The sequence below is a fragment of the Lysinibacillus sp. OL1 genome, assembly GCF_004332175.1.
Taxonomy (GTDB): Bacteria; Bacillota; Bacilli; order Bacillales_A; family Planococcaceae; genus Lysinibacillus; species Lysinibacillus capsici.
This window is the reverse complement of sequence record NZ_SJDS01000009.1, coordinates 1-210,960: the sequence shown is the minus strand read 5'-3', so window position 1 is coordinate 210,960 and position 210,960 is coordinate 1. Positions and strand designations below refer to the sequence as shown.

General features: G+C 37.5%; 199 protein-coding genes, 2 pseudogenes, 1 riboswitch and 1 other annotated feature. Of the genes and pseudogenes, 151 read left to right on the top strand and 50 right to left on the bottom strand.

The window, feature by feature from the left end:
- The first annotated feature begins 48 nt into the window (after positions 1-48).
- From EW028_RS16960 to EW028_RS16950, 3 genes are read left to right on the top strand one after another with little or no spacing between them, the layout of a single operon-like run.
- On the top strand, positions 49-468 hold the full coding sequence (locus EW028_RS16960) for a YolD-like family protein (RefSeq protein WP_227744972.1): 420 nt from the start codon (positions 49-51) through the stop codon (positions 466-468).
- Complete coding sequence (locus tag EW028_RS16955) at positions 392-760, top strand: YhjD family protein (RefSeq protein WP_131521706.1); 369 nt, start codon at positions 392-394, stop codon at positions 758-760. The genes EW028_RS16960 and EW028_RS16955 overlap by 77 nt, the downstream gene beginning before the upstream one ends.
- On the top strand, positions 741-1,037 hold the full coding sequence (locus EW028_RS16950) for a hypothetical protein (protein ID WP_036074830.1): 297 nt from the start codon (positions 741-743) through the stop codon (positions 1,035-1,037). Before EW028_RS16955 ends, EW028_RS16950 begins: the two co-directional genes overlap by 20 nt.
- A gap of 54 nt (positions 1,038-1,091) precedes the next feature.
- On the opposite strand, the gene EW028_RS16945 is transcribed toward EW028_RS16950, so the two are convergent.
- Complete coding sequence (locus EW028_RS16945) at positions 1,092-1,727, bottom strand: hypothetical protein (protein ID WP_131521705.1); 636 nt, start codon at positions 1,725-1,727, stop codon at positions 1,092-1,094.
- A gap of 648 nt (positions 1,728-2,375) precedes the next feature.
- Positions 2,376-4,115 (bottom strand): B12-binding domain-containing radical SAM protein, encoded by a 1,740-nt coding sequence (locus tag EW028_RS16940; RefSeq protein ID WP_048391998.1) that lies wholly within the window; start codon positions 4,113-4,115, stop codon positions 2,376-2,378.
- Between the two features lie 260 nt (positions 4,116-4,375).
- On the opposite strand from EW028_RS16940, the gene EW028_RS16935 reads away from it, so the two are divergent.
- Entirely contained in the window at positions 4,376-5,794 is a 1,419-nt protein-coding gene (locus tag EW028_RS16935) for a PAS domain-containing sensor histidine kinase (protein WP_227744970.1), read from the top strand.
- A gap of 122 nt (positions 5,795-5,916) precedes the next feature.
- The gene (locus EW028_RS16930; RefSeq protein ID WP_004224579.1) at positions 5,917-6,363 is read left to right on the top strand and encodes a MarR family winged helix-turn-helix transcriptional regulator; all 447 of its coding nucleotides are present in this window, start codon (positions 5,917-5,919) and stop codon (positions 6,361-6,363) included.
- Between the two features lie 84 nt (positions 6,364-6,447).
- Here the strand turns inward: EW028_RS16930 and EW028_RS16925 are convergent, their stop codons facing one another.
- The 3 genes from EW028_RS16925 to EW028_RS16915 form a co-directional block, all read right to left on the bottom strand.
- Positions 6,448-7,140, bottom strand: a complete 693-nt coding sequence (locus tag EW028_RS16925; protein ID WP_131521703.1) for a hypothetical protein — start codon at positions 7,138-7,140, stop codon at positions 6,448-6,450.
- Positions 7,141-7,201: 61 nt separating this feature from the next.
- Positions 7,202-7,819, bottom strand: coding sequence for a CPBP family intramembrane glutamic endopeptidase (locus EW028_RS16920; RefSeq protein WP_131521702.1), 618 nt, complete (start codon positions 7,817-7,819; stop codon positions 7,202-7,204).
- Positions 7,820-7,898: 79 nt separating this feature from the next.
- Entirely contained in the window at positions 7,899-8,087 is a 189-nt protein-coding gene (locus EW028_RS16915; protein ID WP_004224583.1) for a YkvS family protein, read from the bottom strand.
- A 123-nt stretch (positions 8,088-8,210) separates the two neighbouring features.
- On the opposite strand from EW028_RS16915, the gene EW028_RS16910 reads away from it, so the two are divergent.
- The 3 genes from EW028_RS16910 to EW028_RS16900 all read left to right on the top strand — a co-directional run bounded on the left by EW028_RS16910 (position 8,211) and on the right by EW028_RS16900 (position 9,834).
- A complete protein-coding gene (locus EW028_RS16910; RefSeq protein ID WP_016992451.1) occupies positions 8,211-8,399 on the top strand; it encodes a hypothetical protein in 189 nt (62 codons plus the stop codon).
- A gap of 92 nt (positions 8,400-8,491) precedes the next feature.
- On the top strand, positions 8,492-8,668 hold the full coding sequence (locus tag EW028_RS16905) for an aspartyl-phosphate phosphatase Spo0E family protein (RefSeq protein WP_080717115.1): 177 nt from the start codon (positions 8,492-8,494) through the stop codon (positions 8,666-8,668).
- 299 nt (positions 8,669-8,967) lie between these two features.
- Positions 8,968-9,834 carry an NAD(P)-dependent oxidoreductase gene (locus tag EW028_RS16900; protein ID WP_131521701.1) on the top strand — a complete coding sequence of 289 codons (867 nt, stop codon included), beginning with the start codon at positions 8,968-8,970 and terminating at the stop codon, positions 9,832-9,834.
- 68 nt (positions 9,835-9,902) lie between these two features.
- On the opposite strand, the gene EW028_RS16895 is transcribed toward EW028_RS16900, so the two are convergent.
- Entirely contained in the window at positions 9,903-10,295 is a 393-nt protein-coding gene (locus EW028_RS16895) for a DoxX family protein (RefSeq protein WP_131521700.1), read from the bottom strand.
- A gap of 158 nt (positions 10,296-10,453) precedes the next feature.
- Here EW028_RS16895 and EW028_RS16890 point away from each other — a divergent pair, with 158 nt between their 5' ends.
- The 6 genes from EW028_RS16890 to EW028_RS16865 all read left to right on the top strand — a co-directional run bounded on the left by EW028_RS16890 (position 10,454) and on the right by EW028_RS16865 (position 19,165).
- Positions 10,454-10,774 (top strand): winged helix-turn-helix transcriptional regulator, encoded by a 321-nt coding sequence (locus EW028_RS16890; RefSeq protein ID WP_016992449.1) that lies wholly within the window; start codon positions 10,454-10,456, stop codon positions 10,772-10,774.
- 203 nt (positions 10,775-10,977) lie between these two features.
- Positions 10,978-12,300, top strand: a complete 1,323-nt coding sequence (locus EW028_RS16885; RefSeq protein WP_131521699.1) for an MFS transporter — start codon at positions 10,978-10,980, stop codon at positions 12,298-12,300.
- Between the two features lie 65 nt (positions 12,301-12,365).
- A complete protein-coding gene (locus tag EW028_RS16880) occupies positions 12,366-13,268 on the top strand; it encodes a chemotaxis protein (RefSeq protein WP_048391990.1) in 903 nt (300 codons plus the stop codon).
- A gap of 160 nt (positions 13,269-13,428) precedes the next feature.
- A complete protein-coding gene (locus EW028_RS16875; protein ID WP_131521698.1) occupies positions 13,429-14,976 on the top strand; it encodes a Ppx/GppA family phosphatase in 1,548 nt (515 codons plus the stop codon).
- Positions 14,973-17,129, top strand: coding sequence for an RNA degradosome polyphosphate kinase (locus EW028_RS16870; RefSeq protein WP_131521697.1), 2,157 nt, complete (start codon positions 14,973-14,975; stop codon positions 17,127-17,129). The genes EW028_RS16875 and EW028_RS16870 overlap by 4 nt, the downstream gene beginning before the upstream one ends.
- Before the next feature lie 29 nt (positions 17,130-17,158).
- Positions 17,159-19,165 carry a GGDEF and EAL domain-containing protein gene (locus EW028_RS16865; protein ID WP_131521696.1) on the top strand — a complete coding sequence of 669 codons (2,007 nt, stop codon included), beginning with the start codon at positions 17,159-17,161 and terminating at the stop codon, positions 19,163-19,165.
- A gap of 45 nt (positions 19,166-19,210) precedes the next feature.
- Here EW028_RS16865 and EW028_RS16860 read toward each other — a convergent pair whose 3' ends face one another.
- Positions 19,211-19,822 carry a TetR/AcrR family transcriptional regulator gene (locus EW028_RS16860; protein WP_131521695.1) on the bottom strand — a complete coding sequence of 204 codons (612 nt, stop codon included), beginning with the start codon at positions 19,820-19,822 and terminating at the stop codon, positions 19,211-19,213.
- Positions 19,823-20,058: 236 nt separating this feature from the next.
- On the opposite strand from EW028_RS16860, the gene EW028_RS16855 reads away from it, so the two are divergent.
- The 17 genes from EW028_RS16855 to EW028_RS16775 all read left to right on the top strand — a co-directional run bounded on the left by EW028_RS16855 (position 20,059) and on the right by EW028_RS16775 (position 40,652).
- Positions 20,059-20,952: an NAD(P)-dependent oxidoreductase gene (locus EW028_RS16855; protein WP_131521694.1), complete on the top strand. Its 894-nt coding sequence runs from the start codon at positions 20,059-20,061 to the stop codon at positions 20,950-20,952.
- Positions 20,953-20,967: 15 nt separating this feature from the next.
- Entirely contained in the window at positions 20,968-22,488 is a 1,521-nt protein-coding gene (locus EW028_RS16850; protein ID WP_131521693.1) for a CoA-acylating methylmalonate-semialdehyde dehydrogenase, read from the top strand.
- Between the two features lie 63 nt (positions 22,489-22,551).
- Entirely contained in the window at positions 22,552-23,868 is a 1,317-nt protein-coding gene (locus EW028_RS16845; RefSeq protein WP_131521692.1) for a GntP family permease, read from the top strand.
- Positions 23,869-23,880: 12 nt separating this feature from the next.
- On the top strand, positions 23,881-24,642 hold the full coding sequence (locus EW028_RS16840) for a 3-hydroxybutyrate dehydrogenase (RefSeq protein WP_131521691.1): 762 nt from the start codon (positions 23,881-23,883) through the stop codon (positions 24,640-24,642).
- A 15-nt stretch (positions 24,643-24,657) separates the two neighbouring features.
- Positions 24,658-25,842, top strand: coding sequence for an iron-containing alcohol dehydrogenase (locus tag EW028_RS16835; protein ID WP_131521690.1), 1,185 nt, complete (start codon positions 24,658-24,660; stop codon positions 25,840-25,842).
- Positions 25,843-25,994: 152 nt separating this feature from the next.
- Positions 25,995-26,762 (top strand): 2,4-dienoyl-CoA reductase, encoded by a 768-nt coding sequence (gene fadH, locus EW028_RS16830; protein WP_036075751.1) that lies wholly within the window; start codon positions 25,995-25,997, stop codon positions 26,760-26,762.
- Positions 26,763-26,825: 63 nt separating this feature from the next.
- Complete coding sequence (locus EW028_RS16825) at positions 26,826-27,065, top strand: hypothetical protein (RefSeq protein WP_048391979.1); 240 nt, start codon at positions 26,826-26,828, stop codon at positions 27,063-27,065.
- 196 nt (positions 27,066-27,261) lie between these two features.
- Positions 27,262-27,702, top strand: coding sequence for a cyclic-di-AMP-binding protein CbpB (gene cbpB / locus EW028_RS16820; RefSeq protein WP_004224640.1), 441 nt, complete (start codon positions 27,262-27,264; stop codon positions 27,700-27,702).
- 68 nt (positions 27,703-27,770) lie between these two features.
- Positions 27,771-28,658 (top strand): transcriptional regulator CcpC, encoded by an 888-nt coding sequence (locus EW028_RS16815; RefSeq protein ID WP_112117431.1) that lies wholly within the window; start codon positions 27,771-27,773, stop codon positions 28,656-28,658.
- Positions 28,659-28,818: 160 nt separating this feature from the next.
- Entirely contained in the window at positions 28,819-31,212 is a 2,394-nt protein-coding gene (locus tag EW028_RS16810; protein ID WP_131521689.1) for a DUF7408 domain-containing protein, read from the top strand.
- Positions 31,212-32,147 carry an ABC transporter ATP-binding protein gene (locus EW028_RS16805; protein WP_131521688.1) on the top strand — a complete coding sequence of 312 codons (936 nt, stop codon included), beginning with the start codon at positions 31,212-31,214 and terminating at the stop codon, positions 32,145-32,147. Before EW028_RS16810 ends, EW028_RS16805 begins: the two co-directional genes overlap by 1 nt.
- Entirely contained in the window at positions 32,144-32,989 is an 846-nt protein-coding gene (locus EW028_RS16800) for an ABC transporter permease (protein WP_103117519.1), read from the top strand. Before EW028_RS16805 ends, EW028_RS16800 begins: the two co-directional genes overlap by 4 nt.
- A gap of 12 nt (positions 32,990-33,001) precedes the next feature.
- Positions 33,002-34,435 (top strand): hypothetical protein, encoded by a 1,434-nt coding sequence (locus EW028_RS16795; protein ID WP_131521687.1) that lies wholly within the window; start codon positions 33,002-33,004, stop codon positions 34,433-34,435.
- An 11-nt stretch (positions 34,436-34,446) separates the two neighbouring features.
- Positions 34,447-35,442 (top strand): AAA family ATPase, encoded by a 996-nt coding sequence (locus EW028_RS16790; RefSeq protein WP_048391973.1) that lies wholly within the window; start codon positions 34,447-34,449, stop codon positions 35,440-35,442.
- Positions 35,439-36,314 (top strand): DUF58 domain-containing protein, encoded by an 876-nt coding sequence (locus tag EW028_RS16785; RefSeq protein WP_066037221.1) that lies wholly within the window; start codon positions 35,439-35,441, stop codon positions 36,312-36,314. The genes EW028_RS16790 and EW028_RS16785 overlap by 4 nt, the downstream gene beginning before the upstream one ends.
- A gap of 11 nt (positions 36,315-36,325) precedes the next feature.
- Positions 36,326-38,071: a vWA domain-containing protein gene (locus EW028_RS16780; RefSeq protein ID WP_131521686.1), complete on the top strand. Its 1,746-nt coding sequence runs from the start codon at positions 36,326-36,328 to the stop codon at positions 38,069-38,071.
- Positions 38,055-40,652: a VWA domain-containing protein gene (locus EW028_RS16775; protein WP_131521685.1), complete on the top strand. Its 2,598-nt coding sequence runs from the start codon at positions 38,055-38,057 to the stop codon at positions 40,650-40,652. Before EW028_RS16780 ends, EW028_RS16775 begins: the two co-directional genes overlap by 17 nt.
- Positions 40,653-40,839: 187 nt before the next feature.
- Here the strand turns inward: EW028_RS16775 and thiW are convergent, their stop codons facing one another.
- The 7 genes from thiW to EW028_RS16740 all read right to left on the bottom strand — a co-directional run bounded on the left by thiW (position 40,840) and on the right by EW028_RS16740 (position 47,623).
- Positions 40,840-41,340, bottom strand: coding sequence for an energy coupling factor transporter S component ThiW (thiW, locus tag EW028_RS16770; protein ID WP_131521684.1), 501 nt, complete (start codon positions 41,338-41,340; stop codon positions 40,840-40,842).
- Positions 41,341-41,434: 94 nt separating this feature from the next.
- A riboswitch (TPP riboswitch) is annotated at positions 41,435-41,542 on the bottom strand.
- Between the two features lie 66 nt (positions 41,543-41,608).
- Positions 41,609-42,805: an MFS transporter gene (locus tag EW028_RS16765; RefSeq protein ID WP_048391968.1), complete on the bottom strand. Its 1,197-nt coding sequence runs from the start codon at positions 42,803-42,805 to the stop codon at positions 41,609-41,611.
- Positions 42,806-43,293: 488 nt separating this feature from the next.
- On the bottom strand, positions 43,294-44,367 hold the full coding sequence (locus tag EW028_RS16760) for an ABC transporter substrate-binding protein (RefSeq protein WP_131521683.1): 1,074 nt from the start codon (positions 44,365-44,367) through the stop codon (positions 43,294-43,296).
- On the bottom strand, positions 44,364-45,161 hold the full coding sequence (locus tag EW028_RS16755) for an ABC transporter permease (RefSeq protein ID WP_131521682.1): 798 nt from the start codon (positions 45,159-45,161) through the stop codon (positions 44,364-44,366). The genes EW028_RS16760 and EW028_RS16755 overlap by 4 nt, the downstream gene beginning before the upstream one ends.
- Positions 45,158-45,967, bottom strand: a complete 810-nt coding sequence (locus EW028_RS16750; RefSeq protein WP_048391965.1) for an ABC transporter permease — start codon at positions 45,965-45,967, stop codon at positions 45,158-45,160. The genes EW028_RS16755 and EW028_RS16750 overlap by 4 nt, the downstream gene beginning before the upstream one ends.
- Complete coding sequence (locus tag EW028_RS16745; RefSeq protein ID WP_131521681.1) at positions 45,957-47,063, bottom strand: ABC transporter ATP-binding protein; 1,107 nt, start codon at positions 47,061-47,063, stop codon at positions 45,957-45,959. The genes EW028_RS16750 and EW028_RS16745 overlap by 11 nt, the downstream gene beginning before the upstream one ends.
- Positions 47,064-47,080: 17 nt before the next feature.
- On the bottom strand, positions 47,081-47,623 hold the full coding sequence (locus tag EW028_RS16740; protein ID WP_131521680.1) for a helix-turn-helix domain-containing protein: 543 nt from the start codon (positions 47,621-47,623) through the stop codon (positions 47,081-47,083).
- A gap of 406 nt (positions 47,624-48,029) precedes the next feature.
- On the opposite strand from EW028_RS16740, the gene EW028_RS16735 reads away from it, so the two are divergent.
- The 7 genes from EW028_RS16735 (at position 48,030) to EW028_RS16700 (ending at position 53,359) form a co-directional block, all read left to right on the top strand.
- Complete coding sequence (locus tag EW028_RS16735) at positions 48,030-48,572, top strand: peroxiredoxin (RefSeq protein WP_004224676.1); 543 nt, start codon at positions 48,030-48,032, stop codon at positions 48,570-48,572.
- A gap of 143 nt (positions 48,573-48,715) precedes the next feature.
- The gene (locus EW028_RS16730; RefSeq protein WP_004224678.1) at positions 48,716-49,171 is read left to right on the top strand and encodes a TlpA family protein disulfide reductase; all 456 of its coding nucleotides are present in this window, start codon (positions 48,716-48,718) and stop codon (positions 49,169-49,171) included.
- A gap of 138 nt (positions 49,172-49,309) precedes the next feature.
- A complete protein-coding gene (locus tag EW028_RS16725) occupies positions 49,310-49,972 on the top strand; it encodes a potassium channel family protein (protein ID WP_004224679.1) in 663 nt (220 codons plus the stop codon).
- Between the two features lie 6 nt (positions 49,973-49,978).
- Positions 49,979-50,458: a hypothetical protein gene (locus tag EW028_RS16720; RefSeq protein ID WP_131521679.1), complete on the top strand. Its 480-nt coding sequence runs from the start codon at positions 49,979-49,981 to the stop codon at positions 50,456-50,458.
- Positions 50,459-50,590: 132 nt separating this feature from the next.
- On the top strand, positions 50,591-51,694 hold the full coding sequence (locus tag EW028_RS16715) for a GNAT family N-acetyltransferase (protein WP_131521678.1): 1,104 nt from the start codon (positions 50,591-50,593) through the stop codon (positions 51,692-51,694).
- A gap of 172 nt (positions 51,695-51,866) precedes the next feature.
- Positions 51,867-52,382 (top strand): GNAT family N-acetyltransferase, encoded by a 516-nt coding sequence (locus tag EW028_RS16705; protein WP_131521677.1) that lies wholly within the window; start codon positions 51,867-51,869, stop codon positions 52,380-52,382.
- Positions 52,379-53,359 carry a S66 family peptidase gene (locus EW028_RS16700; RefSeq protein ID WP_131521676.1) on the top strand — a complete coding sequence of 327 codons (981 nt, stop codon included), beginning with the start codon at positions 52,379-52,381 and terminating at the stop codon, positions 53,357-53,359. The genes EW028_RS16705 and EW028_RS16700 overlap by 4 nt, the downstream gene beginning before the upstream one ends.
- Before the next feature lie 37 nt (positions 53,360-53,396).
- On the opposite strand, the gene EW028_RS16695 is transcribed toward EW028_RS16700, so the two are convergent.
- From EW028_RS16695 to EW028_RS16685, 3 genes are all read right to left on the bottom strand, one after another.
- Positions 53,397-53,939, bottom strand: a complete 543-nt coding sequence (locus EW028_RS16695) for a GNAT family N-acetyltransferase (RefSeq protein ID WP_131521675.1) — start codon at positions 53,937-53,939, stop codon at positions 53,397-53,399.
- A gap of 96 nt (positions 53,940-54,035) precedes the next feature.
- The gene (locus tag EW028_RS16690) at positions 54,036-54,239 is read right to left on the bottom strand and encodes a hypothetical protein (protein ID WP_131521674.1); all 204 of its coding nucleotides are present in this window, start codon (positions 54,237-54,239) and stop codon (positions 54,036-54,038) included.
- Positions 54,240-54,415: 176 nt separating this feature from the next.
- Positions 54,416-55,678, bottom strand: a complete 1,263-nt coding sequence (locus EW028_RS16685; RefSeq protein ID WP_048391960.1) for a dicarboxylate/amino acid:cation symporter — start codon at positions 55,676-55,678, stop codon at positions 54,416-54,418.
- Positions 55,679-56,073: 395 nt separating this feature from the next.
- On the opposite strand from EW028_RS16685, the gene EW028_RS16680 reads away from it, so the two are divergent.
- Complete coding sequence (locus EW028_RS16680; protein ID WP_131521673.1) at positions 56,074-57,675, top strand: ATP-binding protein; 1,602 nt, start codon at positions 56,074-56,076, stop codon at positions 57,673-57,675.
- Positions 57,676-58,383, top strand: a complete 708-nt coding sequence (locus EW028_RS16675) for a response regulator (protein WP_131521672.1) — start codon at positions 57,676-57,678, stop codon at positions 58,381-58,383.
- Between the two features lie 385 nt (positions 58,384-58,768).
- Here the strand turns inward: EW028_RS16675 and EW028_RS16670 are convergent, their stop codons facing one another.
- Positions 58,769-60,016, bottom strand: coding sequence for an MFS transporter (locus EW028_RS16670; RefSeq protein WP_048391958.1), 1,248 nt, complete (start codon positions 60,014-60,016; stop codon positions 58,769-58,771).
- A 533-nt stretch (positions 60,017-60,549) separates the two neighbouring features.
- Here EW028_RS16670 and EW028_RS16665 point away from each other — a divergent pair.
- Positions 60,550-62,118: a glycoside hydrolase family 10-like protein gene (locus EW028_RS16665; protein WP_131521671.1), complete on the top strand. Its 1,569-nt coding sequence runs from the start codon at positions 60,550-60,552 to the stop codon at positions 62,116-62,118.
- Positions 62,119-62,177: 59 nt separating this feature from the next.
- Here EW028_RS16665 and EW028_RS16660 read toward each other — a convergent pair whose 3' ends face one another.
- Complete coding sequence (locus EW028_RS16660) at positions 62,178-65,267, bottom strand: efflux RND transporter permease subunit (RefSeq protein WP_131521670.1); 3,090 nt, start codon at positions 65,265-65,267, stop codon at positions 62,178-62,180.
- 99 nt (positions 65,268-65,366) lie between these two features.
- On the opposite strand from EW028_RS16660, the gene EW028_RS16655 reads away from it, so the two are divergent.
- Complete coding sequence (locus EW028_RS16655; RefSeq protein WP_131521669.1) at positions 65,367-66,200, top strand: TetR/AcrR family transcriptional regulator; 834 nt, start codon at positions 65,367-65,369, stop codon at positions 66,198-66,200.
- Between the two features lie 46 nt (positions 66,201-66,246).
- Here EW028_RS16655 and EW028_RS16650 read toward each other — a convergent pair whose 3' ends face one another.
- The 3 genes from EW028_RS16650 to EW028_RS16635 all read right to left on the bottom strand — a co-directional run bounded on the left by EW028_RS16650 (position 66,247) and on the right by EW028_RS16635 (position 69,206).
- Positions 66,247-66,993, bottom strand: coding sequence for a protein kinase domain-containing protein (locus tag EW028_RS16650; RefSeq protein WP_227744969.1), 747 nt, complete (start codon positions 66,991-66,993; stop codon positions 66,247-66,249).
- Positions 66,994-67,323: 330 nt separating this feature from the next.
- Positions 67,324-68,991 carry a ribonuclease J1 gene (gene rnjA / locus EW028_RS16640; RefSeq protein WP_004224711.1) on the bottom strand — a complete coding sequence of 556 codons (1,668 nt, stop codon included), beginning with the start codon at positions 68,989-68,991 and terminating at the stop codon, positions 67,324-67,326.
- 5 nt (positions 68,992-68,996) lie between these two features.
- Positions 68,997-69,206 carry a DNA-dependent RNA polymerase subunit epsilon gene (locus tag EW028_RS16635; RefSeq protein WP_004224712.1) on the bottom strand — a complete coding sequence of 70 codons (210 nt, stop codon included), beginning with the start codon at positions 69,204-69,206 and terminating at the stop codon, positions 68,997-68,999.
- A 436-nt stretch (positions 69,207-69,642) separates the two neighbouring features.
- On the opposite strand from EW028_RS16635, the gene EW028_RS16630 reads away from it, so the two are divergent.
- Positions 69,643-70,413 (top strand): Cof-type HAD-IIB family hydrolase, encoded by a 771-nt coding sequence (locus tag EW028_RS16630; RefSeq protein WP_054549831.1) that lies wholly within the window; start codon positions 69,643-69,645, stop codon positions 70,411-70,413.
- Positions 70,414-70,471: 58 nt separating this feature from the next.
- Here the strand turns inward: EW028_RS16630 and EW028_RS16625 are convergent, their stop codons facing one another.
- Entirely contained in the window at positions 70,472-71,227 is a 756-nt protein-coding gene (locus EW028_RS16625) for a DeoR/GlpR family DNA-binding transcription regulator (RefSeq protein ID WP_131521666.1), read from the bottom strand.
- 152 nt (positions 71,228-71,379) lie between these two features.
- Here EW028_RS16625 and EW028_RS16620 point away from each other — a divergent pair, with 152 nt between their 5' ends.
- The 5 genes from EW028_RS16620 to phnX are packed head-to-tail and all read left to right on the top strand — an operon-like array spanning position 71,380 to position 76,655.
- Complete coding sequence (locus EW028_RS16620) at positions 71,380-72,132, top strand: ABC transporter ATP-binding protein (protein ID WP_131521665.1); 753 nt, start codon at positions 71,380-71,382, stop codon at positions 72,130-72,132.
- Positions 72,125-73,756 carry an ABC transporter permease subunit gene (locus tag EW028_RS16615; RefSeq protein WP_131521664.1) on the top strand — a complete coding sequence of 544 codons (1,632 nt, stop codon included), beginning with the start codon at positions 72,125-72,127 and terminating at the stop codon, positions 73,754-73,756. Before EW028_RS16620 ends, EW028_RS16615 begins: the two co-directional genes overlap by 8 nt.
- A complete protein-coding gene (locus EW028_RS16610; RefSeq protein WP_131521663.1) occupies positions 73,753-74,739 on the top strand; it encodes an extracellular solute-binding protein in 987 nt (328 codons plus the stop codon). The genes EW028_RS16615 and EW028_RS16610 overlap by 4 nt, the downstream gene beginning before the upstream one ends.
- A 13-nt stretch (positions 74,740-74,752) precedes the next feature.
- Complete coding sequence (phnW, locus tag EW028_RS16605) at positions 74,753-75,853, top strand: 2-aminoethylphosphonate--pyruvate transaminase (protein ID WP_131521662.1); 1,101 nt, start codon at positions 74,753-74,755, stop codon at positions 75,851-75,853.
- Complete coding sequence (phnX, locus tag EW028_RS16600) at positions 75,843-76,655, top strand: phosphonoacetaldehyde hydrolase (protein WP_131521661.1); 813 nt, start codon at positions 75,843-75,845, stop codon at positions 76,653-76,655. The genes phnW and phnX overlap by 11 nt, the downstream gene beginning before the upstream one ends.
- A gap of 41 nt (positions 76,656-76,696) precedes the next feature.
- Here the strand turns inward: phnX and def (EW028_RS16595) are convergent, their stop codons facing one another.
- Positions 76,697-77,254, bottom strand: coding sequence for a peptide deformylase (def, locus tag EW028_RS16595; protein ID WP_131521660.1), 558 nt, complete (start codon positions 77,252-77,254; stop codon positions 76,697-76,699).
- Positions 77,255-77,648: 394 nt separating this feature from the next.
- On the opposite strand from def (EW028_RS16595), the gene pdhA reads away from it, so the two are divergent.
- The 5 genes from pdhA to EW028_RS16570 all read left to right on the top strand — a co-directional run bounded on the left by pdhA (position 77,649) and on the right by EW028_RS16570 (position 83,734).
- Positions 77,649-78,764 (top strand): pyruvate dehydrogenase (acetyl-transferring) E1 component subunit alpha, encoded by a 1,116-nt coding sequence (gene pdhA, locus EW028_RS16590; RefSeq protein ID WP_004224731.1) that lies wholly within the window; start codon positions 77,649-77,651, stop codon positions 78,762-78,764.
- A gap of 3 nt (positions 78,765-78,767) precedes the next feature.
- Positions 78,768-79,745, top strand: a complete 978-nt coding sequence (locus EW028_RS16585) for an alpha-ketoacid dehydrogenase subunit beta (protein WP_004224734.1) — start codon at positions 78,768-78,770, stop codon at positions 79,743-79,745.
- Between the two features lie 47 nt (positions 79,746-79,792).
- A complete protein-coding gene (locus tag EW028_RS16580) occupies positions 79,793-81,142 on the top strand; it encodes a dihydrolipoamide acetyltransferase family protein (RefSeq protein WP_131521659.1) in 1,350 nt (449 codons plus the stop codon).
- A 5-nt stretch (positions 81,143-81,147) separates the two neighbouring features.
- Positions 81,148-82,563 (top strand): dihydrolipoyl dehydrogenase, encoded by a 1,416-nt coding sequence (lpdA, locus tag EW028_RS16575; protein WP_131521658.1) that lies wholly within the window; start codon positions 81,148-81,150, stop codon positions 82,561-82,563.
- A 388-nt stretch (positions 82,564-82,951) separates the two neighbouring features.
- Positions 82,952-83,734, top strand: coding sequence for an SDR family NAD(P)-dependent oxidoreductase (locus tag EW028_RS16570; RefSeq protein ID WP_131521657.1), 783 nt, complete (start codon positions 82,952-82,954; stop codon positions 83,732-83,734).
- Between the two features lie 52 nt (positions 83,735-83,786).
- Here EW028_RS16570 and EW028_RS16565 read toward each other — a convergent pair.
- The 3 genes and pseudogenes from EW028_RS16565 to EW028_RS25910 all read right to left on the bottom strand — a co-directional run bounded on the left by EW028_RS16565 (position 83,787) and on the right by EW028_RS25910 (position 86,059).
- Positions 83,787-85,311 (bottom strand): annotated as a pseudogene (locus EW028_RS16565) (tripartite tricarboxylate transporter permease).
- 15 nt (positions 85,312-85,326) lie between these two features.
- Positions 85,327-85,802 (bottom strand): annotated as a pseudogene (locus tag EW028_RS16560) (tripartite tricarboxylate transporter TctB family protein).
- Between the two features lie 131 nt (positions 85,803-85,933).
- Positions 85,934-86,059: a hypothetical protein gene (locus EW028_RS25910; protein WP_255501675.1), complete on the bottom strand. Its 126-nt coding sequence runs from the start codon at positions 86,057-86,059 to the stop codon at positions 85,934-85,936.
- A gap of 162 nt (positions 86,060-86,221) precedes the next feature.
- On the opposite strand from EW028_RS25910, the gene EW028_RS16550 reads away from it, so the two are divergent.
- Together EW028_RS16550 and EW028_RS16545 are read left to right on the top strand one after the other, a co-directional pair.
- Positions 86,222-86,668, top strand: a complete 447-nt coding sequence (locus EW028_RS16550) for a CidA/LrgA family protein (protein ID WP_227744968.1) — start codon at positions 86,222-86,224, stop codon at positions 86,666-86,668.
- Positions 86,661-87,338 (top strand): LrgB family protein, encoded by a 678-nt coding sequence (locus EW028_RS16545; RefSeq protein WP_131521655.1) that lies wholly within the window; start codon positions 86,661-86,663, stop codon positions 87,336-87,338. Before EW028_RS16550 ends, EW028_RS16545 begins: the two co-directional genes overlap by 8 nt.
- Positions 87,339-87,568: 230 nt before the next feature.
- Here the strand turns inward: EW028_RS16545 and EW028_RS16540 are convergent, their stop codons facing one another.
- Positions 87,569-89,038 (bottom strand): aminotransferase class I/II-fold pyridoxal phosphate-dependent enzyme, encoded by a 1,470-nt coding sequence (locus tag EW028_RS16540; protein WP_004224764.1) that lies wholly within the window; start codon positions 89,036-89,038, stop codon positions 87,569-87,571.
- 146 nt (positions 89,039-89,184) lie between these two features.
- On the opposite strand from EW028_RS16540, the gene EW028_RS16535 reads away from it, so the two are divergent.
- Positions 89,185-90,144 carry an NAD(P)H-dependent flavin oxidoreductase gene (locus tag EW028_RS16535; protein ID WP_131521654.1) on the top strand — a complete coding sequence of 320 codons (960 nt, stop codon included), beginning with the start codon at positions 89,185-89,187 and terminating at the stop codon, positions 90,142-90,144.
- Between the two features lie 20 nt (positions 90,145-90,164).
- Positions 90,165-90,452, top strand: coding sequence for a UPF0223 family protein (locus EW028_RS16530; RefSeq protein ID WP_048394723.1), 288 nt, complete (start codon positions 90,165-90,167; stop codon positions 90,450-90,452).
- Between the two features lie 103 nt (positions 90,453-90,555).
- On the opposite strand, the gene EW028_RS16525 is transcribed toward EW028_RS16530, so the two are convergent.
- A complete protein-coding gene (locus tag EW028_RS16525; protein ID WP_131521653.1) occupies positions 90,556-91,182 on the bottom strand; it encodes a YktB family protein in 627 nt (208 codons plus the stop codon).
- Between the two features lie 126 nt (positions 91,183-91,308).
- Between EW028_RS16525 and EW028_RS16520 the strand changes: the two genes are divergently transcribed.
- Positions 91,309-91,506 (top strand): hypothetical protein, encoded by a 198-nt coding sequence (locus EW028_RS16520; protein WP_004224768.1) that lies wholly within the window; start codon positions 91,309-91,311, stop codon positions 91,504-91,506.
- 212 nt (positions 91,507-91,718) lie between these two features.
- A complete protein-coding gene (locus EW028_RS16515; protein WP_004224769.1) occupies positions 91,719-92,513 on the top strand; it encodes an inositol monophosphatase family protein in 795 nt (264 codons plus the stop codon).
- Positions 92,514-92,555: 42 nt separating this feature from the next.
- Here EW028_RS16515 and EW028_RS16510 read toward each other — a convergent pair whose 3' ends face one another.
- The gene (locus EW028_RS16510) at positions 92,556-92,741 is read right to left on the bottom strand and encodes a DUF5325 family protein (protein ID WP_004224770.1); all 186 of its coding nucleotides are present in this window, start codon (positions 92,739-92,741) and stop codon (positions 92,556-92,558) included.
- Positions 92,742-92,879: 138 nt separating this feature from the next.
- Between EW028_RS16510 and typA the strand changes: the two genes are divergently transcribed.
- From typA to EW028_RS16485, 5 genes are all read left to right on the top strand, one after another.
- Positions 92,880-94,724 (top strand): translational GTPase TypA, encoded by a 1,845-nt coding sequence (typA, locus tag EW028_RS16505; RefSeq protein ID WP_054549845.1) that lies wholly within the window; start codon positions 92,880-92,882, stop codon positions 94,722-94,724.
- A 30-nt stretch (positions 94,725-94,754) separates the two neighbouring features.
- Entirely contained in the window at positions 94,755-95,153 is a 399-nt protein-coding gene (locus EW028_RS16500; protein ID WP_131521652.1) for a YlaH-like family protein, read from the top strand.
- A 215-nt stretch (positions 95,154-95,368) separates the two neighbouring features.
- Positions 95,369-96,361, top strand: coding sequence for an ABC transporter substrate-binding protein (locus EW028_RS16495; protein ID WP_131521651.1), 993 nt, complete (start codon positions 95,369-95,371; stop codon positions 96,359-96,361).
- A 1-nt stretch (position 96,362) separates the two neighbouring features.
- Positions 96,363-97,130: an ABC transporter ATP-binding protein gene (locus EW028_RS16490; RefSeq protein ID WP_004224774.1), complete on the top strand. Its 768-nt coding sequence runs from the start codon at positions 96,363-96,365 to the stop codon at positions 97,128-97,130.
- Positions 97,123-97,917 (top strand): ABC transporter permease, encoded by a 795-nt coding sequence (locus tag EW028_RS16485; RefSeq protein WP_004224775.1) that lies wholly within the window; start codon positions 97,123-97,125, stop codon positions 97,915-97,917. The genes EW028_RS16490 and EW028_RS16485 overlap by 8 nt, the downstream gene beginning before the upstream one ends.
- Before the next feature lie 54 nt (positions 97,918-97,971).
- On the opposite strand, the gene EW028_RS16480 is transcribed toward EW028_RS16485, so the two are convergent.
- Together EW028_RS16480 and EW028_RS16475 are read right to left on the bottom strand one after the other, a co-directional pair.
- Positions 97,972-98,175, bottom strand: coding sequence for a YlaI family protein (locus tag EW028_RS16480; protein WP_004224776.1), 204 nt, complete (start codon positions 98,173-98,175; stop codon positions 97,972-97,974).
- An 11-nt stretch (positions 98,176-98,186) separates the two neighbouring features.
- On the bottom strand, positions 98,187-98,687 hold the full coding sequence (locus EW028_RS16475; protein WP_131521650.1) for a molybdopterin-binding protein: 501 nt from the start codon (positions 98,685-98,687) through the stop codon (positions 98,187-98,189).
- A 182-nt stretch (positions 98,688-98,869) separates the two neighbouring features.
- Here EW028_RS16475 and EW028_RS16470 point away from each other — a divergent pair, with 182 nt between their 5' ends.
- The 3 genes from EW028_RS16470 to pyc are packed head-to-tail and all read left to right on the top strand — an operon-like array spanning position 98,870 to position 103,840.
- Positions 98,870-99,151: an Fpa/YlaN family protein gene (locus EW028_RS16470; protein WP_004224778.1), complete on the top strand. Its 282-nt coding sequence runs from the start codon at positions 98,870-98,872 to the stop codon at positions 99,149-99,151.
- A 60-nt stretch (positions 99,152-99,211) separates the two neighbouring features.
- Positions 99,212-100,393: an FtsW/RodA/SpoVE family cell cycle protein gene (locus tag EW028_RS16465; protein ID WP_131521649.1), complete on the top strand. Its 1,182-nt coding sequence runs from the start codon at positions 99,212-99,214 to the stop codon at positions 100,391-100,393.
- Between the two features lie 12 nt (positions 100,394-100,405).
- Positions 100,406-103,840 carry a pyruvate carboxylase gene (pyc, locus tag EW028_RS16460; protein WP_131521648.1) on the top strand — a complete coding sequence of 1,145 codons (3,435 nt, stop codon included), beginning with the start codon at positions 100,406-100,408 and terminating at the stop codon, positions 103,838-103,840.
- Positions 103,841-104,105: 265 nt separating this feature from the next.
- On the opposite strand, the gene EW028_RS16455 is transcribed toward pyc, so the two are convergent.
- Positions 104,106-105,029, bottom strand: a complete 924-nt coding sequence (locus tag EW028_RS16455; RefSeq protein WP_048394700.1) for a COX15/CtaA family protein — start codon at positions 105,027-105,029, stop codon at positions 104,106-104,108.
- A 336-nt stretch (positions 105,030-105,365) separates the two neighbouring features.
- On the opposite strand from EW028_RS16455, the gene cyoE reads away from it, so the two are divergent.
- The 7 genes from cyoE (at position 105,366) to EW028_RS16420 (ending at position 111,972) form a co-directional block, all read left to right on the top strand.
- Positions 105,366-106,283 carry a heme o synthase gene (cyoE, locus tag EW028_RS16450; protein WP_131521647.1) on the top strand — a complete coding sequence of 306 codons (918 nt, stop codon included), beginning with the start codon at positions 105,366-105,368 and terminating at the stop codon, positions 106,281-106,283.
- A gap of 99 nt (positions 106,284-106,382) precedes the next feature.
- A complete protein-coding gene (gene coxB, locus EW028_RS16445; protein ID WP_131521646.1) occupies positions 106,383-107,471 on the top strand; it encodes a cytochrome c oxidase subunit II in 1,089 nt (362 codons plus the stop codon).
- 40 nt (positions 107,472-107,511) lie between these two features.
- On the top strand, positions 107,512-109,395 hold the full coding sequence (gene ctaD, locus EW028_RS16440) for a cytochrome c oxidase subunit I (RefSeq protein ID WP_131521645.1): 1,884 nt from the start codon (positions 107,512-107,514) through the stop codon (positions 109,393-109,395).
- Positions 109,395-110,021, top strand: coding sequence for a cytochrome c oxidase subunit 3 (locus EW028_RS16435; protein ID WP_004224788.1), 627 nt, complete (start codon positions 109,395-109,397; stop codon positions 110,019-110,021). Before ctaD ends, EW028_RS16435 begins: the two co-directional genes overlap by 1 nt.
- Complete coding sequence (locus EW028_RS16430) at positions 110,021-110,365, top strand: cytochrome C oxidase subunit IV family protein (protein WP_004224789.1); 345 nt, start codon at positions 110,021-110,023, stop codon at positions 110,363-110,365. Before EW028_RS16435 ends, EW028_RS16430 begins: the two co-directional genes overlap by 1 nt.
- Positions 110,366-110,546: 181 nt before the next feature.
- The gene (gene ctaG, locus EW028_RS16425; protein WP_131521644.1) at positions 110,547-111,470 is read left to right on the top strand and encodes a cytochrome c oxidase assembly factor CtaG; all 924 of its coding nucleotides are present in this window, start codon (positions 110,547-110,549) and stop codon (positions 111,468-111,470) included.
- 40 nt (positions 111,471-111,510) lie between these two features.
- Complete coding sequence (locus tag EW028_RS16420) at positions 111,511-111,972, top strand: DUF420 domain-containing protein (RefSeq protein ID WP_016992774.1); 462 nt, start codon at positions 111,511-111,513, stop codon at positions 111,970-111,972.
- Positions 111,973-111,986: 14 nt separating this feature from the next.
- Here the strand turns inward: EW028_RS16420 and ytvI are convergent, their stop codons facing one another.
- Positions 111,987-113,048 carry a sporulation integral membrane protein YtvI gene (ytvI, locus tag EW028_RS16415; RefSeq protein WP_131521643.1) on the bottom strand — a complete coding sequence of 354 codons (1,062 nt, stop codon included), beginning with the start codon at positions 113,046-113,048 and terminating at the stop codon, positions 111,987-111,989.
- A gap of 145 nt (positions 113,049-113,193) precedes the next feature.
- Positions 113,194-113,595, bottom strand: a complete 402-nt coding sequence (locus tag EW028_RS16410; RefSeq protein ID WP_004224795.1) for a YugN family protein — start codon at positions 113,593-113,595, stop codon at positions 113,194-113,196.
- 147 nt (positions 113,596-113,742) lie between these two features.
- Here EW028_RS16410 and EW028_RS16405 point away from each other — a divergent pair, with 147 nt between their 5' ends.
- Together EW028_RS16405 and EW028_RS16400 are read left to right on the top strand one after the other, a co-directional pair.
- Positions 113,743-114,897 (top strand): CAP domain-containing protein, encoded by a 1,155-nt coding sequence (locus EW028_RS16405; protein WP_131521642.1) that lies wholly within the window; start codon positions 113,743-113,745, stop codon positions 114,895-114,897.
- Between the two features lie 151 nt (positions 114,898-115,048).
- A complete protein-coding gene (locus tag EW028_RS16400) occupies positions 115,049-116,521 on the top strand; it encodes a UDP-N-acetylmuramoyl-L-alanyl-D-glutamate--2,6-diaminopimelate ligase (RefSeq protein WP_131521641.1) in 1,473 nt (490 codons plus the stop codon).
- Here the strand turns inward: EW028_RS16400 and EW028_RS16395 are convergent.
- On the bottom strand, positions 116,502-117,002 hold the full coding sequence (locus tag EW028_RS16395) for a PaaI family thioesterase (protein WP_131521640.1): 501 nt from the start codon (positions 117,000-117,002) through the stop codon (positions 116,502-116,504). The two genes, EW028_RS16400 and EW028_RS16395, sit on opposite strands and share 20 nt — an antisense overlap.
- Before the next feature lie 87 nt (positions 117,003-117,089).
- On the opposite strand from EW028_RS16395, the gene EW028_RS16390 reads away from it, so the two are divergent.
- Both EW028_RS16390 and EW028_RS16385 read left to right on the top strand, forming a co-directional pair.
- The gene (locus tag EW028_RS16390; RefSeq protein ID WP_004224800.1) at positions 117,090-117,536 is read left to right on the top strand and encodes a YlbF/YmcA family competence regulator; all 447 of its coding nucleotides are present in this window, start codon (positions 117,090-117,092) and stop codon (positions 117,534-117,536) included.
- 108 nt (positions 117,537-117,644) lie between these two features.
- Complete coding sequence (locus EW028_RS16385) at positions 117,645-118,697, top strand: tartrate dehydrogenase (protein ID WP_131521639.1); 1,053 nt, start codon at positions 117,645-117,647, stop codon at positions 118,695-118,697.
- A gap of 90 nt (positions 118,698-118,787) precedes the next feature.
- On the opposite strand, the gene EW028_RS16380 is transcribed toward EW028_RS16385, so the two are convergent.
- Positions 118,788-119,699 carry a glycerophosphodiester phosphodiesterase family protein gene (locus EW028_RS16380; protein ID WP_131521638.1) on the bottom strand — a complete coding sequence of 304 codons (912 nt, stop codon included), beginning with the start codon at positions 119,697-119,699 and terminating at the stop codon, positions 118,788-118,790.
- Between the two features lie 403 nt (positions 119,700-120,102).
- On the opposite strand from EW028_RS16380, the gene EW028_RS16375 reads away from it, so the two are divergent.
- Positions 120,103-120,375, top strand: a complete 273-nt coding sequence (locus tag EW028_RS16375) for a YlbG family protein (RefSeq protein WP_004224806.1) — start codon at positions 120,103-120,105, stop codon at positions 120,373-120,375.
- 2 nt (positions 120,376-120,377) lie between these two features.
- Here EW028_RS16375 and EW028_RS16370 read toward each other — a convergent pair whose 3' ends face one another.
- Entirely contained in the window at positions 120,378-120,767 is a 390-nt protein-coding gene (locus EW028_RS16370) for a DUF7147 family protein (RefSeq protein ID WP_036077099.1), read from the bottom strand.
- A gap of 56 nt (positions 120,768-120,823) precedes the next feature.
- Here EW028_RS16370 and EW028_RS16365 point away from each other — a divergent pair, with 56 nt between their 5' ends.
- From EW028_RS16365 to coaD, 3 genes are all read left to right on the top strand, one after another.
- Positions 120,824-122,245 (top strand): RNA polymerase II, encoded by a 1,422-nt coding sequence (locus EW028_RS16365; protein ID WP_131521637.1) that lies wholly within the window; start codon positions 120,824-120,826, stop codon positions 122,243-122,245.
- 71 nt (positions 122,246-122,316) lie between these two features.
- Positions 122,317-122,883, top strand: a complete 567-nt coding sequence (gene rsmD, locus EW028_RS16360; protein WP_048394681.1) for a 16S rRNA (guanine(966)-N(2))-methyltransferase RsmD — start codon at positions 122,317-122,319, stop codon at positions 122,881-122,883.
- Between the two features lies 1 nt (position 122,884).
- Complete coding sequence (gene coaD, locus EW028_RS16355) at positions 122,885-123,376, top strand: pantetheine-phosphate adenylyltransferase (RefSeq protein ID WP_131521636.1); 492 nt, start codon at positions 122,885-122,887, stop codon at positions 123,374-123,376.
- A 58-nt stretch (positions 123,377-123,434) separates the two neighbouring features.
- Here the strand turns inward: coaD and EW028_RS16350 are convergent, their stop codons facing one another.
- Positions 123,435-124,334: a hypothetical protein gene (locus tag EW028_RS16350; protein ID WP_227744967.1), complete on the bottom strand. Its 900-nt coding sequence runs from the start codon at positions 124,332-124,334 to the stop codon at positions 123,435-123,437.
- Between the two features lie 118 nt (positions 124,335-124,452).
- Here EW028_RS16350 and EW028_RS16345 point away from each other — a divergent pair, with 118 nt between their 5' ends.
- Complete coding sequence (locus tag EW028_RS16345) at positions 124,453-125,499, top strand: SepM family pheromone-processing serine protease (RefSeq protein WP_131521635.1); 1,047 nt, start codon at positions 124,453-124,455, stop codon at positions 125,497-125,499.
- A gap of 44 nt (positions 125,500-125,543) precedes the next feature.
- Here EW028_RS16345 and EW028_RS16340 read toward each other — a convergent pair whose 3' ends face one another.
- Complete coding sequence (locus tag EW028_RS16340; protein WP_131521634.1) at positions 125,544-126,755, bottom strand: nucleotidyltransferase; 1,212 nt, start codon at positions 126,753-126,755, stop codon at positions 125,544-125,546.
- Between the two features lie 167 nt (positions 126,756-126,922).
- Here EW028_RS16340 and EW028_RS16335 point away from each other — a divergent pair, with 167 nt between their 5' ends.
- From EW028_RS16335 to ileS, 31 genes are all read left to right on the top strand, one after another.
- A complete protein-coding gene (locus EW028_RS16335) occupies positions 126,923-127,456 on the top strand; it encodes a YceD family protein (RefSeq protein ID WP_004224818.1) in 534 nt (177 codons plus the stop codon).
- 24 nt (positions 127,457-127,480) lie between these two features.
- Entirely contained in the window at positions 127,481-127,654 is a 174-nt protein-coding gene (gene rpmF, locus EW028_RS16330; RefSeq protein WP_004224819.1) for a 50S ribosomal protein L32, read from the top strand.
- 163 nt (positions 127,655-127,817) lie between these two features.
- The gene (locus EW028_RS16325) at positions 127,818-128,585 is read left to right on the top strand and encodes an enoyl-CoA hydratase/isomerase family protein (protein WP_016992547.1); all 768 of its coding nucleotides are present in this window, start codon (positions 127,818-127,820) and stop codon (positions 128,583-128,585) included.
- Positions 128,586-128,695: 110 nt separating this feature from the next.
- On the top strand, positions 128,696-129,073 hold the full coding sequence (locus tag EW028_RS16320; protein ID WP_004224822.1) for a transcriptional regulator: 378 nt from the start codon (positions 128,696-128,698) through the stop codon (positions 129,071-129,073).
- A gap of 375 nt (positions 129,074-129,448) precedes the next feature.
- Entirely contained in the window at positions 129,449-130,351 is a 903-nt protein-coding gene (locus EW028_RS16315; protein ID WP_131521633.1) for a ketopantoate reductase family protein, read from the top strand.
- Positions 130,348-130,743 (top strand): DUF3397 domain-containing protein, encoded by a 396-nt coding sequence (locus EW028_RS16310; RefSeq protein ID WP_131521632.1) that lies wholly within the window; start codon positions 130,348-130,350, stop codon positions 130,741-130,743. The genes EW028_RS16315 and EW028_RS16310 overlap by 4 nt, the downstream gene beginning before the upstream one ends.
- A gap of 395 nt (positions 130,744-131,138) precedes the next feature.
- Positions 131,139-132,755, top strand: coding sequence for a bacillithiol biosynthesis cysteine-adding enzyme BshC (gene bshC, locus EW028_RS16305; protein WP_131521631.1), 1,617 nt, complete (start codon positions 131,139-131,141; stop codon positions 132,753-132,755).
- 253 nt (positions 132,756-133,008) lie between these two features.
- Positions 133,009-133,440 (top strand): division/cell wall cluster transcriptional repressor MraZ, encoded by a 432-nt coding sequence (gene mraZ, locus EW028_RS16300; RefSeq protein ID WP_048394670.1) that lies wholly within the window; start codon positions 133,009-133,011, stop codon positions 133,438-133,440.
- 62 nt (positions 133,441-133,502) lie between these two features.
- Positions 133,503-134,453 (top strand): 16S rRNA (cytosine(1402)-N(4))-methyltransferase RsmH, encoded by a 951-nt coding sequence (gene rsmH, locus EW028_RS16295; protein WP_048394669.1) that lies wholly within the window; start codon positions 133,503-133,505, stop codon positions 134,451-134,453.
- Positions 134,454-134,825, top strand: coding sequence for a cell division protein FtsL (ftsL, locus tag EW028_RS16290; protein ID WP_004224836.1), 372 nt, complete (start codon positions 134,454-134,456; stop codon positions 134,823-134,825). It begins immediately after the preceding gene.
- Positions 134,822-137,044: a penicillin-binding protein gene (locus tag EW028_RS16285; protein WP_131521630.1), complete on the top strand. Its 2,223-nt coding sequence runs from the start codon at positions 134,822-134,824 to the stop codon at positions 137,042-137,044. The genes ftsL and EW028_RS16285 overlap by 4 nt, the downstream gene beginning before the upstream one ends.
- A 57-nt stretch (positions 137,045-137,101) precedes the next feature.
- Complete coding sequence (locus EW028_RS16280; RefSeq protein WP_103117543.1) at positions 137,102-139,018, top strand: stage V sporulation protein D; 1,917 nt, start codon at positions 137,102-137,104, stop codon at positions 139,016-139,018.
- Positions 139,019-139,143: 125 nt separating this feature from the next.
- Entirely contained in the window at positions 139,144-140,115 is a 972-nt protein-coding gene (mraY, locus tag EW028_RS16275; protein ID WP_131521629.1) for a phospho-N-acetylmuramoyl-pentapeptide-transferase, read from the top strand.
- A complete protein-coding gene (gene murD, locus EW028_RS16270; RefSeq protein ID WP_131521628.1) occupies positions 140,115-141,464 on the top strand; it encodes a UDP-N-acetylmuramoyl-L-alanine--D-glutamate ligase in 1,350 nt (449 codons plus the stop codon). The genes mraY and murD overlap by 1 nt, the downstream gene beginning before the upstream one ends.
- Before the next feature lie 40 nt (positions 141,465-141,504).
- Positions 141,505-142,584 (top strand): putative lipid II flippase FtsW, encoded by a 1,080-nt coding sequence (ftsW, locus tag EW028_RS16265; RefSeq protein ID WP_131521627.1) that lies wholly within the window; start codon positions 141,505-141,507, stop codon positions 142,582-142,584.
- Positions 142,585-142,605: 21 nt separating this feature from the next.
- The gene (locus tag EW028_RS16260; protein WP_048394656.1) at positions 142,606-143,439 is read left to right on the top strand and encodes a cell division protein FtsQ/DivIB; all 834 of its coding nucleotides are present in this window, start codon (positions 142,606-142,608) and stop codon (positions 143,437-143,439) included.
- Positions 143,417-144,145, top strand: coding sequence for a DUF881 domain-containing protein (locus tag EW028_RS16255; protein WP_131521626.1), 729 nt, complete (start codon positions 143,417-143,419; stop codon positions 144,143-144,145). Before EW028_RS16260 ends, EW028_RS16255 begins: the two co-directional genes overlap by 23 nt.
- Before the next feature lie 123 nt (positions 144,146-144,268).
- Positions 144,269-144,988: a DUF881 domain-containing protein gene (locus EW028_RS16250; protein WP_131521625.1), complete on the top strand. Its 720-nt coding sequence runs from the start codon at positions 144,269-144,271 to the stop codon at positions 144,986-144,988.
- A gap of 3 nt (positions 144,989-144,991) precedes the next feature.
- On the top strand, positions 144,992-145,363 hold the full coding sequence (locus tag EW028_RS16245; RefSeq protein WP_004224852.1) for a small basic family protein: 372 nt from the start codon (positions 144,992-144,994) through the stop codon (positions 145,361-145,363).
- A gap of 95 nt (positions 145,364-145,458) precedes the next feature.
- Complete coding sequence (ftsA, locus tag EW028_RS16240) at positions 145,459-146,742, top strand: cell division protein FtsA (RefSeq protein WP_004224856.1); 1,284 nt, start codon at positions 145,459-145,461, stop codon at positions 146,740-146,742.
- A gap of 53 nt (positions 146,743-146,795) precedes the next feature.
- On the top strand, positions 146,796-147,953 hold the full coding sequence (gene ftsZ / locus EW028_RS16235) for a cell division protein FtsZ (protein WP_004224858.1): 1,158 nt from the start codon (positions 146,796-146,798) through the stop codon (positions 147,951-147,953).
- Between the two features lie 182 nt (positions 147,954-148,135).
- The gene (locus tag EW028_RS16230; RefSeq protein ID WP_131521624.1) at positions 148,136-148,969 is read left to right on the top strand and encodes a sigma-E processing peptidase SpoIIGA; all 834 of its coding nucleotides are present in this window, start codon (positions 148,136-148,138) and stop codon (positions 148,967-148,969) included.
- A gap of 13 nt (positions 148,970-148,982) precedes the next feature.
- Positions 148,983-149,690, top strand: a complete 708-nt coding sequence (sigE, locus tag EW028_RS16225; protein WP_009373518.1) for an RNA polymerase sporulation sigma factor SigE — start codon at positions 148,983-148,985, stop codon at positions 149,688-149,690.
- 114 nt (positions 149,691-149,804) lie between these two features.
- Positions 149,805-150,578, top strand: coding sequence for an RNA polymerase sporulation sigma factor SigG (gene sigG, locus EW028_RS16220; protein ID WP_004227313.1), 774 nt, complete (start codon positions 149,805-149,807; stop codon positions 150,576-150,578).
- A gap of 131 nt (positions 150,579-150,709) precedes the next feature.
- On the top strand, positions 150,710-150,952 hold the full coding sequence (locus EW028_RS16215) for a PRC-barrel domain-containing protein (protein WP_225340754.1): 243 nt from the start codon (positions 150,710-150,712) through the stop codon (positions 150,950-150,952).
- Positions 150,953-151,071: 119 nt separating this feature from the next.
- The gene (locus EW028_RS16210) at positions 151,072-151,776 is read left to right on the top strand and encodes a YggS family pyridoxal phosphate-dependent enzyme (protein ID WP_054549893.1); all 705 of its coding nucleotides are present in this window, start codon (positions 151,072-151,074) and stop codon (positions 151,774-151,776) included.
- Positions 151,760-152,257 (top strand): cell division protein SepF, encoded by a 498-nt coding sequence (locus EW028_RS16205; protein ID WP_131521623.1) that lies wholly within the window; start codon positions 151,760-151,762, stop codon positions 152,255-152,257. Before EW028_RS16210 ends, EW028_RS16205 begins: the two co-directional genes overlap by 17 nt.
- Positions 152,258-152,277: 20 nt before the next feature.
- Positions 152,278-152,559, top strand: coding sequence for a YggT family protein (locus tag EW028_RS16200; RefSeq protein ID WP_004227322.1), 282 nt, complete (start codon positions 152,278-152,280; stop codon positions 152,557-152,559).
- A 169-nt stretch (positions 152,560-152,728) separates the two neighbouring features.
- On the top strand, positions 152,729-153,517 hold the full coding sequence (locus tag EW028_RS16195) for a YlmH family RNA-binding protein (RefSeq protein WP_131521622.1): 789 nt from the start codon (positions 152,729-152,731) through the stop codon (positions 153,515-153,517).
- Positions 153,518-153,612: 95 nt separating this feature from the next.
- Positions 153,613-154,137 carry a DivIVA domain-containing protein gene (locus EW028_RS16190; protein ID WP_131521621.1) on the top strand — a complete coding sequence of 175 codons (525 nt, stop codon included), beginning with the start codon at positions 153,613-153,615 and terminating at the stop codon, positions 154,135-154,137.
- A gap of 96 nt (positions 154,138-154,233) precedes the next feature.
- Positions 154,234-154,457, top strand: a binding site (T-box leader).
- 112 nt (positions 154,458-154,569) lie between these two features.
- The gene (gene ileS / locus EW028_RS16185; RefSeq protein ID WP_131521620.1) at positions 154,570-157,338 is read left to right on the top strand and encodes an isoleucine--tRNA ligase; all 2,769 of its coding nucleotides are present in this window, start codon (positions 154,570-154,572) and stop codon (positions 157,336-157,338) included.
- 99 nt (positions 157,339-157,437) lie between these two features.
- Here ileS and EW028_RS16180 read toward each other — a convergent pair whose 3' ends face one another.
- Entirely contained in the window at positions 157,438-158,643 is a 1,206-nt protein-coding gene (locus EW028_RS16180; RefSeq protein ID WP_131521619.1) for a helix-turn-helix transcriptional regulator, read from the bottom strand.
- Positions 158,644-158,845: 202 nt separating this feature from the next.
- Here EW028_RS16180 and EW028_RS16175 point away from each other — a divergent pair, with 202 nt between their 5' ends.
- The 19 genes from EW028_RS16175 (at position 158,846) to opp4C (ending at position 180,703) form a co-directional block, all read left to right on the top strand.
- Positions 158,846-159,181 (top strand): DUF485 domain-containing protein, encoded by a 336-nt coding sequence (locus EW028_RS16175; RefSeq protein ID WP_131521618.1) that lies wholly within the window; start codon positions 158,846-158,848, stop codon positions 159,179-159,181.
- 24 nt (positions 159,182-159,205) lie between these two features.
- Entirely contained in the window at positions 159,206-160,774 is a 1,569-nt protein-coding gene (locus EW028_RS16170) for a sodium/solute symporter (RefSeq protein WP_131521617.1), read from the top strand.
- 153 nt (positions 160,775-160,927) lie between these two features.
- Positions 160,928-161,407 (top strand): signal peptidase II, encoded by a 480-nt coding sequence (gene lspA, locus EW028_RS16165; RefSeq protein ID WP_004227346.1) that lies wholly within the window; start codon positions 160,928-160,930, stop codon positions 161,405-161,407.
- Positions 161,404-162,315 (top strand): RluA family pseudouridine synthase, encoded by a 912-nt coding sequence (locus EW028_RS16160; protein ID WP_131521616.1) that lies wholly within the window; start codon positions 161,404-161,406, stop codon positions 162,313-162,315. The genes lspA and EW028_RS16160 overlap by 4 nt, the downstream gene beginning before the upstream one ends.
- 240 nt (positions 162,316-162,555) lie before the next feature.
- A complete protein-coding gene (gene pyrR, locus EW028_RS16155) occupies positions 162,556-163,104 on the top strand; it encodes a bifunctional pyr operon transcriptional regulator/uracil phosphoribosyltransferase PyrR (protein WP_004227349.1) in 549 nt (182 codons plus the stop codon).
- Positions 163,105-163,118: 14 nt separating this feature from the next.
- Positions 163,119-164,429: a uracil-xanthine permease family protein gene (locus EW028_RS16150; RefSeq protein WP_131521615.1), complete on the top strand. Its 1,311-nt coding sequence runs from the start codon at positions 163,119-163,121 to the stop codon at positions 164,427-164,429.
- A 194-nt stretch (positions 164,430-164,623) separates the two neighbouring features.
- Positions 164,624-165,502, top strand: coding sequence for an aspartate carbamoyltransferase catalytic subunit (locus EW028_RS16145; protein ID WP_131521614.1), 879 nt, complete (start codon positions 164,624-164,626; stop codon positions 165,500-165,502).
- 1 nt (position 165,503) lies between these two features.
- Positions 165,504-166,781: a dihydroorotase gene (locus EW028_RS16140; protein WP_131521613.1), complete on the top strand. Its 1,278-nt coding sequence runs from the start codon at positions 165,504-165,506 to the stop codon at positions 166,779-166,781.
- Positions 166,781-167,881, top strand: a complete 1,101-nt coding sequence (carA, locus tag EW028_RS16135; protein WP_016994256.1) for a glutamine-hydrolyzing carbamoyl-phosphate synthase small subunit — start codon at positions 166,781-166,783, stop codon at positions 167,879-167,881. Before EW028_RS16140 ends, carA begins: the two co-directional genes overlap by 1 nt.
- Complete coding sequence (carB, locus tag EW028_RS16130) at positions 167,874-171,071, top strand: carbamoyl-phosphate synthase large subunit (protein WP_131521612.1); 3,198 nt, start codon at positions 167,874-167,876, stop codon at positions 171,069-171,071. Before carA ends, carB begins: the two co-directional genes overlap by 8 nt.
- A 1-nt stretch (position 171,072) precedes the next feature.
- On the top strand, positions 171,073-171,846 hold the full coding sequence (locus EW028_RS16125) for a dihydroorotate dehydrogenase electron transfer subunit (RefSeq protein WP_004227355.1): 774 nt from the start codon (positions 171,073-171,075) through the stop codon (positions 171,844-171,846).
- On the top strand, positions 171,843-172,754 hold the full coding sequence (locus EW028_RS16120) for a dihydroorotate dehydrogenase (protein ID WP_131521611.1): 912 nt from the start codon (positions 171,843-171,845) through the stop codon (positions 172,752-172,754). Before EW028_RS16125 ends, EW028_RS16120 begins: the two co-directional genes overlap by 4 nt.
- Positions 172,754-173,458, top strand: coding sequence for an orotidine-5'-phosphate decarboxylase (pyrF, locus tag EW028_RS16115; RefSeq protein ID WP_131521610.1), 705 nt, complete (start codon positions 172,754-172,756; stop codon positions 173,456-173,458). The genes EW028_RS16120 and pyrF overlap by 1 nt, the downstream gene beginning before the upstream one ends.
- Positions 173,459-173,461: 3 nt before the next feature.
- Complete coding sequence (gene pyrE, locus EW028_RS16110; protein WP_131521609.1) at positions 173,462-174,091, top strand: orotate phosphoribosyltransferase; 630 nt, start codon at positions 173,462-173,464, stop codon at positions 174,089-174,091.
- 865 nt (positions 174,092-174,956) lie between these two features.
- A complete protein-coding gene (locus EW028_RS16105) occupies positions 174,957-175,952 on the top strand; it encodes an ABC transporter ATP-binding protein (protein WP_048395394.1) in 996 nt (331 codons plus the stop codon).
- A 4-nt stretch (positions 175,953-175,956) separates the two neighbouring features.
- Positions 175,957-176,946, top strand: coding sequence for an ABC transporter ATP-binding protein (locus EW028_RS16100; protein ID WP_131521608.1), 990 nt, complete (start codon positions 175,957-175,959; stop codon positions 176,944-176,946).
- A gap of 54 nt (positions 176,947-177,000) precedes the next feature.
- Positions 177,001-178,734, top strand: coding sequence for an oligopeptide ABC transporter substrate-binding protein (opp4A, locus tag EW028_RS16095; RefSeq protein ID WP_131521607.1), 1,734 nt, complete (start codon positions 177,001-177,003; stop codon positions 178,732-178,734).
- A gap of 82 nt (positions 178,735-178,816) precedes the next feature.
- On the top strand, positions 178,817-179,782 hold the full coding sequence (opp4B, locus tag EW028_RS16090) for an oligopeptide ABC transporter permease (protein ID WP_016994271.1): 966 nt from the start codon (positions 178,817-178,819) through the stop codon (positions 179,780-179,782).
- A 12-nt stretch (positions 179,783-179,794) separates the two neighbouring features.
- Positions 179,795-180,703, top strand: a complete 909-nt coding sequence (opp4C, locus tag EW028_RS16085; RefSeq protein ID WP_048395389.1) for an oligopeptide ABC transporter permease — start codon at positions 179,795-179,797, stop codon at positions 180,701-180,703.
- 549 nt (positions 180,704-181,252) lie between these two features.
- Here the strand turns inward: opp4C and EW028_RS16080 are convergent.
- The 7 genes from EW028_RS16080 to EW028_RS16050 all read right to left on the bottom strand — a co-directional run bounded on the left by EW028_RS16080 (position 181,253) and on the right by EW028_RS16050 (position 191,428).
- Positions 181,253-182,179: an ABC transporter ATP-binding protein gene (locus EW028_RS16080; RefSeq protein ID WP_131521606.1), complete on the bottom strand. Its 927-nt coding sequence runs from the start codon at positions 182,177-182,179 to the stop codon at positions 181,253-181,255.
- Positions 182,172-183,227 (bottom strand): ABC transporter ATP-binding protein, encoded by a 1,056-nt coding sequence (locus EW028_RS16075; protein ID WP_131521605.1) that lies wholly within the window; start codon positions 183,225-183,227, stop codon positions 182,172-182,174. Before EW028_RS16075 ends, EW028_RS16080 begins: the two co-directional genes overlap by 8 nt.
- A gap of 13 nt (positions 183,228-183,240) precedes the next feature.
- Positions 183,241-184,161: an ABC transporter permease gene (locus EW028_RS16070; protein WP_131521604.1), complete on the bottom strand. Its 921-nt coding sequence runs from the start codon at positions 184,159-184,161 to the stop codon at positions 183,241-183,243.
- Positions 184,161-185,090, bottom strand: coding sequence for an ABC transporter permease (locus EW028_RS16065; protein ID WP_131521603.1), 930 nt, complete (start codon positions 185,088-185,090; stop codon positions 184,161-184,163). Before EW028_RS16065 ends, EW028_RS16070 begins: the two co-directional genes overlap by 1 nt.
- Before the next feature lie 132 nt (positions 185,091-185,222).
- Positions 185,223-186,881: a peptide ABC transporter substrate-binding protein gene (locus tag EW028_RS16060; RefSeq protein ID WP_131521602.1), complete on the bottom strand. Its 1,659-nt coding sequence runs from the start codon at positions 186,879-186,881 to the stop codon at positions 185,223-185,225.
- Between the two features lie 909 nt (positions 186,882-187,790).
- Positions 187,791-189,476 carry a methyl-accepting chemotaxis protein gene (locus EW028_RS16055; RefSeq protein WP_131521601.1) on the bottom strand — a complete coding sequence of 562 codons (1,686 nt, stop codon included), beginning with the start codon at positions 189,474-189,476 and terminating at the stop codon, positions 187,791-187,793.
- 254 nt (positions 189,477-189,730) lie between these two features.
- Entirely contained in the window at positions 189,731-191,428 is a 1,698-nt protein-coding gene (locus EW028_RS16050; protein ID WP_131521600.1) for an Rqc2 family fibronectin-binding protein, read from the bottom strand.
- A 262-nt stretch (positions 191,429-191,690) separates the two neighbouring features.
- Between EW028_RS16050 and EW028_RS16045 the strand changes: the two genes are divergently transcribed.
- From EW028_RS16045 to spoVM, 15 genes are all read left to right on the top strand, one after another.
- The gene (locus EW028_RS16045) at positions 191,691-192,566 is read left to right on the top strand and encodes a YicC/YloC family endoribonuclease (protein ID WP_131521599.1); all 876 of its coding nucleotides are present in this window, start codon (positions 191,691-191,693) and stop codon (positions 192,564-192,566) included.
- A gap of 43 nt (positions 192,567-192,609) precedes the next feature.
- Positions 192,610-193,227 carry a guanylate kinase gene (gmk, locus tag EW028_RS16040; protein ID WP_004227379.1) on the top strand — a complete coding sequence of 206 codons (618 nt, stop codon included), beginning with the start codon at positions 192,610-192,612 and terminating at the stop codon, positions 193,225-193,227.
- Between the two features lie 4 nt (positions 193,228-193,231).
- Positions 193,232-193,459, top strand: coding sequence for a DNA-directed RNA polymerase subunit omega (gene rpoZ / locus EW028_RS16035; RefSeq protein WP_004227380.1), 228 nt, complete (start codon positions 193,232-193,234; stop codon positions 193,457-193,459).
- A gap of 134 nt (positions 193,460-193,593) precedes the next feature.
- Positions 193,594-194,598, top strand: coding sequence for a bifunctional phosphopantothenoylcysteine decarboxylase/phosphopantothenate--cysteine ligase CoaBC (gene coaBC / locus EW028_RS16030; protein ID WP_131521598.1), 1,005 nt, complete (start codon positions 193,594-193,596; stop codon positions 194,596-194,598).
- Entirely contained in the window at positions 194,595-197,006 is a 2,412-nt protein-coding gene (priA, locus tag EW028_RS16025) for a primosomal protein N' (RefSeq protein ID WP_131521597.1), read from the top strand. The genes coaBC and priA overlap by 4 nt, the downstream gene beginning before the upstream one ends.
- An 84-nt stretch (positions 197,007-197,090) precedes the next feature.
- Positions 197,091-197,585 (top strand): peptide deformylase, encoded by a 495-nt coding sequence (gene def, locus EW028_RS16020; RefSeq protein WP_131521596.1) that lies wholly within the window; start codon positions 197,091-197,093, stop codon positions 197,583-197,585.
- Between the two features lies 1 nt (position 197,586).
- A complete protein-coding gene (gene fmt, locus EW028_RS16015; RefSeq protein WP_131521595.1) occupies positions 197,587-198,528 on the top strand; it encodes a methionyl-tRNA formyltransferase in 942 nt (313 codons plus the stop codon).
- Positions 198,525-199,886 carry a 16S rRNA (cytosine(967)-C(5))-methyltransferase RsmB gene (gene rsmB, locus EW028_RS16010; protein ID WP_131521594.1) on the top strand — a complete coding sequence of 454 codons (1,362 nt, stop codon included), beginning with the start codon at positions 198,525-198,527 and terminating at the stop codon, positions 199,884-199,886. The genes fmt and rsmB overlap by 4 nt, the downstream gene beginning before the upstream one ends.
- The gene (gene rlmN / locus EW028_RS16005; protein ID WP_048395368.1) at positions 199,886-201,028 is read left to right on the top strand and encodes a dual-specificity RNA methyltransferase RlmN; all 1,143 of its coding nucleotides are present in this window, start codon (positions 199,886-199,888) and stop codon (positions 201,026-201,028) included. The genes rsmB and rlmN overlap by 1 nt, the downstream gene beginning before the upstream one ends.
- 6 nt (positions 201,029-201,034) lie before the next feature.
- Positions 201,035-201,784 (top strand): Stp1/IreP family PP2C-type Ser/Thr phosphatase, encoded by a 750-nt coding sequence (locus EW028_RS16000; RefSeq protein ID WP_131521593.1) that lies wholly within the window; start codon positions 201,035-201,037, stop codon positions 201,782-201,784.
- A gap of 2 nt (positions 201,785-201,786) precedes the next feature.
- Entirely contained in the window at positions 201,787-203,775 is a 1,989-nt protein-coding gene (gene pknB, locus EW028_RS15995) for a Stk1 family PASTA domain-containing Ser/Thr kinase (RefSeq protein ID WP_131521592.1), read from the top strand.
- A gap of 11 nt (positions 203,776-203,786) precedes the next feature.
- Positions 203,787-204,671, top strand: a complete 885-nt coding sequence (rsgA, locus tag EW028_RS15990) for a ribosome small subunit-dependent GTPase A (RefSeq protein WP_131521591.1) — start codon at positions 203,787-203,789, stop codon at positions 204,669-204,671.
- A 2-nt stretch (positions 204,672-204,673) separates the two neighbouring features.
- Positions 204,674-205,342, top strand: a complete 669-nt coding sequence (gene rpe / locus EW028_RS15985) for a ribulose-phosphate 3-epimerase (RefSeq protein WP_131521707.1) — start codon at positions 204,674-204,676, stop codon at positions 205,340-205,342.
- Positions 205,339-205,992 (top strand): thiamine diphosphokinase, encoded by a 654-nt coding sequence (locus EW028_RS15980; protein WP_131521590.1) that lies wholly within the window; start codon positions 205,339-205,341, stop codon positions 205,990-205,992. The genes rpe and EW028_RS15980 overlap by 4 nt, the downstream gene beginning before the upstream one ends.
- A gap of 18 nt (positions 205,993-206,010) precedes the next feature.
- Positions 206,011-206,112, top strand: a complete 102-nt coding sequence (gene spoVM / locus EW028_RS26085) for a stage V sporulation protein SpoVM (RefSeq protein WP_099805045.1) — start codon at positions 206,011-206,013, stop codon at positions 206,110-206,112.
- Between the two features lie 92 nt (positions 206,113-206,204).
- Here spoVM and rpmB read toward each other — a convergent pair whose 3' ends face one another.
- Both rpmB and EW028_RS15965 read right to left on the bottom strand, forming a co-directional pair.
- Complete coding sequence (gene rpmB / locus EW028_RS15970; RefSeq protein WP_004227417.1) at positions 206,205-206,393, bottom strand: 50S ribosomal protein L28; 189 nt, start codon at positions 206,391-206,393, stop codon at positions 206,205-206,207.
- Between the two features lie 186 nt (positions 206,394-206,579).
- Entirely contained in the window at positions 206,580-207,323 is a 744-nt protein-coding gene (locus EW028_RS15965; protein WP_131521589.1) for an IclR family transcriptional regulator, read from the bottom strand.
- 309 nt (positions 207,324-207,632) lie between these two features.
- Between EW028_RS15965 and EW028_RS15960 the strand changes: the two genes are divergently transcribed.
- From EW028_RS15960 to EW028_RS15950, 3 genes are all read left to right on the top strand, one after another.
- Complete coding sequence (locus EW028_RS15960; protein ID WP_131521588.1) at positions 207,633-208,505, top strand: dimethylarginine dimethylaminohydrolase family protein; 873 nt, start codon at positions 207,633-207,635, stop codon at positions 208,503-208,505.
- Between the two features lie 14 nt (positions 208,506-208,519).
- Positions 208,520-209,281 carry a dimethylarginine dimethylaminohydrolase family protein gene (locus EW028_RS15955; RefSeq protein ID WP_131521587.1) on the top strand — a complete coding sequence of 254 codons (762 nt, stop codon included), beginning with the start codon at positions 208,520-208,522 and terminating at the stop codon, positions 209,279-209,281.
- 110 nt (positions 209,282-209,391) lie between these two features.
- The gene (locus tag EW028_RS15950; RefSeq protein ID WP_131521586.1) at positions 209,392-210,819 is read left to right on the top strand and encodes an amino acid permease; all 1,428 of its coding nucleotides are present in this window, start codon (positions 209,392-209,394) and stop codon (positions 210,817-210,819) included.
- Positions 210,820-210,960 lie beyond the last annotated feature (141 nt).

Below are 210,960 nucleotides of genomic sequence, written 5' to 3'. Positions count from 1 at the left end.
TACATTATCTCTAACTATATATAAACAAAGAATGAGGTGTACTAAATAGTGGGAAATACAAAAATATGTCTTGATAACAACAAAAAATGGACAGCAATGATGCTTCCAGAGCATCTTGTAGAGATTAAGAAGTGGAAAGAGGAACAATTTTACGATAAAAAGCGAGAATTAACGGAGTGGGAACTTGAAGAAATAGAACAAACCATCCAGCGTGCTTGTAGGATGCAAAAGCTTGTGAGATTGACATTGTGGGACCAAAATAAATTGCATGATGAGGTAGGCACAGTCACTGGTACTGACGTTTATAAAAAAGAGTTGTTGTTAGACACTGATTTTTCAATAAAACGCGTTACATTCGATAACATTCAAAAAGCTTCCATAGTAGACGGCGATGATAAAAAGAGAAGATCGCCAAGTACTTTACGAATTTATAAAACTAGACATGGCGGTCAAATCATTGCAGCGTGATTATGACAGCTTAACAAATCTGAAAATGGGCAAAGTCTACATCAATATTGTAGATTCACTTTTAAAGGATATACGAAACGATTATTACAACAAAAAGCGTTTTTTAGCTAAACAAAAGATTGAGGTAGTAAGATGGGTGAAAATAAGCGAGCATTTTAGCGAGGTAACAATAAAAACAGCTGGAGAAGATGAAGTGCATCAGTATGCCAACCAAGCACTGAAAACTCATACGGAAGAGTTGATATTTACTTACTTAAAGGAGATAAATGATAATGCCAATTCTAAAAACTAGCTCTGTTCAAATTTTATTTGGAAATGGAGATGTAGGTGTTCGTATAGTTGGAAATAAAAAGCTAAAAACAGGGGCCGTTCAATTTACCAGGATTGACCCTGTACCCATTGGCACAGAATTAGAAAAGGGTGAGATGCTAAGTTTAAATGATGCACCTGTTACGCTTGGCTTTAATAAAGTAGAGAGTTTAGATGTAGTAATTAACCAATTAATAAAATTAAGAAACATTATAACTGGTGAAAATGAAGAAGAAAGGTTGACAGTGCAAAAATCATGAAATAAAAGGAAGTTACTCAAAAAAATGAGTGACTTCCTTTTATTTAAAATAACTTTATTTAATCAAACCGAGTTTCTGTTCTAAAGTTGTACGTTCGACTAATGCAGATACAACTTCTTGGTCCGCATAAACTACAGTAGATTGGATTTTCTCCATTTCTGATGGTTTAAACTCACCTTTATCAAACATATCAGCTGCCTCTGAGGCCGCACGACTACGAGTTAAAATAGCGCTTTGTAAATCTGATAAGTAGTTTTTGAGTAATTTTTGATTTTCTTTAGATAATTCTGGCAGTTCAGTATTGCGGATTTTATTACCTAACCCTGTGTAATATTTTTCTAGACTATTTAATGTTTCAAAAGCTTTGTATCTATCAACAGTGCCGTTACTCACGCCTTCAAATGTCGTTACCCAATTGTTAGTCCAATGCTTATCATACTCATCTTGAAAAGCATCTAAATGGCCAACAATTTCATTTTTGTAGATTTCTACATCCTTATTATTTGTTTCTTTTTCTTTTTCATTTGTTTCATTTTTAGTATCTTTTGTAGCATCACTATTGTTTGCAACAGTCTCGACTTTATCATTCTCTTTTTTAGGTTCTTCGCTATCACTAAGAGCACCAATAATAATACCTAGTACAATTAATGCAATAACACTTCCGCATCCGAATTTTAAAAACTTCTTCATTTGTATGGTTGTCTCCTTTGAAATGTGTGTATTTTATACCATTAAATTGTATCAATAATGGAAGGTGTTGTCAGTATAGTAAATGACTTTCTTCTATTATATATAGATAATTAAGAGGGAATCTGTCGAATAATGTCATTACAAGTGTATATACTCTGTACTACGCCCCCTGATTTGCCCCCTATACTAAATTCACATCTGATTATTAAAGAATTAAAGATTAGTAGATAGGTTAATATAGAAAACTCAAATGCAGCTAAAAGCACATACAAATCCCACGCTAATAAACGAGTAATTATTGGTTAAATTTTTAAAGTATGTGAGGCATTAAGTAAGGAATAATTCCATCGTAAACCTCATATAAAAGTAAAAATTAATATCTTGTCATAAAATATTCAAAAAATTTAAACTTTTATTTCCTGATTGGATAGATTGTTTTTTGGGCATTTTTTACAAAGTTTTATCAATCTTTGTTTAAGGAATTTGACCTAGATTTGTAAGAAAGGCTATGAGTACTTAACTAACCAAAAGAATGAAGCGCAGAAGGAATAAATTTAGTAGTAGTTACTGTTACTATGAGGATTTAAGAATCGTTTAAGTAATAAAAAAAGCTAGTCCTGATAGTTATAACAGGACTAGCGTTTCTTATTAGTTTGAGTAGATTGTTGCAAAGTAAGGTGCTTGACCATGTCGGAAATAGGTTAACAGATAGCCATTTTTTTGTACAATTTTGCCATTTGCGAACTCTTGGTAGTCAAGAGCATGAGGGATAATCAAGGTATGCTTAAACAATTCTTTTTCTGTTAACTTAAAGTTAGCAAATTCCTCGCCTGCGATAGCTGGATCTTCTCGTAAAGCGTGATAAAGGGCTTTTTGTTGCTCTTCTGTAGGACGCTCATTCCACCATAGCTTCCGTGGTTGGAACTGCTGAGCCATTAAATAATCAAGTTGCATTAAACTCTGGACAATGTTTAAATTCACATCATCAATCGTTTCTAAAAACATTAATAAACGACGGAATAAATCCTCTAGCTGATGGCCAATACGAGACCAACCTTTTGTTTCCCAATATGTTCCGAAGTTTTGGAAGAAATCAAATGGTGTATCAAAGACCTCTGTAACCAAGTATTCAATCGTATGATCCATACGGTGATCATTCCAATACTTTTCAAGAACATCCTCTGCATGTTTAATGCGAACGATATCATCAAATGTTAGAACATTATTTGAGAAGATTTCGTAAGGAGATAGATCCACATAGGTATAGCCAAACTTTTCGGCTTCTAATCGAAGTCCAGTGCCGCGTAAAAGTTTCAAAAATCCAAGCTGTAATTCCTCTGGCCGCATTGCAAAAACGTCATTAAATGTTTGACGAAAACTAGCGTAATCTTCCTCTGGTAAACCAGCAATTAAATCTAAATGTTGATCTATTTTTCCGCCATCTTTTACCATAGTTACTGTTCGCTTTAGTTTTTCAAAGTTTTGACGGCGTTTTACAAGGGTATTTGTTAAATCGTTCGTAGATTGAACACCTATTTCGAATCGGAACAAACCTTTTGGTGCATTATCATTTAAGAATTGGATGACTTCAGGGCGCATTATATCAGCCGTGATTTCAAACTGGAATACAACACCTGGTTTGTGTTCATCGATTAAAAATTGGAACATTTCCATTGCATAGCTACGACTGATGTTGAAGGTGCGATCCACAAATTTAATTGTACGAGCCCCATTATCCATTAAGAAACGAATATCCTCTTTTATTTTTTCACGGTTAAAGTATCGGACGCCAACTTCAATAGAAGATAAACAGAATTGGCAGCTAAATGGGCAGCCTCGGCTCGTTTCAATATATTGAATTCGCTTTCCTAGATAGGGAAGATCCTCCTCAAAACGAAAAGGACTTGGTAATTCGCGTAAATCAATTTTAGGAGGCATAGCGTGAATCTTAACTTTCTCGTCCTCTAAATAACAAATACCAGGAACATCTTCTAACAATATTTCACCATGGAAGTAGCGCAGTAATTGTTTAAATGAGGTTTCACCTTCACCCATTACAATGAAGTCTACCTCAGGTATTCGACGTAACCAATGGTGGCAATCATAAGATACCTCAGGCCCCCCGAGCAGAATTTTAACATTTGGACAGACAGTTTTTAACATCTTGATAACGTGTATGGTTTCTTCGATGTTCCAGATATAGCAACTAAATCCAACAATATCAGGTTTTTTTTGGAATAAATCTGATACAATATTAAAAGCAGGGTCTTTAATAGTATACTCTGCTATAATTGGATTAAACTCCGGTAAAGCTGCACCTTTTAAATAACGCAATGCTAAATTTGTGTGAATATACTTTGCATTCAAAGTAGTTAAAATAGTATTCATGCGATAATCTTCCTTTCAACATCCTATTGTATCAGTCAAGTATCTGACATACAATATAATTCTTTTTACCTATTTATTTTGTGAACGGTTCGTGAAATAATTTAAAATACTTAAATTTACTAAATTTTGTAATAATAGAATCGTGCTGTCATAAAGTATAGTAAAGGCTCAAAATTCGATTTTAGAGGTTTTTTACTCTTTTGAAAGGTTCGGTGAGAAAGTTGAAGCAAAATGATATTAATCAATGTTTTGGAAATCTTATGAAAAGTACTTCGTCACCAACACTTATACTCAATAAAGCAGGGAAAATTTTGAACGTCAATGAGGCTGCTATCAAACTTTTCAATCTTAATTTAACCTATATTGGCTATTTAGCTATGGACGAGCCATCTAATTTTAAATGGACTAAGTTCGTCAAACAGTTACAGAATGATTTACGTTCAGAGGAAATTTTCAATATTCGCACAGTTGGAAATGAATACGAAATGTTATCTTTCAAATGTTTTTACGATCCCAATACAGAGGAAATTGTTGCGCAAATTTCAACATTAAATGATGATGTTGCCCATAAATTATATGTTAGCCAAGCACATGAAAGAGCGCAATCTTTTAATGCCTACGATTACTTACCTTATGCTGTTATTGTTAGTGACGCTAGCGGTATTATTCTTGGGCTTAATAAATATGCCGAAATGTTTCTGAAAGTTGAAAATTCACAGCTCCTTCATAAAGCACATCAGCATATATTTGATTCATTTACATTAAAAAAAGGGCAAATTACATCCTACCTTTCTAAGTTAATGGGTGAAAAACATGCAAGCATTCATGTAGTCGATGAAACACAAGTGAGCAGAACTTGCTATTATGAAATTTCAAGTATTTTTGACGAATACAATAATATTATTGTCACTGTAATTAATGATGAAACAGAGAAAAAGCAACTTCAGCATAAAGTTGAGCATCAGCAAGCATTAAACGTGGTTGGACAGATGGCTGCGAGCATTGCACATGAAATACGTAACCCATTAACCTCTTTAAAGGGTTTTACTGAATTACTAAAGTTAAATGCTGATGATGAATCACGCATGTATCTCTCTGTTATTGACAGTGAGCTTCAACGGATGGAGCAAATTTTATCCGAATTATTAGTATTATCTAAGCCAACAACGATGAAAGTGGAATTATTAGAACTGGATCATATTGTAAAGCAAGTCATTGAGTTTATGCTACCAGATGCACTCATGAAAAATATTATGATTCAGTATATTTCAACCTCTACTCAAGTCTATATTGGTGGCAACGAGAATCGACTAAAGCAAGTGCTGATGAATTTAATTAAAAATGCAATGGAATCCATGAATAATGGTGGTACGATTACCGTCGAAATGGCAACAAATGACTGTGCGATTGTCGAACTGATGATAAAAGATGAAGGTGTTGGTATGGACAGCACGACACTTCAAAACCTATTCCAGCCTTTTTACACGACAAAATCAACAGGGACAGGACTGGGCCTTGCTTTCGTGAAAAAGGTAATTGAAGAACATGAAGGTGTAATTGGCGTTAGTAGTGAACTACAGAAGGGGACATGCTTCCATCTGCAGTTTCCAATTTACACATTTAATCAGATGGATACAATGGAAGTATCCACAAAGGATTCTGCTTATTTAGTAACATAAAGAAAGTAAAAATGGTTCCATAATGGACAACAAAACCTTCTAAATCATATATTGCTTTTGACAATGCTTTTCTAATGTCGCTATAATGTCATGTATAAAGAGCGAAGTGAGAGGAAAAGAATATGCCGTCAGAAGATCTAAAACAATCTTTAAAATTATATATTGTATTATCACGTGCACTAAAAGCAATTAATGAAACAACACATCAATTATTTCAGGATAATGGTTTAAACCCAACTGAATTTGCTGTTCTAGAACTTCTCTATCATAAAGGAAGACAGCCATTACAGCAAATTGGCAATAAAATTTTGTTAGCCAGTGGGTCTATTACGTATGTCATCGATAAGCTGGAGAAGAGAGGTTACTTATTAAGAGTATCTTGTCCTGCTGATCGTCGTGTTACGTATGCAGAAATCACCCCTGAAGGTGAAGCTTTTATGGGAGAGCTGTTCCCAAAACATGAACAGCATTTGCATGAATTAATGAGTGTACTATCCCCAGAAGAAAAAGAACAAGCGATTACGTTATTGAAGAAAATTGGTCTTTCTATAAAGGACCTATCTTATTAAAAAAGTTGTCTCATTGATTTGAGACAACTTTTTTATGATCAAATAGAAGGACGATAGACTTTGTCTATCGTCCTTAGCATTTTATTATTTTTTAGATATAGTCGCTGCCATATTAAGCATAGCATCTGTTAAATCCTGTTCATCATTATCATGAATAGTTAATTTTGTAATGAGACCATCTTTCTCAAGGACGACTCCAATTACTTTCTCAGTGTCGAAGTCCACAACATAACCCTCGATATTTTGAACATCTTTGAATGCTGCTAATTCCTCAGCAGTTAGAGCTACTGTTTCACCTACTGCGTTCATATAATCTTGCATAGTTGTTTTTACTTCTTCAAAGCTTGATTGTGAAGCTTCAATTGTTTCAATACGCATAAACACTTCGTCATCATCATTGGACACTAACATGTCTTTACCAGGCTCTTCTTGTGTCAGTGTAAATCCAGGAAGCTGTTGTAGTTTATAGCTTTGATCAACACTTGCTGATTCAGTTGCCTTTTCTGTTTTATCTACACCATTTTGGACGTATTTTACATCTTGTTGAGGCTGTTTAGAAGCATCCTCTGTATTTGTTTCATTGGATGCAGGTGTCTCTTCTTCTTCCTCGTTTGATTCACCTGCTGTATCATCTCCAGATGGTTTTTGATCGGCAGCAGTATTTGATGGCTCATTTTGTTGAGCATCTGAATCCCCTGTTTTATCAGATGTATTACAACCTACAACTAATACGGCTGTTAGTAATAATGCAAGAATAGAAATTAATTTTTTTTGCATAAAAAACCCTCCTTTTCTAAATTAAACGTTAGTAAAGATAAAATGTTTCCAAATATTAATGTTATGATGTTAAAGGCAACACTAAAAATAATAATAGTACAAAAACGACATGAGCTACAATAACAAGTGGCATACTTTTACGCCATTCATATAAGAAGCCCCAAACAATGCTTGTTACCAATGCAGCAATGACACCAAGCATAAATCCGCTAAGGGCAATTGATACAGCACATAATACTGCGGTAACTATGACAGCCAGCGGAGGACGCATAAAACGTTTTAACTGTTGTTGGATATAACCACGCCAAAATAATTCTTCACCTATGGCGACGATAAATACGAGTAAAACATAGTGCCAAATATTTTGTGGTCCGTAGCTTGCTAAAAATTTTTGAACGGATTGTACTAAGTTATTATTAATATATGGAGCGAGCCAGTAACCAAAGCGAATAATACCATATGTGATGGTACCGTATCCAATACCGAAGAGTAAAAATTGCCATGTAGGTAATTGATCTTCAATGGAGCCAGCTAAAATGGCAATGGCAATACATACTAGTAAAGTGAATGCATACATGTACCAAAATACAGCTTGGTTAGCAAAGGTAAAAGCAAGCATGCCATAAACGAATAATAAAGAAAGGAGAAATAGTATTGTTTGTTTCGAATTTGTTAGCATATTCGACCTCCATACCTTAATCTTATCAAAAAAATAGTCCCTTATCATCTATTAAGACAAATAGGGACTATTCAGACTATTAAGCTTCATTAGTATATAAAATTTTATATCGTTTATGATTGACGACCGTTTTTTCTTCAATTTCAAGGGAATCAAAATTCTCCATATATGTTAAATTAACGATCACCGAATTTTCATTTACCTTTTCTACAATACCTTGGAGACCATTTTTAAACTCGATAATATTTCCAACTTCAGCTATTTTCACAGACAGTCAGCTCCTTCATCGACTAATAATATACAGTTTGCATGAAAAATTGGTAAACGTAAAGCTTTTTTTAAATAATTCATAATTTATTACACAAATGAGGCAAAGAGAGGAATAAAGTTCATGGAAAAATACGAAAATATGCTTAAACAATTACAAAATGGGGAAAGGGAAAGTATTGAAATTCAAAAGGAAGAATTTTACGAATTTCGTGAAATTCTTGTAAAACACCCATTATTTAAACATTTCAGAGGTGAGGCCAAGCAAAATGGGCGAATTATCTATACTTATACTGAAACACCTAGAAGTTAATTTGTCGAACATTGTCGTAAGTTAATGCTGTAAGAAATGAAATATAAATGTATAATAATGGTATGATTATTTGTGTGTGGAGGGTTGTATGAATGGTCAATCTACTCTTGAAACAAATGGAACAAACTCGTGAGATGATGATTCGCTCAGGTGTAGAAAACGGGTTACAAAATGCAAAAACCATTCAACTGAGTCGCAGATTAGATCAGTTAATGAATACTTATTATAGACAGATGGCATTTGAAGAAGAAAAAGACCAAGAAAACTAAAAAAGATTGTTCCAGTATTCAGAGTAAAAAACATTTTAACATATATGTTTAAAATGCATTTCAATGGGGAATAACTTACTATGAACACAGCAACATTCTCATTTCCCCCTTTAGAGCAGTGATCCCCCAATCACTTGCTCTCTTTTTTTGCTTATTCGGTATATATGCCCTACATATAAATTTTAGTACAAGTTGTGGGAAGAGTTTGAATTATTCCATTCATTCACCTAAACTGAAAAGATAGAGAGTTGGACTCCCACGGAGAGTACACACATTCTAAAACAAAGGAGCATGTACATATGACAAAGAAACGTATTGCATTTATTGGAACTGGAGTAATGGGTGCTAGTATTATTAAGCATTTATTAAAAAATGGTCATGAAGTAACCGTCTATACTCGTACGCAAGAAAAAGCAGAGCCTCTTGTTGCTCTAGGGGCTTCATGGGCAAGCTCACCTGCTGAAGCATTTAAAAATCATGAAATTGCCTTTACAATGGTTGGTTATCCTTCAGATGTAGAGGAAGTATATTTTGGGGGAAATGGCCTCTTCCAAACAGCAGAACAAGGCAACATTGTCATTGATATGACGACTTCAGAGCCATCTTTAGCAAAGAAAATTTATATGCATGCTCAATCCATTGGTGTAGAGGCTTTAGACGCCCCTGTTTCAGGTGGGGATATTGGTGCACAAAATGGCACTTTGTCTATCATGATGGGTGGCGATCAGGACACATACGACAAGGTATTGCCCATTATGAAGCAATTTGGTGAAAATATAATTTATCAGGGTGAAGCAGGAGCTGGGCAGCATGCAAAGATGTGCAATCAAATTGTCATTGCCTCTGGTATGATTGGCGTGTGTGAATCACTAGCTTATGGACTAAAGGCAGGATTAGATTTACCGACCGTATTACAATCGATCTCTTCAGGTGCAGCAGGTTCATGGTCTTTAAGCAATTTAGCCCCACGTATGATAAAAGAAGATTTTGCACCAGGCTTTTATATTAAACATTTTGTAAAGGATATGAAAATAGCTTTAGATGAGTCAAACAAAATGGGCATCACATTACCAGGACTTGCATTAGCCTATGAAATGTATGAGAAATTAATCGCAGCAGGCTATGGTGATAATGGTACACAAGCACTCTTAAAGTATTATAAATAATTCTCGATGCGAATATGAATAGGAAACCTGAAGACTCCTTAAATGGAAGACCTTCAGGTTTTTTTGTTCTACTCTTTCCCGAAAAGTTGAGAATCCAGTGAGAAGTTTGATGCGCCTGCGAGAGCAAAGTAAAGAGCTATTGCACCTAAAGCTAAATCTAATTCATAACCAGCCAATCCATCTGCCCCGATAAAGCCGATGCTAAGTTTTGCTGTAAAGATCGCCACAATCATTGTAATGGTTAATAAAGCACCAAATATTCTTGTTGCTAAACCTAAAATAATTGCAATTCCACCTACTAATTCAATAATTGCCACGATATACGCCATAAATCCTGGTATACCTAGGCTTTCAAAGAAGTCAGCTGTATAGCTAATACCACCTTGAAATTTTTGGAAACCATGCACTGCAAAAATAACGCCTAGAACGATACGTAAAATTGTTGAACCAATATTTTGCATAATAAAGTAACTCCTTTTCTTTTTTTGCTTACAATTCGTAACTTAGTTTATTTTTAAAAACAACTTTTGTCAAGTAACTTAATGTATTTTTAGAACAGGCTTTTTAAAAAAGTGATATACTGTTAAATAGGAACTAATATACAAAGGGGGTAAGTGATTTGGATCAAAAAAATATTTGTCCACGATTTGAAAAAGCACTCATGATATTAAATCATCGTTGGAATACACTACTTATTTATCAGCTACTAGATGGTCCGCAAAGGTATTCGACTATTAAAAATCAGCTGAATATTAGTAGTCGTGTATTAACAGAACGTTTAAAGGAGTTAGAGACTGAGCAAATAGTGCTACGTACAGTAATTCCATCAACACCAGTTGTCATTGAGTATGAACTGACGGAAAAGGGGTATGCTATTGCACCCGTGTTAAAAGCGATTGAGCAATGGTCCTCTGAATGGGTGACAATAGATATAGAATGATAAAAAGGTATTCAAGCGAGGGGCTTGAATACCTTTTTTGATTTTACACAGAAAACAAGTGTTCAATTATCGACCATTTGGCAGTTATTTTTCAGTGAATTTACTGTTATATTGTAAATAATATTAATTTTCTTTAAAAAAAGGTATTTTTTATTTCAGAGAGAAATTAATTGTTTATTATAGAGAATGGAGAGGAGGGTTTTATGAAGAAGAGTACAGCTATAGACGTACAACATCGAAGTCAATTAGCCATTTATTTATCATTACCGATACTTTCATGGGCATTTTATGATTTTGCGAATACAATTTTTTCTTCAAATATAAATACAATATTTTTTCCCTTTTACATGGATGAGGTTTTAGGAACAAATGAAGTCATGCAACAAGTTGCGAGCACCTTTATATCTTATGCAAATGCCATTGCAAGCTTGTTGCTCGTTATCTTTTCACCACTTTTCGGTGTGTGGATTGATAACACAGGTTATAAAAAGAGATTTATTGTATGGTTTGCTTCCATATCTATTGTGTTTACGTTTATGATGGGAATATTTGCGAATGTACAAACCACTGTCAATTACTCTGGTGTGCCTCTTAGTTTATTTTTGGTAGTTGCAAGTTTTGTCATAGCAAAATTTTTCTTTAATTCAAGTTTAGTATTTTATGATTCTATGATGGGCGATCTAGGAACAAAAGAAGAGATGCCACTCATTTCAGGGTATGGTGTTGCAATTGGGTATCTTGGTACACTTTTTGGATTACTTGTTTACTTGTATGTTGGTAACAGCGATTTTCATCGGGCGTTTATTCCAACAGCCATTCTGTATTTACTCTTTTCATTGCCATTATTCTTAATTAATAAAGATACACCGATCCCAAAGTCACAACGGAAGTCCTTAAAGTTTTTAGATGGTTATAAAGAAATCATTCAAACATTTAAAGATATGAAGCAATATAAAGCAATCTTTACCTTTATGATTGCTTATTTCTTTTTAAATGATGCCATTGCTACAACGATTGCTATGATGGCTGTTTATGCGACAACAATTGTTGGCTTTAGTTCTGGCCAATTTATCGTTCTTTATTTGGTCTCTACTGTCTCAACAATCATTGGGTCACTTGCCTTTGGGTATATTACGAAATCAATAGGCGCTAAACGTGCCATTACAATTGTTGCCCTTATTATGATTGTTGCTTTGATATTCGCTGTTTTTGCTTCAGCACAATGGATGTTCTGGCTTGCTGGTAGTCTATTTGGTATATCACTTGGCTCAATGTGGGTGACATCTCGGACCTATATTATTGAATTATCACCGAATGAGAAACGTGGACAATTTTTTGGGTTGTTTGCTTTTTCAGGTAAAGTTTCATCCATTATTGGTCCAGCCATATATGGAACGGTTACATTGTGGATGAAGGATTATGGTACTATTGCTAGTCGTGTAGCATTATCAACGTTGATCGTTATGACTGTCGTTGGTCTATTGGTACATCTAAAAGTTAATGATAAAAATGGAAATAGCAAGTAGGAGAAATGTATTGCCTATGATACAATTGAATTATAAACAGATGTAGAGAAAGGAGCGGGGTTGCATTGGAACATAAAGGAATATTATTAGAAAGTGGCACAAATGAGCTAGAGATTGTTGAATTTGAAGTAGCAAACAATAAATTCGGCATCAATGTTATTAAAGTAAAAGAAATTATTCAACCGATCCCAGTAACGTTTATCCCACACGCGCACCCGCATGTAGAAGGAATCATTCAATTACGAGGTGAGGTATTACCTGTTGTAGATATGCTACGAGTATTAGGGATTCAAGGTGCTGAGCGTAATCCACAACAAAAATATATTGTAGCAGAATTTAATAAACAACGTGTCGTTTTCCATGTAGATAATGTAACACAAATTCATCGTATTTCTTGGAATCAAATTGAAAAGCCTTCAGATATGTATCAGGGAGGTACATCGCAAGTAATCGGAGTGATTAAACAGAATGAGCAAATGATTCTATTACTAGATTTCGAAAGAATTATGGTGGATATCAATCCTGCATCAGGAATTAGTGTGGAATCTGTTAAAAAGCTCGGTAAACGTGAGCGATCTGGAAAGCGAATTTTAATTGCAGAAGATTCACCGTTATTACGTAAATTACTGTTCGATACAATGAGTGAAGCTGGTTATGACAATGTTGAATTCTTTGAAAATGGCCGCGATGCTTATGAATATTTAGAGGGAATTGCAAAGAGTGGTAGTGACATAGCTGAGCATATTCAATTGGTGGTAACGGATATTGAAATGCCACAAATGGATGGCCATCATTTAACACGAAAAATCAAAGAGCATCCCGATCTTCAAAAGCTTCCTGTTATCATTTTTTCAAGTCTAATTACAGATGACCTTCGTCATAAAGGTGATCAAGTAGGGGCTGAGGATCAAATAAGTAAGCCAGAAATTGCAGAGCTCATTTTACGTGTTGACCAACTTATTCTGTAATCACCATGGCTTGATACTTCTCAATTTTAATAATGGGTATCCTGCAAGTATAAATAAATGAAAGTAAAGTCGGATGCCTGAATTAAGAGGGTCCGATTTTTTGTATATGTCCAAATAATATGAACAAAATAAATGGTAGATGCTTGAAGGATGTGATTATTTGAATGAATTAAAAACAGCTATTATTGATATCGGCTCCAATACGATCCGATTAGTATTATATCAATATGCTAATGAAGAGGGACTTCGTGAGCTTGGAAATATTAAAACGGTAGCACGATTGCGTACATATTTACAGCCCTCAGGAGAGATGTCTGATGAAGGTATTCAAGTGTTATCAGAAACTTTATTAACATTTAAAGCCATGCTTGAGGATTTTGAAGTAACAGATGTAAAAGCTGCGGCGACTGCGGCTATTCGACAAGCCACTAATCGAGACAAAATTATAGAGGAAATGAAAGAACGGACTGGTATCCAAATAGAGCTTTTATCAGAAGAGGAAGAAGCCTATTTTGGCTACGTTGCTGTTGCCTACTCCATGGGTACGAAATCGGCCGTAACGATCGATATCGGTGGGGGTAGTACCGAAATTACGCTGTTTGAAAATAAAGAAATTCAGCAATCACATAGTTTTCCTTTTGGGACAGTTTCTTTAAAGCAACGTTTTGTAAAAGGTGACATTATCAATAGTAGTGAGAAAAAAGAGCTTCTTACCTTTGTCAAAGAGCAGTTCCAAACACTCCCTTGGATAAAAAATGTTGCGCTACCTATTATCGCAATTGGTGGTAGTGCGCGGAATATTGCTCAAATACATCAGCAAAAGCATGATTACCCTATTGCCAGCGTTCATGGTTATGAAATGACAAAGGAAAATTTGGATGATTTAAGCTTATTTTTAGGGCAATTAAGCTTTCAGGAATTGAAACAATTGGATGGTCTCTCATCGGACCGTGCAGATATCATTGTTCCCGCATTAGAGGTATTTAGAGTGTTGATGGAGGTAGTTGGTAGTGAGACTTTCCAACTGACAAAGCGAGGTTTACGTGAGGGACTCATTATTGAACGGATTTTGCAAACAGATACGCAGGCATTTGATAAATATAATGTCTTTGAAGGAAATGCTAGAAGCTTAGCACGGCAGTATGGTCGGAGTGAAATGGAAGTAGATTATTTAATGCATTTAGCAGACCAATTGTATCGTGAATGTTGTCATTTAGGCTATTTGCAATATCATCCAGATGATTTGCATTTATTGGCAAAAGCGGCGAAGGTTTTTAATATAGGAGAGTATATCGAATTAAGCTCTTCAAGCCAACATACTTTTTATTTAATTGCGAATCAATCTATTGATGGTTTAAATCATTTAGAACGAGTAAAACTAGCACTTCTTGCCTCTTATAAAAATAAAGATTATTTCGAACGATTTGCTGCTCCATTTGCTACATGGATGAGTCGGGAGGAACTTCGTAAAATAAGAGATTTCGGAGCGCTATTAAAATTTGTCTATGCATTAAATGTTTCAAAACGCAACATAGTACATGCTATTGAAATGCACACCGAAGAAGATCATGTTCAGCTTAATATTTATGTAAAAAAGAATGCCGCGGCTGAAAAGTATCAAGCCAATCGACATAGAAAGCATTTAGAACGTGCATTAAAAATCCCAATGAAGATCAATTTTATTGAAGAAGGGTGGAACAATGGATGACAACTGAAGTAACGAAAAACGAGCTACATGGGGAAGAATTTTCCGAAAACTACAATCTATTGTTAGAGGAAATTGCAAAGCCTCAATATTATAATAATCGTGAATTAAGCTGGCTTGCCTTTAATGAGCGAGTGCTAGAGGAAGCAGAGGATATTAATAATCCTCTGCTCGAGCGTTTAAAATTTTTAGCTATATTTAGTTCCAATCTAGATGAATTTTTTATGGTACGTGTGGCAGGCTTACAGGATCAGGTACGTGCTGGTTTTCATAAGCCTGAAAACAAATCTGGCTTAACGCCGAAGGAACAGTTGGCCAAAATAGCAGAACGCACACAAGCATTAGTGCGACGACAAACTGAGGTATATAGACATTTAATCTATGATTTACTACCTCAACAAAATGTACATATTGCGGATATGAAAGATTTAAATAGCAAGCAAAAATCATTTATCAATGAAATGTTTGCAGAAACTATCTTCCCTGTTTTAACACCTGTTGCAGTGGATGCCTATCGTCCTTTCCCAACTTTACTTGGTAAAACTTTGAATTTACTAGTGCTGTTAGAGCAGGATGAGTCAGATCTTGAAAGTCGTGAAAAAGTGGCGATTGTCCAGGTTCCATCTGTGTTAGATCGCTATATAAAAGTACCGTCCGAAGAAGGAAAGACAGTTGTAGTTTTATTGGAGGATGTGATAGTAGCGCATATTGAAAAGCTGTTTTATGGCTATAGCGTAAAATCAGCACAAGCCTTCCGCTTAACAAGAAATGCAGATTTAACTATCCATGAAGAAGGGGCTCGAGATCTTCTTGTGGAGATCGAAAAAGAGCTGAAAAAGCGAAAATGGGGTCTAGGAAGCCGTTTAGAAGTTCGAGTTGGAGAAATGAACGAGGAAGTGCTGCAATACTTACTAGATGAATTCGAAATAGAAGAATCTGATGTATTCCATATTGATGGTCCTTTGGATTTAACGTTTATGTTCTCTTTTGTGAAAGGTATTTCAGTAGGTCGTGAGCATTTAGAATATGAAAGCTTTATCCCACAGCCACCTTTAGATTTACAGTCTGACGAAAATATTTTTGAAAAAGCACTTCAACAGGATATATTTTTCCATCATCCATATGAATCTTTTGCCCCTATTGTTGATTTTATTTCTGAGGCCGCTGTCAACCCGAATGTGCTGGCTATAAAACAGACATTATATCGAGTAAGTGGGAATTCACCGATTATTCAAGCGTTAAAGCTTGCCGCTGAAAACGGTAAACAAGTAACGGTATTAGTGGAGCTAAAGGCTCGCTTCGATGAAGAAAACAATGTGCACTGGGCAAAACAATTAGAACAAGCAGGTTGTCTTGTGATTTATGGGATGAATAATTTAAAAACACACTCAAAAATCACGCTAGTCGTTAGTCGTCGTAACGGCAAAATTGAACGTTTTGTCCACTTGGGTACAGGAAATTATAATGATGCTACTGCAAAAATCTATACGGATATGGGCATAATAACGACAGATAAAGAGTTTGGCATTGATGCGACAAATTTCTTTAACTACTTAAGTGGCTATACAGAAAAGCCAACCTTTAATCATTTAGTCGTTGCTCCATTTGATATACGAGATGAATTTATTCGTTTAATGGATGAGGAAATTGCCTGTCATAAAAAATATGGAAATGGTTTTATTCGTGCAAAAATGAATTCATTGACAGACAAAGATTTAATGATGAAGCTTTATGAGGCATCAATTGCTGGTGTAAAGGTCGAACTTATTATTCGTGGTATATGCTGTATTAGACCAGGAATCCCAGGTGTTAGTGAAAACATTACCGTAACAAGTATTGTTGGTCGTTTCCTTGAGCACTCTCGTATTTATTGGTTCCATCATAATGGGGAAAATAAAGTATATTTATCCTCTGCGGATATGATGACACGCAATATGATTAAACGTGTAGAAATTTTATTCCCTGTATATGCAAGTGAAGCAAAAACTCGTATTATTGACATAATGAATGCACAATTAATGGATACTGCCAAAGCCCGAATTCAAGACTCTAATGGTAAGTATCATTATAAAGAGTTTGATCGTAGCGAAGATCCATTAAATAGCCAGGAAATTTTCTTGAAGGATGCATTAAAGCCTACGCTAGACGAAGAATAGAGCAAACACGCTACTTAGTGAGGGATAGAATGAAAAAATGTAGAGAAAATGTAGCGCCATTTGCAGAATATCAACAGCTCATGCAACTAAATCCATTTGATGCAATCATTTGTTTGAGACAAGTTGATAAGACAGTGTTTGAGGTCGTTGAATTTAATGAAAAGCTATCGTCAATGATTGAGTTGGAGGATATAACAGCCAAAAACGCTGAGAACTTTTTTACTAAGCAATGCTGGCTGCAATTGTCGGGATTTCTAATTGAAGAAATCAATAAACAGCATACTCTAAAATTAGGTAACGGTCTTCAAGAGAAAACATTTGTGCTTCATGTTCAGCACTTTTCTGAATCAATAGTTGCCATTATTCTTCGAGCGACATCATTTGAAGAAAATCCCTATTTACAGTTCATTGAACAACATATAAGTCCAGTGTTAACGACAGATTTACAAGGTCGAATAATTCATCAAAATATTGCTGCTACTGCTACACTATCGAGAGAGCAGAACAGTCTAATTGGACTAGATATTTTTTCATTACTAGAAAGTAAATATCTCAATGAATTTAAACTATTATTTACCAAAACAATCGAAGGTTCAGCGTTTGGCATGCCTAAATGCTTATTGAAAGGTGATTTACTAAGTAAGGAGCCCTTTTATTTAAGAACGCATCCAACCTATTATAATGGTGAAGTTGTGGGTGTCCACCTATTTGTTAAAGATGCTAATTCATTTATGAATGATCATGAAGCATTCTATTACCTAGCACTAATGGATGAATTAACAGGTATTTGGAATCGAAAAGCTTTTAAGGAGCATTGGCTACAGCATTTAAATGATAAAAAGCAAGAGCATAAGCAAGCAGCAATTATTTTAGTTGACATTGACCGTTTTAAAAAGTTTAATGAATCCCTTGGAGAGAGCAAGGGAGATGATTTGATGCGTATGTTTAGTCATAGGTTACGGGAGCTTTGCTACTCAAAGTGTTCGCTATATCGATATAATAGTGACGAGTTTATTTTTGTGCTAAAAGATGCAACCATCCAAAAAATTGAACGAACTGCAAACTTGATTATGGACGTATTAAAACAGCCATTTATGATAGATGGACAGGAATATTTTATTAGCGTATCGATTGGGATTTCACTTAGCCCAGCAGATGGTAAAGATATCGAGACACTTGTACGGAAAGCAGATAAAGCTTTATTTTCTGTTAAAGAACATGGTCGTTCACATTACCGCTACTACCGTGAAGATATGACGGCCATTTTTCCAAACGAAGCATTGATGGAGGCACATTTACGTCGAGCAATTGAATTTAATGAGCTAAGTCTCCATCTTCAACCGCAAATGGATTTAGCAAATAATAGCATCGATAGCTTTGAAGCATTATTACGATGGAATAACCGTAAATTTGGTTTTGTCTCACCAGCACAATTTATTCCTATTGCGGAAGCCTCAGGATTGATTATTGAAATCGGTGATTGGATTATTGATGAGGTATGCCGTTACCAAAAAGAATGGCAATCGAAGGGATATCGTCCTGTACGGATTGCAGTCAATATATCCCCAAAACAGTTTAGAAAAGAAAATTTTGCCCGAAAAATTAAAACAGCTTTAAAGACATATGGTGTACCACCTGAATTATTAGAAGTAGAAATTACTGAAAGTTCTATGACAAATGTTCATGAAACATTTTCGATTCTTACAGAACTGAAGCAATTAGGTGTTTATGTGTCTGTGGATGATTTTGGGACAGGCTATTCCTCATTAAGTTATCTCAAGCGTTATCCGATTGATATTATTAAAATTGATCAGTCATTTATTGCAGATATAGCAAAGGATGATAAAAATGAAGCCATCATAAAAGCCATCATTTCGATGTCTCATAATTTAGGATTAGAGGTCATTGCTGAGGGAATTGAAGAACCAATACAAGTCGATTTTCTCAAACGCCATCGTTGTCAAAAAGGGCAAGGCTATTTGTATAATAAACCATTACCAGTTGAAACAATTGTACAACAATATTTTGTAAGCTAGAAAACGGTAGCACTTTCATCACAAAATAGATGAAGTGCTACTTTTTTATTTGCCGTTTTTAAGACCGTTTAAGACAATTGCTGTAAATTGCCCCATCTCAGAGGCTAGGTCAAAGTCTTCACTATGTATTAACCAATCATAGACATTGGCACGCATACAGCGCTGAATAAGTGTTTGTATGGTAGTAGCAGAAACATCTTGTCTAAATTCTCCTTGTTGAATACCTTCCTCGATATATGTGTTCATTATCTGAAAAATCTTACGTTGTGGATTGATTAAATAATGATCCTGTTCTACTTGGTTTGTCATAGCAGCCGTATACACTGTACGTAATAAATCCTTTCCCACAATATTTGTTAAATAGTTCATTTGCTCTTGATACACTAATAGTATTTTTTCACTTGCTGGTAATGTGGAATCAATATTTTTTTCAACTGTACGATAAAAATTATCAAGCTCCTTAAATTTTTCTAAAATAACATCATATTTAGATGGAAAATGTGTATAAAATGTCCCCTTTGAAACATTACATGCCTTCGTAATTTGTTCAACAGAAACATGTTCATAACCATGCTTGTTAAATAAAGCTAAAGAAGTTTTCAATAATTTTTCACGTGTTTCTAATGCCTTTTTCTGTCTGCTTGTGAGCGTTTCCATTAGCAGCTAATACCTCCTATATAAAATATTGTAAAATATCTTTTGTAAAAAAATATTCTGAAAATATTAATTTTTTAATTGACGAGATGGATTTCGATTGATTATGATTTAAATGACCGAAGTCAATGACTGCAGTCAATGAGATTATCTCGTTATTAATGTTACTTTAAAAAATGAAAGTTGGCTAGTAGATCATCAAGTTTTCTGTTGTATTTTCAAGGAATGGGGAGGTCACAATGAAGGAAAAATTAGGCTTTATTGGCTTAGGAAATATGGGTTTACCGATGGCTATTAACTTATTAAAAGCAGATTATCAGGTATATGGTTTCGATACGAATACGAAAGCAATGGAACAATTCACAGCTGCAGGTGGTTTCGCCCTTGAGACAGCTCTGGATATCGCGAAGCAATGTGATGTTATTATGACAAGCTTGCCTACCCCTCAGGTTGTAGAATGGGTTTATCAGTCAGAGCAAGGAATTTTACAACATGCAAAGAAAGGGTGCCTACTGATTGATTTTAGTACTGTTAATCCCGAATTGAATGATACGTTACATACAGAAGCTATAGCTTCGGGATTACGTTATTTGGGAGCACCTGTCAGTGGGGGTGTCATAGGGGCTATCAATGCGACATTAACTATTATGGTTGGTGGTGACACAGATGATTATATAAGTGCTAGCGAAATATTCAGAATAGTCGGTAAAAATATTTATCATTTGGGCACATCTTCAAGTATAGGAACGCGAATTAAATTACTCAATAACTTAATGATTGGCTTTTACACAGAGGCAGTCGCTGAAACGATTGTACTTGGCGAAAAAATGGGTATTCAGGCAGACACGCTCTATGAAGTATTAAACAATAGTTATGGGCAAAGCCGTATTTATGAACGTAATTATTTGGAATATATGAAAAATGATAATTATGAGCCAGGCTTTTCGACAAATCTACTATTAAAGGATTTGAAGTTAGCTAAGGAAATGGCGGATGAAGCAGGCGTATCGCTGCGAATCGGCGAAAAGTTAGTGGATCTTTATAGTGAAATTGCTCAGCAGGGCTATGGAGAAAAAGATATGTCTGCAGCTTATTTAAGCTTAAAGGAAACATGTAAACTAGAACAATTTTAAGAGGAGGAAATGGATATGACAACAGCACAAGAGGTTAAAACATTAACACATTTTATTGGTGGCAAATTGGTTGAAGGAAAAAGTGGCCGATTCGGTTCGGTATTTAACCCAACAACAGGTGAAGTCATTGCTAAGGTACCCCTTGCAACAATAGAAGAAACACAAGATGCAATCGAGCAAGCTCAAGCAGCATTTCCAGCTTGGCGTGATACTTCAGTGGCTAAGCGTGCAGAAATTGTACTAAAGTTCCGTAACCTTATCACTGAAAATATGGAGGAACTATTAAAAATCATTTGTACTGAAAGCGGTAAAACGATTGAAGATGCTAAAGGTGAAATTACACGAGGACTTGAATCTGTTGACTTAGCCATTGGTGCACCACACTTAATGAAGGGAGAATACTCTGTAAATGTTGGAGGTCAAATAAATGCTTATTCTGCAAAATATCCATTAGGGGTTGTGGCAGCAATTTCTCCATTTAACTTCCCTATCATGGTGCCTCTAGCACAAACGAGTATGGCCATTGCTGTAGGAAATGCGGTTGTTTTAAAGGCATCAGAGCGTGTGCCAATGACAGCATTGTATGTTAGTGAGCTTTGGAAGAAGGCGGGATTGCCTGATGGTATTTGGACAGTAATCAATGGTGATAAAGATGCGGTCAATGAACTTTTAGAAAACCCAGCTGTGCAAGCGATTTCATTTGTTGGATCAACACCAGTTGCAAAATATATTTATGAAACTGGATCAAAATATGGAAAGCGTGTTACAGCGCTTGGTGGGGGTAAAAATAATATGGTTGTAATGCCTGATGCCGACCTTGAACAGGTAGCCAATGCCTTTATTGGAGCAGCATATGGGGCAGCCTCACAACGTTGTATGGCGATATCTACCATTATGCCTGTAGGAAAGGATACTGCAGATCGTCTCGTGGAGATTCTGAAGGAAAAAATCGCGAATCTGAAGGTTGGCCCTTATACAAATCCTGATTCAGATTTTGGCCCTGTTATTTCTCAACAATCAAAAGAAGCAATTCTTACTGCAATTGATCGAGGGGAAGCCGAAGGAGCTTCAGTAATTTGTGACGGACGAGAACTTGATATTGTCAAAGAGTCTAAAGGGTTTTATGTAGGGCCTACATTATTAGATCATGTAAAACCAGGCATGGAAGTTTACGAGCAAGAAATATTTGGTCCAGCTCGCAATGTTGTTCGTGTAGATTCCTTAGAGGAAGCTATTACACTAATAAATAAGCATGAGCTAGGTAATGGTGTCACAATCTTTACGAATGATGGATTAGCAGCTCGAAAATTTACAACAGAAATTGATGTTGGCATGGTTGGTGTCAATGTACCAATTCCAATTCCTGTTGGCTACCATAACTTTGCAGGCTTTAAAGGCTCTCGCTTTGGTGAGGGGCATATGTTTGGTCCAGACCAAGCACGATTTTTCACAAAAACTAAAACAATTTCAGAGCGTTGGATGGCTGGTAATGCCTCTTCAGCATCCACATTTGCATTCCCAAGCAATAACGACTAATAAAACCTAGAGCTGTAGAGTTATACAGCTCTTTTTCTAAAAAAGGGGATGGGTGGGGTGTAAATGTTAGCGTATATTGGTCTTTTTGGTAGTTTAGCATTATTAGTTTATTTAACAATGAAGGGTGTAAATCTACTTATTTCAGCACCGTTAACTGCGCTGTTAGCAGCCTTAACAAACGGTCTTGCATTTTTTCCTCAAACAGCTGATAAAGATCAGGCAAACTTTCTAACGAGCTATATGGATGGGTTCACCGGATTTGTTGGTTCATGGTATTTAATGTTCATGGCGGGTGCCATTTTCGGTAAAGTCATGGAGGATACAGGCGCTGCAGATAGTGTCTCAAAATGGATTGTAGAAAAAATAGGGGTGAAATATGCCACATATGCTGTAGTTTTAGCTGCAGCAGTACTCACATATGGTGGTGTTTCAGTTTTTATCGTAGCCTTTTCTGTTTATCCAATGGCTATTAGTTTATTTAAACAAGCAAACTTTCCACGACGTTTTATTCCTGCTGCACTGGGCCTAGGTTCTGTCACATTTACGATGACATCAGCAGGCTCACCTGAGATTCAAAATTGGATACCAATTCCATACCTTGGTACAACTCCATATGCAGGTTGGCAAGTTAGTATTGTCGTGGCTATTTTTATGGCCGTTGGTGGCTCGCTTTGGCTGAATTGGATGATTAAACGCGCTGTTAACAAGGGGGAAGTTTTCATTGAGCGCTCTACCGATCCAGTAGCTGATGCAACACGTAAGCTACCGAGTCCCCTTTTGAGTCTTGTACCATTATTAGTTGTTTTAGTCATTTCTTATATTTTCCATGATTCACTTGGAACCTCTGCTTTAATTGTAGCCTTAACTAGTGGCTGTATCGTGGCTTATTTAGTGAGTTACAAATATGCAAAGTCAGTTGGTGCAACATTAGCAGCAGGTGCAATGGGTGCTATTATTGCCATTGCAAATACGGCGGCTGTTGTCGGTTTTGGCGGGGTAGTAAAAGCAACACCATCCTTTGTTGCAACTGTTGATGTAATGACCAATATCCCTGGCAGTCCGCTAATTGGAGGAGCCTTAGCCATTGCGGTTATTGCTGGTTTAACAGGTTCAGCATCAGGGGGACAAACAATTGCAATGCCCTTACTAGCACCGCATTATATCGAGATGGGTGTAGATACAGAAGCGTTGCATCGGACAATCGCTATAGCATCTGGTTCGCTAGATTCATTGCCACACGGAGGATATGTGGTGACAACCATCAATTCAGTATGTAATGAAAAGCATAAGGATGCATATATGCCATTTGGAGCCTTGACGGTTATTATCCCTATTATAGGTACAATACTTGCAATCATATTATTCTCATTAGGGATGTAGGAGGGATGAAGTATGCAAGGAAAAACGGTTTTTATTACAGGGGCAGCTCGTGGTATTGGTCTTGCTATGGCACAAGCATTTGCTGAGCAAGGGGCTAATGTTGTAATAACAGATAAAAATGAACAGCTTCTTGAGGAAGCCGTCGCACAATACCCCTCTTTAACTTCCTATATATGTGATGTGACAGAAGAACAAGCCATAAGAGAAGCCATTGATTTTACGATTCATAAATTCTCAACCTTAGATATTTTAATCAATAATGCAGGATTTCAACATGTGTCGCTTATTGAGGATTTTAAGACAGAAATTTTTGAGTCAATGCAAAAAGTGATGGTCGTTGCTCCCTTTGTGGCGATGAAGTATGCGTTACCACATATGAAGAAGAATCAATTTGGTCGTATTATCAATATGGCCTCCATCAATGGCGTCATTGGGTTTGCTGGGAAGGCAGGATATAATGCAGCAAAGCATGGTGTGATTGGGCTTACTAAGGTAACGGCACTAGAGGTGGCGACAGAGGGAATTACGGTAAATGCTATTTGTCCAGGGTATGTTGACACGGAATTAGTACGTAATCAGTTTATGGATTTAGCACAAACACGGGGAATTCAAGTGGAAGAAGTTCTTGAACAAGTGTTATATCCACTTGTACCGCAAAAACGTTTACTTGATGTCTCAGAAATTACAGGACTTGCATTATATTTAGCAAGTGATGTAGCAAAGGGGTTAACCGGCCAGGCCATTCTATTAGATGGTGGCTATACAGCTCAATAGCTTAGGAGGGAAAATATGATTCAAACAAAAACCATCTTTACTGTTCATTCACCAGGTACGATTGTATATGGTCGAGATTCATTTGAAGAAGTAGGAGAGTATGCGAAAAAACTAGGTTCAAAGGCATTAATCATTAGTGATCCAATTATGGACAGTTTAGGCTTTATCAAGAAATGCCATACACTGTTAAAGACCCAAGGGATAGACGTCGTTTCATATATAGGGGTGACAACTGAGCCAGATGATACGTATGTAGCAGAGGGATTGCAGCTTTTGCAGAAAGAAAACTGTGATGTCATTATTTCTGTTGGTGGTGGTAGCTGTATTGATACGGCGAAGGCGATTGCAGTAGTGGCTACAAATGGCGGCTACATAGGAGATTATATGAAAATGGCAAAGGTTGCAGCTAATGCACCAATTCCACACATTGCGATACCAACAACAGCAGGTACAGGCTCTGAAGCAACAGATGCCACTGTTATTACCAATACAAAAAGTGATGTGAAAATGATGATTAAGCAACCAGCTTTTATGCCCACTATAGCGATTGTTGATCCTATATTAACCATTACTTCACCTCCAGCAATTACCGCAGCAACTGGAATAGATGCATTGAGCCATGCCATTGAGAGCTATTTATCGCGTTTAGCTCACCCTTATTCGAATGTGCTCGCCTTATCTGCTATGGAATTAATTGTGAATAACATCGTAAGGGTTTATGAACATGGAGATGATGTTGATGCTAGGGAAGCGATGTCGTTGGGTTCGATGCAGGCAGGGCTGTCATTTTCAAATGCTTCTGTTGCCCTTGTACATGGAATGTCTCGTCCGATTGGGGCACTTTTCCACGTACCACATGGCATCTCCAATGCGATGCTTTTACCAGCTGTACTAGACTATTCAAAAGACGCTTGTATAGATCGATTGGCAGATTTAGGACAATTTTTTAATAAAACAAAAGAACGTCTATCGCAAGAGGAGCTTGCGCAGCTTGCTATTACGTCCATTAAAGATATGTGTCAGTATATGAAAATTGGCAATTTAAAGCAGTGGGGAATCGAGGAGCATGCTTACTATCAGGCCATTCCTAAAATGGCTGAGGATGCACTTGCAAGTGGAAGCCCTGGTAACAATCCGAAGATACCCACTTTAGAAGAGATAATGGAGCTATATAAAATTGCCTATACGTATGAGTTTTAATGATATTGGAGAGCTATTCAATCGAATGAATGGCTCTTTTATATTTTCTTAGAAAATAAACTCGCATTCTATAGAATTAATATGACATATCCGAGAATATATAGTAAACTTTTAGTGAATCATCATTCATTTTTAACAAAGGGGGAAATGGAATGTTGCAAGGAAAGACGATTATTATTACGGGTGGATCAAGTGGCATGGGGCTGTATATGGCAAAGCAGTTCGTGACTGAGGGAGCTAATGTTGTCATAACAGGTCGTAACGAAGAACGATTAGCAGAGGCAAAGAAATTTATAGCGGAGGCTGGCCCCTCAATTGAGACATTCCAAATGGATGTACGAGTACCTGAGCATGCTGAGGCTATGCTCGCATTTGCTATTGAAAAATTTGGTCAAGTTGATGGGCTTGTGAATAATGCAGCAGGTAACTTTATTGTACGTGCAGAAGATTTATCACCGAACGGCTGGAAGGCTGTCGTAGATATTGTATTAAATGGTACATTTTATTGCTCTTCAGTAGTAGGCAAGTATTGGATTGAACATAAGATCAAAGGGTCTATATTAAATATGGTAGCGACGTATGCTTGGAATGCAGGAGCAGGTGTGATCCATTCTGCTGCAGCAAAAGCAGGGGTACTATCATTGACGAGAACGCTAGCTGTTGAGTGGGGGAAACAGTATGGGATTCGGGTTAATGCTATTGCACCAGGTCCAATCGAGCGTACTGGTGGAGCCGATAAGCTTTGGGAATCAGAAGCAGCGGCAGCTCGTACACTAGATTCTGTTCCACTAGGCCGAATAGGAACACCAGAAGAAATTGCTGATTTAGCTACATTTATGATGTCTAACAAAGCAAGTTATATGAATGGAGAATGTGTAACTTTGGATGGTGGGCAGTGGCTCAATCAATATCCATTCTAAAAATGTTTGCATAACGACTAGTTGGGTTGACGCATACTAAGGGTAAAGAAAGGAGTTTTGCCGATGGGTATGTGGTTAATACCAGCAATTATTGCCATTGTGATCATTTCTGCTATTTCGTTTGTCTATACGTTAAAAATAGCTAAAATGACTTCTGAACGGAAATCTGAAAATGATACCCCTATTTCAGAAACGGTTGAAGAATATGCAACGATGTTGAACCCAATTGTTTGGGTCTATGCAATTTTTTTACTTTTTTTAGGGATCATGATTTTTTACTACTGGAGTAAGGCTGGCTATTAGTTAAGAACCATCTTCATTCGGTCGCGAAAAACTTGACTGGATGAAGATATTCTAAGTTTTTGCTGTAAAGGCTAAAATAATTCATTGTTCATGAAAACTCTTCTCGGCCTGGTCATGGTCATACATAGAAAAGTTGTGATATGATGAAAGGGAAGGACTGTTCTACACAGTGAGGACAGAAAAGGAGAAGAAGTTCATGATTTCAACTAACAGCAAAGACTTATTAGCAATGCCAATTAGTGATTTTATCATTTCCTCTGAAAAAGTTGCGCATGTACAAAGTGGAAATAGTGCGGAACATGCACTCCTTGTACTAACACGTACAGGGTACTCGTCCATACCTGTATTAGATTTGAAATATCGACTTCAAGGTTTACTTAGCATGAAAATGATTACCGAATCGATTCTTGGACTTGAGCATATTGAATATGAAAAGCTACCTGATATTAAGGTTGACTCTATTATGGAAAAAGAGATCGCTGTATTAAAGCTGACGGATACTTTCCAGCGTGCTTTGGATTTAGTTATTAACCACGCCTTTTTATGTGTAGTGGACGAAGATGGTACATTCGCAGGGATATTAACAAGACGTGTTATTTTAAAGCAATTGAAAAAATATATTTATCAAAAAGAGTAGTAGCTTAAGAGGGAACTCAGATGAAAATCATGAGGCCCTCTTTGCTTGTATTGGAGGTTTACAGATTGATGGCAACAGAGGCAGAAATTTTAAAAATCTTAGCTGAAGAACGCAATATGCGGAAAGCAGCAGAACGTCTATTTTTATCCCAACCAGCCCTTTCACAACGATTACAAACGATTGAGAAAGACTGGGGTGCACAATTATTTATTCGCTCACAAAAAGGTTTAACAGCGACACCTGCTGGTGAACAAGTTATTGCTTATGCAAAGGAAATGCTAGCCAAAAAGGAAGAAATTTTTGAAACGATTCAATCCTTAACGACAAAAGTAAACGGGACATTGAAAATTGCTTGCGCATCCATTGTTGGGCAGAACTGGCTACCAAAAATCTTGCAGGATTTTGTGTCCAAATATCCAGAGGCTAAAATATCACTGATGACGGGATGGAGTTCTGAAATTGTGAAAGCTCTTTATGAGGGCGAGGCACATGTAGGTATTGTACGAGGCCAAGTTGACTGGAAAGGAGAAAAGATCCACCTTTTCAGAGATACTCTTTATTTGGTGGACAAAGAGGTTAAAACAATTGAAGATGTGTTAAAGACAGACCGTCCATTTATTCAATATAAGAGTGATTCCAACTATTATCAAGAAATTCAACAATGGTGGCAGCAGCATTTTGCTTCAAATCCAAGAAAACAAATTTTAGTGGATCAAATTGAAATTTGTAAGCAAATGGCTTTAAATGGGATCGGTTATGCGATCTTACCTTCTATTACATTAAATGACCACGATGCCATTCATAAAATTCCTCTATCAAATGATGAAAAAGAGTTTGGTCTTACACGCGATACTTGGCTAATTGGTTATGAATCCTCTTTTGAATTAAGACAAGTAGAGGCATTTGTTGAAGTAGTGCAGGATCATGCACGATGTTTGTTTGATTATACTAAATAGAATATCAGGCAGCTCTAGGTTGTTTTGGAGTTGCCTTTTTCATTGTAGAATTCTTAAGAGTTTATGAATATTAATGAAGATAACATAAGAAATGGAACAAAATGCAATATAAATCGTATAATTATGTAACCATCTATTTACATAAAAAGGGGTTGAGCTTTTGAAAAAGACAAAATGGACGGCACTGACCTTACTAGTCATGCTTGTAATGAGCTTTATCTTGCCTACAACTCAGGCGAGTGCTGCTGCTACACTAGAGGTGAAAGCAACAGCTGGTGTTTCTGGTAAAGCGAAATATCAATCAGTAGTACCACTTCAAGTTACAGTGAAAAATAATGGAGCTGACTTCTCAGGAGATATGGCGATTAATTCATCAAATTCTTATGAGGCAGCTTCAGCCCTTGTCGTTCCAATAGATATAGCAGCAGGAGAGGAAAAGACATTTACTTTCTATCTTGATGGTTTAGCTGACTATAGTTACTCGGACACAGATTTATTTGCCTTTTATGAGGGAAACATTGAAAAAGGAAAAAAGATTGCCTATAAGGGAACTAAACGTCTGCAATCAAATTTTTTAGATCCCTCATCAACATTCATTTATACATTAACAGATAAAAGTGATCGACTTTCAGCACTATTACGTTTATCAACATTTGTAGCTCAAAGTAATGTGGAAGTATTTAATATCAATCAATTAAAAGATTATACACTTCCAGAAGACTCGCAGGGACTTGCGATGGCCAATGTCATTGTTGTAGATGAAGTGGCTATTGCTGATTTAACACCGAAACAACAAGAAGCATTACTAAAATGGGTACAGGATGGTGGTACCTTACTTCTAGGTGCTGCTGACCAAATCAATGCTACAGCAGGGATTTTTAAAGAGTATTTACCTTTGTCATTATCACAAGAAACGACTGCGATTTCTGCAGAAGCTTTATCTAAATTGTCAGGTGGCGGCATTTTTACACAGCCGATTTCAGTTTACGCAGCTACTAGTAGTGAAGGAAGTTTACCTGTACTAACAGAAAATAATGCAGTGTTAGCAGCAAAGAAAAAAGTGGGTAGCGGGGAAGTGATTCAAACAACCTTCTCTTTAGGTGATCAACCACTTGCTTCTATGGACGGCTACGGAGCACTTTTAGCCAAAGTGATGAATATTCAAAGTATTTCACAGCAAGGAATGATGAGACAGGGACAATCTCCTCTCGATCAAATATCTTATGAGCTTCGTAACATTAATGAACTATTTCCATCTTTCGAAGTATCAGTGAGCTATATGCTAATTGTCATTATTCTTTATATTTTAATAATCGGGCCAATCCTTTATTTTATCTTGAAAAAAGCGGACAAGCGTGAGCATGCATGGTGGATAATACCGTCCATCTCTGTTGTTCTTTCCATTGTTCTCTTTATTGTCGGAGCGAAGGATCGTATTGTACAGCCACAAGTTCAACAATCTGCATTCTATAAAGTAAATGAAGACAATAGTGTAAATGGCTATTATGTAGAGTCCATTCTAACGAATCGCAGTGGGGATTTTGTGGTCAATGCTGACCAAAATACAACTGCCGTTGCATTAAGAAATTATAATAACTTCACAGGCACGATGGGGCCATTACATGAATCTTCTTATATAAAAGAAAATGCTAGCGGTTCAACACTAACATTACGTGATTTAAGCTACTGGTCTGTGCAATCCTTTGGTGGAAAAACATCAGCACAAAATATCGGGAAGATGGATATAGATATAACACTGAAAAATGAAAAACTAACAGGAACAGTTAAAAATAATTTCCCGTTTGCATTAAAAGATGTCACATTAATCTCAGGTGTGAAAGAAGTAAAACTAGGTGATATTGAAGCAAACGGAACATTACAGGTAAATAAGGAACTGAAAACAACGGTTCTTCAAAAACCATCTATTTTCAATAATTATAATTATAGTTACCCATCGAAAAAGGATGAGGTAGACCCAATGCGGATTGAACGAATGAAAACTTTAGCATTGCCGCTTGTCGAAAAGGATAACCAACCAATACTTACAGCTTGGACAGATCAAGCGGTGGTAGGAGTTGAATTAGAAACAAGTGCCAATATGTCACCAATTACGATGCTTGTTCAACCATTTAAAGGAAAAGTTGAGCTAACAGGTCCATTTACAATGAAGCGTAATAACTTCTCGTATTCAGTAGAGCCACTATCAGCAAATGGCTATTATGAAAAGATCGAGGAAGAATTGAATAAATGGTACCTATCTGAAGGGTTGTACGAAGTAACGATGACCATGCCAGATCAATTTATGGATGCCGTTGAATCACTTAATGAGCTGACAATTTCTAATAAGGATGTCTCACGTATGCAGCTATCCATTTGGAATAATGAAACGAATATATATGAGCCTTTAGTCGATACAAAGCAAGTGTTTACAGACAAGGTTTCAACATACTTTAATCAAGATGGAGAGCTTCGAATTGAAATCAAATATGGTCCCGATCCATCAGGAGAACAAACGAAATTACCAGACATAGAGCTGAAAGGAGTGGCAAAATAATGATTGAAATTCGTGATTTAACGAAACGATACGGCTCCTTTACAGCATTAGATCATTTAAACTTATCTTTAGAAGAAGGCGTTGTATTTGGATTTGTTGGCGCAAATGGAGCAGGGAAATCAACGACATTCTCTATTTTAGCGACCCTATTGTCACCGACTTCAGGAGATGCTCTGATAAATGGCAAAAGTGTTGTGAAGGAACCTAAAGAAGTTCGAAAGCAAATTGGTTATATGCCCGATTTCTTTGGTGTATATGATCAGTTAAAAGTAGATGAATATTTAGATTTTTATGGAGCGAGCTACGGTATCCAATTAGCAGAGCGTCAAGTGTTAATTCCACAATTATTAGAACTAGTGAATTTATCAAGTAAACGCTATGAATATGTTGATTTATTATCACGTGGTATGAAGCAACGCTTATGTTTAGCTCGTGCACTTATCCATGATCCAAAGGTACTGATTCTAGATGAACCTGCATCAGGACTAGATCCACGTGCTCGTGTGGAAATGCGAGATATTTTACGAAATTTAAAGTCTATGGGAAAAACAATTTTAATTTCGTCGCATATTTTGCCTGAACTTGCTGAGATGTGTGATGAAATCGGTGTTATTGATAATGGTAAATTAATTGCACATGGAAATGTAGCCGCGATTCAGGCTCAGCTACAAGGAGAAAAGCGTATTGTATTAAAAGTGACAGATCAATTGGATGCAGTACGAGCGTTTTTAGAGGAAGATCCGCATATTTCATCAATTGATGTCATTGAAAGTCGTTTAGAAATAGCCTTTAACTATCGAGGAACAGATGCTGAGCAGGTGGCATTGCTAAAAAAAGCTATGCTTACAGATTTACCAATCTATGCATTAAGTGAAGAAGAGAAGGATTTAGAGGATGTCTTTATGGCGATTACGAAGGGAGCGGACAATCAATGATGGAAAGATTTTATAATCCAGTACTTGTTAAAGAATTGAAGTTACGCTTCCGTTCTTTTAAAAGCTTTTCAGGTTTAATGTTTTATTTAGCTGTACTGTGTATTTTCATTGCAGGGTTTTTATTGCTTACAACTGAATTTACTGGCAGAGGCTTCTTTAGACCAGAGACAAGCTTTATGATGTTTGCTGTGCTAACCATCTTGCAAATGGCATTAGTTCTTTTCATTACACCAAGTTTGACTGCAGGTGCTATCAGTAGTGAGCGCGAAAAGCAAACATTAAATATTTTATTAACAACGACACAAAGTTCTACACAAATTGTTATTGGAAAATTACTATCCTCCGTAGCATTTCTAGTATTGATGCTGGTAGCAGGATTACCACTATACAGTCTAGTGTTTCTATTCGGTGGTGTGTCGCCTTCACAGCTTATTTCTATATTTTTATTTTATTTAGTCACTGTAGTAGCAATAGGTAGTATAGGCGTGATGTTTTCTACGATTACTAAGAGGACTATTGTTGCCATGATTGCCACATACGGCTCAATCATTTTCTTAGGAGGTATTACAGCATTCTTCTTCTTTTTAACAATGGCCTTTCATCAAATGGGCAATGCCATTGGAACAGGTGCCTCCTTTATGACCTATTTCTGGGCATCTATTAATCCAGGTGCCTTGATGCTGACACTTATTTCTCCAGAGATGGGGGATGCATTAGCAGAGCTTTCGGGTGTAGAACTACCTGTATGGATTACTTATTTAATTGCTTATGTATTCATCATTGTGCTTTGTTTAACGATTGCGATTAAAAAATTGCGTGCCAACATGAAAAGTAACCGATGAGGAGGAATTGGTATGGAGCGTCGTAAGCAATTACGAAAATATATTCAGCGTGCAAAATCGAGATTAACTCTTGAAAGAAGCATTCCCATTGCACAATACGGTTTGTTTTTGGCATTGCTTTCGAGTGCTTCTCTCGTACTTATTTCCCGACTATTTGTCTGGCCATATTATCGCCAAATAGCATTAGGAGCCTTTATTACCGTTATTATTGCAACCATTGCTTATATTTGGTGGAAACGGGTCAAAGAGAAAGAGGCATTGCATAAACTGGATCATTATTTCTCACATAATGAATTAGTGACAGCTTTATCATTTAAAGATGATCAGGATCCTCTTGTTCAATCATTATTATCGAAAGCTATCCAAAATGCTGAAAAAGCTTTCGCAGACTTTAAGGCTCGAAAGAAAAATTTATTTCGTCCAAAGGCGTTTATCGGATTATTTATTACAACAGTTGTACTAGCCATTCTTTATATGTTCCCAGCAGCTACGCAAATTGAAGCGATAGAGGTTGAAAAGGAGCAAGCAGTTATCGAAGATATGAAGAAGGAAGTTGCTGAATTAGAGAAGAAGGCGGAAACAAAAGAAGTAAAGGAGCAATTGCAAGAACTTCAAAATACTTTAAAAGAGGCTGAAACAGCAGAAGAAGCTTTACGAGAAGTTGTCAAAAAGCAAAAGGAGCTAGCATTAAAGGAGCAGCAATTAAAGGATAAACAAACGGCTAGTCAAGATGGCACAACAGAAGGCCAAGGATTATCGAAGGAAGAGGTTGAGCAGCTAAAAGAGCTTGCCCAAATGCAGCAAGGGCTGACAGAAAATGCAAATGCCACACAAACTGCTATGAGTAAACTTGGTAAACCAGCAAGTAACTCCTTACAAAATGCAATTGCGAGTGCCAATAATGCCAGCAGCCACAATCAAAACAGTCAACAGTCATCTGGTAATTCCCAACCTAGTAATCAACAAAGCCAGTCTAGTCAAAATAATGCTCAAAGTGGTTCTCAACAGCAAAATGGTAGTAGCCAGAGCAATGGTCAAGGGCAGGGCCAAGGTCAAGGACAAGGCCAAGGCCAGGGACAAGGCCAAGGCCAAGGTCAAGGACAAGGCCAAGGACAGGGACAGGGTCAAGGACAGGGCCAAGGCCAAGGTCAGGGACAAGGTGGTCAAGGAGCAGGAAGTGGCCAAGGCGGTCGGAATTTGCTAACGACACCGAATCGAATAGGTGGGGCAAGTGAGACATCAGTAGATGGTGGCGCATTAGGAGATGGTTCCCATGTATCTGAGCAACAAGGAAATGGTCCGATAACAAAAGGTTCTATTCGACCTTATGAAGAAGTAATTGGCTCTTATAAAGACAGCTATTTAGAGAGTTCAGAGCGCTTACAATTACCGAAGGATTTACAAAATGTCGTGCAATCTTATTTCACGTCAATTGAGTCGCAGTAGGAGGAAAAGAAATGGCCTTTACAGAGCAACAGTATGTAGATATGAGTACGAAATTACAGCAAGTTAAAGAAGAAATTCATCGCTTCATTGTTGGACAGGAAGAAGCAATTGATTATACCCTGTATGCAGTATTAGCGGATGGTCATGCATTGTTAGAAGGTTTACCTGGTTTAGGAAAAACGATGTTAATTCGTACCATTTCAGAGGTACTGGATCTGTCGTTTTCACGTATTCAATTTACACCAGATCTTATGCCAGCAGATATAACAGGTACGAGCATGATTGAACGTACACCCGATGGGAAGCAGCAATTTACCTTTCAACCTGGGCCAATCTTTAGTCAAATGGTATTGGCTGATGAGATAAATCGCGCAACACCCAAAACCCAAAGTGCCTTGTTGGAAGCAATGGGAGAAAAAACGGTAACCATATTAGGGGATACAAAAAAAATGGCGAGACCATTTTTCGTGTTGGCAACTCAAAACCCTATTGAAATGGAAGGAACATACCCATTACCAGAAGCACAGATGGACCGTTTCCTTTGTAAAATTCTTGTACCCTATCCAGAAAAAAGCGAACTTATGGAAATTATGAAGCGAACGACAGGTGCCCAGGAAATTGGTTTACAGAAACAGATGGATACAGATGCTCTCATTCAAGCTCAGCAAATGGTAAAGGAAGTGATGGTTGCTGATGAAATGCTAGAGTATGCAACTGATCTAGTAGTGGCTACGCATCCTGAGAGAACAGATGCGCTTGATGAGGTTAAACAATATGCAATGTATGGCAGTGGTCCACGTGGTTTGCAGAGCTTAATCAAATTGGCAAAGGCAAGAGCTTTAATGAATGGTCGTTTTCATGTTTCTGTAGCGGATATTAAATCTGTTGCTAAGCCTGTTTTACGTCATCGCATGCTGTTGAATTATGAAGGGGAGGCTTCAGGAAAAACAGCAGACGATGTGATTGATGTTATTTTAGAAAAAGTTCAGCAAGGTATTAGCAAGTGACAGCAAAATACTTATTGCCCGAAGACTGGTTAGCGAAAATCAGTCGCTTTCAAGTAGCGACGGCCTCCAAACTACGCGGGCAACATAAGGGCTCGCACCGTTCTCAACGCTTCGGGGCATCCCTTGATTTCTCGGATTTTCGAGAATACCATTTAGGAGATGATGTACGCCAAGTGGATTGGAACGTCTTTGCTCGTACAGATAAATACTTTATAAAAAGGTTTTTAGATGAGCAAGAGATGCGTGTACATATTCTACTAGATGCTACCAAATCGATGGGGCAACATGCTAAGTGGTTATTTGCTCGTCAAATTGTGGCCTCCCTCGGTCTAATGGTATTAGGTCGAGATGATCGTCTATCTTTTTCTTTTGTCCAAGATGAAGTGAAGCCACCATTTCGACGGAAGGGTACCATGTATCGCCGAGCTTTTTTACAGCTAGTAACAGATATAGAGGAAGCTAATTACTCTAATCGTTTTGCCAAGGATGCACTTAAAGCTTTACCTAAAGATAGTACCGTATTATTCATTGTTACAGATGGATTAGAGCCAATTGAGGAATGGGAACAGCTATTAAAAAGGCTACCACGCTATGCTGGAGATGTTCGCATTTTGCAAATTGTAACGCAAGAAGAACTGTCACCAAATTATTCGGGTGATGTACGTCTCCTTGATCGTGAAACAGGTAATGATGTGAATGTGACGATGTCCTCTAAAGTATTAGAGTCCTACCATGCAAGACGCATACTACATGAAGAAGAATTTGAAGCCATTTGCCGTCGCTTTGGTGTTCGAAAATTACAATTGAAAGTGGAAGATGGATTGCAACATGCGATTTTCCAGCAATTATTAAAAGCACATTGGATTAGGTGAGGTGAGCCGTATTGGGCTTTAGTCAAATTATATTTAGCTGGACGGCCATCATCCCGGTCATTGTCCTACTTTATTATTTCTTTCGAAAAAAATATACAGATCAAACAGTTTCTTCGACGCTTTTTTGGTCGGAGATTATGCAGGAAACGCGAGTATCGCCTTATTTAAAGCATCTACAAAAAAATGCCCTACTATATTTACAGCTTCTTGCTTTAGTGCTACTTGTTTTGGCATTGATGAATCCTTATATAAAAAAATCAACCATGGTTGGTGCACAAACCATATTTATTGTAGATACTTCAGCCACAATGCTGGCAGGTAAAGAGCAATCAACCTTTGACGCTCATAAACAGGAAATGCTGAACTTGATGAATGAATTGAATGGTCGACCTGTCACATTAATTACAACTGGTGCTGCACCAAAAGCTGTTTTACAGCAAGAAACAAACACGAGTGAAATAAAAAAAGCTATTCAAGATTTACAAATAACCTATGAAACTGCTGAAATGAATAAGGCGCTGGATGTAGCACAGGCATTTGTGGGCGATACACCAACTTCTATCTATGTTTTTACAGATACACTTGATAAAAAGCAATTACCGATGGACAAGGATTCTGTGAAATGGCTAGTAAGAGGTGCTACAAAAGACTTAACAAATATCGCTATCACCCGCTTTGCTGCTACGACAGATGGACAAGCTACGCTGGCACTTGTACAACTCCATAATGATACAAATACCGAGCAAAAGGTAACACTCGCATTGAATAATGCAGAGGGTGAGGAGCTGGTAGCAGAAAGTGTCGTTGTGCCTCCAAATGAAGCCATTACGAAAACATTTAAAGATTTGCCTTTAGCAAAATCCATGACAGCTATTATTGATGCAAATGATGATTATGACATAGACAATCAACAAACAGTTTTACTACAAACGACTACGTCAAAAATTATTGTTGATCAAGGCTTGCATCAACTGATACAGAAAGGTTTTCAAACAGTTAGTAGTGGCGTAAAAATCGTCCCTTCCTTGCAAGTAGCTGACAATCAAGATGCTACCATAATCACAAACCAATCAGCCTTATTGGAAAAGATGGACAATCCCCTCGTATTATTTGGTCGTGATGATGCAGAAAAAGTAGATGCGAATGGGACGGTAAGCACTAGAAGTGATGCATTATTTGCCTTTAGTGAACTAAAGGATGTTTATGTTAGTGCTGTTTATCCTGGCTTTGCGGACTATGAAACGATTGCTTCTGTTGGAGAAGAGCCGTTCATCCAACGCTCCCCAAAAGGAGATATCGTTGTTTTAGCCGATATTGCTGATACAGATTGGCCTTTACATCCATCATTCCCACTATTTCTATGGAGTACAGAGCAGCAGCTAACAGAATCAGTTGGGTCACTTGGGATTTTTTCACCCAATGAACAACGTGCAGTTGCTTTAGCGCAAGGAGACTGGAATGTTTATTCGCAAGAAGACGAGTTTCTTTCGTCTGTTACGAAGGGGATGCTAACTGCGCCCAAACAGCCAGGCATTTATATGGTACGCTCAAATAATGAGGAAAAACAATTGATTGTCCAATTGCAAGCACAAGAACGTGTCATTGAACAAGGAACAAGTTTTACATTAGGTGATATTTCAGACAATGGAAAGGAAGAAGTGTCGATGACCTCTTTCGTGCCTTGGCTAATTGTAATTATTTTACTATTGCTTGTTTCAGAGTGGGAGGTGCAACGACGTCGTGGATTTACGAATTGATATGCCGTTAGTATTGTTGTTACTCCTTCCATTATTCTTGTATTTTGGATGGACATACTTTCATGAGCGACAGCGACTTAAAAGAAGTCATATTGTTGTACTTACTATTCGCATAGTGGCAGCAGGCTGTTTAGTTTTTGCACTCGCAGGTCCATATCTATTATTACCAATCAAAGAAGAACAAATTATTTATTTAGTAGACCGTTCTGCTTCTATGAATGGTACGGAAGATGAGATGGTTCAGTTTATACAGGAGAGCCTCCAATCAAAAAAAGAACCACAGCTTGCGGGCATTTATTCATTTTCCTCTACTTTACAAACAGAGGCCATTTTATCTAAAACATTAAAGGAAGTACCGAAACTAACTGAAATTAAAGCTACCGATCAAACAAATATAGAACAAAGTCTACAGCTTGCTTCAGGGATTATAGATCCTAAAAAAGCAACTCGTCTTGTGCTATTAACAGATGGTAATGAGACAAAGGGCGATGCTTTAGAATTTGCTACGAAGTTGAAAGGCTCTAATATTAGTGTGGATATTAAGCCTTTTAGTCAACCAGTTGTCAATGATGTATCACTAAAAAGCTTTGTATCCCCTCAGGTTGCTTACGTTGGAGAGCAACAACAATTAGTGACAGACATACATGCAACATCAGCAGGCCAAGGCGAGCTATTACTATATGAAAATGATGAGCTTATTCATAAAGAGGCAGTTGAGCTGACTGAAGGCACGAATGTGTTTACCTATAAACATGCAGCAACAGCTGAAGGACTTGTAAAATATGAAGCCGTTGTTCAAGTTGGTCAGGATGCCATTTTTGAAAACAATAAGTTAACTAGTGTCACAATGGTTCAAAGTGAACCACATTTATTAATCGTTAATGGTTATGAAACAGCTTCACCCATCGCAGCAGCACTTGGTAGTCAATCCATTGCCTATGATGTTGTAGCGCCCGACAGTCTACCAAATGAACTGTCCAGCTATTTGCAATATAATGCTATTATTTTCGACAATGTGCCAGGTCATTTAGTGGGTGAAGCAAAAATGAGTGTTATTGAGCAAGCAGTCAAAAACTTTGGGGTTGGTTTTACAATGGTGGGTGGAGAAAATAGTTTTGGTCTAGGCGGCTATTTTAAAACACCGATTGAAACCTTATTGCCAGTGGAAATGGAAATTAAGGGCAAAGAGCAATTACCTTCCTTAGGGTTAGTGATTGTACTTGACCGTTCTGGCAGTATGCAAGGCTCGAAGCTTGAGCTTGCTAAGGAAGCAGCGGCACGTTCTGTTGAGATGTTGCGAGACGAGGATACATTAGGATTCATTGCCTTTGATGATCGTCCTTGGGAGATTATAGAGACAGGGCCTCTTAGCAGTAAAGAAGAGGCTGTGGATACTATTTTATCAGTAACACCTGGTGGGGGAACAGAAATCTATAGTTCATTAGCTAAAGCCTACGAGAACCTTGCTGATTTAAAGCTCCAACGTAAGCATATTATTCTCTTAACAGATGGGCAATCACAGGCAGGGAATTATGAGGATTTAATTACTGAAGGAAAAGAAAATGGTATAACCTTATCGACAGTAGCGATTGGACAAGATGCTGATGCGAACTTATTAGAAGCGCTTAGTGACATGGGTAGTGGACGTTTCTATGATGTCATAGATGAGCAAACCATTCCGTCTATTTTATCTCGTGAAACAGCTATGATTTCCCGCACCTATATTGAGGACAATCCATTCTATCCAGCAATTTATAATGCAGCAGGATGGAACTCGCTGTTTGCAAATGGGGTCCCACAAATGAATGCATATATTGGGACAACGGCAAAACAGGGGGCTACTGTTGTAGCAGAAAGCGAGAAGGAAGATCCTGTGTTAGCGCAGTGGCAATATGGTCTTGGTAAAACATTTGCCTTTACATCTGATTCAACGGGTAAATGGACAGGAGATTGGGCAAGATGGCAGAATTGGGGAGCATTTTGGCAAACACTTATTTCTCAGATGCTACCAAGCTACAATGATGTAGCCTATGATGTAAGATTGGAAGCAGATGGTTCCTTTATGATTACAGACCCTACAAATGAAGCTGCATTTTTAGATATTGTAGCGGTAAATGAGGCAGGGGAGGAGCTAGAAACACAACTTGAAACCATTTCCGCATCCCAAGTTCGAGCTGTAGTACAAGCTGAACCTGGATTAATTTTCTTCCGTGTAGCAGATGAAAAGAAGGCCATTTATCAGGCAGGGCTAAGTGTTCCTTATAGTGCTGAATACGAACTACTCCCTGTAAATAACCAACTGATAGAAGAGTTAACTAAACGAACAGGAGGCACTGTTTTAAAGGAACCACAAGATGTTTTCCGTGACTTTACGACAAAAGGAGCAGATCGGCAAAATATTGCCACATGGCTACTCTTAGCAAGTATGCTTCTTTTCTTTATTGATATTACCATAAGACGCTTTGGTTGGAATTTCCTAACGAATGTGAAGAGAAAAGAGCCGCTGGTTGAGGAAAAAACTATACAAGCAGAAGATACAAATGTAGCACAGTTGTTAAAAGGCATGAAAAAACGATCTTAAATAGAGGAAGCAGTGCAAACTCGAATAGTTTTGCACTGCTTTTTTTATGTTGCTTGAAATAGAGAGTTATCCCCTTTGTAGAGAGGGGAAGATGATCTACAAAGTGGACTCTTTGCTCATAAGGAGGAGAAAGGCGCTCCAAATTGGACTGCCCGCAGCTCAATGAATGCTCATAATCCAATACCTCTTAATAAAGAGAAGAATTAAATCTCTTTACGAGCTCTGTTTTACGCAAGCTACTCGCAACCATTACACCTAAAATAGCACCGATCGTACTTGATGTTAAAAAGGCTGGTAGGAAGAAGAATGCTGCTACAGATGTTCCCATGAATAATTTTGCATAAGGGACGGCAATAAGTGAAGCCAGAATGCCCGTTCCGATAACCTCTCCGATACCAGCTAACCACATTTTATTGCTATATTTATAGGCAAGAGCAGCACAGACCGCACCGATGATACTACCAGGGATAGCTAGTAGAGAGCCTGTTCCAGTAAGGATACGAATGATGGCAGTGACAAAGGCAACTATAACAGTTGGTACAGGCCCAAGTATAATGGCTCCTATCACATTAATCGCATGCTGAACGGGGTAAGCACGTGCGATGCCTGTTGGGATGGATACGAAAGTAGAGCCTGCAACAGCAACGGCTACTAATAAAGCCATGACTGTTAATTTACGAATTGACATAAAGTTCACTCCTTTTGGTAAAGTTCGTGAGGAAAAATAAAAAGGCCACCCCCTTTAAACAATAGGAAGCGGCCTTGCGTGTATATAGTGACAACAGCAAGTAGCGCCACTTCCCTCCGCTAGTGTGAACTAGATCAGGTTCAAAGGGTCCGTATATTATCATATACGTCTCAGCCTTTTAAAGACTCCCCTAGTGGTTAAAATCATTCAATTTTGTGAATCAACAATAATGTACCATACTGCTAAAAATAGTCAATGATTTTTCAGACTATTTTGTATCGGGATGCATTAAATGAGGTGCTTTTTTCACTGTCCAGATGAGCGCAAGGAAGAAACAGGCTAATAATATGATAGAACCGAAAATATATGGGCTATTCATATTCCAGTCAAATAATAAACCTGCCAAAGCGGGTCCAATCATATTTCCGAGGCTCATATAGGCATTATTCAAGCCCGCAGCAAATCCCTGCTCTTTCTCTGCAAGCTTTGAGATGAGTGTATTAACAGCTGGACGAATTAATGTCGTTGCTGTAGAGAAAATTGTTGCTACAACTAAAATAAGGGCAAAGCCAGAAACAAATAATATTAAGAAAATAGCAACGGATGCAATAAATAAATTTACTAGTACTACTTTCATTTCACCATAACGATTGAACAGTGGTGTAATAATAAACATTTGTACTACTACTCCAAAAGCACCACCAACAACTAATATAATCGCTATATCTACAGGTGTGTAATTAAACTTTTCTGTCACAAATAATGACAATGTCGTTTGGAAATTTGCAATTCCAAACGAGAACACCAGCATAATTATGAGCATAACAAAATAAGGCATATGTATGGAACGTGCCATTTGCTTCGCCAGATTGTCTTGCTTTTGTTTCTGTTGCGCAGTGTTTGGTTTGGTAGAAGGTAATAAAAAGTAAGATAAAATAGATGCTACGATGGCTGCAGCTCCAGCTGTGAAAAATGGGAAATGTAAGCTTACCTTTGCTAAAAAGCCACCAATACCAGGTCCAATCATAAAGCCAAGAGACATAGCGGCACCCAACATCCCCATACCTTTCCCACGTTCTTCATAGGTTGTGACGTCAGCGACAAAAGCCATAATAGGAGGTGCAACAAATGCGGAACCTAGACCACCTAAAAATCGTGCTAAAAAGAGCATCCATACATCTGTAGCAAGGCCAAATCCGATTTGTGCAAGACCTGTTACGATAAGACCGAAAATAATTAAATTTTTTCGTCCGTACTGATCTGAAAGATTCCCAGCAATAGGAGAAAATACGAATTGAGCTAAGGCGAACGTTGCGATTAGCATACCTAGAACTTGTCCTGCTGCACCAAATATTTTTAAATACTCTGGCATGACAGGAATAATAATGCCAATACTTCCCATTGCGATAAACATATTAAACATTAAAATATACAAAGCCGCCTTATTGGACTTCTGCTGGGTCATCGAATGAACCCCCTTTTTGTAATCAAATATAGTACAGTCTATCATAAAGAATTATTGCTTGGCTAATAGTTAAGATTATCGTACTGGTTCTATATTTAGAATGGTTTTCCACAAAAGTTTTCATCCGCGCACCTATGCATGAAGAAATAATAGATGTTAGTCATAAAAATTGAGGGGAAAAGAAGCTATGGGGATAAATTAGTAAAGCAACAACAATCTATGGACTTCTCTTATAAAGTGAGAATTAAAAAATGTGAGAGTCTGTCTGTAATGGCATAAAGCATGGCTATAAATTGTAGCGATGTTATAGCGCATCAGAAGGAATATCACAAGAATACTGATGTGAAAATCTATTAAAATTCAGACAAAATATTTTCTAAATATAATAATGCAAATAGTCAATTGAAAATGTTCTTATTTAATAGTCAGTTAAATAAGAAGAGAAAAAAAACTAGCGAATTGATGTAAAAGTCAATTCGCTAGTTGAATTATCGGATACCCATTTTAAATTCTAAAAATAATTCGTTGTATTTCCCTAAATAATCAGGTCCTAAGTTTTTGTAGACCTCTAATGTATCGCGTTGTTCTTCAGAAGGATAGTAGCGTTCGTCAGAAACAACTTCTTCGTCCATTAAGTCCATAGCTGCAAGATTAGGCGTAGAATAGCCTACAAAATCGGCATTTTGAGCACCTGATTCAGCACTTAGCATGAAGTTTATAAAGGCGTGGGCACCATCAATATTCTTCGATGTCTTTGGGATGACCATATTATCAAACCATAAGTTTGAGCCTTCCTCAGGTACAGCAAAGTCTAACTCTTCATTTTCATACATCATGTCAGCTGCTTGGCCAGACCACGTAAGGGCAACGGTTGCTTCATTATTGATCATTAATGGTGTAATTTCATCTCCAATGATTGCTTTTACATTTGGTGCAAGGGTGATTAGTTTGTCAGTAGCTTCACGAAGTTCCTGATCATCTAGTGAATTCAGAGAATAGCCAAGACTGTTTAAGCCCATCCCAATGACTTCGCGCGCACCATCTACTAAAAAGACTTTTCGCTTTAAAGAAGGGTCCCATAAATCATCCCAAGAGGAGAAGTCTAAGTCTCCAACAAGGCTTGGATTGTAGACAATACCTACTGTTCCCCAAAAATAAGGGACAGAATATTTATTGTTAGCATCGAATGGTAAATCTAAAAAGTAAGGATCAATATTTTTAAAATTAGGGATTTTCGTTTTATCTAAAGGAATCAATAATTCTTCTTCCTTCATCTTCTCAATCATATATTCAGAAGGGACAGCAATATCGTAGGCTGTTCCGCCTTGCTGAATCTTTGTCATCATAGCTTCATTGGAATCGAATGTTTCATAGATGACATGAATGCCTGTTTCTTTTTCAAATTCTTTTAACAAATCAGGATCAATATATTCTCCCCAGTTAAAGATGGTTAACGTGTCTTTTCCACTTTTACCGCCACCCGCACTTAAGGCATCAGCCGCATAGAATAAAAGTGCTGAAACGACAAGGATGGCGATGGTAGCTTGAATTAGTGACTTCATCGTTGCCCCTCCATTCTTTTACTCGTACGACTTGTCATGAAATAATAACCAACAACAACTAAAACCGTAACGAAGAATACTAAACCTGAAATTGCATTCACTGTTAGAGAAATTCCTGCGCGGGCCATTGAATAAATTTCTACGGATAGAGTACTAAAGCCATTACCTGTTACAAAGAATGTCACGGCAAAATCATCTAATGAATACGTAAGGGCAAGGAAGAAACCTGCAAAAATCCCTGGCTGAATATAAGGAAGAATGACACGCATCATAACGTCCTTTTTCGTTGCCCCTAAATCTAATGCTGCATCGATTAATGAGTTATTCATTTCTAGTAGCTTTGGTAAAACCATTAATACAACAATCGGTACACTAAATGCAACATGTGCTAATAAAACAGATGCAAAGCCCAGTTTAATACCTACCATTGTAAATAAAATTAAAAAGCTAGCCCCGATAATTACGTCTGGGCTGACGATTAAGACATTGTTTAAGGATAATAAAGTATTACGCATCTTAGAATCCTTAACCGTCACAATTCCAATTGCTCCTAGCGTACCAATAATAGTAGAAATGAGAGCAGAAAGTAATGCCACGATGACCGTATTTATTAATATAACAAGAAGACGCGAATCTTCAAAAACAGCTTGATAATGCTCCAAAGTAAAGGATTCAAAATTATTCATGGAGCCGCCACTATTAAACGAGTAAAAGATTAAATAGAAAATTGGAGCATAGAGAACGATAAAAACAATTGATAAATAGACTTTGGCTGAAGCAGATAGTTTGTTCATCGTACGCGACCTCCTTTATCCTTTTGTCCCGTAATTAGCATGATAATCACCATGAATAAAATTAAGAATACAGCAATAGTAGAACCCATACCCCAGTTTTGTGTCACAAGGAATTGCTGTTCAATCGCTGTGCCTAGAGTAATGACACGGTTCCCTGCAATTAAGCGAGTAATCATGAACAGGGATAAGGCAGGGATAAAGACAACTTGAATACCAGATTTAACGCCATCCATTGTCAATGGTAAAACAACACGACGGAAGGTTGTAAAAGCCGAAGCACCCAAATCCCGTGCTGCATAAATGAGCGTTGGGTTTAAACGATCTAAAGAATTGAAGATCGGTAAAATCATAAATGGAATAAAAATATAGACCGACACAAAGACAAAGCTAATATCAGTAAAGAGCATTTGCTTTGGATCGAAGCCAAATACTTCGATAAATGCATTAATAGGCCCGTATAACCCAAAGATGCCGATAAAGGCATATGTTTTTAACAAAAGATTAATCCATGAAGGAATAATAATAAGTAGAAGCCAAAGTTGTTTATGCTTGGTCTTCGTTAAAAAATAGGCAGTTGGGTATGAAATTAATAGTGTAAAGAATGTAATTAAAAATGCATACCAAAACGAGCTCAAAGTCATCTTTAAGTAAACAGAAGAGAAGAACGCTTTGTAGTTATCGAGCGTAAAGTTGCCATGTAAATCAAGCAGGGAATAATAAACAACGAGTGCAATTGGCGCGATAACGAAAAAGGCAATCCATAACACATATGGAAATAACGCTGATTTCGATGTTTTAGTTTGCATCTTCATCGTCTCCATACGATTCTAATCGTTTATCAAACTCTTCCTCTGTTTCGTTTAAGCGCATTACGTGAATTGCCTCAGGATCAAAGTCTAAGCCAATCTCAGTCCCTACTTCTGCTTTCTTCAATGAATGGACTAGCCACTCATTACCATCTTTATCGTATGTGGATAATTCATAATGTACCCCTCGGAATAATTGTGTATCCACTTTTACCACAAGTTTGCCTTTATCAATTGTTGTCATTTCTAAATCTTCTGGACGAATGACAATATCTATTTTTTCATTTTGCTTCATCCCTTGGTCGACACATTCGAAAACTTTGCCAGCAAATTCAACCTTGAAATCCTCAATCATCACGCCAGGTACAATATTGGATTCACCTATAAAGTCAGCAACGAAGCGGTTAATCGGTTCATCATAAATATCCACGGGTGTACCTGACTGCTGAATTTGGCCTTCACTTAAGACAAAAATTTCATCACTCATAGCAAGTGCTTCTTCTTGATCATGTGTAACAAAAACAAATGTTTTGCCAAGACGTTGCTGTAATTCACGTAGCTCATATTGCATTTCTGTACGTAGCTTTAAGTCTAAAGCTGAAAGTGGCTCATCCAGTAAAATTACTTCAGGGTCATTGACAATGGCACGTGCAATCGCGACACGTTGTCGTTGTCCACCAGACATTTCAGATATTTCGCGGTTACCATAGCCTGCTAAATTGACAAACTTTAAGGCTTCAGCTACACGCTCTTTTATGTCCTTTTCAGGAAGCTTTTTAATACGTAGGCCAAATGCGACATTTTCAAACACATTTAAATGAGGGAACAGCGCATAATCCTGAAAAACAGTATTTACTTGACGTTCATTGGCAGGAACTGCATTAATCTTTTTATCATGGAAAAATACATTTCCTGTTGTAGGTTCTGTAAATCCTGCAATAATTCGTAAAATGGTTGTTTTACCACAACCTGATGGACCAAGGAGTGTATAAAACTTCCCTTTTTCAAGCTCCAAATTGATATTTTTTAAAACGACGGTACCGTCGCTATATGACTTTGAAACATTTTCAAAGCGGATAATTGAATTGGTTGTCATGGATGCGCCTCCTTAAGCTATAAATAAGAATCTGTTGCGACAAGTAAAATTTTTGTTTCATCATCATGTGCATTAAAAATCTGATGATGGTCTGTCGCGTCATAGTAAAGTGCATTGCCTTCACTTGCGATATACTGTTCATTCCCTAATACGAGACGAATACGCCCTTTAACCACATAAATAAATGTTTCAGAGAGCGAAGGCTCAAACTGTTTGAACTCGCCATCTGCAGCAAAGGTTAAGAAAATGGGTTCCATTTCTTTTTCATTCGAAGTAGGAATCAGCCATTGAATTTCATATTTTTTTTCTTCCTCTGTATAGGTAGATTGATCTTCCTCTGTATAAACAACCTTCTGTTCAGGTGATTCATCATCAAAAAAGTCTTTGGGTCTCGACCCTAAAACTTCTAATATTGAAAATAATGTTTCAATTGAAGGTGAGTTTAGATCACGTTCTAATTGGGAAATATAACCTTTACTTAAATCTGTACGTTCTCCAAGTTCCTCTTGGGTAAGACCTTTTTTTAAACGAAGCGCTTTAATTTTTGCTCCTATTTGCATCTTTTCCCTCCTAAGAGAAGTTTAGCAATGATAAACTTTTGAAATATGAAGTTTACTTTAACGAAACTTTTAGTTTACTAAAACCATTACAATTATACATAATAATAAAAAATTTGCAATCGTTTTTCGTGAAAAAAATAGCTATAAAAAGTTGAAAAATGGGGTATAAATGAAAGTGAGAAAAATTTTGAATAGTGTAGAATATTATTGTCAAAAATAGCTTGTAGATAGACAGTAGCAATAATTCCAGTTATGGATTTGACGAATTTTTGTCAATCCATTTCAATCATCCAAACGGGCGGAGTTTACTTGTTTGAAAAACTGCGGTTACTCTGCTATCGTAGAAGACGAGTTCGCTAGTGCGAATGGAATATATAAACTACATATTTATTCGGAGGGATTTATTATGGCAGAACGCATGGTAGGTAAACAAGCACCTGACTTTACAATGGAAGCAGTACTTTCAGACAAATCATTTGGTAAAGTATCACTAGAAGATATTAAAGCACAAGATAAATGGACAGTTCTTTTCTTCTACCCAATGGACTTTACATTTGTATGTCCAACTGAAATCACTGCAATGAGCGATCGTTATGACGAGTTCGAAGACTTAGATGCAGAAGTAATCGGTGTTTCTACTGACACAATCCATACACACTTAGCATGGATTAACACAGACCGTACGCAAAATGGTCTTGGTGAATTAAAATACCCATTAGCAGCTGATACAAACCATCAAGTATCTAAAGAATATGGTGTATTAATTGAAGAAGAAGGTATCGCGTTACGTGGTTTATTCATCATCAACCCAGAAGGCGAATTAAAATACCAAACAGTATTTGATAACAACATCGGCCGTGATGTTGATGAAACACTACGTGTACTTCAAGCACTACAAACTGGTGGTCTTTGCCCAGCTAACTGGCGTCCAGGCCAAGCAACTCTATAATTTAAATAGAGGATTATGCGAAAAATTAAAAGTCCCCACGACAAGTTTGTGGGGACTTTTAACTGAATTTTTGTTTTGGGAAAGAGTTTTTATACCGTTATCTAAATATTTGAAGACAAACGATCTTTTAGAGGAGGATTTTTATGAAACTTCGTGAACAAATGCCTGAATTAGTTGGCGCAACGACTTGGTTAAATGGTGAAGTAACGAAAGCAGAATTAGTAGGCAAAAAACCAACATTAATCCACTTCTGGTCAGTAAGCTGTCATTTATGTAAAGAAGCAATGCCAGATGTGAACAATTTCCGCGATCAATATAAAGATGAATTAAACGTTGTAGCAGTACATATGCCACGTTCTGAGGCAGATACTGATTTAGACACAATTAAAGCAGTAGCAGCAGAGCATGATATTGTGCAACCAATCTTTGTAGATAGTGAAATGAAGCTAACAGATGCTTTTGAAAACCAATATGTTCCAGCATATTTTGTGTTCGATAAAGATGGTCAGCTGCGTCATATGCAAGCTGGTGGTAGTGGTATGAAAATGCTAGAAAAGCGTGTAAACCGTGTGCTAGATGAGATGCGTAACGCAGAATAATAATATGTTGAAGACGGGGATTAAGGTCCTCGTCTTTTTTGTTGTCCACCATTGACGAATTGGCTCTTGTTTTGACAATACATATCGCAGAGAATAGGCTACAATGGTGGTATAGTAGTTTTCGGAGGGATTTTTATGATGAAAAAAGAGTTTGCAGTCATAGGGCTTGGACGTTTTGGAGGCAGTATTGTTCGTGAATTAATGAGTCAGGGCGCACAGGTAATGGCCATTGATCATTCTTCAGAGCGTGTAGATGAGTTTGCTTCCATTGCTACACAAGCTGTTATTGCAGATTCAACCGATGAATCGGTGTTGAATTCATTAGGTATTCGTAATTTTGAGCACGTGATTGTAGCAATTGGGGAAGATATTCAAGCAAGTATATTAACAACAATCATTTTAAAGGAAATTGGTGTTGAGCAAATTACAGTAAAAGCTCAAAACGATTACCATGAAAAGGTTTTACGTAAAATTGGCGCAGATTTTGTCGTCCATCCTGAGCGAGATATGGGTATTCGTATTGCTAATAATATGTTGTCGAATACTGTTCTAGATTATTTAGAGCTATCAGATGAACACTCCATTATGGAATTAAAGGCTAATGATGCGATTGCTGGCTATTCCATTATGGATTTAGATATTCGCGCTAAATATGGCATCAATATTGTAGGAATTAAGCGTGGGGCTGATATTATCGTATCTCCACAGGCGAGTGACAAGATTTTATTAGGAGATATTATGCTTGTTATAGGCGCTGATGTTGATATAAATCGCTTTGTTAAAAAGGCCTTGAATGGGTAAGAGCAAATGACGAAACGCAGATGGAGACTTGTTATATTCGCTGGTATTTTATTAGTCGGTGCTTTTATTATGCAAAACAGAGAAAAAAGTGAAGATGAAGCTATTTCTCTTGTTCTAGATCATGCCACAGAAATTGACGACATTGAATTATTCCAAGGAGATCAATCACTATTTCATGCTACAGGCGATGAAGCACAAGACTTTATTGAGAAATATCCTTTAAGTCATGTAAGGAAGCTTTCCAAAAAGGAAAGAACTATTTTTGAAGAAAAGCCTGTATATCATATCGTTTATAAAATGCAGGATAAGCCTCTTTATGAGGTAGAAATATTAAAAGTGGCTATTAGTTCTGAACTTGATGAAGAGTTACAGCAAATGGTTTTTCGTGTGGATGATGCACAATATTTGGTTTATTGGGCAAAAGAGAAAAAGGTACTCGAACAATCGACCAACACGCAACGATTACTTGAACAATACGGGCAATAATGCAGGTAGTGATACAGCAATTCATGCTGGTCACTACTTTTTTATTCTATTTTTAAGAAAAATTGGAAAAAATATTTGATTTCATCGAGAGAGTTCGATTAAACTTTGACATAAAGAAGGGGGCTAGATGTAATGAAAATCATGTCAACTAATTGTGTAATCGAACAATTACAACCAGAGCATTTTACAGATATACAAAAACTCTACTCTAATAAACAAGTTCGAACTTATCTCGGTGGTGTTCCATCAAACAGCTATATAGAAGCATCTTTTAAAGGCATGCTAGAAGCGCCATTCCCTAATACATATTTATATATTACTTTAAAGGAGACAGGTGAATTTATAGGTCTTGTCTCAATCGATGAATACCATGATAAGGAGTTATATGAGCTTTCCTATCAATTTTTACCTCAGTTTTGGGGGAAGGGGTTAGCTTTTGAAGTGCTCACGCAGGTAATTCAGGATGGTTTGAATTATCTGAATATAGAATCTATTGTGGCAGAAACACAAACAGCGAACAAGGCATCATGTCGCTTGCTCGAAAAATTAGGAATGAAGAATGTACAGATGTTAGAAAGATTTGGGCAGGAACAAGCTGTCTATGAATTAAGTAAAAATAATCAACCGATAAGACAAATCATTGCCCTATCAGGTGGTGGGTTTTCTCAGCAGAACCCTTCATTTATCGATGAGTATATTTTACGACAAACTCAGAAAAATGAACGAGTTAAAATTTGTTTTATTCCCACAGCAAGTAATGATGCACAAGGGTATATCGAGAAGTTTTATACAGCATTCCATCATTGTGATGCAACCCATATCTTGCAAAAAGATATGCATGATAGAAGCATTCGAGAAAAAGTACTAGCGCAGCATATTATCTATGTGGGTGGAGGGAATACAGGTTATCTTCTTGAAAAGTGGCGAGAATATGGTTTTGATAAATTGTTAAAGGAAGCTTATCAAAAAGGGATTATATTAGCTGGCATCAGTGCTGGGGCAATGTGTTGGTTTGAAAAATGCTATAGTGAAAATACATATGATGATTTTGAGGAATGGAATGGCTTAGGACTATTATCAGGTACCTATTGTCCCCATTATAATGATCAAGAGAGAAGGAGGGCATTTGATCGCTGGATAGAAAATCATCCCACATTACAAGAATACACACTCATAGATACTGAGACACTCCATTTTAGGGATGAAAAGCTAGTAGCTAAAATTCAAACCTACTAGAAGGGACGAAGAAAAGTATGAGAATTCCAGCAAAACTAACACTGGGTGATGAGATACGTGTAATTGCTCCAAGTAGTAGTGTACAAGTTTTAAAAGTAGAGTTGGTTGAACAAACAATACAAAAGAATTGAGCATTGAAGTGACTATATTTTAGAAGGAGAGCGTGTTCAACATGATCATACGAGAAACAACCCGACATGACAGTGAACGAATTATAGCTGTTATGGCAAATGCAGAGGCATCAAATTTTATGTTATTTGGACCAGGTGAGCGCAATTTAGCACCTAAGCCATTTGGAGAGTATATAGACAAGTTATATCATAGTCACCACTCAGCTTTGTTCATAGCTGAAATGGATGAGCAGGTTGTGGCGTACTTAATTGTACAAGGCAATGAGCCGTCAAGAATTGCTCACCGTGCTTATCTTGTCATAGGCATACATAGTGACTATAGAGGAAGAAAAATTGGAACAGCTTTATTTCAACACGTAGAAAATTGGGCAATAGTGAATGGTGTACATCGTCTAGAATTAACCGTCATGGAAAATAATGAGGCTGGTGTTGCTTTGTATAAGAAAATGGGCTTTGATATCGAAGGAACGAAGCGGGCTTCGCTGTATGTAGATGGACAATATATTAATGAATACTACATGTCAAAACTATTGATTGGGAAAGGAACTACCGTATGACTTCAAAAATAAACATCGGCATTTATTCCCCGTCCTCCCCAGCAACGGTGACGGCTTTGGAACGATATGAACGTGCTAAAGCATTTCTCGAGAATAAAAATTTTCAAATAGTGACAGGTTCTTTAACTGGTAAAACTGATTATTATCGTTCAGGTTCGCCAAAAGAAAGAGCAGAAGAATTGAATGAGTTATTACGTAATCCAAATGTGGATATGATTATGTCTACGATAGGGGGCACCAATGCTAATAGCATGCTACCTTATATTGATTATGAGGCTTTTCGTCAACATCCCAAAATGGTCGTAGGTTATTCGGATGCAACGGCCGTTCTACTGGCACTTTATGCAAAGACGGGAATCTCAACTTTTTATGGTCCAGCCCTCGTACCTTCCTTTGGTGAGTTTGAACCATTAGTAAATGATACCTTCAAATTTTTTGAGCATTATTTCTTTAAGCCTCAAGCATTACCATACGAAATTCCAATGCCTTCTTATTGGTCGGATGAACCTGTTAATTGGCTAGAGAAGACAGTGGATAAAAAACTCAAGAAGAATGAATGGTTAGCGATTCAGGATGGGGTTGCTGAAGGAAGGTTAATTGGCGGGAATGCCAATGCCATGTATGGATTTATTGGTACGCCGTATTTCCCTAAAATTGTGGAAGGTGATATTTTATTAGTGGAGGACTGCTTAAAAAATGCTGCTGTTGTTGAAAAGAATTTTGCAATGCTAAAATTGCATGGTGTCTTTAACAAAGTTAGTGGGATTATTTTGGGGAAACATGAATGCTACGATGATTTAGGAACGGGTCGACAGCCATATCATATTCTACTTGAACAGTTGGATGGAATAAAGATTCCTATATTAGCAGAGGTGGATATTTGTCATACACATCCTATGCATCCAATTGCGATAGGCAAACGAGTAAGGATAGATGCCACAGCTAAGAAGATATACTGTTTGGAAAGATGGTTGTAATGATAAAGCCTTGCAAATCGTAGCAAGGCTTTATTTTCTAGAGGTTCCTATAATCATCATCAGTGATAGCGTACATTTTTACATGTTGGTATTGTCCCTTAACAAGCATACTTTTCCGTAATAACCCTTCAAACTGCATACCTGACTTCTCCATAACCTTTTGTGAGCCAATGTTTTCTTCAAAGCATCGTGCTTGGATACGTACTAAATCTAATTCATTAAAACCGAAGTCAATGAGTTTTTTTGTTGCTTCTGTTGTGAACCCCTTATTCCAAAAATCCTCAGAAAGCACATAGCCAATTTCCGCGTATCTATGGGTGTCATTAATCGTCACAAAATCAATCGTTCCAATAATTGTGCCTGCATATTCAATACCCCATAACATCAAATTACCTTGCTGATAGCCATTAAAAATTAATGCCATAAAAGCCTTTGTATCCTCTAAGCTCGTGTGTGCTTGCCATGTCACATAACGCGCCACATTTTCACTGGAAGAGTAGTCATACATTGCTTCTAAATCCCCATGTGTAATAGGTCTCAATAGTAACCTTTCCGTTTTCATAATTGGTATTTTACTCATGATTTACCCCCTTTAACAAATAGTATATAAAAAAGTCGACCCATAATTATGAATTAGGTCGACTTTTTATATTTATTCATTTTTGCAGCGATCACATTAAGGATAGCGCTTATCTGTTGCAGAGGAATCCTTCGTTTTGGTTTTATGTTGTTCATCTTTCACTTTTTCATTCAATTCTTCGACAGGTATTGGATCTACTGTTTTCATGTCCTCGTGTTTATCAAAAATGCTTTCTTTATCTGTATCCAATACATCAGGGTTATTCGTATTACGTGTTTTTGCCTGTTTTTTATTATTCATTCACTATCACCTCTTACTATTAACTTTCACTTTTTTACTAGAGTGTAAACATTTTATTTTGGGTGATAGTGTAAGCTAATTGTTTGTTGTCAGCGTCAATCCATAAGGACATAGCTTTTACTCGAATGATAATGAGTATAGTGAAACAGAGATGGCTATCATTTCTACCATTTTTGTTAGGAAGATATAGTGGTCTTTCCCTGAAGTGCACGTTCTTCCATAGCTGTGTCAAACTCTTTTTCAGATTTTGACACGACAACACAAGCTACGCCATTACCAATTAAATTTGTAACAGCTCGAGCCTCAGACATAAAGCGATCTACACCGATTAACAGCGCTATTCCTTCCACTGGTATCATTGGGAAGGCAGCCAAAGTTGCTGCTAATGTAATAAATCCTGAGCCTGTTACACCTGCTGCACCTTTAGAAGTAATCATTAAAATTCCGAGCAGTGTAATGATTTGAATCCAAGTTAGTTCCATTCCATATGCTTGTGCGATAAACAATGCAGCCATGGACAGGTAGATGGAAGTCCCATCTAGATTGAAGGAGTACCCTGTAGGAACGACTAAACCTACAACCTGCTTCGAGCAACCATAGTTCTCAAGCTTTCGCATCATAGATGGCAGAGCTGATTCAGAAGAGGAAGTCCCGATTACTAAGAAAATCTCATCTTTGATATAAGCGATAAATTTAAAGATGTTGAATCCAAAGAACTTTGCAATGGCACCTAAAATAAAGACAACAAATAAAAACATTGTTATATATACGGCAGCCATTAATAAACCTAGATTACCTAAAGATTTTAAACCAAAATTTCCAATTGTATAGGCCATTGCACCAAAAGCTCCGATTGGTGATATTTTCATAACCATACTTACAATCTTGAAGAATATCTCTGCTACTTGCTCAAAGAATGTGATGACTGGTTTTGCGGGTGCACCGATTGAGGCAGCTGCTAAGCCAAATAAAACAGCAGAGAATAGGACTGGTAATAATTGACCAGTTGCCAATGCACCAACTACATTTTCTGGAATAATACTAGAAATGAAGGCACCCAAGCCTTGCTCAGATTCAGCTGCAGCAGTTGTATATTTTGAAATATCAGCATCAGATGCACCTGATGTATCCAAGCCCGTACCAGGACTTACGATTAAAGCAACAGCAATTCCGATTGCTAATGCAATTGTGGAAACTATTTCGAAGTAAAGCAATGCCTTACCTCCGATCTTCCCGACCTTTTTCATATCTCCCATACTGCCGATTCCAATAACAACTGTTAGGAAAATAATAGGAGCAATTAACATTTTAATTAATTTGATGAATAAATCTGCTAAGATTTTCAAGCTGGCACCGAACTCGGGGAAAATGGCTCCGACAATAATCCCAAGTATGATAGCCACTATAACCTGAACAGTCAAATTTTTCAGTAACTTCATTTTTTGCTACCTCTTTTCTAAATTTTCTCTTTGATATCGCTTTCACTAAAAGTATCATAGCGAATATTTCTTTAAAAAAGAGATTTAGAAAATAAGAAACATATCGTTCATTAAGTACATTTACTTACATTTACATATAAATATAGTAATATCAATAACTATCTCTGTTATGGTACGCTATAGTTAATTAATTATTGTTATAATACAAAAACATAGAGTGATAATTAAGTTCTTTTTAAATTATCAGTTTATAATATTGTTCATTAAATTCAATATTTTCTGCTACTTATATCGACTAAATATGTTGTCAAAAGATTTTTTTGCAGATAATCTTAAAACTAAATATGTGTGCCACTGATTATGAGAATGCAAATTTGAAAGGAAGGAATTTTTTAATGATGAAAATGCCTGTGAACGGCAAAATACTGTTAGTGACATTTTTAATCATTGCACTCTCCTTTTTACTAGGTGGTATTTTTTTACTCGGTAACCTATTATCTGAACAGGAAAAAGATTTTGGACAGCGAGCAATGCTTGTGGCAAGAACTGTATCAAATGTACCAGAGCTTAGTGTACATCTGGAAAATGCCAATATAAAAGAATCTGCAAAAAATATTAATAAAATTGTAGATGGCATTAGAGTGATTCATAAGGCCGAGTATATTGTTGTAATGAATATGGAGCGTATTAAACTATCACACCCAGTAAGTAAGGAAATAGGAAAACGCAGTGAGTCGCAGGATTTAAACGCCGCATTTAGTGAACATTATTATGTATCAAAGGCACGTGGAGAATCGGGTGTTATGATACGGGCTTTCGTGCCAATTATTAATGATAAAAGGGAACAAGTGGGCATTGTAGTCGTTGGCTATTCATTACCAGATTTTCTGGAAATGTTACAAAGTTATGAGCGAGAAATTATGATAACTATTGTTATATCACTGATTTTCAGTATTTTCGGTGCCTATACACTAGGACGACATATAAAAAAACAAATGTTTGGGCTTGAACCTCATGAAATTGCAAAAATGTATGTGGAAAGAACAGAAACCTTTAATGCCATGCATGAGGGAATAATAGCGGTAGATAAGGAAATGAATATCACCATTTTTAATGAAAAAGCGGCCGATATTTTAGGTGTTACTAGGAAAATAGAGGACTGTATTGGACAAAAGATTTATGACGTTTTGCCTGATACCCGTCTGCCTGAAATTGTTGAAACAGCAACACCTGTTTATGATCAAGAGCTTTACATTAATCATCATAGTATCTTAAGTAATCGTGTACCTATTATTGTGAATGGAGAGCTAGTTGGTGCAGTTGCTATGTTCAAAGATTTAACAGCTGTGAAAAAGCTTGCGGAGGAAGTAACAGGTGTAAAGGCCTTTGTTCAAGCATTACGTGTACAAACCCATGAGCATAAAAATAAGATTCATACGATTGCGGGACTACTGCAATTGGGACATACAAAGCAAGCACTTGAATATGTTACTGTTACTACTGAAAATGAAGCCTCATTGACGAAGTTTTTAAATGAACGCTTTCATAATGAAAATATTTCAGGTTTGTTATTAAGTAAAGTAAGTTATGGAAAAGAACTGGGTATCGAGGTTGAAATTGATCGGAAAAGTCATTTTAAACGCTTTCCACCTCTATTAGATCATCATGATTTTGTTGTGTTGTTTGGCAATTTAATTGAAAATGCTTTTGAGGCATTAAATGTACTTTCTAAGGAAGATAAATATGTAGCCATCTCTGTAGACGAGCATGATGGCGTCTTAGCGATTGCAGTTACCGATAACGGGATTGGCATGACCAAAGAGGTGCAGGAGCGTATGTTTGAAAATGGATTTTCGTCAAAGGCTAGTGAAAATCGAGGCATTGGCTTGCATTTAGTCTATGAAATTGTAAGAAAAGGCAATGGAGAAATTGAAGTAACAAGTGAATTTATGAAAGGAACAAGTTTCTTAATTTTATTTGAGTTAGGAGAAGTATAGATGGATGTAATAAATGTCTTATTGATTGAAGATGATCCAATGGTACGAGAAGTGAACAGACAATTTATTGAACAAATCAAAGGTTTTTCATTAGTTGGCTATGCTAGCAATGGAATTGAGGGAATTCAAAAAATTAAACAATTAACCCCAGAGCTTGTCTTTATGGACATTTTTATGCCAGAGCAGGATGGCATTATTACGTTAGGGAAAATACGAGAAGAGCATCTTCATGTTGATGTTATTGCTGTAACAGCTGCGAATGATATGCCCACTGTGCAGCGAATATTACACTTAGGTGTCTATGATTATATTATGAAGCCCTTTACGTTTGAGCGGATTGAGCAGACTTTAAAAAATTATCAAAGCTATAGAAGGAAAATAAGCGGCATGCAAGATTTAACTCAGCATGATGTCGATCATTTAATGCAACAACGTCTTCCTGAACAAATTGTAGTAGAAACAACAGGAACGGATGCCATTCTTATAGAAGAACTCCCAAAAGGGTTTAATCGAGCTACCTTAGATAAGGTACTTGCATATATAAAAAAAAGTGGCGAGGCAGTATCAGCGGAGGAGGTATCAGCTTATATAGGTACAGCACGTGTTACAGCTAGACGCTATCTAGACTTTTTAGAAAAGCAGAAACTATTAAAAGTAGATATACAATATGGAAACGTAGGACGTCCTATTCATCGTTATTATATTTAATGATAATAGATTTATTTTAGTTCAATTAGATTAAAGTACGTATTTTAATAAGTTATGGTGAAAAGTGTACAGATAAATTCTAAGCGTCCTATTTCCTAATACATATCTTTAAATTCCTTTAAGGGCAACATCTAAAATTTTTGGATACCGAAGTTGTTGCGTATTGGAAGAGATCTTCATGACCATTTAAATTTTAAATAATTATAATTCAGATATTGTGGGAAGCAAGATGCTAAAGCACAAAAAATTATTCCCAAGACATAAATAAAGATGGAAAAAGCCCTGCATAAAGCAAGGCTTTTTTAACGTCAAGATTCGTTTGAGATTGTGTATAGGCTAAATTTAAATGTTATTTTTTATTAACAATTTTCTTGAAATAAAATCTTCACTTTTTTTCTAGCGAGTCAACATGCTCAGCAGTAGGTTTACCAGCTTTTAATAAGACTTTACTGCCCAGAAGGAAAAATCCTTGGATGAAGAGTAATAATCCTGTACCGATGAGTAGCCACTCAATAGCAATAATATCAGCAATTGGCCCGAAAATTAGCATTCCTAAAGGCATCATAGAGGTAGATATCATACTAAGAATGCCAAATACTCTTCCCATATAGTCACTTTCCACTTTTTCTTGTAATAACACCGTTGCAGGTGTATTAAAGATTGGCATGGCTATGCCAGTAATGGCCATGATTCCGAGGTACAACCAAAAAATAGGAATGACGCCGAGAGCCATTGTACAAAGACCAAATAACAAAGCAGATAATGTCATCGTATGCACTTTATTTTTAAAGCCACCCCATGTTGCGATTGCGATACCACCGATTAACATCCCAATGGCAAAGGCCATTTCGATGGCAGTCAAACGCCATACATCATTGCCAAAAGTTCGTGTAACTTGTAAAGGCGTTAAAAAGGCAGCAGGTGCAGCAAGCAGCATGAAAAAGGCAAAGAACAAGAATAATTGTTTCAAGAAAGCATGCTCTTTAATATAGATGAAGCCTTGTTTCATATCACTAAAATAGCCTGTTGTTTGTGGCTGATTAGCTTTTGCATGTGCAGGGATATGCAGAAATAATAAGAAGATAGCGATGGCAATAGCCGCTGTTGTCACATCAATAAAGAAAATGGATTCAATAGAAGCCATCGTTAATAATGCACCACTTGCCATAGGTGCAAGAATCATGATGAAGGCTTGAATACTACTATTTGCACCATTAACCTTCATTAAATGCTCTTCAGGCACAAATTGTGGCAAAATTGCGCCCACTGCTGGTGTTTGAATACCTGCACCAACTGCGCGTACGGCTGATATTACAAATAGTAGCCAGAGCTCATCATAGCCTATTAAAAATAAAATAGCTAGAATTAGCGTAGATAAGGCAATCATTCCATCTGCTAAAATAATAAGCCATTTACGGTTATAGCGATCTGCCCAGACACCAGCAATAGGTGCTAAGAAGAAGGTTGGTAAAAAGCCACAAATGATCGCGATGGTCATCATGCTGCCTGATTGTGTTGTAAGTGTGATATACCATGTAATGGCATATTGCACAAGAGCAGAGCCAAAAAGTGAAATCGTTTGACTACTTAAAAAAAGTATTGTGTTACGTTTCCAATGTTCCAATTTCGTCATCCCTTTCTAACAGTAGTGCCTGTGTGGAAAGTAAAAGACAACACAAAAAAAGAGGGGAGTAGAAGCCCCCTCTTTTCAAGTATTCCTAAAACAGACTAGACCTAATTCCATTTCCCTTGCACAGCAGGCAAAGCGTACACATATTTAATTAGTAAGATGAAATCGTAGTCTAATTGATGCTGTCATTGGGAATACCCTCCGTTCTATATAAGTTGTGTTGATTGTAGCATAAAGTTCATCTTTGCGTAAAGAAGGAATGAAGCAAAAACTAGGTTGAATTTTAAAAATATGGAAATTGTGAAATTCATCTAATAAAATGACATATTTATCGATTTCTTTAAAGGAAAAGTACGATTCATCGCCTTTTCAGTAGTTTTTAATGGTTAGTATACATATTTTGAATCTATCGGGAACGTTTGTTAGAGTTGAAACTAATTATCTGCTTCATTGATTCCGATAAAGTTGCTTTGGAGACGTGCATATAGCGAGTACTTGTCATATACTAAAATAGAAAAATAGCAAATGGAGGAAATATGAGAAAGAAAAATAGTAAATGGAGAATATTAACTTTAGTCGCGATGATTTTTGTGTTATGTCTATCGACAATCCCTACAAAGACTGCTTTGGCAAGCACGACACAGCCAAAAAGGGAAATGAGGGCTGTCTGGATTTCAACCGTTCTTAATCTTGATATGAAAGCAGGTATGACGAAGGAGCAGTACACGACTTGGACACGCCAAACATTGGATCAACTAAAAGCCAATAAATTCAATACTGTTATTTATCAAGTAAGACCAACAAATGATGCAATGTATGCCTCTGATCTAGCGCCATGGTCATCTTACATAACAGGCAAAAAGCAAGGCACAAATCCAGGCTACGATCCTCTTGCGATCATGATAGAGGAAAGTCATAAACGGGGTATGGAGCTGCATGCTTGGATGAATCCTTATCGTGTAACAATGTCTGGACAAAAACTGACAGACCTTGCTGCTGATAATGTGGCTAGAACACATCCAAACTGGGTTATCAAATATGGTAAGCAATATTATTTAAATCCTGGTTTACCAGAAGTTCAAGACTATTTAGTTGAAGTAGTAAGAGAGCTAGTAGGTAATTATGATATTGACGCAGTGCATATGGATGATTATTTTTATCCATATAAAATTGCTAATGAAGTTTTTCCAGATCAAGCAGCTTTTAAAAACTATGGTGCTTCCTTTAAAAAGGTGGAGGATTGGCGACGAGATAATGTCAACCGTCTTGTAGAAAATCTTTACACGGCCATTAAAGACACAAAACCATATGTTCAATTTGGTATTTCACCATTTGGTGTATGGCGCAATAAATCGCTAGATAAAACAGGAAGCGATACAAGGGCTGGTGTTAATAATTACGATGATTTATATGCAGACGTAAGAACATGGATTCAAAATGGCACAATTGATTACATTACACCACAGATTTATTGGTCAAGAACATTATCTGTTGCGAAATATGGAACGCTGCTAGATTGGTGGAGCCATGAAGTGCAAACCTACGCAACAACACACCCTGTGCATCTATACATTGGGCTTGCTGATTACAAAGTTGGCAATGATAGTGATGCAGCATGGAAAAATAAAATGGAGTTACCAAGTCAAATACTAGCGAATCGTTCGGAAAAGGTAGCTGCTGAGGGGCAAATGCATTTCTCCTTAAGAAGCTTTCAAAACAATAAACTAGGCTATGCAACGATTGTTAGTCAACAATTGTATAATTACACAGCACTGACACCCGAAACAACTTGGGATGATGACACAGTGCCGAACGTACCGACTTTTGTGCAAGTGACGAAGGAAGCGGCAGGTCGCAAGATAGAGATTATAGACGAAAATGAACCACAGCCACGCAAGTATGTCATTTATCGTTTTACAGGAAACAAAGAAGGTTCTTATGATGACCCTCGAAATATCGTGGATGTTGTTTATAATATGGATGGCCTCACTAAATTTGTGGACAAGTCAGCTCTTACTAAACATAGCTATACATACGGCATTAAGGCTGTATCAAATACAGGTGTGGAAAGCAAGGAAGTTTTTGTAGTAATAGAAAATCAATAAAAAGATTAGGATAAAAACAACCACTCACGCAAAGATTGCATGAGTGGTTGTTTTTTTTATTAATTTTCTTCAATATCTTTACGGTTTTTCTTTAACATTTTAGATAGCATTTCATAAACAATTGGTACAACAACAAGTGTTAATAGGGTAGAAGATAATAAACCGCCAATTACAGTAATAGCTAAGTCTTTGGAAATTAATCCACTACCGCCAGTACCAAGTGCCATTGGAATCATAGCACCAATTGTAGCGATGGCTGTCATCAGGATAGGACGTAAACGTGTTGCTCCTGCTTCAAGGATCGCCTCACGCATGGAAAGACCATCATGTTCCATATGAATGATACGGTCAACTAATACGATGGCATTTGTGACGACGATACCAATCAACATCAATAGACCCATCATGACAGATACAGAAATAGTTTGCCCTGTAACGAATAATCCAATGAATGCACCAATTACTGCGAATGGTAGTGAGAAAAGAATAGCGAATGGAGCTAAACCTTCTCCGAATGTTACCACTAGAATGAAGTAAACAATGGCAATGGCTGCTAACATCGCAATACCAAGCTTAGTGAATGTTTCTTGCATATCAGCAGCAACACCAGCAACACCAAGTGTTACACCTTTTTGTAAATCTAATTTATCAATTTTTTTATCAGCAGCAGTAGTGGCTTTTGAAATATCGTCACCGATAATCGTTCCAGATACTGTTGCGAAATATTCACCTTTTGAACGAGATAATGAGTTAAGTGTTGTACCTTCCTCAACATCTATTAGTTCTCCGATAGTCATTGTTGTACCCAATGCTGTTTTAATTTCAGTGGCTAAGACATCATCAAGTGAAGTCGCAGCTGCTTTAGCATCTCGTTGAACGATGACATCGATATCTTTACCATCGTTTTTCACGGTAGTTAATACTTCTTGTGATGTATTTGAATTTAATGCCATCACGATTTGAGCTGTCGTTAGCCCGTATTGAAGGACATTTTTTTGTTCAACTTTTAGCACATGCTCTACATATGGATCTTCATTATCAGATTTAATATCTTCTAAGCCATCCACTTCTTTTAGAGCGCCTTCTACTTGTTTCACAGCATCTCGAAGTTTATCTAAATCATCACTATACAGTGTATAGCTGACTTCGTTTGATGACATCGACATAGAAGAGAAGTTTTGAGACTTCCATTCTCCTGATTGCCCGATGTTAAATACATAGTCTTCAACCTCTTCACGAGCTTTAGGGAAGTCTTCCATATCCGGATCAAAGATAAGGTACATTAAGGCACCGCCAGCACCTCCACCCATCATCATTGCTGATGGATCGACATTGTTCGCATCTGTAATGGAAACTTGTAAAATATCAACATCTTTACGTTTCATTAATTCTTTTTCTACTTTTTCAACATTAGCTGCCGTTTCGTCAGCCAGTTCTCCCGTTGCAGGCGTATACGTTAAGTACATAACTTTTTCTTCTTGTGAGCCCATAAAACTAAAACCAATAAGTGGTGTTAATGCAAGAGAGCCAACAAGTAAAAGAATCGCAAGGACAGATGTAATAATTTTGTGATTTAATACTTTTTCTAAGACACCTTTGTACCAGATAGCAAGTTTACCAACTTCTTTATGTTGGCTTTCAGTCTTCTCACCGTATAACTTTTTACGGAATAAGAAGTGAGATAAAGCAGGTACGATTGTGATCGCAACTAATAATGATGCACCTAATGCAAATGTCATTGTAAGGGCAAATGGCATGAATAATTCGCCTACCATACCACCTACGAAAATAAGAGGAGCGAATACAGCGACCGTTACCAATGTTGAAGAAAGAATTGGTTTGAACATTTCAATTGTTGCTTCACGAATTAGGGCACGACCTGTAAGTTTTTCTTGTTTTAAGTGAATTCGTCGGTAAATATTTTCTACAACTACGATTGAGTCATCGATAACACGACCGATTGCGACGGTAATCGCGCCGAGGGTCATGATGTTTAATGTGATATCCATCCAGTTTAATAGGAGTAATGCCATGAAGATAGAAACTGGGATAGAAATAATTGAAATAATCGTTGATTTGAAATCACGTAAGAATAGTAAAATGATTAATACGGCAATTGCGCCACCAAAGACTGCTTTTTCGATCATTGTAAATACAGAATCTTCTATTGGGGCACCTTGGTCAAGAGAGATCTCTACGTTTAAGCCGTCTAATCGTTTTTCCTCATCCTTCATAAGGTCTTTTACTGCATTAACAACTGTTACGGTATTCGCATCTTGGCCTTTAACGATTTGAATAGCAATGGCATCTTGACCATTTGTACGTGAAACAGATTGCACTTTACCTTCTACTTCAATTTTTGCAATATCACCTAGACGAACGAAAGGTGAAGGATTCGTAGCTGAAGGTGTAACTGGAATTAATAAGTCTTTCAGTTCATCCACTGATTTTACCTTACCGTCTACTGAGACTGCTTGTTCCCCGACAGTAAATTGATATAAACCAAGTGACAGTGACATATCACTTGCTTGAATCATTTGTTTAACAGTATCCTCTGTTAAACCAAGTGCTGCCATTTTTTCTTCATCATATTTAAACGATACTTGTTCAATATGCTGACCTGTGATGGTAGCGGATGCAACACCATCAATCTTTTCGATTTTAGGCAGTAAAACATCTTCAACTGTTGAAGTTAAATCAACAATATCTTCCTTAGAGCTACTTACAGATAAAGCGACTACAGGCATCATGTTCATGCTGATTGCCATAATAGTAGGCTCTTGAGCACCTTCAGGTAGTTTAAGATTATCTAAAGCTGCTTCTAATTGTCGTTTTTTCTCATCCATATCAATTCCATAGTCGTATTCCACTTGAACTTGTGCTACGTTGGAAGAGGAAGTTGAGTAAACAGCCTTCACATCTTCTAAACTTTCTATGGATTTTTCGAACGGAATGGAAAGATCATTCATGACTTGTTCAGGCGTTGCGCCAGGATATACGCCCATGACAATTAAATACGGGATCGAAATATCGGGTATCGATTCCATTTTCATCCGTGTACCCGAATAAATACCAGAGACAGTGATGATAATTGTTAATAACCACACTGCCAATTTGTTCTTTAATACGAAATTAACTAAACCTTTCACCTTCACACCTACCCTTTATTGACTATCTAAATTCAATTATTTATACTAATGACTAATCGGTCATTTGTCAACGAAATGCATTAGGAGAGAGTTAAAAATATGTTAAAAAAGCAATTAATTATGGAGAAAGCGTTAGAACTGTTTTCTGAACAGGGTTTTGAAGCTACGTCAGTACAACAAATTACAGAACGCTGCGGGATTTCTAAAGGTGCATTTTATTTATCCTTCAAAACCAAAGATGAGCTTGTAATATCAATGGTTGATTACTATTTACAGCAGTTTATTACAGATGTTGACCAAGTAGTCAGAGGAACGTATAACAAAGAAACTGTTTTGGTTGAATTTTATAAAAGCATTTTTCAAGCATTCAAAGACCATTCCGCATCCGCACGTGTATTCTTTAATGAAAAGGTCTTTTTAACAAAAAAAGAGCTATTTCATAAAATAACAGCGTATGAAGCAGAAATGTCGAAATCAATTCTCTATATGCTTGAGCAGCTTTATCAGGATCAATTACAAGAAATGAAATATGATGTAATGTACTGCATAAAAGGATTTATGAAGAGCTATGCTGAGCTTTTTATTTTTTCAGATATGCCACTTGATTTAGAGCAATTAGCTAAATCTTTAGCAGAAAAGACAGATATTATTGCCCATCATACAACCATTCCATTTATTACAGCAGATCTTGTGCCGTTTATTGCAAAGCCGTGTGAGCAAGACGTGTCAAAAGATGCTTTACTACAATTATTGGAGCAAAATATAAATCATACTGAGGATTCTATAGAAAAAGAATCCATTGAGTTGTTAAAGCAAGAAATAGAAAATCCTACTTATGGTAAAGCAATCATTAAGGGGCTAATTGAAAATCTACGTGTAGACCCAGCGTATCATTGGATTGCATATGTAACTGCAAAATACTTTAATATTTGAACTCTAGGATAGAATTGTTCACGATTGGCGGTGAACAATTCTATTTTTAATGGTTTTTATCTATGAATGGGGGCATAGATTGCAAGGCCTCTAAAGCACTTGCGAAGGGTTCTTGAATCCATAATAAGCGCTCTAGAAAATCTTGGACTTCGATTGGTAATTTTAATTCCTGCTGCCAAGCTTTCTCTTTTTTCTTGCTTGGCTTGTAGTCTGAGTATAGTAAAAATAATAAAAAATGGCCGACAAAATAAAGATCGCTTATATGATTTTCAGCACGTTTTGGATTTTCAATCGTAGAGATATCGATTTGCTTTTGATAAGTGGTAGCTAGACCAAAGTCAATAATATGCAATTGTTGACCCACTAACAATATATTTGGAATACGTAAATCTCGATGTACAATACCATAATTGTGTAACTGTACAATTTGTTCTAATAGTTGCTTTGTAATAGCAAGGGATTGAGCGATTGTAAATTTGGCACCGTTCTGAAAAATAAGCTGCTCAAAAGTTTGCCCATTAACATAGTCCATGATAAAAAATGGGCTGTCTGAAATTGTTCCTGCTGAATGGATGGTAGGAACATAGGACAATGAAAGTTGCTGGAGTATGTGAATTTCTTGTTGAAATTTATGAATGGTTTTCTGGTGGTGACGATGTTTGGGGCGCAAGCATTTTAAAACAAATAGACTTGCTGATGAGCAATCTTCAATTAAATACGTACGACCATATGAGCCATAGCCAAGAAATTTTTTAAAAGAAAAATCGGGATGCTCTGCTATGTAAAGTTCCACAGCCTGGTCAAAACTTTTTTCGGAAAGTCGTTTCCACCACATTAGCTACTAAAGAAACTCATAGAGCTGAAAAAACTGCGTGAGCTTTTACGAGAGCTACGCTTATAATGCTTGTGACCATAATAATTATGTCGCTTTGAATACCTACTACGGCTACTTGATGAAGAATAATGGCGTTTGGATTTACTATTGAATAAGGAATGAAGAATTTTATCTAGCATAAAAACGCTCCTTTTTGATGTTGTTATTACTATATACGCAAAAATAAAAAGGAGGTTTCAAAAATAAAAAAGAAACTATGTAAATTTTACATAGTTTCTTTTTACGAGGTTAAACCTCCATAATAATCGGTAAGATCATTGGACGACGTTTTGTTTTTTCAAATAGATAAGGTCCCAAAACGTCTGTAATTTCATTCTTCAATTCTGTCCATTGAGGAGTTTTGCTTTGAATTGTTTCATTCAGATGACGGTTTAGCATTTTTTGTGCCTCGTTGATCATCGTACCTGATTCACGCATGTAGACAAATCCACGTGAGATGATGTCAGGGCCAGAAACAATTTTTTGGTTTTCCATATCAACACTTACAACTACAATCACTAGACCTTCTTCAGAAAGAATACGACGATCACGTAACACGATATTACCGATATCGCCAATACCATTGCCATCAATGTAAACATCTCCTGAAGGGATACGGCCAGCTACATGTGCTTCATTGGCACTTAGTGCTAGAACATCACCATTTTCCATAACAAATGTATTGTCTAGTGGAACATCGCAATCTTCAGCTAGATGTGTATGCATTTTTAACATACGGAATTCACCATGGATAGGCATAAAGAACTTAGGCTTCATTAAACGAAGCATCAGTTTTTGTTCTTCTTGAGATCCGTGACCAGATGTATGAATGTTGTTTAATGCACCATGAATGACTTCTGCACCTGCACGGAACAATAAATTAATGATTTTATTAACACTCACGGTATTACCTGGTACTGGTGAAGAAGAAAAGATAACTGTATCGCCAGGCTGTATTTGAATTTGACGATGTGTCCCGTTGGCAATACGTGACAAGGCAGCCATTGGTTCACCTTGAGAGCCTGTACATAAAATCATCACTTCGTTTGCAGGAAGTCGATTGATGCTTTGAGCATCAATAAATGTATCCTTTGGAGCAGTAATGTAACCTAGCTCACGACCAATCGTAATAGCATTGTCCATTGAGCGACCAAAGACAGCAATCTTTCTTCCGTATTTTACGGCTGCGTCTGTGGCTTGCTGTAAACGGTGAATATTTGATGCAAAGGTAGCAAATATAATACGGCTATCCACCTTACGGAAAATCTCATCGATACTTTTTCCAACTGTGCGCTCTGACATTGTGAAATTAGGCTTTTCAGCGTTCGTACTATCAGATAGTAAGCAAAGTACGCCATCACGTCCAATTTCAGCCATCTTTGTTAGGTTGGCTGGTTCACCCACTGGTGTAAAGTCAAATTTAAAGTCACCTGTGTGAACGATATTACCAGGTGGTGTTTTAACAACAATTCCATAAGCATCAGGGATACTATGTGTTGTTCTAAAGAAGCTAACAGATGTTTTTCTGAATTTAATAACATCCTCTTCTTTAATTTCAATGAGTTTTGTTGTACGTAGCAAGCCATGTTCTTCTAATTTATTACGTAATAAGCCAAGTGCAAGCTTACCACCGTAGACAGGAATATTTACTTGACGTAAAAGGTATGGAATACCCCCAATATGATCCTCATGTCCATGGGTAATAAAAAGTCCTTTAATTTTATCGACATTACGTACTAAGTACGTGTAATCAGGAATAACATAGTCAATGCCGAGTAAGTCGTCTTCTGGAAATTTAATACCGGCGTCAATTAAGATAATTTCATCTTGAAATTGAACGCCATAAGTGTTTTTGCCGATTTCGCCCAGTCCGCCGAGCGCGAAAACAGCTGCTTGGTCATTTTTAACAAACTTCATGTTTGTTAAATTTCCTCCAAGACGAAGTTCGGGCTTGCTTGTTCGTACTCTAAGTAGTTACCCTCAAGCAGTTGAATGAACTCGATGTTGTAGTTTCGGTCTTTTAGCTTTTCACGTACTTCACGTTCTGAAGTAGCTTCTAGGTATAGACTTTTAGTATTTTCGCGAACTGGAATCTCATTTGCATTTTCTTGATAATAAACTTTGTAAATCATAGTTTGCTCTCCTTTAATTGCGTACAATTTTCTTGCACCTTTGACTACTACCACACACGTGCTACAAGAAAACAACGAATTTCTTTTATTGAAGAAATGTACGTTTGTAATACTTGTATCTCAATGCTTCAGATGTGCACTATGTTATAAAATTGTATAGGAAGTAGTGAGACAGTGGTTGCGTATAGCCAAATAAATGCATTTCCTTTATATTATCACGCACTTCCTCTAAAATAAAGAAAAGCCCTTCAAATAATGAAGGGCAAATGTTAGGCAATTGATTTTTTTCCGAGTACGCCGCGAAGTTGCTTCAACAATTTCCGTTTGAGTTTCTTCAGCATGGCACATCACTCCTTAGGATCATTATAATTAAAATTATTGTCTATGTAAAGTCATTTAGCTTGAAAGGATAATATTTATGGAAAGGGTTAATAGAATGAACAAAATTTTATTTTTTGATGTCGATGGTACTCTCTATAACAGTGAAAAAAAGTTACCTTCATCTGCAAAAGAGGCACTTTTGACAGCACGACGTAATGGTTATGAATTGGCGATTGCTACTGGTCGAGCACCATTTATGATTGAGTCATTGCTAGAAGAATTAGAGATCGATACGTATGTTACCTTCAATGGCCAATATGTTGTCTATAAAGGTGAGGTTGTCTATACAAATGGGATTGCGAAAGATGAACTAGCTAAAATTATTGCCTTTGGTGAGGCGCGTAACGAACCGGTAGTGTTTTTAGATGATAAACGGATGATTGCCTCAGTTGGCGATCATCGTATGGTAGCTGAAAGCTTAGATACTCTTAAATATCCGTATCCAGAATTAGACTCATCTTATTATATGCAGAACAATGTATATCAAACACTTATTTTTATGGAAGAAAAAGATGAACCTTTATATAATGAAACATTCCCAAATGTTCAATTTGTACGTTGGCATCGTTATTCTTGTGATATTTTGCCAAAGGGAGGTTCGAAGGCTGCTGGTATTGAAAAGGTGCTTGAAAAAATGGGCATCACTTTACAAGATGCCTTTGCTTTTGGCGATGGCATAAATGATATTGAGATGCTACAGGCAGTTGGGACAAGTGTGGCTATGGGAAATGGCCATGAGCGAGTGAAGGCAGTCGCTCATCATATTGCAGACCATGTAGACGAGGATGGTCTCTCTAAAATAATGCGTAAGCTATCCATTATTTAAAAATGAAAAACAACTAGTTGCGAAATTTACAACTAGTTGTTTTTTATTGATTAATGGTCTATGCCATATTGACGGCTTTTATTTGAACACCTTTTTCCGAAAAATGTTGAATCGTCTTTTTGGATAGTGCGTCATCTGTGATAATGACATCTACGTCATCCACTGGACAAACTTGAATCGCTACATCTTTACTAAATTTTGAGGAATCTGTAGCTACGTAGACTTTTTGAGAGATAGAAATAATTTGCTTTCTAGTAATCGCTTCATCCAAGCTAAAATCAGATATGCCTTTTTCAATTGAAACGCCACTAGCGCAAATAAAAGCTTTATTGATATTAAGATGCTCGAAGCGAAATAAAAATTCATTTGATGTCACTGATTTTTCAGAATGGCGTACTTTACCCCCAAGCAGTATAACCTCAATGTTAGAGCCGATTAGATCAAATGCTACAGGTAGTGAATTTGTCACCACTGTTAGTTTTTCCTTGTCCAATAAAAATGGTGTCATTTGATAGGTAGTTGTTCCGCTATCAATGAAAATACATTCCCCATCTTGAACGAGCGAAGCACATGCTTTGGCAATGGCGATTTTCTCTGTTAACTGTTCGTGAAGTCGGTGATCCATTAGTCCTTCTACTGGCTCAATATATTTAACGCCCCCATAAAATTTTTCAATTTTTTTGTCTTGCATCAACTGTTGGACATCACGACGGATCGTTTCCATTGAAACGTTAAACTCTTTTGTAAGTGTTACTAATTTTACTACCTTATGTTGACGTATAAACTGCAAAATTTGGTGTTGCCTTTCTATCATATACATTTCATCACCTCTACTAGATATTTACTCAAAATAATCATAACTTTGTCAACAGTTTGTCAGAATTTACTCAACATTTACACAAATAAGCATTTTCCTTTACAAATAGTCTCTATACTGAAGCTAAGAACTGAGTGAGGTGACCCAAATTGTTAGAGCTAAAAAATATCTCAAAAAGCTATAAAAATAAAAAAGTTTTAGTAGATATCAATGTAACCATCGAATCAGGTGAGATTATTTCATTGCTAGGGCCGAGTGGCTGCGGTAAAACTACTTTGCTTAATATCATTTTAGGACTTGTAGATCCAACTGCTGGTCAGCTTGTCTACAATGGACAAGATATTTCCAAGCAATCAATGCAAGAAAGAGGATTTAATATAGTGTTTCAGGATTTTGCGTTATTTCCTCATTTAAATGCATACGACAATATCATTTATGGATTAAAAAATAAAAACGTGAAAATGTCCAAAGAGGAGATACAAGAATACATTGATTTTTTAGAGCTAGCTCCTCATTTGCATAAGAAGATTCATGAATTGTCTGGTGGGCAAAAACAACGCGTTTCCATTGCAAGAACACTCGTGATGCAACCTAAAATTCTATTATTAGACGAACCACTAAGTGCACTAGATGGCGTTATAAAAGAATCTATAAAGGAGCGTATTAAATCTATCGCCAGTGAATTTAATTTGACGACAATTATCGTGACACATGATCCAGAAGAAGCCCTTACCTTATCAGATAAAGTCATCATTATTAATGAAGGTACAGTTGCTCAATTTGGCACACCTCATGAAATTGTTACAGCGCCCAAAAATCAATTTGTAGAGGATTTTATCTTAAGGCAGCTTCATATTAAGCGCCATAACATCTATCAATTATTTGGAGAAACATATGCTTAAAACGAATAAAATAATGAAATTAATTTTTCTACCGATTCTACTATTTTTTCTATTCTTTTTAATTGTGCCATTGCTTTATATGTTTTGGCAGTCATTCAAAATAGGCAATGTCGTGACCACTCAAAATTATATAGAAGCTTTACGGAATATCGAAATTCGTGAAGCTTTTACGAATAGTTTTAAAGTTTCTTTTGTAGCATCAGTGATTACAACCATTTTAGCCTTTTGGTTGGCCTATGCTGTTCATTTTACTACGATGCATCGCCATACAAAAAAGCTAGTTCAAATTGGAATAACCTTGCCGATGCTACTGCCAACCATCACCTATGGCTTTGTATTGATTTATACATTTGGGAATCAAGGAATTCTAACAAAATTAGTGGGGCAGCCTCTTTTTACAATCTATGGGTATAACGGCTTGGTGATCGGTTACGTCTTATACACATTACCAGTTGCTTTTATATTAATGCAAAACTCCATGCAATATATCGATAAGCGGTTTTTACTTGTTTCAATATTAATGCATGATCAGCCAATGCGTCGTTTTTATCATACCGTATACCGCCCTATGGTTGGGACAATTGGCGGGGCATTTATTTTAACATTTGTTTTAAGCTTTACAGATTTTGGAATCCCTGCATCAGTTGGTGGCAATTACAGGGTAATAGCTACTGAGCTCTACCAAGCCATGTTAGGTTCCATTGTACATTTTGAACGTGGAGCAGTCATTTCAGTGTTAATGCTAGTACCTGCTGTATTAGGTGTTGTCATGCTAACGATTTTAGAGCGCTTCAATTTTCAATATAAACAGGTTGGGCAAAGTGAACTTGTAAAGCATCGTTTACGAGACGCGCTATTTACAATTTATTCAATTCTCAGTGTAACAGCTGTATGTATTATTTTTTCAACCATGTTTATTGTGCCTTTTACCAAAGGCTATCCGTACGATTTCAGCTTTACATTAGAGCACGTTCAAAATGTACTTGCAGAAAAAGATTTAACGAAGGTTTATATCAATTCTCTCATCGTAGCGGTTCTAACAGCCATATTCGGTGTGGGCATAACATTTATGTCGGCGCTTCTTAATACAAGGACACCATTAAAGGGAAGAAAAAGCTTAGATGTAACTTCTATGATGACAAATACAGTTCCAGGTATGGTACTTGGATTATCCTACTTATTTTTCTTTAATGGAAGTTCTTTAAAGGGTACTTTTCTGATCATTATCGCATGTAATATCGTGCATTTTTTTACGACACCTTATTTAATGGCGAAAAATTCATTGCAAAAAATGGATCCTACGTGGGAAGTGACAGCTGAGCTGTTAAAGGATTCGTGGTTAAAAACCGTGATACGAATTATTTTACCGAATATTAGGCCAACGATTTATCAAATGTTTAGCTACTATTTTTTAAATGCGATGGTTACAGTAAGCGGTGTTATTTTTCTTGTCAGCACAAAGACAATGCTTGTATCGACAAGGATAAAAGAGCTACAGCATTTCGCAAAGTACACTGATATTTTTGTTTTATCGATATTCATTTTATGTACAAACCTCATTGTGAAATTAGGTTGTGATTATATAGCAGCACATAAAGAAAAAACGGAGGAGATTACAAAATGAAGAAGTCAACAGGCATGATGTTAGGGACAGTAAGTGCAGCAGCAGTCGTTTTAGCTGCATGTGGAGGGGTAGCAGCAGATTCCAAAGAGCAAGTTATCATTTATTCAAATGCTGATGATGAAGCTATTGAAGTGATGGAAACTACATTGGATGACAAGGGCTATAAAGGTAAGTATTTAATCCAGTCGTTTGGTACTTCTGAGTTAGGTGGAAAAATGATGGCGGAAGGGACAGATATTGAAGCAGATGTTGTAACAATGGCTTCTTATTTTATAGAAAGTGCACAAACCTCAAAATCCATGTTTGTGGATATTTCTTCAGACTTAAAGCCTCTTGATGGGAGTGTTACGTATGCATTACCGATTTTAGGCAATGTAGGCTCTATCTTTATTAATACAGAGGTATTACAACAAAAGGGGCTATCTATTCCGAAATCCATTAAAGATTTGACAGACCCTGCTTATAAGGATTTAGTGTCATTCCCAAACATTATGGACTCCTCAACAGGGTGGCTTCTAGTACAAGCTATTATAAAGGAATATGGTGAAGAGGAAGGGAAAAAAGTTCTAGCAGAGTTAATTAAAAATGCAGGACCACATATTGAAAGTTCAGGCTCTGGCCCTATTAAAAAGGTGAAAACAGGAGAAGTTGCTGCAGGCTTTGGTTTACGTATCCAAGCTATTGATGCCAAAAACGAAGGGTTACCGATTGATTATATTGACCCGACAGAAGGTAATTTCACTTTAACGGAATCTGTCGCTGTTGTAGATAAAGAAGGTGAGGAAGCATTAGCAAAAGAAATTGCAAAGGTAATTGCAACAGAGGCTCGTGATGGTCTTCTAGAGCAATATCCTGTAGCTCTATATGAAGGAGAACAAGTAAAGGACGAGCACGTTCCTACCTATTTGAAAAAATGGGATACAACCTTAACCGTAGATTTATTAGAAAAACACCAAGCCTTCTTTAAAGAAGCGCAGCGATAAGGAGTTATAGCAGATGAGTAACTATAAATTATTGACGCCAGGTCCATTGACAACAACTGAAGCAGTGAAACGAGAAATGTTAAAAGATCGTTGTACATGGGATGATGATTATAAAAATGTGACACAAGTGATTCGTAAGCAACTCTTAAAATTAGCAAAAGTTGATGAAGCTGATTACACTACGGTACTAATGCAAGGAAGTGGAAGCTTTGTAGTAGAGTCTGTACTCACAACAGCAATTGGTGAAAATGATAAGTTGCTGATACTAACAAATGGTGCTTATGGTGAAAGAATTGTTGAAATGGCTAAAGCCTTAAAGTTACAGCATGTTGTTTATAGTGCTCCTTTTGATGAACAGCCCTCCTTGTTAGAAGTTCAATCCTTCCTTGAAAGAGATAGGAGTATTACTCATGTAGCTCTCGTACATTGTGAGACGACTACTGGTATTTTAAATCCTATTAAAGAAATTGGGGAAGTTGTTCATTCGTTCAACAAAACGTTTATTGTAGATGCCATGAGTAGCTTTGGAGGCGTACCAATGGATTTATCAAGCTTGCATATTGATTTTTGTATTAGTAGTGCCAATAAATGTATTCAGGGTGTGCCAGGCTTTGGTTTTGTTATCGCGAATACAAGAGCACTGGAAAAATGTAAGGGACAAGCTCGAAGTGTTGCATTAGATTTGCATAGTCAGTGGGAAGTAATGAAGCAAGATGGGAAATGGCGTTTCACATCGCCTACACATGTAGTGGCAGCTTTTGCTAAGGCGCTTGAAGAGTTGAATGAAGAAGGCGGAATTCATGCCCGCTACAAACGCTATGCGTATAATAATCAACTACTTCGCTCTCGCTTGTCAGTGCTGGGATTTAAAGCGTATATTTCGGAGGAGCTTCAATCACCAATTATCACAACATTTTTATTCCCGTATAAAGAGTTTTCTTTTGAGCATTTTTATCAAGAAATAAAAAATGCAGGTTTCGTTATCTATCCAGGTAAGCTGACGGATGCCGATACATTCCGTATTGGCAATATTGGTGATATTCATGAGGAAGATATTCTTGCATTATGTGAAAGCATTGAAAATTATATGGTGGTGAAAAACAATGAAAATTGAGACGGTTATTTTGGACTGGGCAGGCACAGCAGTTGACTTTGGTTGTTTTGCCCCTGTTAATGTTTTTTTAACAATTTTTGAAGATGCTGGTGTAATAGTTACACTGGAAGAGGCTCGTAAACCAATGGGGATGCTGAAAATTGATCATATCCGCACCATGCTAGAAATGCCAAGAATTAAAGCAGAATGGCATCGTGTACATGGACAATCCTTTACTGAAAAGGATGTACATGTATTGTATAATCATTTTGAAACAAAATTAATGGAGTCTTTGGCGACCTATACAGATCCTATCCAGCACGTGAAAACAACCGTACAGCAATTAAGAGATGCAGGTATTCGAATAGGCTCTACAACTGGCTATACAGATGCAATGATGGAAGTAGTGACAAAGCATGCTACTGACAAGGGCTATCAACCTGATTTTCTTGTAACACCAACACAGGTTGGTGATAAAGGGCGACCATATCCATATATGATTTTTAAAAATATGGAGGCATTAGGTTCGCAAGCGACGAAGCGAGTTGTGAAGGTTGGCGATACAACATCAGATATAAAGGAAGCCTTAAATGCAGGTGTTTGGGCTGTTGGCGTTATTATTGGAAGCTCAGAAATGGGACTATCCGAAGAAGAATTCAATGCCCTATCTTCAGAAGAACAGCGACAAATCATAGAGAAAACAAAATGTGTTTTTGAAGAATCTGGCGCTCATTATACAATTGAAACAATGGCGGAGTTGCCAGCATTAATTGAAACGATCAATGCTCGGTTAAATATGGATAGACAATTAGAATATAAATAATAATTAACCTCGGCAGAAGTAAAAAACTGCCGAGGTTGTTTTTAGTCGCGCTCATATGGGATTGAATCTGGTATTTCTGCAAATGGATTCTTTTCATTAATGCGGTCATAAAACATAACGCCATTTAGATGATCTAATTCATGCTGAAAGGCAATCGCTGGCAAGCCCTTAAGGCGCATTTTTTTCTCTTCACCATCAACTGTTTTAAATTTTACTGTGATACGTGCATGGCGAGGTACATACCCAGGAATATTACGGTCAACAGAAAGACAACCTTCTCCTGATGATAGGTATGTGTTTTCAACAGAATGGCTAACGATCTTTGGATTTATGGCTACAAAGCTTAATTGTTCACCAGCCTCATCTTTTAAATGAAGAGCAAACATACGCTGTAAGCTATTTACCTGATTGGCAGCCAAACCAATGCCACTACGCAAATTATATTTTTCTGCCATTTCAGGATCTTGGCTGTTGATTAAATATTGAAGCATATCCTCAGCAAGCTTTCTTGTTTCTTCAGTTAAAGGGAATTTAACTTCCTCTGCTTTTGTGCGTAAAGTCGGATGACCTTCGCGGATAATATCATCCATTAAAATCATAATAGTAATCTTCCTTTCAACTTTGTAGTGCTTACTAATAAGTATACATCACGTTTTCGTACAATCCCATGAAAAAAGTCCTTATTTGAATATACTCAAAAAATTTTTCTAATGCTATTAGATTTTCGAGAATGGGGTATTCTACTAGGGGAAAACCTGTTGGAAAACGTAAGAGTTGTATGGTGTGAGTAAGGTGTTGTAATACAGAATTTGAATATTAGTAATACAGTATAGGACAGCGGTGTTTGATTGTTATTCTAGAAAAAATCTTTGTATATAGCAGTAATAGATGATTGACCGACAGTATTTTATTCAGTATACTGAGTGTCAAGAATAAGTTGTACTAGTTAAAAAGGTGATTTATTTTAATACAGCTGAAAGGGAGATGTGACAAATGAGCAAGAAAAACAATAATATTTTTGATGCTAAACAAACGCTAACTGAAATCGAAGATAAGTTTGAAATGTTTCAAATTTTGAATGAAGAAGGCGAAATTATAAATAAAGAGGCAGATCCGAAATTATCAGATGAGGAACTAGTTGAGTTAATGACACGTATGGTTTACACACGTATTTTAGATCAACGTTCAATCTCATTAAATCGTCAAGGACGTTTAGGCTTCTATGCACCGACTGCTGGTCAAGAAGCTTCACAACTTGCTTCTCACTTTGCATTAGAACAAGAAGATTGGATTTTACCAGGTTACCGTGATGTACCTCAAATTGTATGGCATGGCTTACCTCTTGAAAAAGCATTTTTATTCTCACGTGGTCACTTCATGGGCAATCAGGTTCCTGAAGGTGTAAACGTTTTAGCTCCACAAATTATTATTGGAGCACAATATATTCAAGCTGCTGGGGTAGCACTTGGTATTAAAAAACGCGGGAAAAAAGCTGTTGCAGTAACTTATACTGGTGACGGTGGTTCTTCTCAGGGAGACTTCTATGAAGGCATTAACTTTGCAGGTGCATTTAAATCTCCAGCAATCTTCATCGTACAAAATAACCAATATGCAATCTCAACACCTCGTGAATTGCAAACAGCTGCTAAAACAATTGCACAAAAAGGTGTAGCAGCAGGCTTACCAAGTATTTTAGTAGATGGAATGGATGCGCTTGCAGTTTATGTAGCAACTCGTGATGCTCGTGAGCGTGCGGTTAATGGTGAAGGCCCAACATTAATTGAAACAATGTGTTACCGTTATGGTCCTCATACAATGGCTGGGGATGACCCAACTCGTTACCGTACTTCTGATACAGATAATGAATGGGCTCAAAAAGATCCTCTCGTTCGCTTCCGTAAATACCTAGAAGCAAAAGGTATATGGGATGAGAAAAAAGAAGAAGCAGTTATTGAGCGAGCAAAAGAAGAAATTAAAGAAGCAATCAAAAAAGCAGATGCTGCTCCAAAACAAAAAGTAACAGAATTAATGGAAAATATGTATAAAGGCGAAATGCCATCTAATCTAAAAGAACAGTATGAAATCTATAAAGAGAAGGAGTCGAAATAACCTATGGCACAAATGACGATGATTCAAGCAATTACAGATGCACTTCGCACAGAATTAAAGAATGATGAAAACGTTCTTGTATTCGGGGAAGATGTAGGTGTCAACGGTGGGGTATTCCGCGCGACAGAAGGCCTACAAAAAGAATTTGGGGTTGACCGCGTATTTGATACACCATTAGCAGAATCAGGTATTGGTGGCTTAGCAGTTGGCCTTTCTCTTCAAGGATTCCGTCCAGTTCCTGAAATTCAATTCTTTGGTTTCGTTTATGAAGTAATGGATTCAATTAGTGGCCAGCTAGCACGTATGAGCTACCGTAGTGGTGGCGTCTACAATGCTCCAGTAACAATCCGTTCACCATTTGGTGGTGGTGTACACACACCTGAAATGCACTCAGATAGCTTAGAAAGCTTAATGACAGCACAACCAGGACTAACAGTTGTTGTTCCATCAACACCATATGATGCAAAAGGTTTACTTATTTCTTCTATTCGTAATGACAACCCAGTTATTTTCTTAGAGCATTTAAAACTATACCGTTCATTCCGTGAAGAAGTGCCTGAGGAAGCATACGAAATTCCACTAGGAAAAGCGGATGTAAAACGTGAAGGTACTGATTTAACAATTGTTGCTTACGGTTTAATGGTTCATGAAAGCTTAAAGGCTGCAGAAGAACTTGAAAAAGAAGGACATTCTGTAGAAGTAATTGACTTACGTACAATTCAACCAATCGATGTGGAAACAATTATCGCATCTGTTGAAAAAACAGGTCGTGCAATCGTTGTCCAAGAAGCTCAAAAACAAGCAGGTATCGCTGCGAACGTAGTAGCAGAAATTACAGAGCGTGCAATTTTAAGCTTAGAGGCTCCTGTTCTTCGTGTGGCTGCACCAGATACTGTGTACCCATTCCCACAAGCTGAAGGTGTTTGGTTACCAAACTACAAAGATGTAATGGAAACAGCGAAAAAAGTTTTAACATTCTAATAAAGCTTCTAAACTTGAACAACAGTAAATAGAAAGGATGGGTACACATGGCATTTGAATTCAGATTACCGGATATTGGCGAGGGTATTCACGAAGGCGAGATTGTGAAATGGTTCGTTAAAGCTGGAGATACAGTAAAAGAAGACGATATTCTTTGTGAAGTACAAAATGATAAAGCAGTAGTAGAAATCCCTTCACCAGTTGAAGGAACAGTAGAGGAAGTTTTAGTAGGAGAAGGAACAGTTGCCGTAGTTGGCGATGTTTTAATCCGATTAGACGCACCTGGCTATGAAGACTTAAAGCTAAAAGGTGACGATCATGCCGAAGCAAAAACAGAGGCACAAGTTCAAGCAACTGCTGAATCTGGTCAAAACGTAGAAAAAGCTCCTGCTAAAGAGGAAAAGGCACCAGAAAAAGCTCCTGAAAATGCTCCAGAAAAAGTGGAGACAGTAGTTGATGAAACAAAACGTGTGATCGCGATGCCTTCTGTACGTAAATTTGCCCGTGATAACGATGTAAATATTCGTGAAGTGAAGGGTACAGGCAAAAATGGTCGAATCCTTAAAGAAGATATTGAAAACTTCTTAAAAGGTGGCGGCACTGTAGAGGCTGAAACTGCAAATATCGAAACATCAGAAGATACAGTTCAACAAGAAACGTCTACACCAGCAGCACCAGTAGTTCTTGAGGGGGATTTCCCAGAGACTCGTGAAAAAATGTCAGGTATTCGAAAAGCGATTGCAAAAGCAATGGTACACTCGAAACAAACGGCTCCTCATGTTACACTAATGGATGAAGTCGATGTAACAGCTCTTGTAGCACATCGTAAAAAATTCAAAGATATCGCTGCCGAAAAAGGTGTTAAATTAACATACTTACCATATGTAGTGAAAGCACTTATTTCAACTTTACGCGAGTTCCCAGAATTTAATCGCTCTTTAGATGATGCAACACAAGAAATTATCCAAAAGCATTACTATAACATTGGTATTGCAGCAGATACTGAAAGAGGCTTACTAGTACCAGTTATTAAGCATGCAGATCGTAAATCTGTATTTGCAGTGTCTAATGAGATTAATGAATTAGCGACAAAAGCCCGTGAAGGTAAGCTAGCACCACATGAAATGAAAGGTGCTTCCATGTCCATTACGAATATTGGCTCTGCAGGAGGACAATGGTTTACACCAGTTATTAACCATCCTGAAGTAGCAATTCTAGGTATTGGTCGAATTTCAGAAAAACCTGTAATAAAAAATGGTGAAATTGTAGCCGCACCTGTGTTAGCATTATCATTGAGCTTTGATCATCGTATGATCGATGGAGCCACTGCGCAAAATGCTTTAAATCATTTAAAGCGTTTGTTAAGTGAGCCAGAATTATTATTAATGGAGGCGTAACAAAAATGGTAGTAGGAGATTTCCCAATCGAAACAGATACTCTTGTCATTGGTTCAGGTCCTGGAGGATATGTAGCAGCAATTCGTGCAGCTCAAACTGGCCAAAAAGTAACAATCGTTGAAAAAAATGTACTTGGTGGAGTGTGCTTAAACGTAGGTTGTATCCCATCAAAAGCATTAATTTCAGTAGGTCACCGTTTTGAGCAAGCTAAACATTCAGATGACATGGGAATCATCGCTTCTGATGTGAAATTAGACTTCTCAAAAGCACAAGCATTTAAAGACAGCGTTGTTAAGAAATTAACTGGCGGTGTTGAAGGCTTACTTAAAGGTAACAAAGTTGAAATTGTACAAGGTGAAGCTTATTTCGTTGACGCTCATTCAGTGCGTATCATCAATGGTGAATCTGCTCAAACTTACACATTTAACAATGTCATTATTGCAACAGGTTCTCGTCCAGTTGAAATTCCAACATTCAAATTCACTGATCGTGTATTAAATTCTACTGGTGCACTTTCTCTACAAGAAGTACCTGGTAAATTAGTTGTTATCGGTGGCGGTTATATTGGTACTGAGCTTGGATCAGCTTATGCGAACCTTGGCTCTCAAGTAACAATTATTGAAGGCGGAAAAGATATTTTAGCTGGCTTCGAAAAACAAATGACGCAAATCGTGAAAAAAGGCCTTAAAAAGAAAGGCGTTGAAGTTGAAGTTAACGCATCTGCAAAAGGCGTAGAAGAAACTGAAAACGGCGTAGTAGTAACTTATGAAGTAGGCGGAGAAGAGAAAAAAGTTGAAGCTGATTACGTATTAGTTACTGTAGGACGTCGTCCAAATACAGATGAAATGGGCCTTGCTGAAATCGGAGTTGAATTCGGTGAACGTGGTCTAATCAATGTTGACAAACAATGTCGTACAAATATTCCAAACATCTATGCAATCGGTGATATCGTAGCAGGTCCTCAGCTTGCACATAAAGCATCTTACGAAGGTAAAGTTGCTGCTGAAGCAATTGCGGGTGAAAAATCAGTTGTTGATTATCTTGCAGTGCCAGCTGTATGTTTCACAGATCCAGAAATGGCGACAGTTGGTTACAATGAAGAACAAGCAAAAGCTGAAGGCATTGAATACACTGCAGCGAAATTCCCATTCGCAGCAAATGGTCGTGCTCTTGCATTAAACCAATCAGAAGGTTTCGTGAAACTTGTTGCTCGTAAAGAGGATGGCTTATTAATTGGTGCTCAAATCGTAGGTGCTGGTGCATCTGATATGATCGCTGAAATGGGCTTAGCGATTGAAGGCGGCATGACTGCTGAGGATATCGCATTAACAATTCACGCTCACCCAACATTAGGTGAAATTACAATGGAAACTGCTGAAGTATTACTTGGCAACCCAATCCACATTGTAGCGAAAAAATAATTTGAATAAAGGAGTGTAGATAAAGCGGGATCATTCGCTTATCTACACTCCTTTTTTGATGCCACTGTATTATTAAGAACAGATGGGTGAGTAAGAAAGGGTAACAACTCGAAAATGTGCTCTCCGATTGAAGTGAAAAACGGAAATTTTTATTATAAAAACCGTCATTAGAAATCTAAATCTTTTTATGAACAATTAATTTTTATATTAGCTTGTTCCCATAACAGGCTTTAATGATAATGAAAAGTAATAAGTAGCTCTTCATGAAAAATTCCGTCATTATAGCTTTCAAATCGAATTTCTATCATTTAGAAGCTCCTTTGATTATTCTGAATAATCGATAAATGCTATAATGATAGCATTGTAGAAAGTAAGGGAGGATTTAATAATGGAGCTTAATTTAACGGGGAAAGTAGCAATTATAACAGGATCGAGTAAAGGAATTGGCTATTATACAGCCATGCAGCTTGTTAAAGAGGGTGCACAGGTTGTACTTTGCGCTCGTGGTGAAAAGCAACTGCAAGTGGCTGCAGGATGTATAAAAAACGAAACAGGCGTAGATGTATTAATTGTTCCAACTGACATTACAAAAGAAAAAGATTGTAAGTATCTCATTGAGCGTACTGTAGAGCATTTTGGACGTGTGGATATTCTTATTAATAATGCTGGTACAGCTTCAGCGAATTCCTTTGAAACGGTGAGTAGTGAGCTGTGGCAGGCAGATTTAGATTTAAAGGTATTTGGTGCTATTCATTGTTCAAAATATGCTGCTCCATATATGCGAAAGGCTGGTGGCGGTGCAATCGTTAATGTGACTGCTGTGATGGCTAAAACTCCACCTGCAAGCTCACTTCCTACTACTGTAAGCCGTGCTGCGGGGCTTGCCTTGACGAAAGCGATGAGCAAGGATTTAGGGAAGGATAATATTCGAGTAAATTCTGTATGTATAGGACTTATTCGTAGTGATCAAATCGAAAAGAAATGGAAAAAGGAAGCACCAAATTTATCGTGGGAAGATTATTCTCGTAAAGTGGGACAAGCAATTCCGCTTGGTCGAGTAGGAGATACACAAGAAGCAGCAAACGTGATCGCTTTCTTAGCATCTGATGCGGCGAGCTATGTTACAGGAACAGCTGTGAATATTGATGGTGGCTCTGGTCACGCATTATAAAATAGTAAAGATCCACTATACAAATAGAAGTATAGTGGATCTTTAAGAAAAATTACCCTTCTTCATTAATAAGAACATTTTTACCACGTATTTTCATAATTAGTGGTATAAGTACCATGAAATGGAAATCACTAAAAATAGTAATGATAAAGGCATTGTTATAAAAGTAGAAAAGTCTCCATACGAAATGGTTAATGCACGGCGCATATTATTTTCAATCATTGGCCCTAGTACCAGTGCAAGGACTAAGGGAGCTACTGGGTAATCATTTTTAGCAAATAGATAACCAAGAACACCACAAGCTACTAATAAAAATACGTCAAATGTGGCGAATTGCACGGCATAAACACCAAAAATTGAAATGGCAATAATTATAGGCAATAGATATTTTTTAGGTGTTTCGATGATTTTGGCAAAAATGCGGACTAAAGGCATATTTAATACTAGTTACATTAAATTTCTAATGAACATACTGGCAATTAATCCCCAAGCAACTTGAGGATGTTCATCAAATAATAATGGACCTGGCTGAATATTATACATAATAAGTGCACCCATTAAAATATCAGTAGTACCTGAGTCGGGAATTCCTAATGTTAGTAATGGGATCATTGCACCGCCTGAGGCAGCATTGTTCGCTGATTCTGGCCCAGCTACACCCGCAATATGACCTTTTCCGAATTGCTCGGGTGTTTTACTAAATTTTTTTCAGTAATATAAGAAATGAATGAGGCAAGTGTTGCACCTGCACCGGGTAATACGCCAATGAAAAAGCCTCATAAGGAGCCGCAAGCAATAGGAACAGCACTATCCTTTAAATCTTCCTTTGTTGGTAATACACAATTAATTTTGGCTAATTGACCATCCTCTTCTTCTTTTTCAAGAATGGTTTTAAATACTTCGCCTAATGCAAATAAACCAACAGCGATAGTTATAAATACAATGCCGGAGAACAACATTGGCTGACCAAATGTAAAACGTTCGATACCTGATACGGCATCAATACCAACTGTCCCGAGCATAAGCCCTAAAACAGTCATAATTAAAGCTTTGGTAATAGAACGTCCTGCTAGGCCACTAACTACTGCAAGTCCTAATAACATCAAAGAAAAATATTCTGCGGGTCCAAATTTAAGTGCTAATTTTGACAATGGATTTGCCAATAATATCAGACCTAGTAGCGCTACAACGCCCGCACAAAATGAGCCAATGGCCGCGATCGAAAGAGCACTTCCTGCACGGCCTTGTTTAGCCATTTGATAGCCATCCAATGTTGTCACAACTGATGACGATTCACCAGGCGTGTTTAATAGAATGGAGGTTGTTGATCCACCATACATGGCCTCGTAGTATACCCCTGCAAGTAAAATAATGGAGCTTGTAGCAGCAGCCTCAGTAGGTAGTCCAGTTGTAATAGTTGCTGTAACAGGTATTAATAATGCAACTCCACTCATTGGACCTATACCTGGAAGTACACCAACTGCTGTACCAATTATGACACCCACAAGAGCGAATAAAAGGTTTTGCCATTGAAGGGCAACTGCAAAATCATCAGCTAAAAATTGCAATGTTGACATATGTTCACTCCTGTACTAAAAAATTGGGAAACTAGGTAATGATCCTCCTAGTAAACTTGTAAATAAATAATAGATGCCGAGTGAAAATCCAGCTGCAATAATAATTGAATAAGTAAGTTTAGTAGTTCCATTGTTTGGAAACTAATACACAAAAATAAAAATGTTGTGATTATATAGCCAATTTTTTCAAGGAAAAATACATACGCAAGAGCGCTACCTAAAATGATTAAGAACTTTTTGAGCTCTGTTGAAGCTATTTTAGAAGAAGTAGTTGATCCTCCTGTGACTAGCTCTCTCACAGCTTTTTTCCATGATTCATAAAATAATTGAAGACTTAATAAACCTAAAATAATACCTAAACCTAATGAAAAAATTTTAGGCCCAACTGTAGACCCATAAGCACTATCAGAAATCTGAGTTGCTTGAAAAATAAACAAAATGCTAAGTGCTAAGAGGATAATGCTAGATGTTATATCAAATGTATAGCTCAACCGTTTTACACCTCCGTTGAAAATAGAATAGAGTTACACAAGTAGTTCTATATTTAATGGAAATACTTGTGTCTTTTTTTAAAAAACGATTCGTTATTTTTGCATACCAAGAGCTGTTAGTAGTTCAATGATTATTTTATTTTGATTGTCCGGTATTCTGCTTGCCAACCATTACGGGTCACCTCAGCTTGCCATTCTTTTGATTCAGACATTGCCTGTAATTTTTCAGACCAATAGGCAATCGCATCTTCACTCATATTTTTGAGTCTTATGAAGTTCTTGTAGAATAGGACTTTTAATACTGTTTTATAGAATTGGTTGGATATTTCTCCATTTGATTGTTATTTTTATAAAATTATAATAGACAGAAAATTCCTACAGATGTAGAATGAACGATATAGGGGGTGAAAAGTGGCGAAATGTTGAACGAAAATTTTGCTGCGTTGTTGTTACGAGTTGTTCGGATTATTGTGCAAATTGGTATACTTACTATTTTCTATTACATGGGGGTTGGCATTGTTTCTTATTTGCACATACCTCTTCCAGGAAGTGTCATTGGCTTACTTTTATTAGCACTTTCACTCAATTTTAAAATTATTAAGGTCGAATATATACAAGATGGAGCAGGTTTTTTAATTGGCATCTTAACGTTGTTTTTCATTCCAGCAACTGTAGGTGTTATTGATTATCCAGAGCTCATGTCAATCACTGGTCTGCTCATAATTCTAGCAGTTATTGCTAGTACATTAATCTCTATTTATGTAACAGGATTGCTGACACAACTCATTGAAAAAAGAGAATTGGCGAAAAAGGAAGGTACGAAAATTACGGGAGAAGAAGGAAAGGGGGAATTGACTGTTGATTGAAGTAACGGTTGTCCTTAGCACCATCATCATGTTTATTTTATTTACAAAGCTCTATCAACGATTTCCCCATCCTATCATGATTCCCTTGGTCACGACTACGATTGTCAGTGCAGTGATTTTACTTGTGTTTGATATTCCATATTCAACTTATATGCAAGGTGGGGAATGGCTTCAGAAAATGCTTGGGCCAGCTGTTGTGGCACTTGCATATCCTCTCTATAATCAACGGGCAATTATTATGAAATATAAGTATTCTATTTTATCAGGACTTGTAATCGGCATGATAACAGGCTTAGTGACAATTTTTGTGTTACTAAAATGGATCGGTGTAGAACCAAGCTGGATGCTGACAGCCTTACCTAAATCATTAACAACGCCTGTTGGAATGCAGGTGAGCGAAACGATTGGGGGCATTCCTCCTTTAACGGCTGTTTTCGTTATGATTGCAGGGTTTGTAGGGGCCATTATCGGACCGTTAGTCATTAAGTATGGTAAAATCGACTCTGCTGTGAGTAGGGGAGTGGCAGTAGGAAGTGCCTCACATGGGGTAGGTCTTGTGAAATTAAGAGAATATGGGGAACAGGAATTATCAGTTGGTTCCTTATCAATGGGCTTAACGGCTGTTATCGGAGCTTTCTTCTGCCCTTTATTTGTGTATTTATTTTTATAATAGAATCGTGCTTTGTGGAAAAAGGAGCTGTCCCAAAAAAGATAGGAACAACCCTTTTATTGTAATAATTGGTTATTTCTAGAAGCGGTTAGTCATTGTGAAAATCAACTAAAAAAATACTTCAGATAATATTCTATTATAGCGATTTTGTAATGAAGAGAATGTTTACTAATCTGTATTTTATAAATATAAAAGCTAGCCCATCTTATTGAAGAGCTAGCTTTTATTTTTTAGAAAATTGGCTTACGTTCTTTGATAACACGAATTGTTTTTAATGTTGTATCCTCTGGTCCTTGAACGGGTAAACCTGCTTCAATATTCATTTGAATATAATGAATATTTTCTTGAGTAATTATTTCCCCGGGAATAAAAATAGGAATCCCAGGAGGATATACCATAATAAATTCTGCACAAATACAGTTATCTGCTTCTGCAAGAGGAACGACTTCTGTATCTGCATAAAAAGCATCACGCGGAGACATGGCAAGAGCTGGAATTTCAGGAACATTTACCAAAGCCTCTGTTATAGCCGCTTCAGAATCAAATGCTTTAGACATACGAGTTAACGCATTTATTAAAAGATTAATTTCCTTTTTTGTATCTCCTAAAGTCACTAAACATAAGATATTATAAAGGTCAGACAATTCGACTTCAATATTGGCATTATAACGCAACCATTCCTCAGCTCGATGACCAGAAATACCTAAATCTTTCACACTAATCAGAAGTTTTAATGGATCCATATCATAAGTTGCAGAAGAATGTAACTTTTCCTTACCTGCACACTTTAAATGTGGGATTTGATTGATACGTTTACGAGCATCCTTTGCTAAACGTAATGCATCGTCAATTAAATCGTATCCATGAATGGCTAGCTGACGTCGAGCTGTGTCAAGTGAAGCAAGTAATGGATAGGATGTCGATGTAGTTGTTAACATAGAAAATACAGCTTGTACACGTTTTGCAGAAACAAGACCCTCACGTACATTTAAAATAGACGTTTGTGTCATGGAGCCACCAAGCTTATGAACGCTTGTTGCTGCCATGTCAGCACCTGCTTCCATAGCTGAATATGGAAGGTCATCATGGAATTTTATGTGTACACCATGCGCTTCATCTACTACTACCGGAATATTACGGTCATGAGCAATCTCCACAATACGCTTTAAATCAGCTGTAAAGCCAAAATATGTTGGATTAATAACAAGTACTGCTTTTGTATCTGGGTAAGCATTTAATGCTTTTTCAACAGCTTCAGGGGATATGCCATGAGAAATCCCATATTCGCTGTCAACTTCAGGATGAATAAAAATTGGAATGGCACCAGCGAATACAATCGCCGACATAATAGATTTATGAACATTCCGTGGCACTAGAATTTTATCACCTGGACCGACGACGGTCAGAATCATCGTCATGATGGCGCCACTAGTACCTTGAACGGAAAAGAATGTATGATCAGCACCAAAGGCTTCAGCTGCTAAGTTTTGCGCTTCTTTTATAGCACCCTTTGGTGAATGTAAATCGTCTAGTGGAGCAATATTAATTAAATCGATTGATAAAACGTTGTCGCCGACGAATTCTCGGAAAGCAGGATCCATCCCTTGCCCTTTCTTATGGCCTGGAATATGGAACTGAATGGGATGTCTGTTCCGATGTTTTAGTAATACGTCGAACAATGGAGTCTCTAATTGTGACAACGCAGGTACCACCTCACTTTATAATATCTAAGAAAACAAATGAATTATAGCACCTAACGACACGAAAAAATAGGCTTTTCCTAAAAAAATAAAAGGATTTTTTTCAGGATACCGAGAAAATAGTATTGTACGAAAGGGGAGGTACTATGAATTGGAATACACGTGTGACGGATCTTTTACAGGTTAAATATCCAATTATTCAAGGGGGATTAGCCTATTTAGCATATGCTGATTTAGCTGCAGCGGTGTCGAATGCTGGTGGTTTAGGGCAAATAACGGCTATGAGTTTACGAGATCCTGAATTATTACGAGCAGAGATCCATAAGGTAAGAACATTAACAGATAAACCATTTGGCGTAAATTTTGCGATTGGTATGCATGGTACAGGCTATGAGGATATGGTGCGTGTGGCAATCGAAGAAGAAGTTCCAGTTGTTACAATGACGGGGGGGAATCCAGCGCCTATATTTAATTTGCTGGCAGGCACAGCGATAAAAAAATTAGTCCTTGTAGCTGCTCGTAGACAAGCTCAAAAGGCTGAACAGCTTGGGGCAGATGCTGTAATGGTAGTGGGTCAAGAAGGTGGCGGTCATCTGGGGCGTGATGATGTCGGTACAATGGTTCTTGTTCCCCAAGTTGTTGATAGTGTAAGTATTCCTGTCATTGCTTCTGGCGGAGTTGGCGATGGACGGGGCTGGATGGCTGCTCATGCATTGGGAGCTGAAGGCATTGAAATGGGCACTCGTTTTATAGCAACACGAGAGTGTGTTGATGCTTCAGAGGCTTATAAAGAGGCACTAGTTGCAAGTACTGAGGCAGATACAACCATTATTAAGCGCTCGATTGGTGCACCAGCTCGTGCATTACGCAATGAATTTACTGAAAAGATTTTGGAAATTGAGGAAAAGACACCAACATATGAGGCGTTGAAAGAATTTATAAGTGGTTCAGCAAATAAACGCTTTATTTACGATGGTGATAAGGATCAAGGCTTTGGCTGGGCTGGACAAGTGACTGGAATGATTCACGATATCCCAACCGTTGATGACCTTATTAAGCGAATGGTTGCAGAAGCTGAAAGTATACGGTTAAAATGGGGGCAATAACGTAAAGGTGGTTTTGTCGAATGGAATACTCTTATCCGTTTTCAACTGATTGGTCCACAGAGGAGATTGTGGATGTTGTTCAATTCTTTGAGGGAATTGAGAAAGCTTATGAAAAAGGCATCAAGCGTGAAGTTATGCTAGCTAAATATCGACGTTTTAAAGAGATTGTTCCTTCCCAAGCGGAGGAAAAATCAATTTTTCGCGAATTTGAAGAGGCGAGTGGCTACATTAGCTATCCAGTTGTAAAACAAACAAAGGAAGCCGAGGATGGAATGATTATAAAAGTTACCCCAAGAAATGGCCGTTAAAAAAAGTGGATGTGAGATCAACTCACATCCACTCTTTATTTTTTTGTGTTAAAAAACGACATATTGCATAAACTACATCAATAAAAAACTTTATAAGGTTAGCCTATTTTCCAACAATAATATTGTAAAGAGGAAGTAAGCTGTTAAATGTGTCTTCTGTTAATTGATGTAATTCGCTTACTGTTAGTTTGGTTGCTTGTTCTTTTGGAATATGACGCCCAATTAAGAACTCACCCTTTTTGACATCTCGTAGGCGAATAAGCAGTTCTTCAAGCTTGTCTTCTCTTGCCTCTTCGAGAGAAACAGCCTCAGGGGACATATGGTCTCCTGACACGATAAAATCATCGGGAAGCTGCTCAATTAAAGATTTATGAGCTAGTAAACGCTCAGCCATAACATTTTTTTGAGGCGCTTCATAAATAATAGCTAAGACGATGAATAAATGTGTGTGCCATAGACCAATCTGAAAGTGAGGCAATGATTTATAACCTCTTTTATAAGGGGCGAAGGCAACCCAGCTATCTTTTGGAGGGTTAACGGTTCTTCGAGCATGTTTAGCCACATGCGGGAAGAATTCTTCACCTAATTGGCTAGAGAAATATGCTGAAAAATCTTCACCTAGCGAATTAAATTTTGGACGTACATGTAAATTTAAAGCATCCATTCTCTGTTCTAAACCGTCTATTGTAAAAACTTTAAAGTCTTTGTTTGTCCACTTTATTTTTGGCAATTTTATTTTACTCCTTTCGTTTTATAAGGTTTATTTTACGCTGAATTTGGGAAAAAATCTTATAACAAGAACTTTATCAAATGAGCAAAGTTTTTGTAAAAAAATTTAAAAAAGGAAGTGTTTTTTATGAAACCGTTCGTAAAAATTATACGGAAAGTTGACATTGAAAAGCAATATGAGCACATTTTACAATTAGAATTAGATTATGAATTAGCTTCACTCTTTGCAGCAATGAATGAAAAAAATGACATGGAAATTGAAAAAAGTAAAAAACGTCTGGCAGAAATTCAGATGGAACTTGAAAGTTTGCACGCCTATGCGTAATCAAAATCTAATACCCATTTAAAAAATCACTTGCTGAATATTCCGACAGCAGGTGATTTTTATTGTGACAAAGGGTAAAATAGAAATTATATCATAAGGTAGTACTAGGTTTTATATAGCAAAAGTTGTGATGTAGTGGGAAAAGGTAGCATAAACATACGAGAGCGATTTATATAAAAGGCCTTTTCTTATATTCGAAGGGTGGGTTATGAGTGGATTTACAACAAATTGATAAATTTGCAAAAGATATTATTTTTGAAGCTGGGCGACGTATTCGGGAGGCTTTTTCGTATAATCTAGTAATTGAGACAAAATCAGGTGCAAATGACCTCGTTACTAATATTGATCGAGAGACGGAGTTATTCTTTATTGAGCAAATTAAAGCCTTTGATCCAACCCACAAAATTCTAGGGGAAGAAGGAATGGGCGAACAGGTTAAATCACTAGATGGTGTAGTTTGGATTATTGATCCAATTGATGGAACGATGAATTTTGTTAAACAGCATCGTCATTTTATGATTTCTATCGGTATTTTTGTCAATGGCGTAGGAAAGTTAGGTTACATATTTGATGTCATGCGGGAGGATTTATTTAGTGCCATAGAGGGGCAAGGGGCATGGTATAATGATTCACCATTGCGTAAACTACAGTCTGTTACAATGGAGGAGTCTGTCATTGGCATAAATGCACATTGGGTCGCACCTAATCGACATATTCACCATGAAAAGGTGATTGATATGGTTCGAAAAGTCCGCGGTACTCGGTCCTATGGCTCCGCAGCAATGGAAATTGCATTTGTTGTAAGTGGCAAATTAGATGCCTATGTCTCTATGCGTTTAGCGCCATGGGATATTGCAGGAGGGACCATCATTGCTCAGGAAGTTGGAGCAGTTGCTACAAATCTACATGGTGAAGGCTTTGATTTCCTTCATCAGGATACATTTATTATTGCTAATCCCGCTATTCATAAAGAATTATTAGAAAAATATATAGTGCCATATGAATAAAAAGGAGCCGTCTATTTATTAGACAGCTCCTTTTTATGTTCTTTAAAGTAATCCTTGCGCACGTAGTTTACGCTTCATTTTAAAGGCTGTCATGAAAATGACACAAGTAGCCACAATACCAGCTATTACACCAAATACATTACTAGCTGCAACAGAGTAGCCGATAGAACACATTGCTAATACAGCTGCCAATGCATAGATGGCCATTACGATTTTTGCACGATTCATAGCCTAGCCTCCTATATAAAAAATTTGTCGATCAAATATATTTTTTAGAATGATGGAAATTCTAATAAGGACATTTCTATCCTTCTTGTGCTATAATATCACAGTTAAACATTCGAAAAAAGAATATGGAGTGGAATAATGACAAACTTACGTCAAGATCTTCGCAATATCGCAATTATCGCCCACGTTGACCATGGTAAAACTACTTTAGTCGACCAATTATTAAAACAATCAGGTACATTCCGTTCAAACGAACATGTTGAAGAACGTGCAATGGACTCTAATGATATTGAACGCGAACGTGGTATTACAATTTTAGCAAAAAATACTGCAGTAAACTATAACGGAACTCGTATTAACATCCTTGATACGCCTGGACACGCCGACTTCGGTGGTGAGGTAGAACGTATTTTAAAAATGGTAGATGGCGTTTTACTAGTTGTCGATGCGTATGAGGGTTGTATGCCGCAAACACGCTTTGTACTGAAAAAAGCGTTGGAACAAAAGTTAACACCGATTGTAGTTGTAAACAAAGTTGATAAAGATTCAGCTCGTCCTTTAGAAGTAGTAGATGAAGTATTAGAATTATTCATCGAGCTAGGCGCTGATGATGATCAATTAGATTTCCCTGTTGTGTATGCATCAGGTGTAAACGGTACAGCTTCTCTTGATGCTGATCCAGCAAAACAAGAAGAAAATATGCAATGTCTATTTGAAAAGGTAATTGAAGCAATTCCTGCACCAGTAGACAACTCAGCAGATCCATTACAATTCCAAGTGGCATTACTTGACTACAATGATTATGTTGGTCGTATTGGGATTGGACGCGTATTCCGCGGAACAATTGAAGTAGGGCAACAAGTTGCTTTAATGAAGTTAGATGGGACTGTGAAACAATTCCGTGTAACGAAACTATTTGGTTTCTTTGGTTTAAAACGTGAAGAAATCCAATCAGCTAAAGCTGGTGACTTAATTGCTGTTTCAGGTATGGAAGACATCAACGTTGGGGAAACAGTATGTCCGGTGGAACATCAAGAAGCTTTAACACCATTACGTATAGACGAGCCAACATTACAAATGACTTTCTTAGTGAATAATTCACCGTTTGCAGGTCGTGAAGGGAAATGGGTAACTGCTCGTAAAGTAGAAGAGCGTTTACGTTCGCAACTTCAAACGGACGTATCTCTACGTGTAGAAGATACAGATTCACCAGATGCATGGACGGTTTCTGGACGTGGTGAGCTACATTTATCAATTCTTATTGAAAATATGCGCCGTGAAGGCTTTGAACTACAAGTATCAAAACCTCAAGTTATCATTCGTGAAATTGATGGTGTAAAATGTGAACCATTTGAACGTGTACAAATTGATGTACCAGAAGAAAATGTAGGTTCGGTTATTGAATCGATTGGTACGCGTAAAGGTGAAATGTTGGATATGGTGAACAATGGCAATGGCCAAGTACGTTTAACATTCCTTGTTCCTGCACGTGGTTTAATTGGATATACAACAGAATTCATGTCTATGACGAAAGGTTTTGGTATCATTAACCATACATTCGATTGTTACCAACCATATATTCCAGGCCGTATTGGTGGACGTCACCAAGGTGTTCTTGTATCAATGGAAACTGGTAAATCGACAACTTATGGTATGATGCAGGTAGAGGACCGTGGTACACTATTTGTTGAGCCAGGTACTGAAATTTATGAAGGTATGATTGTTGGTGAAAATACACGTGATAATGATATCACTGTAAACATAACAAAAATGAAGCAAAAAACGAATGTTCGTTCTGCGACAAAAGATGCAACAAACGTTATTAAAAAGCCACGTCTATTAACACTAGAAGAAGCATTAGAGTTCTTAAATGATGATGAGTATTTAGAAATCACTCCAGAATCTATTCGCCTTCGTAAACAAATTCTAGATAAAAATGAACGTGAAAGAATAGCGAAAAAACTAAAAAACGCTGAACAATAATTTTTTGCTTCCACGAAAGGAAGAGGAGTCTTGGATCTGAAGTCCGCTTTATTGGGTGAACTAAATGTTATTCAAGTTGCTGCACAGGCAGGTACAGATGAAACAACACGAGTTTATGGGAGAATGGCTGGTATCACTAGATTTTTATATGAAAATTTACCAAGCTATGAAATAGCAGGTTATGTTGTATTTCTTCTTGTATTTGTACTTTCTGCCATTGTCTATAAACTAGGCTTTGCCAAGAAATTAAAGTTATCTCAAAATATTATTATTTATGCGTTCCTATTTTTAGGTTGTATCATGCTTACATTCTTCGCCCTATTCTTACCAATGATTGAAGGTCTGATTGTAGCGGCCTTAATTCTAATTGTCTATAAAACAAGACTTTGGCGTGAAAAAAGAGAAGAGCAACAAGCTACCAATCAATAACAATTACGTACTTTATAATAAGAACTTTTTATCTGTTATAAACAGTCTTAGCGGTTTTAATGCTAAGGCTGTTTTTTTGTACGTTTTCCCTGTAGTCAAGCTGAAGAAAACACCCACACTCTACACAAATTAAAAAATGATAGGCACCGAAATCTTCTTATGTGAATAAGTTAATGTCGATAGGCTTATTTTCAACACATCAAGGAGGAAAGGGAATGCGTTGGCTTACAAAAGGTTTATTATTAGGTGTCATTGCTTTGTTACTCCTTTCTTTGACGGCATGTAATAAAGCAGAGCTAGAAAAAGTCAAAGTAGGAGAAGTAACTCGTTCAATTTTCTATGCGCCTCAATATGTAGCACTTGAGAAAGGTTTCTTCGAGGAGGAGGGTCTTTCAGTTGAGCTACAAACGATTGCAGGTGGCGATAAAACGATGACGGCGTTACTGTCAGATGGAATTGATATAGCTTTAGTTGGGTCGGAGACGTCTATTTATGTCACATTACAAGGTGCAAATGATCCTATTCAAAATTTTGCACAGTTAACACAAACGGATGGTACCTTTTTAGTGGCAAGAGATAAGATAGATAATTTTTCGTGGGATCAATTGAAGGGCTCAACGTTTTTGGGGCAACGTAAAGGTGGAATGCCACAAATGGCAGGTGAATTCGTGCTGAAAAAACATGGCATCGACCCTGTAAATGATTTAACGCTCATTCAAAATATTGATTTTGCCAACATTGCTACTGCTTTTGCATCAGGTACTGGTGACTATGTTCAATTATTTGAACCTACTGCGAGTGTCTTTGAGAAAGAAGGAAAAGGTTATATTGTAGCTTCGTTTGGAACGGAGTCTGGTAATCTTCCTTACACGTCCTTTATGGCCAAAAGTAGTTATTTAAAGGATGAATCTTCAACTGTTCAAGCTTTTACAGATGCATTGAAACGAGCACAGGATTTTGTGCAAAATGAGAGTGCTGCTGACGTAGCAAAGATTATTCAACCGTATTTTGAAAATGTGGATATAGAGATAATTGAAACTGTAATTGAGCGATATAAAGCACAAGGCTCTTATGCTACTGACCCAATCCTTGATGAAGGAGAGTGGGATAACTTGCAAACAATTATGGAGGAAGCAGGTGAACTTCCTCAACGAGTGGAGTATGGAAAACTTGTGAACACTACTTTTGCCAAAAAGGCTGCTGAGTAATATGGAATTTTTACAGCTGGAGAATATTCACCATAGTTATTTTTCAAGTACACAGGCAAAGGAAGTATTACGTGATATCAGTTTAGCCATTCATGAAGGAGAGTTTGTTTCGTTTATTGGGCCGAGTGGCTGCGGTAAAACCACATTATTATCAATTATTGCAGGATTATTCCCTGCCACTGAAGGCAATGTTTATATAGATGGTGAAAAGCTATCAGCAAGTAATCAATCAAGCATTGGCTATATGCTTCAGCAGGATTATTTATTTCCTTGGAAGACCATTGAAGAAAATGTCACAATTGGCTTGAAAATAATGGAGAAAAGTCATAAAACACATAAAGTAACGGCCAATGCGTTATTACAGGAAGTAGGATTACCGCATGTGGGGAATAATTATCCTCGAGAATTATCAGGGGGTATGAGGCAACGTGTCGCCCTTGCCCGTACCTTAGCTGTAAACCCGAAAATTTTATTATTAGATGAACCATTTTCTGCATTAGATTATCAGTCGAAATTAAAGCTTGAGGATTTAGTGGTGGAAACATTAAAAACTTATAAGAAGACTGCTATTCTTGTGACACATGATATTGGCGAGGCAATCGCAATGAGTGAGCGTGTAGTTCTATTTTCTGCAAATCCGGGGACAGTTCACAAGGTGTTTGAAATTCCTAAAGCCCTTAATGAACTATCACCTTTTGATGTAAGACAGCATCCAGCCTATGCAGATATTTTCCAAACTATTTGGAAGGAGCTGGAGAGCCTTGGATAATACATTATTTAAGCAATATCAGCAATTGTTAAAAAAAGAAAAACGCTATGTTCGAGTGTATCAGCTTATTATTTTACTGCTATTCTTTGGAGGATGGGAGCTGCTTTCAAGATTAGAATGGATTGATCGGTTAATTTTTAGCTCGCCAACTCATGTATGGCATACATTTATTGAAAAAGTCAGCGATGGTTCTTTAACATTGCATGTGAGTGTTACATTAATGGAGACCGTAATTGGCTTTTTAGCGGGGACTTTATTAGGAACATTGATAGCTGTTGTCTTGTGGTGGTCTCCGTTACTATCAAAAGTACTCGATCCCTATTTAGTAATTTTAAACGCGATGCCAAAAGTTGCACTTGGTCCGATTTTGATTGTTGCACTCGGTCCAGGTTATTTTTCCATCATAGCTATGGGTGCATTAATATCCATCATTATTACAACGATTGTTGTATATACGGCATTTAAAGGTGTCGATCCAAATTATAGTAAGGTTTTACAAACCTTTGGAGCGACAAGATGGCAAATCTTTCGTGAGGTCATTTTGCCTGCCTCATTTCCTACGATCATTTCCACCTTGAAAGTGAATGTTGGTTTATCATGGGTAGGGGTTATTGTAGGGGAATTTTTAGTAGCTTCAAAAGGACTTGGTTATTTAATTATCTATGGCTTCCAAGTATTTAATTTTAACCTTGTCCTTATGTCACTTCTGATCATTGCCTTTTTTGCTACCATTATGTATCAAGTTGTAGAATTAGTTGAAAAGACGATTATTAAAAATAATGCATAGTAGAAAAAAGAGGTGTCTCAAAATAGAGGCACCTCTTTTTAATCTGTTCTTTAGTTAAAATTCTTTATCCATCTGGGGTGAAGTACGATAAAAACGGAAATTGCCTGTTTCCATTCGTGCTACAGTATTTTCCGAAATGCGATCATGACAAATATTGCACATATAAGTATGAATTGGTCGATTACGCAATTTTTTGGCTAAAGGTAAATTATCATCTAAATTATGAATCGTATCGCAAATAACGCATTTAACGCGCATTGCATTCCCTCCTATTCAGCGCGAATGGCTGATACGTTTTTAATAGGATTGTCAATATTTGAACCGTCTCTTAGTAATACATGGATTGGACCGTCTTCTAAAAGAGGCTTACCGTCTTGGCTATATTTTAAAATAAGTGTATAAGCTTCTTCAATTGTGAAAGGATATTCTTGCCCATCTTTGCAAGTTAAGACGATTGTTGTCGCTTCTGGTTTAATTTCAGCATTCTTCAAGAAATGACTTAATTCGATACCAAATGTACCTGTCTCCATTCCTTTACGGTCAAATTTCCTTTCTGATTTTAATGTAGGTGGGAATGTTGCTCCTTCCATAATTTCACGTGACCAGTGTGCTCCTACTTCACGCATATATTTGACGTCAGCATCTTCCTCAACATTTTGAGTAGTGAAGTAAGTGTTTAAATCTAATTTACGATCATCGAAAATCCACACAGTAGGATCTAATGTTAGTTGGTATGTGACTGCACCTGTGATAGGAATTATTGTTTCCATAATAGAAATCCTCCTCAAATCTTGTATATCCATGACATAGTATAACGCTAATGCCTAGAGATAATAAAGAAATATAATTCGAAATCTCTATTTTCCAATGAAGACACTTGCATTTTTATCGACTAAAAGATAAACTTTATTAAGATAGAATCGAAGAAATATCAGATAATGGGGGCGTCCTCATGGATACGAAATCACAAACTTCTTTTCAAGAGAAGGCTTTGGAGCTATTAGTTGCTGATGCAGATAAGATTGCTCGCCTTATTCGAGTACAAATGGATCATTTAACAATGCCACAATGCCCTTTATATGAGGAAGTATTAGATACACAAATGTTCGGTCTATCACGTGAAATTGACTTTGCTGTGAAGCTTGGATTGATTGAACGTGAAAAAGGCAAAGAAATTCTCGATTCACTCGAGAAGGAACTTTCTGTACTACACGACGCGTATACAGACAAATAAAAAGAAAAACTCAAACGCTTCTTTGCGCTTTGAGTTTTTTTACTAGAACGAGGTTTTCCAATGAGACAATACTTAAAACGCTATGCACAAAATTTTGATTACCCCTTATTTTTTACGGTCCTATTATTAAGTTTATTTGGGTTAATAATGATTTACAGTTCAAGTATGATGGTTGCTATTGCACAGAAAGAACAGGCACCTGATTATTTTTATCAAAAACAAGTGACTAATTTAATGGTGGCTTTCCTCGGCTTTATAGTGACCGCCTTTTTCCCATATAAACATTATGCGAATAAGAATATTATGTTGTTACTAACGGTCGTATTGGCGGTGTTATTCACATGGTTAAAATTATTTGGTCATGGGGCAGATGAAGTAGGCTCTCAAAGTTGGATTGCTATCCCAGGATTAGGGAATTTCCAGCCTTCGGAGTATGCGAAACTATTTATAATTTTATATTTTGCAGCTGCTTTTTATCGAAAAGCGCAAAAATATACGTTTGAAAAGCTACAACCTACTGAAATTTTTTATCCAATTTTTCTATGGATTTTAGTAGTTGCTGGGGTAGCCTTTGAAACAGACTTAGGAGCAGTCATTATTCTATGTGGTATTGCTGTTTCAGTGGTAGCTTCAAGTGGTATTCCATTTAAAACATTTTGGAAATTTTTCGGTGTATTAGGTGCATTTGGTACAGCTATTCTTGGTATTCTATGGGTATTTAAGGGAGAGCTACTAACAGGAAATCGAAAAGGACGGATATTATCTTACTTAAATCCGTTTGAATATGAGGATGGTAGTGGTCATCAAGTGGTGAATAGTTATTATGCCATTGGCGGAGGCGGCTTAGAGGGACGTGGTCTAGGTCAATCCATTCAAAAACTAGGTTACTTACCTGAACCACAAACAGATTTTATTATGGCAATTATTATGGAGGAATTAGGAATATGGGGAGTTTTAATTGTCCTAGGTGGTTTAGGATTTATTGTATATAAAGGTTTTTCTATTGCATTGCGAACAAAAGATCCATTGGCACGCATGATTGCGGCTGGTATTGCGAGCTGGATAGGCTGGCAGTCGTTTATTAATCTTGGGGGTGTAACCGGGTTAATCCCGTTAACCGGTGTAACGTTACCTTTTATAAGCTATGGCGGTACATCTATAATCATTCTATCTTTAGCGATGGGAATATTGATCAATGTTTCTATGTTTGAAAAGGTAGAGAGGAAAAAAACACAATCATAAAGGGGGATACCTATGGAATCAATCAACAAAATTCTCGTAGCCAATCGAGGAGAAATTGCAATTCGTATTTTCCGTGCTTGTACGGAGCTGAATATCCAAACTGTTGCCATCTATTCAAGAGAAGATAGTGGTGCTTTTCATCGCTTTAAGGCAGATGAAGCTTATTTAGTGGGAGCTGGCAAGAAACCAATCGATGCTTATTTAGATATTGAAGGTATTATTGCCATCGCAAAAGATGCAGATGTTGATGCGATTCATCCAGGGTATGGTTTTTTATCAGAAAACGTGGAATTTGCACGTCGCTGTGAGGAAGAGGGCATTGTCTTTATCGGACCAACTTCTCAGCATTTAGATATGTTCGGAGATAAGGTCAAAGCACGTTCTCAAGCCATTGCGGCTGAGATTCCTGTTATTCCTGGTACAGATGGCCCAGTAGCCGATCTAGCAGAGGTCGAGACGTTTGCTAGCAATTATGGCTATCCAGTTATGATTAAGGCAGCACTTGGCGGTGGTGGTCGAGGGATGCGTCTAGTCCATACGCCAGAGGATCTTGCTTCCTCCTATGAAAGAGCAAAATCTGAGGCAAAGGCTGCTTTTGGTTCCGATGAAGTATATGTAGAAAAAGCAATCATAAAACCCAAACACATTGAAGTACAAATTATTGGCGATAAACATGGCAATATTGTGCATTTATATGAGCGTGATTGCTCAATTCAGCGTCGTCATCAAAAAGTGGTAGAAATTGCGCCATCTCATTCGATTTCACAAGAGTTAAGAAATCGTATTTGCGATGCTGCTGTGAAATTAATGAAGAATGTCTCGTACATAAATGCAGGGACAGTGGAATTTTTAGTCGCAGGAGACGATTTTTATTTCATCGAGGTAAACCCTCGCATTCAAGTAGAACATACAATTACAGAAATGATTACAGGTGTTGATATCGTCCATGCCCAAATTAAGGTAGCGGCAGGCTATGGACTTCACAGTGAAGAAATTCATATGCCAAAGCAAGAAGATATGCCAATGATTGGCTATGCCATTCAAGCCCGTGTGACAACAGAAGACCCTGCAAATGACTTTATGCCAGATACAGGAAAGTTAATGGTTTACCGTTCAAGTGGTGGTTTTGGCGTGCGATTAGATGCTGGGAATGGGTTCCAGGGTGCTGTCGTAACACCATACTACGACTCTTTGTTGGTGAAAATTTCCACTTCGGGTATGAACTTTAAAGAAGCTGCTGCGAAAATGGATCGTAATTTAAAAGAATTCCGTATTCGTGGCGTTAAAACAAATATTCCGTTTTTAAATAATGTGGTGACACATGAGAAGTTTTTATCAGGTGCCTTTGATACTAGCTTTATTGATACAACACCAGAGCTTTTCGAGTTTCCTGTCCGTAAAGACCGTGGAACAAAGCTGTTAAGCTACATTGGGAATGTGACCTTAAATGGCTTCCCTGGTGTAGAGAAGAAGTCAAAACCTATCTTTGTCCAGCCAAACCAACCTAAAATTGATCCTTTAATTGTACCACCAGCAGGTACAAAGCAGATTTTAGATACACAGGGAGCAGATGGCTTAGTGCAGTGGATTTTAGCACAGGAAGACGTACTACTAACAGATACTACATTCCGCGATGCTCACCAATCCCTGCTTGCAACACGTGTTCGTTCACAGGATATGTATCAAATTGCAGATGCAACAGCTCGCATGATGCATCAGTTATTCTCGCTGGAAATGTGGGGCGGTGCAACATTCGATGTAGCGTATCGCTTCTTAAAAGAAGATCCATGGGAGCGACTAGCGAAACTGCGTGAGCAAGTGCCGAATGTGCTATTCCAGATGTTACTGCGTGGAGCTAATGCTGTTGGTTATACAAACTATCCTGACAATCTAATCCGAGAATTTATCGCTGAATCAGCTTCATCAGGAATTGATGTATTCCGTATTTTCGATAGCTTGAATTGGATTAAAGGCATGGAAGTAGCAATAGATGCTGTGCGTCAATCAGGAAAAATTGCTGAAGCGGCAATCTGTTATACAGGGGATATCCTCGATGACAGCCGTGTGAAATATTCGGTGCAATACTATAAGGATATGGCGAAAGAGCTTGAAGCAGCTGGCGCCCATATTTTAGCAATTAAAGATATGGCTGGTTTATTGAAACCAGAAGCGGCGTACCGTTTAATTTCTGAGTTAAAAGAGACGACAAGTCTGCCAATCCACTTGCATACACATGATACTAGTGGCAATGGAATTTACTTATACGCTAAAGCGATAGAAGCAGGTGTTGATATTATTGATACAGCGCTTGGATCTATGGCAGGCCTAACATCTCAACCGAGTGCAAACTCCTTGTACTATGCAATGAAGGGCGGCAAGCGTGAGGTACGAGCAGATATCGATGCATTAGAAAAATTATCGTACTACTGGGAAGATGTTCGTAAATACTATAAAGATTTTGAAAGTGGCATGATCAGCCCACATTCTGAGATTTATGTGCATGAGATGCCTGGTGGTCAGTATAGTAACTTACAGCAGCAAGCAAAAGCTGTAGGGCTTGGTGATCGATGGGAAGAAGTGAAACGCATGTATTCCCGTGTAAATCTACTATTTGGAGATATTGTTAAAGTTACACCATCTTCAAAAGTGGTAGGTGATATGGCTTTATTTATGGTGCAAAATGATCTAGACGAAAATACGGTCTTAACAAGAGGAAAAACGATTGACTTCCCAGATTCTGTGATTGAATTCTTCCAAGGTTATCTTGGGCAGCCACATGGCGGGTTCCCAGAGGCATTACAACAAGTAGTGTTAAAAGATCGTGAAGCAATTACAGTTCGTCCAGGAGAATTATTAGAGCCTATTCAGTTTGATCAATTAGAGGCTGTACTAGAGGAAAAGTTAAATCGTCCAGTTACGAAAAAAGATGTACTAGCTTATGCACTTTACCCAAAAGTCTTTGAGGAATATGCGAAAACAGCAGAATCCTTTGGCAATATTTCAGTTCTTGACACACCGACATTCTTATATGGCTTAAAGCTTGGAGAAATTATTGAGGTCGAAATTGAAAAAGGTAAAACATTGATTATTAAACTCGTTTCAATCGGGGAACCACAACACAATGGAACACGTGTCCTTTACTTTGAGCTTAATGGACAATCGCGTGAATTGGTGATTCAGGATATGACAGTTGAAGTTGATGGTAATCTAGCATTAAAAGCCGATCCAAGCAATCCAAACCAAATCGGTGCTACAATGCCAGGTACTGTGCTGAAAGTTGTTGTTTCTAAAGGTAGCCCTGTTAAACGTGGTGATCACCTGTTAATTACAGAAGCTATGAAAATGGAAACAACTGTACAAGCACCTAAAGATGGTATTGTTAAAGAGGTATACGCAAGTGCAGGAGATGCCATTTCAACAGGGGATCTATTAATTGAAATTGAATAAATACTCGTGAAAAAAGGTTATATAGATGCTTTTATTAGCATCTATATAACCTTTGTTATTGTGTGTAAGCGATAAATTATTATTATACCGACTCGTAACGTTAATTTGTCTATATTTTGACATTTCTTTTCCAACATTTTTTTAGGATTATGCACTAGTGTCCATGATTATCTTCATTGTTGGAATTATAGAAGCTATGAAGAAACCAAAATTGTCATAGAAAAAAGATTCGACACATCGTTGGTGGCGAATCTTTTTTAATGGGCTATTTCTTTTTCTCATTATAATTACTTCGAGCAACTAGCATGATCATATAGCATAATAAACCGAATAAAAGGGAAATAAATAATGAATGCAGTAAAGCTACCGTTAAATTCAGTTTAGTAAGGACTACTAACATACCTGCAATAACTTGTAAAACTACTATAGTAAAGGCAATTATCCATCCATAGTATATAACACGTTGATGTTTATATTCCTTTACAGCGTGCCAAGTTATGTATGCAATCCAAATGAAAATAATAAGAACAGCTAATCGATGTCCCATTTGCACCCATTCATACATATTATTCGGGGGTGCTAATGGTGTTTCATTATAGCAAAATGGCCAATCAGGACAAATTAAGCTCGAATCTGTATGACGAACTAGCGCCCCAGTATAAACGACTAAATAAGAATAAATTGTGACAGCAATTGTATGCCAACGTAACTTTTTACCGATAAATACGTTATCGGCATCAAATTTCCGATCGACTTCAAATACAATCATAGAGAGAAGAAGAACCGCAGCAAAGGAAATCAGAGATATCCCAAAATGAAGTGCTAAGATGAAATCACCTTGCCCCCATAATACTTGAGCTGCTCCAATAAGAGCTTGCGCGATTAAGAAAAACATTGCTAAGAAACCTAATAGTTTTACTTCGCGAATATGTCCGAGCTTACGCCATGTCCAAACGGTTAATACAAGAATTGAAATAGATACAACTCCTGTTACGAGACGATGTGAGAATTCAATAAGGACTTCTGGTGTAATCTCCTTTGGAATAAGAGATCCATTACAATCAGGCCAGTTTCGACCACAGCCTAGGCCACTATCTGTTTTGGTAACGAGAGCCCCACCTAGTAATATAAGGAGCATCCCTACTGTAGCGGCAACAGCAAACCACTTCAAATACCTGTTGTGTTGCATAAAATGAGTCACCTACTTTATCTATCAACATTACAAGAACGTAATGTTTCTGCTACTAGATAATATCGAAAATACGTATAAAAAACAACTTGTAAAGAGAAGGGACTACTAGATGTCGATTCCATTTCACAAATTGTTCATAATTTCGTGCTTTAACCTTCACAATTCATTTTAGAAAATGTTTTACTATAGATATGTTGTTTTTAATTATATTTCTAGACAAAACTAATTTTTACAACTTCATCTAAATTTCACTTAATGTCTAGAAATCAATCGCAAATTTCGCTATAGTTATTGTTAGCGGAATATGCTTACAAAAATGAAAGGAGAGGTATTATGTCAAACGGTCGTACACTGGCGGCTACTAGAAATCCTGGTCCAGAAACAACATCTGTTGTAAAAGATTTCTTAGCACTAATAAAAATTGGAATCGTTAACTCGAATCTTGTCACAACGTTTACAGGGATGTGGCTGGCTTTTCAGTTTACTAGTAGACATTTCTTGCAAGAACTTGATGTCATATTTTACACCATGCTGGGTGCGGCATTAATCATTGGTGGCTCAGGTGCAATGAATAACTTCATTGATCAGGATATAGATCCAATCATGAAAAGAACAAAGGCAAGACCGACAGTGACAGGCAGATTTAAGCCAAACCTTGTGTTGACCATTGCCCTCTCATTTTTAATTGTAGGTGAAATTTTGTTATTTGCGGCATCGTTTGCAGCCGGCATGTGGGGACTAGTAGGAATATTTGCTTATGTCGTTCTGTATTCAATGTGGTCAAAGAGGAAGCATGTTAGTAACACGGTTGTAGGTAGTATTTCGGGGGCTATTCCTCCTGTTATTGGATTCGCAGCGATTGAGCCTGCCTTAGGTCCAGGAGCACTAGCCTTATTCCTTATCATGTTTGCATGGCAACCACCACATTTCTATGCGCTTGCAATGAAACGGACTGAGGAATATCGTGCAGCTAAAATACCAATGCTACCTGTTATAAAGGGATTTAAACGTACAAAGTACTCAATGTTATTCTGGATTCTTTTATTATTACCGTTACCTTTCCTTTTAACAGAGCTTGGAATTGGCTTTTTAACTCTTGCTACTGCATTGAACTTGGGTTGGTTAATACTAGCTCTGAAGGGCTTTACAACAAAAGATGATATGAAATGGGCAAATAAAATGTTTATTTATTCGTTGAATCATATGACCATACTATTTGTATCCATCATAATATTTGCGGTGTTTAGCTAAAGTTAGGGATTCTTTCTTTTTATAAGAATTCATATAGACAGAACTGATGTCCTAGGTACACATGAAAATACAACAAAGAAAGAGGGGTTTAATTAAGCTATGATGAAAGGGCTTAAAAAATGGCGTCTTTTTTCACTTCTAGCAGTGATGATGGTTTTCCTTTCAGGTTGTGGTGAAGATTATCTTTCTACACTAAAACCATCTGGAGAAGTAGGTAAACAACAATTGAATTTATTACTGTTAACTACTGTAATTATGACGCTAGTAGTAGTAATAGTATCCGTTATTTATTTACTTGCATTCCTAAAATACCGTCGCTCACGCGTTGGTGAAAATGTTATCCCTAAGCAAGTAGAGGGTAGTCATACTTTAGAAGTGATTTGGACAGTTATTCCGATTATTTTATTATTAATTATCGCTGTACCAGTTGTTACAACTACTTATAAATTTGCAGATGTAGCTGCAATGGATGAAGTAGATGAAGAAGGGAACAAAACAGCCCTAACGATCAATGTAACGGCAAAATTATACTGGTGGGAATTCGAATATCCTAACCAAGGTATCGTAACGGCTCAAGAGCTAGTGGTACCAACAGGTGAAAAAGTTTACTTTAATTTAAAAGCTGCCGATGTTAAGCACTCATTCTGGATTCCTGCTGTAGGCGGTAAAATGGATACAAACGTAGAAAACTTAAACAAATTCTACTTAGTATTCGATAAAGAATCAAAAGATCTTAAAGATGGCGTATTTTATGGAAAATGTGCTGAATTATGTGGACCTTCACATGCATTAATGGACTTTAAAGTAAAAACGTTAAGCCCAGATGCATTTGACGCATGGGTTGATGCAATGAAAGCGACAGAAGGACAAACAGCTGACAAAGCTTCAACTGATCTTGGTGAAGCAACTTTTGCTAATAGCTGCTTAGGCTGTCATGCTATCTCTGGTTCTGGAGCAGGTGGTACACCAGGTCCAAACTTAACTACGTTTGGTGACCGTAACCGTGTTGCTGGTTTCTTAGAGCATAATGAAGAAAGCTTAAAAGCTTGGATTAAAAACCCTGAGGAATTTAAACCAGGTAACTTAATGATGAATGCTGAAGGCACTGCGCCTATCTACGGTGATTTATCTGATGAAGAAATTGAAGCTCTTGCAACTTACATCATGGGCTTATCAGTAGAAAAATAATTTTCGTTCTATGTAACAAATTTTGAGGGAGGTAAAAGTTGTGAGCTCATACACACAGAAAAAGGGCTTTGGAGCAGCTGTCTGGGATTACATCACTACTGTTGACCATAAAAAGTTAGCAGTGATGTATTTATTAGCCGGTACATTGTTCTTCGCTATCGCTGGTTTTGAAGCATTATTAATGCGTATTCAATTAATGAAACCAAATAATGATTTCATATCAGCTGGTTTTTTCAATGAATTATTAACGATGCACGGAACAACAATGTTATTCCTAGCTGCTACGCCACTACTATTCGCATTTATGAACATGCTTGTACCATTACAAATTGGTGCGCGTGACGTTGCATTCCCGTTCCTTAACTCATTAGGGTTCTGGTTATTCTTCCTAGGTGCAGTATTCCTTCACCTGTCATTCTTTATGGGTGGCGCTCCTGATGCGGGCTGGACTTCTTATGCATCATTATCTTTATACTCTCCAGGACATGGTATTGATTTCTATGTTCTTGGTTTACAAATTTCAGGGGCAGGTACTTTAATTTCAGGTCTTAACTTTATCGTTACGATTATTACAATGCGTGCTCCAGGTATGACATTTATGCGTATGCCATTATTCACTTGGACTGCTCTTGTATCAAGTGCATTAATTTTATTCGCATTCCCTCCATTAACAATTGGTTTATTAATGATGTTATTTGACCGTATGTTCGGTGGTAACTTCTTTGACCATACAATGGGTGGTAACACAGTAATTTGGGAGCACTTATTCTGGATCTTCGGACACCCAGAGGTTTATATCTTAGTATTACCGGCATTCGGTTTATTCTCTGAGATTATTCCAGCGTTCTCTCGTAAGCGTCTATTTGGATACTCTTCAATGGTATTCGCTACAATTTTAATTGGTTTCTTAGGGTTCATGGTTTGGGCTCACCATATGTTTACAGTTGGTCTTGGGCCAACAGCAAACGCAATCTTCGCTGTTGCAACAATGGCAATTGCGGTTCCAACAGGTATGAAAGTATTCAACTGGATCCTAACTATTTGGGGCGGATCAATTAAAGTTACGACACCAATGCTTTATGCACTTGGTTTCATCCCGTCATTCGTTGCGGGTGGTGTTACAGGGGTAATGCAAGCATCTGCACCTCTTGACTACCAATTACATGATTCTTACTTTATCGTTGCTCACTTCCACTACGTAATCGTTGGTGGTATCGTTACAGCATTATTCGGTTCAGCGCACTTCTACTGGCCAATTTTCTTCAACCGTATGTTAAACGAAACGCTTGGTAAGATTACTTTCTGGGTATTCTTTATCGGATTCCATTTAACATTCTTCCTTCAACATTTCTTAGGTTTGATGGGTATGCCACGTCGTGTATTCACTTACATGGATGGTCAAGGTTGGGATCAATTCAACTATATCTCTACAATCGGTGCATTAATGATGGGTGTAGGGGTTATCTTAATGGTAATCAACTGCTTAATGTCTATTAAGGGCAAACCAGCAGGTCGCGACCCATGGGGTGATGGACGTACTTTAGAATGGTCAATTCCACAACCAATTCCATTCTACAATTTCCGTCAAACACCACTTGTTCGTGGTTTAGATCCATGGTGGATTGAAAAACAAGAAGGTAATAAAGAAGTTACATTTGCTGAGCCACTAGGTGATATCCATATGCCAAATAACTCAGCGATTCCATTCGTTATTTCATTAGGTATGTTTATTGCAGCATTCGGTGCACTTTACAATCCAGATGCAGATAAACCATGGTCAATCTATGTATTAATCATTGGTTTAGCGATTACATTTGGTGCGATGATTGCTCGTTCTGTTAAAGACGATCATGGCTTCCATTTACACAAAGAAGAAATTCTTGAAATTGAAGAACATCTTTACGGCAAAGGAGGAAATAAATAATGGATTTCAATACTAAATTTACTCCTCATACTTGGCCAGATCATCCTGAACAAGCTACGATGGAAGGTAAAAATAAAGTCGTTGGTTTCTGGATTTTCCTTGCCTGTGAAGTTGTACTTTTCGCAAGTTTATTCGCTACTTATTTAGCGCTTAAGAACAAAGGGCCAGCTGGCATGGAGTTCACAACTCAAGGTTTATTTGAATTACCATTAGCATTTGCTATGACGATGTTATTATTAACATCATCACTAACATCTGTTTATGCAATTTACCATATGCGTAACTTTAACTTTAAAGGTATGCAAACTTGGTTAGCGATTACATTAGCTTTAGGTCTTGGATTCTTAGCACTTGAAATCTATGAGTTCAACCACTATGTGCACCTTGGTTTTACATTTAATCAATCTGCATTCGCAACAGCGTTTTACTCTTTAGTTGGGACACACGGTTTCCACGTAACTTTAGGTCTTGTATGGATTGGTACTTTAATGATCCGTAATGCTAAACGTGGATTAAACCTGTACAATGCACCTAAATTCTTCGTTGCTGCTTTATATTGGCACTTTATCGACGTAGTTTGGGTATTTATCTTTACAGTAGTATACTTGATGGGAGTGATCGGATAATGTCTTCACACGATACACCTATAGTTGCTAAGTCACAGGCACAGTATGAGTATGATCGTCATCATAATGCCGTTCATATGCGTAAACAAGTAATCAACTTTGCGATTATGATTTTCTTCACTTTTATCGCCTTCGCAGTAGTTGCAGCTGATTTTTCTAAATACTTAATTATGCCATTCGTATTATTATTGGCTGGCGTTCAAGTTGTACTTCAACTTTATTCTTTCATGCACTTAGAAGATAAAAAAACTCACTTTGGTGGCGTTATTGGTTTCTTCATGTGGATGGGAATTTTAATCGCATTTACATTCTTCTTAGCATTTTTAACAATCATTTGGTGGTAATCACCAAAAAAAGCACGTTCGTTATTTTGTACGAACGTGCTTTTCCTATGTTTTGAGGTTATGTAGGTATCGAAAGAGGCAAACACTGTTAAACTTAACATTTGTTCACCTTTCGTTCATTGCAGTATAGCTGTAAGCGTTTTATAATAGGAGTACTGAAGTTTAAAGGAGTGCGTTCTATATGCCACTTAGTATATTTGGTTTCCAAGCATTGTGGAGCCCGTATTTAATAGGGGTTCTTGTTTTTATAACAATCATCTATTTTTTAGTCACAACAAAGTGGCGTAAAGATTTTAAAGTAAGTGAACCTTTGAAAAAAGGCGAAGCTATTTACTTTGTTTTAGCTATGATTACCATCTATATTATCAAAGGATCTCCTATCGATTTAATGGCTCATATTATGTTTACCATGCACATGGTGCAAATGGCTATTCTGTTATTGCTAGTCCCTATTTTCTTAATTAAAGGGATTCCTTGGTGGGTTTGGAAGGTGGCTATTGAAGCACCAGTAGTTAGAACATTGTTTAAAGTGCTAACATTACCAGTTGTTGCTGTCTTTGTATTTATCGGTCTATTTTCTTTCTACCATTTACCGTCCATATTGGATTACATTAAATTAAACGAAACATTACATGGAACCTATACATTTGTATTATTTCTATCTGCGGTGTTTATGTACTGGCCTTTAATTCAAAATATGCCAAATAGTAATCAAATGAAGCCTTTGCATAAATTGGCGTATATTATTGCTAATGCCGTTTTAATTACACCTGCTTGTGGATTAATCATCTTTGCCCCAAATGCAATGTATGAGACATACACAAACGGTGATGCATGGTTAAAGGCAATGGAGCTTTGTGTACCAGCCTCTACATTGTCAGGATTATCTTTATCTGGACCAGAGCTATTTACAGACATGAAACCAGTTGCAGATCAGCAATTAGGTGGCGTATTAATGAAAATCCTACAAGAGCTTATTTTTGGTGTACTAATTGGTACAATCTTCACAAGATGGTATCGATCCGAGCAAAAAGATCCAGATAAAATCACTGCTGACGCTTTAGCTGCCCACCAAAAGAAGTGGGAAAGTCAACAGCAACATTAATTGAAGAATAGAAATTTACTTTGTGTAAGGGGTTTTGACAATGGAATTGCAAATTTTGCCTACTATTAGTACATCGTTTATCGTTATTAGTGCTGTACTAGTAGCGATAGGGTGGGGCTTAATTATAAAAAGAAATGTAGAGGGACATAAGAAAGTGATGCTTGCTGCAGGTGTTGCGGCACTTATTTTCTTTATCATCTATGCGTCCCGTACAATCTTTATTGGAAATACAGCTTTTGGCGGTGGAGAAGATTTAAAACCATATTATACGTTCTTCTTGATTTTCCATATTATTTTAGCGACATCTGGAGCTGTGTTTGGTATCGTTAGTATTATTTCAGGTTTGAAAATGAACATAAAATTACACAGACGAATTGGGCCAATTACAAGTATTATTTGGTTCTTTGTTGCCATAACAGGTGTATTAGTTTATTTATTATTGTATATTTTATTTGAGCCTGGTGAAACAACATCAGTAATTAAAGCCATTTTAGGATTTTAAAAAAATCTCCCTCCTTATTTCTGTGCAGGAGGGAGATTTTTTATCGTTGGTTGGAATAGTGAAAGTACTACGACAACCAGTAATGGACCAATTAATATTCCAATAAATCCAAAGATTTTAAAACCAATAAACATGGCAATAAAGGTATTCAAGGAAGAAAGTCCAATTTTATCGCCAATAATTTTTGGCTCAATCATTCGTCGGACTAGAAATTGTCCAATGGTTAGTAAAATTAAGACAGCTGCATATAAATAATCGCCAGCAAAGACCTGATAGACTGCCCATGGGACTAATAAAATAAATGAATCAAGAAAAGGGATAAAGTCTAAAACAACAAGTAAAAGTGCTAACAGTATAGGAAATGGTGTTTTTAAAAAATAAAATGCAGCGAATGATATAGCAAAGATCCCTATCCCTACAAGTAATTGAGCTTTCAGAAATCCAAATAAGGCTAGCTTAACACGTTGGCCAATAAAGATAATTTTTTGATGGTAGTGAAAAGGAACGGGCGATAATAATTTACGATTAATTGTTGGTAATTCTAAAAGCAACATATACAACACAATCCAATAGACAAATATATCAAAAAGACGTGTGGGAATATATGTCAGTAAAGTTGACCAAACATTGACGTTCGTTAAGGATAAAGAAAATTTTTCGATGGATGCTAATGCTTTTGCAATCATAAATTGAATTTGTGAAACTAGCTCTACAGGTAAATGATAGGTGTAATTGCTGAGCTTAGATTGCATTTGAATCCATAGTGCGGACAATTGATTGAGATAATCAGGTATATCAATAATAAAGGATGAAAATTGTTTCCAGCTTATATAGAGGATAAGTGTACATAATAATAAAGATATACTTAGAAAAAACAAAAAAAAGAAGAAGACAACGATTTTTCGTTTTTTTCTAAACCGTTTACTCATTCGAACGATGATTGGTTCTAACAATAACGCGGTTAAGTAGGCAAGTAAAATTGGTAATGATATGGAGATGGACCAAAGGATCAGTATACCCATTGCGATAACAATAATGGGATGACGAAAAAAAGGACGATTAAAAAATGATAACATTTTTCTCACCTACATCTTGTAATAGATATAGGTAGTATGAGAAAAAAAATATTTTTTACTCAAAATAAAAAAGACTGGACCACCAGTCTTTTTACAACCATGAAGCTATTTACGCTTTCTTGCAGTCACTTCAATGTACGAAAGATTAGCGTGCGTTAACAGGTTCAAAGTTATTTTTATTTGTAGGCTCGATTGAGAATTGATCTAACTCTAATTTAACCTTTTTTAAGATTTCTTCACATTTTTTTACAAGGTGTGCTGGATAAACCTCGTCATCGCCATATTCAACACCATGTGGATAATAGTATTTACCAAGGACTGGTTTCATTAATGTAAGGATGGCATCGTGTGCACCTACGTCACCAGAAATAGCATATGCGAATACGCGTAGGTAATAACGACCTTCACGAGTATCGAATCGTTTATCGAATGTCATACGCTCGTAATCCCAGCCGCCATCACATTCTAAACCATGCTTTTTCATAATGCTGACAAGTAGCTCTTGATCAGCTGTTAAATTTTCAAGGTTAGTATTTTCAAAATACATGTATAGTCCTCCTTTAGGTTCTCGTACAAAGTATACGCTCATTTTTATAATAGAGCATATTCGACATTGTTGCAATGACAACATTGTGTCAACCCAATTACAATTGATATAATAACTTACAATAATGGTGATGAAAAGGAGTCCTCTATGAAAGCTTTATTCCGCATTTTAATGGTTTGTGGTGCAGTTGCATTAATTGGCTTTATGTTTTTTAATACCCCTAAGGAAAATGAGCCACTAGAAGGCCCAAATACCAATTCGAATATCATACCTCAAACACAGCTAAAGCAGGAATCTGCAATAGGAGCAATGACACGTCCACAAACGGGTATATCCACATTGATAGGAAAAGGCACACAAGCTGTTTTAGAACGATATGGGGAGCCTGCAAGAAAGGAGCCGTCTTCATTTGGTTATCAATGGTGGGTCTATAATGAAGATGTTTCAACTTTTTTTATGATTGGTATTGATAATAATATTGTGACACAAATTTACATAGCAGGACAAGAAATTGATGCATTTCCTTTTAAAGTGGGCCAAAAACGTGATGAAATATACAGAATGACAATCATTGATTATGAGGTAGCCGCCACTGTAGGCGAAAATATTTTCATTTTCTCCATGAGTGAAGAAGATATGCAAACAAGGCTACTTATCAAATTTGATGGTCTTTACGCACAGCTTTACATAGATCGGGAAACAAGTGAGTTGCAGGGGATACGATATACAGATAGTGAAACACTTGTCCTTCATCAGCCATATGAAATGAGCTATCAAGGGGAGCTTGTTAGACGTACTCCTCCTTCCTCTTTCTTACAGCAAGAAATTGATATGGCTAGCGCTAAACAATTAGATGATTTGCTAAATGTAACAAGAGTCCATCATGATTTACTTCCTTTAGAAATGGATGAATCATTGGAGGAAGCAGCAAGAATGCATAGTGAGGACATGAAGGTGCAAAATTTTTTAGCGCATGAATCTCCAACCTATGGCGATCTAAAAAAACGATTACAGACGCAAAAAATCGAGTATAGTGAAGCGAACGAAAACCTGGCAACTGCCTATTTTGATGCGATTGAAGCCATGCATGGCTGGACAAATTCTCCTGAACACAGAAAAGTTCTTTTGAATGATCGATATACCCGCGTTGGTTCTGGCGCCTTTGTAGATTATTATACGCAAATATATCTTGAACCTACTACACAAGGAGTGGGTAGAGAAGAGCAAGATAATGAAGAGACGAAAAATGAAAAACAAGATAGCGAAGAATCTACAGATAAATCAAATCAAACCTTACCATAACAGAAGAATATTCAGATGAAGACAAGCTTTCAACAAACGGGCTTGTCTTCATTTTTTATGTGGAGTTTCTCCTTCTTTTAGGCTTCTACATTTTTCGTCACACCGTTACAAACGCCGTCATATGATAGAGAACTGAAAGGGGGAATGAGGTTTGCAATTAGCAGAGTTATTAAAAGACTGGCCATGTAGCGTGACGGGAGGATCTATACGGACAGAAATTACTGGTGTAGAGGACTATGCGCAGGCGGTACAACCTGGTGATATATTTATTGTGCGAAAAGGTAAAAAAACATCGGGAAGTCGGTTTGTCAAAGAGGCATTGGCACGTGGAGCTGCTGCCATCGTTTCAGAAGAAAGTATCTCTTTGCCAATTATAGATAAAGAAATTCCTTTTGTATGGGTTCCAAATACAGCATTATTTTTATCGTATGCAAGTGCGAAGCTTGCTGCTTTTCCAGCAGAAGCTTTAACTGTTATCGCCATTACAGGTACAAATGGAAAGACGACAGTGAGCCATTTTGTTAGTCAGCTTCTAAATGCACTACATAAACATGCAGCAGTTATTGGAACGGTTGGCTTTTTCATCAATGGTGAGAAACAACAAACGGCTTATGAGCAATTAACAACATTGCAAGCTAAAGAATTACAGCCCATTCTTAAGCAATGTGTGCGAAAAGGTGTGACCCATGTTGTATTAGAAGCTTCTTCAATGGGGTTGCAGCAGCATAGGCTCGATCATTGTGACATTGACTGTGGTGTATTTTTAAATTTATCAGAAGATCATTTAGAAGATCATGGAGGGTTGGAAGCTTATAAACGTGCCAAGAAACGTTTAGCGGATTTATCAAAAAAGCTAGTATTAAATGGAGATGATAATTTTTGCCGTTCTGTTGGCATTTATGATAAGAAAAAATCTTGCTCATTTGGTTTTGATAATCACAATGATTTACATATCCAAATCGTCAGTGAATCAGTTGGAAAAACCGTACTATGTTTACAGACTTCCGCGAGTGAGCATATTGTAGAAATTCCTTTTGTCGGTAAATACCATGTGCAAAATGCTGTTGCCTCCTTAATGGCTGTATGGCGCTTAGGTGTCCCTATGGAAGATATAGTTGGACATATGTGGTCATTAAGGCTACCAGAGGGCAGGCTAGAGAAAATTGAAAATCCATTAGGAATTGATGTTTATGTAGATTATGCCCATACAGCAGAAGCTTTACAAGCGGTATTGCAAACCTTTGATCGCTCTAAAACAATTTACCTTGTCTTCAGTTGTGGAGGAAATCGTGATAAGGCGAAACGCTTTGCAATGGGGGCAGTAGCAAGTAAATACGCTGATGTTATTTATTTAACAACAGATAATCCACGTGATGAAGATCCTATTGTGATTAATGAAAGTATTATTGCTGGTTTTACAGAGCAACAATATTATGAAATTTATTTAGATCGCAAACTTGCTATCCATCAAGCATTAGCAAAGGCAGAAAAGGGTGACATTGTCCTTGTTGCCGGAAAAGGGCATGAACAAACACAGCAAATTAAAAATCAAAAGTTCCCTTTTTCCGATCAACAATGTATTAAAGACTATTTTGCGAGTTTAATTACGGACGACGCTGAATAACGAAGAACGATCCTGTAGCAATGGCAAGCCTGCGACCAGTCTCATCTTCAATATCACATTCCATGACTAGCGTTTGGCGTCCCTTATGAACAAAGCGACCACGTGCAATCAATTCTTTATTTGTAGTGGTAGCAATATACGATACATTCATATTCGTAGTAACTACATTATAGCCCTCGGGTACAGAGCGCGAAGCAAGCCCTCCCATAGCGGCATCAGCAATCGTTGCAACAATACCTCCGTGCGGCACCTTTATCGTATTGTGGATGACCGGTGTAATAGGGATACGGACCTCACTGACCTCAGCCTCAAATTTACCTACCATATGTAAAGTAGCATTAATATAACGACGGTGAATGCCTTGCTGTTTCTCCCGTAGGCCATTTAAAAGATGTAATAAAACTTCTTCATCTTCCTCGGTACTGTCTTGTAAAATCTCAGCCACTAACTGTTCAACCTGCTCTTTAGATGTTGTCATCATTTGGAAAACCTCTTTCATTAAAATTATCATTAATGTAAAATTACCATAAAATCTGTTATGATGGGAAAGAGATTGGGGGAATTAAAGATGATGATGACCTCTGACTGGGTAATCATTTTGGATGAGGCGGAAGCGCTTTGTGAGATGATTCTTTCCTCAGAACCTGCGATGGCGCTACAACAAGCGTATGAAGCTGTATATAGTGATGCACAAATTGTAGAGGCTATATATGCATTTAATCGCATGAAAGAGCAGTACGAAGATGTACAACGTTTCGGAAAATATCATCCGGACTACCATACAATTATGAAGTCGATTCGCCAACAGAAAAGGGCACTTGACTTAAATGAGAAAGTTTCAGCCTTGAAAATTGCTGAAAACGATTTTCAGGATTTATTGGATGAGATTAGCCTATTAATAGGAAAAACGGTCTCTGAAGCGGTAAAAGTTCCTGTTAGTAATCCATTCTTTGCATCTGGTTCATCTTGCGGAGGTGGATGTGGCTCGGGCGGGTCATGCTCTTGCTCAGCGTAAATAGGATGTGTATATAACATATCTCTTCTAGACTGTAGACAACTCGAAGGCAACAACTGAGTTAGTTTACAGTCTTTTTTAATAATTAAATTGAAGGAGGAAGCATTAATGAAAACTTATCGAATTGCTGTAATACCTGGAGATGGAATAGGCAAAGAGGTTGTGCCAGCTGCAATAAAAGTTCTTGACCAGGCAGCGTTGTTAGATGGACGCTTTCAATTTGAATGGACAACTTTTCCATGGGGCTGTGAATACTATTTAGAGACAGGGAAAATGATGCCTGATAATGGTATTGAGCTGTTAAAACAGTATGATCAAATATTTTTAGGTGCAGTCGGAATGCCTAACTTGGTTCCGGATCATGTATCATTATGGGGCCTGCTCATTAAAATTCGACGTGAGCTACAGCAATCTATTAATGTACGACCTGCAAAGCTACTTCAAGGGTTACCATCACCTTTACGACAACCAAATGATTTTGATTTTATAGTTGTCAGGGAAAATTCTGAAGGGGAGTATGCTGAAAGCGGAGGAAGGATACATAGTGGTCAAGATGAGGTGGCAATCCAAAATGCTGTTTTTACAAGAAAGGGTACAGAACGCGCGATGCGCTATGCATTTGAACTAGCCAAAACACGTAATGGACATGTAACAAGTGCTACCAAATCAAATGGTATTACATATAGCATGCCTTTTTGGGATGAAGTGTTTAATCAAGTAGGAAAAGAGTATGAAGAGGTAGGTCAAGCCTCTAATCATATTGATGCACTAGCGGCATTTTTAGTGATGAAGCCAGAAAATTTTGATGTTATTGTAGCATCCAATCTATTTGGGGATATTTTGACAGATCTAGGAGGTGCCATTATGGGAAGCATAGGTATTGCACCTGCTGCAAATTTAAACATTGAAGGGCTATATCCATCAATGTTTGAGCCTGTCCATGGTTCTGCACCAGATATAGCTGGTCAAGGAATTGCCAATCCTATTGGACAAATTTGGACAGGTAAGATGATGCTCGATTTCCTTGGTTATCAAGATGTGGGAACAAGGATATTAAATGCTATAGAGCAAACATTAGCGCGGGGTATAAAAACGCCTGATTTGGGTGGGGCTGCCACATTACAAGAAGTATCGGATGCAATTATAGATTATTTAACATAAGTATTACTGTAATGGGAAGTAATAATGGGTCTAACATTTACATGAAAGGGAAGCACATCAGTTCAGTGTGCTTCCCTTTCATACCTTGTCTTATTTAGACTCTTGAACTTCTAATAACTCAACAGCTGTATCCGGACGATCGGTAATAATACCCTTTGCCCCATTATTGAGTAATTTTTTCATCGTATCTATGTCATTGATTGTCCAATAGTGGACAGGTATATTGAGGTTGTTTAAAAACTGAATAAATTTAGGAGAATCTAATGCAATAACCCCTGACCTTGGAGGAATTTGAAAAACATCCACTTTAGGGTGATATAAATGTCCAAACTGACTTGAGAAGGAAGCAAATGCTTTTCTGACATCTGATTCACCTGCACCAAGTGCTACTTGATTTTGAGCATATAAATTAAAACGATCTATTTGCTCACCATAAAAGCTTGTCACAACAACACGTTGTTCAGCTTGTAGTTCTTCAATTAAGCGCCAAAGTTTAGAAGGCATGAGACTCCCTTCGTAAGTATCTGGAGCATCTTTGATATCAATGTTGATTAACATGTTTGGATAGGTTTCAAGCAACTCACGTAAAGTTACGACATCTAATTTTTCCTCTCGATATGGGAAATTTCCTTCTAAATCTTCAAATTGGTAGCCATGATTTAAGGCATTGATTTCTGCCAACGTCATATCTGCAACGAGCCCATAGCCATCCGTTGTACGTTCAACTGTCTCGTCATGGAAAACAATAATTTCCTCATCTTTCGTTAGGCGAATGTCGATTTCAAAGCCATCAACACCTAGCTGTGCAGCTTTTTCAAATGCGACCATTGTATGTTCTGGTGCTAAAAGAGCTCCGCCACGATGTGCAAGAATTATGGGGCGTTCGAATTGTAATGCTTGTTTACCTTCACGTTGCTGTGGTTTTGAAATAGCTTTACTGCCTGCCCAAGCTGCTGCACTTGCTGCTGCAATTGCAAGCGCAATTTTTGTTTTCTTACCCATATTCGTCCTCCTTAACAATTATCTCATATAAAAAGTAATAGTGAATTCATTGTTTAATCAATAGTAGTAAATACAGGGTCTACTATTAAAATTAGTTACTAGTATAAGTGAATGATGATTTTTTTTATGCCGATTTTTTCCATCATATTGAAAAACAATCATTATGGAGGTGCAAATGTCTTGTAAAGTGTTCATTTGAGGCATGATCATCTTTCAGCATTCTTCTGTTCCTGTAATGATGCTACAATTGAATTTAATTAAAACAACTGATTCATCTTCACGATGTTCAACGTCGTATGCTTTTCCATTATAACGGAAAATTGAGCGTTCTGTCAGCTAAACTCTGTTGCTATCATTTTCTGGTCTATGGTATTCTTTTATGTAAGAAATGAGGGAATCCACTATGAACGAACGACAAGGGCTAATCGTTTACGTCCATCAATTAAAACATGCGAAGTCACTTCGGAAATATGGTCATGTTCTTTATATTTCTAGAAGGCAAAAATACGTAGTGCTTTACTGCGATCGTGAGGATATTGACATGATGACAACAAAACTACAACGCCTTCCATTTGTGAAAGACGTTGTGGCGTCTTATCGTCCTTTTGTAAAAACTGAATATGAAAATGCAAAACCAGATAAAGCAAAGGAATATGACTATAAAGTAGGTCTATAAACTTATGTTAATGCGGGTATATAGTTATTTAGTCTTAATATACCTATTAAGTATTGATAAAATAGTTTTGATTCCGAAAATATAGATGAGTGCTTTATTTCTACAACTACTGCTTTTCGACCGAGTTGTTCTATTTGTGCTTCAAACATTTTTTGTCGCTGTGTTGGCTGTTCTTCATTGTATGGGATGCCCTCTCGACAAATATAAATAGGCATGAACTTACTTTCGCCGACTGGTTTAAGGGCGACAGCTAAAGAAATCACCTTCTTGTCTTCTTTTGTAGATGTTAGTAAAAAGGCTTGATGAAAACGTTCCTGGTTGGTTTTAATAATTTCGAGTAGCTCGTAAACATCACCATAGCCTTCACCTAATTCTATAAATTGTTGTGGCATAATAATTGCACATCCTTTCCACTACTCATAGTATCATGCTGCGGGAGGTCAAGCACATGAAATTTGCATTAAGCTTTTTTTCTATTTTAGCACTAATCATTACAGGAACGGTATTTTTTCAATACCATGCTTATTCATCTGATTTAGAAACAGGCATAGGGGATTTTCATTATTCTCAGGAAATAGAAATTGTCTATCGCGAAAATAGCTTAGATATTCGACAACATTTTAAAAACCTACCAAATCAAAAGGTGAAAATTAAATGGCCTGAAAAAGCAACAAACGCGAGTTGCTTTATTGAAAATGAAAAAAGCTGTGATCGTTTATCAGATGAAGTTTCTTACTTTGCAAAAGGGGAGACAAAATCACAATCTGTATCATACATAATTCCAATTGAGGGTGGCTTAAAAAATAAGATGCTCCTTCAAAATGTTTTTGCTACACTAATAAATGGTGAAGCATCGTATTCAATTGTTTCAATTTCTACAGACAGTAAGGTGAAAGGACAATGGGTTACAGGTTTGCCCCTAGTAGGTCAACAACAACTTGTACTTGTCAATTACACAATGTTTAGAGGAAACGGTACTATTCAAGATTTATATTGGCAAGCCGGGGAGCTTAAAGCGCAAGAACAGACACCTGTGTTATCAATTTATGCCCAGCAAAAAGTCCCTCATGATTTTCTAAAGTCATTAGAAAATTTACAGCTTCTAAGTGATGAGCATATTGCAATTATTCAAGAAAAAAGTCCAGTAGCAGTTCATGACGAAAGATTGTTATTTTTACCAACACTTACTGAACAAGCTGTAGAGCAAGAAGTGATTTTATCACAAATTAAATCACAATATAATTTTGTAGATTCCCCAGAATGGTTGTCTGAGGTTGTGGCATCCTATTTAATAAGCGATCCCATTGGTGGAGAAAAAACAAAGAAAATCATCAAGACATTAAATAATTACATGACGGATACTCAACAACAAGCTTGGCAGGAAACATTAAAAAAGCTTGGAGATGAAACGATTTCACCTGATACAATGGACAAGTACTTATCACAGGTATTAGATGCCAAGACATCTTATTTTGCATTAAATGCAGCTCAGCAAAATGGAACCTATCCACTTTTATTTGAAGATGCACGTGATGTCTATGTAGATGATACATTGAAGGAAGATGTTCATGTAATTCTCTATGAGGGACAGGTGTTGTATACGGCAGATACATTATTGCCTTACCTTGGCTACTCAGCTGAGGAAGGAAAGAATGGCTATTATGTAAATAGCGAGCATCGTACATTCCGCTTCCCTAAAGAGCCTGGATTTTATGTATTCAACCAGCGTAGGTATTCATCAATCTCTGAACCAATCATAAAGATAGCTGATCATTATTATGTAGAAGAAGCTTGGTTACAGCGATTATTCCTAGTGGAACTACAAAAAAAGGAAGAACGCATTCAAATATTAAAACAAGAGCAACAATAACTTTTGCAGCGGAGGGCCAACCTTTCGCTGCAAAATACTTTATATAGACGAAAGTACGGTGAGATGCTGATATGAGAGTTGTAGCAGGAGAGCGCAAAGGAATGCCGCTAAAAGCAATAGCAGGAAATACGACAAGGCCTACAACTGACAAAGTAAAGGAATCCATTTTTAATATAATTGGGCCATTTTTTGATGGAGGTTTGGCGCTAGATCTGTTTGCTGGAAGCGGCGGCTTGGGGATTGAATCATTAAGTAGAGGAGCAGAACGTGCTATTTTTATTGAGAAAGATCCAAAAGCATTCCAGGTGCTACAAGAAAATATAAAAAAATGCCGTTATGAAGAATATACAGAGCTTTTTCGTATAGATGCAAAGCGCGCTGTGAAAGCGCTATTAAAGCGTGATATTACATTTAAACTCGTTTTTTTAGATCCACCTTACCATCAGCAGGAGTATTATGACCTCGTACAGATTTTGGTCGATAACCGTAAAATACAACAAGATGGTATTATTTTATGTGAACATGCAAAAGAGATAGGATTACCTCAAAATTTTGGGGAGTTTGTTTTAACAAGACAAGAAACCTATGGCGGAACAATTATTTCTGTTTATCGCTGTACAGAGGAAGAGGGAGAATAAGTTGTCTGAAAAAATTGCTGTAGTTCCTGGAAGTTTTGACCCTGTAACATTCGGCCATTTAGATATAATTAAACGTGCGGCTGATGTGTTTGATATCGTATATGTAGCAGTATTAAACAATTCAGCAAAGAATCCTTTGTTTTCTGTAGAAGAACGTATGGCTTTGATGGCTGAAGTGACAAAAACCTTACCTAATGTTCGTATAGAGAGTTCTTCAGGCTTATTGATTGATTATGCTAAGGAAAAAAAAGCGAAGGCGATTGTTCGTGGTTTACGAGCAGTTTCGGATTTTGAATATGAGATGCAAATTACATCCATGAACCGTTTCCTAGATGAAACAATCGAAACATTTTTCATCATGACGAAAAATCAATATTCGTTCCTAAGTTCTAGTATAGTAAAAGAGGTTGCGAAATATGGTAGTGATGTTAACGAGCTAGTCCCTACATGTGTCGTAAAGGCTTTAAAAGAAAAATATGGTTTTACACATTAAGGATGCAGAGGATGTCAAAAGATCGATGACATCCTCTTTTTGATATTTAGAGCGATTGTTATTTTAGAAAAAACAGAGCATAAATAGTGGGTACAATGATTATGCTAAGGAGGCGGAATTTAATATAAGGTCGTACAGAAAGTTTTGCAGATTTGGCGATAACAAAAATTTGTAAGTGAATACTTATACTTTGCATCGTTAACAAAATCACAACAAGTAAATGGATATACGGAAGATCTGGAAATGCTGTAACTGTCATTTTAAGACCGTTCGTTACCTCCAGAACAGCTGCTATGGAAAGCTCAATCGTATAGGGAAGCTTTGGTATAAGCTGATCTAAGCCTTGTTGTACAATGGTTTGAATCGTTGTGAAAAAGATGATGGTTGTACCAACTAGCAGAATGGTTGGGGCAGTTTCTTTAATACTTTCCGAAAATGGAGCACTATAGAGTGGTGTGTTGTGTACGGAGATATTAGGTGAATCAGTTTTGCGAAAGAAAAAGTAGCCAGTTACTAGGCAACAAATATTAAACGTATGTAGTAAACATAAAAACAACCATCCAAACGTATTACTGTGTAATAAATCAAGGCTTACAAAACCTAATACAAAAAGTGGACTGGGTGCATGACAAACAGCTAGCAAGAAATTTGCCTCTTTAGGGTGTAATTGACCACTATTTTTCAAATAAACAATAGTAGTTGCGCCAGTTGGATAGCCTCCAAGGGCACTAATAATGTAGGCTTGTACGTATAAAGAAGCCCTTTTTGTTTTGGTACGCATAGGGGCTGTTAAACGCAGAAGCCATTGTGTTAACACAAGATACGGCAATAAGTACGGAAAAAGTGCTTCCATGAAAAGATTTACGCCTAAATCAGTACCACTGTGAGCAGTTTGTGGGAATAACAAGAGTAAGAGAATTAGAATTACGCAGAGCACTATTTGAATTGTAGCAAACATGTTATCATCTCGTTTCAACTTTTTGTCATTCACATAGGCAAATGCTAAAATCAATATATGTGAGAAAGGCAAAAACATGAACGTATGGTTTTGCAAGCGTCCTAGGAGGTGTTTTCAAGTGAAGAAAAAAATTGGTATTTATGCAGTGTTAATAGTCGTGATTTGTTGTATGATGTTATACCGACTAGACGCGTATATTATGAAACCTGGAAGTGCCTACGATGTCAGTAAATTTGTTACTGTGGATAGTAAAGAGGCAGATAGTAAGGGGTCTTTAAGTTTAATGACAGTTGCTATGCAGCAAGCCACACCATTTTCGTATTTGTGGGCAAAAGTTCAAAAATATCAAAAGCTAATGGATATTGAACAAGTACGAAATCCTTTAGAGGATGATGAGGAATATAATATTCGACAGTTAAAGTTAATGTCCGATTCACAATTTAATGCCAAATATGTAGCCTTTCAAAGAGCAGGGCTAGAGACAAAGGTTCTTTTTAATGGTGTATTTATATTAAACGTTTTAGACGGAGGAGCTTCGGACGGTATTTTAAAAGCTGGAGATGAAATTGTTGAGGTTGATGGTCAAAAAATAACTAGCCAGCAAATGCTTGTGGATCTATTAAAACCTAAGCAGCTTGGCGATAAGGTAACCATTCAATTTATACGTAATGAAGAACAACATCAGGAGACTATTACACTACAGGAAATTCCTAACGCCCAAGAACATAGAGCGGGTTTAGGTATTTCCTATACTGAAAGCAAATCGATTGAAACTAATCCGAAGGTAACGATGAAAACAGAGGATATCGGTGGACCTTCTGCTGGACTGATGTTTACACTTGAAATATTAGACCAATTGCTTGATGAAGATTTAACAAAAGGCTATGCAATTGCTGGTACAGGTGAAATGCTAATAGATGGATCCGTTGGCAGGATTGGTGGAATAGACTATAAAGTTATTGCCGCTGATCGTGACGGCATGGAAATCTTCTTTGCACCAGATGATGAAATCTCTCGAGAAATGAAGGCGAAGTATCCAGAGCTAGAATCGAATTATGCAACGGCTGTCAAAACGGCAAAAGAGATTAAAACAAAAATGAAAATCGTTCCAGTGAAGAGCGTTGACGATGCTATCAATTATTTAAAGCAACTTCAACCAAAATAATATAAAGGGATGCTAAGAGGACCTTAGCATCCCTTTTGATGCCTTTAGCAACGAATAGGTGGTGTTTGATAATCCTTCGGCAGCGTAAGATTCTTTGTTCCTTGCTCGATACTTAAATTATAAAGCTCTGCTGCATGTATATCGATAGCTAACATCGCATCATTGGTAGCTGCAACTCGACTGATTAAGGGTAATTCTATATTCTTTTTTTGCTGTCCTAAATAAGCTTGTCCCATCGAACTCATACCCAATAGCCGAATAAAGGATGGCGCGTTAAAACTTTGAAGCTGCTGTTTGGTAAACCCTGTATAAATATGTGTTATCATCCGTTGAAGGCGGGTCCAGGTATAACGCTTAGATTTTATTTTTTCCATAAAGCTATAAAATGTAGAACTGGTTTTGGCAGCTTTGACAATTGCGTTTTCTATGCCCTCAGTTACTTCTGCATAACGAGTAAGCTCTGAAGGAGTATGTCTTACAATGGTGAACTGTAATAACGGCCAAAATGTTTCCCAGCTTGCAAATTGGTTATACTTTGTATGCCAGTCAGTTAAATATTCAAAAGTAGCAGTAGGAACAACATTTTGTACACTTTGTAAAGAATTTGTAGAGGCAAGGGCTTTACGTATGCCAGTGGCACTGGCGATTGATGCATCTTCCTTTAAAGCATCATGATATCCTGCTGCAACGCGAGGAATTGTTAGTGGTTTAATGTTGCTGTTAAGTGTCCTCGCTGCTTCAAGATAATGAAAGCCCAATATATTATTTGGTTGTGCAAGATCGATGTATGGAGCAGGGTACATCTGAGAAAGCTGTTCATAGGCGTAATGTAGGCTTTTTGGGTAGCTGGCACCTGTTTTAAGGCTGTCTTTAATGAACTGGTCATATTCTGTACGGTGGCTGTCAATCAGCTCAAAAGTGTTTAGAAAGGGCTGAATAGAGCCGTCTTCACTTCCAAAGGCAAAAGAGTTGCAACCAACAGCACTTAATAAGGAAATGGCTCCTTTTGCGAAATCTGTGGCAGGTGCTGTACTATAGACATAAGGCAGTTCAATAACAATATCTACACCGCCAGAAAGCGCCATTTTAGTACGTGTCCATTTATCTACCATGGCAGGTTCTCCACGTTGTAAAAATGTGCCGCTCATAACAGCGATTACGAGATCTGCCTGTGCTGCTTTTTTAGCCTGTTCTAAATGATAAGCATGTCCGTTGTGAAAAGGATTATATTCTACAACAATTCCAACTGCTTGCATGCTTCTCCCCCTTATAATTTGTGTCTTTATTTTAAACTGTTAGGAGTAAATACACTTCTCATAGTATATAATTATAGGTGGGTTTTAAAGTGGTGACAAGAAATTATCTTGACATCTATTTTTACACATTATATAATCAACAGTGTTGTCTCGAGGTGATTAAACGAATGAAATGGTCAATTCATCAATTATCTAAATACCGCCAAAACGGGATGCCAATCGATGCCTTTGTCCAGCTGGACGAAGTGATGGAGCGAAACCAGGATATTCGAGCAATTTCGCCCGTTCATGTAAAAGGGCTATGTACTTTTGGTGCATCGCAAATGACATGTCAGTTAACTGTGACAGCAACGTTAACACTACCATGTGCTCGCACATGGGAGGATGTTGAGTTTCCAATTGAAGTTGAGACAGTTGAAATTTTTAGCTGGATTGACGAAGATAAACGAGGAGACGATGACGGAGACATTCACTATATTGACGGTGAAGTCATCGACATGAAACCGGTTCTTGAGGAATTAGTTTTGCTTGAGGTACCAATGCAAGTGTTCAAGGAAGATTCTGAAGGACAAGTGCATGGTGGTAAAAATTGGTCTTATGCAACAGATGAAGACGTAGAGCTACACAAAAAAGCTGACGAACAAAAAGTGGATCCAAGACTAGCTGCTCTAGCTAAGTATTTTGATCAAACAGACGAATAGACGATCTGTAAGGAGGTGCCATCAATGGCTGTACCATTTAGAAGAACTTCTAAAACTGCAAAAAGAAAGCGTCGTACGCATTTCAAATTATCTGTACCTGGTATGGTAACTTGCCCTAACTGTGGTGAGGCTAAATTATCACACCGTGTTTGCAAAGCTTGCGGACAATACAAAGGTAAAGAAGTAGTAAGCAAATAATACAGTGTTTGCTCACTTAAAAGGCTAGTAGAGAGACCATGGCTCTTTACTAGCCTTTTTGTTTGCTTAAAAAGACGGAATATTTCGTTGATTATGAAGTTCTTTACAATAGTGAAATAATTGTGTGATACAATTTATTCATTGCGACAAAGGGGGTAGTGATATGTCTTATACGATTGACAATCATGATGGCATTATGACGTTTACCATTAACCGTGAAGAGAAACGGAATGCTGTCAATGATGAAGTGATGAACGGTCTTCAAGAAGTCATTACATATATTCGTGGGCATGAAGATGTGCGTTTCTTAGTAGTGACTGGTGCTGGCGATAAATCGTTTTGCTCAGGAGGGGATTTATCTGAGTTTCATTCATTGGAAACAGAGGATGAGGCATTTGGTATGTTAAGTAAAATGGGGAAAATATTATACGACCTTGCTACGCTTCCTGTACCAACTATAGCACTTATAAATGGTACTGCTGTTGGAGGGGGCTGTGAGATTGCAACAGCTTGTGATTTTCGTTTAGTAGCTAGCCATGCGAAATGCGGATTTATTCAAGGGACACTAGCCATTACAAGTGGCTGGGGTGGTGGTACATATTTATTTGAACGAGGTTTGCGTCATGATCGTGCAATGAAGATGCTAGTGGATGCGAAGCCTTACCCTGCGCAATTATTATATGAGATAGGGTGGGCTATGCGTGTTTTTGAAGGCTCAAAAGAAGATGCCTTGAACGATTTTATTGAACATATGCGAAAGATTCATCCTTCTGTTCATAAAGCTTATAAGGAGATTGAGCTTCGAAAGTGGCGTGAACGAAATATGTATGAGCGTGTGATGGAAGAAGTTCGTACCTGTGCAAAGTTGTGGGAAAGCGAAGCGCACCATCAAGCGGTTAATAATTTCTTGACAAAGAAGAATAATAAGTAATGTATAAAGACAGTGATGTGAGTAAAACATCATCACTGTCTTTTTTCATGCAATGATTCTATTTTGCTTGCTTTTGCATATAGTAGTAAAAAATGCGAGGGTGATAGATTATGGAATTGAAAAAAAGAAAAGATCAATGGACAAAGGAAGATGATGAAAGACTAGCAGAAATCGTATTGCATAATGTGCAAAATGGCAAAACACAGCTAGAGGCCTTTGAAATGGCGGCCATAGAACTAGGTCGTACAAAACAAGCGTGTGGTTTCCGTTGGAATAAAACATTGCGTGGTCAATATAGTCAGTCACTATTAGCTGTGCGAAATCAGCCCCAACAATCTATGCGAAGTCATTTGAAATTAGCGTTGACAAGTTTTGACGAATTAACGGAGGCTTATCAAACGCTTGAAATGAAGCATCGTGAATTGCAAAATGAGCATGAGAAGCTAGTGAAATGGCTTCAGCAAGGTTATTCATTAATGAAAGATTAAAATTATGATTACGTGGCTGTAGAACATGAATTACATTGCTTTTCTTTTATGGACATAAAACCCTTTCTGTATATCGTCAATAATCAGTCTATCCTGTATAATAAAAGAACCTGCGTAGAAGGTGCCTTAGATGTATTCTAAGGCACCTTATTCTTTAGTTTTATGAATGTATGCTATTCGGAGGTGAAGCATTATATGGTTGTTTTAAAGTCTGCTGATATAGGAGGCACGCCAAAAAGTGCGTCATCCTCTTTAATGGTGTGAATAATATCGTGTTGCTCTAAAGTATCACAGAGTGTTTCGAGTTTTTTGGACAATCTGAATGTAATGACGCCGAGGTAACAATGATCAGTAAAGATGGAAAGGGTGTAGACAATGAAAGTAGCGATAATTGGGGCAGGGGCAGTTGGTCAATTAACAGCAAGTTTTTTAGCGGAGTCTGGTGTACCAGTAACGTTGGTTGCCAGAAGGCAGGAACAAGTAAATGAACTAAATGCCAAGAAGTTAACACGTATCAACGTTGATGGGACTAAAACTGTGCAAAGGATTGTTGCTACTACAGATTTGGCTAATCTACCAAAGCAAGATTTACTAGTGATTGCTGTTAAATACGGACATTTGCAAAAGCTCTACAATCAATTAGCCTTATTTCCAAGTGATATGCCGTTGCTTTTTATGCAAAACGGCTTAGCGCATTTGGAGGAGGCGCTACTCTTGCCACAAAAAAATATCGCCTTTGGTTCAGTGACCTTTGGAGCTCAATTGATGAACCAATCGACGGTTCAGCATAGAGGAGTAGGACTATGTAAAATAGCGATAGAACGAGGAGAACACCAGGCTTTTCAACAGCTACTACAATTACAACATTCCTTATTTCCTATTGAATTGGCTAGTAATGCAGAGCAAATGCTTTTTGCAAAAGCGGTGCTTAATAGCTTAATTAATCCATTGACAGCTGTATTGCAAGTAAAGAACGGAGAGTTAGTGACTAATCAACAAGCATTTTTACTGCTAGAACATATTTATCGAGAGCTTACAGAAGCTTTTGAAGAAATTGAACACACCATATCTTTTAGTGATGTGATAGACTTATGTAGGAAAACAGCCAACAATACTTCATCTATGCTAGCGGATCGTCTGCAGGGTAGAAAAAGTGAAATTGAAACAATTGTTGGTGTCATACTAAATAAAGCTTTAGCAAACGGTCATAATTTACCTACTTTGCGTACTTTATATCATCAAGTGCTTGCAATAGAGGAGAGCGGTGAAAGAAGTTGAAAGACCTTTTACATATAGTTATTAGTATCCTTATTTTTTGTCCAATTGTTCTTTTCGTAATTGTTTATCTGGTTGGCAGGAAAGTTAAAATTCGTGGCACACATGCTTTTGGAGCAGCCTCTGATGTTACGACATTGTGCTTGTTTTTTTCTGTTCCGTTAGCCATCGGCGTACTTTGGCGTGTGAATGTTGGGGCTCTTTTGGTAATACTCGCGATAATGATGGCTATGATTTTTACATATATTGATTGGCGAACTAAAAAGGAAATAGAAGTAAAGCCGTTATTAAAGAAAATTTGGCGTTTTTTATTCTTAATACTTAGTACAGCTTATCTAGTGATATGTATCGTGGGTGTTATTCAATCCATTATGGAATATTTACAGGTTGTCTAAGCATTTTCTTTTCATGTTGAAGCTTTAAGCGTTAAAATAATAGCATTAAAATAGTTATAAAAATCATTCTATGGGGATGAGAATATTGATTGCATTCATAAACCTTCGTAACTAGAAGCGTAGTTCAGTGACATGAGGATGTGAACCAGCACATGTTTTTTGTACCGAAAGCAAAGTTAGGTATAGAAAATCCTTCTCGAGGGAGAGCAATGGCTTTTAAATCGAAATGTCTGCTGCAACATTGTTGCCTAAAAGCCGCTAATAGATGCCGCGGATTTTTTGAGCAATTTGAATGTCAAGGCGACATTGAAAGCCTTATGTGCATAGTATGAATGAAATTCAATTTCTTGTTATGAGTAAGGAAATGATTTAGTGAGTAGAGGAGTTTATGTTAAATGAAACTGGAGTCAATCCAAGTACCTATAAAAAATCATGTACTAGCAGATTACTGGTCGCCAAATACTGCCATTCATCAATTTTTTGAGTATGAATACAATGATCAAGCTTTTGAGAAAAGAGCGGAGCATTTAGCGCGAAATTCCCGTGATCAAAAAGAATTAACTACAATCATCCGTCAATTTATGGAGCCGCTGGGGTTATCAAAAAAAGCGAATGAACATTTAGAACAACTAGAGCAAGGAGCTATGGTAATAGTTGGTGGACAACAGGCAGGTATCTTAACAGGCCCTCTTTACTCCGTTCATAAAGCTATTTCAGTTATTGCATTAGCGAAAGAGCAAAGTACGAAGCTTCAACAGCCTGTTATTCCTGTTTTCTGGATAGCTGGAGAAGATCATGACTTAGAAGAAATCAATCACACCTATACGGTCCATGGGGAATTGCTGAAAAAAAGAGCTTATGGAGAGCGCTCTAGACGTAAAACGATGGCTTCTGCAACAACCCTAAACAAAGAGTCGATGACGCAATTAATTAATACAATTATTCGTGATATTGGAGAAACAGAGTATACAGAAACGTTGATTAAGCAATTAGTTGACGCATTGAACAATAGTGAAACATTTACAGATTTCTTTGCCTGTCTAATGAATCAATTATTCAAAGAAGAAGGCTTATTATTAATCGATGCCGCCAACTTTCAATTCCGTCAATTTGAACATAAATATTTTGCTCAAATCATTCAATCCAATGAAGAAATTGCTAGAGTAGTAACGGAAAAGGAGCAAGAGCTTGAATGTGCTGGCTATGGTAAGCCTATTTTAGCAACATATGAAGCCGCTAATTTATTTTACGTAGAAGATGGGGAGCGACATCTTTTAGAAAGAAAAAATGATCTGTTTGTTAATTTAGCGGCAAACCTTAAATTTACACAAGAAGAGCTATTAGAAGTGGCGCATAATCATCCTGAACGTTTAAGTAATAATGTAGTAACTCGCCCGTTGATGCAGGAGATGACATTGCCAGTATTGGCGTTTGTTGGTGGCCCGGGAGAGCTAGCTTATTGGGCGACACTGAAAAATGCATTTTCAGTGTTAGATTTACAAATGCCGATTTTTGCTCCGCGCCTACATATAACTATTGTCACTCGTCATGTAGAGCAATTATTACGCGAGCATCAACTAACTGTTACTGACGTATGGGAAGGGAAAGCATTACACCTGAAAGAACGTTTTATTGCAGATGTACAGGACAGTGAAGCCAAACGCCAAATTCAAGCTATGCAGCAGTTGTTAGTAGAAAAATATGAAGAGCTAGCCTCCTATTTAGAGAAACAGCATCTGCAATTAGATAAGATTCTTGAAAAAAATCAAGAAAATCATGCGAAGCAATTTGACTATCTACAGCAAAAAATTGAACAAACTGTATTGGGTAAGCATGAAACGACGATTCGTAAATTTATGACACTGCAAAATGAATTATATCCTAATGATGGTTTCCAAGAGAGATCCTTTAATCCGTATCAATATTTCAATGAGTTTGGACCTATGTTAATTACTGAAATGCTGAAGCAAAATTATAGTATCGGTAAACACCACTATTTACTTTATTTATAAAAATAAAAATAGATACTTTTTACCTAATTAGTAATTTGATATCCTGTGAATTTGATGAATAATGTCGAGATAAATAGTATTTAAAGAGCTATCCTACCAGGGGTGGCTCTTTTTTTGTATCATTTAGCACATGTCAAAAAAATTCCTAAAGGTCTAATTGCATATTAAGTGATAAAATGTCAAGTTTTTTTTAAAAAAAGTGGAGGAAAGTGGGGGGATGTGGTACATTATTTAATAAAGTGGGGTGAGTAGTATGTTCATGGGAGAATATCAACACTCCGTTGATGCGAAAGGGCGATTAATCGTACCGGCAAAATTTCGTGAAGCTTTAGGCGAAACGTTTGTTGTCACAAGAGGTCTCGATAACTGTCTATTTGGCTATCCTATGAATGAATGGCGAAAACTCGAAGAGAAATTAAAAGGTTTACCAATGACCAAAAAAGATACACGAGCATTTGCGAGGTTTTTCTTTTCTGGAGCAACAGAGGTAGAGATAGACAAGCAGGGGCGTATCAATATCCCAACTACCCTTATGCAACATGCGCATTTAGTAAAAGAATGTGTGGTGTTGGGTGTTTCAAATCGAATCGAGATTTGGGCTAAGGATGCTTGGGAAGCTTACTTTAGTGAGTCTGAACAATCTTTTAATGAAATTGCAGAAAATATGATTGGCTTTGATTTTTAACTTGTAATAGGCATTACAACGTGATAGTTGAATGAGGTTAAGGCCTGAGAGGAGCGAGTGGTATGTTCGATCATACAACCGTGTTATTAAAAGAAACTGTTGATGGGTTGAACATAGATCCTGATGGTGTATATGTGGACTGTACACTAGGTGGTGCGGGACACAGTGAATATCTAGTACAACAATTATCAGATAAAGGCCGCTTAATTTGTTTTGATCAAGATATGACGGCTATTGAAAATGCGAAAATTCGATTAGCACCTTATATAGAGCGTGTTACATTTATCCATTCGAATTTCCGTTACTTAAAAGAAGAACTATTAGCTCATGGCATTAAGCAGGTTGATGGTATTTTATATGACTTAGGCGTATCTTCTCCACAATTAGATACACCTGAGAGAGGCTTTAGTTATCACCACGATGCACCACTTGATATGCGTATGGACCAAACTGCAACACTGACAGCATCAGATGTTGTTAATCAATGGGCATACGAAGATCTTGTTCGTATATTTTTCCGTTATGGAGAAGAAAAATTTTCTAAACAAGTTGCCCGTAAAATTGAAGAGGCTCGAAAAACAGCGCCGATTGAAACAACTGGTCAACTTGTAGAATTAATTAAAGAGGGTATTCCAGCAGCGGCACGCCGAAAAGGTGGACATCCGGCAAAGCGCATTTTCCAAGCAATAAGAATTGCTGTTAATGATGAGCTAGGCGCAGCAGAGGATTCATTAGTCGATGCGATTGATATGATTAACGTAGGGGGGCGCATTAGTGTCATTACGTTCCATTCATTGGAGGACCGCCTATGCAAGACAATCTTTAAGGAAGCGTCATCATTACCGGAATTACCGCCAAATTTACCTGTAATTCCTGATGACATGAAGCCAACTTTAAAGCTTATTACACGAAAGCCCATTATTCCTTCTGATGAAGAATTGGCAGTTAATAATCGTGCGCGTTCAGCGAAGCTTAGAGTGGTGGAGAAAATTAACGACAAAGGGCGTGAGTAAATGGCAGCAGTTCGTGTAAGGCAACAGCACCAACATCAACAAGTGCAACAACCGATAACACCACCTAGTCCACAACCCACTATCATACGTCGTAAAAAAACGAACCAGAAGTTTGAAAAGACAATGCTAATTGTTTTAATTGGCATTATTGCTGTACTAGGAATTCTTGTATTAAATAAACAAGCAGCGATTCAAACAACAAGTATAGACATTCAAAAAATCGAATCAGAAGCAGAAGAGATTGCGAAACAGAATGTTGACTTAACGGTTCGTGTAAGTGAACTTTCTACATACGAAAACATATGGAAAAAAGCCAAAGAACTCGGTTTAACTCAAAATGAGAAAAATGTAAAGGTAGTGCCGGGAGAATGAAAAAAAAGAGATTTCGATTCCAATGGGGAGCCTTTCTATTATTAATTTTTTATGGAGGGCTCTTTTTTCTATTATTCACAAGAATGGTGACATTACAGGCTACAGGTGAAGTGGAAGGACAAGAGCTTGCAGCGAGAGCAGCAGCTAAGTATGGTAAGGAAAGTGTAATTACAGCTAATCGTGGGAAGATTTATGATCAAAATGGACAAGTAATTGCAGAGGATACATTGAGTTATCGCATGATTGCCATTGTAAGCGAAAAGGCTACAACAGATCCAAAGAATCCTCGACATGTAGTAGATTCGGAGAAAACGGCAAAAGTACTAGCGAAATATATTCCAGCGATGAAGGAAAAGGAAGACGAGATTGTTAAAAAATTGAACAATCGATATAGAAGTGATGGTGAACCTTTATATCAAGTTGAGTTTGGTAGCGCAGGCCGTGGCATTAGTCACGAGGTCATGAGTAAAATAAAGGAAGAAAAATTACCAGGAATTCTCTTTGTGAGTGACTTAAAACGGTATTATCCAAATGGTGTATTTGCCTCTCATTTAATTGGCTATGCTCTCAAAAAAGATAATGAAGATGGCACGGTTACAACCAAGGGAGAAATGGGTCTAGAATATACGTATGATAAAGAATTAACAGGCGTTAATGGCAAGGTGGAATATGAGACAGATGCTTTCCGCTATTTGCTTCCAAACAGTGAGAAAATGATTACACCTGCAAAAAATGGGGACGACATTTATTTAACACTTGATAAAACAATCCAAAGCTTCTTAGAGGAAGCAATGACAAAGGTTGAACAGGAATATAATCCTGAGTCCATGACCGCGGTAGTAGCAGATCCGAAGACTGGGAAGATTTTAGCAATGTCACAGCGTCCTACATTTAACCCAGAAACACGTGAAAGTCAAAATATGAAGTGGCTGAATGAGGTAATTGAGGAGACAATTGAGCCTGGCTCAACGATGAAAACTTTCACGCTTGCTTCAGCTATCGATACTGGAAAATGGACACCGAATGATAGGTTTATGTCAGGTTCATATACAGTATTTGACCGTACGATTCGAGATCACAATAGATATGGTTGGGGTCCAATTACTTATTTAGAAGGTTTTCAACGCTCTGCCAATACTGGTATGGCCCATTTATTAACTAAGATTGGCGATGACGTATTTATTGATTATCTGGATCGCTTTGGTTTTGGGCACAAAACGGGAATTGATTTACCGAATGAAGCAGCGGGTACTATTTTATCGAAGTACCCTATTCAACGAGTAACAACAACTTACGGCCAAGGTTCAACAGTAACACCTATTCAGTTAATCCAAGCGATGACTGCTATTGCGAATGATGGCAAGATGATGCAACCGTATGTTATCGACCGTATTGTTGATTCTTCTACAGGGAAAATTATTCAAAATCATGAACCAGTTGAAAAAGGACAGCCGATTAAAGCTGATACAGCGAAACAAGTACGAGAAATCCTAGCTTCAACATTAACATCAAAACATGGGACAGCGAAGGATTTTATATTGGAGGATTATGAGGTTGCAGGGAAAACGGGGACTGCCCAAATTCCGAAAGCTAGTGGTGGATATCTTTCAAACCAATACCTTTATTCATTTTTAGGCTTAGCTCCTGTAGATGATCCACAGCTAATTGTATATGTCTCAGTGAAAAAACCTAAGCTGAACAATGAGCTTGGATCTGTACCAGTATCAAAAGTCTTTAATCCAGTTATGTTAAATAGCTTAAAGCACCTTAATATCAACCCAGACGATGTTCAACATGTCAATAAAGTCAGCATTCAGGACTTTACAGGTCAAAGTGCTGAAGCGGTTGAAGTAGAATTAGCCAATGATGGTTTACAACCAATTGTTGTTGGTAGTGGTGGTAAAATTATTGAACAATATCCATCGAACACTCAAAAACTGGTAAAAGGTAGTTTTGTATTTTTAAAGACAGATGGCGAGGTAACATTGCCAGACTTTACGAATTGGTCATTACGTAATTTACTAGTCTTCAAATCTATGACTGGACTCGAGATGGAAATATTCGGCGAAGGTTTTGTAGCAAGTCAAAGCGTTTCAGCTGGAACCGTCATCACTGATAGTTCCCCGATTGTTGTTAAGCTTAAAACACCTGCCGAAAGCTTTGTACAAGACGTTGAAGCTGCCTCTGAGGGCGAAGTTGAAGAAGTAGAGGATGAATAATACTGAATAGAAGTCCACTTTATTTCATACGTTGTAAAAAACAAGGTGTGATGTCGAATGAAGTGGATTTCTATCCATTCTAAAAAGCGTTTACGTATTTTATATGTGTTGTTTATGTGTGTAGCAGTGGCAATTGTTGTTAGGTTGTTCTTTTTGCAAGTGTTAGATCAAAAAGAATTGACTACCAAGGCAGAGGAGAACTGGGACAGGGAAATTCCATTTGCGAATGAACGAGGGCATATAACAGATCGAGATGGAGAGAGTATTGTAACTAATAAGCTAGCGCCTACTTTATATTTCATGCCTTCACAAAGCAATGATATTGAAGGAGCTGCTGAAAAAATTGCCCAGGTTCTCGAGGTGGATAAGGCGAAGCTATTAGAGAAAATGCAAAAAAAAGCGTACTTAGTGAAACTAGCACCTGAAGGCAAAAATATACCTTATGAAAAAGCAGTAGAATTACAAGGCATGCAAATTGAAGGGTTATATAGTGGTGTTGATTATTCTAGGGATTATCCTTACGGCACGCTATTATCTCGATTTTTAGGTTTTACAGGGTATGATGCCCAAGGATTAGCTGGAATAGAATATGAATATGATAAATTTCTGCAGGCTAATTCTTCTGCGATCCGTCTCTTTACAGATGCAAAAGGTAATAATTTGCCTAATGTTTCAAGTGCTTGGAAAGCAGGAGAGGATGGTGCTACGATCGAGCTAACAATTGACGTTGATGTACAGCAAGTCGTAGAGCGTGAGATGTCGCAAGCAATGAAGCGCTATGAAGCTGACCAAGCACTAGCGATTGCGATGAATCCAAACACTGGCGAAATTTTGGCATTAGCCTCTTATCCTACTTTCCATCCAGCTGAATATCAATTAGTAGAGCCAGCCATCTACAATCGAAATTTACCTGTATGGATGACGTATGAGCCAGGTTCTACTTTTAAAATTATTACCCTTAGTGCTGCGTTGGAAGAAAACCTAGTGGATTTGGAGCATGAAACCTTTTATGATCCAGGTTATACGATGGTGGCGGGTGCAAAGCTTCGCTGTTGGAAACGTGAAGGACATGGGCATGAAACCTTTTTAGAGGTGGTTGAGAACTCCTGTAACCCAGGCTTTATAGAATTAGGTCAGCGCCTAGGCAATGAACGACTACTACAATATATTAAAGACTTTGGTTTTGGAAAAAAGACAGGGTCTAATATAGCTGGTGAAGCATCGGGTATTTTATTTTCTAAGGATGCCTTTGGTCCTGTTGAGCAGGCCACCACTTCATTCGGGCAAGGGGTAGCCGTGACACCTATTCAACAAGTTCAAGCAGTAGCTGCTGCCATAAATGGAGGCAAGCTTTATACGCCATATGTTGTGAAAAAGGTATTTAATCCAAATACAGGAGAAGTCATACAAGAAACACAACCAGTTGTTAAAAATCAGGTAATTCGTGAAGAAACCTCTGCTAAGGTTCGAGGTGCTTTGGAATCAGTAGTAGCGAATGGTTCAGGTCGACAAGCCTTTCGAGATGGACTGCGCATTGGTGGTAAAACTGGGACAGCACAAAAAGTTGAAAATGGCCGTTATAAAAGTGGAGAATACATCGTATCCTTTATTGGCTTTGCACCAGCAGACAATCCGCAAATTGTTGTCTATGTAGCTGTTGACAATCCGAAAAAGACAACCCAGTTTGGTGGTGTTGTAGCAGCACCTATAGTGGGGCAAATTATTGAGGATGTTGCGCCTTTTGTAGGTATTGAAAAATCGAAGGAACAACTGGAAAAGGATTATCGTTATGGTGACCCAATTACTGTGAAGGTACCGAATTTTATTGGTCAAACAAAGGATGATATTGCCAAGCAATTTTATCCATTCCGTATTGAATGGCATGGAGAAGGGACTAAAATTGGTAATCAATTACCTGAAGTGGATAGTGTTATCAAACAAGATGGTACCATTCATTTATATTTGGAGAACTAAAATAACTTTACCTTTAAAAATTGGGAAAGAACCACTATTATTATGAAGGGTAGTAATAATAAAATGAAAGTTAATGCTTTTTTCTTAAAGAAGAAAGTGAAACAAGATTTAAAGGAGATTTTTCAATGAAACTCGCAACAACACTTACCATTTTAGCTCTTGCTTTTATAGTAACAGTTATCCTGGCACCAATTAGTATTCCACTTCTTCGTCGTCTCAAGTTTGGGCAAAGTATTCGAGAAGAGGGACCAAAATCACATATGAAAAAAGCTGGTACACCAACAATGGGGGGAATCATTTTCTTAATATCCATCCTCCTAACAACTGTTGGTGTAGGTAGCTTTTTAGATTTATTAACGACACAGACCGTAGTACTTTTATTAGTATTAGCAGGATTCGGCTTAATAGGTTTATTAGATGATGGTTTAAAGGTTGTATTTAAAAGAAATTTAGGTTTAACCTCTCTTCAAAAATTGATTGGTCAAATTGTTATTGCTATTCTTGCGTATTTCCTTCTACATGTAGGATCGTTTGATACAACGTTAGCTATTCCTTTTACGGAGTGGACAATTGATCTTGACGTATTCTATGTAGCCTTTTTAATTTTCTGGTTAGTAGGCTTCTCCAATGCAGTGAATTTGACAGATGGACTAGACGGGCTAGTGGCGGGTACTGCCTCCATTGCCTTTGCAGCATTCGGTGTTATTGCGCTATTCCAAAGTCAGGCAGATATTGCACTATTTTCGTTTGCTGTAACAGGTGCTTTATTAGGCTTTTTATTATTTAATGCAAATCCTGCAAAGGTATTTATGGGGGATACGGGGTCATTAGCATTAGGTGGAGCATTGGCTATGGTATCTGTCTTAGTAAAAGAAGAATTCTTGCTTTTACTAGTTGGTTTAGTGTTTGTGATCGAAACACTTTCCGTTATTTTGCAGGTAGGTAGCTTTAAGCTTCGAAAAAAGCGTATTTTTAAAATGAGCCCTATTCATCATCATTTTGAATTATCGGGTTGGTCAGAATGGAAAGTAGTACTTGTCTTCTGGTCAACTGCCTTAGCAGTAGCATTAATTGCAGTCTTATCGGAGGCGTTCTAATGAAAAACTATACAGATTTACAACATAAAAAAGTACTTGTGTTAGGTCTAGCAAAAAGTGGTGTGGCCGCTGCGGAAATTTTACATGAGCTTGGTGCATTTGTAACAGTAAATGATTCAAAACCATTTGATGAAAGTCCAGATGCACAAGGGCTATTACAGAAGGGGATTACTGTAATCTGTGGTCGCCATCCTGAAGATTTACTTGATGAAGGCTTTGAGTTAGTGGTAAAAAATCCAGGTATACCTTATAGCAATCGAATTGTGGCTGATGCCCTTAGTCGAGAGATTCCAGTCTGGACAGAGATTGAGCTAGCTTTTTTAATTAGTGATGCACCATTTATTGGTATAACAGGCTCAAATGGCAAAACAACGACGACAACTTTAATATTCGACATGTTAAGTAACGGAAGTAAAAATCCGTTAATTGCTGGAAATATTGGGACAGTTGCTTGTGGCGTCGCAAAAGAAGCTAATCAAGATGACATCATTGTAACAGAATTGTCTTCTTTCCAATTGATGGGGATCAAAACATTTAAGCCTAAAATTGCTATTTTGACAAATCTTTATGATGCGCATCTAGATTATCATGGAACATTTAATAACTATGCTGAAGCGAAGTTTGGCGTAACTCGTAATCAAGATGACAGTGATTATTTTATTTATAATGCCGACCAACCGATAGTGGTTGGATATGCAGCACAATCTCATGCACAGAAGATTCCATTCAGTTCGAAGGGGCGTACTGCAAATGGGATTAGTGCAGATGATACAACAATTTATTGGCAAGGTGAACCATACATGGATCGCGCGAGTATTGCCTTGCCTGGTAAGCATAATTTAGAAAACATCCTAGCAGCTGTGGCAGCCTGTATTTTAGTTGGCTGTGACAAAGAGAAGATGGAAGAGGTTTTAGCGACATTTGGTGGAGTTAGACACCGTACACAATTCGTACGTGAATGGAACGGTCGTAAGATTTACAACGACTCTAAGGCAACGAACTGTTTAGCGACAAAGAGTGCTTTAGATGCTTTCCAAGCTCCTGTCATTTTACTCGCAGGTGGCTTAGATCGTGGACATTCTTTCGAAGAACTTCGCCCTTGTATGAGTCATGTAAAGGGTGTTGTTGCGTTTGGAGAAACTGGCTTACGATTTGTAGAATTTGCAAAATCGTGTGGTGTCGAACATACCGTCATTGCTCAAAATGTAGAAGATGCTGTTCAATATGCAGCACCGATGTCTTCAGAAGGAGATGTTATTTTACTATCTCCAGCATGTGCAAGTTGGGATCAATATGACAGCTTTGAAATACGTGGAGATGTTTTTATTGATGCTGTAATGAAGCTGTAATGAGCCTGTAACTATTTTAGAATATACTTGACTTGGAAGGATGGCATTACTGAGAGGTAAAGAAAGCTACTTATTGCTCGTCACAACTTTGATGCTATCAATAATCGGCATTATTTTCGTCTATTCTGCAGGTACCTATTGGAGTGCCGTTCATTATAGTGGAAAAATGCCGTTTTATGTGAAGCAAAGCGTATACTTTGTGGTAGCCATTATCGTATTTTTAATCACGATTCGATTAAATATTTTGAGAGAGCAGTCCTTTTGGAAAATGGCCTATATATTTTCGTTAATTTTACTCGTTCTCGTACTGATTCCTGGTATAGGATTGGTGCGAAATGGTTCGCAAAGCTGGATTGGTGTAGGTCCATTAACAATACAGCCAGCAGAGCTAACGAAAATTACCGTCATTGTGTACTTGAGCCATATATTAGCCCAACATAAAACGGGCACTCCTGTTGTTAACTGGCGACATGGTTTCATCCTGTTACTTCCTGTTGTTCTTATCATGTTGCAGCCGGATTTTGGCTCAGTATTTATTCTCGTTGTATCTGTGTTTTTATTGTTTTTTGTCGCTGGCTATCCGCTCAAACTATACGCTATGATTATGCTTGCTGGCGTCGCTGGATTAGTAGGTCTCATAGCGACAGCGCCTTATCGTCTAAAGCGTATAGAAGCATTTCTTGATCCATGGGCTGATCCCTTGGTTAGTGGGTTCCAAGCGGTGCAATCTTTAATGGCTATCGGTCCAGCAGGAATTTTTGGGCATGGCTTTGGACAAAGCCGACAAAAGTTTCTGTATTTACCAGAGCCTCAAAATGATTTTATTTACGCCATTATTTTAGAAGAAGTCGGATTGATTGGTGGCCTCGTTATTTTAGCGCTTTTTGTACTAACGATTTATGCAGGCTATAGATTTGCTGTACAGGCTAAAAACCGAACGTCCTATTATGCGATAATCGGGCTAGTCACAATGCTTATGGTGCAGGCTTTTCTAAATATAGCCGTAGTAATAGGTTTAGTGCCAGTAACGGGTGTTACATTACCTTTTATTAGCTATGGTGGAACATCTTTAGTAACAATGTGGTTAATAATAGGTATTATTTATCAATTAGCGAAATAAATATAAAGGAGGAGTACTTTTGTGGAGAAAGTAATTGATATAGAAGAACGCATACCTACGCTAAAAAAGCGACGAAAAAAGCGTACAAACCGGAAATTTATAGTGCTAATATTACTTTTCTTTATTGTGTTAGCAGTACTCCTTTATTTTCAGTCTCCATACAGTAACATCAATAAAATTACAGTCAATGGTGCTAAGCTAGCGAATGACCAATATTATTTGGAGGCAAGTACTCTTGCACCAGGAAAATCAATGTGGAGTTTCAAAGTGGAAGATATTGAGCAGATTTTATTAAAGGATAAATGGGTAAAAGAAGTACAGGTTAACCGTAACTGGCTACAAGGCGTAACAATTGATATTAAAGAATGGAAAAAAGTTGCGTACTTAGCTGGAGATGGGACTTATTATCCTTTGCTAGAAAACGGCAAGCGCTTTGAACAAACGGGAAATGATACACCCATTGATGCACCTGTTTTTATCGGGATAACTGGTGAAAAGACAATTAATAAGCTTGTTGAACAGCTAGCACAATTAAAGCCAGAAGTATTAGCTTTAATTTCTCAGGTTAACACGAATAGTAATGAAGCAAATCCAAATGCAGTCAAGCTTTATATGAATGATGGCTACGAAGTACGTGCTGTTATTCAGACACTAGCGGAAAAGTTAAATTACTACCCCTCTATTGTCGCACAAATTGCTAACTTAGAAAAAGGTGTGATTGATTTAGAGGTCGGTTCATACTATCGTCCCTTTAACGAGGAATACAACAAGATTAGTATTGACATGGAAGTAAATGCAGATGGTGAAATGGTTAACCAGGAAGTGACAGAAGATGAACAACAAGAAGACGAATAGCAAAGGTAGTTTTTTTACTAGAAAACAATTCGAATTACTAATTGTTTGTGTAACAACAGGATTTATCATCGGCTATTCATACAACCAGGCGAAAGATAATCGAGAAGCAGGCACTCTTAATTCTGAGCTTTTTGAGCAAGAAGATTCTTATCGTGAGGAGCTAATCACTCAACAAGAGCGCAATAAAGAACTCACGGAAGAACTAAATAATTTACAAGAACAAATTCGAAAGTATGAAAAATCCTTTGCTTCAAACGAAAAGGACTATAAGAAGCTTGTTGAGCAAGCAGAAGATTTACGGCTTTTACTCGGTGAACTAAAGAGTGAGGGGAAGGGCATACGTATAACCCTTCAAGATGGAGACTATGATCCAAAATCCTTAAATCCAAATGACTATATTGTCCATGAAAGTCATGTATTTAAATTGTTAAATGAACTAAAAATTTCAGGCGCACAAGCTATTGCTATTAATGGACAACGTGTATTAGCGAGTTCTTATATTCGCTGTAATGGCCCAGTAATAACAATTGATGGTACACAACATCCAGCTCCGTTTGTGATCGAAGCGGTTGGTGATTCAGATACATTAATAGCTTCTTTAAACTTAAACGGGGGCGTGGTGGATCAATTATTAAATGACAATATTGTGGTGTCACTTGAAGAAAATCAGAAGCTTACCATGCCAAAAGTAAAAATAGAAAGTTAGGACAAGTTCTATACTTTAAATTTCATGTTTAATTTAGCCTCCAGTTATATAGTCGATTGTAGAAAATTATACAATGCAAAGTCGTATTCTGAGGGGCATACGATACGTCTAGGAGGGGCTATTTTGAAAAGAAATATGTACACCCGAATAACGATCGTGCTATTTATTATCGGTTTGATGATAGCGGTACAATACAATACCATACAAAAACCAGCTGAGCGAGATACACGAGATATTTGGGCAATAAGAGAGGAATTAGCACAAGAAAAACAAAGACATTCCGCACTACTGGCAGAAATTCGCTCACTTCATGAAGTAGTGGATCGCTATGAGCAATCTGAAAAAGTAAATCAGCAAGCAGCCTTAAATGAAACATTAAATCGTTTAAAGCTGCACGCAGGATTAACAGAAGTTATAGGGCCAGGTGTTGTACTTCGAGTTGAACCTGCACCTGAACTGATAGAAATGGGCTATGAAATTCAAGAGATTTCACCTGATTTGTTAACTCAATTATTGAATACCCTTTTTAAGAACAATGCTACTAATGTCTCAATTGATGGTAATCGTGTAGTACAAACAACAGCCATACGTGATATCAATGGTAAGACAACGGTAAACAGTATACCACTGTCTTCGCCTTCATTTGAGATATTTGTTGGGACAAGCGATTATAAAGCAGCGCAAAAAATGTATAATTCCTTGCTGGCCTCAACATTTATAGACTCATTTTATTTAGACAATTTTAATTTAGTAATTGAAGAACCAATTGAACAGTTACAACTTCCAGCATTTGATCAGCCGTTGACAAATGATTATTTAGCAGAGGTAAAAAAAGGAGATTAATATATGTGGCTACCATTTTTAGGTTTGATATTTGGACTTGCCCTTGGCTTGTTAACAAATATACAAATCCCCTCTATGTATGAAAATTATCTGTCAATAGCTGTTTTAGCAGCTTTAGATACATTATTTGGAGGTATTCGTGCTCAATTACAGCAAGTTTACGATGATAAAGTTTTTGTATCAGGATTCTTTTTTAATATAGTTCTAGCAGCAGGATTAGCTTTTATAGGAGTGAATTTGGGGATAGATTTGTATTTAGCAGCGATTTTCGCTTTCGGAGTACGTTTATTCCAAAATATAGCAATCATTAGGCGTATATTACTAACTCGGTTAGATGAGAAACGTCACAAGCGGAAAAAAACTTCCATAGAATGAGAGAAAAATTGACCAAAATACTCGATTTGCTTAGACATTATGCGAAGTTTACAATAGAATGAAAACAAGAGCATTTTTCAAGGAGGTGCAGCGAATTGAATCAGCAAGATTTATACATTTCCCTTGATATTGGGTCCTCCTCTGTCAAGGTATTAATAGGTGAAATGAGTGACGGGCAATTACATGTAATTGGCGTCGGAAATGTAAAGTCGAATGGAGTTCGAAAAGGTGCGATTGTTGATATTGACGCAACAGTACAATCTATTCGAAAAGCAATAGAACAGGCCGAACGAATGACTGGTTATCAAATCCATGAAGTCGTTTTAGGCGTTCCAGCTAACCAGACGATGTTACAGCTAGTTAAAGGTGTTGTCGCTGTAAATAGTGAAAATAGAGAAATTACAGATGATGATTTAGACAGAGTGGTAGAATCTGCACAAGTCATGTCAATACCTCCTGAACGTGAATTAGTTAACATCATTCCAAGACAGTTTATTGTGGACAACCTTGATGAAATTAAAGATCCTCGTGGTATGATTGGCATCCGTCTTGAAATGGATGCAACAATGATAACGACATCCAAAACGCTTTTACACAATGTTCTTCGCTGTGTTGAGCGAGCGGGTTTAAGTATACGAGAAATATATTTGCAGCCATTAGCATCAGGCTACTTTGCATTAACAGAAGATGAAAAAAACCAAGGAACTGCCTTCATTGACTTAGGTGGCGGATCTACAACAATTGCAGTTTTTGAAGAGGGATTATTAACGCATACGGGTGTCATACCAGTTGGTGGTGATCATATAACGAAAGATATTTCAATCGTTTTAAAAACACCAACAGAACAAGCAGAACAAATTAAACACCAGTTTGGACATGCCTTTTATGATGACGCATCAGATGATGAACTCTTTGAAGTGCCTGTCGTGGGTACAGATTCTACTGATCAGTACAGCCAACGCTATATATCGGAGATTATCGGTGCTAGATTAGAAGAATTACTAGAGTTAGTTATAGATGAATTAGCACGTTTAGGTGTTAGAGATTTACCAGGCGGTGTAGTTTTAACTGGTGGTGTTGCAAAGCTTGAGGGGATTGCCCAATTAGCACGTCAAATTCTACAAACGCGTGTTAGAATCTATACACCCGATTATATCGGTGTTAGAGAGCCTTCATTTGCGACGGCAGTTGGACTTATTCGTTACGCCTATTTAGAAGATGATTTTTACGGTAAAAGTACGAATACGCAGCCTGTTGAATATGCAGTTGTAGGGGCTCAACCAGCTATAAGCAAAAAGCAAGAGTATTCTGCACCTTCAGAACCAAAAGAAAGCGTAATTGGGAGAGCAAAAAAATTATTTGATAAGTTTTTTGATTAACTAGAATGCGTAATGAATGATACAGAGTCGAGTTACCGTGGGAGGAAAAAGAGATGTTAGAATTTGATACAAGTGTTGACGAACTTGCAGTAATAAAGGTCATAGGTGTTGGTGGCGGCGGTAACAACGCTGTCAATCGAATGATAGAACATGGTGTACAGGGTGTTGACTTTATCGCAGTTAACACGGATGCACAGGCATTAAATTTATCCAAAGCGGAAGTAAGGCTACAAATTGGGGCTAAATTAACGCGTGGATTAGGTGCAGGTGCAAATCCAGAAGTAGGAAAAAAAGCTGCTGAAGAGAGCAGAGAACAGTTAGAAGAGGTTTTAAGAGGCGCCGATATGGTATTCGTGACTGCTGGTATGGGCGGCGGAACGGGTACTGGAGCAGCTCCAGTGATTGCACAAATTGCACGTGAATTGGGAGCCCTAACAGTAGGTGTTGTCACTCGTCCATTTACTTTTGAAGGTCGTAAACGTCAAACACAAGCAATCGGTGGAATTGGCGGTATGAAAGAAGCAGTAGATACACTGATTGTGATACCAAACGACAAGCTACTACAAATAGTTGATAAATCAACACCGATGTTAGAAGCCTTTAGAGAAGCCGATAATGTATTACGTCAAGGTGTACAAGGTATTTCAGATTTAATTGCTACACCTGGTCTTATTAACTTAGACTTTGCAGACGTGAAAACGATTATGTCCAACAAAGGTTCAGCTTTAATGGGAATTGGTATTGCAACAGGGGAAAACCGAGCTTCTGAGGCTGCAAAGAAAGCTATTTCAAGTCCATTGCTTGAATCATCCATTGATGGCGCTAAAGGTGTTCTTATGAACATTACAGGTGGTTCAAATCTTAGCTTATTTGAAGTACAAGAAGCAGCAGATATCGTAGCTTCTGCATCAGATGAAGAGGTAAATATGATTTTCGGTTCTGTAATTAATGAAAATCTTAAAGATGAAATTATTGTTACAGTTATTGCGACAGGCTTCACCGAGGAAGCTTTACAGCAACAACGACCTACAGCAAAACCAACACTTAACATGAACAGACAATCTGCTCCACAGCAACAAGCACCTATTCGTGAACAACGACAAGAAATGCATGTTCAACATGAGCAGCCACGTCAAAATCAGCAAAATTATGCACAGGATGACATGCTTGAGGTTCCGGCATTTTTACGTAACCGCAAAAATCGTGGTTAATTAACTTCTAAAAAGCTCGTATTTTACATATGTAAAATACGAGCTTTTTATATTGACTGCCATGATGTTCGAATGTGTAAGGAAACCATGTTTTTTGTCAAAACATTTTTAGGAAATGATGCGATTGTTTGACAATATTTGTGGGAGTAACGTGCTAACTTTGTAAGTAGGAGGCGGCTGTTATGTATGGAGAATGGCTGGTGCTCATTAATACGCTTTTTAATCTAGCGATACTCACGTTTACGGCAAGAGTAACAGGAGTCCTTGTAAAAAATTCAAGATTATTAATGAGTTCTATTTGTAGTAGTTTTGTAGCTGTCATTGGCGGTCAAATGCTGTGGACGACAATTCTGAGTTTTATATTGTTAATTGGTATAGCGTTTCACTTTAAGATTCGAAGCTTTCAGAAGCAAGGACCGATTGTATTAACAGCAACGATCGTCATTGGCGGATTGTTAACAGCGCTACAACCTTTTTTAAAAAATCTTTCTGCCACCCATTTCATTATGATTTGCTTTTTGCTTGCAGTTTTAAATCTTATTGCATTTTATAAGCAATGGGGTTTTGTAAAGCTAGAACGCTTAAGTGGTCAATTTGTATTTGATACAACTTTAACAATCTTTGGGGCAAAAATACCACTTTCTGCCTTTGTAGATACAGGAAATCAAGCCATTGAGCCATTATCAGGAAAGCCGGTTCATTTTGTTTCCTATACTGCTTTGAGACCACATTTACCTTCAGCGTTCCGGGAATCATTAATGAAATGGCAAGAAACAGATCCGTACAATGTATCTATGTTTTCAGAAGATTATCAGCGTTATATACGATTTATTCATGTCAATACAGTACAGCAGCAAACCGTTGTCCTTGGTTTTCGCTTTGATGAGTGGCATATAAAGGGGGAGCCTTCGCAAGTGAAAATGAATGAATATATCGTATTAACCAAAAAAGCTAAAAATTTTCCACATAGCACAGCAGCAATTTTACATTTTTCAGCGCTTTCAAATAACTCATAGAGGGGGAGAACTATTGCTTCTTAGGCTACTTGCTAGCTTGAAAAAATTATGGAGTAAGTTTCGGAGTCGTGAAACGTACTATATAGGGGGAAATGATTCATTGCCAGTGCCATTAAGTCGAGAAGAAGAAGTTACAGTCATTGCATCCTTTATGAATGGTGATTTACGAGCTAGAGACACACTAATTGAACGTAATTTACGTCTTGTTGTTTATATTGCTAGACGTTTTGATAATACGGGAACGCCAATCGAAGACTTAATCAGTATTGGCTCCATTGGTTTAATAAAGGCAATTGAGACGTTCAATACGGATAAAAATATTAAGCTTGCAACATACGCATCACGCTGTATTGAAAATGAAATTTTAATGCATTTACGAAAAACAAGTCGTATGAAGGGTGAAGTATCCTTAGATGAACCATTAAATTCTGATGCAGATGGAAATGAATTATTACTGTCAGATATTTTAGGAACAGAAGAGCATATTATTTTAGATAATGTAGAGAAAAAAATTGAACGTCAGCATATGTTCCACGCTATTAATTTACTAGGTGCGCGTGAACGTTATATTATGGAATGTCGCTTTGGTCTCAATGGAAAAGTTGAAATGACACAAAAAGAAGTTGCAGATCATTTAGGCATATCGCAATCATATATTTCCCGTTTAGAAAAGAAAATTATTCAAGATTTACGTGAAAATTTAAATCAACCAATTTCTTAGAAAGGGAAATTTATCCTACCTAAAATTGGTCGCAGCTTTTGTGCATATTCTTGTTTCTCTCGGACAAACTGATGTCACGGTTTAGTCAGAGAATAACATCCGGAGGAATCGAATATGCGAACAAAAGTAGATCTTTGCGGCTTAGATACATCGACTTTGCCAATTCTAAAGCACGAGGAAATGAAGGAACTCTTCATCCGATTGCAAGCTGGAGAAACAGAGATTAGAGAAGAGCTTGTGATGTGCAATTTAAGGTTAGTGCTTAGTATTGTCGGTAGATTTGCCTATAGAGGTGAACAGGCAGATGATTTATTTCAAGTTGGCTGTATTGGCCTCATGAAAGCCATTGATCATTTTGATTTAAAGCATAATGTAAGATTTTCGACATATGCTGTACCAATGATTATTGGTGAAATTCGTCGCCATCTGCGTGATCATCATGCATTACGTGTATCTCGCTCTCTAAGAGATATAGCTTATAAGGCAATGCAGGCAAAAGAGCAATGGATAACCGATAATTTGCGAGAACCAACGATTGAAGAAATTGCCGAGATGATTGACATGAAAAAGGAAGACGTTTTATTTGCTTTAGATGCCATTCAAGATCCAGTTTCATTACAGGAACCCATTTATTCAGATGGCGGAGATGCCGTTTATATGATGGACCAATTACGTGATGATGATGTATCAGAGGATCAATGGGTTGCCTATGTGTCGGTAAAGGAAAGCTTGCAAAAGCTAGATGAACGTCAGCAAATGATCGTTGCCAAACGATTTTATTATGGAGAGACCCAAACTGAGATTGCCAAAGAACTTGGGATTTCTCAAGCACAAATATCACGTCTTGAAAAAAATGCAATTGAAACAATGCAAAAAGATTACAAATAAAAAAATGCGCATCGTATAATTCGGTGCGCATTTTATCTTCATTCAATGAACAAATGATACATAAATATAAAGTAACAGCAAAGTTTAATGGTAGTAGAAATGTTTATACGAAAGTAAACAATAGAGGAGGTATGTCATTGCGTTTTTCGATGTTACAACAAAAAGAAGTCATTGAAGCAGGAAATGGACGATTTATAGGCTTTGTAATAGATGCTGAAGTATCAAAAGAAACAGGCTATGTGACAGCATTTTTGATTGCAGAGCCTCGCAAATATCTTGGTTTTTTTAAAGGTGAAGAGTCTGTGAGAAAAGTGTATATGAAGGATGTGCTTGTTGTTGGTAAGGATGTCATTTTAGTCAAAGCCCTTTCCTAAGACATACGCACATTAAAATTGTGAGAATTGTATGCTGACATAGGTCAGGCTATTCATTGATAAATCAAGCATTGCTTGTTACAATAAAAGAAACTATTGTTGTAAAGTTGGGAAAAACAGTGACAAAAATCTTAACAAATTTAAACAAACTAAATGATTTAATAACAGCAGCAGAAAAAAAAGGGAATCGTGAGGGCGAAAAAGTCCAAATAATTGCCGTGACGAAGGAAGTTTCTGTTGAAAGAACACAAGAAGCAATTGAAGCAGGGCTCACTCATTTAGGAGAAAACAGACCAGAGGGCTTACATCGTAAAATTACTGAGATACATGCTGATGTTCATTGGCATTACATTGGGTCGCTTCAAACACGTAAAGTAAAACAAGTGATTAACAGCATTGATTATTTACACTCCTTAGATCGTTTGAGTTTGGCAGAAGAAATTGAAAAAAGAGCCGAACAACCTGTTAAATGTTTTGTACAAGTAAATATTTCTGGTGAAGAATCAAAACATGGTTTAACTATCGAAGAAGTTTTGCCTTTTGTAGAAGCATTAAAAGGTTTTACGAAGATTCAAGTTGTAGGTTTAATGACTATGGCACCAAACACCGAAAACGAAGCAATTATTCGCTCTGTTTTCAAGCAATTAAAACAATGTCAACAGCAAATAGCCGAGCAAGGATTCGCACACGCACCTTGTACCGAGTTATCAATGGGCATGTCTAATGACTTTGAAATTGCGGTAGAGGAAGGGGCTACTTTTGTTCGAGTCGGAACGGCTCTTGTTGGAAATGAAAGAGGGGAACAGGATGAGCATGAAAAATAAGATTAAAAACTTCTTTTACCTTGAAGAAGAATTAGAAGAAGAAATCACGCAAGCTCCTATTCAGCAACAACAACCCATACAACAACAGCAACCGATTCATCCAATTAAGCCAAAAAAAACGATGAAAGAACGCAAAGCACCTATTCATGAAATCATGCCACAAAGCACAGCAACTCCTAATAACATTGTCAGTTTGCAGGCAGCTATGAGTTCTAAGGGAGCAAAAGTTGTTTTAATAGAACCGAGAGTTTATGCAGAAGCACAAGATATCGCAGAGCATTTAAAAAATAAACGTGCAACAATTGTCAATTTGCAACGTATCGAAAGAGAGCAAGGCAAACGCATTATTGATTTTTTAAGTGGCACAGTCTATGCTCTTGCTGGAGATATTCAACGCATTGGTAAAGATATCTTCCTTTGTACGCCAGATAATGTAGAAGTGTCTGGTGAAATTACAAACTTTATTTTAGACGATAATTAATAGCGAGGATTGTAGTTTATATGACTTTTTTTATTATACTTGGTTATGTATCATTAGCATTTAAGATTTACTCATTCATGCTAATTGCATATATCTTAATGTCTTGGGTGCCTGCCGCTCAAAATTCAGCAATTGGTCGCATGCTTGAAAAAGTTTGTGAGCCATATTTGGGGATTTTCAGGAAATTCATTCCGCCTCTTGGTATGATTGATATTTCGCCAATTGTAGCCATCTTTATGCTGAATTTTATAGAAAGAGGGCTTTATATAGTCATTCAGAAAATATATTTTATGTTCGCTTAGAAATAAATCCTCACTTTTTGGTGGGGATTTTTTATTTATTTTAATTATCCTCGCTACAAAGCGACTAATAAAAAATTTTAAAACAATGACGTCCAAACGTTATGAATTGGGAATACTAAGTTTCCAACTAACAAAGCAAACAGGAACTAGTGAAAGAGGAGACAACAAGATGGAACACTTAATCCAGCATTTTCGAAAAGATGAACAGCCCTTTATTGAACAGGTAATAAGCTGGCAGCGTGAGGTTGAAGATCGTTATGCGCCTAAGCTGACAGATTTTCTTGATCCAAGACAGCGTTTTATTGTGACATCGATTATCGGGCAAGATGATACGCTAAAAACTGCATGCACAGGTTTATTTGAAGAGGCGGAGAGGCAGCGTATGCTTATTTTTCCTACTTACTATGAAGTGATAGAGGAGGACTTTCAGTTAGTGGCATTTACGATTCAATATCCAGTGAAATTTGTCCAATTACGACATCCTGATGTTTTAGGTGCGTTGCTTTCATTAGGTTTAAACCGTGGCAAGTTTGGTGATATTCGGGTAAATGATCAGCAGGTGCAATTCGTTGTAGCCCAAGAGGTAGCAGAATATGTTCGGTTACATTTAACAGGTATTGGTAAAGTTAAGGTGCATATTGAGTCTTTAAAAGAAGCGGATTCCCTTATTGTAAATGAGGAAGAATGGTTGGAGGAATCTCATACAGTATCTTCCATGCGCTTAGATGTAATTATTGCGACTGTATTAAATGTATCACGCCAAAAAGCTCAAGCTTTAATAACTGGAAAAAAAGTTCGTGTAAATTGGACAGAAAGAGATACAGTTGCTTTTGAATTACAGGAGGGAGATATTTTATCGATACGTGGAAGTGGACGGGTGAAAATTATTATGACTGAAGGCCGAACTAAAAAAGATAAAATCCGTCTTCAAGTCGGTCGATTGGCCCAAAAAAGCTGAAAGTGAAGTAAATTTCATTAATTTTTACTGCTAAGTTGTCGGAACAATTGTATAATAGAAATTACGAATGTACATGTAAAGGAGAGAAGGATTGTATGCCATTATCACCTATTGATATACATAATAAGGAGTTTACAAAAGCCTTCAGAGGTTATGCTGAAGATGAAGTAAATGAATTTTTAGATCAGATTATTAAAGACTATGAAATTCTGCTTCGTGAAAAAAAAGAGGTTGATAAGCAATTAGAGATGGCTTTAGAACAAGCGAGACATTTCAACTCCTTAGAAGAAACTTTGCAGAAGTCTATTGTCGTTGCACAAGAAGCGGCTGATGAAGTGAGAAGAAATTCTCAAAAAGAGGCAAAACTCATTGTAAAAGAAGCTGAAAAAAATGCTGATCGAATTGTCAATGAAGCTTTGACGAAGGCTCGTAAGGTGACGATTGAAATTGATGAGCTTAAAAAGCAATCTAAGGTATTTCGTAATCGTTTCAAGATGCTTGTAGAAGCACAGCTGGATTTACTTAATGCAGATGACTGGGATCATTTGCTGCAATATGATATCGATTTAACAGAAATTCAAGCATCTGTTGAAGAAGCACAGGATTCTGAGGATATTTAACTTTTCTTTTTAATTGCTGTAATTGACAAATGAAACTTGACGCGATTGTTTGAATTTCATATACTTTGTAATAGTAATTATTTTGAACAGATATGCATAAAAGCAGAGACGAAGACAGTATTTGTTAGGCGTTGTTAAGCGATTTGGGGACAGTGAGAGCCCAAACATACAACTAGCATTGAACATCACTTCTGAGCTAAATAACTGAAAAAAGTAGGTTATTTCGTGATGCACGACGTTAAACGTGCTTTTAAGAGGTAGTGCAATTTTTTGTACTACAATTAGGGTGGTACCGCGAGTAGAAGCTTCTCGTCCCTTAGTGGGATTGAGGGCTTTTTTTGTTTGTTTCCGAATCGTTTTAGATAAGTTTGCCAATAACTGTCTTATGAGAAAAATGTCTACTTGTTTGTGTAAAATAAAGGAGGAATTTTAATGGTTGAATACAAAGATACTTTATTAATGCCAAAAACAGATTTCCCAATGCGTGGAAATTTACCGGCAAATGAGCCAAAAATGCAAGAAAAATGGAATGGCATGGATATTAACAAATTACAGATGGAACGTACGGAAGGTCGACCAGAATTTGTTCTACATGATGGTCCTCCCTATGCAAATGGTGATATCCATATCGGCCATGCTCTAAATAAAGTATTGAAGGATATGATTACACGTCATCGCTCCATGACTGGCTACCATGTCAATTATATTCCAGGTTGGGATACACATGGTTTACCAATTGAGCAAGCATTGACTAACAAAGGTGTAAAACGCAAAGAGATGTCAGTAGCAGCATTCCGCCAACTTTGTGAAGAGTATGCTTATGAGCAAATTGACAATCAACGTGCCCAATTCCGCCGTCTAGGCATTCGAGGTGATTGGGAAAATCCATATATTACATTAAAGCCTGAGTTTGAAGCTCGTCAAATTGAAGTATTCGGTAAAATGGCGGAAAAAGGTTATATCTATAAAGGGTTAAAGCCGGTTTATTGGTCTCCTTCTTCTGAATCTGCTTTGGCGGAAGCTGAAATTGAATATAAGGACATCAAATCTCCATCCATTTATGTAAGCTTTGCAATTAAGGATGCGAAGGGTGTTGTTCCAGCAGATGCTAAATTTATCATTTGGACAACAACACCATGGACATTACCAGCAAACTTAGGGATTTCTTTGAATCCTGAATTTATCTATGTAGTAGTTGCAGTGGCTAATAAAAAATTCATCATTGCCAAAGAGTTATTAGAGTCAGTGGCAACTACGCTTGGATGGGTAGACTATGAGGTTGTCCAAGAGGTAAAAGGAGAGGCATTAGATCGTATTGTAGCACAACATCCATTCTACGATCGTGAATCGCTTATTATGGTAGGTGAACACGTAACTGCTGAAGCGGGTACAGGTTGTGTTCATACAGCCCCAGGGCATGGTGAAGACGATTATCATATTGGTAAACAGTATGGTTTAGGTATTCTTAGCCCTCTTGATAATAGTGGCTGTTATACAGATGAAGCACCTGGTTTTGAAGGCGTGTTTTATAATGATGCAAATAAACTCGTCACAGAAAAACTAAAAGAAGTAGGAGCGTTAGAAAAGCTTGATTTCTTTACGCACTCCTATCCACATGACTGGCGTACGAAAAAGCCTGTTATTTATCGTGCGACACCACAATGGTTTGCATCTGTTGAAGCATTCCGTGGGGAGTTATTAGAGGCTGTAAAAGCAACAGCATTTACACCAGCTTGGGGAGAAACTCGTCTTTATAATATGATTCGTGATCGTGGAGACTGGGTAATTTCACGTCAACGTGCGTGGGGTGTGCCGATTCCGATTTTCTATGCTGAAAATGGTGAACCTATTATTACACCTCAAACAATTAGTCATGTCTCAGCATTATTCCGTGAGAATGGATCAAATATTTGGTTCCAAAAAACAGCAAAAGAGTTATTACCAGAAGGCTTTACACATCCAGGTAGCCCGAACGGCGAATTTACAAAAGAAAATGATATTATGGATGTATGGTTTGATTCCGGTTCATCACACCAAGGTGTACTAGTAGAACGTGGTATGAAATATCCAGCTGATCTCTATTTAGAGGGTTCTGACCAACATCGTGGTTGGTTTAATTCCTCTCTTATTACATCTGTAGCTATTAACGGCTATGCACCATACAAAGGACTTTTAACACATGGTTTTGTACTTGATGGTGAAGGACGTAAAATGAGTAAATCTTTAGGGAATGTGATTATTCCGCAAAAAGTAATGGATCAGTATGGAGCAGACATACTTCGTTTATGGGTTGCTTCTGTTGATTATACAGCAGATGTGCGCATCTCTATGGATATGTTAAAGCAAGTATCTGAGGTGTATCGTAAAATTCGTAATACTTTCCGTTTCTTGCACGGCAATATTGCTGATTTCGATCCTACGAAAGATCGTGTAAGTTATGCTGAGCTTCGTGAAATGGATCAATATGTGTATATGCGCTTACAGGATGTCTTAAAAACTGTGCGTGCTGCCTATGATCGCTATGATTTTGCTGCTGTCTATCATGTAGTCAATAATTTCGTTGCTGTAGAGTTATCTTCATTCTATCTTGATATTGCCAAAGACGTAGTCTATATCGAGGGTCATGACAATAAGGATCGTCGTGCGATGCAAACAGTTATTTATGATACATTGATGACATTAGTAAAAATCATGACACCAATTATCCCACATACAACGGATGAAATGTGGTCTTATTTACATGTTCAAGGTATTGTAGAAGAAGTTTCTGTTCAATTAACAGATTTCCCAGAGGTAGATGTTCAAGCGAATTTTGACAGCCTACGTACAAAATGGGAAAAAATTATTGATGTACGCGATGATATTTTAAAAGCATTAGAGGAAGCACGTAATGCGAAAACAATTGGTAAATCACTTGAAGCAAAAGTCACTGTCTACGCGAAAGAAGATGTTGTCGCATTATTGAACGATGCCAACATTGACTTTGCACAACTTTCCATCGTTTCAGCTTTTGAGGTAGCTGCTATCGAGGAGGCACCTGCTGAAGCTTTAGCACTTGAGCATGTTTCCATTGTTGTTGAGAAGGCTACAGGTGAGAAATGTGAGCGTTGCTGGTCAATTTCTGAAACAGTTGGTTCAAATGAAGCACAACCTACAGTATGTGCTCGCTGTGCAGAAGTTGTAGAAAAGTATTACGTTTAATCTATAAATAACAAGAATCTGCATTTAAATGTAGAGGATGTGCAAGTCTCCTTGTTGGAGGCTTGCTTTTTTCATGGAAGTTTTGCAGATTCTTTTCCATTATTTAAATAAAATTTCTGTCGTATTGCGATAGTCTGTTGGAGAGATCCCTACATATTTTTTAAAAGTTAAGCTATAGTAATTTGGTGTATTGAAGCCACAGGTGGAGGAGATTTTTTCTATGGTGTAGTCGTACTTGCGTAAAAAAGGTAAGGTTTTGATAATGCGTGTATAAGCAACATAGTCAACAAAATTGCGACCTGTTTCTTTTTTAAATAGTCTACTAAAATGAGTTGGGCTAAAGTTAATATATTTTGCAACATCACGAATGGTCAGTTGTTCGTCGTAATGTTCTTCAATATACTGAATAGCTTTTTGCAGCTGCTCATGCTTTGTTAAATCTTCGTAATATCGGATGTGTATATTATGGATAGGTGGTTTTCTACGTGCTTTTCTAGCCTGGCTATAGGATTCCTTCACTTGCATAGCATCCTGAAATACACCTCCAACTCCCATAAAAAGATGAATAGAACAATCCCTTTTTAGGGTCTCGATAACCTCTAATAAACAGGCTTCACCCTCAGTCCAATGTTTGAAAGAGTTATAAGCAGTAGGAATTCGCATGAGAAGTAATAAATAGCGTTCAAAATGTAAAAAGGATAATGAGGCCTTCTCCGCAAAGTGCTGACGAAAAACAGTTGTAATACGACTACTTGCATCGTGTGGGACAGCTCTCTTATTATCCCCATCAATATAGCCTTGAATTAAAAATACAATATTAGGAATACAGCTTGTCGATAAAAATGAAGCAGATTGTATTATTTCTTGTTCATTGTCAATTTCTCCACGGATCAGGCGTTTTAAAAATGCTTCCCTAAATGGAGAGGTATGTTGTTGGGACACTTGTTGTGATAGCTCAAGTATTGTAAGCGTACTCGCCTTTTTTTCCTGATAGGACGTATACAGTTTTTTTACGATTCGTAAAAATTTTGATTTTTGTAATGGTTTTATGAGAAGTGCAGGTAAAGCTAATTCAATTGCTATACCAGTCGAGTAGGTAAGGTGTTCTGTAACAAACGGGACAATAATACTATTAGGATAGTTTCTTTTTAATCGATTAATTTTTACCCAGTCAAATAACCGATTGACTTCATAGACAATAATGACCTCATCTTCTGGCTTTGGCACTTTACATTCCTCTAAAGCGTTTGGTAAAACCTCTTTTAACCATTCACTCATCTGCAGCTTGTCAAATGAGCTTTCCATATACCATACCACCTTTAAAATGCTACCAGCCCCCTACGAATAAAAAGATAAAAATATTTTAACTTAAAATAGCAATTTTTTGTACTAATACAGCAATATTTTATATCTATATTGAAGTTGAAATAGAATAGAATAATTGTAGTGAATAATAATTTGAAATTTCAGATAATTATTTACTTATCAGAAAAGGGGGAGTTGGCTTATGGCGGAAGTAGGCAGTCATGATTATGACTATGTAGAAGCAGGAACAATTGATGTGAAAGATCTACCACCTTTAGATGCAACAACAAACAAAATTATGAAAGATGAATTTACAACAGGTTTAGGTTTATCGATATTTTACTTTATTTTGATTTTTAGTATCCCTGTTATGAATTGGTTTGCGCCAGCATTTGCGTTTAAGAAAATCTGGGGTGGTATGACAGTCACATGGTTTGTGACAACGATTGTAATGATGGCTATGGCATTTATTATTGCATATGTTCATACAGCCATGTACGAGAAACGTCTAAAAAAATACGATATAGCAAATAAGTAGTTGGAACAAAGGGGGAAATGTTGAATGATGGAAGCTCTATTAGAACCAAAGATGTTAATGACCATTGCTTTAATGGGGACAATTGTATACATTACGTATTTAACAAAAAGAAATGCAACAGCATCGGATTTCTTTGTAGGTGGCCGAAGCTTCGGATGGTTTACAAATGGTTCTGCCATTGGTGGGGATTACTTAAGTGCAGCAACATTTCTGGGCATCGCAGGGTTAACATTTCAACTTGGATATGATGGTGCTTATTATGCTTTTTGCTTTTCCATTGGGTTAACATTATTAGCGATTTTTGTGGCAGGTCCTTTAAGACGCTTCGGTGCATTTACCGTTGCAGATTTTTTAGGCTATCGTTTTCATAGTAGACGAGCACGGCTTGTAGCGGTAGCGGTGGTTTTAGCAATTTCTGGCTTTTATGCAGCTCCACAATTATTAGGTGCCGCACAAATTTTAAGTATGTTTTTTGGTACTTCTTATGAATTCGGCATTATATTTACTTGTGTTGTTATGATTTTTTATGTAGGTATTGGTGGTATGAAAGGAACAACCATCAACCAAGCATTAGAGTTGTGGATTCGTCTAGGTGCGTTTATCGTGATGTTAATTGCAGCAGTTTATGGCGGTTTACATTATGATAAAATTTTAGCAGCCATCCATTCATTTAGTGGTCCGATCACTGGCACTTCACCGTATGCCCTAGATGGCAATGATATCAATTTTGATGGTGCTGCTTGGACAGGCACAGGCTTCTATTTCCCAACGTTCTGGCAAACAATTAGTATGACGATTGGGTTAGCACTAGGAACAATTGGACTTCCACATATATTATTGCGTTTTTATACAAATCCAAGTGCTAAAGCAGCCCGTAAATCTGCACTCATGGCCATTGGGATTGCAAGCGCGTTCTTCTTGTTAGCTGTTTATTTAGGTGTTGTAGGTCGATCTATTTTCATTTCTGGGACAGCTAGTGAGGAAGTTATGCGTGATTTAGTGCTGGGTGGGAATAATATGGTCATTCCTACTACAGCCCTTGCACTAGGTGGCAAATGGCTACTTGGATTAGTTATAGCAGGAGCATTTGCAGCTATTTTCTCCAATCTTTCAGGATTGTTTATTACAAGCTCGGGTGCACTAGCTCATGATTTATATGCCAATATCATGAAAAAGGATATTACACAAAAACAACGAGTTATTGCTGGGAAAGTGGCTATTGTAATATTAGGTATTTTATATGGAGCATTGGGCTTACTTGTAAAGGATGCATCCATTGGCCATTTAGTGGCGCTCGCCTTTACTGTCGCTGCAAGTACATTTACCCCAATATTTATTTTAGGTATTTGGTGGAGAGGCATGACAGAGAAAGGAGCCATTGCAGGATTATTAATAGGACTTGGCGTGTCTATGTGGATGATCTTTTTACCAGGAACGTTACCAAGCTTCTTGCAGTTTAAAATTCCGGGTATTGTGACAGTGCCTGTGGGCTTCTTATCTGTTATTATCGTGTCTTTAATAGATCGCAAAGTTCCTGCTGATGTTAATGACTTCATGAAGCGAGTACATTCAAAAGAATCTGAAACTGTCTAACCAATAAGTTATGGCTATTTCTATTGCTTAAACGTAATAGGGGTAGCCTTTTTATATTTCTTGAAGAGATTTAGATTAGATAGGATATTAGTTATTGTGAATGGAACTGTTATGGTAGAATAGGTAAGATGTTGAGTGAACGGAGGAATGTCTGTGTATAAATATTATGGATTAGCTGCTTTTGTCGTTTTACTGGATCAATGGACAAAATGGCTGATTGTGAAAAATATGGAATATGCTGAACGCATTGCTGTATGGGACCCTTGGTTTGGTATTTTGTCTCATCGAAATAGAGGGGCAGCATGGGGGATGCTAGAGGGGCAAATGTGGTTGTTTAGTATTGTCACAGTTGCTGTTATCTGTGCGATTGTCTATTTTTATCATAAAGAAGCAAAGGGAAAGCCTGTTTTTCAAGTCGGCTTAATGCTTTTGCTTGGTGGTGCAGTAGGAAACTTTATTGACCGTCTATTTAGAGGAGAAGTGGTCGATTTTGTAGATGTTTTAATTCCGATTATTAATTATGATTTCCCTATTTTTAATGTGGCAGATGCTGCATTAACAATAGCGGTTGTCGTGCTGATGATTGGCTTAATTATGGAAGATAAAAAAGAGAAGAAACAGGTGAAACAATGACGCAAGTAACATATACAATCGAAGAACAGCAGCAAGGAGAGCGCATTGATAAAGCACTTTCCAGCTTACAATCTGAGTGGTCACGCACGCAAATTGGGAACTGGATTAGTGAGGGAGTCATTAAAGTAAACGGTGATGTGGTAAAGGCAAAATATAAGGTTAAAGCTGGTGACATCATCGCTATTGATGTACCAGAAGTGGAAGAATTGGATGTTGTCGCAGAAAATTTAGATTTAGATATTGTTTATGAGGATGCAGATGTTCTTGTTGTGAATAAACCAAAGGGTATGGTGGTACATCCAGCACCGGGCCATATGGGAGGTACACTGGTAAATGGCTTAATGTATCATTGTAAAGACTTATCAGGGATTAATGGTGTACTACGACCAGGGATTGTCCATCGTATCGACAAAGATACATCGGGCTTATTGATGGTTGCTAAAAACGATACGGCTCATGAATCATTAGTCAATCAATTAGTGAATAAAACAGTTACTCGTAAATATATTGCTCTTGTCCACGGGCATATTGCGCATGATAAGGGGACAATTGATGCACCAATTGGTCGTGACCAAAAAGATCGCCAAAAACAAGCAGTTGTCGATAATGGTAAACATGCTGTCACACACTTCCAAGTTGTTGAACGTTTTGGTGACTATACGCTTGTGGAATGTCGTTTAGAAACAGGACGTACACACCAAATTCGTGTGCATATGAATTATATTGGCTTCCCACTTGTTGGAGATCCAAAATATGGTCCGAAAAAGACAATCGACTTTGGGGGACAAGTTTTACATGCAGCGACTTTAGGTTTCGATCATCCTTCATCTGGAGAATATTTGGAGTTTGAAACACCACTTCCAGCTGATTATGAACAATTATTAAATGATTTACGAAATAGGCATTGACGTATACGAAAAGAAAGTCTATACTAACGACAGTGAATGAACAACATAACTAAATATTCACCTTTAATGGCAGTCCAGAGAGGCTGAGAAGGGACATGTGATAGTGTTGTGGAAATTTGTGCTGCAAATTTTTCCAACATGCTTTTTCGACACGTATACAACCCTCTCAGGCTATTCGCCTCGAGAGGTTTTTTTATGGACACATGGCCGATAATAGATTGGAGAGAGGAGGATACGAATATGGCACAAAATGAATTATTAGATGGCCCATCAATGACACGAGCATTAACACGTATTGCCCATGAAATAATTGAACGTAATAAAGGAATCGATGAATGTATTTTAGTTGGCATTAAAACAAGAGGTGCCTTTCTAGCCAGACGTTTGGCGCAGCGAATTGAAAAAATTGAAGGTAAACCGATTCGTACAGGGGAACTTGATATTACACTTTACCGAGATGATTTAACAACGAAACATGAAAACGAACAAGCACATGTAGAACAAGTTGATATCGAGTATCAAGTGAAAAATCAAAAAATCATCTTAGTGGATGATGTACTTTATACAGGTCGAACAGTACGTGCAGCTCTAGATGCTGTAATGGATTTAGGAAGACCTGCACAAATTCAACTAGCTGTTCTAGTAGATAGAGGACATCGAGAGCTACCAATTAGAGCAGACTATGTGGGAAAAAACGTTCCAACTTCTGGCTCTGAGCGCATTGTTGTCAATTTACAAGAGGTAGACGGAGAAGATTGCGTCATTATTTATAAAGAAGACGAACAATAAAGTGAGGAAACAGTATGTCAAATGCAGTTTTAGATATTAAGGATAAACCGACCCCGCTCCAGCTAGTGACATTAAGTTTCCAGCATATGTTTGCGATGTTTGGTTCAACGATTTTAGTACCGCAGTTAGTAGGTCTTAGTCCAGCGATTGCCCTTTTAACAAGCGGAATTGCTACATTATTCTTCCTATTAATTACAAAATTTCAGGTACCAGCTTATTTAGGATCATCCTTCGCCTTTATTGCACCAATCCTACTTGCTGCAGGTGGTTTAAATGAAGACGGTTCAAGTGTAAACCCAGGCAATGCCATGATCGGTGCTATGGCAGTCGGCATTACGTACGGGATTGTATCCTTAATCATTTGGAAAAGTGGTTATAAGTGGATTATGAAAATTTTGCCACCGATTGTGGTAGGCCCAGTAATTATGGTAATTGGGCTTGGACTTTCAGGTACGGCTGTGAATATGGCAATGAACGTCAATGGAGAGTATAGCTTTTTACACTTCTCAGCTGCTTTAGTGACGGTCTTTACAGCTATCATCTTTACGATTTTCTTTAAAGGAATTTTAAGCACTATGCCAATTTTGATGGGCCTAATTGTAGGGTACATTTACTCCATGATGATCGACATAGTAGACTATACACCGATTGCCAAAGCAAAATTCTTCGCAATGCCTGATTTCTTAATACCAGGTGTGCATTATGAGTTTGAAATAACAACAAAAATTCTACTTATCATGGTACCAATCGTAATTGTAACAATTTCGGAACATATAGGACATCAACTGGTATTAGGAAAAGTAGTAGATCGTGATTATATTAAAGAGCCAGGACTACACCGTTCGCTACTAGGTGACGGGCTTGGCACATTTGTGAGTGCTTTAATCGGAGGTCCTCCGAAAACAACGTATGGTGAAAATATTGGTGTACTAGCCATTACTCGAGTATACAGTATCTACGTTATTGCAGGTGCAGCAGTGGTTGCTATCTTACTATCATTCTTCGGGAAAGCAATGGCAGTAATTGCAACGATTCCAACCGCAGTACTTGGTGGAGTTTCCATCTTACTCTTTGGAATTATCGCAGCAAGTGGCTTACGTATGCTGGTAGATAATCATATTGATTTTGGTAACAGTCGTAACCTAGTAATTGCTTCAGTGATTTTAGTCATTGGTATTGGCGGTGCCAAGTTTGTTATCTCAGAATCATTGAGTGTAGAAGGAATGGCACTAGCAGCGATTATTGGTGTGCTATTAAATGCGATTCTACCAGGTAAAAAAGAAGCTGATATACCCGTACAATACAATCAAAATAAAGATTCATAGTAGTACCTTTTAATGAATTGTCCAGAGAGGCAAAAAAAGGGAAGTTGTGGACAGGCTGAAGTGGGATGTATGTCTTGCTGTAGTTTGTCACGCCTCCTCATGCCTCGTTGATGACATCAACGGGGCTTTTACTTTATATACAGAGAACGTCATACATAGGCGTTCACGATTCACAACCTAATGGAGGTCACATGATGAAGAACTTATTATCGATGGAACATTTAACAACAGAAGAGATTAACCAAATCCTAGATCTTGCGCAAGCATTTGAAAATGGTGAAACATCATCGTTATCTCGCACACACAAAGTGGCCAATCTATTCTTTGAACCAAGTACTCGTACAAAAACAAGCTTTGAAATGGCGGAATACAAAATTGGCTGTCATGTTATCCCTTTTGATGCAGGGTTTTCGAGTGTTACGAAAGGGGAAACGATGTACGATACGGTCAAAACATTGGAAATGATTGGTTTAGATGCTGTCATCATTCGAGCGTCAGAAGATGAGTATTACAATGAGCTGCTGGATGGTATTAATGTAGCGATTATTAATGCAGGAGATGGTGCTGGGCAACACCCTTCACAATCCTTATTGGATCTTTATACCATCAAAAAGGAGTTTGGCTATTTCGAAGGGTTGAATGTCACAATTGCAGGAGATATCTCTCATAGTCGAGTAGCGAAATCAAATGCAACAGCATTACAAAATTTAGGGGCAAATGTTCATTTCCTTTGCCCAGAAGAATGGTCTGGCGGTTTTGAAGCGCACCATTCATGGGATAATCTGATCGAAATAAGTGATGTCATTATGTTACTACGTGTGCAACATGAACGTCATAAAGTAAATAAAAGCTTCTCAAAGGAAGGTTACCATCAAGAGTTTGGTTTAACAATTGAACGAGAAAAGCAAATGAAAGAATCAGCCATTATTATGCATCCAGCACCCGTCAATCGTGATGTCGAAATTGCTTCTGAGTTAGTCGAGTGTGATCGCTCTCGAATTTTTGAACAGGTGCGGAACGGTGTTTACACACGGATGGCTATTATGGAAACCATTTTAAAGGGGAGAGAATAACATGACAAAGGTACTTCAAAATGTACAAATGCTAGATGAACAAGGTGAATTAAAGACAGTCAATATTGCAATGGCAGACGGAAAGATTACGGCTATTGGTCAAGATGTGACTGTAGCAGGTGCAGAACTGATTGAAGGACATGGTTTAATCGTAGCACCAGGCTTTATCGATGTTCATACACATTTACGAGAGCCAGGATTTGAGCATAAGGAAACCATTGCAACAGGTTCGGCATCAGCAGCAAAAGGTGGCTTTACGACAATTTGCGCAATGCCTAATACAAAGCCAGTACCTGATTCGGTTGAAAACATGCAACTCATCAATGGGCTCATTCAGGACAGTGCGGTTATTCGAGTACTCCCATACGGTTCCCTAACAAAGGATATATCGGGTGAGGTTCGAACAAATATTGAAGAATTAAAAGCACATGGAGCAGTGGCATTCTCAGATGATGGTGTTGGTATCCAGCTAGCCTCAACGATGTATGAGCAAATGAAAGATGCGGCCCAGCACGATATGGTCGTTGTAGCGCATTGTGAGGACAACTCATTAATCTATGATGGCGTGATGCATGAAGGAAAGCGTAATAAAGAGCTAGGCCTCCCAGGAATACCTTCCATCTGTGAATCCGTACAAATTGCACGAGATGTACTACTTGCAGAAGCAGCAGGCGCTCGTTACCATGTTTGTCATGTATCGACGAAGGAATCAGTGCGTGCGGTAAGAGATGCAAAGGCTGCGGGAATCCGTGTTACAGCAGAAGTTTGTCCACATCATTTATTGCTAGAAGAGATGGATATTCCATCTGATGATGCTAATTGGAAAATGAACCCACCATTACGCGCAGCTGATGATAAAGATTCTCTACATGCAGCACTACTTGATGGTACAATCGACTGCATTGCAACAGATCATGCGCCACACACAGTAGAAGAAAAATGCTGCGGTATGGTTGGCGCACCATTTGGTATTGTAGGTTTCGAAACTGCTTTCCCACTACTTTATACACAGTTTGTAGAAACAGGAAAGTGGACGTTAAAACAATTAATTGATTGGATGACAGTGAAAGCAGCTGAGATTTTTGATCTGCCATATGGCACATTAGAAGTAGGTGCTTCAGCTGATATGATTTTAATTGATATTCAAAAAGAACAAACGATTGATGCAGAAGGCTTTGTATCAAAAGGTCGTAATACACCATTCAACGGCTGGGTGGCAAAGGGTTGGCCAGTACTAACGATTTTTGAAGGCAATATCGTATATCAGGAGGCAGAGTAATGAAAAAACGTTTACTAGTTTTAGAAGATGGCACAGTATTTACAGGTACAGCATTTGGTAGCGAGCGCGCTTCACAAGGTGAGGTTGTATTCACAACAGGGATGACGGGTTATCAGGAAACGATTTCAGATCCTTCATTCTATGGACAAATTGTCACTTTAACTTATCCTTTAGTTGGTAACTACGGCATTAACCGTGATGACTTTGAATCGATTACGCCAGCAATTCGTGGATTTGTTGTACGTGAATTAGCTAAAAATCCTTCGAATTTCCGCTGTGATTTAACTTTAGATGACTATTTGACATCAAAGGATATCCCAGGAATTGAAGGGATTGATACACGAAAATTAACACGTATTATTCGTAGTAAAGGTTCCGTAAAAGCGATTTTGACAGCTGCTGATGAAGAAGTAAATGTGGATGAAATTGTGGCACAATTACAAGCAACGCCAGCCATTACGCACCATGTTCGTGAAGTATCACCAAAAGCAGCCTATCCATCTCCAGGACGTGGTAAACGAGTTGTTCTAATTGATTATGGAATGAAGCATGGAATTTTACGTGAGTTAAACAAACGTGATTGTGATGTGCTAGTCGTACCGTATAATACGTCAGCTGAGGAAATTTTAGCTTGGCATCCAGATGGCATCATGTTGTCGAATGGACCAGGAAATCCTGAAGATGTTCAAGAAGGCATTGAAACAGTACGTAACTTAATTGGAAAAGTGCCAATGTTCGGTATTTGTTTAGGCCATCAAATCTTTTCTTTAGCAAGTGGTGCGAAAGCCTTTAAATTACCATTTGGACACCGTGGTGGTAACCATCCAGTAAAAGATTTACGCACAGGTCGTACAGATTTAACATCTCAGAACCATGGCTATGCCATCGATATCGAATCATTAAAAGATACCGATTTAGAATTAACACATATCGCGTTAAATGATGGAACATGTGAAGGTGTACGTCATAAAAAATATCCAATTTTCACAGTGCAATATCACCCAGAAGCATCACCAGGTCCAGAAGATTCAAACCATTTATTTGATGAATTCATCGAAATGATGGAAGTAGAAGCAGGGAAGGGGAAACAACATGCCTAAACGTACAGATATTGAAACTATTTTAGTAATCGGCTCAGGCCCAATTGTTATCGGACAAGCAGCAGAATTTGACTATGCAGGAACACAAGCATGTCTTTCATTAAAAGAAGAGGGCTACCGCGTTATTTTAATTAACTCAAACCCTGCTACAATCATGACAGATACAGAAATCGCAGACAAAGTCTATATTGAGCCAATTTCTATTGATTTTGTATCGCGTATATTACGTAAAGAACGCCCAGACGCGATTTTACCAACACTTGGTGGTCAAACAGGCCTAAATATGGCGATCGAATTAGACAAATCAGGTATTCTAGATGAGCTTGGAATTGAAATTCTAGGTACTAAATTAGATGCCATCCATAAAGCGGAGGACCGTGATTTATTCCGTAATTTAATGTATGAGTTAGGAGCTCCAGTTCCTGAATCTGATATTATTCATAACTTAGATGAAGCGAAAAGATTTGTTGCAAAAATTGGCTACCCTGTCATTGTTCGACCTGCCTTTACACTTGGCGGTACAGGTGGCGGTATTTGCTACAACGATCAAGACTTAGAAGAAATTGTGACATCGGGTTTAAAATATTCCCCTGTAACGCAATGTCTATTAGAGAAATCAATCGCAGGCTATAAAGAAATTGAATACGAAGTAATGCGTGATGCAGCTGACAATGCCATCGTTGTATGTAACATGGAAAACGTTGACCCAGTAGGGATTCATACAGGTGACTCAATCGTTGTTGCACCAACGCAAACACTATCTGATCGCGAAAACCAAATGCTACGTAATATTTCACTCGATATTATTCGCGCTTTAAAAATTGAAGGTGGCTGTAACGTACAGCTTGCACTTGATCCATATAGCTTTAATTACTATGTGATTGAAGTAAATCCACGTGTCTCTCGTTCATCTGCGTTAGCATCAAAAGCAACAGGTTATCCAATTGCTAAGCTAGCCGCTAAAATTGCAGTAGGCTTAACGTTAGATGAAATTAAAAATCCTGTAACAGGTTCAACATATGCTTGTTTTGAGCCTGCACTGGACTATATCGTAGCAAAAATTCCTCGTTGGCCATTCGATAAATTCGAATCTGCTAAACGTAATCTTGGTACGCAAATGAAAGCTACTGGTGAAGTAATGGCGTTAGGTCGTACTTTTGAGGAAGCTATGCTAAAAGCGGTTCGTTCTCTTGAGACAGGTCAAGTACACTTAGAGTTAAAACATGCTGAAGAAAATTCAGATTCTTGGATTGAAAAACGTATTCGCAAGGCTGGGGATGAACGTCTATTCTTCATCGGTGAAGCTTTACGTCGAGGTGTAACAATTGAACAAATTCATGAATGGTCAGCAATCGATCTATTCTTCTTAAATAAATTTAAAAATATTGTGGATATGGAACAAACGCTTGCTGACAATAAGAATGACAAAGACGTACTACGAACAGCTAAACGTTTAGGCTTTGCAGATAAGAAAATTGCTGAGCTTTGGGAAACAACACCAGAAGAACTGTATGCTTATCGTAAAGAGCATGGGATTATGCCAGTTTATAAAATGGTGGATACATGTGCAGCAGAATTTGAATCAGAAACACCATATTTCTATGGCACATATGAAGACGAAAATGAATCGATTAAGTCTGAAAAACCTTCTGTGGTGGTACTAGGTTCAGGTCCAATCCGCATTGGCCAAGGTGTAGAATTTGACTACGCCACAGTACACTCAGTTTGGGCGATTCAAGAAGCGGGTTATGAAGCGATCATCATTAACTCAAATCCAGAAACAGTGTCAACAGATTTCTCAATTTCCGATAAATTATACTTTGAACCATTAACAATTGAGGATGTTATGCATATTATCGACTTAGAACAACCAATTGGTGTTGTTGTTCAATTCGGTGGTCAAACGGCTATTAACCTTGCTGATAAATTAGCTGCTAATGGCGTGAAAATCTTAGGTACGTCTCTTGAGGATATTGACCGTGCAGAAAACCGCGATAAATTTGAGCAGGCGCTACGTGAATTAGATATTCCACAACCTCAAGGAGAAACAGCAGTTTCTACAGAGGAGGCTCTTGCCATTGGTGAGCGTCTAGGCTTCCCAGTGCTTGTTCGCCCTTCTTATGTACTTGGTGGACGTGCAATGGAAATTGTTTATAACCAAGAAGAATTACAGCACTATATGGAAAACGCGGTAGAGGCATCTCCAGATCATCCAGTATTAGTAGACCGTTACTTAACAGGACAGGAAATTGAAGTAGATGCTATCTGTGACGGTGAGAATGTGTTAATACCAGGAATTATGGAGCATATCGAGCGTGCAGGAGTTCACTCTGGTGACTCAATCTCTGTTTACCCACCGCAAAAATTAACACAGGCACAAAAAGATACATTAGTTGACTATACAACTCGTCTTGCGAAGGGGCTAGGCATCATCGGCTTAATGAACATCCAATATGTCATTTCACAAAACGAAGTATTTGTTATCGAGGTGAACCCACGTTCATCACGTACAGTACCGTTCCTAAGTAAGATTACAAATATCCCAATGGCTAATATTGCAACAAAAGCAATCCTTGGCAAATCCATTGTAGAGCAAGGCTATCCAACAGGCCTAGCAGCTGAGCAAAGAGGTGTATTTGTAAAAGTACCAGTGTTCTCATTCGCTAAATTACGACGTGTAGACATTACATTAGGACCTGAAATGAAATCTACTGGTGAAGTAATGGGGAAAGATGCAACATTAGAAAAAGCTCTTTATAAAGGCTTAGTTGCAGCAGGTATGGAAATACGAACAGAAGGTACAGTATTATTCACTGTGTCTGATAAAGATAAGGAAGAAGCGATTGCATTAGCAAAACGCTTCTCAACAGTAGGCTATCGCATTGTAGCAACAGAAGGTACAGCAAAAGCATTTGAAGCAGCAGGTGTACGAACTGATGTAGTAGGCAAGATTGGGGCGAAAGGACAAACATTGATTGACCTTATCCAAAATGGGGAAGCTCAGCTTGTTGTCAACACTTTAACAAAAGGCAAGCAACCAGCTCGTGACGGCTTCCGAATTCGTCGTGAGTCTGTAGAAAATGGAGTACCTTGCCTAACATCTTTAGATACAGCAGAAGCAATGGTACGTGTTATCGAATCTATGACATTTACAGCAGAACAAATGCCAAAAGCGGAGGTAGTACACTAATATGATACGTCAAGAGAAAATGACGGTCGTCTCTCAAAAGCAAATTGCGACAAACATTTTCGAACTGACACTTCATGGTGAACTGGTTCAGGAGATGACTCCTGGCCAGTTTGTCCATGTAAAGGTGTCGGATTCACTGGAGCCGCTTTTACGTCGACCAATTAGTATTGCAAATATTGATAAAGACAACAATGAGTTTACAATGATCTATCGTGCTGAGGGGCGTGGTACGAAAGTTCTGGCAACAAATCGAGAAGGTCAGCTGGTCAACGTACTTGGACCAATTGGGAATGGTTTCCCAGTAGAAGCGGTGCAGGAGGGAGGTACTGCACTACTAGTTGGTGGTGGCATTGGTGTCCCTCCATTACATGAGCTAGCCAAGCAATTGAATGCTCGTGGTGTGAAAACAATCCACGTCTTAGGCTTCCAAACAAAAGACGTCTGCTTTTATGAGGATGAATTTAGTGCACTTGGTGAAACGCATTATGTTACGGTGGATGGCTCGAAAGGCACAAAAGGCTTTGTAACAACGGTTTTAGAGTCGCATGCTCCTGAATTTGATGTTTTTTATTCCTGTGGCCCCTTACCAATGTTAAGGGCATTAGAAGGCTTTTATCCTGAAAAAGAAGGCTATTTATCATTTGAAGAGCGTATGGGCTGTGGTATTGGAGCTTGCTTTGCATGCGTATGTAAAACAACTGATCAAGTTGAAAAAGACTATGTTAAAGTATGTTCTGATGGTCCAGTTTTCCCGAAAGGAACGGTGGCACTATGAGTCGTTTAACAATTCAAATACCAGGCTTAGATTTAAAAAACCCTATTATGCCAGCTTCAGGTTGCTTTGGCTTTGGTCGTGAATATGCACAGCTTTATGATTTGTCAAAACTAGGTGCTATCATGATTAAGGCAACAACGGTCGAAACGCGTGCAGGTAACCCAACGCCACGTGTTGCCGAAACAGCGGCGGGGATGTTAAATGCCATTGGTCTACAAAATCCAGGCATTGAAAAAGTGATGAATGAGGAATTAAAATTTTTAGAGGATTATGATGTACCTATCATCGCGAATGTTGCTGGAACAGAGACGGCAGACTATGTGGAAGTAGCACGCCGTATTTCAGCAGCACCGAATGTCAAAGCATTGGAGTTAAATATTTCTTGTCCAAACGTGAAATGTGGTGGTATTCAATTTGGAACAGATCCTGCTACAGCACGCGAGCTTGTCAAGGCTGTCAAGGCTGTGTCAGAAGTGCCAGTCTATGTGAAGCTATCACCAAACGTGACGAACATCGTTGATATTGCCCTAGCTGTTGAAGCAGGTGGAGCAGATGGTATTACCATGATTAATACATTGGTTGGTATGCGTTTAGATGAGCGTACAGGTAAGCCAGTCATAGCTAATGGCACAGGTGGACTATCTGGTCCTGCTGTAAAACCTGTAGCAATACGAATGGTTTATGAGGTGTACAAGGCTGTCAATATTCCGATAATTGGTATGGGCGGTGTAACGGAAGCACAGGATGTCATTGATTTTATGTCCGCAGGTGCTTCAGCTGTAGCAGTAGGAACAGCTAACTTTGTTGACCATTTCGTTTGTCCAAACATAATTGAAGAATTACCAGCAAAGCTGGATGCATTAGGTGTAGAACATATAACAGAGATTATTGGAAGGAGCCATCGTTGATGAATACGAAGCCTATACTAGCTCTAGATTTTCCAGGAGAAAAAGAAGTATTCGATTTCCTTAAAAAGTTCGATGAGCCTCTTTTCGTGAAAATTGGAATGGAATTATATATGCAAGAGGGACCTGATATCGTACGCAAAGTAAAGGAGTTAGGTCATGATATTTTCCTTGATTTAAAATTACATGATATCCCGAATACAGTAGGCTCTGCGATGAAGGGTCTAGCAAAATTAGGGGTAGATTTAGTCAATGTCCATGCTGCAGGCGGACGTCCTATGATGGAAGCAGCTCTAGAAGGACTTGAAGCAGGAACACCAACAGGCAAACAACGTCCTGCACTAATAGCCGTTACTCAATTAACATCTACAACAGAAGAACAAATGCAAGCAGAACAAAAAATTGCTCTTTCATTGAAAGAGTCTGTCCTACACTACGCAGGGCTGACAAAGGAAGCAGGTTTACAAGGTGTTGTTTGCTCTGTCCATGAGGCTAAGGCGATTGTTGAGGTGTGTGGAGATGAGTTTCTACGTGTCACACCTGGAATTCGTTTAGCTGGTGGTGCTGCACACGATCAAAAACGTATAGCAACACCTGATGGGGCAAAGCGTGATGGTTCATCACTCATCGTTGTTGGCCGTGCTGTAACAGGTGCACAGGATCCAGTAGCAGCATATAAAATCGTAAGTGAATTATGGGAGGCATAAATTATGACATTACAAAATGAAATTGCACACGCTATGTTAAAAGTTGGAGCTGTAGAATTAAATCCTACAGAGCTATTTACATGGGCATCTGGTATTAAATCACCTATATACTGTGATACACGCTTAACAATTTCCGATCCAGTTATTCGTAAACAATTAGCAAATGGTTTAGCCTCTGTCATCAAAGAAAACTTCGGAGCGACAGAAATTGTAGCAGGAACAGCTACAGCAGGTATCCCACATGCGGCGTGGGTAAGTGATATTTTAGAATTACCAATGGTTTATGTACGCTCTAAAGCGAAGGAGCATGGCCGTGGTAATCAAATTGAAGGAAAATACGCAGCAGGACAAAAAGTAGTGGTTGTGGAGGATATCGTCTCTACAGGTGGTTCTTCCATTACAGCAGTAGAAGCATTGCGTGCAGCTGGCTGTGAAGTATTAGGAGTAGTTTGTGTCTACACATATAATCTTCCACGCGCTGAACAAGCATTTGAAGAGGCTGGCATTCAATACGTATCATTAACTAATTTTGATTATCTGATTGAAGCAGCAAATGAATCAGGCGCTATCAAAGAAGAAGATATTCCATTCTTAAAAGAGTGGCATGGAAAATTAAAAGCTGGAGAATTGTAAAAGTAGTAGTAAAACATAGAGTTACTGGAATATAAAAGAGAGCAAATGCATAGAAACAACTATCGATACTTTTGTTGATAGTTGTTTTTTGTGTTTTTTCGACGTAGTCAAAGGAAAATAAACTTTATTAACTTTTAAGAGAAGTATGGCCTATAGATTAAAGAAATTGTAAAAATAATTTATTTTTTTAATGTAATATAAAACACTTCATTTGTTTAGTGCTTTAGTAAATAAAATTATTCGTTAATAATAATTAGGAAAATTTAGTATCATTCTATGAATTAAATAAACAATAAAAATCCTTTTATAATCATGTTTTCCAAATAAAAGTAAATTTTGACATAGTATGTGTGGATCAAATGAGTAGGTTATTATTATTTTAATAAAATAAAAAAATGATACTTTAGGCAAATAAAGTTGAAAATGAACTAATATTCAGTATGGTAAAATCTAAAGCATCCAATCTGAAATGGTATAGTTGTATGGATTATTTTGTATGTAATATTATAAGAATTGTAAAAATTCACTTGATTAAATGTATTATTTCCAGATAAAATAGCATTACGCCTAATTGTCAGAATATTATATACCGATCCAGTTACTATTACATTTGGAAAATAGGGTCAATTTTATGTAATGAAGATGTACTCTTTAAAATTTGGTGTTTTTTTTAGGTAATATAATTTTGAAATAGGTTTAACATCTTACGATCTAATTTTTCGGAATATTGAATCTTATGAGGGAAGCCAAAAGCTAATTTCTATTTACATCTTTTACTTAAAGAATACATTTTAGACATATGTTTCTGTTGCTTACATAAAGGATGTAGTGATTTTTAGTAAAAAAATTAAAGGTGTGATATTAAATGAGCTTAATGTTAGAAGTGAAAAACCTTAAAACTGGTTTCGATATAGATGGGGATATCTATCATGCTGTTGATGATGTTTCTTTTTCAGTCAAATCAGGTCAAATTATTGGGGTAGTTGGAGAATCTGGATGTGGAAAAAGTGTCATGTCACTTTCAGTTATGCAGCTTCTTCCAAAAGGGATTGGCAAAATCACAGGCGGAGAAATTAAGTTTGAAGGAAAAAACATCGAAAATTATTCTAGCGATGACATGAATAAGATTAGAGGAAAAGATATTAGTATGATTTTCCAAGAACCCATGACATCATTAAATCCCGTTTTTACAATTGGTTCACAAATACAAGAGATTATCTTAAATCACTCTAAAATCTCAAAGGCTGAGGCTAAAAGTAAAGCAATAGACTTATTAAAACAAGTCGGCATACCCAGAGCGGATCAAATTGTAGATGAGTATCCTCACCAATTATCTGGTGGAATGAGACAAAGGGTTATGATTGCCATTGCCATTGCATGTCAACCTAAACTATTAATTGCAGATGAGCCTACTACGGCACTTGATGTGACGGTGCAAGCTCAAATCTTAGAGCTATTAAAGACAATTCAAGCAAAAAATGATATGTCCATCGTACTTATTACACATGATTTAGGCGTCGTAGCCGAAATGTGTGATGAAGTAATTATCATGTACGCGGGGAAAATTGTAGAAAAAACAAATGTAGATAATTTGTTCCACAATCCGCAGCATCCTTATACAAAGCTATTAATGGCTTCTATACCAAGAATCGATGAGGAAGTTGAAAAGTTAACGACCATTCAAGGGATTGTACCTTCATTGAAAAATATGCCCCAAATAGGTTGCCGTTTTGTGGATAGATGTCCTTCAGCTATGCCTGATTGTAGCAAGGTTACGCCGCAACTTTCCTTTATAGATGATGGACATGAGGTATCTTGTTTACTTTATGAAAGTTGCGATACTAGAAAGGGTGTGAGCTGACAGCATGAATGAAACAAGCGTAAAACAAAAAAAGGATAACTTATTAGAAATAATTGATTTGAAAACATATTACCCAATCAAAGGTGGCTTCTTAAGGCATACTGTTGGTCATGTAAAAGCAGTGGATAACATTTCTTTTTCTATTAAAAATGGCGAGACATTAGGGTTAGTTGGAGAATCGGGTTGCGGAAAATCGACAACTGGACGGACAATTTTAAGATTATTAGACTCGACGGATGGAAAAATTATCTTTGATGGTAAAGATATTACAAACTTGAGAGGGAAATCTTTAAGAGATATACGAAAAGATATTCAAATGGTATTTCAGGATCCATACGCATCTTTAAATCCTATGCAAATGGTAGGAAGCATTGTTGCAGAGCCAATTATGAATTTCAGTAACAAATCATTGAAATCATTAAAAGGCGAGGTAATGGAGCTATTAAGAAAAGTCGGCTTACCTGAAGATGCCTATTATAAATATGCTCATGAGTTCTCAGGTGGTCAGCGCCAGCGTATTGGTATTGCTCGGGCACTTGCACTTAGACCAAAGCTTATTATTGCAGACGAGCCTGTTTCAGCCTTAGATGTATCAGTACAATCACAAGTTCTTAATCTATTAAAAGAACTTCAGGATGAGTTTGATTTAACATTCCTGTTTATCGCACATGATTTAAGTGTGGTCAAGCATATGAGCGATCGAATTGGCGTGATGTATCTAGGAAATATTGTAGAAATAGCTGATAAGGAACATATTTACGATGAGCCATTACATCCTTATACACAAGTATTGATCTCTGCAATACCTGTGCCAGATCCGAGAAAGAAAAATAGTCGTATTGTTTTAGAGGGAGATATACCGAGTCCTGCTAATCCACCGTCAGGCTGTCCATTCCATCCAAGATGTCCAAAGGCAATGGCAGAATGTTCATTATCTAAGCCAGCTTTAAAGGAGGTGAAGTCGGGGCATAGTGTTGCTTGTCATTTATATTAAAAACTAAAAACGGAAAATAGTTATTGACAAAAATAAAATTACGGGGGGAAAAAAATGAAAAAATCAGCATTATGGTCATTTATGCTATTGCTAGTTATGGCATTATTTTTAGCTGCATGTAATAATGACTCATCAAAAACAGAGAAGGAAAATGAAAAGGATACAAGCGGGGATACAACGACAACAACAGATGAACCTTCTACAGAGGGTGGCATCGTAACATATGGTACAGATGTTGCACCTGAAGGCGTATATGATCCTGCTTATTCAGGTAGTATTGTAGACAGCTATATTCAAAATTTCACAATGGAAGGTATTTATGATGTAAATGATGACTTAGAATATGTTCCAAACTTAGCTTCATGGGAAATTAGTGAGGATAAATTAACGTATACGTTTACATTCCAGAAGGGTGTAAAATGGCATAATGGTGAGGAATTAACAGCTGATGACTGGGTTTTTGCTTTAGAAACTCTTGCGCATCCTGATTATGCTGGACCTCGCTACAATTATGTTGAGGGAATTAAAGGTGCCAAAGCTAAAAAAGAAGGTAAGGCTGACAAAATCGAAGGTATTGAAGTAGTAGATCCATACACTGTAAAAATCACTTTTGAACAAGTGAAAATTAATAATTTAGAAAATCTATGGTCAAATCCAATGCCGAAGAAACATTATGAAGGTATTGCTGTTAAGGATTTAGAGGAGTCAAAGCAAGTTCGTGAAAATCCTGTTGGCTTAGGGCCATTTAAGGTGAAAAAAGTTGTAGATGGAGAATATTCTGAATTAGAGCGTTTTGATGATTACTGGAAGGGCAAACCACAGCTTGATGGTGTTATTGTAAAAGTAATTGACCCATCATTAGCAACTGGTGCATTCCAAAATGGAGAAATTGACATTATGGATATTAGACCACAATCCGTAAAAGAATTAGAAGCATTAGGCAATGTACGTATTGAAGAAACTAATGGTGTGGGCTATTCATACATCGGACTTCGTTTTGGTCATCGTGATAAAGCTACATTAAAAAATGTGGCAGATTTTGATAAATTTAATGCAAAAGAATTACGTCAAGCATTATTATATGCAATTAACCGTCCAGCAATGATCGATGCTTTCTTAGAAGGAAAAGCAACAGTTGCCAACACTGTGATTCCAACTACTTTCTGGACTGCTGCACCAGAGTCAGAACTAAACCAATATGAATTCAACCCAGAAAAAGCAAAAGAGCTATTAGCATCTGCAGGTTATGTAGATAAAGATGGTGATGGTTTCGTAGAAGATCCAAAGGGACAACCATTTAAAATTTCATTTGGTCACTATGCAGGTTCAGCAGCATTTGAAGGACGTGCACAAGCAATTGTTCAATCTTGGAATGATATTGGTGTGAAAACAGAATTAGCGACAGGTAGTTTAATTGAGTTTAACTTATATAATGATATGAAAGATAATGATGATGCAACTTTAGAGGCATTCTTCGGTGCGTGGAGTACAGGTGCTGATCCAGATCCATCAGGATTATGGGGTAATGACGCTGAGTGGAACTATGGTCGTTGGGTAGATCCTAAAAACCAAGAATTATTGGATAAAGGCTTAAGTGAAGAAGCATTTGACAAAGACAAACGTATGGCAACATATGTTGAATGGCAAAAATACTTCAACGAAGAATTACCTGCACTTCCTTTATGGGAAAACTTAGATTTATATGGTATTAATAACCGTTTACAAGGTGTTCATGTCAACGCTGTTGGCTTCCAAACGGATGTTTATAAATGGCATATTAAAGAATAAGCTAATTTGTACTTTAATTCTTGCTAACTAAGTCCTTGAAAAGAGGACTTAGTTAGTAAATTTATAGATAAGGAGACGTTACATGCTTCAATATACACTTCGACGACTACTTGGCATGATCCCATTGTTACTCCTTATTTCGTTGGTGGTATTCTTTTTAGCGAAAATGATGCCAGGAGATGCATTTGCTGGTGAAATTGATCCTTCTAATACGAATCCACAATATATCGAGGAAATGAGAGAAAAATTAGGCTATAACGATCCTATTATCCAGCAATACGGTAGATGGATTGTTAATTTTATGCAAGGGGATTTTGGTAAATCAACTGTTTATAAGAAACCAGCGGTAGAAATTATTGCGCAGCGTATACCTAATACCATATTTTTAGCTTTAACATCGTTAATTTTTACCTACATATTTGCATTTATCATGGGCATGTATGCTGGTAGAAAGCCCTATACACTTGGGGATAATTTGATTGCAACGTATAATTATCTAGCTTTAGCCATTCCGTCATTTGTTGCGGGAATTGTAGCCATTTACTTTTTCTCGTTCAAGTTAGGTTGGTTCCCATTTAACGGATCTGTTGGTGTAGGGCTAGAGCCTGGAAATTTGGACTACTATATAAGTAGATTCCACCATGTTTTACTACCTGCGCTTATATTAGGATTGATGGGAACAGCATCCTATACACAATTTTTGCGGAATGACATTATTGAAAATAGTAGAAAAGATTTTGTAAGAACTGCGAGAGCAAAGGGAACAAAAGAATCGAAAATTTATAACAAACATATTTTACGAAATTCTATTATTCCTCTTATTACGTTCCTTGGGTTTGATATCGCAACATTAATTAGCGGTGCAGTAATAACAGAAACGATCTTTACGTATCCTGGAATAGGTGCTCTCTTCCTTGAATCAGTTGGAAGAAGGGATTATGCAGTCATGATGTCGATCACAATGTTACTTTCGTTTTTAACACTTTTTGGAAATTTAATAGCGGATTTATTATATGGTGTAGTAGATCCACGTATTAGATTGGATTAAGGAGGGGGAAATATGACATTGGTAACGGATCAAGAAGTTTTAACGCCAAAATCGCCAAAGAAAAGCCCCTCGCCATGGGTAATTGCGAGACGAAAGTTCTTTAAAAATAAACTAGCCTTGATTAGCCTTATATTTCTACTGATCGTTATTATCTTATCGTTTCTAGCACCATATATTACAACTAAAGATATTGTCCGGGTTGATTTTACCCAAATAAGTAAACCACCATCTAGTGAAAATTGGTTAGGAACAGATACAAATGGACGAGATGTGTTTACAAGAATGCTCTATGCTGGTCGATCCTCCTTAACAGTAGGATTAAGCTGTATGTTCTTTATTGTTTTAATTGGAACTACAGTCGGCGCTATTTCAGGGTACTTTGGTGGAAAAATAGATCAAATACTCATGAGATTTACAGATTTTATCTTAATGTTTCCATTTATGATTTTTGTAATTGTTTTAAATCAAATTCTAATTGGAAAAGTATCTGGTCTATGGACTTTGATTTTTGTTATCTCACTATTAATGTGGGGATCAGTTGCAAGGATTGTACGAAGTAGGGTGCTTGCTGAAAAGGAAAATGAGTATATATTAGCAGCTCAATCAATAGGATGTAAATCATCAAAGATTATTATGAAGCATTTACTACCTAATGTTGCTTCGACGATTATTGTACAAGCAACATTGCTGATGGCTGTAACAATCGTCGCTGAATCTGGTTTAAGCTTTTTAGGGTTAGGCGTACCAGCAGATACGCCAAGTTGGGGGAATATGCTGTCCGAAGCTAGAAACTCAGAGGTATTAAAGGAGAAGCTTTGGATGTGGGTGCCTCCTGCAACAGCTATTACGCTAGTAATTTTGTCCATTAATTTTATCGGGGAAGGCTTAAAGGATGCATTAAATCCAAAATCCAGAAGGTAATCAAAAAATGGATATTAAATAAGTGACAAGAAAATAGGGCACCTTTAAATGTAAAAGTAATCACATTTAAAGGTGCCGAATTTTATAAAGGATAATAGTTTAATACATAGTAATATTGATTGTCCTTACAGAGACCATAGAGACCTGGAAATAATGTTTTGAGAGCAACTATTATGGTCTAATCACACAAGGCTTTGGACTGTGGCATGGACCAGGATAGGCAGATGCTGTGGTAGAACCAACACTAATTAATACGATTGTAAAACAACATGTAGCAAGAAGAAGTTTCATACTTTTTTTCATTGGACTACACCCCTTTATTCGTGTTAACTCTATCATAATATATTCGGGAAATTATTTAAACTAATTTTACAAAAATGGTATTTATTAACTATTTATTTTGTGTAAAATAAAAGAGTGAAGGGAATTAGAGTCTACTAAAAGGTTGTAAGTTTATTTAGGTTTCATTGACGGGGATATTGGGTAACAAAGAAGTAAATAAAAAAACTCCCATCACAGTTTTTGTACTGTCGATAGGAGTTATAGCTTTTAGCGATTACCAACCCAAGTTTTTACTAGATCAGCAGTACCATAAACATAATGCTGGTCACCTACTTCATGGTAGGTTGCACTTTCGTCAACCTCTGTATGCTTGTACTGAATACGTTGACGGCGCTTCTCTGACATTGGATCAGGAAGTGGGATAGCTGATAATAAAGATTTTGTATACGGATGAACAGGGTGATTGTAAATATCATCTGCTTTACCGATTTCCATGATTTTACCACGGTACATTACAGCAATACGGTCACTGATGTATTTTACCATAGATAAGTCATGGGCAATGAAAAGATATGTTAAGCCACGTTCTTTTTGTAATTCTTTTAGTAAGTTTACAACTTGTGCTTGAATCGATACGTCCAGAGCAGAAATTGGCTCATCGGCAATGATGAATTTCGGGTCTAGGCTTAATGCACGTGCAATTCCTATACGTTGACGTTGACCACCAGAGAATTCGTGCGCGTAACGATTCGCGTGCTCTTTGTTTAAACCAACAGCTTCAAGTAACTCTTGGATTTTTGCACGACGTTCTTTTTTATCCTTGTAAAGGCCATGAATATCAAAGGCTTCTCCAATGATCTCACCAGCTGTCATACGAGGGTTTAAAGAAGCATAAGGATCTTGGAAAATCATTTGCATTTGACGGTTAAATTTCTTTAACTCATTTTTAGATTTTTTTCCATGGACATTTTCACCATCGAAAACAATCTCGCCACCTGTAATATCATATAAACGAATAATTGAACGACCAGTTGTTGACTTACCACAACCTGATTCACCCACAAGACCAAGTGTTTCACCTTCGTAAACATCAAAGCTGATACCATCTACAGCTTTAATAGGATTACTTGGCGAACCAAAATGCTGCTGTAAATTTTTGATTTCAAGAATTTTTTTCGCACCAGTTTTAGTCATTTTCTTGTGCCTCCTTTGCTAAATACCCTTCAATACGTTTAGCAACCGCATCTGGAAGAGGAATCTTTGGTGCATCAGGATGCAACAACCAAGTCTTTGCAAAATGTGTTTCGCTTACTTGGAACATTGGTGGCTCTTGTTCATAATCAATCGCCATAGCATACTCGTTACGAGCTGCAAATGCATCACCCTTAGGTGGATTTGTAAGATCTGGTGGTGAGCCTGGAATGGTACGTAATAGCTCATCAGTATCATTATCTAAATCTGGCATTGAACCAAGTAGACCCCATGTGTAAGGATGCTTTGGATTATAGAAAATATCATTTACAGTACCATATTCAACGATTTGTCCAGCGTACATTACTGCTACACGGTCAGCGATATTCGCCACTACACCTAAATCGTGTGTAATGAAAATGATAGATGTTTTCGAGTTTTTCTGAATTTCTTTCATTAATTCTAAAATTTGCGCTTGAATGGTTACGTCTAGAGCTGTTGTTGGCTCATCTGCAATTAATAGCTTAGGATCAGCTGCAAGGGCAATGGCAATAACAACACGTTGACGCATACCACCTGAAAATTCATGTGGGTATTGGTTATAGCGTTTTTCAGGGAAGGGGATACCTACCTGTGTTAAAAGCTCAATCGCACGTTTTTTCGCTTCATTTTTAGAAACTTTTTTGTGTTGCAAAATTACTTCAGTTATTTGACGTCCGACCTTCATTGTTGGGTTCAAACTTGTCATAGGATCTTGGAAAATCATTGCAATTTCATTTCCGCGTACTTTAGACATTTCTTTATCAGTTAATGGAACTAAATCACGACCATTAAATAAAATTTGTCCTGACTCATAAATACCAGGTGGCTGTGGAATTAGTTTCATTAATGCATTACTCGTAACACTTTTACCAGAGCCTGATTCACCTACTATAGCGAGTGTTTCACCCTCCTTTAAATCAAAGTTAACACCACGCACAGCATGGACAAGTCCTGCATAAGTTTTAAAGTTAATTCTTAAATCTTTTACTTCTAGAACTGTTTTACTCATTTTGGCCACCTCCTTATTTACGTAGTTTTGGATCTAGAGCGTCACGTAAGCCGTCACCAACTGCGTTAAACGCAAAGATTGTTAGTGAAATAAATACCGCAGGGAAAATCAAGCGCCATGGGGCATTCGCAATGGCTTTATTACCATCAGAGGCCATTGTCCCCCAAGAAGCTGTTGGAGCAGGCACCCCAAGACCAAGGTAGCTTAGGAATGATTCGGTGAAAATAGCAGATGGAATTGTTAACGTCATCGTTACTAAGATTGCACCAAGGGCATTCGGTACCAAGTGTTTGATAATTAAATGGCCTGTACTAGCACCTAATGTACGAGCAGCAAGAACATACTCTTGATTTTTAATAGATAATACTTCACCACGAACGATACGAGCCATGTTAATCCATCCAGTGATGGACAGGGCAATAATCATAGGAATTAAACCAGGTTGCATAACAACTAAAAGTACGATTACTACTAAAAGGTAAGGTACTGCTGTTAAAACGTCAGCAATACGCATCATGATGTTATCAACGCGACCACCTGCTAAGCCTGAAATACTTCCCCAAATAACACCGATAATTAAGTCAATAATCGCTGCAGCAATTCCGATAAATAGGGAAATACGAGCACCTTCCCAAATACGAACGAAAATATCACGACCAAGGTCATCCGTCCCGAACCAAAATTGTGCAGATGGTGGTGCATTGAAAACACCCAGTTGATCACTTGATTTATACTGAGAAAACATTGGTACGAATGTAGCCATTAAAATAACAATGATTAAAATGATTACCCCAATGATGGCTAATTTATTATGAGAGAAACGGAGAAATACTTCTTTCCAAAAGGAGACTGATTTGTCAGCTAACTTATCCGTTGCTTCATGATTGCCACCAACAATTTTAAATTTATCTTTTTCAATTTGTTGCTGTGTCATTATTTTTTCGCTCCTTTCAGTTTAATACGCGGGTCAATCACGCTATATAGAATATCAACGATTAATACCGCAAATAAAAGGATGATGGAATAGAACACCGTCGTACCCATAATGACTGTATAGTCACGGTTTGTAATACTTTGAACGAAGTGTTTACCAAGTCCAGGAATAGCGAAGATTTGTTCAACAATGAAACTACCTGTTACAACACCAGCTGTTAATGGACCAAGGTATGTTACGACTGGTAGAAGGGCATTTCGTAATGTATGACGGAATACGATTGTCCATTTTCCAATACCTTTCGCACGAGCCATTTTTACATAATCACTATTGTTTTGTTCAAGCATACTAGAACGTGTTAATTTTGCAATAAAGCCCATGTGAGAGAAAGCGATTGCAAGAGCTGGCAATATACTATAGACGAAGCCCTTCCAGCCACTAATCGGGAACCAACCTAGCTTGAAGGCTAGGAAATACTGCATTAAACCTGCTAAGATAAATGAAGGTACTGATATACCGAGCACCGCAAAGGACGTTGCCAAATAATCCGGGAACCTATTATGATATAGCGCGGAAACTACGCCAATTAATACACCGAATCCAACTGCTAATAGCATAGCTTCAATCCCTAATGTTAATGAAACAGGGAAACTTTCAGAAATCATATCATTTGTAGAACGCGCTTTATATTTCATTGACTCACCGAAATTGAATGTGGCCGTATCGATTAAATAATCTTTATATTGTATATACCAAGGGTTATTTAATCCATACGTTTCGTTTAACTTCTCCTCAATTTGAGGTGGGAAATTACGTTCACTCGCAAAAGGACTACCAGGAGCGAGACGCATTAAGAAAAACGTAACCGTTACGATGACGAAAAGCGCGAGAAGTATATACATCAGCCTTTTCAAAATATATTTAATCACATAAAACTCCTCCTTCTATTTGTCAATTTTCAGACAAATATATGCCTTCGTATTTTAAAAAGAGCTGACTCGTGCCGAAGTGGCTACGAGGCAGCTCTTCGCTGTAGAGCTAAATAAGCGAAAGGTTGTTGATTATTTCTCTACTTTAACCTCTTTAAGAGAGATGTTACCAAGGATGTCTGCCTTCATATCTTTCACATAATCTTGTACTACAGAAAGGTTCGTGTAGTAGTAAATTGGAACAACTGGGAACTCAGAAACAGCAATTGCTTCAGCTTGTTTTAAAAGCTCAAGACGCTTGGCTGGATCTGCTTCTGTATTAGATTGATCTAATAATTTTTTGTATTCTGCATTTTCCCAACCTGTATCATTGTTACCGTTTGCAGCAGTGTCATACATTTCTAAGAAAGTATAAGCATCGTTGTAGTCACCAACCCAGCCCATACGGCCAACTTGGTAATCTAATTGGTTAAGTTTTTCTAAATATACTTGCCATTCAGAGTTATCAAGACTTACAGTGATACCAAGGTTTTTAGTCCAGCCCTCTTGAACGAATTGTGCGATAGCAGCGTGTGCTTCACTTGTGTTGTAAGAAAGGTTAATTTTAATATCTGCTGGGTTTGTAATTCCAAGTTCTTTCATACCAGCTTCAAGTGCTGCTTTAGCACCTTCGATATCATTATCTTTGTAGTAACCACGGTCTTCTTCAAAGCCATGAACTGCGATAGGAACCATACCTAATGCAGGTTTTTGCTCACCTTTAGTAACATTATCAATTAAAGTTTGACGGTCAACTGCTAATGCTAACGCTTTACGGATGTTAGCGTTTCCAGTGATTTTATCTTTTGTATTTAGCTTGTACCAATAAACAGAAGCTTGGTCTTCAATACGTAATTTCCCATCTGCTTTGAATCCATCGATTGAGTCAAGTGCCACAGATTGGAAAGGTGCCCCTACATAATCAAGTTCTCCAGCTTTGAAGCTTGTAGCTACAGTTGTTTCAGATTCAACCATACCGATATTAACAGTCTCTAAAGAAACTTTATCAGCATCCCAGTATTCTGGGTTTTTCTTTAATACGATTGTATCATTGTGTCTCCATTCAGCTAATGTGAAAGGACCGTTTGTAACAAAGTTTTCACCAGCATCTGTGTACCACTCATCATTACCTTCAACTACTTTTTGGTTTAATGGTGCATATGTTTTGAATGCTGTTAATTCTAAGAAGTAAGGTGTTGGATTTTCTAAAGTTACTACTAATGTTTTTTCATCTTGAGCTTTAACGCCTACATCATCAGCAGAACCTTCACCGTTGTTATATGCTGTAGCACCTTTAATTGGGTAAAGGATTGAAGCATATTCAGAAAGATTGTCTGGGTTTAATGCCCATTTCCAAGCGTATTCGAAGTCACCAGCTAATACTGGATCTCCGTTTGACCATTTAGCATCACGTAATTTGAACGTGTATGTTTTTAAATCTTCACTAACTTCCCAGCTTTCAGCAGCAGCAGCAACTGGACGAGCGTCTGCATCAAGTGTTGTTAATCCTTCAAAAGTATTTGTAAGAATAACACCAGAAGTTGTATCTGTTGCTAATGCAGGATGAAGTGATGGTGGCTCAGAAGCTACAGCTACATTTAATTCGCCGCCTGAAGTTGTTTCAGAAGAACCTGAATCTTTTTCATCGTCTTTTGATTTGTCAGACGAATCTCCACCGAAGCCACATGCAGCAAGTACTAAAGAAAATACTGCAAGGACTGTTAGTAATAAAAACTTTTTGTTTTTATTCATGTGAATCCCCCTTATACAATTTTTAAGCCTTTTGTGAAGCTCCTATTTAATATACCAAAAAAATCATTGTGTACAAAATAAAAAAGATTCGAATTTATATAGTATTATCTGACATTTAGGAGAATAATAAATTTTTCCGATTTATCACGCTAAAGAGGCGAAGTGTATATATATTAAAAATTTGATATTTACTTATTCTGAATATCAAAAATAAAGTAAAAATAAAAAAATGATTTACTATACGGAAAATTCCTATTTTTTTGATAATATTATCGATATTTGAAAAATGAATCAAAAGTCATGGATGTAATACCTTGAGGGATTTGTATAGATTTGTAGAAAATCTATGTAAAACTCAGTGAATTAGATTCTTTTACAGGCAATTTCTTGTAATTTATTATCGCAAAACATGAATATTTTTATCTATTAATGATATATAAGAAACTTGTTTTGTATTTTTCTAGGATTATCCATTTGTGGGGAAGGAAAAGAAAAAAATGAGCATTTGTATGAAAAAAGGTACCCATACTAAGAAAAAATTGGATTTAGTGACAAGCTAGTTTACGAGATTAAGTTTTTTTGAAATAATTTTAGAGCTAGTTGTATATACATGCATATATGCAGTTGGTTACTGTTTTATTCATCAGTCAAAAAAGAAAAGAAATGCTTCATTTAGCCTTATATTCTTTCTCAGAGAACCGTTTAAATCGTATTGTTTTTTTGAGGATGTCATTTGTCTTACTGAAGAGGATTGATAATGCAAATAATTACTAAAAATCAGTTTATTCATCGAATGAAAACGTTAACAATAGCTATTCAAAAGGATATTCTTCCGCATTTTAAGTGGTGTACTATGAAAAAAATATAAAAAAACAGTGCATCCCAACTATAAAATGCACTGTTTTCTATTTAAAGTTTAAATTGATTGATTTGATTCTGTAAATCTAAGGACTTTTCACTTAGATCTGCGGCAACTTGGTTTACTTGTTGTACTGTTATAGATTGTTCTCTTGTTGCTGAAGCTACAATTTTTGTATTATCCGCGCTCGTTGAAGCACCATGGGCGATTTCTGCAACGGATGCTGCAACCTGTTCAGCGCTAGCTGAAATTTCTTCAGAGGTAGCTGATATATCTTCTATCTGATCTGTCATCGTATTAATTGCTTTCACAATTCCTTCAAAGGCTTGTCCTGCATGTCCAATGATTTTAACGCCCTCTGTGACAGAATGAAGTCCATCAAAGACAGCTTTTTCTACATTATGTGTATCCTGTTGAATATCTAGGGTTAAGGCAACGATTTGGTTGGCGGATTGTTTTGATTCCTCAGCTAACTTACGAACCTCATCTGCTACTACCGCAAATCCTTTGCCATGCTCTCCAGCTCTAGCCGCTTCAATGGCTGCATTGAGTGCCAATAAATTTGTTTGATCGGTAATGGCTGTAATAACTGCTGTGATCTGACTAATTTCATCTGACTGCTTACTCAATTTTTGAACAAGATTATTAATCGTTTGTGTTGATTCATGGATGACGTTCATTTGTTGCTGAGCTTCTTCTACCGTCTCGTTTCCATTTGTTGCTAATTCAGAAGTTGTTATAGCGTTTTGATGTAGTTGTTGAGTTGCCTCAGCTATTCGTTGAACACCTACAGCCGTTTCATCCATTGCGTGTGCGCTTTCGTTAGCTGCAACTGTAGCTGTCACTGCAGCATCAGCTGTATCATTAATCCGTATTGTAATTTCATCAGCAGTGGCAGTAATTTCTTCAGTTGAGGCAGAAAGTTCCTCTACTGAAGCTGTTAAATGCTCCGCATTGTCCTGTATATGCGTTAATAAATTTTTCAGATTACCCTTCATGGCATTAAAAGATGCTGAAAGCTGACCAATTTCATCTTTTGATTGATGGGTAATATCTGGATGAATTAATTCACCATTAGCTACATGGTTTGCTGCCAGAACGACAGATTTTAAAGGGCGTGAGATTGTTCGTTGTATATAGAAAATAAGGAAAATACCTAGAGCGATACCAATAATGATTGCGATAATGGAAATAAGTTGGGAATTAAACACAGCCTGTTTAGATTCTTTTGTCACAATATCTAGTTGTTCCTTTTGATAGGTTCCAATTTTATCGGATACATCTTGTATACCTTTATTAGCTTGTTGTACTTCACCATTTACCTTCTGCAAAGCACCTTCTAGATTACCAGCTTCAAATAGAGCTATTGCTTCGGTTGCTGCCTTGTTAAAAGTATCATTATAAACTTTTAATTCCTGTGCATATGTTTCCATTTCGGCTGAATTCGATTTTTCAATGATTTCTTCTACATGTGTGTCGAGCATACTTGCATATTTTGAGAAACTCTCTTTGTTAGCAGGTTTGTCTTCGATGATGATGGCACGAATGAAAAGACCTTGCATAGCCATTTCGTATTGAATATCATCTGCTAATTCTACAAGGGCAACATGTCCTTCTAATGCATTTTCAATCTTTTTTTCAATGTTTGAAAATAACAGGAACATAATGAACAAAGAAATGATTAATGTGAGAATAATTGCAAAGAAACCAAAGCTTAATTTTTTACCTACAGACATATAGATACGCCCTTTCCTTAAATGCTCTATAAAATTTTTTATACTTTAATTTAGCGTTTCTCAGTAGTAGAAGTCAATATTCGTTGAAGGAAACAGTGCAGATTATTCATGTGCTTTTATATTGTTATTATAATAAGGAAGATTGTCTGTAAAAATCAATCAAAAGAAGGTTGTTTTCATCGTTTTATAGTACTGATTACGTGTACGCGTTATAAAAAAGAAGAAACCGATACAATTTGTATCGGTTTCTTCCTTTATGACTGTTTCTTTAACTGTAAAATGACTGCCTCATCAGGGTCAATATACAGTGTCTTTTGTTCAAAATAGATGACGAAACCAGGTTTAGCACCATTTGGTTTTTTGACCTGTCGTATTTCGGTATAGTCTACAGGGACAGAAGAGGATTCTCTGGCCTTAGAAAAATAGGCGGCTAATGTGGCAGCTTCTCGCAATGTCGTTTCATCTGGTTCACTTGAATGAATGACAACATGAGATCCAGGAATATCTTTTGTGTGTAACCAAATATCAGTTCGTTTTGCTAGTTTAAATGTCAACATGTCATTTTGTTTATTGTTTTTCCCAACAGAGATTGTTACACCTGTAGAAGAAACATAGCGTTCTGGTTCAGGTTTTGCTTGTTTTTTCTTTTTCTTCGCATGACGTAGTTTTAAGTAACCTTGCTCTGCTAGCTCTTCACGAATTTCCTCAATATCTCCAGGGGAAGCCTGCTGAACTTGCTGAGCTAGCATTTCGAAGTAAGAAATTTCATCAGTTGTTTTTTCTAGCTGCTCTTGAACCATGACTAAAGCATTTTTTGCCTTTGTATATTTTGTATAATAGCTTTGGGCATTTTCAATCGGTGTTTTACGTTCGCTTACTGGAATCGTTATTTCTTCGCCAGTTTCACTATAGTAATTTGTAACAGTAACTTCCTTAACTCCTTTTTCAAAGGCATAGATGTTAGCCATTAATAGCTCACCATATAGTTGGAATTGATCGAGCTTGGAGGCACGTTCATAATCCTTTGTTAATTTTTTTGTTTTTAAAGCTAGTTTATCAATCTCATTTTGTAGCCAGCGCTCTAAATCGCCTGCTTGTTGTTTTACACGATCTCGCTCTGCACGTGCAAAGAATACACGATCAAGAAGCGCATGGACATTAGGATAGATTGTTATATCCCCATCATGCAAGTGCGTTAATTCGATAGGGGAAAAGTATACTTTCTGATTAAAGAGTACGTACATAGGCTTTATTCCACCGTTCGCAAAGGCGGTCATAAAATCCTTGAAACATGCTAGCATATTTGAAGTCGTCTTCATTCGATACAATAATTCTTCCGCGTGAAGAGGTGAAAAGCCAGCTAATTGTTGCACTAGCTCTTTAGAGGTTTTTCCTTCAGCAAAAAATGCTGTTAGTTCTTCATCTGTCACTGTTAAAGGATTCCATTTGTTTTGTGGGGGTGGCGCAATATACGGTTGCCCTGGTAGTACAGTACGGAAGCTATTGACTGAAGGCGGTAGATGTTTTAGGCTGTCAATAATTTTTCCCTGCTCTTGATCAATCAACAGTAGATTACTATGTCTACCCATAATTTCAGCATGTATTTCTCTTACAATTGGATCTCCAATTTCATTTTTACTTTCAATTTCTACTATTATAATGCGATCAAAATCACGCTGTTTTATAGAAGCAATAAAACCACCCTCTATATGCTTACGCAAAAGCATACAAAACATTGGCGGCTCTGCTGGATTTTCAATCACCTGTTCAGTAAGGTGTACACGTGCATAAGAAGAGTGGATGGAAAACAGTAATTTATGATTCTTTCCGTTCGCTCGCACATGTAAAATAACTTCTTGTGCATTAGGTTGATGTATTTTGGTAATCCGACCAGTGACTAGCTGTTGTAGGTCGGCAGTTATTGAATAAGTAAATAAGCCATCAAATGCCATATGAATTCCTCTTTCCAACGATATCAAGCATCTTGGTACTTTCGTATTTTTTTTCTTAATGTATCTGCATTTACTATTTTTAAGCTTCCGCAAATACTCTTTTGGTATGTTTATCATAGCATTTTTTAGGTGAATATTAAAATATAGCTTCAATTGTGGTAGAATTAGCTTTTACTTTATCCAAATTTTTTTGGAGAGTCGTCATAATCGACAAAGCTTATGTTATAATAATCCCAGTATGCAAAGAAAGGTGTGACGAACCTTGGTGCGTAGTATGACTGGTTTTGGCAGAGGTGTCACAACAACTAGAGACTTTCAATTAACCGTGGAAATGCGCTCGGTCAACCATCGTTTTTTAGAAATTAATGCAAAATTTCCGAAAGAATGGCTTGAAGCTGAAATTTTTGCAAAGAAACTAATTACTCAAGCTTTGTCACGCGGCAAAATTGATGTGATGGTATATGTGAAGGACTTAGAGAACGTAGAGCAATCTATTGAGATTAATTGGTCATTAATTGAAGCGTATCGTAAGGCAAAAGAGCAATTAGCAAGTAAAGTACCACTTGAAGAAAAATGGACGATGCAAGAGCTTTTATCGTTAGAGCAGGCACTTGTACAGCAAAAACCCCAGCTTACACCAGAGGATTTGCTCAGTGCTGTTGAACAAGCGATTTCACAAGCAATTGAACAGCTCGTTCAAATGCGTGAGCGTGAAGGGCAAGAATTACAAGAGGTTGTTGTACAATATAAGGAACAGTTAATGGAGCAGGTCAATCAGATTCGTTTGTGTTCTTCACTTGCTGTTGAAAAATATCGTACACGATTAATAGAGCGAATTAATGAAGTTGCAAATGGCACATTGCTAGAAGATCGTTTACTGGCGGAAGTAGCAATTTTTGCAGAACGAGTAGACATCTCCGAAGAGTTAGACAGATTAGATAGTCACTTCAATCAACTGAAGGAAACATTACTTGAAAAGGTTTCGGTTGGGCGTAAATTGGACTTTTTAATGCAGGAAATACATCGCGAGATTAATACGATTGGTTCAAAAAATCAATCTACAGAAGCAGCGGTTGCTGTTGTTCAGGCAAAAACAATTTTAGAAAAGATGCGTGAGCAAGTGCAAAACATCGAATAACTTGCACGTATCTGTTATAAATTAAGGGAGATATAGAGAATAAATGATAAAAGAACGTGGATTATTAATTGTTCTGTCTGGCCCCTCTGGTGTAGGTAAAGGGACAGTGCGAAAAGAATTATTTTCTCAGCCGAATACGAATTATGAGTATTCCATCTCGATGACAACACGAAATCCTCGCGAAGGTGAAGTAGATGGTGTAGACTATTTTTTCAAGACACGTCATGAATTTGAAGTGTTAATTGAACAAGGTGGCTTATTAGAGCACGCTGAATTTGTCGGTAACTATTATGGAACACCATTAGCTTATGTAAATGAAACACTTGATGCAGGTCGTGATGTATTTTTAGAAATCGAAGTGCAGGGTGCAGCACAAATCCGTAAAAAAGCACCAGATGCCTTATTTATTTTCTTAGCCCCTCCAAGTTTAACGGAATTAAAAGATCGTTTAGTTGGACGTGGGACAGAAACAGAGGATATCATTGCCAAACGAATCGCTACTGCAAGTGAAGAGCTTGAAATGATGAGCTTGTATGATTATGTTGTGGAAAATGATGAAGTGACGAATGCCTGTGATCGTATAAATGCGATTATTAAAGCCGAGCATTGTCGTAGAGAACGTGTTGAAAAAAGATATTTGTCAATGTTGAGAGGAGAATAAAACAATGCTATACCCATCAGTAGACGCTTTAAAAAAAGAAATCGATTCAAAATATTCATTAGTGAGCCTTGCTTCTAAACGTGCTCGCCAAATGCAAGAAGAGCAAGACACAGAACGCTTACACAAGTATGTTTCCCATAAATATGTAGGGAAAGCACTTGAAGAAGTAGCGGCAGGTGTACTTACGAAAGTATCACAGGATGAGTCAACTGTGTATGAGGACGAAATCTAACATCATGTAAAGTGCTTTACTATGTTTACAAGCATGTTAGTCTAGTTAGCAGTTGATTTTGATTATACAGAATGCCGAAAGCTCCCAGGGAATCCTTCTTTGGGAGCTTATCGTTTGAAAGGACGACACCTAACATGAATAAAAATATTTTACTTTGTGTTTCAGGCGGGATTGCCGTATACAAGGCTGTGGCACTCGTAAGCAAGCTATCACAAGCAGGAGCCAATGTAAAAGTCATCATGACAGCTTCTGCTAGAAAGTTTGTAAATCCATTAAGTTTTCAAGTGATGTCCAAAAATGATGTTTATTTTGACACGTTTGATGAAAAAGATTCAAGTGTGATTGCTCATATAGACTTAGCAGACTGGGCTGATTTAATTTTAGTAGCGCCTGCTACAGCAAATATAATAGGAAAAATGGCCAATGGTATAGCAGATGATATGATCACAACAACCCTGCTTGCTACGACAGCACCCGTATGGATTGCACCAGCCATGAATGTACACATGTACGACCATCCAGCGGTAAAACGTAATTTGGATAGGCTATTAGCTGATGGCTACAAATTTATTGAGCCTTCCGAAGGGTTTTTAGCATGCGGCTATGTCGGGAAGGGACGTCTAGAGGAGCCAGAAAAAATAACTGCACTTGTTCAAGATTTTTTTTCGGGAAAAACTAAACAACTGACAGATAAAACAGTCATAGTGACAGCAGGTGCCCTGCATGTACCATTGGATGAACAGCATGTAATTAGCCCACAGGCAAATGGAGCCATAGGACGAGCTTTAGCACATGAAGCAAGAATGCTAGGCGCACATGTAATTGAAATAGAAAATTCTAATTTGTTTGATGCTATACAGCAACTAGAAGCTTATAAAATCCAATACCCTCAAGCAATATTAATCCATGCGGCAAATGTGCCGACTATAAAGGAAACGCCGATCATTTCGGTAGAAGGCATAAAAGCGATCACTTTCGGACAAAAAGTGCAAGGAACACCAATGCTTAACATACTTTCTGAAAGTTGGATTGATTTTAGTGAAAAAGCGCAGCTTAACGGACAGTTTTTAGCTACAATGAACCCACAACTTTTTGCTCAGACATTATGGTCTTATATTATAAAGGGTGAGGAACAATGAGCTTTTTGATAGCAGAGATCATTGTAGATGTCTCTACTTACCATGTAGACCGTCCATTTGATTATCAAGTACCTGTAGAATGGGTTAGTGTTATCGAATTAGGAAGTCGTGTTAAAGTGCCATTTGGTCCACGAAATGTCCTGGGTTTTGTTGTTGGATTGAAGAAAGAAACAGATGTACCGTTAAATAAACTAAAGGCAATCAATCAAATTTTAGATATGGAGCCAGTCCTGACAGAAGAGATGTTGCGAATGGCGAAGTGGTTGAAGAACGATACGATTTGCTATGAAATAGATGCCTTACAAGTGATGTTACCATCTGCACTTCGAGCCAAGTATGAAAAAATGATTAAGCTACAACAAGGTCAACAATTGCCACTAGAGGTACAGGCTATATTCGGCAAGCGTCAACGGGCAAATTTTAAAGAATTTGAACGAGCAGGTTTACTACCCCTATTAAAACATTTGGTTGCAGAAAACATTGTTACAATCGAAAATGTTGTCAAGCAACAGGGAAATGTGAAAGAAATTCGAATGGTTCAAATAACAGCAGACCAACAACTTATTGAACATGCTTTAGAGCAGTCATCCAGAGCAGTTAAACAACGGCTATTACTGCAATGGATGTGCCAACACTTAGGAGAGGTTTTTTCTCCTCAACAAATTTGTGATGAAGCAGGGGTCTCTATATCAGTATTAGAGGCAGTAATTGACAAGGGAGCTGCTCAATTTATTCAAGAGGAAGTATTTCGTGATCCATTTACGAAGGAAGTTTCACGTACACAAGCCTTACAATTAACGGGAGAGCAACAGGTTGCTCTCCAAGCTATTACTACAGCTATGGATCAGCAAATAGCGCAAACCTTTTTATTACATGGTGTAACAGGGAGTGGCAAAACAGAGGTTTATTTGCAGGCTATTCAAAAGGTATTAGAAGAAGGAAAAGAAGCCATTATGTTGGTACCTGAAATCTCTTTAACTCCACAAATGACCGAACGATTCCGCAGTCGCTTTGGTGAGCTGGTTGCTGTGATGCATAGTGGATTATCTGTAGGGGAGAAATATGATGAATGGCGTAAAATCCAACAAGGCAAAGTGAAGGTCGTAGTTGGAGCTCGTTCAGCTATTTTTGCTCCCTTTACGAATATAGGGCTTATTATATTGGATGAGGAACATGAATCAACTTATAAGCAAGAAGATTCACCGCGTTATCATGCAAGAGATGTAGCCATCTGGCGTAGCGAATTTTATAACTGTCCTATTATTTTAGGGAGTGCAACACCAGCATTAGAATCATTTGCAAGAGCTAAAAAGGGAGTATATAAGCTACTCTCCTTAAAACATCGTGCTTTACATCAGGCTTTGCCGACTGTTTTTATTGCAGATATGCGTGAAGAGCTGAGACAGGGTAATCGTTCGATGTTTTCCCAATCACTGATTGAAGCAATCCGTTTAAGACTTGAGAAAAAAGAGCAAATGGTGCTGTTTTTAAATCGTCGTGGCTATTCATCATTTGTACTCTGTCGAGATTGTGGAACAGTTGTCCAATGTCCAAATTGTGATATTTCATTAACCTATCATCGAACAACTGAAAAATTGAAATGTCATTATTGTGGTTACGAGGAACATGTTCCTCAAATATGTCCGCAATGTCAAAGTGATCATATTCGTTATTTTGGTACAGGTACACAAAAGGTGGAAGAGGAACTGTACAAGTTGTTTCCTGAGGCAAGAGTATTACGTATGGATGTAGATACTACGAAGCATAAAGGGGCACATGAAGAAATATTGGAGACATTTGGGGCAGGGCAAGCAGATATTTTGCTGGGTACTCAAATGATCGCGAAGGGTCTGGATTTTCCAAATATTACACTTGTCGGTGTACTTAGTGCTGATACATCCTTACATTTACCTGATTACCGCGCAGCAGAGCGAACATTTCAGCTATTAACACAGGTAAGCGGCCGGGCTGGGAGACATGACAAGCTAGGGGAAGTCATCATTCAAACGTATACACCTGAGCATTACGCAATTGAATTAGCTAAAACCCAAGAGTATGAACCATTTTATGAACGTGAGATGTTTTTACGTCGCAGATCCAACTATCCACCTTATTATTTTGTAGCTCTTATTCAATTATCCCATGAAGATGTCATGATGGCTGCTGAATATGCTGGTCGAGTGGCTGATTGGTTACGAGGAAACTTATCGAATCAAGTAGCAATAATAGGACCAACAACTGCGAGTATTGCTCGTCTCCAAAATAGATATCGTTATCAATGTTTGATAAAATATAAAATTGAACCAAATCTAATTCCCGTGTTACAACGTTTACTTGCTATGTATAGAGCAGAGTGGATTAAACAAGGAATATTAATGACGGTAGATTTAGATCCGTCTACTATATAGTTAGCGTGTAAGAATAGCACGATTTTTAATAAAAGTATCAATTAGCTAGTGCACTAGCTTTAAAGCAGAAATGAGGAAATAATAATGGCTATAAAAAAAGTAATTGAAAACCCTGCAAAAGTACTATCAACACCGTGTGCTGAAGTGACAGAAATTAATCATGAAATTATTACATTACTGGATGATTTATATGACACTATGGTGGAATATGATGGCGTTGGAATTGCGGCACCACAAATAGACGTAGGGTTACGGGTAGCAATTGTTGAACTAGGTGAAGAACGTGATATTTTAGAAATGATTAATCCAACTGTCGTTGAAACGGACGGAGCAGAAGTAGATATTGAAGGATGCTTGAGCTTTCCAGGGTTATATGGAGAAGTGGAACGTCCTAGTTATGTCAAAATTGAAGCGTGTGATCGTGAAGGACGTGTTTATGAATTAGAGGCAGGTGGCTTTGATGCCCGTGCGATTTTACATGAAATTGATCATTTAGATGGTGTGCTTTTCGATTCAAAAATCAAGCGTATTGTCACAGCAGAAGAATTAGAAGAAATGTACGCTGAAGAGGAGGAATAAAATGACATCTATCGTTTTTATGGGGACACCTGACTTCTCCGCACCTATTTTGCGTATGCTACATGATGAAGGATATGCTATTAAAGCAGTTGTAACACAACCAGATCGTCCAGTTGGGCGTAAGCGAGTATTAACACCGCCGCCAGTAAAGGCAACAGCTTTGGAACTTGGCTTGCCAATTATTCAACCTGAAAAATTGCGTGGCTCCGAGGAGTTACAGCAGATTCTTGCTTTACAGCCTGATCTAGTAATAACAGCAGCATTTGGACAGATACTACCAAAAGAATTATTAGATGCACCAGCTCTAGGCTGCATTAATGTCCATGCCTCACTATTACCAAAATATCGTGGAGGGGCTCCAATTCACCAAGCCGTCATGGATGGTGAAAAAGAAACAGGAGTAACAATCATGTATATGGCAGAAAAGCTTGATGCGGGAGATATTATCTCTCAAAAAGCAATCCCTATTGAAGAGGATGATCATACTGGTGGACTTTTTGATAAGCTAAGTATGGTTGGCTGTGAATTACTTAAGGAAACACTTCCTTCAATTATAAATGGTACAAATAACCGTATAGTTCAAGATGAAGCACAAGTTACCTTTGCGCGTAATATTTCAAGAGAACAAGAACGGATTGATTGGACCAACGATGCTATTACTTTATACAATCAAGTGCGTGGTCTTCATCCGTGGCCTGTTGCTTATACCACTTTTGAGGATGGTAATTTTAAAATTTGGTGGGCAACGATTGGCAAAAGTAAGCATGAAGCTAATCCAGGTACAGTGGTGGCCATTGCTAAAGATCATTTTGAGGTAGCAGCTAGCAACGGGACAACTTTAGCATTATATGATGTGCAACCAGCTGGAAAAAAGCGTATGACCGCAGAGGAATATTTACGTGGGACAGGTTCTAAATTACAGATTGGGGACCAATTTAAATGAGTAAAAAAAGTGTAGTGATTTGGGATGGCAATGTACGAGATGCCGCATTGTCAATTCTATTAGCAGTTGATAAAAATCAGGCTTATAGCAACTTATTGCTAAATGAAACAATTAAACGACATAAAATTGAAGCAAAAGATCGTGCTTTATTGACTGAAATAACGTATGGAACTTTACAGCATAAAATGACACTTGATTATTACTTAGAGCCATTTATTCGTGGTTCAATTGATCATTGGGTTCGCTGGTTATTAAGAATCTCGTTGTATCAAATCCATTATTTAACACGTATTCCTCCACACGCTGCAGTAAACGAAGCAGTAGAAATTGCCAAGCGTCGAGGGCATCGTGGGATCGCTTCTATGGTCAATGGCATATTAAGATCCGTGTTACGCGGTGGAGTCTCTTCAACAGATGACATAGCAGATCCAATTGAGCGTCTTTCTATAGAAACAAGTCATCCAATGTGGTTAGTTCAAAGATTTGTTGATAACTACGGTCTTGAAGTAGCGACTGAAATGTTGCATGAAAATAATAGACCGCCTGTGCAGACTGTGCGTGTTAATACAACAAAAGCAACTGTTCAGCAAGCAATTGCCGAGTTAGAGGCAGAAGGATTAACGGCTAATCAAAGCGATGTTATACCAGAGTGCTTATACATTACAAACGGTCAACCAGCTCGTACAAAAGCCTTCAAAGAAGGTATAATTACTATTCAGGATGAAAGTTCAATGATACCTGCTAATGTGCTAAAACCAGCTCCAGGTATGCGTGTCTTGGATATGTGCGCGGCACCTGGTGGAAAAACAACACATATTGCCGAAATAATGAAAAATGAAGGGTCTATTTTAGCAACAGACCTTCATCCACATAAATTAGATTTAATCGACCATAATACTGAACGTCTAGGGCTTGATATTGTTGAAACAGCCCCAATAGATGGACGGAAAGCACCAGAATTTTTACAAGCAGCGTCTTTTGATGCTATCTTAGTCGATGCACCATGTAGTGGACTAGGAGTTATGCGACGTAAGCCAGATATTAAGTATACAAAGCGAGAAGAAGATTTAGAAAGTCTTCAAAAAATCCAATTAGCTTTACTTGATGCTGCAACGAAAGTTTTGAAAACAGATGGTAAGCTTGTATATAGTACGTGTACAGTAGACATACAAGAAAACGAAGGCACTGTGAAAGCCTTTTTAACAGCACATCCAGAAATGGAAGCTATACAACTAGAATCTTTACCAACAAAATTAGCGGAAAAGCAAGCTAATGGCATGCTTCAAGTCTTTCCACAAGACTTTGGCAGTGACGGTTTCTTTGTCGCCGCCTTTCGTAAAAAAGGAGAATCCAACTAATGGTGGATCAAGAGAAATTTAATGAACGTATTAACGATTTAGTCGAAGAAGCAGAAGAAAAGCCCGTTCGACGTGTAAAAAAAGAAAAGCCAAATTTAAAAGAATCCATTTATTCATTACAACCTCATCAATTAGAAGAATGGCTAAAGGAAAATGGCGAAAAGCCTTTCCGTGCTGCTCAAATTTTTGACTGGCTGTATAATAAACGTGTAAAGACATTTGAAGAAATGTCAAACCTTTCAAAGGGATTACGCGAAAAACTAACTGCAAATTTTGCATTATCCACACTATCAACCATTATTAAACAAGAATCTAAAGATGGTACCATTAAATTTTTATTCCAATTACAAGATGGCTATTCAATAGAAACTGTGTTAATGCGCCATGAATATGGAAATTCTGTCTGTGTAACAACACAAGTAGGTTGCCGAATTGGCTGTACGTTTTGTGCATCCACTTTAGGTGGTTTGAAGCGACATTTATTAGCAGGGGAAATTGTGGAGCAAGTTGTCAAAGTCCAACAAACATTAGATGAATTGGGCGAGCGAGTATCTCATATTGTCATTATGGGTATTGGTGAACCTTTCGATAACTATGATGCAATGATGAACTTCTTAAAAGTGATCAATCATGAAAAAGGTTTAAATATCGGAGCACGTCATATCACGGTTTCAACATCGGGTATTGTACCTAAAATTTACCAGTTCGCAGATGAACAATTACAAATTAACTTTGCTGTTTCTCTGCATGCGCCAAACCAAGAAGCACGTCAAAAGCTAATGCCAATTGCCCGTGCTTATAAATTGGAAGAATTAATGGAAGCAGTGCGATACTATACAAAAAAAACAGGTCGACGAGTGAGTTTCGAGTATGGACTGATGTCGGGTGAAAATGATTCAGTAGAAATAGCAGAGGAACTATCTGCTTTAATTAAAGGAATTAAATGTCATGTCAACTTAATTCCTGTAAACTATGTACCAGAACGTGATTATGTTCGTACATCTCGTAGTCAAATTTTTGCTTTTGAAAAAACATTAAAGAAAAATGGTATTAACGTAACGATCCGCCGAGAGCAAGGTTCAGATATCGCTGCTGCGTGTGGTCAATTACGTGCACAAGAGAGATCTGAAGAAACGAGGTGACCAGTATTGGAATACACAGTCGAAAGTGATATTGGTTTAAAACGATCCATTAATGAGGACCGTGCTGCATTCTTTAAACGTCCAGATGGGCTTGCACTAGCACTTGTAGCGGATGGCATGGGTGGTCATAATGCTGGTGATGTAGCAAGTGATATGGCAATTCAACAAATGGAATCCTTTTTTTTACAGGCAGACACACATCATTTTGTATCCACAACATCAAAAAAAGAATGGTTATTACAAACAGTTAAGCAATTGAATAAAACAATATATGACTATTCTTTATCACATGAAGACTGTAAAGGAATGGGCACGACATTTATTGCAGTGTTAATCGAAGAACAACATTGCTTCATTGCACATGTGGGGGACAGTCGTGTGTATTATTTCTTTGAAGATGGTGCACAACAAATAACAAGAGATCATTCATATGTGAACGTCTTGGTCGAAAATGGTGAGATAAGCGAAGAAGAGGCTTTGACACATCCAAAGAAAAATTTCATCTTAAAAGCGGTTGGGACAGAGGACACAATCGAACCAGACTTTTATGAAGTAGATTTAGCATCAGAATCGTATTTACTCATTTGTTCAGATGGATTAAGCAATAAACTAACTGTTTATGAAATGGCATCGATCATTACGTATCCAGACTCCATTAAGGAAAAGGGACGTAAACTTGTAGAATTAGCAAATGCCAGCGGGGGAGAAGACAATATCTCCCTCGTGCTATTAACAAAAAGGGATGAGGAGGTGTAAGAATGCTTGTAGGTAAAAGAATTAGTGACCGCTATAAAATTATAGAACTCATTGGTGGCGGAGGTATGTCCAATGTTTATTTAGCACACGATATGATCTTAAATCGTGATGTAGCCATTAAAATATTACGCTATGATTTTTCCAATGAGGATGAATTACATCGACGTTTTCAACGTGAGGCACTGTCTGCTACAAGTCTTACACATCCGAATATTGTTAGTGTTTATGATGTAGGTGACGATGGAGATCTACACTATATTGTGATGGAATATGTTCAAGGAAAAACATTAAAGCAGTACATACAAGAATTTGCACCAATTTCTCCTGCAAGAAGTGTGCATATTATGAAGCAATTAACGTCTGCCATTGCTAATGCCCATGAAAACCATATTATCCACCGTGATATTAAACCGCAAAATATTTTAATGGATGCGGAAGGTAATGTGAAAATTACGGATTTTGGTATTGCCATGACGTTAAGTGCTACATCATTTACTCAAACAAATTCTGTGCTTGGCACAGTGCATTATTTATCACCGGAGCAAGCTCGCGGCGGTACAGCTACAAACAAATCAGATATTTACGCACTCGGTATTGTATTATATGAATTATTAACAGGTGAACTTCCATTTTCTGGTGAATCAGCTGTTTCAATAGCACTTAAGCATTTACAAGCCGAAACGCCTTCTGTCCGTGCTTTTGATGCAACGATTCCCCAAAGCTTGGAGAATGTAGTATTAAAGGCTACTGCCAAAGATTCATCCCATCGTTATACGACAGTGGAAGAAATGTATGAAGATTTGGAAACTGTACTATCACCATCTAGAATCAACGATCCCAAATTTGTCATACCTGTAGATAATGATGTAACGAAGGCTATTCCCATCATTAAAGAGCAGATGCATAAAAAAGACGAAGATTTAACTAAAACAAGAGTTATTGAACCAATTATGGAAGCTAAAGCTCCTTCTCAACCACAACCTAAAAAGCCTGTAGAAAAGCCAGTTCCTGTTAAGGCAAAGAAGAAAAATTGGCCCAAATATGTTGCTGGACTATTCATTGCTATGATTGTCATTTTCTTATTCTTTATTTTTGCAAAAGATTTATTTAGCCCGAAAAAAGTGGCTATACCAGATGTAGCAAATTTAACAATAGAGGAAGCGACAAAAAAATTAGAAGCAGATGGATTTGTTGTTGGTGAAGAGCATCAGGAGCGAAATCATGAGGAAATTGAAAAGGGGAAGGTTATTGAAACGGACCCATCAAAAAATTCATTACGTGAAAAAGGCTCAGAGGTAGATTTAATCGTTAGTTTAGGTGTAGAGATGACGACTGTAGATAATTATGTAGGACAAAATTATAGTCAAGTTGAAGCTTTAATAAAAGGAAAGTATAAAGACGTGGTAAAAGAGGATGTCCCTTCTAATGAGCCAGAAGGAAGTATCATTGAGCAAAGCATCCCTCCAAATTCTGAGGTAGTAGCGAAAGAAGAAACAATCACGTTTAAAGTTAGCCAAGGAGTTAGAATGGTAAGGGTTGAAAACGTTGTAAATTATACGAAAGCGGATATGGATGACTATGTGAAAAGAGTAGGCCTCAATTGGCGTATATCTCGTGAAGAACATCATGAAACCATCCCAGCTGGGAGTGTAATTTCGCAATTGACAAAAGCGGGTACTATGGTAGAGGAAGGTTCTATGATATCGGTTGTAATAAGTAAAGGGCCAGCGAAACAGCCTGATAAACTACGTCTAATACCTGTAGTCATTGAGTATAAACCTACAGAAGAGGGAATAGCTCAAAATATTCGAATTGAAATTCAAGATAAAAATCATACATTGTCTGAACCTGTTGAAGTATTTGAAATTTTAGGTGATACGCCATACAACATTCAGCTTACAATTGAAGATGGCAAAGATGCGAGTTATAGAATAATTCGGGACTCAGAAATAATTTTAGAAGGCAAAGTTCATTATAATGATGTCGATTAAGGAGGAATTGGATGGCGCAAGGCCAAATAAGAAAAGCATTAAGTGGTTATTATTATGTATTTGATGGACATCAACTGATTCAATGTCGAGGACGTGGGGTATTTCGTAATCGTGGCGAATCCCCACTCGTAGGCGATATTGTAGAGTATACAATGGAAACTGAAGGCTCTGATGGGACAATACAAAAGATTTTTGAGCGTCAAAATGAATTAGTACGTCCGCCAATTGCGAATATTGATCAAGGTATTTTGGTGTTTTCCGTAAAGGAACCGAATTTCAATACCATTTTACTGGATCGTTTTTTAGTTGTGTTAGAATCCTTCCATGTACATCCTATTATTTGTTTAACAAAAATGGATTTGCTAGAAAATGATGAACGTGATGAATTACAAAATTATATAGCAGATTATGAAGGCATGGGCTATACAGTTTTGCAAACATATAAAGATGAAGAAGAATTAGTAAAACGATTACGTCCTATTTTAAAGGGAAAAACCACCGTTTTAGCGGGCCAATCGGGCGTTGGCAAATCAACTTTGCTTAATACGCTCATTCCAGAGTTGAACTTAAAAACGGGTATTATCTCCCAAAGCTTAGGACGGGGTAAACATACTACTCGTCATGTTGAACTGATAGAAGTCTGTGATGGTTTATTGGCAGATACTCCTGGATTTAGTTCCTTTGATTTTGACGAAATTGAGAAAGAAGAATTAGGTGTATGTTTTCCTGAAATGGCTAGAGTAGCGGATGATTGTAAATTTAGGGGTTGCTTACACTTGAAAGAGCCAAAATGTGCAGTAAAGGCAGCAGTAGAAGCAGGGGAAATTCGTGACTACCGCTACAAGCATTATGAACAATTTATGCAAGAAATTATGGATCGAAAGCCGAGGTATTAATGATGATACAAATAGCACCATCAATTTTAGCAGCAAATTTTGCAAAGTTAGGTGAAGAAGTAAAGGAAGTAGAGCAAGCAGGTGCACAACTTATTCATATTGATGTAATGGATGGTCACTTTGTGCCGAATATCTCATTTGGTTCCATTGTATTGGATGCTATCCGTCCATTAACGAAGTTACCATTAGACGTGCATTTAATGATAGAAAATCCAGACCAGTATATTGAACTGTTCGCAAAAGCTGGAGCAGATTATATTACGGTACATGTAGAAGCATGCCGTCATTTACATCGAACAATTCAATTAATCCGTTCTTTTGGAGTAAAAGCGGGTGTCGTATTAAATCCACATACACCGATAGACTCAATTCAACACATTTTAGAAGATATTGATATGGTATTATTAATGACTGTTAATCCTGGATTCGGTGGACAAAAATTTATCCATTCTGTTATACCTAAAATTGAAGCATTATCAACATTGATTAAGGAGCGTGGCTTAGATATTGCCATTGAAATTGATGGTGGTATTACTGCTGAAACAATTGTGCCATGTGCACAGGCTGGAGCGACAATTTTTGTAGCTGGGTCAGCTATCTATAGTAAAGAAGATCGAACAGCTGCTCTTCAAGAGATTTTACTAGCTGGAGAGGCAGCGATTAAAGGATGACGACAGTCGTTGTTTGTGCAGGTGGTCCAAAAAATGAGCTATGTTCATTTTCATCGTTTCAGCAACAACAGGATGTTGTGTTTATCGGGGCTGATCGTGGTGCTTTATATTTAATTGAGCAGGGAATTACACCTCATGCCATTGTTGGTGATTTTGACTCTTTAACGGATGAAGAATATCGACAAGTGATGGCACAAACCAATGATCAACAACGTTTTCAAGAAGAGAAAAATGAAACAGATACGGATTTAGCTTTGCTTAAAGCCTATACGTTTGCACCACAAGAAATTGTTCTGACAGGTGTGACGGGTGGGCGTTTAGATCATTACGAGGCAGCTGTTCGTTCTATTTATCGGTTACAAAAAGAGCATCCTCAAATTGAGCTAAAGATAATCAATCATACTAATATGTTGCAATTTTTACTACCAGGTACACATACAATTTATGCGGATGATCGATACCGATACTTGTCTTTTTTTGCTCACGAGGAGCCTATTCAAGATGTAACTTTACGACAAGTAAAATATGAAACAACGAATGAGGAAATTTCCTTAGGAACATCTCGATTTACAAGTAATGAAATAATAGGAACTTCAGGGTCTATATCTTTCTCGCATGGCATATGTTTAATGATAAGAAGCATAGATTAGCGTAAGGGGGAGAGAGTCCTGAAAGTATATACGTTCCAATTGCCGAAATTCGTGAGTAGTATCACGCGTACGTGTATTAACCTATTTAAAAAAGATAAGAAAGTAAAAAAATCCGACTAACACTAGTCGGATTTTTTTACTTTCTTCTAGAATACTAATCAAGAAAAAAATCGATTGCGCTCAATGCGAAATCGATTTTTTAGAAGCAGCGATTAAACGCGCTCGATTTTACCTGATTTTAATGCACGAGCAGAAACCCATACACGTTTTGGTTTACCGTCAACTAAGATACGAACTTTTTGAAGGTTAGCACCCCAAGTACGTTTGTTAGCGTTCATAGCGTGGGAACGGTTGTTACCAGTACGAGCTTTACGTCCAGTGATTACACATTGTTTTGGCATGTTGTATTCCCTCCTTACTGTTGATGCTGAAAGATTATTATTTCAGTTCGGTATTTCACATACCATAATAATTTAACATACGATGGCGTTCAGTGCAACAGTTTTCACATAACCTTTCAAGAAAAAAACCTTTACAGACATAAAACGTTTATGAAAAGTAGAGAAGTTTAATGGGGAATAGTTCTCCTAACCTTTTCCTCGATAACCAAGTTTCAGTGATACACGTCTACCAGTATCAACTAATCGCTCAATTAATGTATTAATATGATCTTGAGAGACATTAAAGTTTACAAAACTAATACTGACTGCTCCTATCACTTCACCAAAACCATCTAAAACAGAGACAGCAATAGAGGAAGTACCTGCAGTTCGTTCTCCGTGACTTATTGCATAGCCTTGTTGTCGAATTTGATGAAGCTGTTCCTCTAATTCGGCCATTTCATCTTTAGTTACTAGTTGCTCTAGTATTTCTTTGGATTGAATCACGGACATTGAGGCAAGTATGGCTTTATTGGCCGCTCCGATATGCATAGGTATGCGAATACCCAACTGATCATAAATACGAATCGGATTTGCTGCACTGTCTATTCGTTCTATAATAATCGTATCTAATCCAGCTGGTTTACTTAAATAAACGCTTTCTTCAACCTCTCTGGCTAATCGTTCTAACTCAGGTCTGATTTTGCTAATATAATCCATCGTATCATACACCTGTAAGCCAAGTTCCATCCATATGGTTCCAAGCCGATAATATTTAGTCTGTTCATCTTGCTCAATCATCCCTTGTTTAATCATGGCTTTTAAAATTCTATGTAAAGTACTTAGCGGTAAATCGCATTTTGTAGAAAGCTCTGAAATGGACAAGCTACTGTCATTTGCATCAGCAGCTAAAACCTTGGCAATTGTCATCGCTCGCTCTAATAATTGCATTTGTCCCACCTCCCTTCATCCTATTTTATTTTTATTCTCCATCTACGTCTAGTTTCAATATTCCCAGAAAAATCAGAAGTCTAAACAAAGGCTTTATTTTAATACACGAAAGCGACAAAAGAATCCTTTTAGGCTTATTTAATAAATGTTTTACGGCTCTTTTTCCAAGGGTGAATGCAAGCTAGATTAAAAGAAAAATTAAAAGTTTTCTAAATATATTGACAGTATAGCATAAAACGAATATATTCTTCATATAAACTTTCCTCTTAACGGAAACGTTTTCCACTACACGGAAAAGAGGTGAAAGGAATGCATTATTGTTCATCAATGTATGCGCCTTTGAAACACGTTATTGTAAAAGATCCAAAAGATGCTTTCCAAAGCCAAACACATCTTAGTAAGGAATGGAAAACATTTAACTACTTATCTGAGCCTAATTATGAAGAAGCTCTAAGCGAATACGTTGAATTTATTGGGATTCTTGAAAGGTATGTTGAGACTATTGAATATCTGCCTAAAGCAGATGAAGTAGGATTAGATTCTCTTTATGCACATGATCCAGTTAAATTCACACCAAATGGTGCCATTATACTGAAATCAGGCAAAAAATTAAGACAACCAGAAGCAGCAGTATACAAGGACTTTTTACGGCAAAAAGGTATACCAATAATTGGTGAACTTACTGGAGAGGCAGTTTCAGACGGTGGAGATATTGTTTGGCTAGATAATCGAACGCTCGTTGTGGGTAGAGGTTATCGAACAAACGATGAAGCCATTCGTCAGTTAAAGGAAATGACAGCCGATATGGTAGATGAATTTATAGTTGTACAACTACCACATGATCTTGGTGAAGCTGAATGTTTACATTTAATGTCTTTCATAAGTATGGTAGACCGAGATTTAGCTGTTGTGCATTCGCGTTTAATGCCAGTATTTTTCAGACAACTGCTAATTGAGCGGGGCATCCAGCTAGTAGAAGTACCTAAAGATGAATACGATTCGTTAGGGTGTAATGTGTTAGCGCTTGCACCGAGGGTATGTGTGATTCCTCAAGGCAACAAAGAAACAAAGCAACAGCTACTTGATGCTGGAGCCACTGTGTACGAATATAAAGGCGATGAAATTACTGTTAAAGGAACAGGTGGGCCGACTTGCCTAACTTGCCCAGTAGTAAGAGGATAAAGGAGAAGATGAATATGTTTAAAAATGTTATTGTTAAAAATCCAGGAAATAGTTTTGTAAACGGTTTAACAACTAGTGATTTAGGAAAGCCGATTTTAGAAAAATTATTTGAACAACATGAACATTATGTAGAGGCTTTAAAAAAATGCGGTGTAGAAGTTACACAATTACCAGCAAATGAAGCATTTCCAGATTCAACATTTGTAGAGGATACAGCTGTATTAACGCCTGAATTTGCTATTATATCGAATCCTGGAGCAGCAGCTCGTAACCGCGAAATTGAAGAAATCGAACCAGCTGTAAAGCAATTCTATGAAAAAATTTACTATATTAAAGGTTCAGGAACACTTGATGGCGGAGATGTACTACAAGCAGAGAAAAAGTTTTACGTAGGGATCTCAGATCGCACAAATGAAGAAGGCGCTCAGCAATTTAAAGAGATTGTTGAACAAGAAGGCTATGAAGCAACTATTATTCCATTAAAAGAATTCTTCCACTTAAAAACTGGAATTGCCTATGTTGGGGAAAATCGTATGGTGTTAGCTGGTGAATTTGTCGATCATCCTGCATTTGAATCTTACGAAAAAATCGTGATTCCTAAAGAGGATGAATATTCAGCTAACTGTATTCAAGTAAATGATTATATTATTATCCCAGCTGGCTATCCAGAAACAAATCGTAAATTACTGGACCTTGGCTATCAAATAATTGAACTTGATATGTCTGAATTTAGAAAACATGATGGTGGTTTAAGCTGTTTATCATTACGTTTTTAAGTAAATCTAACAATACCCAATCAATTTAAAAGAGAAAATTGATTGGGTACTTTCATTCTAGAAAAATCAGAATATTTAATATTTTTACATTATATGGGAAGTAGGGATGGATGTTGAATAAAGGGGATCAGCTTCACAATAATCAATTAAAACGTTCGATGAAAAGTCGTCACTTGTTAATGCTTTCACTTGGGGGGGTAATTGGAACAGGTTTATTTTTAAATGTAGGCTATACCATTAACCAGGCAGGACCCGGAGGTGCACTGATTGGTTACTTATTTGGTGGCTTAATTTTGTTTATGGTCATGAATTGCCTTGGGGAATTGGCTGTTTACATGCCTGTTACAGGCTCTTTCCAAACATATGCAACACGTTTCATTAGTCCTTCAGCTGGTTTTTCATTAGGTTGGATGTATTTTGTCGGGTCTGCTGCCACAGCGGGCGTTGAATTTACGGCTGCAGGTATTTTAATGCAGCATTGGTTTCCAAGTGTACCAATTTGGATATGGTGTGCTGTGTTTATGGTTCTTTTATTTGTCTTAAATGCTTTAACAACGAAGGGCTTTGCTGAAGCAGAGTTCTGGTTTGCTAGTATAAAAGTTGTTGCAGTGATTGCATTTATCATTATTGGTGGAGCGGCAATCTTTGGTTTAATTCCATTAGCAGATCGACCTACCCCACATCTCACAAATTTAGCACCTTCTGGTTTATTCCCAGCAGGTATTACGATTATTTTTGTCACAATGATGAATGTAATTTTTTCTTATCAGGGATCAGAGCTGGTGGGGATTGCAGCAGGGGAGACCGAGAACCCTGAAAAAAATATTCCAAGAGCGATTCGTACGATTCTATTTAGAATCATCGTTTTCTATATTGCTTCCATTATTGTATTATCAGCAATATTCCCAGCATCAGAGCTTGGGCTGATGGAAAGTCCATTTGTCACGTTAATGAATTTAGCTGGTGTACCATATGCCGCTGGTATCATGAACTTTGTTATTTTGACAGCTATTTTATCAGTCGGTAATTCATGTTTATATGCATCAACACGTTTATTATTTTCCATGTCACAAGAGGGGATGGCGCCCAAGTTATTTGGTCGATTAACGAAAAATAAAGTACCTTTAAATGCGCTTATTTTTACGATGGTATTCTCACTCTTATCTTTATTAACTAGTGTTATGGAAGCGGATGCTGTATTTGTATTACTAATGTCGGTAGCAGGTATATCTGTCACAATTTCATGGATGGGGATATGTGCTTCTCAGTTAATGTTCCGTTATCGCTATGTGAAGTCGGGAGGAAATGTGGCTGATCTAAAATTTAAAACACCACTATTCCCGTTGATTCCAGTATTTTGTATAATCTTTTGTGTTTTAATTTTAGTATTTTTAGCGTTTGATCCAACGCAAAGGATTGGTTTACTATACGGGATTGGCTTCTTTATTGCCTGTATGATCTTTTATCAATTGAAATTAAAAAAAGCGGCGACTGCTGCTACAGATAGCAAAAATGAAGAAACACTAGAAGTTCGTTAATCGTACCTCTAACGAAGGGGAGTTAAAGGAGAATTTTATGAATACTTTTATGTGGGATACACCAGAAAAACTACGTGCCCTATTATGTGAGCTTGTGAGCTGGGAAAGCCGAACATTAACGGAGGGCGAAAATAAATTTGC

Bases quoted from the DNA above. Each gene is read 5' to 3' on its own strand.
- EW028_RS16955 (WP_131521706.1), top strand. From the start codon at position 392: ATGATAAAAAGAGAAGATCGCCAAGTACTTTACGAATTTATAAAACTA.
- EW028_RS16950 (WP_036074830.1), top strand. From the start codon at position 741: ATGCCAATTCTAAAAACTAGCTCTGTTCAAATTTTATTTGGAAATGGA.
- EW028_RS16945 (WP_131521705.1), bottom strand. From the start codon at position 1,727: ATGAAGAAGTTTTTAAAATTCGGATGCGGAAGTGTTATTGCATTAATT.
- EW028_RS16940 (WP_048391998.1), bottom strand. From the start codon at position 4,115: ATGAATACTATTTTAACTACTTTGAATGCAAAGTATATTCACACAAAT.
- EW028_RS16935 (WP_227744970.1), top strand. From the start codon at position 4,376: ATGAAAAGTACTTCGTCACCAACACTTATACTCAATAAAGCAGGGAAA.
- EW028_RS16930 (WP_004224579.1), top strand. From the start codon at position 5,917: ATGCCGTCAGAAGATCTAAAACAATCTTTAAAATTATATATTGTATTA.
- EW028_RS16925 (WP_131521703.1), bottom strand. From the start codon at position 7,140: ATGCAAAAAAAATTAATTTCTATTCTTGCATTATTACTAACAGCCGTA.
- EW028_RS16920 (WP_131521702.1), bottom strand. From the start codon at position 7,819: ATGCTAACAAATTCGAAACAAACAATACTATTTCTCCTTTCTTTATTA.
- EW028_RS16910 (WP_016992451.1), top strand. From the start codon at position 8,211: ATGGAAAAATACGAAAATATGCTTAAACAATTACAAAATGGGGAAAGG.
- EW028_RS16905 (WP_080717115.1), top strand. From the start codon at position 8,492: ATGGTCAATCTACTCTTGAAACAAATGGAACAAACTCGTGAGATGATG.
- EW028_RS16900 (WP_131521701.1), top strand. From the start codon at position 8,968: ATGACAAAGAAACGTATTGCATTTATTGGAACTGGAGTAATGGGTGCT.
- EW028_RS16895 (WP_131521700.1), bottom strand. From the start codon at position 10,295: ATGCAAAATATTGGTTCAACAATTTTACGTATCGTTCTAGGCGTTATT.
- EW028_RS16885 (WP_131521699.1), top strand. From the start codon at position 10,978: ATGAAGAAGAGTACAGCTATAGACGTACAACATCGAAGTCAATTAGCC.
- EW028_RS16870 (WP_131521697.1), top strand. From the start codon at position 14,973: ATGACAACTGAAGTAACGAAAAACGAGCTACATGGGGAAGAATTTTCC.
- EW028_RS16865 (WP_131521696.1), top strand. From the start codon at position 17,159: ATGAAAAAATGTAGAGAAAATGTAGCGCCATTTGCAGAATATCAACAG.
- EW028_RS16860 (WP_131521695.1), bottom strand. From the start codon at position 19,822: ATGGAAACGCTCACAAGCAGACAGAAAAAGGCATTAGAAACACGTGAA.
- EW028_RS16855 (WP_131521694.1), top strand. From the start codon at position 20,059: ATGAAGGAAAAATTAGGCTTTATTGGCTTAGGAAATATGGGTTTACCG.
- EW028_RS16850 (WP_131521693.1), top strand. From the start codon at position 20,968: ATGACAACAGCACAAGAGGTTAAAACATTAACACATTTTATTGGTGGC.
- EW028_RS16845 (WP_131521692.1), top strand. From the start codon at position 22,552: ATGTTAGCGTATATTGGTCTTTTTGGTAGTTTAGCATTATTAGTTTAT.
- EW028_RS16840 (WP_131521691.1), top strand. From the start codon at position 23,881: ATGCAAGGAAAAACGGTTTTTATTACAGGGGCAGCTCGTGGTATTGGT.
- EW028_RS16835 (WP_131521690.1), top strand. From the start codon at position 24,658: ATGATTCAAACAAAAACCATCTTTACTGTTCATTCACCAGGTACGATT.
- fadH (WP_036075751.1), top strand. From the start codon at position 25,995: ATGTTGCAAGGAAAGACGATTATTATTACGGGTGGATCAAGTGGCATG.
- EW028_RS16825 (WP_048391979.1), top strand. From the start codon at position 26,826: ATGGGTATGTGGTTAATACCAGCAATTATTGCCATTGTGATCATTTCT.
- cbpB (WP_004224640.1), top strand. From the start codon at position 27,262: ATGATTTCAACTAACAGCAAAGACTTATTAGCAATGCCAATTAGTGAT.
- EW028_RS16815 (WP_112117431.1), top strand. From the start codon at position 27,771: ATGGCAACAGAGGCAGAAATTTTAAAAATCTTAGCTGAAGAACGCAAT.
- EW028_RS16805 (WP_131521688.1), top strand. From the start codon at position 31,212: ATGATTGAAATTCGTGATTTAACGAAACGATACGGCTCCTTTACAGCA.
- EW028_RS16800 (WP_103117519.1), top strand. From the start codon at position 32,144: ATGATGGAAAGATTTTATAATCCAGTACTTGTTAAAGAATTGAAGTTA.
- EW028_RS16795 (WP_131521687.1), top strand. From the start codon at position 33,002: ATGGAGCGTCGTAAGCAATTACGAAAATATATTCAGCGTGCAAAATCG.
- EW028_RS16790 (WP_048391973.1), top strand. From the start codon at position 34,447: ATGGCCTTTACAGAGCAACAGTATGTAGATATGAGTACGAAATTACAG.
- thiW (WP_131521684.1), bottom strand. From the start codon at position 41,340: ATGTCAATTCGTAAATTAACAGTCATGGCTTTATTAGTAGCCGTTGCT.
- EW028_RS16765 (WP_048391968.1), bottom strand. From the start codon at position 42,805: ATGACCCAGCAGAAGTCCAATAAGGCGGCTTTGTATATTTTAATGTTT.
- EW028_RS16760 (WP_131521683.1), bottom strand. From the start codon at position 44,367: ATGAAGTCACTAATTCAAGCTACCATCGCCATCCTTGTCGTTTCAGCA.
- EW028_RS16755 (WP_131521682.1), bottom strand. From the start codon at position 45,161: ATGAACAAACTATCTGCTTCAGCCAAAGTCTATTTATCAATTGTTTTT.
- EW028_RS16750 (WP_048391965.1), bottom strand. From the start codon at position 45,967: ATGCAAACTAAAACATCGAAATCAGCGTTATTTCCATATGTGTTATGG.
- EW028_RS16745 (WP_131521681.1), bottom strand. From the start codon at position 47,063: ATGACAACCAATTCAATTATCCGCTTTGAAAATGTTTCAAAGTCATAT.
- EW028_RS16740 (WP_131521680.1), bottom strand. From the start codon at position 47,623: ATGCAAATAGGAGCAAAAATTAAAGCGCTTCGTTTAAAAAAAGGTCTT.
- EW028_RS16735 (WP_004224676.1), top strand. From the start codon at position 48,030: ATGGCAGAACGCATGGTAGGTAAACAAGCACCTGACTTTACAATGGAA.
- EW028_RS16730 (WP_004224678.1), top strand. From the start codon at position 48,716: ATGAAACTTCGTGAACAAATGCCTGAATTAGTTGGCGCAACGACTTGG.
- EW028_RS16725 (WP_004224679.1), top strand. From the start codon at position 49,310: ATGAAAAAAGAGTTTGCAGTCATAGGGCTTGGACGTTTTGGAGGCAGT.
- EW028_RS16720 (WP_131521679.1), top strand. From the start codon at position 49,979: ATGACGAAACGCAGATGGAGACTTGTTATATTCGCTGGTATTTTATTA.
- EW028_RS16715 (WP_131521678.1), top strand. From the start codon at position 50,591: ATGAAAATCATGTCAACTAATTGTGTAATCGAACAATTACAACCAGAG.
- EW028_RS16705 (WP_131521677.1), top strand. From the start codon at position 51,867: ATGATCATACGAGAAACAACCCGACATGACAGTGAACGAATTATAGCT.
- EW028_RS16700 (WP_131521676.1), top strand. From the start codon at position 52,379: ATGACTTCAAAAATAAACATCGGCATTTATTCCCCGTCCTCCCCAGCA.
- EW028_RS16695 (WP_131521675.1), bottom strand. From the start codon at position 53,939: ATGAGTAAAATACCAATTATGAAAACGGAAAGGTTACTATTGAGACCT.
- EW028_RS16690 (WP_131521674.1), bottom strand. From the start codon at position 54,239: ATGAATAATAAAAAACAGGCAAAAACACGTAATACGAATAACCCTGAT.
- EW028_RS16685 (WP_048391960.1), bottom strand. From the start codon at position 55,678: ATGAAGTTACTGAAAAATTTGACTGTTCAGGTTATAGTGGCTATCATA.
- EW028_RS16680 (WP_131521673.1), top strand. From the start codon at position 56,074: ATGATGAAAATGCCTGTGAACGGCAAAATACTGTTAGTGACATTTTTA.
- EW028_RS16675 (WP_131521672.1), top strand. From the start codon at position 57,676: ATGGATGTAATAAATGTCTTATTGATTGAAGATGATCCAATGGTACGA.
- EW028_RS16670 (WP_048391958.1), bottom strand. From the start codon at position 60,016: ATGACGAAATTGGAACATTGGAAACGTAACACAATACTTTTTTTAAGT.
- EW028_RS16665 (WP_131521671.1), top strand. From the start codon at position 60,550: ATGAGAAAGAAAAATAGTAAATGGAGAATATTAACTTTAGTCGCGATG.
- EW028_RS16655 (WP_131521669.1), top strand. From the start codon at position 65,367: ATGTTAAAAAAGCAATTAATTATGGAGAAAGCGTTAGAACTGTTTTCT.
- rnjA (WP_004224711.1), bottom strand. From the start codon at position 68,991: ATGAAGTTTGTTAAAAATGACCAAGCAGCTGTTTTCGCGCTCGGCGGA.
- EW028_RS16635 (WP_004224712.1), bottom strand. From the start codon at position 69,206: ATGATTTACAAAGTTTATTATCAAGAAAATGCAAATGAGATTCCAGTT.
- EW028_RS16630 (WP_054549831.1), top strand. From the start codon at position 69,643: ATGAACAAAATTTTATTTTTTGATGTCGATGGTACTCTCTATAACAGT.
- EW028_RS16625 (WP_131521666.1), bottom strand. From the start codon at position 71,227: ATGATAGAAAGGCAACACCAAATTTTGCAGTTTATACGTCAACATAAG.
- EW028_RS16615 (WP_131521664.1), top strand. From the start codon at position 72,125: ATGCTTAAAACGAATAAAATAATGAAATTAATTTTTCTACCGATTCTA.
- EW028_RS16610 (WP_131521663.1), top strand. From the start codon at position 73,753: ATGAAGAAGTCAACAGGCATGATGTTAGGGACAGTAAGTGCAGCAGCA.
- phnW (WP_131521662.1), top strand. From the start codon at position 74,753: ATGAGTAACTATAAATTATTGACGCCAGGTCCATTGACAACAACTGAA.
- phnX (WP_131521661.1), top strand. From the start codon at position 75,843: ATGAAAATTGAGACGGTTATTTTGGACTGGGCAGGCACAGCAGTTGAC.
- def (WP_131521660.1), bottom strand. From the start codon at position 77,254: ATGATTTTAATGGATGATATTATCCGCGAAGGTCATCCGACTTTACGC.
- pdhA (WP_004224731.1), top strand. From the start codon at position 77,649: ATGAGCAAGAAAAACAATAATATTTTTGATGCTAAACAAACGCTAACT.
- EW028_RS16585 (WP_004224734.1), top strand. From the start codon at position 78,768: ATGGCACAAATGACGATGATTCAAGCAATTACAGATGCACTTCGCACA.
- EW028_RS16580 (WP_131521659.1), top strand. From the start codon at position 79,793: ATGGCATTTGAATTCAGATTACCGGATATTGGCGAGGGTATTCACGAA.
- lpdA (WP_131521658.1), top strand. From the start codon at position 81,148: ATGGTAGTAGGAGATTTCCCAATCGAAACAGATACTCTTGTCATTGGT.
- EW028_RS16570 (WP_131521657.1), top strand. From the start codon at position 82,952: ATGGAGCTTAATTTAACGGGGAAAGTAGCAATTATAACAGGATCGAGT.
- EW028_RS25910 (WP_255501675.1), bottom strand. From the start codon at position 86,059: ATGAGTGAAGATGCGATTGCCTATTGGTCTGAAAAATTACAGGCAATG.
- EW028_RS16550 (WP_227744968.1), top strand. From the start codon at position 86,222: ATGTTGAACGAAAATTTTGCTGCGTTGTTGTTACGAGTTGTTCGGATT.
- EW028_RS16535 (WP_131521654.1), top strand. From the start codon at position 89,185: ATGAATTGGAATACACGTGTGACGGATCTTTTACAGGTTAAATATCCA.
- EW028_RS16530 (WP_048394723.1), top strand. From the start codon at position 90,165: ATGGAATACTCTTATCCGTTTTCAACTGATTGGTCCACAGAGGAGATT.
- EW028_RS16520 (WP_004224768.1), top strand. From the start codon at position 91,309: ATGAAACCGTTCGTAAAAATTATACGGAAAGTTGACATTGAAAAGCAA.
- EW028_RS16510 (WP_004224770.1), bottom strand. From the start codon at position 92,741: ATGAATCGTGCAAAAATCGTAATGGCCATCTATGCATTGGCAGCTGTA.
- typA (WP_054549845.1), top strand. From the start codon at position 92,880: ATGACAAACTTACGTCAAGATCTTCGCAATATCGCAATTATCGCCCAC.
- EW028_RS16495 (WP_131521651.1), top strand. From the start codon at position 95,369: ATGCGTTGGCTTACAAAAGGTTTATTATTAGGTGTCATTGCTTTGTTA.
- EW028_RS16490 (WP_004224774.1), top strand. From the start codon at position 96,363: ATGGAATTTTTACAGCTGGAGAATATTCACCATAGTTATTTTTCAAGT.
- EW028_RS16480 (WP_004224776.1), bottom strand. From the start codon at position 98,175: ATGCGCGTTAAATGCGTTATTTGCGATACGATTCATAATTTAGATGAT.
- EW028_RS16475 (WP_131521650.1), bottom strand. From the start codon at position 98,687: ATGGAAACAATAATTCCTATCACAGGTGCAGTCACATACCAACTAACA.
- EW028_RS16470 (WP_004224778.1), top strand. From the start codon at position 98,870: ATGGATACGAAATCACAAACTTCTTTTCAAGAGAAGGCTTTGGAGCTA.
- EW028_RS16465 (WP_131521649.1), top strand. From the start codon at position 99,212: ATGAGACAATACTTAAAACGCTATGCACAAAATTTTGATTACCCCTTA.
- pyc (WP_131521648.1), top strand. From the start codon at position 100,406: ATGGAATCAATCAACAAAATTCTCGTAGCCAATCGAGGAGAAATTGCA.
- EW028_RS16455 (WP_048394700.1), bottom strand. From the start codon at position 105,029: ATGCAACACAACAGGTATTTGAAGTGGTTTGCTGTTGCCGCTACAGTA.
- cyoE (WP_131521647.1), top strand. From the start codon at position 105,366: ATGTCAAACGGTCGTACACTGGCGGCTACTAGAAATCCTGGTCCAGAA.
- coxB (WP_131521646.1), top strand. From the start codon at position 106,383: ATGATGAAAGGGCTTAAAAAATGGCGTCTTTTTTCACTTCTAGCAGTG.
- EW028_RS16435 (WP_004224788.1), top strand. From the start codon at position 109,395: ATGGATTTCAATACTAAATTTACTCCTCATACTTGGCCAGATCATCCT.
- EW028_RS16430 (WP_004224789.1), top strand. From the start codon at position 110,021: ATGTCTTCACACGATACACCTATAGTTGCTAAGTCACAGGCACAGTAT.
- ctaG (WP_131521644.1), top strand. From the start codon at position 110,547: ATGCCACTTAGTATATTTGGTTTCCAAGCATTGTGGAGCCCGTATTTA.
- EW028_RS16420 (WP_016992774.1), top strand. From the start codon at position 111,511: ATGGAATTGCAAATTTTGCCTACTATTAGTACATCGTTTATCGTTATT.
- ytvI (WP_131521643.1), bottom strand. From the start codon at position 113,048: ATGTTATCATTTTTTAATCGTCCTTTTTTTCGTCATCCCATTATTGTT.
- EW028_RS16410 (WP_004224795.1), bottom strand. From the start codon at position 113,595: ATGTATTTTGAAAATACTAACCTTGAAAATTTAACAGCTGATCAAGAG.
- EW028_RS16405 (WP_131521642.1), top strand. From the start codon at position 113,743: ATGAAAGCTTTATTCCGCATTTTAATGGTTTGTGGTGCAGTTGCATTA.
- EW028_RS16395 (WP_131521640.1), bottom strand. From the start codon at position 117,002: ATGATGACAACATCTAAAGAGCAGGTTGAACAGTTAGTGGCTGAGATT.
- EW028_RS16390 (WP_004224800.1), top strand. From the start codon at position 117,090: ATGATGATGACCTCTGACTGGGTAATCATTTTGGATGAGGCGGAAGCG.
- EW028_RS16385 (WP_131521639.1), top strand. From the start codon at position 117,645: ATGAAAACTTATCGAATTGCTGTAATACCTGGAGATGGAATAGGCAAA.
- EW028_RS16380 (WP_131521638.1), bottom strand. From the start codon at position 119,699: ATGGGTAAGAAAACAAAAATTGCGCTTGCAATTGCAGCAGCAAGTGCA.
- EW028_RS16375 (WP_004224806.1), top strand. From the start codon at position 120,103: ATGAACGAACGACAAGGGCTAATCGTTTACGTCCATCAATTAAAACAT.
- EW028_RS16370 (WP_036077099.1), bottom strand. From the start codon at position 120,767: ATGCCACAACAATTTATAGAATTAGGTGAAGGCTATGGTGATGTTTAC.
- EW028_RS16365 (WP_131521637.1), top strand. From the start codon at position 120,824: ATGAAATTTGCATTAAGCTTTTTTTCTATTTTAGCACTAATCATTACA.
- rsmD (WP_048394681.1), top strand. From the start codon at position 122,317: ATGAGAGTTGTAGCAGGAGAGCGCAAAGGAATGCCGCTAAAAGCAATA.
- EW028_RS16350 (WP_227744967.1), bottom strand. From the start codon at position 124,334: ATGTTTGCTACAATTCAAATAGTGCTCTGCGTAATTCTAATTCTCTTA.
- EW028_RS16340 (WP_131521634.1), bottom strand. From the start codon at position 126,755: ATGCAAGCAGTTGGAATTGTTGTAGAATATAATCCTTTTCACAACGGA.
- EW028_RS16335 (WP_004224818.1), top strand. From the start codon at position 126,923: ATGAAATGGTCAATTCATCAATTATCTAAATACCGCCAAAACGGGATG.
- rpmF (WP_004224819.1), top strand. From the start codon at position 127,481: ATGGCTGTACCATTTAGAAGAACTTCTAAAACTGCAAAAAGAAAGCGT.
- EW028_RS16325 (WP_016992547.1), top strand. From the start codon at position 127,818: ATGTCTTATACGATTGACAATCATGATGGCATTATGACGTTTACCATT.
- EW028_RS16320 (WP_004224822.1), top strand. From the start codon at position 128,696: ATGGAATTGAAAAAAAGAAAAGATCAATGGACAAAGGAAGATGATGAA.
- EW028_RS16315 (WP_131521633.1), top strand. From the start codon at position 129,449: ATGAAAGTAGCGATAATTGGGGCAGGGGCAGTTGGTCAATTAACAGCA.
- bshC (WP_131521631.1), top strand. From the start codon at position 131,139: ATGAAACTGGAGTCAATCCAAGTACCTATAAAAAATCATGTACTAGCA.
- mraZ (WP_048394670.1), top strand. From the start codon at position 133,009: ATGTTCATGGGAGAATATCAACACTCCGTTGATGCGAAAGGGCGATTA.
- rsmH (WP_048394669.1), top strand. From the start codon at position 133,503: ATGTTCGATCATACAACCGTGTTATTAAAAGAAACTGTTGATGGGTTG.
- ftsL (WP_004224836.1), top strand. From the start codon at position 134,454: ATGGCAGCAGTTCGTGTAAGGCAACAGCACCAACATCAACAAGTGCAA.
- EW028_RS16285 (WP_131521630.1), top strand. From the start codon at position 134,822: ATGAAAAAAAAGAGATTTCGATTCCAATGGGGAGCCTTTCTATTATTA.
- EW028_RS16280 (WP_103117543.1), top strand. From the start codon at position 137,102: ATGAAGTGGATTTCTATCCATTCTAAAAAGCGTTTACGTATTTTATAT.
- mraY (WP_131521629.1), top strand. From the start codon at position 139,144: ATGAAACTCGCAACAACACTTACCATTTTAGCTCTTGCTTTTATAGTA.
- murD (WP_131521628.1), top strand. From the start codon at position 140,115: ATGAAAAACTATACAGATTTACAACATAAAAAAGTACTTGTGTTAGGT.
- ftsW (WP_131521627.1), top strand. From the start codon at position 141,505: ATGGCATTACTGAGAGGTAAAGAAAGCTACTTATTGCTCGTCACAACT.
- EW028_RS16255 (WP_131521626.1), top strand. From the start codon at position 143,417: ATGAACAACAAGAAGACGAATAGCAAAGGTAGTTTTTTTACTAGAAAA.
- EW028_RS16245 (WP_004224852.1), top strand. From the start codon at position 144,992: ATGTGGCTACCATTTTTAGGTTTGATATTTGGACTTGCCCTTGGCTTG.
- ftsZ (WP_004224858.1), top strand. From the start codon at position 146,796: ATGTTAGAATTTGATACAAGTGTTGACGAACTTGCAGTAATAAAGGTC.
- EW028_RS16230 (WP_131521624.1), top strand. From the start codon at position 148,136: ATGTATGGAGAATGGCTGGTGCTCATTAATACGCTTTTTAATCTAGCG.
- sigG (WP_004227313.1), top strand. From the start codon at position 149,805: ATGCGAACAAAAGTAGATCTTTGCGGCTTAGATACATCGACTTTGCCA.
- EW028_RS16215 (WP_225340754.1), top strand. From the start codon at position 150,710: ATGTCATTGCGTTTTTCGATGTTACAACAAAAAGAAGTCATTGAAGCA.
- EW028_RS16205 (WP_131521623.1), top strand. From the start codon at position 151,760: ATGAGCATGAAAAATAAGATTAAAAACTTCTTTTACCTTGAAGAAGAA.
- EW028_RS16200 (WP_004227322.1), top strand. From the start codon at position 152,278: ATGACTTTTTTTATTATACTTGGTTATGTATCATTAGCATTTAAGATT.
- EW028_RS16195 (WP_131521622.1), top strand. From the start codon at position 152,729: ATGGAACACTTAATCCAGCATTTTCGAAAAGATGAACAGCCCTTTATT.
- EW028_RS16190 (WP_131521621.1), top strand. From the start codon at position 153,613: ATGCCATTATCACCTATTGATATACATAATAAGGAGTTTACAAAAGCC.
- ileS (WP_131521620.1), top strand. From the start codon at position 154,570: ATGGTTGAATACAAAGATACTTTATTAATGCCAAAAACAGATTTCCCA.
- EW028_RS16180 (WP_131521619.1), bottom strand. From the start codon at position 158,643: ATGGAAAGCTCATTTGACAAGCTGCAGATGAGTGAATGGTTAAAAGAG.
- EW028_RS16175 (WP_131521618.1), top strand. From the start codon at position 158,846: ATGGCGGAAGTAGGCAGTCATGATTATGACTATGTAGAAGCAGGAACA.
- EW028_RS16170 (WP_131521617.1), top strand. From the start codon at position 159,206: ATGATGGAAGCTCTATTAGAACCAAAGATGTTAATGACCATTGCTTTA.
- EW028_RS16160 (WP_131521616.1), top strand. From the start codon at position 161,404: ATGACGCAAGTAACATATACAATCGAAGAACAGCAGCAAGGAGAGCGC.
- pyrR (WP_004227349.1), top strand. From the start codon at position 162,556: ATGGCACAAAATGAATTATTAGATGGCCCATCAATGACACGAGCATTA.
- EW028_RS16150 (WP_131521615.1), top strand. From the start codon at position 163,119: ATGTCAAATGCAGTTTTAGATATTAAGGATAAACCGACCCCGCTCCAG.
- EW028_RS16145 (WP_131521614.1), top strand. From the start codon at position 164,624: ATGAAGAACTTATTATCGATGGAACATTTAACAACAGAAGAGATTAAC.
- EW028_RS16140 (WP_131521613.1), top strand. From the start codon at position 165,504: ATGACAAAGGTACTTCAAAATGTACAAATGCTAGATGAACAAGGTGAA.
- carA (WP_016994256.1), top strand. From the start codon at position 166,781: ATGAAAAAACGTTTACTAGTTTTAGAAGATGGCACAGTATTTACAGGT.
- carB (WP_131521612.1), top strand. From the start codon at position 167,874: ATGCCTAAACGTACAGATATTGAAACTATTTTAGTAATCGGCTCAGGC.
- EW028_RS16125 (WP_004227355.1), top strand. From the start codon at position 171,073: ATGATACGTCAAGAGAAAATGACGGTCGTCTCTCAAAAGCAAATTGCG.
- EW028_RS16120 (WP_131521611.1), top strand. From the start codon at position 171,843: ATGAGTCGTTTAACAATTCAAATACCAGGCTTAGATTTAAAAAACCCT.
- pyrF (WP_131521610.1), top strand. From the start codon at position 172,754: ATGAATACGAAGCCTATACTAGCTCTAGATTTTCCAGGAGAAAAAGAA.
- pyrE (WP_131521609.1), top strand. From the start codon at position 173,462: ATGACATTACAAAATGAAATTGCACACGCTATGTTAAAAGTTGGAGCT.
- EW028_RS16105 (WP_048395394.1), top strand. From the start codon at position 174,957: ATGAGCTTAATGTTAGAAGTGAAAAACCTTAAAACTGGTTTCGATATA.
- EW028_RS16100 (WP_131521608.1), top strand. From the start codon at position 175,957: ATGAATGAAACAAGCGTAAAACAAAAAAAGGATAACTTATTAGAAATA.
- opp4A (WP_131521607.1), top strand. From the start codon at position 177,001: ATGAAAAAATCAGCATTATGGTCATTTATGCTATTGCTAGTTATGGCA.
- opp4B (WP_016994271.1), top strand. From the start codon at position 178,817: ATGCTTCAATATACACTTCGACGACTACTTGGCATGATCCCATTGTTA.
- opp4C (WP_048395389.1), top strand. From the start codon at position 179,795: ATGACATTGGTAACGGATCAAGAAGTTTTAACGCCAAAATCGCCAAAG.
- EW028_RS16080 (WP_131521606.1), bottom strand. From the start codon at position 182,179: ATGACTAAAACTGGTGCGAAAAAAATTCTTGAAATCAAAAATTTACAG.
- EW028_RS16075 (WP_131521605.1), bottom strand. From the start codon at position 183,227: ATGAGTAAAACAGTTCTAGAAGTAAAAGATTTAAGAATTAACTTTAAA.
- EW028_RS16070 (WP_131521604.1), bottom strand. From the start codon at position 184,161: ATGACACAGCAACAAATTGAAAAAGATAAATTTAAAATTGTTGGTGGC.
- EW028_RS16060 (WP_131521602.1), bottom strand. From the start codon at position 186,881: ATGAATAAAAACAAAAAGTTTTTATTACTAACAGTCCTTGCAGTATTT.
- EW028_RS16055 (WP_131521601.1), bottom strand. From the start codon at position 189,476: ATGTCTGTAGGTAAAAAATTAAGCTTTGGTTTCTTTGCAATTATTCTC.
- EW028_RS16050 (WP_131521600.1), bottom strand. From the start codon at position 191,428: ATGGCATTTGATGGCTTATTTACTTATTCAATAACTGCCGACCTACAA.
- gmk (WP_004227379.1), top strand. From the start codon at position 192,610: ATGATAAAAGAACGTGGATTATTAATTGTTCTGTCTGGCCCCTCTGGT.
- rpoZ (WP_004227380.1), top strand. From the start codon at position 193,232: ATGCTATACCCATCAGTAGACGCTTTAAAAAAAGAAATCGATTCAAAA.
- coaBC (WP_131521598.1), top strand. From the start codon at position 193,594: ATGAATAAAAATATTTTACTTTGTGTTTCAGGCGGGATTGCCGTATAC.
- priA (WP_131521597.1), top strand. From the start codon at position 194,595: ATGAGCTTTTTGATAGCAGAGATCATTGTAGATGTCTCTACTTACCAT.
- def (WP_131521596.1), top strand. From the start codon at position 197,091: ATGGCTATAAAAAAAGTAATTGAAAACCCTGCAAAAGTACTATCAACA.
- fmt (WP_131521595.1), top strand. From the start codon at position 197,587: ATGACATCTATCGTTTTTATGGGGACACCTGACTTCTCCGCACCTATT.
- rsmB (WP_131521594.1), top strand. From the start codon at position 198,525: ATGAGTAAAAAAAGTGTAGTGATTTGGGATGGCAATGTACGAGATGCC.
- rlmN (WP_048395368.1), top strand. From the start codon at position 199,886: ATGGTGGATCAAGAGAAATTTAATGAACGTATTAACGATTTAGTCGAA.
- pknB (WP_131521592.1), top strand. From the start codon at position 201,787: ATGCTTGTAGGTAAAAGAATTAGTGACCGCTATAAAATTATAGAACTC.
- rsgA (WP_131521591.1), top strand. From the start codon at position 203,787: ATGGCGCAAGGCCAAATAAGAAAAGCATTAAGTGGTTATTATTATGTA.
- rpe (WP_131521707.1), top strand. From the start codon at position 204,674: ATGATACAAATAGCACCATCAATTTTAGCAGCAAATTTTGCAAAGTTA.
- EW028_RS15980 (WP_131521590.1), top strand. From the start codon at position 205,339: ATGACGACAGTCGTTGTTTGTGCAGGTGGTCCAAAAAATGAGCTATGT.
- rpmB (WP_004227417.1), bottom strand. From the start codon at position 206,393: ATGCCAAAACAATGTGTAATCACTGGACGTAAAGCTCGTACTGGTAAC.
- EW028_RS15965 (WP_131521589.1), bottom strand. From the start codon at position 207,323: ATGCAATTATTAGAGCGAGCGATGACAATTGCCAAGGTTTTAGCTGCT.
- EW028_RS15960 (WP_131521588.1), top strand. From the start codon at position 207,633: ATGCATTATTGTTCATCAATGTATGCGCCTTTGAAACACGTTATTGTA.
- EW028_RS15955 (WP_131521587.1), top strand. From the start codon at position 208,520: ATGTTTAAAAATGTTATTGTTAAAAATCCAGGAAATAGTTTTGTAAAC.
- EW028_RS15950 (WP_131521586.1), top strand. From the start codon at position 209,392: ATGTTGAATAAAGGGGATCAGCTTCACAATAATCAATTAAAACGTTCG.